At 37.5% G+C, this 230,686-nt stretch carries 198 protein-coding genes, 3 tRNA genes and 1 riboswitch (1 of these 202 running past the window's edge); of the genes, 90 read left to right on the forward strand and 111 right to left on the reverse strand.

Annotated elements, in window-relative coordinates; all coding sequences use genetic code 11:
* Nucleotides 1-46: 46 nt before the first annotated feature.
* Together ABJQ32_10960 and ABJQ32_10965 are read right to left on the reverse strand one after the other, a co-directional pair.
* The gene (locus ABJQ32_10960; protein ID MEP5290159.1) at nt 47-484 is read right to left on the reverse strand and encodes a transcriptional repressor; all 438 of its coding nucleotides are present in this window, start codon (nt 482-484) and stop codon (nt 47-49) included.
* A gap of 45 nt (nt 485-529) precedes the next feature.
* On the reverse strand, nt 530-2,734 hold the full coding sequence (locus tag ABJQ32_10965; GenBank protein MEP5290160.1) for a bifunctional (p)ppGpp synthetase/guanosine-3',5'-bis(diphosphate) 3'-pyrophosphohydrolase: 2,205 nt from the start codon (nt 2,732-2,734) through the stop codon (nt 530-532).
* A gap of 97 nt (nt 2,735-2,831) precedes the next feature.
* On the opposite strand from ABJQ32_10965, the gene ABJQ32_10970 reads away from it, so the two are divergent.
* The 4 genes from ABJQ32_10970 (at nt 2,832) to clpX (ending at nt 6,306) form a co-directional block, all read left to right on the forward strand.
* Nucleotides 2,832-2,913 (forward strand) — tRNA-Leu (locus ABJQ32_10970).
* A gap of 83 nt (nt 2,914-2,996) precedes the next feature.
* Nucleotides 2,997-4,313, forward strand: a complete 1,317-nt coding sequence (locus tag ABJQ32_10975) for a trigger factor (GenBank protein MEP5290161.1) — start codon at nt 2,997-2,999, stop codon at nt 4,311-4,313.
* Nucleotides 4,314-4,403: 90 nt separating this feature from the next.
* Nucleotides 4,404-5,072 (forward strand): ATP-dependent Clp protease proteolytic subunit, encoded by a 669-nt coding sequence (locus tag ABJQ32_10980; GenBank protein ID MEP5290162.1) that lies wholly within the window; start codon nt 4,404-4,406, stop codon nt 5,070-5,072.
* 4 nt (nt 5,073-5,076) lie between these two features.
* Complete coding sequence (clpX, locus tag ABJQ32_10985; GenBank protein MEP5290163.1) at nt 5,077-6,306, forward strand: ATP-dependent Clp protease ATP-binding subunit ClpX; 1,230 nt, start codon at nt 5,077-5,079, stop codon at nt 6,304-6,306.
* On the opposite strand, the gene ABJQ32_10990 is transcribed toward clpX, so the two are convergent.
* The 16 genes from ABJQ32_10990 to ABJQ32_11065 all read right to left on the reverse strand — a co-directional run bounded on the left by ABJQ32_10990 (nt 6,303) and on the right by ABJQ32_11065 (nt 25,652).
* Nucleotides 6,303-7,199: a hypothetical protein gene (locus ABJQ32_10990; GenBank protein MEP5290164.1), complete on the reverse strand. Its 897-nt coding sequence runs from the start codon at nt 7,197-7,199 to the stop codon at nt 6,303-6,305. The genes clpX and ABJQ32_10990 overlap by 4 nt on opposite strands.
* The gene (locus ABJQ32_10995) at nt 7,200-7,619 is read right to left on the reverse strand and encodes a 6-carboxytetrahydropterin synthase (protein ID MEP5290165.1); all 420 of its coding nucleotides are present in this window, start codon (nt 7,617-7,619) and stop codon (nt 7,200-7,202) included.
* Between the two features lie 29 nt (nt 7,620-7,648).
* Entirely contained in the window at nt 7,649-8,338 is a 690-nt protein-coding gene (locus ABJQ32_11000; GenBank protein ID MEP5290166.1) for a hypothetical protein, read from the reverse strand.
* A complete protein-coding gene (locus ABJQ32_11005; protein ID MEP5290167.1) occupies nt 8,338-10,572 on the reverse strand; it encodes a T9SS type A sorting domain-containing protein in 2,235 nt (744 codons plus the stop codon). The genes ABJQ32_11000 and ABJQ32_11005 overlap by 1 nt, the downstream gene beginning before the upstream one ends.
* A gap of 76 nt (nt 10,573-10,648) precedes the next feature.
* Complete coding sequence (locus ABJQ32_11010; protein ID MEP5290168.1) at nt 10,649-12,550, reverse strand: fasciclin domain-containing protein; 1,902 nt, start codon at nt 12,548-12,550, stop codon at nt 10,649-10,651.
* Between the two features lies 1 nt (nt 12,551).
* The gene (locus tag ABJQ32_11015; protein ID MEP5290169.1) at nt 12,552-13,490 is read right to left on the reverse strand and encodes a hypothetical protein; all 939 of its coding nucleotides are present in this window, start codon (nt 13,488-13,490) and stop codon (nt 12,552-12,554) included.
* Nucleotides 13,491-13,501: 11 nt separating this feature from the next.
* Entirely contained in the window at nt 13,502-14,950 is a 1,449-nt protein-coding gene (locus tag ABJQ32_11020; protein ID MEP5290170.1) for a RagB/SusD family nutrient uptake outer membrane protein, read from the reverse strand.
* Between the two features lie 27 nt (nt 14,951-14,977).
* Complete coding sequence (locus tag ABJQ32_11025; GenBank protein ID MEP5290171.1) at nt 14,978-18,073, reverse strand: SusC/RagA family TonB-linked outer membrane protein; 3,096 nt, start codon at nt 18,071-18,073, stop codon at nt 14,978-14,980.
* Nucleotides 18,074-18,322: 249 nt separating this feature from the next.
* Nucleotides 18,323-20,275, reverse strand: a complete 1,953-nt coding sequence (locus ABJQ32_11030; GenBank protein ID MEP5290172.1) for an OmpA family protein — start codon at nt 20,273-20,275, stop codon at nt 18,323-18,325.
* On the reverse strand, nt 20,230-20,847 hold the full coding sequence (locus tag ABJQ32_11035) for a 7-carboxy-7-deazaguanine synthase QueE (GenBank protein ID MEP5290173.1): 618 nt from the start codon (nt 20,845-20,847) through the stop codon (nt 20,230-20,232). The genes ABJQ32_11030 and ABJQ32_11035 overlap by 46 nt, the downstream gene beginning before the upstream one ends.
* A complete protein-coding gene (locus ABJQ32_11040) occupies nt 20,831-21,700 on the reverse strand; it encodes a bifunctional 5,10-methylenetetrahydrofolate dehydrogenase/5,10-methenyltetrahydrofolate cyclohydrolase (protein MEP5290174.1) in 870 nt (289 codons plus the stop codon). The genes ABJQ32_11035 and ABJQ32_11040 overlap by 17 nt, the downstream gene beginning before the upstream one ends.
* Nucleotides 21,701-21,711: 11 nt before the next feature.
* Nucleotides 21,712-23,499: a translation elongation factor 4 gene (gene lepA / locus ABJQ32_11045; protein ID MEP5290175.1), complete on the reverse strand. Its 1,788-nt coding sequence runs from the start codon at nt 23,497-23,499 to the stop codon at nt 21,712-21,714.
* A 96-nt stretch (nt 23,500-23,595) separates the two neighbouring features.
* Nucleotides 23,596-24,048 carry a D-aminoacyl-tRNA deacylase gene (dtd, locus tag ABJQ32_11050; protein ID MEP5290176.1) on the reverse strand — a complete coding sequence of 151 codons (453 nt, stop codon included), beginning with the start codon at nt 24,046-24,048 and terminating at the stop codon, nt 23,596-23,598.
* Complete coding sequence (locus tag ABJQ32_11055; GenBank protein MEP5290177.1) at nt 24,045-24,716, reverse strand: NAD-dependent epimerase/dehydratase family protein; 672 nt, start codon at nt 24,714-24,716, stop codon at nt 24,045-24,047. The genes dtd and ABJQ32_11055 overlap by 4 nt, the downstream gene beginning before the upstream one ends.
* A 13-nt stretch (nt 24,717-24,729) precedes the next feature.
* Nucleotides 24,730-25,125, reverse strand: a complete 396-nt coding sequence (locus ABJQ32_11060; GenBank protein ID MEP5290178.1) for a YkvA family protein — start codon at nt 25,123-25,125, stop codon at nt 24,730-24,732.
* A 5-nt stretch (nt 25,126-25,130) separates the two neighbouring features.
* A complete protein-coding gene (locus ABJQ32_11065; protein MEP5290179.1) occupies nt 25,131-25,652 on the reverse strand; it encodes a hypothetical protein in 522 nt (173 codons plus the stop codon).
* A 213-nt stretch (nt 25,653-25,865) separates the two neighbouring features.
* Between ABJQ32_11065 and ABJQ32_11070 the strand changes: the two genes are divergently transcribed.
* A complete protein-coding gene (locus tag ABJQ32_11070; protein MEP5290180.1) occupies nt 25,866-26,147 on the forward strand; it encodes an iron-sulfur cluster biosynthesis family protein in 282 nt (93 codons plus the stop codon).
* Here the strand turns inward: ABJQ32_11070 and folB are convergent.
* The 3 genes from folB to ABJQ32_11085 are packed head-to-tail and all read right to left on the reverse strand — an operon-like array spanning nt 26,144 to nt 28,362.
* The gene (gene folB, locus ABJQ32_11075; protein ID MEP5290181.1) at nt 26,144-26,494 is read right to left on the reverse strand and encodes a dihydroneopterin aldolase; all 351 of its coding nucleotides are present in this window, start codon (nt 26,492-26,494) and stop codon (nt 26,144-26,146) included. The genes ABJQ32_11070 and folB overlap by 4 nt on opposite strands.
* 3 nt (nt 26,495-26,497) lie before the next feature.
* Entirely contained in the window at nt 26,498-27,460 is a 963-nt protein-coding gene (locus ABJQ32_11080) for a DivIVA domain-containing protein (GenBank protein ID MEP5290182.1), read from the reverse strand.
* A complete protein-coding gene (locus ABJQ32_11085) occupies nt 27,457-28,362 on the reverse strand; it encodes a hypothetical protein (protein MEP5290183.1) in 906 nt (301 codons plus the stop codon). The genes ABJQ32_11080 and ABJQ32_11085 overlap by 4 nt, the downstream gene beginning before the upstream one ends.
* A 29-nt stretch (nt 28,363-28,391) precedes the next feature.
* On the opposite strand from ABJQ32_11085, the gene ABJQ32_11090 reads away from it, so the two are divergent.
* Nucleotides 28,392-28,997 carry a 4'-phosphopantetheinyl transferase superfamily protein gene (locus ABJQ32_11090; GenBank protein MEP5290184.1) on the forward strand — a complete coding sequence of 202 codons (606 nt, stop codon included), beginning with the start codon at nt 28,392-28,394 and terminating at the stop codon, nt 28,995-28,997.
* 1 nt (nt 28,998) lies between these two features.
* Here the strand turns inward: ABJQ32_11090 and ABJQ32_11095 are convergent, their stop codons facing one another.
* The 7 genes from ABJQ32_11095 to ABJQ32_11125 form a co-directional block, all read right to left on the reverse strand.
* Nucleotides 28,999-31,605 (reverse strand): ABC transporter permease, encoded by a 2,607-nt coding sequence (locus tag ABJQ32_11095; GenBank protein MEP5290185.1) that lies wholly within the window; start codon nt 31,603-31,605, stop codon nt 28,999-29,001.
* A complete protein-coding gene (locus ABJQ32_11100; protein ID MEP5290186.1) occupies nt 31,602-31,940 on the reverse strand; it encodes a helix-turn-helix transcriptional regulator in 339 nt (112 codons plus the stop codon). The genes ABJQ32_11095 and ABJQ32_11100 overlap by 4 nt, the downstream gene beginning before the upstream one ends.
* Nucleotides 31,941-32,047: 107 nt before the next feature.
* Nucleotides 32,048-32,695, reverse strand: a complete 648-nt coding sequence (locus ABJQ32_11105) for an SRPBCC family protein (GenBank protein ID MEP5290187.1) — start codon at nt 32,693-32,695, stop codon at nt 32,048-32,050.
* Nucleotides 32,692-33,543, reverse strand: coding sequence for a transglutaminase-like domain-containing protein (locus ABJQ32_11110; GenBank protein ID MEP5290188.1), 852 nt, complete (start codon nt 33,541-33,543; stop codon nt 32,692-32,694). Before ABJQ32_11110 ends, ABJQ32_11105 begins: the two co-directional genes overlap by 4 nt.
* A 12-nt stretch (nt 33,544-33,555) precedes the next feature.
* Nucleotides 33,556-35,184, reverse strand: coding sequence for an acyl-CoA carboxylase subunit beta (locus ABJQ32_11115; GenBank protein ID MEP5290189.1), 1,629 nt, complete (start codon nt 35,182-35,184; stop codon nt 33,556-33,558).
* A gap of 5 nt (nt 35,185-35,189) precedes the next feature.
* Nucleotides 35,190-36,107, reverse strand: coding sequence for an MlaD family protein (locus tag ABJQ32_11120; protein ID MEP5290190.1), 918 nt, complete (start codon nt 36,105-36,107; stop codon nt 35,190-35,192).
* Between the two features lie 11 nt (nt 36,108-36,118).
* The gene (locus ABJQ32_11125) at nt 36,119-36,919 is read right to left on the reverse strand and encodes an N-acetylmuramoyl-L-alanine amidase (protein MEP5290191.1); all 801 of its coding nucleotides are present in this window, start codon (nt 36,917-36,919) and stop codon (nt 36,119-36,121) included.
* 166 nt (nt 36,920-37,085) lie between these two features.
* Here ABJQ32_11125 and ABJQ32_11130 point away from each other — a divergent pair, with 166 nt between their 5' ends.
* From ABJQ32_11130 to ABJQ32_11155, 6 genes are all read left to right on the forward strand, one after another.
* Nucleotides 37,086-39,818 (forward strand): putative LPS assembly protein LptD, encoded by a 2,733-nt coding sequence (locus ABJQ32_11130; protein MEP5290192.1) that lies wholly within the window; start codon nt 37,086-37,088, stop codon nt 39,816-39,818.
* A 151-nt stretch (nt 39,819-39,969) separates the two neighbouring features.
* Nucleotides 39,970-43,002 (forward strand): TonB-dependent receptor, encoded by a 3,033-nt coding sequence (locus tag ABJQ32_11135; protein ID MEP5290193.1) that lies wholly within the window; start codon nt 39,970-39,972, stop codon nt 43,000-43,002.
* A 14-nt stretch (nt 43,003-43,016) separates the two neighbouring features.
* Nucleotides 43,017-44,381, forward strand: coding sequence for a RagB/SusD family nutrient uptake outer membrane protein (locus ABJQ32_11140; protein ID MEP5290194.1), 1,365 nt, complete (start codon nt 43,017-43,019; stop codon nt 44,379-44,381).
* A 63-nt stretch (nt 44,382-44,444) separates the two neighbouring features.
* Nucleotides 44,445-46,862, forward strand: a complete 2,418-nt coding sequence (locus ABJQ32_11145) for a T9SS type A sorting domain-containing protein (protein MEP5290195.1) — start codon at nt 44,445-44,447, stop codon at nt 46,860-46,862.
* A complete protein-coding gene (locus ABJQ32_11150; protein ID MEP5290196.1) occupies nt 46,859-47,539 on the forward strand; it encodes a hypothetical protein in 681 nt (226 codons plus the stop codon). Before ABJQ32_11145 ends, ABJQ32_11150 begins: the two co-directional genes overlap by 4 nt.
* Nucleotides 47,526-47,912: a hypothetical protein gene (locus ABJQ32_11155; protein ID MEP5290197.1), complete on the forward strand. Its 387-nt coding sequence runs from the start codon at nt 47,526-47,528 to the stop codon at nt 47,910-47,912. Before ABJQ32_11150 ends, ABJQ32_11155 begins: the two co-directional genes overlap by 14 nt.
* Here ABJQ32_11155 and ABJQ32_11160 read toward each other — a convergent pair.
* Both ABJQ32_11160 and ABJQ32_11165 read right to left on the reverse strand, forming a co-directional pair.
* Nucleotides 47,901-48,686, reverse strand: coding sequence for a helix-turn-helix domain-containing protein (locus ABJQ32_11160; GenBank protein ID MEP5290198.1), 786 nt, complete (start codon nt 48,684-48,686; stop codon nt 47,901-47,903). The genes ABJQ32_11155 and ABJQ32_11160 overlap by 12 nt on opposite strands.
* A gap of 142 nt (nt 48,687-48,828) precedes the next feature.
* Nucleotides 48,829-49,287, reverse strand: a complete 459-nt coding sequence (locus ABJQ32_11165) for an AraC family transcriptional regulator (protein ID MEP5290199.1) — start codon at nt 49,285-49,287, stop codon at nt 48,829-48,831.
* A gap of 328 nt (nt 49,288-49,615) precedes the next feature.
* On the opposite strand from ABJQ32_11165, the gene ABJQ32_11170 reads away from it, so the two are divergent.
* Genes ABJQ32_11170 through ABJQ32_11185 form a run of 4 tightly spaced genes read left to right on the forward strand, consistent with a single transcriptional unit; the run spans nt 49,616 to nt 52,309 of the window.
* On the forward strand, nt 49,616-49,759 hold the full coding sequence (locus ABJQ32_11170) for a hypothetical protein (GenBank protein ID MEP5290200.1): 144 nt from the start codon (nt 49,616-49,618) through the stop codon (nt 49,757-49,759).
* 21 nt (nt 49,760-49,780) lie between these two features.
* Nucleotides 49,781-50,467: a sigma-70 family RNA polymerase sigma factor gene (locus ABJQ32_11175; protein MEP5290201.1), complete on the forward strand. Its 687-nt coding sequence runs from the start codon at nt 49,781-49,783 to the stop codon at nt 50,465-50,467.
* Entirely contained in the window at nt 50,448-51,158 is a 711-nt protein-coding gene (locus ABJQ32_11180; GenBank protein ID MEP5290202.1) for a hypothetical protein, read from the forward strand. Before ABJQ32_11175 ends, ABJQ32_11180 begins: the two co-directional genes overlap by 20 nt.
* Nucleotides 51,159-51,169: 11 nt before the next feature.
* Entirely contained in the window at nt 51,170-52,309 is a 1,140-nt protein-coding gene (locus ABJQ32_11185; GenBank protein ID MEP5290203.1) for a hypothetical protein, read from the forward strand.
* A 51-nt stretch (nt 52,310-52,360) separates the two neighbouring features.
* Here the strand turns inward: ABJQ32_11185 and ABJQ32_11190 are convergent, their stop codons facing one another.
* The gene (locus ABJQ32_11190) at nt 52,361-52,843 is read right to left on the reverse strand and encodes a hypothetical protein (protein MEP5290204.1); all 483 of its coding nucleotides are present in this window, start codon (nt 52,841-52,843) and stop codon (nt 52,361-52,363) included.
* An 84-nt stretch (nt 52,844-52,927) separates the two neighbouring features.
* Here ABJQ32_11190 and ABJQ32_11195 point away from each other — a divergent pair, with 84 nt between their 5' ends.
* Genes ABJQ32_11195 through ABJQ32_11215 form a run of 5 tightly spaced genes read left to right on the forward strand, consistent with a single transcriptional unit; the run spans nt 52,928 to nt 55,563 of the window.
* Nucleotides 52,928-53,857 carry an alpha/beta fold hydrolase gene (locus tag ABJQ32_11195; protein ID MEP5290205.1) on the forward strand — a complete coding sequence of 310 codons (930 nt, stop codon included), beginning with the start codon at nt 52,928-52,930 and terminating at the stop codon, nt 53,855-53,857.
* Between the two features lie 29 nt (nt 53,858-53,886).
* On the forward strand, nt 53,887-54,744 hold the full coding sequence (locus ABJQ32_11200) for an SPFH domain-containing protein (GenBank protein ID MEP5290206.1): 858 nt from the start codon (nt 53,887-53,889) through the stop codon (nt 54,742-54,744).
* Between the two features lie 3 nt (nt 54,745-54,747).
* A complete protein-coding gene (locus ABJQ32_11205) occupies nt 54,748-54,900 on the forward strand; it encodes a hypothetical protein (GenBank protein MEP5290207.1) in 153 nt (50 codons plus the stop codon).
* An 11-nt stretch (nt 54,901-54,911) separates the two neighbouring features.
* Entirely contained in the window at nt 54,912-55,418 is a 507-nt protein-coding gene (locus ABJQ32_11210; protein ID MEP5290208.1) for a hypothetical protein, read from the forward strand.
* Nucleotides 55,411-55,563 carry a hypothetical protein gene (locus ABJQ32_11215; protein MEP5290209.1) on the forward strand — a complete coding sequence of 51 codons (153 nt, stop codon included), beginning with the start codon at nt 55,411-55,413 and terminating at the stop codon, nt 55,561-55,563. The genes ABJQ32_11210 and ABJQ32_11215 overlap by 8 nt, the downstream gene beginning before the upstream one ends.
* Before the next feature lie 176 nt (nt 55,564-55,739).
* Here ABJQ32_11215 and ABJQ32_11220 read toward each other — a convergent pair whose 3' ends face one another.
* Nucleotides 55,740-58,244: a M14 family metallopeptidase gene (locus tag ABJQ32_11220; protein ID MEP5290210.1), complete on the reverse strand. Its 2,505-nt coding sequence runs from the start codon at nt 58,242-58,244 to the stop codon at nt 55,740-55,742.
* Nucleotides 58,245-58,361: 117 nt separating this feature from the next.
* On the reverse strand, nt 58,362-59,435 hold the full coding sequence (locus ABJQ32_11225; GenBank protein ID MEP5290211.1) for a 2Fe-2S iron-sulfur cluster-binding protein: 1,074 nt from the start codon (nt 59,433-59,435) through the stop codon (nt 58,362-58,364).
* Nucleotides 59,436-59,618: 183 nt separating this feature from the next.
* Between ABJQ32_11225 and purB the strand changes: the two genes are divergently transcribed.
* Nucleotides 59,619-60,962: an adenylosuccinate lyase gene (purB, locus tag ABJQ32_11230; GenBank protein MEP5290212.1), complete on the forward strand. Its 1,344-nt coding sequence runs from the start codon at nt 59,619-59,621 to the stop codon at nt 60,960-60,962.
* Between the two features lie 5 nt (nt 60,963-60,967).
* On the opposite strand, the gene ABJQ32_11235 is transcribed toward purB, so the two are convergent.
* Genes ABJQ32_11235 through ABJQ32_11250 form a run of 4 tightly spaced genes read right to left on the reverse strand, consistent with a single transcriptional unit; the run spans nt 60,968 to nt 64,466 of the window.
* Entirely contained in the window at nt 60,968-61,891 is a 924-nt protein-coding gene (locus ABJQ32_11235) for an aspartate carbamoyltransferase catalytic subunit (protein ID MEP5290213.1), read from the reverse strand.
* Nucleotides 61,888-62,430 (reverse strand): bifunctional pyr operon transcriptional regulator/uracil phosphoribosyltransferase PyrR, encoded by a 543-nt coding sequence (pyrR, locus tag ABJQ32_11240; GenBank protein ID MEP5290214.1) that lies wholly within the window; start codon nt 62,428-62,430, stop codon nt 61,888-61,890. The genes ABJQ32_11235 and pyrR overlap by 4 nt, the downstream gene beginning before the upstream one ends.
* 35 nt (nt 62,431-62,465) lie before the next feature.
* Nucleotides 62,466-64,034 (reverse strand): hypothetical protein, encoded by a 1,569-nt coding sequence (locus ABJQ32_11245; protein MEP5290215.1) that lies wholly within the window; start codon nt 64,032-64,034, stop codon nt 62,466-62,468.
* Nucleotides 64,035-64,058: 24 nt separating this feature from the next.
* The gene (locus ABJQ32_11250; protein MEP5290216.1) at nt 64,059-64,466 is read right to left on the reverse strand and encodes an EVE domain-containing protein; all 408 of its coding nucleotides are present in this window, start codon (nt 64,464-64,466) and stop codon (nt 64,059-64,061) included.
* 113 nt (nt 64,467-64,579) lie between these two features.
* Here ABJQ32_11250 and ABJQ32_11255 point away from each other — a divergent pair, with 113 nt between their 5' ends.
* From ABJQ32_11255 to ABJQ32_11265, 3 genes are read left to right on the forward strand one after another with little or no spacing between them, the layout of a single operon-like run.
* Nucleotides 64,580-65,569: a glycosyltransferase family 9 protein gene (locus tag ABJQ32_11255; GenBank protein MEP5290217.1), complete on the forward strand. Its 990-nt coding sequence runs from the start codon at nt 64,580-64,582 to the stop codon at nt 65,567-65,569.
* 12 nt (nt 65,570-65,581) lie between these two features.
* Nucleotides 65,582-66,280 (forward strand): carbonic anhydrase family protein, encoded by a 699-nt coding sequence (locus tag ABJQ32_11260; protein MEP5290218.1) that lies wholly within the window; start codon nt 65,582-65,584, stop codon nt 66,278-66,280.
* Complete coding sequence (locus ABJQ32_11265; GenBank protein ID MEP5290219.1) at nt 66,281-66,766, forward strand: histidine phosphatase family protein; 486 nt, start codon at nt 66,281-66,283, stop codon at nt 66,764-66,766.
* On the opposite strand, the gene hslU is transcribed toward ABJQ32_11265, so the two are convergent.
* From hslU to lon, 3 genes are read right to left on the reverse strand one after another with little or no spacing between them, the layout of a single operon-like run.
* Nucleotides 66,763-68,148: an ATP-dependent protease ATPase subunit HslU gene (gene hslU, locus ABJQ32_11270; protein MEP5290220.1), complete on the reverse strand. Its 1,386-nt coding sequence runs from the start codon at nt 68,146-68,148 to the stop codon at nt 66,763-66,765. The genes ABJQ32_11265 and hslU overlap by 4 nt on opposite strands.
* On the reverse strand, nt 68,145-69,137 hold the full coding sequence (gene porQ, locus ABJQ32_11275; protein ID MEP5290221.1) for a type IX secretion system protein PorQ: 993 nt from the start codon (nt 69,135-69,137) through the stop codon (nt 68,145-68,147). Before porQ ends, hslU begins: the two co-directional genes overlap by 4 nt.
* The gene (gene lon, locus ABJQ32_11280; protein ID MEP5290222.1) at nt 69,134-71,587 is read right to left on the reverse strand and encodes an endopeptidase La; all 2,454 of its coding nucleotides are present in this window, start codon (nt 71,585-71,587) and stop codon (nt 69,134-69,136) included. Before lon ends, porQ begins: the two co-directional genes overlap by 4 nt.
* A 163-nt stretch (nt 71,588-71,750) precedes the next feature.
* On the opposite strand from lon, the gene ABJQ32_11285 reads away from it, so the two are divergent.
* A complete protein-coding gene (locus ABJQ32_11285) occupies nt 71,751-73,742 on the forward strand; it encodes an OmpA family protein (GenBank protein MEP5290223.1) in 1,992 nt (663 codons plus the stop codon).
* A gap of 37 nt (nt 73,743-73,779) precedes the next feature.
* A complete protein-coding gene (locus ABJQ32_11290) occupies nt 73,780-74,043 on the forward strand; it encodes a hypothetical protein (GenBank protein ID MEP5290224.1) in 264 nt (87 codons plus the stop codon).
* Between the two features lie 58 nt (nt 74,044-74,101).
* On the opposite strand, the gene rseP is transcribed toward ABJQ32_11290, so the two are convergent.
* Both rseP and ABJQ32_11300 read right to left on the reverse strand, forming a co-directional pair.
* Nucleotides 74,102-75,415 carry an RIP metalloprotease RseP gene (gene rseP, locus ABJQ32_11295; protein ID MEP5290225.1) on the reverse strand — a complete coding sequence of 438 codons (1,314 nt, stop codon included), beginning with the start codon at nt 75,413-75,415 and terminating at the stop codon, nt 74,102-74,104.
* A gap of 1 nt (nt 75,416) precedes the next feature.
* Nucleotides 75,417-76,568, reverse strand: a complete 1,152-nt coding sequence (locus tag ABJQ32_11300) for a 1-deoxy-D-xylulose-5-phosphate reductoisomerase (protein MEP5290226.1) — start codon at nt 76,566-76,568, stop codon at nt 75,417-75,419.
* A gap of 129 nt (nt 76,569-76,697) precedes the next feature.
* Here ABJQ32_11300 and ABJQ32_11305 point away from each other — a divergent pair, with 129 nt between their 5' ends.
* Nucleotides 76,698-78,131 carry a trypsin-like peptidase domain-containing protein gene (locus ABJQ32_11305; protein MEP5290227.1) on the forward strand — a complete coding sequence of 478 codons (1,434 nt, stop codon included), beginning with the start codon at nt 76,698-76,700 and terminating at the stop codon, nt 78,129-78,131.
* Here the strand turns inward: ABJQ32_11305 and dnaA are convergent.
* On the reverse strand, nt 78,128-79,516 hold the full coding sequence (gene dnaA, locus ABJQ32_11310; GenBank protein MEP5290228.1) for a chromosomal replication initiator protein DnaA: 1,389 nt from the start codon (nt 79,514-79,516) through the stop codon (nt 78,128-78,130). The two genes, ABJQ32_11305 and dnaA, sit on opposite strands and share 4 nt — an antisense overlap.
* Nucleotides 79,517-79,757: 241 nt before the next feature.
* On the opposite strand from dnaA, the gene ABJQ32_11315 reads away from it, so the two are divergent.
* From ABJQ32_11315 to ABJQ32_11325, 3 genes are read left to right on the forward strand one after another with little or no spacing between them, the layout of a single operon-like run.
* Nucleotides 79,758-80,630 (forward strand): methylmalonyl-CoA mutase family protein, encoded by an 873-nt coding sequence (locus ABJQ32_11315; protein ID MEP5290229.1) that lies wholly within the window; start codon nt 79,758-79,760, stop codon nt 80,628-80,630.
* Complete coding sequence (gene scpA / locus ABJQ32_11320; GenBank protein ID MEP5290230.1) at nt 80,630-82,630, forward strand: methylmalonyl-CoA mutase; 2,001 nt, start codon at nt 80,630-80,632, stop codon at nt 82,628-82,630. Before ABJQ32_11315 ends, scpA begins: the two co-directional genes overlap by 1 nt.
* A 49-nt stretch (nt 82,631-82,679) precedes the next feature.
* The gene (locus ABJQ32_11325; protein ID MEP5290231.1) at nt 82,680-86,882 is read left to right on the forward strand and encodes a CHAT domain-containing tetratricopeptide repeat protein; all 4,203 of its coding nucleotides are present in this window, start codon (nt 82,680-82,682) and stop codon (nt 86,880-86,882) included.
* Between the two features lie 445 nt (nt 86,883-87,327).
* On the opposite strand, the gene ABJQ32_11330 is transcribed toward ABJQ32_11325, so the two are convergent.
* Nucleotides 87,328-88,269, reverse strand: coding sequence for a hypothetical protein (locus tag ABJQ32_11330; GenBank protein ID MEP5290232.1), 942 nt, complete (start codon nt 88,267-88,269; stop codon nt 87,328-87,330).
* Nucleotides 88,270-88,305: 36 nt separating this feature from the next.
* Nucleotides 88,306-89,556 carry a CHASE2 domain-containing protein gene (locus ABJQ32_11335; GenBank protein MEP5290233.1) on the reverse strand — a complete coding sequence of 417 codons (1,251 nt, stop codon included), beginning with the start codon at nt 89,554-89,556 and terminating at the stop codon, nt 88,306-88,308.
* A gap of 137 nt (nt 89,557-89,693) precedes the next feature.
* Here ABJQ32_11335 and meaB point away from each other — a divergent pair, with 137 nt between their 5' ends.
* Complete coding sequence (gene meaB, locus ABJQ32_11340; GenBank protein ID MEP5290234.1) at nt 89,694-90,683, forward strand: methylmalonyl Co-A mutase-associated GTPase MeaB; 990 nt, start codon at nt 89,694-89,696, stop codon at nt 90,681-90,683.
* Here the strand turns inward: meaB and ABJQ32_11345 are convergent.
* Nucleotides 90,676-92,529 (reverse strand): TonB-dependent receptor, encoded by a 1,854-nt coding sequence (locus ABJQ32_11345; GenBank protein ID MEP5290235.1) that lies wholly within the window; start codon nt 92,527-92,529, stop codon nt 90,676-90,678. The two genes, meaB and ABJQ32_11345, sit on opposite strands and share 8 nt — an antisense overlap.
* Before the next feature lie 70 nt (nt 92,530-92,599).
* Nucleotides 92,600-92,821, reverse strand: a riboswitch (cobalamin riboswitch).
* A gap of 35 nt (nt 92,822-92,856) precedes the next feature.
* Here ABJQ32_11345 and ABJQ32_11350 point away from each other — a divergent pair.
* The 9 genes from ABJQ32_11350 to ABJQ32_11390 all read left to right on the forward strand — a co-directional run bounded on the left by ABJQ32_11350 (nt 92,857) and on the right by ABJQ32_11390 (nt 102,657).
* A complete protein-coding gene (locus ABJQ32_11350) occupies nt 92,857-93,927 on the forward strand; it encodes an ABC transporter substrate-binding protein (GenBank protein ID MEP5290236.1) in 1,071 nt (356 codons plus the stop codon).
* A complete protein-coding gene (locus ABJQ32_11355) occupies nt 93,924-94,979 on the forward strand; it encodes an iron ABC transporter permease (GenBank protein ID MEP5290237.1) in 1,056 nt (351 codons plus the stop codon). The genes ABJQ32_11350 and ABJQ32_11355 overlap by 4 nt, the downstream gene beginning before the upstream one ends.
* A complete protein-coding gene (locus ABJQ32_11360) occupies nt 94,980-95,717 on the forward strand; it encodes an ABC transporter ATP-binding protein (protein MEP5290238.1) in 738 nt (245 codons plus the stop codon).
* Between the two features lie 475 nt (nt 95,718-96,192).
* Nucleotides 96,193-97,524 (forward strand): FAD-dependent oxidoreductase, encoded by a 1,332-nt coding sequence (locus ABJQ32_11365; protein MEP5290239.1) that lies wholly within the window; start codon nt 96,193-96,195, stop codon nt 97,522-97,524.
* Between the two features lie 25 nt (nt 97,525-97,549).
* Nucleotides 97,550-97,999 carry a GxxExxY protein gene (locus ABJQ32_11370; GenBank protein MEP5290240.1) on the forward strand — a complete coding sequence of 150 codons (450 nt, stop codon included), beginning with the start codon at nt 97,550-97,552 and terminating at the stop codon, nt 97,997-97,999.
* Between the two features lie 6 nt (nt 98,000-98,005).
* Nucleotides 98,006-99,757 (forward strand): 4Fe-4S dicluster domain-containing protein, encoded by a 1,752-nt coding sequence (locus tag ABJQ32_11375; protein MEP5290241.1) that lies wholly within the window; start codon nt 98,006-98,008, stop codon nt 99,755-99,757.
* 3 nt (nt 99,758-99,760) lie between these two features.
* Nucleotides 99,761-100,918, forward strand: a complete 1,158-nt coding sequence (locus ABJQ32_11380) for an Ig-like domain-containing protein (GenBank protein ID MEP5290242.1) — start codon at nt 99,761-99,763, stop codon at nt 100,916-100,918.
* Nucleotides 100,919-100,923: 5 nt separating this feature from the next.
* Complete coding sequence (locus tag ABJQ32_11385) at nt 100,924-101,766, forward strand: transporter (protein MEP5290243.1); 843 nt, start codon at nt 100,924-100,926, stop codon at nt 101,764-101,766.
* A gap of 42 nt (nt 101,767-101,808) precedes the next feature.
* A complete protein-coding gene (locus ABJQ32_11390; protein MEP5290244.1) occupies nt 101,809-102,657 on the forward strand; it encodes a hypothetical protein in 849 nt (282 codons plus the stop codon).
* Nucleotides 102,658-102,667: 10 nt separating this feature from the next.
* On the opposite strand, the gene ABJQ32_11395 is transcribed toward ABJQ32_11390, so the two are convergent.
* The 3 genes from ABJQ32_11395 to ABJQ32_11405 are packed head-to-tail and all read right to left on the reverse strand — an operon-like array spanning nt 102,668 to nt 104,089.
* Nucleotides 102,668-103,147, reverse strand: a complete 480-nt coding sequence (locus ABJQ32_11395; GenBank protein MEP5290245.1) for a DOMON domain-containing protein — start codon at nt 103,145-103,147, stop codon at nt 102,668-102,670.
* Nucleotides 103,148-103,184: 37 nt separating this feature from the next.
* A complete protein-coding gene (locus ABJQ32_11400) occupies nt 103,185-103,625 on the reverse strand; it encodes a MarR family transcriptional regulator (protein MEP5290246.1) in 441 nt (146 codons plus the stop codon).
* Nucleotides 103,626-103,663: 38 nt separating this feature from the next.
* Entirely contained in the window at nt 103,664-104,089 is a 426-nt protein-coding gene (locus ABJQ32_11405; protein ID MEP5290247.1) for a nuclear transport factor 2 family protein, read from the reverse strand.
* Nucleotides 104,090-104,170: 81 nt separating this feature from the next.
* Here ABJQ32_11405 and ABJQ32_11410 point away from each other — a divergent pair, with 81 nt between their 5' ends.
* Nucleotides 104,171-104,962 (forward strand): helix-turn-helix transcriptional regulator, encoded by a 792-nt coding sequence (locus tag ABJQ32_11410; GenBank protein MEP5290248.1) that lies wholly within the window; start codon nt 104,171-104,173, stop codon nt 104,960-104,962.
* Between the two features lie 57 nt (nt 104,963-105,019).
* Nucleotides 105,020-105,463 carry a DUF6265 family protein gene (locus ABJQ32_11415; protein ID MEP5290249.1) on the forward strand — a complete coding sequence of 148 codons (444 nt, stop codon included), beginning with the start codon at nt 105,020-105,022 and terminating at the stop codon, nt 105,461-105,463.
* 6 nt (nt 105,464-105,469) lie between these two features.
* On the opposite strand, the gene ABJQ32_11420 is transcribed toward ABJQ32_11415, so the two are convergent.
* A complete protein-coding gene (locus tag ABJQ32_11420; GenBank protein MEP5290250.1) occupies nt 105,470-106,249 on the reverse strand; it encodes a DnaJ domain-containing protein in 780 nt (259 codons plus the stop codon).
* 100 nt (nt 106,250-106,349) lie between these two features.
* On the opposite strand from ABJQ32_11420, the gene ABJQ32_11425 reads away from it, so the two are divergent.
* Genes ABJQ32_11425 through ABJQ32_11445 form a run of 5 tightly spaced genes read left to right on the forward strand, consistent with a single transcriptional unit; the run spans nt 106,350 to nt 110,945 of the window.
* Nucleotides 106,350-107,042, forward strand: coding sequence for a glycosyltransferase family 2 protein (locus tag ABJQ32_11425; protein MEP5290251.1), 693 nt, complete (start codon nt 106,350-106,352; stop codon nt 107,040-107,042).
* A 2-nt stretch (nt 107,043-107,044) separates the two neighbouring features.
* On the forward strand, nt 107,045-108,505 hold the full coding sequence (locus tag ABJQ32_11430; protein MEP5290252.1) for a cellulose synthase family protein: 1,461 nt from the start codon (nt 107,045-107,047) through the stop codon (nt 108,503-108,505).
* 16 nt (nt 108,506-108,521) lie between these two features.
* The gene (locus ABJQ32_11435) at nt 108,522-109,820 is read left to right on the forward strand and encodes a glycosyltransferase family 87 protein (protein ID MEP5290253.1); all 1,299 of its coding nucleotides are present in this window, start codon (nt 108,522-108,524) and stop codon (nt 109,818-109,820) included.
* A complete protein-coding gene (locus ABJQ32_11440; protein ID MEP5290254.1) occupies nt 109,817-110,311 on the forward strand; it encodes a rhodanese-like domain-containing protein in 495 nt (164 codons plus the stop codon). The genes ABJQ32_11435 and ABJQ32_11440 overlap by 4 nt, the downstream gene beginning before the upstream one ends.
* Nucleotides 110,304-110,945, forward strand: coding sequence for a TIGR04282 family arsenosugar biosynthesis glycosyltransferase (locus ABJQ32_11445; GenBank protein MEP5290255.1), 642 nt, complete (start codon nt 110,304-110,306; stop codon nt 110,943-110,945). Before ABJQ32_11440 ends, ABJQ32_11445 begins: the two co-directional genes overlap by 8 nt.
* Nucleotides 110,946-110,954: 9 nt before the next feature.
* On the opposite strand, the gene ABJQ32_11450 is transcribed toward ABJQ32_11445, so the two are convergent.
* From ABJQ32_11450 to ABJQ32_11470, 5 genes are all read right to left on the reverse strand, one after another.
* Entirely contained in the window at nt 110,955-113,606 is a 2,652-nt protein-coding gene (locus tag ABJQ32_11450; protein ID MEP5290256.1) for an ABC transporter permease, read from the reverse strand.
* Complete coding sequence (locus tag ABJQ32_11455; GenBank protein ID MEP5290257.1) at nt 113,603-113,938, reverse strand: hypothetical protein; 336 nt, start codon at nt 113,936-113,938, stop codon at nt 113,603-113,605. The genes ABJQ32_11450 and ABJQ32_11455 overlap by 4 nt, the downstream gene beginning before the upstream one ends.
* A 71-nt stretch (nt 113,939-114,009) precedes the next feature.
* Nucleotides 114,010-115,257, reverse strand: a complete 1,248-nt coding sequence (locus ABJQ32_11460) for a POTRA domain-containing protein (protein ID MEP5290258.1) — start codon at nt 115,255-115,257, stop codon at nt 114,010-114,012.
* Nucleotides 115,257-116,108, reverse strand: a complete 852-nt coding sequence (locus ABJQ32_11465) for a hypothetical protein (protein ID MEP5290259.1) — start codon at nt 116,106-116,108, stop codon at nt 115,257-115,259. Before ABJQ32_11465 ends, ABJQ32_11460 begins: the two co-directional genes overlap by 1 nt.
* A gap of 102 nt (nt 116,109-116,210) precedes the next feature.
* The gene (locus ABJQ32_11470) at nt 116,211-116,891 is read right to left on the reverse strand and encodes a Crp/Fnr family transcriptional regulator (protein ID MEP5290260.1); all 681 of its coding nucleotides are present in this window, start codon (nt 116,889-116,891) and stop codon (nt 116,211-116,213) included.
* A gap of 77 nt (nt 116,892-116,968) precedes the next feature.
* Between ABJQ32_11470 and ABJQ32_11475 the strand changes: the two genes are divergently transcribed.
* The 4 genes from ABJQ32_11475 to ABJQ32_11490 all read left to right on the forward strand — a co-directional run bounded on the left by ABJQ32_11475 (nt 116,969) and on the right by ABJQ32_11490 (nt 118,981).
* Nucleotides 116,969-117,502: a CopD family protein gene (locus ABJQ32_11475; protein MEP5290261.1), complete on the forward strand. Its 534-nt coding sequence runs from the start codon at nt 116,969-116,971 to the stop codon at nt 117,500-117,502.
* A gap of 105 nt (nt 117,503-117,607) precedes the next feature.
* Nucleotides 117,608-118,216 carry an SCO family protein gene (locus ABJQ32_11480; protein MEP5290262.1) on the forward strand — a complete coding sequence of 203 codons (609 nt, stop codon included), beginning with the start codon at nt 117,608-117,610 and terminating at the stop codon, nt 118,214-118,216.
* Nucleotides 118,209-118,661 (forward strand): cytochrome c, encoded by a 453-nt coding sequence (locus tag ABJQ32_11485; GenBank protein MEP5290263.1) that lies wholly within the window; start codon nt 118,209-118,211, stop codon nt 118,659-118,661. The genes ABJQ32_11480 and ABJQ32_11485 overlap by 8 nt, the downstream gene beginning before the upstream one ends.
* A gap of 134 nt (nt 118,662-118,795) precedes the next feature.
* Nucleotides 118,796-118,981: a hypothetical protein gene (locus ABJQ32_11490; protein MEP5290264.1), complete on the forward strand. Its 186-nt coding sequence runs from the start codon at nt 118,796-118,798 to the stop codon at nt 118,979-118,981.
* Nucleotides 118,982-119,098: 117 nt separating this feature from the next.
* Here ABJQ32_11490 and ABJQ32_11495 read toward each other — a convergent pair whose 3' ends face one another.
* The 13 genes from ABJQ32_11495 to ABJQ32_11555 form a co-directional block, all read right to left on the reverse strand.
* Nucleotides 119,099-119,368 carry a DUF433 domain-containing protein gene (locus ABJQ32_11495; protein MEP5290265.1) on the reverse strand — a complete coding sequence of 90 codons (270 nt, stop codon included), beginning with the start codon at nt 119,366-119,368 and terminating at the stop codon, nt 119,099-119,101.
* 406 nt (nt 119,369-119,774) lie between these two features.
* Nucleotides 119,775-123,887, reverse strand: a complete 4,113-nt coding sequence (locus ABJQ32_11500) for a hypothetical protein (protein MEP5290266.1) — start codon at nt 123,885-123,887, stop codon at nt 119,775-119,777.
* Nucleotides 123,888-123,918: 31 nt separating this feature from the next.
* Nucleotides 123,919-124,422: a hypothetical protein gene (locus tag ABJQ32_11505; GenBank protein ID MEP5290267.1), complete on the reverse strand. Its 504-nt coding sequence runs from the start codon at nt 124,420-124,422 to the stop codon at nt 123,919-123,921.
* Entirely contained in the window at nt 124,422-128,945 is a 4,524-nt protein-coding gene (locus tag ABJQ32_11510; GenBank protein ID MEP5290268.1) for a DUF6443 domain-containing protein, read from the reverse strand. Before ABJQ32_11510 ends, ABJQ32_11505 begins: the two co-directional genes overlap by 1 nt.
* 256 nt (nt 128,946-129,201) lie before the next feature.
* A complete protein-coding gene (locus tag ABJQ32_11515; protein ID MEP5290269.1) occupies nt 129,202-129,963 on the reverse strand; it encodes a hypothetical protein in 762 nt (253 codons plus the stop codon).
* Nucleotides 129,960-131,183 (reverse strand): hypothetical protein, encoded by a 1,224-nt coding sequence (locus tag ABJQ32_11520; protein MEP5290270.1) that lies wholly within the window; start codon nt 131,181-131,183, stop codon nt 129,960-129,962. Before ABJQ32_11520 ends, ABJQ32_11515 begins: the two co-directional genes overlap by 4 nt.
* A gap of 11 nt (nt 131,184-131,194) precedes the next feature.
* Entirely contained in the window at nt 131,195-132,541 is a 1,347-nt protein-coding gene (locus ABJQ32_11525) for a hypothetical protein (protein MEP5290271.1), read from the reverse strand.
* Nucleotide 132,542: 1 nt separating this feature from the next.
* The gene (locus ABJQ32_11530; protein MEP5290272.1) at nt 132,543-133,646 is read right to left on the reverse strand and encodes a hypothetical protein; all 1,104 of its coding nucleotides are present in this window, start codon (nt 133,644-133,646) and stop codon (nt 132,543-132,545) included.
* A gap of 426 nt (nt 133,647-134,072) precedes the next feature.
* Nucleotides 134,073-134,468: a hypothetical protein gene (locus ABJQ32_11535; protein MEP5290273.1), complete on the reverse strand. Its 396-nt coding sequence runs from the start codon at nt 134,466-134,468 to the stop codon at nt 134,073-134,075.
* A gap of 1 nt (nt 134,469) precedes the next feature.
* A complete protein-coding gene (locus ABJQ32_11540) occupies nt 134,470-134,907 on the reverse strand; it encodes a hypothetical protein (GenBank protein MEP5290274.1) in 438 nt (145 codons plus the stop codon).
* Between the two features lie 20 nt (nt 134,908-134,927).
* On the reverse strand, nt 134,928-136,172 hold the full coding sequence (locus ABJQ32_11545; protein ID MEP5290275.1) for an FtsX-like permease family protein: 1,245 nt from the start codon (nt 136,170-136,172) through the stop codon (nt 134,928-134,930).
* On the reverse strand, nt 136,169-136,795 hold the full coding sequence (locus ABJQ32_11550; protein ID MEP5290276.1) for an ABC transporter ATP-binding protein: 627 nt from the start codon (nt 136,793-136,795) through the stop codon (nt 136,169-136,171). Before ABJQ32_11550 ends, ABJQ32_11545 begins: the two co-directional genes overlap by 4 nt.
* On the reverse strand, nt 136,795-137,319 hold the full coding sequence (locus tag ABJQ32_11555) for a DinB family protein (GenBank protein ID MEP5290277.1): 525 nt from the start codon (nt 137,317-137,319) through the stop codon (nt 136,795-136,797). The genes ABJQ32_11550 and ABJQ32_11555 overlap by 1 nt, the downstream gene beginning before the upstream one ends.
* 271 nt (nt 137,320-137,590) lie before the next feature.
* Here ABJQ32_11555 and ABJQ32_11560 point away from each other — a divergent pair, with 271 nt between their 5' ends.
* The 3 genes from ABJQ32_11560 to ABJQ32_11570 all read left to right on the forward strand — a co-directional run bounded on the left by ABJQ32_11560 (nt 137,591) and on the right by ABJQ32_11570 (nt 140,240).
* Nucleotides 137,591-138,841, forward strand: a complete 1,251-nt coding sequence (locus ABJQ32_11560) for a sodium:proton antiporter (GenBank protein ID MEP5290278.1) — start codon at nt 137,591-137,593, stop codon at nt 138,839-138,841.
* A gap of 68 nt (nt 138,842-138,909) precedes the next feature.
* Nucleotides 138,910-139,941, forward strand: coding sequence for a glutaminyl-peptide cyclotransferase (locus ABJQ32_11565; GenBank protein ID MEP5290279.1), 1,032 nt, complete (start codon nt 138,910-138,912; stop codon nt 139,939-139,941).
* A 2-nt stretch (nt 139,942-139,943) separates the two neighbouring features.
* Nucleotides 139,944-140,240 carry an SCP2 sterol-binding domain-containing protein gene (locus ABJQ32_11570; GenBank protein MEP5290280.1) on the forward strand — a complete coding sequence of 99 codons (297 nt, stop codon included), beginning with the start codon at nt 139,944-139,946 and terminating at the stop codon, nt 140,238-140,240.
* Nucleotides 140,241-140,243: 3 nt separating this feature from the next.
* On the opposite strand, the gene ABJQ32_11575 is transcribed toward ABJQ32_11570, so the two are convergent.
* Genes ABJQ32_11575 through ABJQ32_11585 form a run of 3 tightly spaced genes read right to left on the reverse strand, consistent with a single transcriptional unit; the run spans nt 140,244 to nt 146,997 of the window.
* Nucleotides 140,244-140,939 carry a phosphatase PAP2 family protein gene (locus ABJQ32_11575; GenBank protein MEP5290281.1) on the reverse strand — a complete coding sequence of 232 codons (696 nt, stop codon included), beginning with the start codon at nt 140,937-140,939 and terminating at the stop codon, nt 140,244-140,246.
* Between the two features lie 3 nt (nt 140,940-140,942).
* Nucleotides 140,943-145,916 (reverse strand): C25 family cysteine peptidase, encoded by a 4,974-nt coding sequence (locus ABJQ32_11580; protein MEP5290282.1) that lies wholly within the window; start codon nt 145,914-145,916, stop codon nt 140,943-140,945.
* Nucleotides 145,903-146,997: a PorV/PorQ family protein gene (locus ABJQ32_11585; protein MEP5290283.1), complete on the reverse strand. Its 1,095-nt coding sequence runs from the start codon at nt 146,995-146,997 to the stop codon at nt 145,903-145,905. Before ABJQ32_11585 ends, ABJQ32_11580 begins: the two co-directional genes overlap by 14 nt.
* 285 nt (nt 146,998-147,282) lie before the next feature.
* Here ABJQ32_11585 and ABJQ32_11590 point away from each other — a divergent pair, with 285 nt between their 5' ends.
* A complete protein-coding gene (locus tag ABJQ32_11590; protein ID MEP5290284.1) occupies nt 147,283-147,597 on the forward strand; it encodes a PadR family transcriptional regulator in 315 nt (104 codons plus the stop codon).
* Between the two features lie 48 nt (nt 147,598-147,645).
* Entirely contained in the window at nt 147,646-150,087 is a 2,442-nt protein-coding gene (locus ABJQ32_11595) for a PspC domain-containing protein (GenBank protein MEP5290285.1), read from the forward strand.
* Between the two features lie 126 nt (nt 150,088-150,213).
* Here ABJQ32_11595 and ABJQ32_11600 read toward each other — a convergent pair whose 3' ends face one another.
* On the reverse strand, nt 150,214-150,498 hold the full coding sequence (locus ABJQ32_11600; protein MEP5290286.1) for an antibiotic biosynthesis monooxygenase family protein: 285 nt from the start codon (nt 150,496-150,498) through the stop codon (nt 150,214-150,216).
* Between the two features lie 3 nt (nt 150,499-150,501).
* Nucleotides 150,502-151,278: an SAM-dependent chlorinase/fluorinase gene (locus ABJQ32_11605; protein MEP5290287.1), complete on the reverse strand. Its 777-nt coding sequence runs from the start codon at nt 151,276-151,278 to the stop codon at nt 150,502-150,504.
* 158 nt (nt 151,279-151,436) lie between these two features.
* On the opposite strand from ABJQ32_11605, the gene ABJQ32_11610 reads away from it, so the two are divergent.
* From ABJQ32_11610 to ABJQ32_11620, 3 genes are all read left to right on the forward strand, one after another.
* A complete protein-coding gene (locus ABJQ32_11610) occupies nt 151,437-152,399 on the forward strand; it encodes a PhoH family protein (GenBank protein ID MEP5290288.1) in 963 nt (320 codons plus the stop codon).
* A complete protein-coding gene (locus ABJQ32_11615) occupies nt 152,368-152,805 on the forward strand; it encodes a GNAT family N-acetyltransferase (protein MEP5290289.1) in 438 nt (145 codons plus the stop codon). The genes ABJQ32_11610 and ABJQ32_11615 overlap by 32 nt, the downstream gene beginning before the upstream one ends.
* 105 nt (nt 152,806-152,910) lie before the next feature.
* The gene (locus ABJQ32_11620) at nt 152,911-155,070 is read left to right on the forward strand and encodes a ComEC/Rec2 family competence protein (protein ID MEP5290290.1); all 2,160 of its coding nucleotides are present in this window, start codon (nt 152,911-152,913) and stop codon (nt 155,068-155,070) included.
* A gap of 32 nt (nt 155,071-155,102) precedes the next feature.
* On the opposite strand, the gene ABJQ32_11625 is transcribed toward ABJQ32_11620, so the two are convergent.
* The 8 genes from ABJQ32_11625 to ABJQ32_11660 all read right to left on the reverse strand — a co-directional run bounded on the left by ABJQ32_11625 (nt 155,103) and on the right by ABJQ32_11660 (nt 159,747).
* A complete protein-coding gene (locus ABJQ32_11625) occupies nt 155,103-155,309 on the reverse strand; it encodes a pinensin family lanthipeptide (GenBank protein MEP5290291.1) in 207 nt (68 codons plus the stop codon).
* Nucleotides 155,310-155,485: 176 nt separating this feature from the next.
* The gene (locus ABJQ32_11630; GenBank protein ID MEP5290292.1) at nt 155,486-155,701 is read right to left on the reverse strand and encodes a pinensin family lanthipeptide; all 216 of its coding nucleotides are present in this window, start codon (nt 155,699-155,701) and stop codon (nt 155,486-155,488) included.
* A gap of 251 nt (nt 155,702-155,952) precedes the next feature.
* Nucleotides 155,953-156,180 (reverse strand): pinensin family lanthipeptide, encoded by a 228-nt coding sequence (locus ABJQ32_11635; protein ID MEP5290293.1) that lies wholly within the window; start codon nt 156,178-156,180, stop codon nt 155,953-155,955.
* A 177-nt stretch (nt 156,181-156,357) separates the two neighbouring features.
* On the reverse strand, nt 156,358-156,648 hold the full coding sequence (locus ABJQ32_11640; GenBank protein ID MEP5290294.1) for a pinensin family lanthipeptide: 291 nt from the start codon (nt 156,646-156,648) through the stop codon (nt 156,358-156,360).
* Between the two features lie 180 nt (nt 156,649-156,828).
* Entirely contained in the window at nt 156,829-157,017 is a 189-nt protein-coding gene (locus tag ABJQ32_11645; protein ID MEP5290295.1) for a pinensin family lanthipeptide, read from the reverse strand.
* A gap of 148 nt (nt 157,018-157,165) precedes the next feature.
* On the reverse strand, nt 157,166-157,339 hold the full coding sequence (locus ABJQ32_11650; protein ID MEP5290296.1) for a pinensin family lanthipeptide: 174 nt from the start codon (nt 157,337-157,339) through the stop codon (nt 157,166-157,168).
* A 61-nt stretch (nt 157,340-157,400) separates the two neighbouring features.
* Nucleotides 157,401-158,042, reverse strand: a complete 642-nt coding sequence (locus ABJQ32_11655) for a response regulator transcription factor (protein ID MEP5290297.1) — start codon at nt 158,040-158,042, stop codon at nt 157,401-157,403.
* Nucleotides 158,005-159,747: a sensor histidine kinase gene (locus ABJQ32_11660; protein MEP5290298.1), complete on the reverse strand. Its 1,743-nt coding sequence runs from the start codon at nt 159,745-159,747 to the stop codon at nt 158,005-158,007. The genes ABJQ32_11655 and ABJQ32_11660 overlap by 38 nt, the downstream gene beginning before the upstream one ends.
* 177 nt (nt 159,748-159,924) lie before the next feature.
* On the opposite strand from ABJQ32_11660, the gene ABJQ32_11665 reads away from it, so the two are divergent.
* From ABJQ32_11665 to ABJQ32_11685, 5 genes are all read left to right on the forward strand, one after another.
* Entirely contained in the window at nt 159,925-162,111 is a 2,187-nt protein-coding gene (locus tag ABJQ32_11665) for a peptidase domain-containing ABC transporter (protein ID MEP5290299.1), read from the forward strand.
* 1 nt (nt 162,112) lies between these two features.
* A complete protein-coding gene (locus ABJQ32_11670; protein MEP5290300.1) occupies nt 162,113-163,408 on the forward strand; it encodes an HlyD family efflux transporter periplasmic adaptor subunit in 1,296 nt (431 codons plus the stop codon).
* 101 nt (nt 163,409-163,509) lie between these two features.
* On the forward strand, nt 163,510-166,347 hold the full coding sequence (locus ABJQ32_11675; GenBank protein MEP5290301.1) for a lantibiotic dehydratase: 2,838 nt from the start codon (nt 163,510-163,512) through the stop codon (nt 166,345-166,347).
* Nucleotides 166,348-166,365: 18 nt separating this feature from the next.
* Nucleotides 166,366-167,355 carry a thiopeptide-type bacteriocin biosynthesis protein gene (locus tag ABJQ32_11680; GenBank protein MEP5290302.1) on the forward strand — a complete coding sequence of 330 codons (990 nt, stop codon included), beginning with the start codon at nt 166,366-166,368 and terminating at the stop codon, nt 167,353-167,355.
* Nucleotides 167,348-169,261 carry a lanthionine synthetase LanC family protein gene (locus tag ABJQ32_11685; protein ID MEP5290303.1) on the forward strand — a complete coding sequence of 638 codons (1,914 nt, stop codon included), beginning with the start codon at nt 167,348-167,350 and terminating at the stop codon, nt 169,259-169,261. Before ABJQ32_11680 ends, ABJQ32_11685 begins: the two co-directional genes overlap by 8 nt.
* Nucleotides 169,262-169,427: 166 nt before the next feature.
* On the opposite strand, the gene ABJQ32_11690 is transcribed toward ABJQ32_11685, so the two are convergent.
* The 4 genes from ABJQ32_11690 to ABJQ32_11705 form a co-directional block, all read right to left on the reverse strand.
* Nucleotides 169,428-170,390: a ketoacyl-ACP synthase III gene (locus ABJQ32_11690; protein ID MEP5290304.1), complete on the reverse strand. Its 963-nt coding sequence runs from the start codon at nt 170,388-170,390 to the stop codon at nt 169,428-169,430.
* Nucleotides 170,391-170,489: 99 nt separating this feature from the next.
* The gene (gene uvrB / locus ABJQ32_11695) at nt 170,490-172,511 is read right to left on the reverse strand and encodes an excinuclease ABC subunit UvrB (GenBank protein MEP5290305.1); all 2,022 of its coding nucleotides are present in this window, start codon (nt 172,509-172,511) and stop codon (nt 170,490-170,492) included.
* A gap of 9 nt (nt 172,512-172,520) precedes the next feature.
* Nucleotides 172,521-173,258, reverse strand: coding sequence for a shikimate dehydrogenase (locus ABJQ32_11700; protein MEP5290306.1), 738 nt, complete (start codon nt 173,256-173,258; stop codon nt 172,521-172,523).
* 32 nt (nt 173,259-173,290) lie between these two features.
* Nucleotides 173,291-174,181 carry a DUF368 domain-containing protein gene (locus tag ABJQ32_11705; protein ID MEP5290307.1) on the reverse strand — a complete coding sequence of 297 codons (891 nt, stop codon included), beginning with the start codon at nt 174,179-174,181 and terminating at the stop codon, nt 173,291-173,293.
* A 77-nt stretch (nt 174,182-174,258) separates the two neighbouring features.
* Between ABJQ32_11705 and ABJQ32_11710 the strand changes: the two genes are divergently transcribed.
* Complete coding sequence (locus ABJQ32_11710; protein MEP5290308.1) at nt 174,259-174,867, forward strand: DUF3575 domain-containing protein; 609 nt, start codon at nt 174,259-174,261, stop codon at nt 174,865-174,867.
* Between the two features lie 2 nt (nt 174,868-174,869).
* On the opposite strand, the gene ABJQ32_11715 is transcribed toward ABJQ32_11710, so the two are convergent.
* The 6 genes from ABJQ32_11715 to ABJQ32_11740 all read right to left on the reverse strand — a co-directional run bounded on the left by ABJQ32_11715 (nt 174,870) and on the right by ABJQ32_11740 (nt 182,177).
* On the reverse strand, nt 174,870-175,625 hold the full coding sequence (locus tag ABJQ32_11715; GenBank protein MEP5290309.1) for a phosphosulfolactate synthase: 756 nt from the start codon (nt 175,623-175,625) through the stop codon (nt 174,870-174,872).
* Nucleotides 175,626-175,692: 67 nt separating this feature from the next.
* A complete protein-coding gene (locus ABJQ32_11720; protein ID MEP5290310.1) occupies nt 175,693-177,096 on the reverse strand; it encodes a tetratricopeptide repeat protein in 1,404 nt (467 codons plus the stop codon).
* 91 nt (nt 177,097-177,187) lie between these two features.
* Nucleotides 177,188-177,904: a CpsB/CapC family capsule biosynthesis tyrosine phosphatase gene (locus ABJQ32_11725; GenBank protein MEP5290311.1), complete on the reverse strand. Its 717-nt coding sequence runs from the start codon at nt 177,902-177,904 to the stop codon at nt 177,188-177,190.
* Nucleotides 177,904-180,273 (reverse strand): polysaccharide biosynthesis tyrosine autokinase, encoded by a 2,370-nt coding sequence (locus tag ABJQ32_11730; GenBank protein MEP5290312.1) that lies wholly within the window; start codon nt 180,271-180,273, stop codon nt 177,904-177,906. The genes ABJQ32_11725 and ABJQ32_11730 overlap by 1 nt, the downstream gene beginning before the upstream one ends.
* Complete coding sequence (locus tag ABJQ32_11735) at nt 180,273-181,028, reverse strand: polysaccharide biosynthesis/export family protein (GenBank protein ID MEP5290313.1); 756 nt, start codon at nt 181,026-181,028, stop codon at nt 180,273-180,275. The genes ABJQ32_11730 and ABJQ32_11735 overlap by 1 nt, the downstream gene beginning before the upstream one ends.
* A 30-nt stretch (nt 181,029-181,058) precedes the next feature.
* Entirely contained in the window at nt 181,059-182,177 is a 1,119-nt protein-coding gene (locus tag ABJQ32_11740) for a glycosyltransferase family 4 protein (GenBank protein MEP5290314.1), read from the reverse strand.
* Between the two features lie 65 nt (nt 182,178-182,242).
* On the opposite strand from ABJQ32_11740, the gene hflX reads away from it, so the two are divergent.
* The 8 genes from hflX to ABJQ32_11780 all read left to right on the forward strand — a co-directional run bounded on the left by hflX (nt 182,243) and on the right by ABJQ32_11780 (nt 192,301).
* Nucleotides 182,243-183,367 carry a GTPase HflX gene (gene hflX / locus ABJQ32_11745; GenBank protein MEP5290315.1) on the forward strand — a complete coding sequence of 375 codons (1,125 nt, stop codon included), beginning with the start codon at nt 182,243-182,245 and terminating at the stop codon, nt 183,365-183,367.
* Nucleotides 183,368-183,389: 22 nt separating this feature from the next.
* Nucleotides 183,390-183,461, forward strand: a tRNA-Arg gene (locus ABJQ32_11750).
* 382 nt (nt 183,462-183,843) lie between these two features.
* Complete coding sequence (locus ABJQ32_11755) at nt 183,844-186,240, forward strand: ATP-binding protein (protein MEP5290316.1); 2,397 nt, start codon at nt 183,844-183,846, stop codon at nt 186,238-186,240.
* Nucleotides 186,237-187,595, forward strand: a complete 1,359-nt coding sequence (locus ABJQ32_11760) for a sigma-54 dependent transcriptional regulator (protein ID MEP5290317.1) — start codon at nt 186,237-186,239, stop codon at nt 187,593-187,595. The genes ABJQ32_11755 and ABJQ32_11760 overlap by 4 nt, the downstream gene beginning before the upstream one ends.
* A 121-nt stretch (nt 187,596-187,716) precedes the next feature.
* Complete coding sequence (locus ABJQ32_11765) at nt 187,717-188,220, forward strand: hypothetical protein (GenBank protein MEP5290318.1); 504 nt, start codon at nt 187,717-187,719, stop codon at nt 188,218-188,220.
* Nucleotides 188,221-188,262: 42 nt separating this feature from the next.
* Nucleotides 188,263-189,168, forward strand: a complete 906-nt coding sequence (locus tag ABJQ32_11770) for a hypothetical protein (GenBank protein ID MEP5290319.1) — start codon at nt 188,263-188,265, stop codon at nt 189,166-189,168.
* A 162-nt stretch (nt 189,169-189,330) separates the two neighbouring features.
* Complete coding sequence (locus ABJQ32_11775; GenBank protein ID MEP5290320.1) at nt 189,331-189,663, forward strand: helix-turn-helix transcriptional regulator; 333 nt, start codon at nt 189,331-189,333, stop codon at nt 189,661-189,663.
* A complete protein-coding gene (locus ABJQ32_11780) occupies nt 189,650-192,301 on the forward strand; it encodes an ABC transporter permease (GenBank protein MEP5290321.1) in 2,652 nt (883 codons plus the stop codon). The genes ABJQ32_11775 and ABJQ32_11780 overlap by 14 nt, the downstream gene beginning before the upstream one ends.
* A gap of 4 nt (nt 192,302-192,305) precedes the next feature.
* Here ABJQ32_11780 and ABJQ32_11785 read toward each other — a convergent pair whose 3' ends face one another.
* The 3 genes from ABJQ32_11785 to asnS form a co-directional block, all read right to left on the reverse strand.
* Entirely contained in the window at nt 192,306-193,121 is an 816-nt protein-coding gene (locus tag ABJQ32_11785; protein ID MEP5290322.1) for a sterol desaturase family protein, read from the reverse strand.
* 176 nt (nt 193,122-193,297) lie between these two features.
* On the reverse strand, nt 193,298-194,149 hold the full coding sequence (locus tag ABJQ32_11790) for a carboxypeptidase-like regulatory domain-containing protein (protein ID MEP5290323.1): 852 nt from the start codon (nt 194,147-194,149) through the stop codon (nt 193,298-193,300).
* A 145-nt stretch (nt 194,150-194,294) separates the two neighbouring features.
* Nucleotides 194,295-195,749: an asparagine--tRNA ligase gene (asnS, locus tag ABJQ32_11795; protein ID MEP5290324.1), complete on the reverse strand. Its 1,455-nt coding sequence runs from the start codon at nt 195,747-195,749 to the stop codon at nt 194,295-194,297.
* A 62-nt stretch (nt 195,750-195,811) separates the two neighbouring features.
* Between asnS and rpoN the strand changes: the two genes are divergently transcribed.
* Nucleotides 195,812-197,248: an RNA polymerase factor sigma-54 gene (gene rpoN / locus ABJQ32_11800; GenBank protein ID MEP5290325.1), complete on the forward strand. Its 1,437-nt coding sequence runs from the start codon at nt 195,812-195,814 to the stop codon at nt 197,246-197,248.
* A gap of 8 nt (nt 197,249-197,256) precedes the next feature.
* Complete coding sequence (locus ABJQ32_11805; protein ID MEP5290326.1) at nt 197,257-197,859, forward strand: hypothetical protein; 603 nt, start codon at nt 197,257-197,259, stop codon at nt 197,857-197,859.
* Here ABJQ32_11805 and ABJQ32_11810 read toward each other — a convergent pair.
* A complete protein-coding gene (locus ABJQ32_11810) occupies nt 197,856-198,548 on the reverse strand; it encodes an outer membrane beta-barrel protein (GenBank protein MEP5290327.1) in 693 nt (230 codons plus the stop codon). The two genes, ABJQ32_11805 and ABJQ32_11810, sit on opposite strands and share 4 nt — an antisense overlap.
* 227 nt (nt 198,549-198,775) lie before the next feature.
* Between ABJQ32_11810 and ABJQ32_11815 the strand changes: the two genes are divergently transcribed.
* Nucleotides 198,776-198,849 (forward strand) — tRNA-Arg (locus tag ABJQ32_11815).
* A 156-nt stretch (nt 198,850-199,005) separates the two neighbouring features.
* Here ABJQ32_11815 and ABJQ32_11820 read toward each other — a convergent pair.
* From ABJQ32_11820 to ABJQ32_11830, 3 genes are all read right to left on the reverse strand, one after another.
* Nucleotides 199,006-199,332, reverse strand: coding sequence for a hypothetical protein (locus tag ABJQ32_11820; protein MEP5290328.1), 327 nt, complete (start codon nt 199,330-199,332; stop codon nt 199,006-199,008).
* A gap of 134 nt (nt 199,333-199,466) precedes the next feature.
* Nucleotides 199,467-200,120 (reverse strand): response regulator transcription factor, encoded by a 654-nt coding sequence (locus ABJQ32_11825; protein ID MEP5290329.1) that lies wholly within the window; start codon nt 200,118-200,120, stop codon nt 199,467-199,469.
* The gene (locus ABJQ32_11830) at nt 200,117-201,466 is read right to left on the reverse strand and encodes a response regulator (protein MEP5290330.1); all 1,350 of its coding nucleotides are present in this window, start codon (nt 201,464-201,466) and stop codon (nt 200,117-200,119) included. Before ABJQ32_11830 ends, ABJQ32_11825 begins: the two co-directional genes overlap by 4 nt.
* A gap of 78 nt (nt 201,467-201,544) precedes the next feature.
* Between ABJQ32_11830 and ABJQ32_11835 the strand changes: the two genes are divergently transcribed.
* The gene (locus ABJQ32_11835) at nt 201,545-202,141 is read left to right on the forward strand and encodes a LuxR C-terminal-related transcriptional regulator (protein MEP5290331.1); all 597 of its coding nucleotides are present in this window, start codon (nt 201,545-201,547) and stop codon (nt 202,139-202,141) included.
* On the opposite strand, the gene ABJQ32_11840 is transcribed toward ABJQ32_11835, so the two are convergent.
* Complete coding sequence (locus ABJQ32_11840; GenBank protein MEP5290332.1) at nt 202,125-205,382, reverse strand: PAS domain S-box protein; 3,258 nt, start codon at nt 205,380-205,382, stop codon at nt 202,125-202,127. The genes ABJQ32_11835 and ABJQ32_11840 overlap by 17 nt on opposite strands.
* A gap of 345 nt (nt 205,383-205,727) precedes the next feature.
* Between ABJQ32_11840 and ABJQ32_11845 the strand changes: the two genes are divergently transcribed.
* From ABJQ32_11845 to ABJQ32_11860, 4 genes are all read left to right on the forward strand, one after another.
* Complete coding sequence (locus ABJQ32_11845; protein MEP5290333.1) at nt 205,728-206,753, forward strand: Fe(3+) ABC transporter substrate-binding protein; 1,026 nt, start codon at nt 205,728-205,730, stop codon at nt 206,751-206,753.
* On the forward strand, nt 206,734-208,308 hold the full coding sequence (locus ABJQ32_11850; GenBank protein MEP5290334.1) for an iron ABC transporter permease: 1,575 nt from the start codon (nt 206,734-206,736) through the stop codon (nt 208,306-208,308). The genes ABJQ32_11845 and ABJQ32_11850 overlap by 20 nt, the downstream gene beginning before the upstream one ends.
* A complete protein-coding gene (locus tag ABJQ32_11855) occupies nt 208,305-209,315 on the forward strand; it encodes an ABC transporter ATP-binding protein (protein MEP5290335.1) in 1,011 nt (336 codons plus the stop codon). The genes ABJQ32_11850 and ABJQ32_11855 overlap by 4 nt, the downstream gene beginning before the upstream one ends.
* Before the next feature lie 363 nt (nt 209,316-209,678).
* Complete coding sequence (locus tag ABJQ32_11860; protein MEP5290336.1) at nt 209,679-209,867, forward strand: PspC domain-containing protein; 189 nt, start codon at nt 209,679-209,681, stop codon at nt 209,865-209,867.
* On the opposite strand, the gene ABJQ32_11865 is transcribed toward ABJQ32_11860, so the two are convergent.
* From ABJQ32_11865 to carB, 6 genes are all read right to left on the reverse strand, one after another.
* Complete coding sequence (locus ABJQ32_11865; protein ID MEP5290337.1) at nt 209,864-211,000, reverse strand: formimidoylglutamase; 1,137 nt, start codon at nt 210,998-211,000, stop codon at nt 209,864-209,866. The two genes, ABJQ32_11860 and ABJQ32_11865, sit on opposite strands and share 4 nt — an antisense overlap.
* 66 nt (nt 211,001-211,066) lie before the next feature.
* Complete coding sequence (locus ABJQ32_11870) at nt 211,067-211,408, reverse strand: hypothetical protein (GenBank protein MEP5290338.1); 342 nt, start codon at nt 211,406-211,408, stop codon at nt 211,067-211,069.
* 161 nt (nt 211,409-211,569) lie between these two features.
* Nucleotides 211,570-212,865: an NADH:ubiquinone reductase (Na(+)-transporting) subunit F gene (gene nqrF, locus ABJQ32_11875; GenBank protein ID MEP5290339.1), complete on the reverse strand. Its 1,296-nt coding sequence runs from the start codon at nt 212,863-212,865 to the stop codon at nt 211,570-211,572.
* A gap of 126 nt (nt 212,866-212,991) precedes the next feature.
* Nucleotides 212,992-213,831 carry an acetyl-CoA carboxylase, carboxyltransferase subunit beta gene (gene accD / locus ABJQ32_11880; protein ID MEP5290340.1) on the reverse strand — a complete coding sequence of 280 codons (840 nt, stop codon included), beginning with the start codon at nt 213,829-213,831 and terminating at the stop codon, nt 212,992-212,994.
* A 56-nt stretch (nt 213,832-213,887) separates the two neighbouring features.
* Nucleotides 213,888-214,118, reverse strand: coding sequence for a hypothetical protein (locus ABJQ32_11885; protein ID MEP5290341.1), 231 nt, complete (start codon nt 214,116-214,118; stop codon nt 213,888-213,890).
* Between the two features lie 11 nt (nt 214,119-214,129).
* On the reverse strand, nt 214,130-216,946 hold the full coding sequence (gene carB, locus ABJQ32_11890) for a carbamoyl-phosphate synthase large subunit (protein ID MEP5290342.1): 2,817 nt from the start codon (nt 216,944-216,946) through the stop codon (nt 214,130-214,132).
* A gap of 158 nt (nt 216,947-217,104) precedes the next feature.
* Between carB and pcaF the strand changes: the two genes are divergently transcribed.
* The gene (pcaF, locus tag ABJQ32_11895; protein ID MEP5290343.1) at nt 217,105-218,310 is read left to right on the forward strand and encodes a 3-oxoadipyl-CoA thiolase; all 1,206 of its coding nucleotides are present in this window, start codon (nt 217,105-217,107) and stop codon (nt 218,308-218,310) included.
* Between the two features lie 46 nt (nt 218,311-218,356).
* On the opposite strand, the gene ABJQ32_11900 is transcribed toward pcaF, so the two are convergent.
* The gene (locus ABJQ32_11900) at nt 218,357-218,875 is read right to left on the reverse strand and encodes an outer membrane beta-barrel protein (protein MEP5290344.1); all 519 of its coding nucleotides are present in this window, start codon (nt 218,873-218,875) and stop codon (nt 218,357-218,359) included.
* A gap of 117 nt (nt 218,876-218,992) precedes the next feature.
* Between ABJQ32_11900 and ABJQ32_11905 the strand changes: the two genes are divergently transcribed.
* From ABJQ32_11905 to paaZ, 3 genes are read left to right on the forward strand one after another with little or no spacing between them, the layout of a single operon-like run.
* On the forward strand, nt 218,993-219,586 hold the full coding sequence (locus ABJQ32_11905) for a transferase hexapeptide repeat family protein (protein ID MEP5290345.1): 594 nt from the start codon (nt 218,993-218,995) through the stop codon (nt 219,584-219,586).
* Nucleotides 219,587-219,601: 15 nt separating this feature from the next.
* Nucleotides 219,602-220,234, forward strand: a complete 633-nt coding sequence (locus ABJQ32_11910; protein ID MEP5290346.1) for a deoxynucleoside kinase — start codon at nt 219,602-219,604, stop codon at nt 220,232-220,234.
* A gap of 53 nt (nt 220,235-220,287) precedes the next feature.
* Nucleotides 220,288-222,339, forward strand: a complete 2,052-nt coding sequence (gene paaZ, locus ABJQ32_11915) for a phenylacetic acid degradation bifunctional protein PaaZ (protein ID MEP5290347.1) — start codon at nt 220,288-220,290, stop codon at nt 222,337-222,339.
* 8 nt (nt 222,340-222,347) lie between these two features.
* Here the strand turns inward: paaZ and ABJQ32_11920 are convergent, their stop codons facing one another.
* From ABJQ32_11920 to ABJQ32_11935, 4 genes are read right to left on the reverse strand one after another with little or no spacing between them, the layout of a single operon-like run.
* A complete protein-coding gene (locus ABJQ32_11920; GenBank protein MEP5290348.1) occupies nt 222,348-223,028 on the reverse strand; it encodes a response regulator transcription factor in 681 nt (226 codons plus the stop codon).
* A 7-nt stretch (nt 223,029-223,035) separates the two neighbouring features.
* The gene (locus ABJQ32_11925; protein ID MEP5290349.1) at nt 223,036-223,812 is read right to left on the reverse strand and encodes a histidine kinase; all 777 of its coding nucleotides are present in this window, start codon (nt 223,810-223,812) and stop codon (nt 223,036-223,038) included.
* Complete coding sequence (locus tag ABJQ32_11930) at nt 223,782-224,447, reverse strand: hypothetical protein (protein MEP5290350.1); 666 nt, start codon at nt 224,445-224,447, stop codon at nt 223,782-223,784. Before ABJQ32_11930 ends, ABJQ32_11925 begins: the two co-directional genes overlap by 31 nt.
* Nucleotides 224,448-224,450: 3 nt before the next feature.
* Nucleotides 224,451-224,963, reverse strand: a complete 513-nt coding sequence (locus ABJQ32_11935) for a hypothetical protein (GenBank protein MEP5290351.1) — start codon at nt 224,961-224,963, stop codon at nt 224,451-224,453.
* Between the two features lie 265 nt (nt 224,964-225,228).
* Between ABJQ32_11935 and ABJQ32_11940 the strand changes: the two genes are divergently transcribed.
* The 3 genes from ABJQ32_11940 (at nt 225,229) to ABJQ32_11950 (ending at nt 227,277) form a co-directional block, all read left to right on the forward strand.
* On the forward strand, nt 225,229-225,504 hold the full coding sequence (locus tag ABJQ32_11940) for a hypothetical protein (GenBank protein MEP5290352.1): 276 nt from the start codon (nt 225,229-225,231) through the stop codon (nt 225,502-225,504).
* Between the two features lie 153 nt (nt 225,505-225,657).
* Complete coding sequence (locus tag ABJQ32_11945) at nt 225,658-226,416, forward strand: enoyl-CoA hydratase/isomerase family protein (protein MEP5290353.1); 759 nt, start codon at nt 225,658-225,660, stop codon at nt 226,414-226,416.
* 69 nt (nt 226,417-226,485) lie between these two features.
* Entirely contained in the window at nt 226,486-227,277 is a 792-nt protein-coding gene (locus ABJQ32_11950) for a hypothetical protein (GenBank protein MEP5290354.1), read from the forward strand.
* A gap of 194 nt (nt 227,278-227,471) precedes the next feature.
* Here ABJQ32_11950 and ABJQ32_11955 read toward each other — a convergent pair whose 3' ends face one another.
* Complete coding sequence (locus tag ABJQ32_11955; GenBank protein MEP5290355.1) at nt 227,472-228,605, reverse strand: Fic family protein; 1,134 nt, start codon at nt 228,603-228,605, stop codon at nt 227,472-227,474.
* A 296-nt stretch (nt 228,606-228,901) separates the two neighbouring features.
* On the opposite strand from ABJQ32_11955, the gene ABJQ32_11960 reads away from it, so the two are divergent.
* Nucleotides 228,902-230,686, forward strand: partial view of a transketolase C-terminal domain-containing protein gene (locus ABJQ32_11960; protein MEP5290356.1) — the 5' portion only. The gene runs 285 nt beyond the window's last position; 1,785 of the gene's 2,070 nt are visible here — the first part of the coding sequence; the start codon lies at nt 228,902-228,904; its stop codon lies off the right edge, out of view.

Here is a 230,686-nt window from a genome sequence, read left to right on the forward strand (position 1 = left end):
TCTTCATTGGACGCCAATCGTTTTGGTATTCTAGGATGAGCTCGAATTATCTATTTTCACAATTTTTCTTCTCACAAGCAGCATACAATATTAATGAATGATGCATCACATTAAACTGTAAAAGTTGACCAACGGTGGTTTGTATATTTTGAATGCGTGGATCACAAAATTCATGTACTTTATTGCAATCTGTACATATAAGGTGATCATGTTGTCGAAAGCCATATGCTTTTTCAAATTGTGCTAAATTGGTTCCAAACTGATGCTTTGTTACTAAATCACAATCCACGAGCAAGTCTAAAGTGTTATACACAGTTGCTCTACTAACCCTGTAATTTTTGTCTTTCATACTTACATATAGGGACTCAACATCAAAGTGTCCCTCTCGAACGTATATCTCCTCCAAAATCGCAAATCGCTCTGGGGTTTTTCGAAGGTTCTTATTTTCAAGATGTGCTTGAAAAATTTTTTTGACTTCATCCATGATATTTTGTCCATGCATACGGCAAATATAATTTAAGGTAATCGATCAGTTTGTTCTACTGACTTTTACTACTCCGTTAACTTTTTCTAGTTTTTTGACTAAAATATCAATATGCGAAGTATCCTCTACATATAAGCGAATAATACCTTCAAAGATTCCCCCCTCTGTATTAATAGATAATGAGCGCATATTTACTTTTAATTCTTCAGAAATAATGTTGGAAACATCACTAACCAACCCAAGACGATCTGTTCCTATAATCGATAGTGTAGCTTCAAAAGAATGCTTCCTCGATGAAGCCCACTTAGCTTTTATAATCCTGTATCCATAATTAGATAATAGCTCAGCAGCATTGGGGCAGGTTGTACGATGAATTTTGATACCCTCGCTAACTGTGACAAAGCCAAAAACGTCATCTCCTGCTATGGGATTACAACATTTGGCGAACTTGTAATCTATAATATCTAAATCTTCTCCGAGTAAAAGAAGGTCACTATCTGTCTTCCTAACCTTACTAAGCTTTTCTTCGACATCCTTAACGTCCCCCTCACCTATTCTTGTCTTTGAGTTCGGCTTATCAGATTTAATAAACGATTTGATAAGTGAATGATCTATTTTTCCTATACCAACTAAATAAAGCAGATCGGAAGCCGATTTGACATTGAAGTAATTAGCAATTTCTTCTAGAACTGTTTGCTTGTAATCTATTTTAAGTTGTTTGAGCTTTCTTTTGACAATCTCTTTGCCTTCATCAATAAATATTTTTCGCTCTTCTTTGAGGGCATCCTTGATTTTAGATTTAGCCTTAGAGCTTACTACGTATTGAAGCCAACTTTCATTCGGTTTTTGTTTTGTTGAAGTAAGTATCTCTACCTGATCACCATTCTTTAATTCAAAGTTAAGTGGCACTAGTTTTTGATTGACTTTTGCTCCAAGGCAATGCTCCCCTATTTCGGTATGAATATCAAATGCAAAATCTAGAGCCGTAGCTCCTTGAGGTAATGTTCTCAAATCGCCTTTTGGCGTAAAGACAAAAACTTCATCACTATATAAGTTTGACCGAAAGTCATCAACAAACTCTATCGCATTGCCATCATTCTGCTCAAGTATTTCTCTGACCTTTGATATCCACATTTCTAAACCGGTTTCATCGGTCACTTTTCCATCTTTATACTTCCAATGAGCTGCATATCCTTTTTCTGCTATTTCGTCCATTCGTCGAGTCCGAACTTGTACTTCAACCCATTTACCTGTATCACTCATTACTGTTGTGTGAAGAGATTCATAACCATTTGCTTTGGGAATACTTATCCAATCTCTTAATCGGTCCGGATTTGGCTGATAGTAATCTGTCACCAATGAATATACCTGCCAGCAAAGTGCTTTTTCATCTTTGTATGGCACAGTTAATATTATCCTGACAGCAAAAAGATCAAAAACTTCTTCAAAGGGTACACTCTGCTTTTTCATCTTATTCCATATAGAGTGGATTGATTTCGGTCTGCCTTTTATTTCATAGTCTACCTTCAGGGAGTTTAACTTGTCCTTGATTGGCTTAATGAAATTTCTGATAAATTTATTTCTTGAGTCTTTTGTTTCGTTTATTTTCCCTGCTATATCATCATAAACTTCTGGTTCAGAATACTTAAGGTATAAATCTTCTAATTCGGACTTAAAAGCATAAAGTCCTAATCGATGAGCTAGTGGTGCATATAAGTAGATGGTTTCATTTGCAATCTTGAGTTGTTTGTTTCTAGGCATACTCTCAAGGGTGCGCATGTTGTGTAGGCGATCAGCAAGCTTAATTAAGATAACCCTGACATCATCTGATAATGTAAGTAACATCTTTCGGAAGTTTTCTGCTTGCTGTGAGCTTCCCTGATCAAAGACACCAGCTATCTTGGTAAGGCCATCGATAATTATCGCGACTTTTTTTCCAAAAAGTCTTTCTATATCATCCAGCTCATAATCTGTATCCTCTACGACATCATGCAGTAAGGCTGCTACAATAGAAGTAGTACCTAACCCAATTTCCGAAACACATATCTCTGCAACCTCTAATGGATGAAAAATATAAGGCTCACCAGATCTTCTGCGCATTCCACTATGTGCTTCCATGGAAGTGTAAAATGCTTTTTTAATAATTTTAGCATCACCATCTTTCAGGACCGGCTTGGCTTTTCTTAAGAGCCTTCTGTAACGCCTAATGATCTCTTTCTTTTCCGACTCTAAATCTTCCTCTACTACCATAATAATTTTACAAAATTAAACCCTTGTTGAATCAAAAATATTACCTACTTTTGCCATCCGATTTTCGGAGCAAGAAAAAGTTTGAGCGATGAAATCTGCGGATGTGGCGAAATTGGTAGACGCACTAGACTTAGGATCTAGCGCCGCGAGGCATGGGGGTTCGAGTCCCTTCATCCGCACTAAGAAACAACCCTCTTTCCGATACCCGATCAATGGGACGAGTAAGAGGGTTTTTATTTTATAAACATCAAACAATAGTACGTTGGATATAATTTTTGACAAAACAGAAAAAACACAAGGTGTAATTAAAATTAGCGTAAACAAAGTTGATTTTCAACCAGGTGTAGATCAAAAAATCAAAGAGTACAGCAAGACTGCTAACATTAAAGGTTTTCGTCAGGGAAAAGTACCCACTGGCATGATAAAAAAAATGTACGGGAATGCTCTTATCGTTGATGAAATCAACAAGCTTGTTTCTGAAAAACTTAACAGCTACTTAAGAGAAGGTGATACTCAGTTTCTTGGAGAGCCATTACCTGTCCAGCAAAACGAAGAGTTTGATTGGGAGAATCAAGAATCGTTCGAATTTGAGTACGAGATTGGTTTTGCTGAACAATTTGAAGTTAAAGCTGATAAAAAGGTGAAGTTGGATAAGTACTTCATCAATGTGGATGATAACGTAATTGATGAAACAATCGAAAACCTTCAACGCCAATTTGGAGAGATTGAAAATCCAGAAGTTTCTTCTGATAAAGATACTTTGTATGGTCAGATAAAATCTAAGGATGGAGAAATCGATCAAGAAATAAGCATCGATATTCGAGATACTGAAAAGAATACTTTGAAGAAATTGGTCGGTATAAAGAATGGTTCTGAAGTTGAGATTGATCCTAAGAAAAGCTTCAAGCATGAAAATGCTCTTAAAAATCAGCTGAAATTGAATGATGAGGAATTTAAGAAATTGAAAAAATTGACATTTACTCTTAAGGCTATCAATCATCACAAATTAGCTCCAGTCAACCAAGAGCTATTTGACAAAACATTTGGTAAGGACACTATTAAGAATGAAGAGGGTTTTAGGGATCGTGTTAAAGAAATTGTTTCCCAAAATTATACAGCAGAATCAGATAAGTTTTTTGATCATCAAGTAAGAGAAAAGCTTACAGAGTCTTCTAAAATAAACCTGCCGGATGAGTTTCTGAAGAAATGGTTGATTCGAACTAACGATAACATTACTCCTGAACTTATGGAGCTAGAATATGAGTCATACGCCAAAGAGTTGAAATGGTCTTTGATCAGAAATCAACTTGTGAAGAAGCAAGATATCAAGGTTGAACACGAAGATGTAACCAATGAGGCAAAAGAACTCATCAAAAATCAATTTGCCGGTTCTGGAATGGGAAATCAGATGGATGACCAGCTTGATTCTTTTGCTGAAAATTATTTACAAGGAGAAAATGGGGAGAACTATATGAAAGTTTTCAATCAAGTTCAGTCTCATAAAGTGCTTGAACACATCAAAAGCGAAGTGACTGTCAAGGAAAAAACTATTTCGTTGGATGAATTCAGAAAACTTTGATTTTGAACCAAATGACATCATTTTAAGTTTTGAACAAGTCCTCTAACCAGGACTTTTTTATTTTTACACCATATACTTTAACTTATTGAAATGATAAACACTGAGGAATTCAGAAAATATGCCGTAAAAGGCCAAAATATAAGCGGAACAGCCGTTGATGATTATGTTCATCATGTAGAAAACATGACTAGGGCCGTTATCGAAGAAAGACCCACTAATTTTCGCGAAATTGATGTGTTTTCACGCCTTATTATGGATAGAATTATATTCCTAGGCACTCAAGTGGAGGAAAACATCGCAAATATTATTACAGCTCAGCTTCTATTTCTTGAGTCTGTAGATGCAAAAAAGGATATTCTACTCTATGTAAACAGTCCAGGAGGATCTGTATACGCTGGATTAGGAATGTACGATACGATGCAACATGTAAATCCAGATGTTGCTACAATCTGTACCGGAATGGCTGCTTCTATGGGAGCTGTACTTTTGGCCGGAGGTGCTCATGGAAAAAGATCCGCTCTTCCGCACGCTAGAGTTATGATTCACCAACCAAGTGGCGGAATGCAGGGTCAATCAAGAGACATGGAAATTACACTCAAGCAAACACTTGAATTAAGAAAGGATCTTTATAATATCCTTGCCAAACACTCTGGTAAGACATATAACCAAATTGAAAAAGACTCTGATCGAGATTATTGGATGCGTGCATCTGAGGCTAAGGAATATGGCTTAATCGATGAGGTTTTAGAGAGAAAATAATATTATGGCTCAAGTAACTTGCAGTTTTTGTGGTAGAAATAAAAAAGATGTTGACCTAATGATTTCTGGGATACATGCTCACATTTGTGATAAATGTATTGCTCAGGCTCAACAAATTTTAAACGAGGAATTAAAAACTACATCTGAAAACGATAGCCCCAATTTTAAACTCATCAAGCCTGCTGATATGAAATCGCATCTTGATGAGTTTGTTATAGGTCAAGATGAGGCTAAAAAATACATTTCAGTTGCGGTGTACAATCATTACAAGAGATTAATGCAAGCATCTGATAGTGATGATATAGTGATTGAAAAGTCAAATATTATCATGATTGGCCAAACAGGGACTGGAAAAACTTATCTAGCTAAAACATTAGCTAAAATTCTTCAGGTACCATTTTGTATTGCTGATGCCACAGTCCTTACTGAAGCTGGCTATGTTGGGGAAGATGTTGAAAGCATACTAACCAGATTGCTCCAATCAGCCAATTATGATGTTGAAGCAGCCGAAAGAGGAATCGTCTATATAGATGAAATAGATAAGATTGCGCGAAAATCAGATAATCCATCTATAACAAGAGATGTGAGCGGTGAAGGTGTACAACAAGCACTCTTAAAATTACTTGAGGGTACAACTGTAAATGTACCGCCCCAAGGTGGTAGAAAACATCCTGATCAGAAGATGATTAATGTGAACACCGAAAATATTCTTTTCATCTGCGGTGGTGCATTTGATGGTATTGAGCGTCACATTGCAAATCGCTTAAATACACAACCCATAGGTTTTGCAAATGACAATGAATTCAATTCAGGAGCTATAGACAAGGATAATCTCCTGCAGTATATCACAGCGCAAGACATAAAAAGCTTTGGGCTTATTCCTGAGTTAATAGGTAGACTACCAGTATTAACCCATTTAGATCCTTTGAACAATGAGGCACTAAAGAGAATATTGACAGAGCCTAAAAATGCTCTGGTAAAACAGTATACCAAGCTTTTTGATATGGAAGAAGTCAAACTTGATCTTCAAGATGATGCTTTGGATTACATAGTGGAAAAAGCAATGGAATTTAAGTTAGGTGCGCGTGGTTTGAGGTCTATTTGTGAAGCGATCGTAACTGATGCTATGTTTGAGTTACCTTCTAACAAAGACATAAAAGATATCGTGATTGATAAGACTTATGCCGCTGAGAAATTTGAAAAATCTAAATTCAATAAGCTTAGAGCTGCTTAAGTTTCATTAGCTTCCTCTAACCAATCAACCATTTTTTGCGCAGTTTGTCTCGCCACAGGTTCCATACCTATTATCAATTTCAATTCTTGAAAGCTTGACATTATTTCTGCACAATATTGATGATCAAGCAATATTCTACTAATTTCTTCTGTGATATTTACTGATTTATCTTGTGTAAAGACAGAAATTGCTTCTCTACCTAATAACTCATTTACTATAGATTGATTTTTTAATCTCTCTTTAAAGAACAATTTCTTATTAATCAATACACTGGGGCAGTTGGTGAGTACTGAAAACATACTACTCAATTGATCCATTGCGACTATTGCATTGGATCGAACTGCCATCCGAATAGCGTCTGTAAAATTTTTAGAAACATCAACCACTATAAAATTATATTCTGGAAGTAGCCTTTGAAACTTAACCCTCATCTTTTCTGCCATTTTCATATCACGTGTACCGGACACAAAAATTGATATTAAAATTTCAGAGGTTTCTTGATCGCTATAGGATTCATTTTTTCTTATATACTCATAAAGCAAACTGCCTGAATACTCAAAACCCATTTGATCATCAGGAGCAGGAAGGTCTACATAAATCTTACAGGCATTAAGCAAATTACTGCCCAGCAACTGTCCATCTAAAAGTGACTGATAGAAAAAACAAGTCTTAATCTTGAGCTTATTTGCTCTCTTGACTATTGAATTACTTTTTTTTGAGCCAAATACGATGAATAAATCCGGATCGGATCTAAATAGTTCTTTACCTAAGCCTGTTTTACTCGAATTTGTAAAAATTATTTCACTTCGAACATCAAAGCGCTCTAACTCCTTCGTCAAAAGCGAAGCTTGGTGTTTACAAATAAGGTTCTCAGACCAAATTAGATACTTCATTTATTCCCCGTAATAATCCACGAAATTACGAGGGGTTTCGTAGAGTCTAAGTCTATATAGCGAAGCTGTAGAACTAATTCTTGGAATATGTGCTTGCAGTATTTTCCAAAATTCAATGATCAGGTTTTCACAACTACCCATCTTATTCTCCATAAATGGCACATCTAAATTGATGTTTTTATGATCTACCTTATCAATTATTTCTTGGCTTATTACATCACTTAATTTTTTAAGATCAATAACAAATCCAGTAGAATCATTGACTTTTCCTTTCACAGAAGTAATTAACTCGAAATTATGCCCATGCCAATTTTTGTTGGCGCAGGGTCCGAAAACTTCTAAGTTCTTTTCCTCACTCCAGCTTGGGTTGTATAGTTTGTGAGCAGCATTGAAATGTTCCTTTCTATGAACGATAATCATGCTCTAAAGTCATTTATAACAAAACGTAGTTAGTTTTTGATTGACGCAGTATAGTTCACTAAGCCGATAATCTTTTCGTCCTTTTTAAATCTAACTTTATTTTGCTTTATGTATTTCGATATTTTGCTTTCCAAATCGGGAAATAGGCTTACAAATTCTTTTTTGTTTGATACGCTTTGTACTATACCGTCTTTTGATGGTGAAATATAATAAGTTTCTCTTAAAATAAATTCAGCTTGACCTACTGAGGAATTATAACCATTTGGTTCTGGAGCTTCCTTTATTTCTTTAACTATTTTTTTAAATAATGAAACATCGCCACTAGCTAGGTTTAATAGAAAACCATGATACGGGATATGCTTAAATAAATAAGCATTCCCATCATTGTCATTAAATTGAAAATGCTGAACTTTTTCACGCGCTATTGTTCTCTCATCACCGTTTTCTGATAGAAAGAATAATTGATCAGAATATGCGGCATACTTAATCTTAATATTGGGATAAACTGCACCCGATTTAGTTTTAATTTCTCCCATCATCCATTCATCCAATAGGTAAGGGCTACCTATTATGTTCTCTCTACCACCATCACCCCAGAGATCTCGGTTATTCCTGTTAGGATCAACTATATCTCCAATGTTTAACCCCTGAGCATAGCTAAGAGTCAAGAAAAATAAAAATACGCAAGTGAAAATCTTAAATCTAGTTATACTGTTCATTATTTAAGTTTTAATATTTTTCTTTTAATTACCGTCCTATCAGTATGAATTCTAACAAAATATATGCCATTGTTCAAGGTTGATAAATCAATTAATGAATCTGTTTTGAGGCTGGGTTCATCTAAAACCACTTTCCCGTTTATATTAACAATATCAATACGATAAACCCTATTTTGAAGTTCTTCACTTAAAGAAATGTTAATCATATTTTTTGCAGGGTTAGGATAAATAATGAAATCGCTTAGTTCATCTACTCCAGTTACTGTAAGAACTACATCAGCAACAACTGAATAGCTAGATTCTTCCACGTCATTCTCATTCTTTACCCTATATCGTATTGTAGTTGAGTTTTCAAATGGAATCGAATCATCAATGTATTCAGTTATTGAAGGGTCAATTGAATCTATTCTAATAAATCCTTCATTATTAATATTCCGCTCAATAATTACTCTCCTCGAATTGATCGCAGGATTGAACCACCTTAAAATGGTTTGATTATTTGAAAAATTTCCACGGAAAAACTCAACAGAGTCAAGTGAAAAATCCGGAACTAGACTAACCTGATCAATATACAAATTATTGCCATTTCCTGTTTGATTCTGTATAACCGGGGTTATTGAAGAGAAATCTTCTACATGCGATATATCAGAGATTTCAAATCTATTCGAAATAAAAGACCAATCATCAGCAGAAGGCACGAAATAACTATTTATGCCGGATGTAGTGGTGCGTAACTCCTCTCCACCTTCTTTAAAAAGGATATTAATATCTTCATTACAATCCAATTTATAGCCCAAGACTAAAGTATCGTAGGCCTCTGAGCTAATTCCCGTTTCAAAAAAACGGTGTGTATATGCATACGCAAATTCTATTGTTAGAGACTTGAGATCTCTCAAATCAAACGAACTAAAATTAAGGTTATCATACTGGGGTAACAATTCTGGGTTATAATCAAAATTATTTACCATAAAAGAACCGCCATCCAAGTCTACTGAGTTCTCATCATACTCCCACGTCAATGATTGATCACTATTATCAATAGACCAACTTTCTGGCAAATCTCCTGGGCTAAAAGATCGAAAAGAAGGGCTCTGAATTAGGTTTTCATAAGGATCACGAACTAAAATATAATTTTCTCGTGTAACTGTGGATTCTTGTCCTGCATCATTGGTAACACTGAGAGTAACATCATAGAATCCTGGTTCATCATAGGTAACAAATACAGTTTTCAATGGTGAACTTTCTTTATCGCTTCCCGGAAAACTCCAATTTCGAGATACCGAATTATTAGTTAAATCTGTGAATTTTATTGTGACAGGAGAACATCCCAATCTAGTATCTGAGGTGAACTTTGAAGTAAAGTTTTCATAAACAAGATTTAAATAATCCCTACCTGATTCAAGGCCATTTCTTATTCTTTCAAACTGTCCTACTGTAAAAGTATTCCTACAATTATTAGGTGCATATGACATTATGTTAGTTGGATCAGGTGCAAAAAAAGCGCCATTAGCATCTCTAGCACTTCCGGAATATGAGCATCCACTTACATTCCCTGATAAATTAGGATCAGCAGCTGTATCGCACAAGTCATCACCCGCTATAGTACAATTGCTTCCATTAACTAATTCATCTGTTGTGCCAGTATTTGTTTTCCCATGGGTATGATACAAGGTGAAATAATGACCCAATTCATGAGCTGTAGTACCGAATTCATTATCTGCACAAGACATAGCCAAAAATATCCTATCTGCACTTGGAGGAAATCTTGTATAACCACAAAGGGATGAACCTCCACTTGTAAGTGCCCCAGACACATAGATATTAACCACACCTACTTTATCATTCGGACCTGCTAGTTCCTGCTCTTGAGAACTATCCAAATTATAATATTGATCGCTTGATATGATTGTGGGTTCTTCGACTTCAAAAAAAATCATACCAGCAGATGAGTAGATATCGTTTACTTCATCAATCAAAGCAGAAACTCTTGCTAAAGCAAGACCTCCAGAATTATCGGACTGTCTAATAATGAAAAATTTAAGTGGTACACTAACAGTATTTGAGGTATTTGATATTCTTGCAGAACCCAGAAAAGTATCACGATTGATGACTGAATTCATAAACTCAACCTGTTCTTCAGTAGCAACAGTGCCACAGGTAGGATCGATTGTTTGAGCATTAGAACTTAATACTAACACTAATACTAAGAAAAGTAAATACTTTAATCTCCTCATAATCAAGTTTTAATAATCTTTTAAAGCAAAAAAAGGGCCATAGTACTATGGCCCTTTTATAACATATATTTATAATTTATAGTTCTGGCAATGCGGACTCTAGAACATGGACAACTCCATTGCTACCAGTTGCATTAGCTTGCACTATTTCTACTACTGTGAACTCTGTGTCATCATTAATCACAAATCCAGTCTCAGTAGACATACCCACTGTTACTGTTCCATAATCTAGTGTCTCACCAGCACGATTACTAAATTCCAAATCAGCGACCAGATCAAGACTAAAAAACAGTTCTGTGATTATGTGTCGTTGTATAACTGCTAATAATGTTGCGGCATCCGCTGACTCAATATTAGTGATTAAGCCTGCATAGTTGCCAGCTGCGATTGTTGTTTGATCAAAAACACCCCCGGCATCAAAAGCATCTCTGTAAAGCTCCTCTAATTCAGAATTTTGAACAGCCAAATATGTGACATCAATTAAACTATCTAACTCAAGAAATATTAACGCTTCGAAGAATAAATCTAAAGTATCAGTAGCTGCTTGTACAACAGACGTGGTACTTATATTAGAAAGAGGAATAACCTCTCCCGCTAACAAAGTAACATTGCCATTGTATGCTTCAACGTCTTGCAAACATGCATCGTCATCAGCTCCACATTCCTTCGCTAAAATACTAGAACCATTTTGCCCATAAAGAGCTATACGATCTGTATCTAAACTTTCTGTCGAACTAACGAAATATTGATCACCACCTATTGACTCTATTCTAGAACCAACTGCATCTTCAATATCCAGAATTCCCTCGAAGATGTAAGCATCTAACTCAGCTTGAGTATTTCCTCCAGCGTATGCATCAGGCACAAGAACAGTATATTCAGTCTCCGTACTTAATAGAGCACTGTAATCAAAACTACTTGCCTCAAGTGCTGTATGAAAATTGCTCAACGAGCCCTGCTCTGTTTCTGGATCGTCTATAGGTACATCTCCACTTAAAGCTTCGTAAATAAATGCTTCAGTAAATAATACTTCGTCAACAATATGTATAACCCCATTTGTCGCTAGTGTATTTACACTTGTTGTGCTAGATGTTTGTCCAGCATCAATCTCTATATCAATTTCGCTTACCTCTACACTGATGTCTAGGCCCTTTGCAGTACCTGATCCACCAGCTAATGTATACGTTCTTCCTGATGCAAGATCCTGAGTTAAAAATCTACCCGCTAAAACATGTCCTTGCAGTAGTGCTGTCAACTCATCTGTTGTGAAATCAGTTGCTAATGTAGCCAGTGTAGTTCCTATGTTAGCAAATGCTGCATCCGTAGGTGCAAACACAGTAAAATCACTAGTGCCACTGCTGAGAGTTACGTCCAAACCTGTTGCCTCCAGGGCTGCATCTAAAATCGTGAATTCAGGTGTAGTTGCATCAGCAGATAAATCAGCCACTATAGTTCCTATACTAGAAGTTGGAAATGTCAACATAGGAAAATTAACAACATGAACTATTCCGTTTGATGCTATATTATTCCCATCAGTTATTACTGCTTGACTATTAAACACTACATCATCTTCAACAGAAACATATATCTGAGAACCACTTTCAGCAGTTAAAATCCCTTTTGCGAATTCATCCACAGTTATAATGCTACCGCTAATGGTATGATCATTAATTAACTGAGCAAGAAATGCTTCATCAGCAGCTGCAACTGTCAAAAACCCGCTGTTTTCAAGTGCCGCTTGCATTGCAGGATTGTTAAGTACCAGATATGTTCTTTCAGTTGATTCTGACAATCTTGCGTCAAGACCCGTTTTTATGAGTGCATCGTAATATAGGTTTACTCCCGATATACGAGCCTCAGTAAAAAGACCTTCTACATCACCAGTGTACTGAATTACACTTGGACTGCTTCTATCATCACCACATGCACTCAAAATAACTATGAATGTCACTGCGATTGTATATATAAAATTCTTCATATTATTCTGCTTGCTTAGTTAAAGTGAATTGATATGCTCCAAAAGTTGCTAATGGCCCTTCACATTTAATAGAAAAATTACCCTCACTGTAACTTGAAGTTTCAAATACAAAATTTCTAAAAAGGGCTACATTCGGTGCTGGCTCACTGAAAGAAACTTGACCTGGACAGGTCAAAAAGGTTACTACCAAACCGTCATTAAAGTACTGATCGAATCCAGTAGAATTAGTAATGATCCCTTTCGTTCCTGTGACATCAGATGGATCTAATGCTATTTCAACCTGATAAGATTCAGCAAAGAAATCTGACAATCCACTAGGAGCATTAGTACCCGCAGTGAAATTTTCATCTACAGTATATACTCCAACCCAGTCAGCTATAGTGATTGGACAATCGTCATCAATTATGGTTACCGTTAGGGAAGTCTGAGGATTAGAAGAAGTTAAACCTAATTCTCCCGTACTTGTTTCCGTCAATGTTATATTAATTGCTCTATCTCCAGTTGCTACAACATCATCAGCAATAGCTACAAAAAATGAACCTCTAGTCTGTCCAGCAGGTATCGTAATTGTACCCTCATTGCTAAAAGTAACAGTACCAGAAGCATCATCTCCTTCATCGAAGAAATCTGATGTAACTGCATACGTCGTTGTAGCAGTGAAATTAATCGTGGCATCAGAACTAAAATCAGTACCTGTTCTAATAACCGCTACTTCTAACGTGTTTTGCGTCGTGATTGATGTTGATCCATCAGGAGTGGATACAACATTAGAAGTCTCACTAACCTCTGATGGAGTTGTAGGATCGAAATATACTTTTATCGTTCCTGTCAAATCATCATTTATCAGTTCTCCCGAATCCTCCTCTTCACATGCCCCAATAACAAATGTTAGCATGAGCAGGAAGAAAAATCTATTAATTAAATTATTATGTACTTTCATGTCAAATTAATTTATTGTTCGTAACCAGGATTCTGTGTTGTAATCGCCGGGTTAGCATCCAATTCAAACAGTGGAATAGGTAAGGTGAATCTGAAGTCATCAGAAGCTATGGAACAGTTACCAAAGTTTGTACATTCGGCATCTGGTCTACTGACTGATACTCCCGCTCTCACTCCTAGTCTTTTAAGATCTCTATATCTATGACCCTCAAAAGCAAATTCGATTCGTCTTTGCTCTAACACTGCGGCAAAAGCTGCAGTTTGATTAGCCACAGCTGGTGTTGCTACATCTGTCCCAAATCTAGCATCTCTCAATTCATCAATAAATGTTGCAACAGCAGCAAAATCACTTGAAGAGGCCGCCGCTTCCGCTCTTATTAACAACATATCAGCTGATCTAAATATCTTTAGATCATTGAGAAGAGGCTGCCCTCCTGATCCAGGATATTTACCTACAGGAAGTACAGCATAATCAGGAGCTGCTGATTCATCAACATACACCTCTCTACGAATGTCTCCGTCAGGCATTAAATCAAATAACTGCGAACTCATTACGAAGTAAGGAGATCCATCCACAGTTGGATTCACAAAAGCATAGTTTGCTCCTGCCCAGCCTCCGGCGTTAGCACTACCCGTAGCACCCTGACCGTCATACGGATCACCAACAGATCTTTCCAATTTAAAGATAATCTCCGTATCATCTGAATCATCCCACATACCTTCAAATTGGGTTGTATTTGAAATTGGATAATTTGCAAGTAGGCTAGCTGCTAATGCATCTGCAGTAGTATAATCCTCCGTGTAAAGAGCTACCTTAGCTCTCAAAGCAGTTACAAAATCTTGACTTACTCGTGTTGGACTACTCTGTACTGTTAACAATCCTGCGGCAGTAGTTAAATCCTCACCAATCTGAGTTAAGAATTCTGTACTTGTCGCTCTTGGCAACTGAGTCGCAACTTCGGGAACAAAATTTACCAACAGAGCAGATAAAGCTGTACCATCTGTGTAGTTAATTGTGTAATACGACCAAAGTTCAAATAAGCCCCATGCCCTTAATGCGTAAGCCTCACCTAACACATTATTATATGCGTCAACCTCATCTTCTTCTGCTTCAATTAAATCAGCAGCTTCGATAATTCGATTAGCCGAGTTTAGCGCATCGTAATACGTCTGCCAAATAGAAGATGTAACTGCAGAACCTGTATTTACAATACCGGAATAAACTGCTTGCCCTTGTCCTCCATTATCAGGACCAATTGCTATTTCATCCGTAAAATTGGATGCCCATTGCATCGAAGGAGTGTAATCAAATTGATTATACGTTCCTAGGATACCAGATTCCAGATCAGCTAAAGACTGAAATGCCTGTTCAGCTCCAAGTCTTCCAACTTGATCTATATCTATCGACTCGTTACAACTTACAGTAAGTGCAACTAAGCCTAGAATAATATATTTATTCATTTTCTTCATGTTATATCAAATTATTGATTAAAAACCTAGCTCTATTCCCAACGAGAATGTTCTTGGCGTTGGATAAAGCCTTGAACCTGTGGTACCTTCAACATCAAATCCTCTCCAATCAGTAAATGTTAAGATATTCTCACCATTTACAAATACTCTTGCTCTTTGAAGGAATCCAGTCTTATCGAGCATAGATTTCGGGAAATCATAACCAATGGTTGCAAATCTAATTCTTAAGTAATCTGCATTTCTTAAAAATCTATCACTTGCAAGTGCTCTGTTGGTTGCATTCAATCTTGGGATATCCGTTACTCTATTAGTTGGAGTCCAAGCACGATTTATGTCTCTTGAGTGTCTGAATTGACCAATATTATTAGGATTGATAAACCCAGCATAATCATTATCAAATCGATATACACCTATTACGTAGTTTGTTTGAATCTGAACAAACACTCCTTTATAGTCAAAGTCAATATTAATACTACCCTGATAGTCTGGAATATTGTTCTTCCCTGTCCAAACTCTATCATTATCAGCATCAGGAGTTTCTGTAATCTCTCCATCGGCCGTTAAAAACAATAAGTTACCATTAGCTGGATTCACGCCTGCATATCTCACAGCGAATACTTCTCTAATAGGGCCTCCAATTCTACCAACACCAACTTGCTCTTCAAGACCTCCTGGAAACTCTAATAATTCGATTTTATTATAGTTACCAACAGTTCTAACAGTTAAGTTAGGACCATTAGGATTTCTCAAAACATCATAGGCAAGTTCTAAATCTACTCCTCTATTTCTCATTTCACCAAAGTTCGCGTTAATGCTTGTTACAGATGTAACTGCTGATACAGGAACTGACTGAAAAAGACCACTTGTCGTTTTCTGGTAAAAATCCACTTTGGTTCTTAGTCTACTTTGAAACAATTCAGCATCTAATCCAATATTAAACTGCTCTTGTTCTTCCCAACTCAAACTTGAATTACCTATTTGACTTAGGAACAATGAATTAGCTCCACCGTAACCTGCGCCAGTTGCAAAAAGGTCTCTGGTTCTATCAGGAGAAGAAAATACTTGGGATTCATTTAATGCTACGTCAAGCACATTGATAACCTGGTTTCCTGTCACACCATAAGATGCTCTTAACTTAAGGATATCAAATGGTAAATTTGAAGCGAAAGACTCATTGTGAATATTCCATCTCGCTGCAGCTGACCAAAATGTACCCCACCTGTTACTCTCAGCAAATCTGAACGAAGCATCTCTTCTTACAGTGAAATCGGCACCATATTTTGAATCATAGTCATATCCAGCTGTACCAAAGTACGAGAATAATCCTGCTTGTAAAATATTCGCTCCGACGGTATTTGCGAAGAAGTCGTTAGTAGCATTATCAGGGACAAATGCACTTCCGTCACCAGGGGAGAATGTTTTAGGATCTAATCCATTGGATCTAAAGTTAAATTGATCATGTCTAGCTCGAAAGTTTTCAGTATATAACCCACCAGTTATGGTGTGTAAATCAAACGACTTTGTATAATTAAGACTCGCTAATTGATTATATCTAAACTCTCTAGTAAATCGCTGATCCTGGAATCCAGGAGTAGTATTACCTGTCTGAGCAAATAGAATTGCATTAAAAGAATTAGGTCCTTCAGCTCGTGTTAATATCTCTTCCTGAAAATCTCCAGAAATTTGGTATCCTATTCTCAACCCATCAATTATTTCATATCCTAAATTAATGGTTCCAATAACTTTCAATTCATTCTCAGTCCTTGTGTAGGTATTCAATCTATCTATCAAGAATAGAGGAGTATTTGCGAAAGCAAGTGGTACCTGAATATCAGCGCCATTTGTATACTCATCTGGAGTTACATAAGTCACGGACTGATAAGCTCCTAAAATGTAGTTACGGTTAATACCTCCACCACCAATTGCATTAGGCTCTTCACTATCTGAATAATTTAATGAAGTATTAACTGAGTAAGTGAATTTACCGTTATCGTTTTTACCTGAAAGGTTTGCTCTAATATTACCTCTTTCAAGACTACTACTTTGAAGTATTCCTTCCTGATTTAAATAACCAAAATTGAGAACGACTCTTGTATTTTCACCTCCTTTAGTCAAAGATAAATTATGCTGCTGCGCAATTCCTTGATCAAAAAAGAAATCCACATAGTCTGCATTCTTATTTGTTGCTATTGAATCCAGTTGAACATTCGTAAGTGGCAAATAACTTCCATCAGATTGAATATTCAATCCAGGAATACCCTGACCTGTTCTATTTTGATGATAAATCGGTGCTGGACCAAGACCCAATCCGAACGCCGCTCTTTCAAGCTCTAATTGCTCACGTGTTCCCATCAGGTCATAACCATTATCCTGAAGCTTTGAAGAAGCTACTCTATATGTATATTCAATTTGTAATGGGCTACCGTAAGTTCCTTGTCTCGTTGTTACAACAATTACTCCATTTGCTCCTCTGTTTCCATAAATAGCAGTTGCTCCCGCATCCTTAAGAACAGAAACTGATTCAATATCATTTGGGTTAAGGCTTCTAAAGTTATCCTGATTTACAGGTGCTCCATCAATAATAAATAATGGCTCAGTATCTCCATTGATTGAACCAATACCTCTAATATTCACATTAGAGTTAGCTCCTGGCTGACCGCTTGTCGTTGTAATATTCAGACCTGCCACTTGTCCCGACAATGTCTGAACAAATGAGGGGTTCGGTCGATTTTGAATATTCTTGTTTGAAACAGTAGCTGCCGAAATACTTGATTTCTCTTTAGTTGTGCTACTGTAACCAGTAACAACAACCTCTTGAAGCTCAGTAGCTCCACCTAGGGTTACATCAATTGTAGTTCGTGCTCCTATTAGAATCTCCTGAGTTTCAAAACCCACATAGGAGAAGGTAAGTGTAGCACCATCTTCAACTGAAAGACGGTAATTTCCATCAAGATCAGTTGTAACACCTGTTGTTGTGCCTTTAATCACAACATTCACTCCTGGTAAGGTCTCACCTGTGTCGTCAGTGACCTTTCCAGAAACCGTCCTTTGCGCCATTGCACTGAATGCAACAACAGTTAAGAACGCAAAACTTAGTAGTAAAATCCTCTTCATACTTACTAGTTAATCGTTAAACATTAATTATTTGAACCCGAAAGATATCTCTTTTTAAGAATAATTAACAAACTCTTAATTCGATCAAATTGACCTTAAAGCATATGAGATAATGTTTTTAAGGTATTTATTAGCTGTTTTTGAAAAAAAAATGAGATTCGCCAAATAATAACCTATCACTCTCACTAAAACTTTAATTTAATTCTGAATAAAGAAAATTTCGAAAATTGTAATAAAAAGTAGAACCTTTTATTGGTTCACTCGTAGGACACGAAATTCTATTCTGCGGTTGGATTTTCTGTTGGAATCTGTTGTATTAGGCAATAAGGGCTGCAAATCGGCATATCCCTTGAAAGATATTCTACTCCTTGATATGCCTTTAGAAGTAAGCATATCATATACAGCACCTGCTCTTTTTTCTGATAATTGTTGATTATAATTTTTTGATCCAATGTCGTCAGTATGACCAGCAATCTCTACTATCATGTCTGGATTTTCAATTAAAAGTTGATAAGCATTATCTAATTCGGAGATTGATTTCTTTTTTATCTCATAGGAATCTATGTCGAAATAAATGTTTTTAAGTATCAGGGATTCTCCTTCCGATATAGGTTTGAGCTTGATGTTTATTGTATCTGGTTCTGAAACTTTATTGGTCTGCGTTGTGAAATGAAAGTCAGAATATAGATATCCTTTCTTCTTAACATAAGCTGCTAATTCCAGTCCTGCAGGTACAATCATCAGATAGCTACCTGTTAATGAGTCGGACTCATTTCTATAGATTACTTTGTTCGTATTCAGATCGATTATTTCCACCTCTGCTTTCAAAGGAATTAGAGTTTCCTTATCTGTTACTCTTCCTATGTTATACGAAACTGGATCGGGTCGAATTTCTTTAGGTAACGTGATACTTACAATTTTGCTATCCAGTATTTCAAAATTCTTTTGTTCTTCCTTAGCGAAATATGCCATTTGACCTTCGGCACCTATTATTATAGCTACTTCGTCTTTAAATGTATTAATAGGAAAGCCCAAGTTTCTCGGAATGGACCACAAAGAGTCAGTTTTAGAAGAGACGAAAAGATCATATCCTCCCATCCCAGGGTAGCTATTTGCTGAGAAATACAAATCTGAACCATTCGGATGGATAAATGGTGTGGTCTCATCTTTTGGAGTATTTACATCTCCACCCAGATTTATGGGAACAGACCATTTTCCGTCTGCACTTTTAGATACCCAAATATCCCTACCTCCAAGCCCTCCTGTCCGGTTAGAGGAAAAGTACAAGGTTTTGCCGTCTGCTGATAATGAGGGTTGTGATTCCCAGTATCTTGAGTTTATAGGCTTTCCAAGGTTTTTAGGCTTAGACCAATTATCACCCACTTTTCTTGTAATGTATAAATCACAGCTACCTAAAGAGTATTTTCCATCACAAGAAGTGAAAATCATCGTTCTTCCATCAGCGGATACTGCACAAGCTCCTTCATTTAGCGATGAGTTTATTCTAGGTGAGATTGATTCTGCAGGAGTCCATTTTCCATCTACAAAATGACTAACTACGATATCTTCATCTCCCTGAACATAATCTCTCTTCGTGAAAAACATGGAAGCATTGTCGACTGTAATTGATGGTAAATATTGAAGTTTGAATCTGTTTACCTCAGAAGGTAATATCTTTAATTCGATACTATCAACAGGCTTTTTTAACTCCTTTTTAGCAAATCTTATACTTCGAATTAAGAGGTCAATATCTCTACTGGATTCACGTTCAGGCACCTTCACTAGGAATTTATTAAGGAAGGATTCAGCTTTCCCATATTCACCTCGATCAAAAGCCATAAAGGCAAGTCTCTCTAATACTGAGGCAATAGGGTCTAGAGCTGTTTTTTCGTAAAGTTGGAACTTTGAATAAACTGAATCTTCTTGACCCATCGCATTATACAAACTCCCCATACGGATGTAAGCCTCAAAAAATTCAGAATCTTGTCTAACCGATTCTTCCAAATACGATATAGCAGTGAGGAAATCTCGTTCCTTATATTTCTTATCTGCCTTTTCATATAGCTTTTTTGCTTTTTTGCTATCAGTGGAAAGTCCCGACTGAGCAAATGAAACTGTAGAAATTGCAAGTAAGAGAAGAAGGGAGAAAACTCTCTTTATGGAATATCCATGTATTTGTGTGTCTGTAGTGATATTTTCCATTCAGGATTCTTTTTCACAAAATCAACGATCAAAGGTGTCATTTCTTTTTCTTTTGACCATTCAGGTTGAAGAAACAATTGTGCATCCTTGTTCATTTTTTGGCTATGTCCTAAAGCCCATTTGAAATCGCTTTTATTATAAGCTACGACTTTCAATTCATGTGATGAGTTATAAAATTCAACTAAGGGTTCTTTGAATTTCTTTGGGGAGAAGCAAATCCAGTCCCAATCACCGGTGATTGGATATGCACCTGAAGTTTCAATGTTGGTTTGAAGACCTGCTTCTTTTAACTTCTTTGTAAGCATCGAAAGATCGTACATTAAAGGCTCGCCACCAGTCACTACAACAACATGAGCACCAGATTTTTTCACTTCTTCAGTAATGTTTTCTATTGAAACCCAATCAAATTGAGATGCATCCCATGATTCTTTGACATCACACCAGACACAGCCAACATCACAACCTCCAAGCCTAACAAAATAAGCGGGAGTTCCCGAGAAAAAGCCTTCCCCTTGTATAGTATAGAAAGACTCCATCACCGGAAGATATTCCGGATCAGTGATTGAGCTCATATGCCTTTAAGGTGTTCAATAGTAGGGAAGCGATTGTCATTGGACCCACGCCCCCAGGTACTGGAGTGATATAGCTTGCAATGGGAGCCACATCTTCATAGACTACATCACCAGACAAGCGAAACCCTGATTTACGTGAAGGGTCCTCAACACGGGTGGTTCCAACATCAATGACTACAGCTCCTTCTTTAACCATATCCTTTGAAATAAGACCTGGTTTTCCAACTGCCACAACGAGAATGTCTGCCTCCTTGGTATGCGATTTTAAATCAATGGTTGCCTTGTGACAAACGGTAACTGTAGCCTGTCCTTCCTGAAGCATCATCAAACTAAGAGGTGCTCCCGCTATTCTACTAGCACCAACTACTACACAGTTTTTTCCTTCTGTAGGGATGTCATATCTTCTAACAAGCTCCATAATTCCGTATGGAGTAGCTGGCAGTAAAAGTTGATTATCTGAAATAATGCTTCCAAAATTTTGATTAGTAAAGCCATCTACATCTTTGAGCGGTGAAATTCTTTCCGTGATGTTTTCCACTGAGATATGATCAGGAAGAGGTATTTGAACAATGAATCCATCGATATCAACGTCCTCATTCATTTGCTCTATGTGTTTAATGAGCTTTTCTTCTGAGATAGTGCTTGCAAAATGCATCAGTGTGAAATCAAAACCAACTGCTTTGCATGCGTTGATTTTTCCATTTACATATGTATGGCTTGCTCCATCATCACCTACAATGATAATAGCCAGATGAGGCGCTCGCCCCCCTCCTGTTTTGATTTTCTCAACTTTCTCTGCAATCTCTCTTTTGATGTCTTTCGAGACTTTGCGTCCGTCAATGATTGTAGGCATTATTCAAGTATTTAATCAAGTTTTAAAACAGCCATGAATGCTTCCTGTGGGATTTCTACATTACCAACTTGGCGCATTCTCTTTTTTCCTTTCTTCTGTTTTTCCAGAAGCTTTCTTTTACGCGAGATATCACCTCCATAGCATTTTGCTAATACATTTTTACGCATAGCTTTTACGGATTCTCTCGCAATTATTTTTGTTCCGATTGCTGCTTGAACTGCAATCTCAAACATCTGTCTTGGGATTAACTCTTTCAGTTTTTCGCAAAGTCGCTTACCCCATTCATATGCTTTATCTCTATGGACAATAGCAGATAAGGCATCCACCTTATCTCCATTCAGCATGATATCCAATTTAACCATGTCTGATTTTCGATAGCCAATTAGCTCATAATCAAGTGACGCATAACCTCGAGAAATAGTCTTCAACTTATCAAAAAAGTCGAAAACGATCTCCGCAAGAGGGATTTCGAATGTCAATTCAACTCGACTTGATGTGAGGTAAACTTGGTTCTTGATCTCCCCTCGTTTATCCATACAAAGGGCGATTATTGGACCTATAAATTCATCTTTGGAAATAATTTGCGCTCTAATAAAAGGCTCTTCAATATGGCTAATAGTATTAGATTCTGGCAGCTCAGAAGGTGCACTTACTTTTAAGATTGATTCATCACTCTCTACCGCATGGAAACGCACTGAAGGGACAGTAGTGATCACTGTCATATTAAACTCTCTCTCCAATCTTTCCTGGACGATTTCCATGTGGAGCATTCCTAAGAATCCACATCTAAATCCGAATCCTAGTGCGGCAGAAGTTTCTGGTTCCCAGATCAATGAAGCATCATTCAATTGGAGCTTTTCCATGGAAGCACGAAGCTCTTCAAATTCACTCGTCTCTACAGGATAAATGCCTGCAAAAACCATCGGTTTTACATCCTCAAATCCTTTTACTTGTCTTTGAGTAGGATTATCTACATGAGTAATAGTATCTCCTACTTTCACCTCTTTAGCTACTTTAATTCCTGATATTAAGTAACCTACATTCCCTGCAGATATAGTCTTTCTTGGTTCATGCTCCAAACGCAATACTCCGATTTCATCCGCCTCATACGTTTTGCCTGTATTGACAAACTTCACCTTGTCTCCTTTACTCAGAGATCCATTAAATACTCTAAAGAATACTTCAATGCCTCGGTATGGATTAAACACAGAGTCAAAGATCATGGCTTGGAGTGGCTCCTCCGTATCCCCTTGTGGAGCAGGCACTCTGTCTACGATTGCTTCTAAAATATCAGTAATTCCAATACCTTCTTTTGCGCTAGCATGAATGATTGATTCTTTTTCACAACCAATTAGATCAATTATCTGATCAGAAACTTCATCAGGCATTGCACCAGGAAGGTCTATTTTATTAAGGACTGGGATAATTTCCAGATCGTGTTCAAGTGCGAGATAAAGATTTGATATTGTTTGTGCTTCTATTCCCTGAGCAGCATCTACTACCAGAAGTGCTCCTTCACATGCCGCTATTGATCGAGACACTTCGTATGAAAAATCTACATGTCCAGGAGTATCAATAAGGTTTAACGTATATTGTTCATCATTTAATTCATAATCCATCTGGATGGCATGACTCTTAATGGTGATTCCCCGCTCTCTCTCCAAATCCATATTATCAAGTAACTGAGCCTGCATATCACGTTCTGTTACTGTTTGAGTGAATTCCAAAAGCCTATCAGCCAAAGTGCTTTTACCATGGTCGATGTGGGCGATAATACAAAAATTTCGAGTGTTCTTCATAAGACTAGTCCACGGATTGTGACTTTCAATCTCCTCAATCCTTTGAAAATTAGGCGCAAAGGTAACAATCCTTTCACCTATTCATTCAAAAAAATATTACTGTTTGTTTTTGGTATCTATCAGAATGGTAACTGGTCCATCATTGACTAGTGAAACTTTCATGTCTGCTCCAAATTGTCCCGTTTCAACTGTCTTTTGAAGGTGAGCTGATAATGTCTTCACAAATGACTCGTATAAAGGAACTGCTACATCTGGCTTTGCTGCCTGGATGTATGAAGGACGATTACCCTTTTTAGTACTGGCGTGCAATGTGAATTGACTTACTACCAAAGCTTCTCCTTCTATATCTAAAAGGCTTTTATTCATAACCTCCTGTTCATCAGGAAAGATTCTCAAACCACTAATCTTACGGCAGAGCCAGTCAATATCTTCTTGACTATCTGTATCTTCAATACCGACAAGGAGCAGTAACCCTTTTCCAATTTGGGATTTTATGTCTCCTCCTATTTCAACAGAAGCTGAACTTACTCTTTGTATGACTACTCTCATGAATATGCAATATCTATCATTTGATTTGGCTTGAATCTTTTGAAGCCCTCAGCATTCTTCTCAGCTACTTTCAACATTGATTTTGCAACTTCAACATCCCGAATAGCTCCTATTCTCTTTTTTGAGTCAATAAGAAAAAAGGAAGCAATTGCGCTAATTGCTTTAGCTACTTCTTCAAATGCACGTGTCTCTTGTCTATCACCTAATAACAATGATGGTTGAAAAATTTTAAGCGCTCTCAATTCCAATGCTTGAAGAGACTCTTCCAATTGTCCTTTTGCCCTGTTGTAAAATAATGGAGAAGAGCTATTAGCTCCGACTGCTGATACAACCAAAAATTGATTAAATCCTGATTGTTCTTTCGCAATTTCCGCAAATGCAATAGGATAATCTACGTCTACTTTCAGAAACGCTTTTTTTGAGCCTGCTTTCTTTTTTGTAGTACCTAATGCGCAGTAAAAATCATTTGCATCTAATTGCCCAGAAGAATTTATTAGACAATCAAAGTCTTCAACAATAATCTCTTGAATTCTTGAATCTGATAGTTCTAAAGATCTACGAGTTACTATCTTAATTGAATCATAGAGATTTTCTTTCAGCATCAATCGAACCAATTGCCTCCCAACCAGTCCTGTTGCACCTATAATTGCAGCCGTCTTTTTTGACATGTATCAGGTTATATTATTCAGCTTCTTCAAACTGTTCTTTTTCCCATTCAATAAATTTTTTGATATCTCTGTTCAGCTTTTTTACAATTAAAAAAACAACTGAGGCGTCATCAGTGAACCCGAGGGCCGGAATGAAGTCTGGTATTAAATCTATTGGAGTAATGAAGTAGGCTAAGGCAAACAAAATAAGAACTATTGAGGATATCGGAAATGCTTTGTATTCCTTCGAAATATGGGATTGAACCATTCGAATCAGCACTTGAAGTTTTGCTTTCAATTCTTGTAGTTCATTAGAGTTTTGTGCCAATTTTTGCAATTTGTCTCCAGCTTTTGCAAGCGTAGACTTCATCTGTTCTTTGTTAGCAGCTGTTTCTTTAGCTTTTTTCCATATTTTTTTGGTTTTATCCATAGTCATTAAAAAACGCCCTGAATCTCTTCTTTGATATATCTTATTGCTTGTTTTGGTGTGTCCATTTCTTCACTTGAGCTATTTTCAAGTATTGCCCTAGCTAAATCAAATCCTTTTGATTTTTCATTTAATGAGTTGGCAGATGAATTGATTATTGAAATAGTTTGCTCAACAGCTGTTATAATATACGTCCAGGCACTATCTGACATATAAACTTGCTGAGATAGGTTATGATTAAATTCATTTCTTATTTCATGGATTAGAATTTGCTGAAATTCTTCTGCTGAATAGTCTGAACTGCTGAGCCTAGAAATGAGATTTGCTGGCGTGATTCGTTCTAACAATAAAACAACTCTCTCATACGCCTGCAACCTTATCGGCACTACAATTTCCTGATTTTTTTGACGCACTCCGAAAGCAATTTCATCTAATTGCTTTTGTAAGAATGATCGAACGAGCAAGTATGCGAGATACAGAACGAGTCCTGCTGGAATCGTAATTTTTAGAAGGTCGTAAACCATTTCCATGTATTGGATTGTTTAGTGTTTGTTAATCGTCAAAAATAACTCGAAAAATTCGAGATTTATTCATTGCAAATTGGTATTAATTATTGACTCGATTATAGAAAAAATAGATAATACTTCAATTTTAATGAATCATAAACATGACGAATCTGCTTTTAACATTCAACTTGTTTTAACCTGAAAGGAGATAGATTTAAACTCGAAAAAGAATAAAGCATGGATTTGCCTGTAGAAATAACGGACAGAGCGCTAGAAGAGGTAAAAAATATTCTGAAAAATAAAGGAATTCCTGAGGACTATGGCTTGCGGATAGCTACAAAAGGTATGGGTTGTGGTGTTGGGTTTAAGCTAGGGTTTGACAAAAAGAAAGAGACTGACGATGAATACTTTATTGATGGCGTACAAATACTGGTACAAAAACAAGAAATGATGTTTCTAGTTGGCAAAAAAATTGAATTTTATGATGAGGCAGATGCGCGAGGTTTTGTGTTCGTTTAGCCTTCTAGCTCCACAGTAGCTCTATGACAAAGACCCTTAATTGGTGGATTGTATTTACTTATTCGAACCTGAACATTGTTTACCTCTGAAAAATTTGCTTTTAAAGCTTTTATCATTTTTCCTGCAAGATGTTCTAATAGATTAGCATCTATACTCATCACGCTTTGTACTATTTCATAAACCTTCTCGTAGTTTACCGTTCCTTCTAACTTATCATCAGAGGCAGCTTCTGAAAAGTCTACATCTAGCGTAACATCAACACTGTATTTGTTACCTATGACACGCTCCTCTTCATAATAGCCATGACGTGCGTAAAATTCCATTCCTTCTAATGAAACTTTTCCCATGAGTTAGTCAGTATCTAGTTCGTCAAAAAAGGAAACTGTTTTAGATACACGAGGACCCTTTTTCTCTTCGCTCTCCTTCTCTTTAGAAACTAGTTCTTCCTTTTTTGAAACCTCTTCCTCTTGCTTTGGCTCTTCAACTACTGGCTCTACTTTCTCAGGTTGTCTCGGGCTTAATTTTTCTTTCTCTTCTACAGCTTTTGACTCTTCCTTCTTCTCCTGAACAGGATGTTTTTGAATTATTCGCTCTCGCAGCTCCTCCGTTTTCGGAGGTTTGCTTACTTCTTTTGTTTTTGATTCTGCTACTTCAACTTTTGGCGTGATTTCATTGGATATAGGTTCGATTTGCCTTGTCTCAATCTGTACTTCAGTTTTTTCCGCCTTTATTCTTTCTTCACTATCCCTGGCGAGCTTTTTCACTCGCTTTACATAATCGTCGAATTTAAACTCCTTACTCTCTCCTGTATTCCGCTCTACTTTCTCTATTAGCGTAACGGAAAGGTTTTTCAGTTCTTGCAGTGCATTTTGTCTGTGGTTTTCAATATCTCGATGATTTTGCTCAATACTTTTTACGGCATCCTGAAGTTCTTCAATAATCTGACGAGCCTCCATTTCAGCCTGTTCAATCATGGCTCTTGCCTTGTTCTTGGATTCACTAAGGAGTCCTTCAGCATTCATCTTAGTCTCCTTCATGTGAAGTTCAGCAGCTTTATTTGCCTGCTCAATCACATTGGCACCCGTGTCTTCAGCTGTCTTGAGAGTCTTGTAAAGTGAACTCTCTACTTCTCTGAGTTTCTCAACCTCTTTCTCTGCTTGTTTTAGCTTGAGTGTTAGCTCTTTGTTTTCTTCCAGCACACGTTCCCACTCATTGGAAAGTGACTGTAGAAAAGCGCTGACCTCATCTTTATCATATCCTCTAAGTTTCTTTTCAAAGTCTTTCTGGCGAATTTCCAGCGGCGTTATCTTCATTCTGCAAATTTAATTTCCCAAACGGAGATCGAACGATCATCGCTACAAGTTACTAACAAGTCGTGATAATTCATCCATAGAAGCTTATTAACGCTATTTCCATGTCCTGCGTGCCTATGCTTATCTAATACTTTTAATAATTTGAAATTGTGCGCATCCCATAGCTTCACCGCTTTATCCATACTTGCAGTTACAAAGTGTCTACCATCGTTACTAAAAATCACGTCATTGATTGTATATAAATGTGCTGCGATAGACTCTCTTAGCAAATATTCAGCTTCAGTATCCCAAACTTTAAGATGTGCATCTCTGCCTGCAGAGATCATATATTTTCCAGATGGATGAAACTTAGAAGTAAATACGGAATTTTTATGACCTTTCAACTCACGGGTTATCTTAAGAGTTTCTGAATCTATAATCCGCGTAATATGATCACTAAACGCTATTGCAATGGTTTCGCCGAAAACATCGAAACTACGTACACGTTGATCTGAAAATTTTAGTCGGTTTTCTATTGCTAAATTTTTATTCAAAAGAACAATTTCCCCATTTGATAAACCTGCCCAAATCAAGTCATCAATCAATTCAAAGTCGAAGATTTGAAATTCTCCAAGCTGAACTGACTTAACTTCTTTTTTTGATTTTAAACTAATCTTATGAATACCTTGACCATTTTGTCCAACGTATAAAAAATCTTCTTTTGAATCGTATAGGAGTGCATAAACTGATCCAGGAATTTTTACAATAACCTCTCCTTCATCTGGTGATTTTAGATCCCATAAGACCACCATGCCATCACCTCCTGCTGAAACAAACCGATGATCATCAAGCTTGCATAGCGTATAAATACTATCGTTATGCCCGAGAAATGTATGTAGCTTTTTTGCGCTTATATTACTCATTTGGAGCACAAAAGTATTACAATTGCTTTATGCCATTGCTATTAAACAAACAGATAGATACGGATTCCGCCTATGCTGTTTGGAACATTCAAGAGACTTTTTTAGAACTACCCTATCTTTCTCCAGAACCTTTCCCTGTTGATTTAAATCCAGTAAGGCAGGCTGAGTGGATCGTTGGTCGGATCTTAGTAAAAACTCTTTGCGAAAAGTTCGATATTAAATATGATGGAATAGGTAAACATGAAAACGGTAAACCATTCCTTAATAATAGCGATGTTCATATATCAATTTCACATTCATTTCCTATAGCTGCTGCCATGATTCATCTTCGAAAATCTTGCGGAATAGATATGGAGCGACCTAGAGATAAGCATAATTATGTGAAGATGAAATACCTGCATACTTCTGAAATGGAGCATCAGAACGACTTGGAAAAGCTCTGTACTATCTGGTGTGCAAAAGAGGTCATCTACAAAATTTTCGGGCGTAAGTTTTTAAGTCTGAAAGATGAGATAAAGGTTTCTTTTGAATCTGATCGTATGATCAAAGGCGAAATACTCAAGAAAGGACATGAAGACACTCATGAAATCCACTATGAATGGGTCAAAGAGTATCTCCTTGCCTATGGTATTTAGCCTATTCGTCCTTTAAAACATTTACAGGGTTTGTTTTTGCAGCTTGAAAAGATTTGAAACTCACTGTAAGTACTCCTATTACAAACGTGATAAGGCCTGAAGCAATGAACACCAAGGGATCAAGTGTTGTCTGAAATTCGAAATTTTCGAGCCATTGCGTTCCGTAGTAGTATCCAAACGGAATGGATAAAACAAATGCAATAAGCATCAATTTTGAATAATCTTTCGAAAGAAGAACAAGAATCTGAGCTATGGAAGCGCCATGCACCTTTCGAACTCCAATTTCCCTAGATCTGCGCTCTATCGTGTAGGCAGAAAGACCAAAGAGACCTAAGCATGAAATAAAGATGGCTATCACAGAAAAGATATTAGCCAACTTGCTTACAGTCAATTCACTCTCATAGCTTGCGTCATAGGCTTCACTTATAAATTCGTAATCAAAGTCAGCTGATGGGTTAAGTGTTCTCGTCACTTGTTCGATCTCAGACAAGGTTTCTCCCACATTTCCCTTGATTTTGATTAGAGACAGATGTGCTGAAGAGGGGTCAATACAACTGATGATCAATGGAGCTATCGGTTCGTGCATGTTTCTCATATGAAAGTTTTTGGCCACTCCTACAATTTTTCCATTGATGCCCCAAAAAGAAAGATCCTTATCTATTGGATCATCAAAACCCATCAGCTCTGCAGCTACTTCGTTAATAATAAAATTAGTAGAGTCGGTAAGCTGATTTGAAAAGGCACGACCTGCCACCATTTCTATCCCCATGGTTTCAATGAAATCTTCATCGGAAAGAATCACGTTAATTTCGTATCCTTCAGATGGGCTTTTACCTGTCCAGCTGGCAGAACTTGTTGATCTGCCATAGTCAATGGGATTCCCTGATGCTGCAGTCACATGCTTAACTTCTGGTATCTTTTTTAATTCATTTTTATAGGTATCTAACCGGTCGGATAAATCTCCACCCATATACACAGCTACCAAGTTTTCTCTATCGACTCCTAAATCCTTATTCAACACAAAATCTATTTGTTTATACACCACAGAGGTGCCGATAATCAAAAGAGTGGAGATAGCAAATTGAAAAACTACAAGTCCTTTTCTGAAATAAGAACTAGCTGAAGACTGCTTGATCAGTCCTTTCAGTGACTCGATGATGTTTAAACCTGGAAGCAATAGTGCTGGGTAGCTTCCTGAAAGCAAAGCAGTAACCAACGTAATTCCGAAGAGAAAATACCAGGTTTGTAGCTGTGTGAAATCAATCGCCAAGGATTTATTTACCAGATCATTGTAAAAAGGAAGTAGTAATAGGACTACAACTATAGAAAGCAAGACGGATATTGTTGTAAAAGTCAATGCTTCTACATAAAACTGTATTCCTATGGAAGTTCGCTGAGCACCCATCACCTTTCTTAGTCCTATTTCTTTGGATCTTCGACCAGATCTAGCCGTGGCGAGGTTCATGAAATTCACACATGCAACGATCAGTATAAATATTGCTACTATGGTCATGATTCTCACATAATCAATTCGGCCTCCATCTATCACTCCATTTTCGAAATTGGAATAGAGGTAATAGTCCTGGAATTTGTGAACAATTAATGTTTCATCACCAGCATTGTTATTTCCTTTTGAATGATCCTTTATCTCATTAAAAATTCGCTTTTTAAAATTTTCTAATTTTAAAGGATCGTTTAATGTGAAATACACACTAAATGAGCCATTCCCCCAATCATTTACCCAGTCATTTTCACTAATGAAAGCTTGCGCAGAGGCTAGCCATTCAAAGTCTAAGGAAGAGTCAGTTCCCATATCTTCAAACACACCTTTCACCGTAAGAGTATAATCATCTTCAAGCTTTATTGTTGATCCACTCACCTCGTTTTTCCAGTTTTCTCCGAACTTCTTAATAGCCAAAGATTTTGAAATAACAATCGAAGATTGATCTACGAAAGCCGTTTGCTTGTCGCCAACCAAAAAATTCAAGCTGAAAATATTAAGAAATTCCTGACTAGCCATTCTTCCCGCTTCTGTGGTCATGCCCTCTCCCTCACCTATATCATATCTCACTGCTCTACTAAGCAAGGCTACTTGATCTATTTCCGGATATTCATCCTTCATTAAGTCAGCGGCAGGTTTAGGTATGGTGTTAGTCGTTTGTACCATACCATTGGATTGTCTCATATTTCTGAACAATTGATAAATTTTATCGCCATTTGTATGGAATTTATCAATGGTTACTTCGTCATTGACCCATAGCAGAATAAGTATACTGGATGCTATTCCCACAACAAGTCCTAGTAAGTTTAGCAGTGTAAAACCTTTATATCGTAGTGCATTTCTGCGTGCAATTTTTAAGTAATTATTTAGCATGGCATAATTGATTAGTCGTTGAGTTATTTCGATATTTTTTATCATTCCTGGCCTGAAGAGCAATAGCACATCAAGCATAAATAGTAGTTGAGCTTTTATTTTTTTCTTTTCAAGTCTTCTTTCATAAAGCTCTGCCAGATCTCCCTCTACATCCTCCAACATACGAGGTTTGCAGAATAATCTTAAGAATTTCAGAGGAAGAGCAGGTAGTGATATTTTCTTGTGATCACTCATCCAAATTTGAAGTCAAACGCTACTGATGGAATTGCTTCCCAAAGTTGGTCGCGCGCATCTTTCACCTGATCAAGTGCACTTTTTCCTTCTGGAGTAACTAAATAATATCTCTTTCTTTTTCCTCCTCTTACTGCAGTGGTTTCACCAAATTGAGACTTTAGAAATCCCTTCTTCTCTAGTCTGTTCAGGGCAGTTCTCATGGCTCCAACACTTACTTTTCGTTTAAGGCGATTTTCAATTTCATCTTTGATGGAGATACCGTAAGCATTTTCATATAGTACAGCTACAGTGAGCATTACTACTTCCTCAAACTCTCCTATTGAATGTTTTCCCATAGAATTTTTATTTAAATCCTAAAAGTAATTAAAATATTTAAGTCCTAAACGTAGCTTTTATTGAAAGGTTATTCCAACAAAGATTATGAGCCGCTAAAAGCAGGGTTCTACTTATCTAGATCAGGGATAAATTGATATTCTGGTTTTCTAACCATTTCTCTGATATTATGGATGGCTGTAAGCGGGCTATCAAATAGGAATATATTAGCAATCCAAGCAGGAATTCCTGAAGCATCACCTACGGCACTATAGGTCATTCTTGTTTTGCCGTCTTCTTCTTTGAGTAGCCAATAACCTTCAGATTGTGATACTCTGATAGTCTTTTTTTTCTCCGGGATGAGGTCGGCTGCATTAGTTACTTCTATAAATATGCCATCATCTCTGCTTTCCGTAATAAATCCGTTAATGATATCTCTTCGATAGAATGGCCAAGGGAGCTTGAAAACAATTCGTCTCATTTGAATAGAATCATTTTGACTTAAAACCTCCCCCTCTTCGCAATCAGGATACCATTTATCATAATTTTCAATATCGATTATTACATTATAGACCGTGAAAAGACTAGCATCTATCAATCCAGAAGCCTTAAAAGCTTTTAACTCGTAACCTTCAATTGATTTACTAAAAACCTCAACACCGTATTTTGTTTTTTCAAGTTTCCAACCTTCTTCTGATATAAGACGGGGATGTTGGGCTGAAACGCAAAAAGAAAAAATTAAATATGCTACAATTTGCCGCAGAAAATATCCTCTCATAAGCTGAAATACTGATCGTCCATCTTCTGAAGGATCAGCTTAATTTCATCTGCCTTGTGATAATCACCAAGTTTTTCAAAGGATACAATAAGGTTTCTCAGGGCTCTAAGAATGATATCAAGGTTTGAGCATGGATCATAGAAAATATCTTGTTTTTCTAGCTGTAAGCTTTCTAGGTAATTGTCAATATCATCTCGAGTGAAAATGAGTCCTCTGTTGAATACGTTGATATAAAAAGAATCTTCACCTATTTGATAAGTGAGGATAAAAAGGTTTGGGAGATTTACGCCATAAATCGGCAATTCCATTTTTTGAGCAAGCAAGAGGTAAATAGCACACAATGAAATCGGATTCCCTTTTTTTGTCTCAAGTACCGAGTTTATCATCGAGTTTGCTGGAGAATGGAAGTTCTTGGTATTCGCTCTGAATTTGAATTTATTGAAGAAAATTTCGTTGAAGATTTTCACTCGATCATTGGGAGTCATTTCGTCTTCCATATGTCTCCAGAGTTCATGATAAAATTGCTCAATTTCTTCCTTTATATCAGCAATTTCTAAGTCAGGATACAAATACGTAGCTACTATCCAAAGACCTTCTAGCAAGTCTTTTGATCCGTTTTCCTTCCACTCCAAGAAACGCTCCTTGAGCAATTCAAACTGAAGTTCATGGACTAAATCTTCAATTTTATTTTGAATGATCGGGTTAAATGTGCTTTCCCATTCTTGTTCTAAAAGTGGGATAATACTCGTCCCAATTGACATAATCTTGTTTTCTACATGGGACACTACCTCTCCGTCCTCATCATCTAGTAGAACAACTAAAGCTTTTATTTCAGATTCTTTAAGCAAGGAATAAATTTATCAAGTTTGAATAACACCTACATTCATCCGTTCTTCAATAGGAGCATGGTTGGCCATTTCAATCCCTTTGGAAATCACATTGCGTGTTTCTTTGGGATCGATAATTCCATCCACCCAAAGTCGAGAAGCTGCGTAATATGGGCTAAGCTTTTCATTGTAGGAATCTTCGATTTTCTTAAGTTGAGCTTGTTTTTCCTCTTCGGTAAGTTCTTTTCCTTTCGCTTTAGCTGAGGCAATTTCAATTTGGAGTAATGTTTTTGCAGCAGAGCCTCCACTCATGACTGCAATTTCTGCAGTTGGCCATGCATAAATCAATCTTGGATCGTATGCTTTACCGCACATGGCATAATTCCCCGCTCCATAAGAACTGCCCATCACAATGCTGAATTTTGGAACTACTGAATTCGAAACAGCATTAACCATTTTGGCACCATCCTTAATAATGCCCCCATGTTCCGATCTAGAGCCAACCATAAAACCATTCACATCATGTAAAAAAACCAAGGGAATCTTACGCTGATTACAGTTCATGATAAACCTTGCTGCCTTATCTGCTGAATCTGAATAGATGACTCCTCCTAGCTGCATTTCTCCTTTTTTGGTTTTCACAACCTTGCGCTGATTCGCAACTATCCCGACACTCCACCCATCTACACGTCCGTATCCACATACAATTGATTTACCATAAAGCTCTTTGTATTGATCAAAGTCTGAATCATCTACCAAGCATTTGATCACTTCAACCATGTCATATTGAACTCCTCGATTGGCAGGGAACTCTCCATAAATATCCTCCAACTTCTTTGCTGGGAATTTACTTTCTGCTCTGTTAAATCCAGCTGTTTTGGGTGCTCCAGCCTTATCAAATATTTTCTTTATTGCATCAAGTGCTGCTTTATCATCCTCATATTTATTATCTGTCACACCAGATATTTCACAATGAGTTGTTGCCCCTCCAAGTGTTTCATTATCAATATCTTCACCAACAGCTGATTTCACTAAATAGCTTCCTGCTAAGAAAACAGAGCCTGTGCCATCCACAATCAGAGCCTCATCTGCCATAATAGGCAAGTAAGCTCCTCCAGCAACACAGCTTCCCATGATCGCAGCTATTTGAATGATGCCTTTTGAAGACATAATCGCATTATTCCTGAATTGTCTTCCAAAATGTTCTTTGTCAGGAAAAATTTCATCCTGCATAGGAAGAAACACACCTGCGCTATCCACTAAGTAGATAATTGGTATATCATTTTCTATCGAAATCTCTTGAGCGCGAAGATTTTTCTTAGCAGTCATTGGAAACCATGCTCCAGCCTTGACCGTTGCGTCATTAGCGACAATCATACATTGTCTTCCTGAAACTTTTCCTAAGCCCGTTACCACTCCTGCAGATGGGCACCCCCCCACTTCTTTATACATTCCATCAGCTGCAAATGCTCCAATTTCAAGAAAATCGTTGGGATCATCTATTAAATAATCAATCCTTTCTCTGGCAGTGAGTTTTCCTTTCTTGTGATGAGATTCGATCTTTTTTTCTCCTCCACCAAGTTGTACCTTCTTGAAACGCTCACCTAGCTGATACACTAATTGTTTATTAGCGTCTTCATTTTTGTTGAATTGGATATTCATGTATTCTACTTTCCGTCTTGAGAGACCCCTTTCAATTTCTTATTCTTGCGACCGAGTGGTCCCATGAAATCTTTAGGATAATTATTAAAATGAATGATTAACTCGTCCATGTCAACCAACAATTTGTTCAGGTTATTATATACCGAATCATTATTCAACATTTTCCCTATTGTACCTTCGTCAGATTGAATGTCAAGAAGTAGATTGTTCACATGATCGAGAGACTTGTTAACCTTAGACAAAGTCTCTCCTAGAGGCACAGCATTGAGCGAATCAATAAGCAATTTTGATCCAATTAAAACACTATCCAATTGATCAGATCTGTCTTTTATACTGATTAAAAGGTTATTAGTATTTCGAATAGTTCCTTCAATATTTAGTTTTTCCGCTTTATTTGTAAGAGTTCCTATTGAATACTTAAGTGTATCTACAGTTCCTTTGATATCTGTTTCGTTTAACTGATCAAGAAGTGTATTTAATTTCGTAATCGTAGTATTAAGGTTATCAGCTACCGGCTCAAATTGAGCCAGCATGCCCCCATCCATCTCAGATGCGAGTGTATCACCTGGTTGAATTGGAGTAACCGATTGCCCCACATCCAGTACTATTGCTTTCCCTCCAAATAGGCCATCATTAGAAAGTCGAGCTGATGCATCTTCACTAATCATAAGACCTTCATCTATATCTAAAGCAACTACGATATATCCTTTGGATTGCTTCAATTCAAATCCACTTACCCTGCCAACAGGCAAGCCATTGAAGTAGATAGGGTTGGAGACATTTAATCCAGATACATTGTTATACTTCGCATAGTATCTGTTTGAGGGTGAAAACAAATCTGAACCTCTCAAAAAGTTGAAGCCATAATACAATAGAGCTCCTGAAATAATGGTGATTAAACCAATTTTAAATTCCTTAGACACTGTTCTTAATTTTAATTCCTGGCATCAAATGCTTCTTTATATTCTTTTATAGCACGATAGATACCTGATGCAATATATGATTGGATATCTGGGTTATTCAGTTCCTTTTCTTCCACAGGATTGGAAAGGTAGCCAATTTCCACTAACACGCTAGGCATTGCTGTGCTCCACATTACATATAAACTCGATTGCTTTACTCCATAACTTCTTCTACCTGCTCTAGTTGTCAATTGGTCATCAATCAAACTTGCTAACATCAGGCTATTATCCTGATATGCTGATTGAGTTAAATTGAAAAGTATATATGATTCCTCTGACTGAGGATCAAAATCATAATTCTTCTCATAGTCTTCTTCTAGAAGGATTACTGAATTTTCACGTTGAGCAACGTCTAAAGCTCTATCTGTATTTTGGGCTCCCATGACATATACTTCGGAACCTTTTATTCTCTGCTTTCTGGTAAGTGGTGTGCTCTTTGGTAAGGAGTTTGCATGGATTGAAACAAATAAATCTGCATCATGATTATTTGCAATTTCAGATCGCTTTTTAAGATCAATGAACGTATCGTCTTTTCTTGTAAAAACAACCTCTACATCAGGCACGTTCTTCTTAACATATTCTCCAACCTTCAAGGCTACTTGAAGTGCAACATCTTTTTCTTTGGTGTAAGATCCAACTGTACCAGGGTCCTTACCACCATGTCCAGGATCAATCACAATTTTAGTAACAGCAAAACTCTTCTTTCCTACCGGTTGAAATGAAGCTAGAACCAAAAATAATGTCAGTCCGATGGGTAGTACTATATTTCTCACGTCCTTTATTGTCTAAAATGAAATACTTTTACGCAAAAGTCAGAAAAACGAGCAAAAGCAAATGTTTTTCTAAACAAATGAATACAAAAAATCTGCCAATTGTGTCAATAATTAAGCTTCTCAAAGATAGTTTGGTCGTTGTTCATTTTCAAAAAAGTGAGTTGGATTGAGGCGTCTTATAATACTTTTATGTTTTATTGGCTCTTTCTGTGCATCGGCGCAGGAAATAGATTCGTTGATCCGATCCGATACAACAACTATCGGTCTAGATAGTACAATTGTTTCAGACTCAACTTTAGTTGAACCTTCTGGTAGCGGAAGGAAAAGTGATATCGAGACTACAATCAACTATAACGCTCGAGATTCTTTATTCTTTGATATTAAGAAAAGGGAGCTATTTCTCTATGGTGAAACTCATATAGATTATGGAAGTATTGCATTAGATGCTGAGCGTACGAATGTCGATTGGGATGATCGAACTCTTAAAGCAAAATATTTAACAGATTCAACAGGCAAAAAAGTTGGCAAACCGGTATTTAGTGAAGGGTCAGATGTCTATGTCACTGATGACATTGTTTATAATTTCAAAACTGAAAGAGCACTTATTAAGGGAGTCATTACTGAGAAACAAGGAGGGTTCATGCATGGAGAAGATGTTAAGAAAAATGCAGAAGACGAACTTTTTATCCGTGGAGCAGAGTATACCACCTGCAATCTTGAGCACCCTCATTTTGCAATTCATTCTACTAAGCTGAAGGTGATTCCAAATAACAAGGTTGTATCCGGGCCTTTCAACATGCGATTTAGAGATGTTCCTACTCCTCTTTTCTTTCCTTTTGGGATGTTTCCGCAACCTCAAGAAAAATCATCAGGTATTATTGTTCCGTCTTACGGAGAAGAACAAAGGAGGGGTTTCTTCCTTAGGAATGGAGGATATTATTTTGCTATTAGTGATTATGTTGATTTGAGGCTAACTGGTGATCTCTATTCAAAAGGAGGAAATGCGGTAAATGCTGTTTCTAACTACTATAAACGTTATTCTTTTCGGGGAACATTTAACTTCTCTTATGTTAAGTCCGTGTCTGATGATGTAGAAAGTGCGTTAGAAACTAATGACTACAGTATAAGATGGAATCATACTCCAGAATCCAGAGGAAACTCTTCATTTTCGGCTTCTGTGAATGCCGCAACAAGAAGTTACACAGAGAATAACAACTTAGTCGTTCAAGATTTCAGTAGAAGTATCAACTCGCAGTTAGCTTCTAGTATAAGTTATAGAAAGACTTTTTCAGGAACTCCATTCAACATGTCTTCAAACCTAAGACATAGTCAAAATTTACAGACAGGTATTGTAAATCTCACTTTGCCTGACTTGACAGTTAATATGAATCGTATCTATCCCCTAAAAAATGTAGTCAAATCCAGTAAATCGCCACTTTCAAAATTAAATTTTAGTCATGCTCTAGCAGCGAAAAATGAGATCTCCAATTCTTCAGTAAGGAACCCTTTCGGATTTGAAGTAATCAACAGAAGCGCTAGACTGGACTCCATTCTTACGTTTAATCAAGAGAATTTTGATGAAATAAATGATAGATCTCAATTAGGAGCTCAACATACAATTCCGATTTCAACCTCTATGAGTGTTCTCAAGTATTTCACGCTAAATCCAACTTTCAATTATCGAGACTTGTGGTATACAAAAGAACTTCAGTATACATATCTAGAGGAAGAAAATGCGGTGAGAATAGATACTGTAAACGGATTCAGTAGAGCTGGAAGTTGGTCCTCTGGTGCTTCGCTAAATACACGAATCTATGGAACTGCTTTCTTTAAGAAGGGCAAAATACAAGCTATCCGACATGTGATGACCCCAAGTTTGTCATTTAGCTATAGTCCAGATTTTTCAGACACCAAGTACGGTGTATACAGTGATGTTCAAATAGATTCTCTTGGAAATACTGAAAGAGTTAGTAAATATGAAGGATTTGCTTATGGATCTCCTCCTGGCGGAGAAAGTAAGACAGTTGGCTTTTCCCTTTCCAATAACATAGAAATGAAGGTTGCGAGTAAAAAAGATACCGTCACTGGCTTCAAAAAAATAAAACTTTTTGACAACCTCGGGTTAAGTACTGGATATAATATTGCTGCAGACTCATTCAAGCTCAGTAATATCGGCATCAATGCCAGAACTAGTTTTCTTGGTGGCACCATCTCATTAAACTTTACGGGTACATTAGACCCTTACGAGTACTTACTAATTTCGGAGAGCACAAATTCAAGCGGTGAGCGTACAGTGAGCCAGAGAAGATTAGATAGGTATACCTGGAATAATGGAAATGGACTTGGCAGACTATCTAGTATGAATACGGCCATTGGTATCAATTTAGCTCCGAAAGGCTCAAGCAGAAGATCGAATAATTCGGCTAATTCAGCTGGGAGCGCATTGGAACCTGATCAAGGAATTCTTGCTCCTGAGGAAGGAGTTGGGGCAGACGGATATACGGATTTCGAAAGACAGCAAGTAAATCACATACAAAATAATCCTGAACTATATGTAGATTTCGCAGTTCCATGGACATTGCGAATGCAATATTCTATCAACAGAACAAAAACAGGATTTCAAGACCCTACTATTCGCCAAAGCTTTCAATTTAGTGGTACACTCGGTTTAACTGATAATACCCAAATCACCTTCAATTCAGGTTATGACTTTGAGGCAAAAGACTTTACAACCACGCGTGTCGGAATATCGAGAGATCTCCATTGCTGGACTATGAATCTTGACTGGGTTCCTTTTGGGAGATTCCAGTCCTATTTTTTATCGATCAGAGTTAAGTCCGCAGTACTGCAAGATTTGAAACTTGAGAAACGAAGAAGCTTCTTTGATTTCTTTAACTAGACCTCTATTATAAAATTGTAAAATAGCCCTATTAACTATCCAACCCCCTAAATCCCTTACGATTTAGGGGGTTCTTTTTTACAATTAATCAGACTTTTTCAGGACTAACCTTACCAGTTTAAATCATTTTTTAACTAAACAAATCATGCTTATGAAAAAGTTTTACTTTTCATTGATTGTGTGTCTTTTGGCAGTGACTCAGGTCTTTGCTCAAAGAACGGTATCTGGAAAGGTGACCGACGATGTTGGTGAAGGCCTACCCGGAGTGAACGTAGTGATAAAAGGCACTACTACAGGAACTACTACTGATATTGACGGAAACTATCGGTTAGAGGTTCAAGATAATACCACTCTAGTGTATTCTTTTGTCGGATTCGAAACTCAGGAAGTTACTGCAGGAGGAAGATCAGTGATAGATGTTACGATGGGTGGTGTAACGGAGTTACAAGAAGTTGTAGTTACTGGTTACGGTGTTCAACAAAAATCTGATTTGACAGGAGCTATTGGTCAAGTCAAAGGAGAAGATCTCCAAGACCTGCCTGTTCCAGGAGTGGATCAAGCTCTTCAGGGAAGGGTAGCAGGAGTGAACGTAATATCTGCCAATGGGCAACCAGGTGGTGGTATTTCAGTTAGGATCAGGGGAGCATCTTCGATTAACTCTAACAATCAGCCACTTTATGTGATAGATGGTGTTCCTGTTGAAAGTTTTGACACTCAATCAACCGCCCAAGGAACTTTTGGAGGTTTTGGAGGTCAAACAGGTAACTCTCTCAATCAAATAAACTTCAATGATGTTGCATCTATCGAAGTATTGAAAGATGCATCTGCAACTGCTATTTATGGAAGTAGAGCAGCTAATGGAGTTGTGTTGATCACTACCAAAAGAGGAAAAGCCGGACAAGCGAGAATCAGTGCTTCTTACACTGCTGGTGTTTCAGAAGTGTTTGAATTACCAAGCTTATTGAATGCCGAGCAGTATGAACTATTGCATAGAGAATCTGTAACAAATGCTGGAAATACTCCTGATGACACATTTTACGGAGATGCAGAAACCGATTGGGTAGATGCAATTTTCAGAACAGCAAAAATTAGTCAATTCAACATATCTGCCTCTGGGGGATCTAATGATTTAAACTACTTTGTATCTCTTCAAAATGATGACCAAGAAGGAACGATGCTCGGCACGGGATTCAGAAGAACAACTGCAAGAGTAAATCTCGATGCAAAACTTTCTGACAAGGTTGATTTTGGAACTTCACTATTGTTTGGAAATACAAAAGATATCATTCAATCGGGTGATAATTTCATTATAGGCCCATTCTTTAGCGCACTTAGGAGTAGGCCTGACCTTCCAATCTATAACGATGATGGAACGTTTGCAACTACCAATCAATTTGATAATGCTGTAGCTGCTACGACGTATGAAAATACGTTTGTTAGTAACCGTTTTCTTGGATCCTTCTTTGCTCAATATGAAGTAATTGACAATTTGATTCTGAAAGGGACTATCTCGCTTGATAGAGTAGGCGTTAATCGTGAACTATATTGGCCAAGTACCACATTAGGAGGAAGGTTGAATGGAAACGTTTTTATAGAAAGAGGTTTTGATGAACAACGTACTTTCAATAACACGTTCACAGCTAACTATAAATTCGACTTAAATGAATCTAATAGATTCAATGTATTAGTTGGAGCAGAATGGCAACTTGTAGATAGAGATCAATTTTCTGCATCTGCTGCAGGGCTACCAAATGATATCTTAAGAACATTGAATTCCGCAGCTAACCCTGTGAATACTGATGGACTTAAGACAGAATGGGGTCTTCAATCATATTTCACTAGAGTTAATTATGGTTATGGAGATAGATATTTAGCAACAGTAACAGTTCGAACCGATGGTAGCTCAAGGTTTGGTGAAGATAACCGCTTTGGCATCTTCCCTTCCGTAGCTGTAGGATGGAATGTGATGAATGAATCATTTTTCAATTTCGAAACCGTTAACAATCTAAAAGTTAGAGCTAGTTACGGAGTTACAGGTAACCACAGAGTAGGAAACTTTGCTTCTCGTGGGCTTTTCGGAGGAGGCTTTTCCTATGGAGGAAATCCAGGAACTGCACCAACTCAAATTTCAAATCCATCATTGAAGTGGGAAGAAACAGCACAATTTGACGTTGGGTTAGACTTTGGATTATGGGGATCAAGAATTACAGGTTCAATTGACTACTATGTTAAGACAACCACTGATGTATTGCTTCTTGCACCACTGCCAAGATCTACAGGTTTTAACAATGTAAATCAGAACATCGGTGAGATTGAAAACAAAGGAATCGAGATTGAACTATCGGGTGATGTTATCTACACAAACGATTTCCAATGGAATATATCTGGCAACATTGCTTTTAACAGAAACAAGATTCTTTCCTTAGTTGACGAAAATGATATTCTAGCTACAGGTTTTAATCAAAGTATTGTTAGAGTAGGTCAGCCTATTGGAGCCTTCTTTGGATGGCAAGTGGAAGGCATCTTCCAAGATCAAGCCGAGATTAACGAGCTAAATGGTGCTTCTCCAACTGGGTTATACCAAGCAGCTGGAACTTCTCCAGGCGATCTTAGATTTCAAGATACTAACGGAGATGGGCAAATTACAGCAGATGATCGTGTAATCACAGGATCTGCTCAGCCAGACTTTATAGGCGGTATCACAAGTACAACTACTTATAAAGGCCTAAGTCTTACTGCTTTCTTCCAATTCTCTCAGGGGAATGACATTATCAATTTGACTAATACCGAGTCATTGATTTTTGAAGATGCTGACAATGTTTCTACTCGCGTACTTGATAGGTGGACTCCTTCAAATACAGACGCAACATTGCCTCGAGTAGTACAAGGTGATCCAAACAATAACGCTAGAAATTCTAGTCTTTTTGTTGAAGATGGATCGTTCATCAGACTTAAGACACTACGTCTAGGGTACACACTTCCTCAAGAATTATTGTCGAACGTATTTCTTTCGAATGTGACTGTATTTGCTCAAGGCACTAATCTTTTGACTATCACTGATTACTCAGGTATTGATCCTGAAATAAACACTTTTGGTCAAAATAATAGTACTGCTCTTGGAGTAGATAACAGTACTTACCCTGGTGGTAAGACTTACACTTTTGGTGTTAAGCTAGGATTTTAAAATCAGACAATATCATGAAAAATATATTAATGAAATTCACATACATTATTGTGTTATTTGTCTTTGTTACTTCGTGTGACCTATATGACAATTTAGACACAGTTCCGGCTCAAAGCTTGTCGGATGCAACTGCTATTACAAATCCAAATGATGCTGAATCTGCTCTTACGGGTGCATATGCTGCATTGAATCAAGATGGTTACTATGGAAGAATGCAAATTATTTGGGGTGCTAATCAGTTTATCTATTTAGGCTCCAATGCTTCTACCACTCGAAATTCCACTTTTGATTCCGAGAATAACAATGTAAACCCTGTAGATAATACATTATTAGGTACATGGGATGACATTTATGAATTAGCAGATAGGTCTTCAAATGTAATTACGGCTGTTGAGTTATTGGACGATGCAGCCTTTACTGAAGGTAGAAAAGAAGGATTATTAGCAGAGGCACGTTTTCTGCGAGCTTTAGCTCATTTCGATGCGCTTAGATTCTTCGGAAGATTCTGGGAATCTGGTTCAGAGGATGGAATTCCTTTGCGTTTAGTTCCTGGAAATACCACAAATAAGGATCTGGCAAAAGCAACTGTGGCAGAATCATATGCTTCAATTACAGGAGACCTTGACTTTGCGATTGCTAATGCGCCAGACTTCACATTAAGCTATAGAGTATCAGCAGATGCTGCCAGAGCTTTAAGAGCTCGAGTTGCTCTGTATATGGAAGACTATGCAACTGCAATCGCACTTGTTGATGATGTGGTTCCAAACTTTACATTAGAAGCTAACTATGGAGACATTTTCGTTAACAGGTTATCGTCTTCTGAATTGATTTTCGGAATGTTTGCTAACGCTACTGTAGAACAATCTGGGCATTCATTCTTTTTCATCAGTCAAGCAAATGGCGGGAGACAAGATTATGCTCCAACAGCTCAGTTTCTTAATTTAATTGCAGGGGATCCTAGGGAAGCATCAATTGTGAATGCGGTTCCTGAAGTGCTTAAGTACCCCAACGTGAATACTCAGGATGATCCGACCTATATTGTCAGATTAGCTGAACTTCATTTTATCAAAGCTGAAGCTCTTGCTAGACAAGCTGCTCCGGATCTTGAAGCAGCCAAGGACGCGTTATTCTTTGTAAGTGATCGAGTAGGATTAGCAAGATCAGCTGCTACTACAATAGCTGAATTCTTGGATGAACTTCAGGAAGAAAAAGTAAAAGAGCTTGCTTTTGAAGGCAGTCATTCCTGGTTTGATGCAATTAGGTTAGGCAATGTTAGAACCCTAAAGTCAAGTATAACTACTGACGACAGGCTAATACTTCCGTTTCCACAAACAGAAGTAGACACTAACGCTGCTCTTGAGCAAAATGATTCTTATTAACTAATCTAGTTTTTTACAATTTAAAAGGGCCCATATGGGCCCTTTTTTTAACCTCTCATTTAAATGAAAATCTGGGCTTACTTATTACTTATCATACCTCATATTGTTCTTCCACAAAGCATACAATTCCATCCAGGAGAAAAAACAATTTGCTATGCTTCTGACAAAGTTGAAAACACACATATACCAGCAAGTTTTTTAGGTGGTAGGCTTGCAAATACTACGGAAACAAGCGCTGAGATATCAGTCTCTTATAATGGATTCACTAATGAAGCTAGAATAGCTTTTCAATACGCGGTAGATATCTGGGCTCAAACAATTACATCAGATGTTCCAATTAGAGTTACCGCCAACTGGTCACAATTAGGTCCAGGAGTACTAGGGTCAGCAAGTGCAACCAGTACTGTCAGCAACTTTGAAAATGCACCTGAAAAAGATACAAGATACCCACTAGCTTTAGCTGAAAAGCTCGCCAGAAAACAATTAAATTTCGAATCTCAATCCGAAGTTTCTGCCAACTTCAACAGTCAGATTGACTGGTACTTTGGAATTGACGCAAATCCTCCATCAGATCAATATGATTTAGTTTCTGTCGTACTACATGAGATCGGTCACGGCCTAGGATTCTCAGCCTCATTTGGAGCCAACGCTCAAATAGCTGCCTGGGGTTTAGGAAATACTGGACAACCAAATACTCCGATAATTTACGATCTCTATTTAGTCGATAGGCTAGGTAATCAACTTATCGATGAAGATGTTTACGCTAACAATTCTGCAGAATTATTGGCTGCTGTAACAAATAATAGTGTTTCTTATGGGAGTTCATTGGCGGAAGATGTCTATGGGACATTTCCACCAATCTTCGCACCTAATCCATGGAATGGTGGCTCTAGTATTTCACACTTAGATGAATCTGTATTCCCAGCAGGAAATGAAAACTCATTAATGAGTCCTCAGTTTGGACTCGGTGAGGCCATACATCTTCCCGGCGAAGTAACTAAAGCAATATTTTCTCAACTTGGTTGGGTACATACATTCATTGATCATGATGAAATTGTTTTTGCTGAAAGCCCTGGTGTTCCAGTTCGATTTCTTATAAAACTGGAAAGTGACTCCTTAATCAATGCAAGTAATACCGAGCTCATTATATCAGAAGATAATTTCAATACCTCTACTATCTATAATTTAAGCCAAAGCAGTAATGATGATTTATATGAAATTTCAATTCCATATGAAGACTTGCCAGACGAATCATCATACTATTTTAGATATACAAGTCCGGAAGGAAGGATTTACCAATTTCCAGAAGAAGGTTTTAACAATCCACTCTCTGTGATAAAGGAACAAGACAATGAGGGGCCCTCAATTTCCCATGTCCCAGTCAGTTTTATTCTTCAAGAAGAATTTGATATAGAATTTAGTGTTGAGGATAATTTCGCTATTGACACTTTATATATTGAATATAAGACCACTGAAAATGGAGATAGCAATTATAAAGGTCTTGATTTTGAAGTTTCAGAAACAGAAAAGTTCGAGTTAAATAAAAGTGACTTAGGTCTTTCAGAAGATGATACTTTATTCTACAAAATCCATGCGCTAGATGTATCAGTCAATCAAAACACATCCTCATTTCCACAAGCAGGATTCATTAGAGGTAGAGTCATTAACATTAGCGAGCAAGTCGATTTCTATTCCTTGAGTTTTGATACTCCTGAAGCTGGGGATTCATTGGTTTTAAATAATCTAAAAATGGAAACTGGGGAAGGTTTTTCATCCATGGCTATCGTTTCTGATCACCCGTATAAAAATGACGCACAAGGGCTTGCCTCCTTTATCCTAAAACATCCTATTAGGCTTAAAGAAGATTCCAAACTATCATTTGATGAGATATTATTGATCGAGCCTTCTACAGAAATAGTTATAAACGATTATTTAATCATTGAAGCATCTTCTGATAACGGTAACACATGGGTCCAAGTAGGTGAAATAGCAGATGCAAGCAATGACGATCAGTGGCTAATGAGATACAATTCAAACGTTGAAGCTTCCGGTTCTTTGGCTACAGGAGATGCTTCACTATACAAGCAAAGAGAAATTGATTTGGTAGGACAAGCTCTACCATTTTCTTCCAATGACAATCTCATTATCCGTTTTTCATTCGTTGTAAACAGTACAGTAAATGGATGGGGAATAAGGATTGACAATCTGAAAATTGGAGATGGAATAGTATCAGCAGTAAAAAGTGAATCGCCAATTCTCATCTATCCAAATCCTGTCTATGAAACACTTCGCATTAACAATGCTAAAAGTGAGAATTACAAAATGATTATTCGTGCTTTATCAGGTCAAGAAATAGATCATATTGATCTATCAGAAAATACAGACTACAAAACGCAGAAACTTCAACCAGGCATTTATCTACTCGAGATTAGAGACGAGCGTGGGAAAACAATTAAAACTGAAAAAATTATAAAAAAATGAAATCACTAATCGTTTTAGCTATATGTCTATTCTCTCTCAAAAAGGCAGTTTCACAAGAAGCAAAAGGTTTTGTGAATACTAGTCAAACCGCAGAAAATATCGAAAATGGTAATACGCTTAGAACATTTGATGAAAGGTATGAAGGCATTGAGGGGCACCCATACATGTTCAATGAAAATCAGGAAATATGGCTAGTCACAATAAAACCAGACACCATTTTAATCTTTGGGAACTTAAATCTAGAAGCTAAAGAATTAATTTCAGTAAGTCCCGATAGGGTTAAGGGGATTATTCCTTTAAGGAATATCTCATATTTCTTGGTGGATGGTGTTAGCTGGAATGAAATTCAAATCAATGATAAAAAACACGTCGTTTCAATAGTTTATGCATCCAAAGCTTTTAAAGTTCTCAGATCGCATGATAAAGTACTCGAAAGAGCCGATTATGCAGGTGCTTATTCAAGTGGAGAAACGAAAGATGAATTTAAATATAAAACATCGCTATGGCTTGAAATGGATAATAAATTAACTCCATTTAAAATGAGAGCTAGTAATTTATCTGAGATCTTCAATTTACCAGCTAAGCAAATAAGATCATTAATTAAGAAGAGTTATTTAGATCTTAATAGAGCAGAGAATTATTTTGAAATTTTAAAACTATTGGATGAAAATAGTTAAGATATTAATCATTGCATTCTCTATAATTTCTTGCTCAAGAAGTGGTACTCATTTTCGTATAGACATAAACCCAGGGCTTCAACCAATAAAAGTTTCATCTATTCTCTTGATTGAAAAACCTTACAAGACAAAGTTGAGTTTCATAAATGAGTTAAAGGAAAAACATAATCTAACAGTTGAGAATAAAAACCTTATTGCCTTAATCAAGAAGTACAACCCACCTGAAGAATTGGAAATTCAGGAAGTAGATAAGCCTTCATTCATCATCTATAAAAAGGGATTGAAACCAGTGTATGTACACCTTCAATCAACATTGCACGCAGAACTATCTTCCTTGCTTTTTTCTCTAGATACTATGGAACTATCTAAATAAAGATCCTTTTTGCATAAAGAATCTCTTAGGGCTTGTGTCAAGAAAGTACTTAAAGTCTTTAATCAAATGAGATTGATCATAATAGCCGCACAGATAGGTGATCTCAGTTAAGCTTTGATCACAACTATCTCTGTAAGTCCTAATGAAATGATTGATTTTTTCGATTTTACAATACTCTTTTGGGGTAAGTCCAATTTCACGATTAAAATGTTGCTCTAATTTAGATTTACTGACATTCAAAGAGGAATATATTTCCTTAACCGAGATTGTACCATATGAATTTCTAATCTTGCCTATCGATTCTAATATGGTAATGTTGTGATCAAAGAATGAATTTTTACTAGCAAAGCACTTTATCAATATTTCCTCCATTTGATGGATACTTTGCATTCTTGAAGCCCTGTTAATGGCTTGTAAGGTTGATTGATTTAATCCAAGCTCGAAAACTCCATTAAAAATTTCTTTTAACCCCCTAGATATCCCATATGCATACATAGGATTGATTTTAACTAACAAGTATTCACTGTCTTTTGCGATTGTAATCTCCGTTCCTCTTCTTCTTGGCATTAAAAAATATCCAATGCCTTCTCTCATTAATATTGACCTGGCGCTTCCTAGAGCTTTGAAAGATAGATTCCCACTCACTGGTATAAATATTTCAGCTGTATTATCCGGAACTAAAATTTGCTTTGAAGGAACATTGAGTGAGTCAATCAACAAGATCTCTTCAACAATAGATATGTCTTCTTCAATTACTATTTCTTCTATGTACATTTTGGTGATATTTGTTTCATCCAAAACGTATAGAAGGCACCCACTACTTATTGATTTTCAGGCACATATGTAAAGAATCGCGATTCTTTATGTAAAAGATCGTGCATTTTTACACTTTCAAAGAATTTGAATAGGGTAAACTTTAATTGAGTTGTTTTGATGCCCGATATTGAGTCGGAGACATCCCTGTCTCACTCTTGAAAGCATTATAAAAAGAAACTTTATTGGAAAAACCGCTTTCATCAGCGATAGCTTCAATTGTATAATGGTCGAATTTTCCTCCAGTCAATAGATCTTTTGAATATTCAATCCTAAAAGAATTAATAAACTTATTGAAGTTTCCATTACTAAATTTATTAATAGAGCGAGACAATATTCTTTCGTTGTACGAAAGTTCTGAGGCAAGATCGGAAAGTTTAAGACTCTTATTTAAGTAGAATTTTCGCTCATTGATCAGCTCAATGGTTCTATTATAAACCATTCCTAATTCCTCCTCATCTATATCTACCTTACCGGAGGATGCCTTTTTTGGTCGTTTAACATACCAAATAAGCACTATCCCTATCAAAGTAAGACTTATTGCAATCATTGTCCAATTCACGTCGAGCATTTGTTATATAAAAAACAAGTGTTAAAGCTAACTACCCCAATTCGCCAGAAAAATCTTCTTTTTTACAGTTACATGGTTTCAATCTTTTTTACAATCATCAGATATGGCACTACAATAACCTTGTAGTCCTCTTCATACTTAATAGAGGGGTACCGGGTTACTTCGGCCCCTCTTTTTTTTTACAAATGATCTTTCTGATATAACTATTCTAAGATTATCATTTGATAATTCACAGTAATTTCATTCTATAGAACCTGAAATATTTTTTTTTCGTTAAAAAATGTACATTTGAATAGGTTAACCAGCTAAAATGTCAACTATGCAGAAGAAAAGAGATAATTGGCTCAACTTCAAAAACATAATCCATTATGCGTTTGATGATATGTGGAGGAGTATGTGGGAGTTTTTGCTTAAAAGGCAAAACAGATTTCATCACCATCATGCACATCACGAAGAAGAATAAAATATACCAAGAAAATATAATTTGAATAAGTCGGCATTGCCGACTTTTTTTATTTTAAATAATTTACCGCTATGCAACCATCAGCTTAGAAGCTGCATCTACCCCATGAAGGTTAAAACCATGCTGCGAATCAATAAGTCACTAACCGAAGAAGAACTACTTGAAGGCTGCCGAAAAGGTAAGGCTTCAGCGCAGCGTAGTATGTATGACCGCCTTTCTCCTAAAATGTTAGGGGTATGCCTCAGGTACATAAAAGACAGAGAAGAAGCTGAACATGTAATGATTGGAGGTATCGTAAAGGTTTTTGAAAAAATGGATCAATTTAAAAGCGAGGGCAGCTTTGAAGGATGGGTAAGGAGAATCGTAGTAAATGATTGCCTGATGTATATCCGGAAAAATCGGAATATGTCTCTTCAAACAGATATAGAAACAGTAACTGATAGTCCTGATTTAAGTGTGATGGAAGATGCTTTAGATACTGCCGATCTTTTAAAATTGATTAATGATTTACCCGTAGGGTATAGAACGGTGTTTAATCTCTATGCTATTGAGGGTTACTCTCATGCTGAGATTGCAAAACAATTAGAAATAAATGAAAATACTTCTAAGTCTCAATTGAGCAGAGCTAGAAAGTGGTTACAAGCCCGCCTAGCAGAAGTTGAAAAAGAACTTGAAAATAAGATTACAAATGGATCAACAAAACATTGATCGGTTATTTAGAGAAAAACTAGACCAACTGGAGGTGGTTCCATCTTCAAATTCATGGTCGCTAGTAGAAAAACAGATTAGGCCTAAAAAGACCCCTATAATTTACTGGGTGGCTGCATCTGTGTCACTCTTATTCATATCATGGGTGGTATGGCCGGTAACGAATACGCAAGATCTAACTCCTATTGCCTCTGAGATAACTTATCCAGTCAACCATGGTTCACCTGAGTTTGTACTTCCAGTAATCGATAAAAAGGATAAGTCGGTGAAAAAAAATATTCAAGAAAAGCAACCCATTATACAGAAGAAGATTCAAAAAGCTCATAAAGTACATTTTGCGACGAACAATAGTCAAAAATCACAAGAAGAGATCATTGAAAAAGTTGAGCTCATTGAACCTGAATCGAAAAAGATGGTAGCTACAGCTGAGATAGAAAAGCCTGAAATCACTAATTCAGAAGCTATAGAAGTCGAAAAACCGGTTTTCAGAACCGTAAAAATTACATACATCGCTTCTTCTGACAATAAACCGGTAGAAGTACAAAAAAATGATTCTACAGGAGCTTTAAAGAAATTTATCGCCTTTGCAGGAAAAATAGATCCGGGGGATATGTTGGCCGACATGAAAACGGCTAAAGACAATCTACTTAATGGTGGATTGAAAAATAAAAAGGACAGGAATTCATTATAAACGATAAGGACATGAGAAATCAACTGACAATAAATTCAATGATGAAGTCAACGATAATATATATCCTACTTGCATTAATGCTGCCAACGATGGCACTAGCCAAAAGTGGCACTAATCTAAAGCAGGATACTGTAATCATAGAACTGAATAATAATAGCAAGATCGTTATCATAACAAAAAATCGAAATGATTTAGCATCTCTGGAAAACTATGATATCAATCAAATGGTGAGAGATCTAAATAATCAACTTTCAGATAGTGTGGAGTACATGGAAATAAGTGATGGAAAAGCTTATGTGAATGAGGACAATGAGGTGGAAATGAAAGATTGGAAGATAAATGATGATGAAATCAGAATTAAGCTTGGAGGCGTAGAAGTAGACGTAGATCCTGACGAAGTTGATGATTGGGATGAGGATGATTGGGGAGACAGAAGAAAGGTGACCTATGAAACTGAAAGAAGAGATCGAACCACACACCACTTCAATGTAGATATCGGTTTGAATAACTGGCTAGATGATGGAAGCTTTCCTGAAGGGAATTCTCCTTATACGGTAAAATCTTTTGGCTCTTGGTATGTTGGATTAAATAGCACCAACAGAACGTGGGTTGGTGGCCCTATTTTTCTTGAGTGGGGATTGGGAATTAACTGGTACAATTGGAAATTAGAGGATGCAGATTACATTATCCAGGAAGGTTCAGAAGCTGTCGAATTCAATTTAGCCCCTACTACTCAGAATGGTAGTAAGAGTAAGTTGACAGCTTCATTCATCAATGCGACCGTCGTTCCAATGTTTGATTTTTCCAGAGGAAGAAGAAAAATCACAAGTATAGAATCGGGCGGAGTACGAATAAAAAGATACTCTAGAAAAGGATTCCGATTTGGGGTAGGTGGATATGCTGGTTACCGAATTGGAAGTCATACAAAATACAAATACAAGGAAGATGGAGACAGAGAAAAGGATAAGGAAAGAGATAACTTCTTCCTTGAGAACTTCCGCTATGGACTTAGAGCTCAAGTTGGATGGAAGGGTGTTGAGCTTTTTGCCAACTATGATTTGAATGAAGTATTCTCACCAAATAGAGGTCCCCTGAATGCTAACGGGCAAAATGCAAAATTAAATGCGATCAGTTTCGGAATTACGTTATAACTATTCTCTTAGATAAGATTAAAAGGGCATCATTCAATATGATGCCCTTTTTTATTCTTCATGCAAAGTTTTTCGATCTTCTTTCGATAATCTCATGTCCCTAACAAACTTATCCTCTGAAGGCCTCAGGAAAGAATACTGAATCAATACCGCAAAATAGGCTATCACAAAAATGAATGATGGCGCAAGCCACATAGCAGCTACAGAGATAATTCCAGCACCGCCCAGAATTAGATACTTTCTAATGTTTCTTTTTTTAAACTCACCCATCTTATAGGCTACATCAGCTGAATCTGTGATTTGATATTTGATATTTTCACCGCGCCAAACATACCAGCTAGCATAACCAACAACCCATATTGATTGAGCAATAAGTATAAAAAACGGATTACTCATCGAAATTGGAGAGATGAACGATGAATCCCATTCCAAAAAAAAGAAAGCAAACGGCACGAGTGTCAGAGCTATAATACTGTGATAAACCTGATACAGTTGATGATGATAATCTTTCCAACTTTTAACCTTCTTCTTCATTGCTCACAAAAGAAAAGAATTAATCTCATGATAACCATTTTAAATTTCTGTCGTATATTGTAATGATATCATTTTAATATCATTATGAAACACGCATTAATATTTCTTTCTATTTGTACTTCATTTTTCTCGAATGCTCAATCATTTAAAGAAGAGCCTGTTGAGATTGGGGAACTAAAAGGCACTTTAATCACTCCTGAGCAAGAGACCAGCAAAGCAATTTTAATGATCTCTGGATCCGGACCCACGGATAGAAATGGAAACAGCGCACTTGGCCTCAATAACAACTCACTCAAAATGGTAGCACATGCACTTGGCAATGCAGGATATGCTGTACTCAGATTTGATAAACGCGGAATCGCTGAGAGCAAAAATGCCATAACCAATCCTACGGATATGAGATTTGATGATTTTGTATCAGATGCCAAAAACTGGTTATCACTATTAGAAGACAGTGGCTACTCAGACTTGGTAATTGCAGGGCATAGTCAAGGCTCACTTGTGGGCATTTTGGCTGCTCAGGACAACAAAAATGTTACCGGTTTTATCTCTATTTCAGGCCTATCAGAAGATGCAGGCGAAGCTATTATAAGACAATTAGGCATGCAGTCGCCAGCTTTAGCGGAAGATGCCAGAGTTAATATTGACTCAATGAAAAATGGGCATACCGTAAATTCGTATAGCCCGTATCTCGCCTCTCTGTTTGGTCCTCATATTCAAGATTTTTTGAAATCATACATCTTATATAACCCGTCAAATGAGGTTAAGAAATTGGACATTCCTGTTCTAATTGTAAATGGAACAACCGATATGCAAGTAGGAAAAGATCAGGCAGAAAACCTTAAAGTGGCTTATCCAGATGCTAAACTTCTTATCATTCCCGGAATGAATCATGTTTTGAAGGATACTCCAGAAAATGACTTAACCGCCAATATGGCTACTTATAATAATCCAGATCTCTCCTTGAGTGATGGATTAATGACTGGAATCATTGAATTCCTACAAACTCTGTAATCAGTTTTCAATTTTAAAGCTTATCAACTATGCAATCAAACGAAAAAACCCATACTCCCTTATCTGGTTATGTCGCATTGTTTTTCAATGTCAGCCTTTTAGGAGCATTCATCGCACTGGTTTCTATCACTCAGCAACCCATTTGGCTTTTACTGATAATTCCATGGTTGATCATGATGCCGGGTTTCTTCTTTGTCAATCCTAATGGATCTAGAGTACTTGTCTTATTTGGTAAATACATTGGCACAGTGCGCGAAAACGGGTTTTATTGGGTAAACCCTTTTTATACCAAAAAGAAGATTAGCCTTCGTGCTCGAAACTTTGATAGCGAACGAATCAAAGTAAACGACAGTATTGGAAATCCAATTATGATTTCAGTGATTTTAGTATGGAGAGTAAAAGACACATTCGCAGCAGCATTTGAGGTAGACGATTATGAAAATTTTGTGAGAGTACAAACTGATGCTGCTGTAAGAAAGCTCGCTGGAACATATCCGTATGACAATTTCGACGATGAACAAGCTGAAGTAACTTTAAGGTCTGGAATCAGGCAGGTAAATGAAGATCTAGAAAAAGAGCTTGATGAACGATTAGCTATTGCGGGAATCGAAATTCTTGAAGCGCGCATTGGATACTTGGCATATGCTCAAGAAATTGCTAGTGCAATGCTCAGAAGACAGCAAGCAACGGCAATCGTAGCAGCACGTCACAAAATAGTAGAAGGTGCTGTAAGTATGGTAGAAATGGCTCTCGAGCAGCTTAAAGAAAAGGAGGTGATCGATTTGGATGAAGAGAGAAGAGCTGCAATGGTTAGTAATCTCATGGTTGTCCTTTGTGCTGACAAAGACGTTGCTCCGGTAATAAACTCAGGGACTCTTAATCATTAGATTATGAACAATTATAAATTTCTAAAGCAAAAATCCTTTGAGAAAAGAGAGGGCTTTGAAAAAAGACTTCATGATATTTCTGGACAAGGCTGGAAGGTTCATAGTTTTTCAGTTGACCATGGAGCAATTACAGTCATGTTAGAAAGAGAACGTTAAGCACAGAGGCCATGAAAGGAAAACTATTGTTTAAAGAAGAGCAAACCTTTGTTGGTACCTGGATGTGGTACTTGGTTATTGGGATTTCCATTCTATCCGTTGGAGGGACAGCTGTAGGTCTTATTTATACTCAGAATAATGAAGGAGTCATAGGATTGATCATTGCCGCAATCGTGACGGGCGGAATTATCGCTCTCTTCTATACTTCCAAACTATACACATCCATTGATCAGGATACGCTGTATTATCGTTATCCGCCTTTTGTAGGTTCTGAGAGAAAAATTTTGAAGGAAGATGTTAAAGAAATTTATGTTCGAAAATATAAACCTATACGTGAGTATGGTGGCTATGGCTATCGATTTAGATTCAGGTCAGGAAGAGCCTTGAATGTGTCTGGAAATGAAGGATTACAACTAGTCCTACAAAATAATAAACGTATTCTCATAGGAACTCAAAGACCACAAGAGATGAAGCAAGCTGTGAGGCGATTGAAAGAAAACTGGGGATTAGATGGCTAAGAAAAAACCATTTGCGCTACGATTAAATGAAGATACCATGAAGGCTCTTGAAAAGTGGGCTGCAGATGAGTTCCGTTCAACTAACGGGCAGATAGAATGGATTATTCATAAGGCATTAAAAGAAGATGGGAGACTTAATAAATAGTTATTGGTAGAAATGAAACGAAAAATTACTTTAAGCTAATTATTGGCAATTACACTTTTCGCAATATCAATTGCACTTTTCGGCTTTGAAAGTCCAGAGTGGATCGGAAATGAGAAAAGCTATATTGGTCTTCTAGCAGCAATAATTATATTTTTAATGGGCCGTAGGAAATCGACTCACTGACCCACAAAAAACATCGCATTCACCATCAGTAGCTTCCCATTTTGCCAGAAAGATCGAAAAAGAGGGTTGTCTACTATATGGATAATCTGACCTCTACCCTTGTTTTCAACTCCAAAAACTAATGTTTCAGCCATATCTTCTCTAGCATATTGGCCGGCAAATCCGCTTAACAAATCTTCTTTATCAACTACTACTCCCACATTATTCCCATCTAAATAGGCTACCCTGCTTGACCCTGTCTTTAAAGTGTAGTAAATGCCCTCATAGCCAAAAGCAAGTGGATGCGTTCCGTCCATTTTTACTTTGTAAATAGCACCTGGAGCAAATCCTTTAATAAATTCTCTCTCTTGATCTTCATATGGAATAAGTTTCGCCGAGTCTTTCCGTTTCTCATCTATAGACTCAGACTTCTTCTTAGCTTCATCATCCACATAGGCGGAAAGAGATGAATAATCAGTATCCTTCAGCTTATTCAACGCACCTTCTATCGCTATAAGCTTACCTCCTGCTGAAACCCAGTCCATCATCTTGTTCATTTCCTTTTCTCCATATGAACTATACCACCCACTTTGCATGATTAGCACATTATATTCAGAAAGGTCTATCCGATTGAAATAATCCGTCCCAAGAATTGTTACTGGATATTTTAATTCTTGCTCCAAAAAATGCCATGTCGCTCCAAAAGCAAGAGAAGAAGTACCCTCACCGCTCAATAAAGCAATTTTAGGTTTCTTCAAATACCTCACGTCTGATGAACCTATATCAGGACCCATATCCATAAATCCCGTTTTGATAGCTGTGACATTCCGAGTGTGCTTATTTGCCAAATCAACAACTCTCTTTTCAAAATTTTGAATGGATTTATTATCACGTTTAGCAATGATTAGGCTACCTCTATCAAAGGACTTTCCTTTATAATTCATTGGCTTTTGAGTGAACCTGACTTTTACATTCTCTTTTAAAAGAGAAGCTAGAAATCGTGCATCATCCATACTATTCCATTTATTGATGAAAGCATATACTTTTTCAGGCACTTCAGAATCCTTGAAATTATCACTTGTTCTATTGCTTACATCAATCATCTGTGAAGTAGCGTATGCTCGAAGACCATGGGCATATGGAACTCCCCATGCAGTGATATCGTAAGTAACAGAATCCACTAATTTCGTTTTTGGCTCAAACAGGATATGAGCTAAAGTCGCTTTTGGTTGATTGGTATTAACTACCAAATCTCTCGACCCTATTGAAAAATTTGTCTGTTGACCTGTGTTATAATCGTATCCTTTAAGGCCCTTTACATTTGGCGCTGATCCATATTCAATACCTTGATCATCTAGCCAATTCATTAATATTCTAAACTTATCTTCATTCCCATCAAATTTGAGAACAAAGGATTTGTACTCAAGACCAGGTTTATCTCCAAAGAATTTAGTGAATTCAATGAGCAATCTATCGGCATGATTGACTGAAATTTCAATTGTAGAAAGGCCTGTTGTGTAATGATGAGCTATTCTATCCTTAAGTGTCAACGTATCCCCTTCTTGCTTAATGATCCCCAATCCTGCTCTTCCATGACCTGCCTGTTCGTATGTCATACCTATCGCACCATTATAGGTAGGGTATGTATCTCCATAGCTTGGATATAGCAAATCAAAAAACTGCTTGGTAAAATAGAACCAGTTATTATCATCAAAATATTTCGCATGATTACGACCGATCTCATTTTGAAAATCTCTTTGGAAGAGAGTGATTAACTCATGAAATGGCTGGGCTGCTGGAGCAAAATAATAAGGTGAGTTAATACCTTGTTCGTGGAAATCAACATGAATTTGAGGTAGCCACTGGTTATAAACCTTTAACCTACCTTGAGTTTCAATTTGTGTTTGCCATGCCCAATCTCTGTTTAAATCGAATAAATAATGATTAGGACGTCCCCCAGGCCATGGCTCATTATGTTCTATTGCATTAGGATCAGGGTTATAAGGCTGACTCGCATTTTGCCAATAGAAATTCACATACCGATCTCTGCCGTCAGGATTAATACATGGATCTATTACAATCACTGCATTTTCAAGCCATTCACTCTTATCTGACCCTGATCTTATCAATTCATATATGGTTGCCATAGATGCTTCCGTAGAGGAAGATTCATTGCCATGGACATTGTAGCTCAGCCAAACAATTGGAATAGTAGATGTCGGAGTTCCTTCTTCAATACCTGCTCGTCTAAGGTTATCGAGTCTGATGTTTTCAAGATTTTTAATGTTCTCTTCAGAAGACACGAAAGCAAGTAAAAGTGGGCGTCCTTCATAAGTTTCTCCATATTGTTGGACAGAAACCTTTCCTGATTCTTCAGATAGAAACTCGTAATAATCAACAACTTGATGATGGCGAGTAAACTTCTCACCAAGCTCATACCCTAAGAACTCTTTAGGGCTTTGAACTTGCGAAAAGAGTAGGAAGGGAAAAATGGTAATGAAAGAGATCAGGGTCTTCATAGCTTTTATTTAAGCCCCGAAATTAAACTCATAATTTAAGTCTACAAACACAAAAGTGTTGGGTGGCTTCTGAATACATAAAGAAGGTATAATGAAGAAATTAATCTCGTTAAATAGTTAACCCATCTCTATGCGAACACGATCAGAAAGTGGCTTACCAACACATGTAAGGACGTATCCTTCATCCAACTCATCTTGAGATAAGCCTTCTGCCTCATCAATGCTAACCTTCCCTTCTACGCACTTTCCACGACATGCTGTACATAAGCCACTTTGACATGAATAAGGCATATCTAAGTCATTATCTAGTGCAGTATCTAAAATAGAAGCATTCTTCTTAACCGTCACTGAATATTCCTCGCCATCTAGCAAAATAGCAACTTCGCTTTCTGTCGTTGCACCTTTATCAATTATATCGTTGGGAGAAGTTTTCCCCGCTTCAAAACTTTCCATCCTGATTTTAGCTTCAGCGTATCCTTTTTTGTTCAAGCCTTCTGAAACTATATTCATCATTGGTTGAGGGCCACATATATAAAATTCAGTTTGCTCATTGCAAGACAATTCCTCGCAAATAGCTCCAATCATATCAGAAGTAGGCCTTCCTTGATAATCTGCCTCGCCTTCTTCTAAAATATGAACTGCTCTAAATCGTTCTGGATATGTAGCCTGTAATTTGGCTATTAAGCTCTTGAATATGATGTATTCATCTTTTCTATTTCCATAAACAAGCGTTGTATGACTTTCTGGTTCTTTCAAAAGAATGGATCTGATGATGGAAATCAAAGGGGTGATACCACTACCTCCGCCAAAAAAGATTGCTTTTCTTTTATTAGAAGGATTATACTCAGTGGTAAACATGCCCATAGGCTCCATTATTTCCAGTTGATCACCAGCCTTGATATGATCGTTTAGATCGTTTGACATTGCTCCACCATCTACTCTCTTTACCGTTACTGCAGGGTTTTCATCCTCGAAGGGAGTCGTGCACAAAGAATATGCTCTTCTGATCTTTTTTCCATTAACCTCCTTAATGATGGTAATGAACTGCCCTGGCTCATATTCAAAACTTTCAGGTTTTTCAAATACAAGATTCACGGCGTCCTTTGCCACGTTCACCACTTCCTTAATTGTCACCGTTTGATAACGATTGTCTTTCTTGTCTTTCTTCTTTTTGAATAATGAAAATGCCATATTGTCGATTTAAGGGCGCAAAGATAATTCTCTAAATGAGGTCAAGCAAGTAAACATGATGAGGTATTTTTGTGTTCGCTTTTATACGACTTATTTCCATGAAATAATTTGAGGAAGAATAATAATTATCAACACAATTCCCTCAGACAAATTCCATGTGGACATTGAACATAAATTATACACATGAATCTTAACCCACTAGAGGGTATCTCTCCTATCGATGGCAGATACAGATCCAAGGTTTCTCATTTAGCCGACTACTTTTCTGAAAAAGCTCTGATCCAATACAGAGTTAAAGTAGAAGTGCTCTATTTTATTTCACTTTATGAAAGTGGCATCCCCCAATTAGCTGGTTACAAGCCTGCAAATAATGATAAACTGCATAAAATCTATGAGACTTTCTCTTTGTCAGATGCGGAAGAAATTAAAGAAATTGAAAAGACAACCAATCATGATGTAAAAGCCGTCGAGTATTTTCTCAAAGAGAAATTTGATCAATTGGGACTCTCTGATTATAAGGAATTCATTCATTTTGGGCTGACATCACAGGATATTAATAATACTTCAATCCCATTGTCTATGAAAGATGCACTTGAGCAGGTGTTTCTTCCTAAGCTGGAAGCGCTGATTGTAGTACTTGAATCAAAAGCTACCCAATGGAATGATGTTCCAATGCTAGCAAAAACACATGGACAACCAGCTTCTCCAACCAGACTTGGGAAAGAGATTATAGTCTTTGTTGTGCGGCTTAGAGAGCAGTTGAATTTATTGAAGCAAATTCCTTTTTCAGCAAAATTTGGTGGGGCTACTGGTAATTTTAATGCCCATACAGTTGCCTACCCAGATCATAACTGGCACTCGTTTGGGGATCAGTTTGTGAAAGATAAGCTGGGACTAAAGAGAAGTCACCCCACAACTCAAATTGAACATTATGACCACCTAGCAGCCCTTTTTGATGCATTGAAGCGAATCAACACAATATTTATTGACTTCAGCAGAGATGTATGGCAATACATTTCAATGAACTACTTCACGCAGACAATTTCAAAAAATGAAGTAGGCTCATCTGCCATGCCACATAAAGTAAATCCAATTGATTTTGAAAATGCAGAAGGAAACTTAGGTATTGCCAATGCACTGTATGAGCACTTGAGTGCCAAACTTCCTATATCCAGATTGCAGAGAGATTTAACTGACTCTACTGTGCTCAGAAACATTGGAGTGCCGATTGCTCACTCCTTTATTTCACTTCTTTCTTTGGAAAAAGGTTTATCTAAAATCAATGCGAATGCACAAGTCATTAAGGCAGATCTGGATGATAACTGGGCAGTTGTAGCTGAGGCTATACAAACTATTTTGAGGCGAGAAAGCTATCCTAAGCCTTATGAAGCCTTAAAGGAACTTACCAGAACCAATGAAGCCATAACAGAAGCTTCAATTGGCTCATTCATTGATGGGTTAAGTGTTTCGAAAGAAATAAAAGATGAACTCAAGAGAATCACACCTTTTAACTATGTAGGTAAGTAGCTTAATTAAGCTACCCCAGCTAAAAGATAGAGCACCGCCATTCTAATTGCTACCCCATTCTCCACCTGCTGTAGGATTATCGAATGATCAGAATCGGCCACATCGCTGGTAATCTCTACACCTCTATTGATGGGGCCTGGGTGCATAATCACTATTTCTTTGTTTAAAGAATCCAGTATTTGCTTATTCACACCAAAATACTTTGTGTATTCCCTTAAAGAAGGGAAGTATCGCATCTGCTGCCGTTCAAGTTGAATACGAAGGATATTAGCTACATCACACCAATCGAGAGCCTTTCTTATGTTTGTCTCTACTTTTACTCCAAGCTCTCCTATATGTTTTGGGAGCAAAGTCGCCGGACCACAGACCATCACCTCTGCTCCAAGTTCTTGCAAAGCAAAAATATTAGATAACGCAACCCTTGAGTGAAGAATATCACCAACAATTACAACCTTCTTTCCTTCTACAGTTCCACATTTTTCTTGAATTGAAAAAGTATCTAAGAGTGCTTGCGTAGGATGTTCGTGAGTTCCATCTCCAGCATTGATAATATTTGCATCTATATGCTTGGATAGAAAATGTGGAGCTCCAGGACTAGCGTGTCTCATGACTACCATATCTACTTTCATAGCCAGGATATTATTGACCGTATCGAGTAGTGTTTCTCCTTTTTTCACAGAGCTGCCTGAAGCAGAAAAGTTTACCACATCTGCCGAAAGTCTTTTTTCAGCAAGCTCAAATGAAAGTTTAGTTCGTGTAGAATTTTCAAAAAAGATATTCGCAACAGTTACATCACGTAATGATGGAACTTTCTTAATCGGCCTATTAATGACTTCTTTGAAATTAGCTGCTGTCTGAAAAATGAGATTGATATCCTCTCGATCGAGGTTTTTGATTCCTAAGAGATGCTTGGTTTTCAATTGACTCATTCTTCCTTCGTGATTAACCAGATATGATCTTCTTCTTGTTTCTCGTCTAAATCTACGAGTACCTTCTGTGATTGGATCGTATTAACCTTTCTGCCAACATAGTTAGCTTCCACAGGTATATCTCTACTGTATAGTCTATCGATGAGAACGAGTAATTCTACCTTGGCCGGCCTTCCAAATGTGTTCATAGCATCCAATGCTGCTCTAACACTTCTTCCAGTGAATAAAACATCATCTACTAGTATAACATTCTTGTTCTCAATCAGAAAAGGGATTTTCGTTTGACTAGGAGTAATGGGTTCATCTCTTCTTCTAAAATCATCCCGATGAAATGTAGTATCCAAATATCCAAGATGGATTTCCTTTGCTATCAGTTTCTCAAGCCTTGTTTTTATTCTTTCTGCAAGGTGAATACCTCTTGGTTGCATCCCAATTATCACCGTTTGAGAAAAATCATCATGCACTTCAATGAGTTGTTGACACAATCGGCTAATTGTGACTTTTAGTAAGGGGCTATCAAAAAGCAGGCGCTTTTGCATCAGTAATTATTCCTGCAAAAGTAATGAGATAGAATTTAATTCGGCTGCCTATCTAAGTCATATTGGATCTTATTAATGTAAAAAACCTTTCTGGTAGTTTTTCCAGCTACTCCATTGGGGTTCTTAATTGATTGATCGCCATAAGCAAATAGGGTTTTATCGTACCATCTTTCCAAGCCCTCAACATTTGGGTCTTTAGATTTAATTTCATCTGCTTGAAAAGAAAGCTTCACGGGATTGAAAGTTCTTCCTTCGATTACGGTATTGCCTTCAATAATCTTTGTTCTAATCTCATTTTCTTCCAAATACATTAGTATCACACGGTCATTAGAAGTACTTACAACTACATTTTCTTCTAAAGAATATGTTTGAGTGTCTTCAATTTTGAAAGTCTGATCCCAAAGAATATTACAATTCGGATCAAATCCTAAAACAACCGCATGAGTGTATTTATAGCCAAGAAAAAATGGGTTTCTCGAAAAATTGGAGTTGTCTCCTTGAAAAGTAGTATAGCTATTTCCAGAGTTAGAGTAGTTATACCTGGGATAATATGCTTCTGCAATCATAATATATTCTCCATCTCTTTCAATAATCTCATGAACCAGAAGACGATAATTAAATCTCTTTACTTTCCCTTTTTGTCGTTTCTTTTCAATTCTATTTCTTATCCTTTGCTCACGTTTTGGTTTTAAGTGACCAAAAAAGTTATTTAAGTCAGCAAAGGGGTGATACTTATTGAACTGTTGTTGACCATTGATGAATTTACTCAGATAAAAGCCTTGACTATATTGAAGAGACTTTTTTGAGTGCGTCCCTGCTAAATATTGAAGTCCGCCAGAAAAGGAAGTACTCGCCGCATCTAAGATGCTTCTTCTATCTCCAGGGTTTACAAGATTGTCTTGTATAATATCTCCTTTGTCTGTAAAAGTCCTTACTCGTACGGTATATTTTTTATTCCGCATTTTTTCAGACATAATGACTGTAAAGATTTTGGAATCCTCATCTACTACGAGATCTAGAATATCATTCCTGTTATCGTAGAAGCCAGGCACTACTCTTGGTATTCGATCATTAATATTATAAGTAATAACCACAGGCCTAAAATTCGCATAACCTGCAATTAACAAGGTCTCCCCTACGGATTCAAAATGAATGATTTCTACCGGGAACACTGTTGTAATTTCATAGGTAATGAAATCGATGGTCTCAGGATTCAATTGGTAAACAATTAAATCTTCACTACTATATTTCTTCGCGCTGAATAGTAAGTAAAATTTACCATCAAAGTATTCATAGCCAAGCATTGATCCTTCAGCTGGAATCACTAATGTTTGTGACCACTTCACGTGTAATGCAGTATCGATCATATTCAACTTCCATTGGTAGCCTCCATTCCTAGCAGGCTCGGTAGTTTCTTCAACAACTAGAATTCCATTTTTATCACCAGGAACAACAAAAAACTCTGAAACATCTCTATGTTTTTCGAATTCTATTCTATTAGGTTGAAGGATGACAGAGCTTGTGTCTCGATCCTTTTTCTTTTGACCAAAAACTAAAACAGGTATTAGTAGGAGTAGGATAGGTAATCTTAACATGGCATTCATAAAACAACTTTATTTATAAGTTCCCTAGTTTTCACTCATTTCTATTATAATATCGAATTCCTCATGCGTGACAGATTGAACTGATAAACGTGAATGCGTGACAAGCTGCATTGATTCAAGCCTTTCATCAGATTTTACTTCTGCAAGACTCACAGGCCTTCTTAGTTTTCTTAAGGGAACAACATCCATCACGTACCACCGATGATCCTCTGTAGTAGGATCTTTATAGTATTCCTTCACAACCTCAGCTATCCCCACAACAGACTTTTCCTTTACACTATGGTAGAACAGGCACAAGTCACCAACTTTCATTTGCTTAATGTTATTCCGTGCTTTGAAATTTCTAACACCATCCCAATGATCCCTTCCAAGATTCACAAGATCGTCCCATGAATACGTATTGGGCTCACTTTTAATCAACCAATAGTTCATTTCTAGCTTCTTTTCTATTTAAATCTAATAAAGGTTATCTCCTGCTTGAAGTAATTTGATATGTTTCTTTATCGAAACAAATTTCATGCTACTTAGCTTCATATACTTGTATCATGAAAATTCTAGTCATAAGATTTGGAGACTTTAGTCAGGTTCTTCTCACCACTCCGGTAATTAGGATATTAAAAACCAGCTTAAACGCTAAAGTATTTTACTTAACAAACAATGCGAATGCTGAACTATTAGCTGAAAACCCGTATTTAAATCAAATCTTTGATTTAACTCATTCTATTGCAATACTCAAGAAAGAAAATTTCGATGTTGTAATTGATCTTCAGGGCAACTTAAAATCTCGGAGGATCACCTTCATATTGAACAAGAAAAGATTCTCGATTAAAAAGGAAAGATTCAAGTATTGGCTATTTGCCAATTTCAAATTGAACCGATTGTCGAAAGAACATATCGTTCAAAGATTCTTAGACGTTATCAAACCGCTAAATGTAGAGGAAGATAACTTGGGTCTTGATTTCTTCATTCCGGAACGAGATGAGGTTGAGAAATCTTGGCTACCTGAAACACACCAGAATGGATATGCTGCTGTCTGCATTGGGGGTAAATACTCAACCAGAAGACTTCCAAAGAATCGACTCATAGAACTCTGCGACAGAATCAACAAACCCATTGTCTTAGTGGGAAATAAAAACGATAGTGAAACAGCCGTCGAAATAGAGGCATTCTTTAAGCAGGGAACCATTGATGAGGAAAAGGAAATCGAAGAGTTAAATAAGAAAGCAGTCATATTTAACGCATGCGGGAAGTTCAACTTCAATCAATTAGCTTCATTACTTAAGAATGCCAACTGGGTCTTCACTCATGATAATGAAATGATGCACGTTGCTGCTGCACTAAAAAAGCAGATTTATTCAATTTGGGGTAACACAGTTCCCGAGTTTGGCAAATATCCATACCGTACTCAATTTACTATTTTCGAGAATACTAAACTTTCTTGTAGGCCGTGTTCAAAAGAGGGTTTCTCAAAATGCCCGAAAGGTCATTTTAAATGTATGAATGATGTAACTTTTGACTTCTATTTACCTGACTAATTATTTAAGGTTATGAAGTTTCTACTCAATTTTTTGATTTTCTGCTGTCTATTATCGAGCTGCAATCAGGTTAGAGAGTTAACCACTATCAATTGTCACATGCAGTCTCCTGTTAATATTATTCCTGAAGATGGATTAAGCAGTAATCACAAAGTGATTGTACATTACAAATCCTCAAAAGAAAAAGTAGCCAACCTTGGGCACACGGTTGAAGTCCAATATGATTCAGGTAGTTTCATCTCTTATGATGGAAAAGATTATCAATTCAAACAATTTCACTTTCATACTCCCTCCGAACACCTTGTTAGAGGCTTTGAATACGCCATGGAAATGCATGTGGTTCACACGTACAAAGCACCTCAAGACGAAGAATCAGAATATCTTGTTGTAGCCGTATTCTTTGAGGAAGGCCGATCAAATAATTTTCTAAATTCTTTTTTCAGTACAATTCCTGATGAAGAGGGTGCTGTCTTTGAATCTAAAAACCTTACTATTGATGCCACTGAGATAATGCCAGAAAATCTTAGTGATTTTTATAATTATCGAGGATCACTCACAACACCGCCATTTTCCGAATCCGTCAATTGGATAGTGCTGAAAAATTCAAGAAAAGCATCTGCCGAACAAATCTCTAAAATCAAAAACATAGAAGGTGAGAACGCCAGGCGCGTACAATTCCTTTACGACAGGAAGATTGAATCAATAAACTAGATGAAAACACTCTATCTCATCCGCCATGCTAAGTCTTCTTGGGCGTTTGATCTCAGTGATCATGACAGACCTCTGGGTAGGAGAGGACGAAGAGATGTTGTGAAAATGGGCCAACATCTATCGAAAAATCAACTTAAGCCTGAAGTCATCATTTCCAGCACAGCTAGTCGAGCGTTTTATACGGCACTTCATATCTGTGATCAGATGGGTATTGACGAAGGCCATATACGTCTCCAGAAAACATTGTATCATGCTGGCCCGTCCGAGATTCTACAAGTAATAAAGGATTCGTCAAGCTGCGAGAGACTAGCAATTTTCGGACATAATCCAGGATTCACTAGTACTGCAAATGCACTAGCTAATCTTGAATTTGATAACGTCCCAACATGCGGAATAGTAGGAATAAACTTCAATGTTAAATACTGGAAGGATGTAAATTTTGGAGAAGGAATACTCTCCTTTTTTTACTTCCCTAAAGAAATCTAAAGAATATACCTGCTTAAGTCCTTGTCCTTAACCAGACCTGCTAATTTTTCTTGTACTGTGTTTTTATCAATTACTATTTGAGCGTTGGGTCCTATGGTATCTGGAATATCAAACAAGATTTCGTTTAGTAGCCTACTCATAACTGTATGCAATCTTCTAGCTCCAATATTTTCTACTTCCTCATTGATGTGAAAGGCCATTTCTGCAATTTCCTCTAGCGCTTCATCCTGAAAAGAAAGATTTACTTCTTCAGAAGCAACTAATGCCTCGTATTGCTTGGTCAACGCATTTTTAGGCTCTGTAAGGATTCGCAAAAAGTCAGCTTTCGTCAGATTCTCTAACTCTACTCTGATCGGAAAACGACCCTGTAACTCAGGAATCAGATCTGAAGGTTTACTTACATGAAATGCTCCTGCTGCCACAAATAGAATATGGTCAGTATTGATGATCCCGTATTTTGTATTTACAGCGCTCCCCTCAACGATAGGTAGCAAATCCCTTTGAACTCCTTCCCTGCTTACATCAGGTCCTTTTCCTCCATCTCCTCCTTTTGCAATTTTATCTACCTCGTCAATAAAAATTATCCCCGTATTTTCTGCCTTGTAAATTGCCTCCTCTTTCACTTCATCCATGTCAATCATCTTAGCCGCTTCATCTTCTAACAAGATTTTTCTAGCCTCAGCAATTGTCACTTTCCGCTTCTTTTTCTTTTTCGGCATCATGTTGCCAATCATTTCCTGAATATTAATCATAGAAGCTTCATCCATACCTCCTCCAATAACACCCATATTACCACCAGGTGTTTGCGTAACATCTATTTCAATTTTACGGTCGTCTAGCTCTCCACTTCTGATCTTTTCTCTAAATCGTGCGCGCGTTTGCTCGTTAAGTTCCACTTCACTCTCTGGCTCATCACTTCCTATCTTAGTTGCATAAGCGTTTGGACTTCCCTTCAATGGAGGGATCAATGCATCTAGAATAATACTCTCCACTACTTCGGCTGCCTTCTCCTTTACTTCTTCTTTTTTAGCTATTTTCACCATGTTCACAGCTTGCTCCACTAGGTCACGCACCATACTCTCAACATCTCTCCCCACATATCCCACTTCTGTAAACTTTGATGCTTCTACTTTAGTGAATGGAGCATCTGCGATCTTCGCTAACCTTCGAGCTATCTCCGTTTTACCCACACCTGTCGAGCCTATTAAAAGAATATTATTAGGTACAATCTCTCCTTGAATTTCCTCCTTCACATTCATTCTTCTCCATCTGTTTCGAAGTGCTATTGCAACATTTCTCTTCGCATCGTTCTGTCCAATAATATACTTATCTAGTTCCGCAACTATCTGTTTAGGTGTTAAGTCATTTTTTATATTACTCATAGAATTTTTTTAAAGTCGTTCAAATTTGTCTTTAAACTTATAAAGCTGCTTCCCCCTGCAGTATGAAAAGTGGCTCTCGAAAATCGAATTTCAACTTTTTTTACTTTGGCCATTAAACCAAACGAAAAACCTGCTCCCCCACCAATATCATCTAGCTTTAATTCTTGTTTTCGCTTATGATTATAACCAACTAAAAGTTGAAAATTGTCACTCAACAGGAATTCAGCTCCAAGATTTACTCTGTTAAATAATTGATTAAAAGTACTTACGGATCTTCCCGAAGAACTCTCGCTACCGGAAGAATTTTCATGAGTTAAATTAGTGCTAGTCAATGTAAATCTCAACGGCATATATTCCGGTTTAAATGACATACCTATTTTAACATCAAATGGCAGTTCGGGATTAGAAAATTGAGTGTACTCAGAAATCCTGAATCCCATGTTTTTCAGCACCATTGCAGCACTCCAATTCCTATTTATTCGAAAGACTCCTCCTATATCAACAAGAATTGCTGTTGAACCATAACTCTCAATTGATGAATGTGTCAGCTTCAGGTTTGTTCCTAAACTAAATACTCCTATCTGGTGAGCTTTGCCTATTGAAAAAGTATAATCTTGTGCTCTAAAAGATCCTAATTGTGCACCCGTTTCATCTACCAAATCAAATGCACCATAATTGATGTAATGAATACCCGCAGCAAATACTCCAGCATTCCCTATGCTAAAGCTATACGCTCCTGAATAGACGAATACATCAGCAAAATATGGATTGAAATGAAAAAAAACATTTCCTGCGCTTATAGAGTCTAACGTTGCAGGATTTTCGAAAAACTGAGATACATCACCATCTACTAAAGAAATAGTAGTTCCTCCAAGAGCCGCTGCTCGAGGGTTTGAGGTTAGATTCAAAGATTGATAACCTGATTGCCCACCAATTTGTGCCAACCCAAAAATGGGAATTAAAAATGCTATTAGGAATATATACTTCAATCTTTCTTTTCTTCTGGAAGGATGAATTTTATTGGATCTGCTACTTTTTGTTTTGTTAACGCAATATCCAGCACTTCAGGTACATATTCTACAAAATGGATTTTTAACCCTTTCAAATACTTTGGACTGATATCTTCAAGGTCTTTTTCATTCCTTTTACACATCAAAATCTCCTTAATTCCCGCTCTCCTTGCTGCAAGAATCTTTTCTTTGATTCCTCCAACAGGTAAAACTTTCCCTCTCAATGTGATTTCCCCTGTCATCGCCAGCTGTTTTTTCACTTTTCGTTGTGTAAATACTGATGCAAGTGACGTAAGCATAGTGATACCTGCGGATGGTCCATCTTTAGGAATAGCTCCGGCAGGTACGTGAACATGCAGATCATAGTGATCAAACACTCGGTAGTCTATTCCTAGCAACTCAGAGTGAGAACGCAAATAGGATAATGCTGCTACTGCTGATTCTTTCATCACATCACCAAGTTGCCCCGACAATGTTAATTTACCCTTTCCTCTACTTAAAGAGGATTCTATAAACAGTATATCACCCCCTGAAGGGGTCCAAGCAAGACCTGTAACTACGCCAGGAACAGAGTTATCCTCATAGTTATCTTTATCAAAAATTTCTGGCCCCAAAATTTCTCTAACTCTTTCCGCGGTAATCTTAGCATCATAATCTTCTTCCATAGCTACAGACTTAGCTATAGAACGAATCGTCGCTGCTGCTTTTCTTTCTAAACTACGCACGCCAGACTCACGTGTATAATCATTGATCAATTTCTCTATTGCTTCTTTGTCAAAGGAAATATCCGTGGTTTTAAGACCATGTTCTTTTCGTTGTTTTGGGACTAAATGTTTCTTAGCAATTTCCACTTTCTCCTCAAGAGTATATCCACTGATATCAATGATCTCCATTCGATCTCTTAGAGCAGGCTGTATTGTATCCAATGAATTGGCAGTTGCTATGAAAAGCACTTTCGATAGATCATAATCTACTTCTAAGTAGTTGTCCTTAAAAGATGAGTTTTGTTCTGGATCCAAAACTTCTAGCAACGCAGAAGAAGGGTCGCCACGGAAGTCCGAGCTCACCTTGTCAATCTCATCCAAAATAAACACCGGATTTGAGGTTTTAGCTCTGTTCAAACTTTGAATAATCTTACCAGGCATTGCCCCAATATATGTTTTCCTATGCCCTCGTACTTCGGCCTCATCATGAACTCCACCAAGAGACATTCTCACGTATTTTCTACTAAGCGCATCCGCTATAGATTTTCCTAGAGAAGTCTTACCGACACCTGGAGGACCATACAAACATAAGATAGGGCCTTTTAAATCTTTCTTAAGCTTTCTTACCGCCAAATATTCTATAATTCGATCTTTCACCTTATCCAGCCCAAAGTGATCTCTATCAAGTACTTTTCTAGCGTTCTTGAGGTCGAAATTATCTTCAGTTGTTTCATTCCAAGGAAGGTCTACAAGTAATTCTGTGTAACTCATCGCCACAGGAAATTCAGCTGCCGCGGGGTTCATCCTCAAAATCTTATCTAACTCTTTATTAAAATGTTCCTTTACTTCTTCTGGCCAGTCTTTCTTATCCCCTCTTTTCCTCAAGGTTTCTACTTCCTGATCTGGCCCATCCTGACCCAATTCATCCTGAAGAATGCGTATCTGCTGTCTTAGAAAATAATCTCGTTGTTGCTGATCTATATCGGTATGTACTTTATCTTGAATTTCCTGCTTAAGTTCCAGCATTTGAAGATCCTTGAGCATAAACTGAAGCAATTTTTCTGATCTTGCTTTCGGGTCGTCCATCTCCAAAAGCTTTTGTTTATCTTCTACTTCAGCATTCACATTTGATGAAAGGAAATGAGTAAGAAAATTAAAACTGTCAATATTATCTATCGCCACTCGTGCCTCCTTTGGAATCTCCGGACTAAGCCCCATGATCTTGGTGGCAGTATCTTTTAAAGATTGCGTGATTGCCTTTTGCTCTTTTTTAGGAAGTGTTTTCTTCAGATCTGGAACTGTATTGTAGGTTACAATATGGTGTGGTTCTTCTTGAACATGTTTACCGATTTTAAACCGACTTTGTCCTTGAATAATGATCGTCGTATTTCCATCAGGAAGTACAATCATTTTAAGAATCTTGGCAATAGTGCCCACCTCATACAAATCTTTGAACTTAGGCTCCTCTGTCTTAACATTTTTTTGAGCGACAACTCCTATGATCCTGTTTCCTTTATAAGCTTTCTTGACAAGCCGAATAGATTTAGTCCTCCCTACAGTAATGGGTAAAACTACCCCTGGAAAAAGAACTGTATTGCGAATAGGGAGAATGGGCAAATTCTTAGGCAAATCAGATTCCGATATCTGGCCTTCTTCTGGAGAAATGATCTGAATAAGTTCTTCAGAATCTTCATTTGCAAATTCAGGTATAAATATTGATTTCAAAGTAGCGTCGTTCATAAAAGTGTCAATGTGTCAGATTTACTTGGCACATTCCCTAGGTTTGAGTGAAAGGTACATAAATGTCAATCGCTATGCCAAAGGCAAAGCACGTGGCAAATAGTGCTAACTTTAAATTAACTTTAATTTTTACTGACGAATCGACAGCATGCGCCGAAATTTTCATCGCCATATAGGATTTTTCTTAGTTCTTCTAAGTTTAGCAACCTTCGCTCAAAAAGGCAGAAAAGAGGTGCAAATTGTTACTGATTCAATTCCGACAGATGTCGTCTTTAATGCGTATGAGTTTAAGGGCATCAACAAGTATCCTGAATACTTTAATAAGCAAAAATTAGAAAGAATCATTGCTTTAGATAAAAGTGAAAAGTGGGAAGAGCTGTATTCGGCTCTTAAAGATTACGTCGGCAGATTTGGGATTCGTAATTTTTACAAAGACACCAAATTAATTTGGCGACTCGCAAAAATGACTGAACTCTTCGGAGATCCAGAAGAAGCAAAAACCTTATATCGAATGGTGCTTAGGCATCACTACCAAGGAATCAGTATTAAAGAAATCGAACTTTACTATGATTCACTAAATCGCCAAGCAGCAGAACAATTTGTACCAATAGATTATTACTATGAACTAGTAGAGCACAGAAAGCTGATAGACACGCTTCAACCACCAAGAGGCGTTCTTTTAAATATGGGCATGTTGGTAAATAGCGCTAGTGCTGACTATGGTCCCTCCTTGAATATTCACAACGATATCCTGGTGTTTACTTCAAAGAGAAAACAGGTCGATGAGACCATTAGGTTTAGAGAAGATGAAGATCTTTTCTTTAGTCGAAAAGACCCTTATGGAACCTGGTCGAAAGCCAAACCGATAGATAAGCTAAACTCTCACTACAATGAAGGTTCTCCATGCCTTAGCGGAGATGGGAAAACACTTGTTTTTTCACGATGTGAATCTCCAGGTTCTTATGGAGATTGTGATCTATTTATTGCTACCCTTCAAGAAGATAGTACCTGGACCAGACCGGAGAACTTGGGTGTAAGTGTAAATAGTCTCGCGTGGGACTCCCACCCTGCACTTACGCATGTTGGAGATACCCTATTCTTTTCTTCAGACCGACTTGGTGGCTTTGGTCTTGCAGATATTTACTACACGACTCGGGATGAAAAAGGAAGATGGTCTGCAGCACTCAATATGGGTCCAGTTGTAAATACCAGACAAAATGATGTAAGTCCGTTCTATCATCCAGTATATGAAGTACTCTATTTCAGCTCAAATGGGCAGCTTTATAATTTTGGAGAATTTGATATTTATAAAGCCTATCATTCGAATGGATATTGGACCGAGCCACAAAATATTGGTCCACTGGTGAATGGCAGAGGGAGTGAATTTTATTTTACGATTGATTCTGAGTCGGAGTTATTGTTTTATGCCAGGTCCTCAACCAGGGATTTAAATAAACAGGACATCTATTCTTTTCCTCTCCCCATGGAGGCACAACCTGAAGCAACAACTACCGTGACAGGAAACCTTACAGATTCTTTAACAGGAGCCGCATTCCAAGGAATCGTTTCAATCATTGATTTAGATAAAGGTCATGAAGTTGCCCCAAAATTTCTAAAGCAAGATGGGTCTTTTGAATTTGAGCTGATTAATCAAAGAAATTACTTGCTTATACTTCAAGGAGACGATTTCTTTAGAATAGAGGAGGTGTTTTATCTAGATGGTCCTATGGAACTCAATAAAGTGACAGAGCCTATTGCCTCTAAGATGAAATTTGAATCGATTGAATTCGATGTAGGAAAAGCAGAACTTAAGGCGGAAATGTATGCAGATCTCAATAAAGTTGTCAATTTTTTATATGATAATATTGATTTCAAATTAAAGATATCGGGCCATACAGACTCTGTTGGAGATCCTGAAAAAAATCTACAGCTATCCCAAGAGCGTGCGGAAAATATTAGAGATTACATCGTTGTATTTGCTGGGATATTTGAAGGCCGTATTGAAGCGACTGGATATGGTGATCAGCAACCGATTGTAGAAGAAGAGGTAACAGAGGAAGACAAAAAATTAAATAGAAGAGTAGAATTTGAAATTTATAGAGAAGTCTCCCCTGTTGAGGAAAATGGAAATGATTTTTAATTTTCTGACCTATTTTTAATTCATTAACTGTAGCATTATGATTAAGAACAAAGATTTCGCACCTAAAATCATTAAGAAAGGTAGTTTCTTTAAGTCTACCGAAGTAGAAGATTTTAAAAATGTCTTAACCCAGATGAATGAGTGGATAGATGAAAACAAACCTGAAGTAATAAACGTCGAGACGGTAGTTCTTCCAAATATTCATGATCCTGAAGAAGAAGGAAGTGAAGACACTATGCTTGGATCCGATGGACAGAATTCCTCGATGTGGTTTCAGTTTATACGATTGTGGTATAAATAATGTCTAAGACATTTAATTTATTTTAATCCTAAAACCTAACTCAAGATAGGTTTTAGGATTAAAATAAACTGATGGTATCATTTATGATCACAAATGCCATTAATGAAAGTAAAATCACCATTCCTACTTTCTGAGAGTTTTCAAGGAATTTATCTGACGGCTTTCTACCTGTCACGATTTCCCAGGTAAGGAATACCACATGACCACCATCAAGTGCTGGTATGGGTAAGAAATTCATAAAAGCCAAAACCATAGATAATAATCCAACGATTCTCCAGAAATTATTCCAATCCCATGTACCACCAAAGAACGTAGCAATACGTATCGGTCCTGAAAGAGATTTTCTCACGTCTACATCCCCAGCAATCATTTTCTGGAATCCTTTGATGTTTAACCACACCACTGCAAATGCATTGTATGTTCCTTCCGAAATAGCTTCACCGAATGTAAATTCTCTCGTTACATAGGTTAATTCAAAGGCCGGGTAAAATCCAATAGTGCCCTCTTCCCCCACACTTACAGTCAAGTCTTTTCTTTCACTCCCCCTTTCAATCATAACCTGAACCTCTTGGCTTGGATATTTTTGAAGTATTGGCCTAATTTCGTCATGGTATCCAATAGGTTTGTCATTAACGGCAAGTATTCTATCACCAGTCTTTAAACCTGCATTTTCGGCATTACCTCCAGGCTCTAGCTGGCCTATGACAGAGGGTAATCTTGGCGAGATAATATTGACTCTATTTCGCTTATCTGCAAACTTATCAATAAAATCATTTGGCATATCTACCCTTATTTCCTGACCATCTCTTAAAGCTGTATAGTAATTATCTGATCCAAGTAATAAGTCTGGGCTTAGCAAATCAGAAAATCGTTCATAGTCTTTACCATTGATAGCAATTACTCTATCTCCAGTTTGAAAACCAAGCTGCTCACCAAGATCGTAAGCAACAATACCGTTCTTATTTAGCTCTTCCGAAGGAAGATATTCTTCGCCATTAACAAACGCCAATGAGATAAAAATGATGATTCCGACAATAACATTAACAATAATTCCTCCCATCATTACAATCAATCTCTGCCATGCGGGTTTAGCTCTAAATTCATATGGTTCAGGCTCGTCACTTAAACTTTTTGTATCCAGAGACTCATCGATCATCCCCGTTATTTTCACAAATCCACCCAAAGGAATTGCTCCGATTGAATATTCTGTCTCCCCAATCTGCCTTCCCCATATCTTTGGAGGAAATCCAATTGAAAATTTCTCAACACGCATGCCGAACGATTTAGCAGCCACCATGTGACCCCATTCGTGCACTCCCACTAAAATTGACAGCCCAAGAAGTAGCTGTCCTACCATTATCAAAGTTTCCATTCTATATTAGTTCGAGCGCTTTAGCTCTTGTTTCTTCATCAGTTTTTATAAAATCCTCTAATTCAGGATTGCGAATATAGCTCACCTTTGCGAGGCAATTTTCAATCACATCCGAAATCTCGAGGAAGCTTACTTTATCTTCTAGGAATGCTTGAACAGCTATTTCGTTCGCAGCGTTCAAAATGCACGGTTGATTACCTCCTTTCTTTGCAACTTCAAAAGCTAGTCCAAGGTTGCGGAAAGTTTCAATATCGGGTTTCTCAAAGGTTAATTGAGGATAATCCATAAAATCAAACCGTGGATAATCTGCTTTCAATCTCTCCGGATATGAAACTGCGAATTGAATAGGTACTCGCATGTCTGGCAATCCCATTTGTGCTTTCATCGAACCATCCTCGAATTGGACAAGCGAATGAATAATGGACTGAGGATGTACCACTACCTCTATTTGATCTAAAGAAACGCCAAACAACCATTTTGCCTCAATCACCTCAAGGCCCTTGTTCATCATTGTTGCAGAGTCTATGGTTATTTTTGCGCCCATATCCCAATTGGGATGCTTAAGTGCTTGTTCTTTAGTTACTCTTGCTAAATAATCTCTTCCTTGCCCTCGAAAAGGCCCTCCAGAAGCTGTTAATATAAGTTTCTCTATTGGGTTGTGGAATTCTCCAACAATACACTGAAAAATGGCGGAGTGCTCTGAGTCTACAGGCAATATATTAACACCTTTCTCTTGAGCTAGCTTTGTAATGAGCTCTCCAGCAACTACCAACGTTTCTTTATTTGCTAAAGCAATAGGCTTTCCGGCATTTATGGCATTTATAGTTGGCAGCAATCCAGAATATCCAACCAGCGCAGTAAGAACCATATCAACAGACTCCATCTCCACCACAGATGCAAGAGCTTTCTCTCCTGCATAAACTTTAATATCTCGTGGATCAAGCGCATCAAACACTTGTTGATACAATCCTTCATTCGCAATCACAACACAGTTTGGCTTGAATTCCAAAGCCTGAGCTATGAGCAATTCAGCGCTGTTCTGTGCTGTCAAAACTTCCACTTGAAAATGATCTGGATGTCGCTTGATTACGTCTAAAGTTTGGGTTCCTATTGAGCCTGTGGAACCTAGAATGGCAATATTTCTTTTCTTCATTTAATGCGCGCTCTCTGTATTTTTTCAAAAGAACAATCAACAAAGGTAAGAGTTTGCATTTTTTAACAATCAGATGGAATAAATTTTGATTCCATTCGGTTTACTTTTCAGAAATAAAACGAAATAAAGATGAACAAGCTAAAAATGATTGCATTGGCAACAGTGTCTGGAATGGTTGGAGCATTGATCATAAATCAATTGCAATCACCTAAAGGCAGATCAGTAGATATGAGTCAACCTGAAGCCGAATCCAAGATTCCTGTCTCGAAGATTAGCAAGGTTTCATATTCTTCTATGATTCCGAATGAAGATTTCGTTGAAGCCTCAAAAAAAAGCACAGGAAGTGTGGTTTTCATTCAAACGTTAAGTGAAGTAGAATACCGAAGTGGAGGTTGGATGGATTGGTTTTTTGAGCCCAGGTCATCTCAAAGAATTGGAAGCGGATCTGGAGTTGTTTTTTCGAATGACGGGTATATCGTAACTAATAATCATGTAATCATGGATGCTGATGAGATCACCGTGATTGCAGGTAAAAAAAGCTTTAAGGCAGAATTGATAGGAAGAGACCCAAGTTCTGATTTAGCAGTTATTAAGATCGAAAAAGGGGGATTACCCGCTATTGAAAAAGGTGATTCAGAGCTGGTAAGCGTCGGTGAGTGGGTACTGGCAGTTGGAAATCCATTCAATTTAACTTCTACGGTCACAGCTGGCATTGTAAGCGCCAAAGGAAGAAACATCAATATTCTTAAGGACAAGTTTCCCATTGAGAGCTTTATCCAAACAGATGCTGCAATTAATCCTGGAAACAGCGGTGGGGCTCTGGTTAACTCAAATGGCCAACTTATTGGGATTAACACAGCTATTTTATCCAGAACCGGATCTTATGCTGGTTACGGATTTGCCATCCCTGTAAACATTGTCAAAAAAGTATTCAATGATTTGGTCAAATACGGAGAGGTTCAGAAAGCATTTGCCGGGGCGGATTTTATAGATATTGATAGTGAATTAGCTAAACGTATCGGGATACAAGACCTTGATGGAATACTAATTACCGACGTTAAAGAAAATGGAGCGATTGAAAAAGCTGGATTAGAAAAGCGTGATGTCATACGAAAGATCAATGGCCATCAAATAAATAATAAAGCAACGCTTGAAGAGCTCATTGCAAAAAGTTATCCTGGAGAAAAACTTACAGTTATTGCGGAAAGAGATAATAAGATGATAACTCGTGAGGTCGTGTTGACCAATAGAGAAGGTACAACAAGCATCATTATGCGAAATATTTACTATGCAGAAGATCTTGATGCAAGCTTCGAAAGTGTCTCAAAAGTAGAGAAAGACTTATTAGGAATTGAAAGCGGAATTAAGGTGATAGACTTCAAAAGCAATGGCTTTTTCTACAATTTGGGTATTCCTAAAGGTTTTATCATCACCCGAATAAATAACAAGGAAATAAACAAGCCAGAAGAGTTTTCTAAGATCCTCAAGAATATTCGTGGGCGGTTTGATATAATTGGAATAGATGAAAGTGGAAGAAAGGTCTATTACCCCTTCAGGCGTTAAGCCGTACGCATTTTAAGTTTTTTCTTCAGTTCGTCTACTGAATATCTAAATTTAGCATCGGTATCCATCATGTCATTCACCGATTGGAGTGCATGGATAACGGTGCTATGATCTCTACCACCAAAGTGGTATCCTATAGACTTCAGCGAATGATTTGTGTAATCTTTTGAGAAATACATCGCAACCTGACGTGCAATAACAATTTCTTTTTTCCTTGTTTTCGCTTTTAAATCATCTTGACCTACATGGAAGTAATCAGAAACCGTTTTTTGGATATAATCAATACCTACTTCAGAATCGATTTCTTTCACAATATTTTTCAGAACCTTCTTAGCCAGTTCTAAATCCACATCTATGCGCATTAAAGACGCATGCGCAATCAATGAGACGATCACACCTTCCAGCTCTCTAATATTTGTATCTACTGTATAGGCAATGTATTCTATTACCTCCTCAGGAATATGAATTCCATCTTCCTGAATTTTGCGCTGAATAATAGCCATTCTCGTTTCAAAGGCTGGTTGCTGAAGGTCAGCTGTTAGTCCCCATTTGAATCTTGAAACAAGTCTTTCTTGCAGTCCTTTCAAATCTTTCGGTGCACAATCACTTGTCATAACTATTTGCTTTCCAGCTTGATGCAAATGATTGAATATATGAAAGAATATTTCCTGGGTTTTCTCCTTATCCCTTAAGAATTGTACATCGTCAAGTATCAGGATATCTACCCCTCGATAGTAAGAAATAAAGCTTTGTACATTATTATTCTTGAGAGAGTCGATGAATTGATTTGTAAACTTCTCAGAAGCCACGTATATAATTTTCTTAGAAGGATCTTCCTTCTTTATATAGTTTCCTATTCCTTGAACAAGATGAGTTTTCCCCAGTCCAACTCCTCCGTAAATCATTAATGGATTAAAAGAAGTGATACCCGGTTTCTTTGCCACCGCATAACCTGCAGAACGACCTAATCTGTTGCAATCACCTTCAATGAAATTCTCAAAAGTATTTGTTGGATTTAGATTATTTTCACTTTTCAAATCATCAATAAATGCAGTATTTATACCATTAGCATTACTTCCCTTTCTGTCAGTTAGGTTGTTGATTTTCAGGGGAGTGGCGGAAATTTTCTTAGAATCTTCATTTTCAACAACAACAGAATATTCCAATCTGGCATCTTCACCCATCTCTTTAGCAATGGCTTCCTTCAGAATGTGCACATAATGCTCTTCCAACCACTCATAAAAAAACTGACTAGGAACTTGAATTGTAAGAACGTTACCCTCTGCTTTTAAAGGGTTTATGGGGTCAAACCATGTACTAAAACTTTGGTTAGGAATACGTTCTTTGATGTATTCAAGGCAGTTTTTCCATACTAAGTCATGCATTCTTGATTAGCGTTATAAGTGGTTTATATTGGCTTAGGTGACCCTTTAATTTTCGAAAGGGCATCAAATATGTCTCATTTTTTTTTCTTAAAAAAATGAAGAATACACTTGATTTTTTCAAATAGATTCATACGTGGAAGTAGGCGGGTTTTCACGAAAAAAAACTTCGAAAAATACAATTTTTCTTAACATACTTTTTCTAGTCTATTTTCGTGAAAATAACTCATCAAATACAAAAAATTTGAAAGAATTAGATCTAAACGTTTTTCCCAAAATTGATAGGACAGGATGGGAAAATTTAGCACAGAAACAATTGAAGGGAGCTAATCCCCTTCATGAACTTTCATGGAAAAATGATGGTGGACTAGATTTGGAAAGATACTATGATGAGTCCGATCTGATAGAACTAACATATTTGAGTGATTTTTTTACAGATCTTAAACCACATCGATGGAAGCTTTATCAAAGAATTGCAAGTGAGGACATCAAAGAAGCAAACAGAGAGGCATTGGAGGCCTTAATGGGTGGATGCGATGGAATTATCTTCGATTTAACTAACTCAAACAAAACGGATGATCTTTTAAAAAACATTGATGAACAGATTTGTGACTTATCCTTTATAAACAATTCCTTAGATTCATTACCTACAAAGTCAGTTTTGTTTACTGACTCAAATTGCATTTTTGAAAAGAAACCACATACATCACCAATTACTCAATTGGTAGAGTTGATTTCTTCTCTGGAGTCTGAAACATTTGTTCACAGAAAAGCTTTTGTTGATTTCTTTCTTGAAATAGCTTCAGTTAGAGCATTGAGATATCTATTGAATCAAAAGTCAATGGAAGTTCATATTCATACTCAAATACCTAAGCATGAGTCAGAAGAGCATCAATGGTTCTTAAATACAACAGCCGGCCTAGCTAGTATATTGGGAGGCAGTCATTCGATAGATTTAACAACCCATATTGGAGATTCGAGAATCAGCAGAAATACAGGTAACTTAATTAGGGAAGAAAGTGGAATCAAAGAATATACAGATCAATGCGGTGGGTCATATTACATAGAAGTACTAACAGACAAGATAATTAAAGAAGTTGTTGAAAAGCTGAAGTAATGAGTGATAAGAAATACATACAAGAAGGGTTTTCTGCAGGAACTCCGCCATTTCTAAGAGGTCCATACGCTACTATGTACACTTCAAGACCTTGGACAATCAGACAATACGCAGGTTTTAGTACAGCTGAAGAATCAAATGCCTTCTATAGAAGAAATCTTGCTGCAGGTCAAAAAGGTCTTTCTGTTGCTTTTGATCTGGCAACTCATAGAGGATATGATAGTGATAATGCCAGAGTCACGGGCGATGTTGGTAAAGCCGGGGTAGCCATCGATTCTATTGAAGACATGAAGATCCTTTTCGATCAGATCCCCCTGAATCAAATGTCAGTTTCAATGACGATGAATGGGGCTGTTATTCCAATTATGGCATTCTACATTGTCGCAGCTGAAGAGCAAGGGGTTTCACCAGAAAAACTTACAGGCACTATTCAAAATGATATATTGAAAGAGTTCATGGTGCGAAATACTTATATATATCCGCCTGCTCAATCGATGAGGATAATCGCTGACATCTTCAAATACACCTCTCAAAAAATGCCAAAGTTCAATTCCATAAGTATCAGTGGCTATCATATGCATGAAGCTGGTGCTACAGCTGATTTGGAAATGGCTTTCACATTAGCTGATGGATTAGAGTATGTAAGAACCGGCATCAAAGCTGGAATAGACATTGACTCATTCGCTCCCCGCCTTTCCTTTTTCTGGGGTATTGGGATGAATTTTTTCACAGAAATTGCCAAAATGCGCGCCGCACGAGTTTTATGGGCTAGAATCATCAAAGATTTCAATCCTAAAAGTGAGAAATCTATGGCTCTAAGGACACATAGTCAAACGTCCGGTTATAGTCTCACTGCCCAAGATCCATATAATAATGTAGCAAGAACAACTATTGAAGCACTTGCTGCAGCTCTAGGTCATACACAGTCTCTCCACACAAACGCTTTAGATGAGGCGATTGCCCTACCTACTGACTTCTCCGCTAAGATTGCTCGAAACACTCAGATTTATCTTCAAAAAGAGATCGATATTACAAAGGTTGTTGATCCAATGGGCGGTTCCAAACATGTAGAGAAGCTAACGAATGATTTAATAGAAAAAAGTTGGCAAATCATTCAGGAGGTAGAGGAAATGGGTGGTATGTCTAAAGCCATAGAGGAAGGCTATCCTAAAATGAAAATTGAGGAAGCTGCAGCCCAAAAACAAGCACGAATAGATTCTGGAGCTGAATCAATCATTGGAGTGAATAAGTTTATTACGGATGAAAAAACAGATATTGATATTCTAGAAGTTGATAATGATCAGGTGAGACGAAAACAAATAGATCGAATCAATCAAATCAAAACTGAAAGAGATGAGTCTAAAGTCCAACGGTGCTTAAAGGATATTGAAGAGGCCTCTAGAGGAAATGGCAACTTACTTGAGTTGGCAATCAAAGCTGCCAGAGCACGAGCAACTCTTGGGGAAATATCTTTAGCAATGGAAAAAGTTTTTGGTAGATTTCAGGCCACAAATAGGACAATTTCGGGCGTGTATTCATCTACAATTAAAGGCAATGAAGATTTTAAGAAAGCTCTCCAGCTTTCAGATAAATTTGAAGAATTTGATGGAAGGCGTCCACGCATCATGATCGCAAAAATGGGGCAAGACGGCCATGACAGAGGAGCAAGAGTGATTGCAACTTCATTTGCTGATCTGGGATTTGATGTGGACATTGGACCTCTTTTTCAAACCCCTGAAGAAGTAGCTAAACAAGCCATCGAAAATGATGTTCATATTGTGGGTGCATCTTCATTAGCGGGAGGTCACAAAACACTTATTCCCGAGCTTATTCAACAGTTAAATGAACAAGGACGGGGTGATATTCTCGTTGTTGCCGGAGGAATTATTCCTGAAAATGATCATACAGAACTCTTCTCCAAGGGCGTAGCAGACATTTTTGGACCTGGAACAATCATCTCTAAAGCAGCAATAAAAATTCTTAATAGGTTGATGAGCTAATAGTTCTTCCATTTTCAATAACTTTATTCATTAGAAAATACAATTAAAAATGAAATACTTACAATCCGCCCTTGTTGTATTGATGCTATTTTGTGCCACCATCGCAAATGCTCAGTATCAAAAGTACATTGATAAAGCAGACGATGAATATGAATCTGGAGACTACTCATCTGCCAGAAAACTGATAGAGAAAAAAGTAAAAAACAAGTCGACTAAAAGTCTGGGCTACAAAAATCCTTTTAATGCCATAGCGCTTATAAAGGAAGCTAAGATAAATGTTGGTTTAGGAGAGCTCGTAAGCGTTATGAAGCCTCTAGAAGAAGGAATCGCTATGAGTGAGGAAGTTAATGGTGCTCAGAGCGCAGAACATGCTTTCATTCTTATGGAAGCCTCCGATGTACTTATATCGTATGGTAATTTCCTATTAGCCAGTGATTACATTGAAAAAGCAAATGGCTCATTTGAATCCGCAGGAGCACTTATTGAAGACATTACTGCCAAACTTGATGTACAAAGAGCCCAAGTTCTTTCAGGTAAAGGATTTTACAGTGATGCAATAAAACTGGTAGATAGTCAGACTGATTATTATCTGAAAAGAGCTCTATCAGGAGAGGGAGATAAAAAACAACAGCAAGAACGCAAGGAAGAATTCGCTAAGATGATGATCGTAAAGGCTAATTCCCTTCGACATATGGGAGATTATCAATCTGCAGATTCTGCTTTCATCACAAATCTTCAATGGGTAGATGACAATCTAAAGAAAAGCCATCTTTTATGGTCTGAGAATGCATTCTTGAATGCCAAACTCCTTGAAGAAAATGGCCTGGCTGTTGACGCGCAGGCTAAACTTTATGAAGACGCATATGTGTGGGCAATCAGAAAATATGATCTTTCTCATAACACGGTTATGAGAATGCAGTCAAATTTGATGAGAGCTTATTATAGAAATGGTCAGAATGCCAGGTTAAAAATCACTCAGGCAGATTTCAAGAAGTCTTTAAAAGAATTTAAAAAGACAAGTATTTTCAATCTTGCTGAAGATAAGATGGATCTCACTTTTGATCTGGATGATCAGGATATAAAGAAGCTTGAAAATAAAATCAACGATATGCTTACTAGTCCTACAATACCGGAGTTTCATCGTGAGCGAGTAGAGTTATTAGAGCTTGCTAAGAAAGTGGCACTGTATTCAGGAAATCACAAAAACACAGAATCCTACGATACTGAAATCTTAAGGATAAAAGAATTTTTACTAGGCACAGATGCTCCAGAATATCACTTAACAAAAGTCAAATTGGCTAATTACTATGTTGACTTCACCGATAAATTTGCTGAGGCAAAAAATATCTTTGATGAAAGTTTTCATGGAATAGTAGAACCTGAGATTACAAAAGGACATGTAGACTATCAGGACATCATGAACCATTTAGCCAAGTTCTATCAGGAAACGGATAACTACGCAAAAGCTTCTGAAATATTGGATGAAGCGCTCTTAGCTGCTAGAGTAAAATATGACAATCAGGATATTGAATATGGGAAAGAATTAGAGAATATTGCTGGACTGCAGATCAGTATAGGTGAGTATGATAAGGCCACTAAAAACCTAGAAGATGCCATTGAAATAATGGAAGGCTCAAAGACTGATGAAGCCAAAAGTTATTTGGCCTCTGCCTTTATCACAAAAGCTAAACTCTTATCTATTAAAGGGGAGTATGATCAAGCAGAGGATCACATATATGATTCAGAAGACTTACGCAAAGCAGGGGCTCTTACTACCGATGTGGCCGGATTAAGTTATCGAGATGATTTAGGAGGGCTGTACACGAATATTGGAAGATACTCTGATGCAACAAACCTTCTAACAAAATCTCTAAAAGAAAAGAACGATCAGTTTGGTGCCTCAAGTCGGCATTTAAATCAAACATTGGTACTAAATGCTCGACTTAACTTGATCAAGGGGGACTATACAGAAGCTGAGCAACAGGCGAGAAAAGCCAATACAATCGCGACAAGTACCTTCGGAGATACTTCATCCAAAATCGTACCTTCCATGTTGCAACTTGCGGATGTCTATACGACAATCGGTGATTATGAAAAAGCTGAGACCCTTCTAAAAAATGCAATTAAAATACAACAAGACAAGTTTGGCCCTGAGCATGTTGATGTAGGCAAGTCTACTTCAAAACTTGCATTAGTTTATTTCTATCAAGATAAACCATTGACTCAAATACAATCTCTTTTCCAAGAAGCCGAAAGAATAATCGGTAAGAAATTAGGTTCTACTAATCCAACCTATGCTGAAATTCTAAAAAACATGGCTGTAGCAAATATTTCAGCTAGTAACTACTCATTGGCGTTTAGCTATCTGAATCAAGCTGAAGTTATCTGGAAAGCTAAGATTGGTAAAAGAAATAATATCAACGCAGCTACTGCATTGGTACTGAAAGGTGACATCTACTACAAACAGAAGAAATATAGTGAGGCTGAAGATTATTATGAAGATGCTCAAAAGCAATATGAAAGGGTTTTCAATAACACCCACCCTGAATATGTGAAAGTGCAGTCAAAGCTGAGTAAGACGTACTTTATGCAAGCAAGATTCAAAGACTCTCAAGATGAAATGGAGGAAGTTCTTGCTAACTATAAAAACTTCATACAAGAATATTTTCCAGCTTTAAGTGAAAGAGAAAAAGCAAAGTTTTGGAATACGATAAAAGGTGACTATGAGTTTTACAACACTCTTATTATTAGTAGAAATAGAAATGCGAAGTATATAGGAGAGTTATATAACAACGCACTCCTCACCAAAGCACTTCTTCTAAATTCATCGATCAAGATTCGTCAAAGAATCATGGGCAGCAATGATGAAGAGCTAATCAGTATGTATACAAAGTGGGTCGAGGACAAAGAGCTTTTAACAGCTGCCCTATCCATGAGTGTACAAGATTTATCCGAAAATGGAATTGATCCGAATGTATTGGCTGGGAATGTAGAATTGCTTGAAAAGAATATCAGTTTAAAATCCGAGCTTTTCTCACAAAGTGCTGACAGCAGACAAATTACTTGGACAAATGTTCAGAGTGCTCTTGGCGAAAATGAAGTAGCTGTTGAGATGGTTCGTTTCAGAGTATTCGACCATGTATTCACAGATTCTGTGATGTATGCCTTGCTCTACATTAAAGGGGATAAAAGATCTGAACCCAAAATGATTCTCTTAGACAATGGAAAAGATTTAGAGAATAAGTATTTGAAAACTTACAGAAATAGTATCAAATATAAGATTGATGATAAATACTCTTATGAGCAATTCTGGGAACCAATAGAAAGGGAAGTTGGTGCCGTTTCAACCCTTTACCTATCTCCTGATGGAGTTTACAATCAGATAAACTTAGAAGCAATTCCTACTCCTGATGGAAAATATGTCCTGGACAATTCTAATATTCTTTTGATTAGTAACACCAAAGATCTTTTCATGAATAAGATCAAGACGAAAGTTGTAGCAGAAGAACAACATGCTATGATGTTTGGAAATCCTGAATTTTATGTTCAGACTCAACCAGGAAAGCCATTAGCGAGCTCGGGTTTGACAAGATCAACCGCAGAAGTTGTTTCTTCACTACCCGGAACTAAGAAAGAAATTGATGAATTGGATGACTTGTTGGATCGAAAAGGATGGAGCACTGATAAGTTCACAGAAAGTGATGCTAGCGAAGCATCTATTAAGCTAGTTACTAACCCTCGCGTATTCCATGTAGCGACTCACGGATTCTTTAAAGAAACACCAAAGGCTAGCGAATTGGATCAAGAATATAATGAGACAGCAGCCTATGACAATCCACTGCTCAAGACTGGTTTATTATTAGCTGGAGCCGGTGACATTCTCAATCAGACACAATTCAATTACAATGTTGACAATGGAATATTAACAGCATACGAAGCGATGAATTTACACCTTGATCAAACTGATTTGGTAGTACTTTCGGCCTGTGAAACAGGACTTGGAGAAGTACAGGCGGGTGAAGGTGTATATGGTTTACAAAGAGCATTCCTCGTAGCTGGGGCTCGTACTATCGTCATGTCTCTTTTTAAAGTAAGTGATGATGCCACACAGCAATTGATGATTAAATTTTATAGAAAGTGGATCGAGACCGGCAATAAACGACAAGCATTTATTGATGCCAAGAAAGAAATCAGAAATGAATATCGTGACCCTATATACTGGGGACCATTTGTAATGATAGGATTGGATTAAAATCAATAAGAACTAACAAAAAAGACATCCGAATTAGATGTCTTTTTTGTTTTAAGGCTGTCCGTTTAATGCTTTAAATAACACAGTCAATTTCTTTCTCTATTCCTCTCATAAACTAGCAACACTGTCAAGAAGCGTCATTTGTCTTGACTCATTAAAATATCATTTCATTAATCTCCACTCTCACTTCGCCAATAGAATTTACTCCTAACGTAGAACTTCAAAAACTATTCAAACTATCCTCTCATTCCTGAATTCTACTTAAGCAACAGACTTCTGTTCGTTACTATCACAATAGAATATGAAGGTTCACATTATCATTAGCTGCAAACTTCTCGAGAAGAAATCAATCGCCCCAATATGATCAAATACTTCTTGGTTATTGGCCATAAAAAAGCCCTGACCTATTCAGATCAGGGCTTGAGAATTCGTTTCTATGTAAAGACTATTCAGCAGTCTCTTTATACACCTTTATTCCGTTTCTTTCAATGATATCCTTTCTCAAGATTTTAAAATCTTCCACTTCAGGATTCATTTTGATAGCTTCTTCGATAGCTGTAAGAGCATCGACGATCAAACCATTCTCCTCATAAAATGAAGCGTAAATCACTTTATTTAGTGGGCTATCTTCATCAACTTCCGCTTTCAGGCTATTCAAGCCTTCATCATATTGCGACGGATTCTCTGGTCGCTTGATAGCAATGTCACCAGAGCTAACATCTTGATTCTCTTTTGCTTTTACGTTGATGATCCAAAGACCTTCCTCATTTTGCATTTGACCTTCAGTGAAGTTCAATTCAACTGTGTTACCTGTAACTTCAGCTTTCATGATCTCTTCATCAAAAATATTTTTAACTGTTACAATGAACGTATTCTCTTCCATTCCTTCTGGAGTATCCCAATTTAAGATGGCTTTATCTCCAAGGATGTTTGCGTCTTCAGCAGGAATTAAAACCTGAATTTGTTCATCACCAGCTAAAGCTCTTGAAACAGCTCCGGTTGCGTTAAGACGCGCTCTGTAGTTTGGCTGTTCTTTCTCGTTCATTTTATTCGCTAAGAACTTAGCATACCTACTTGAAACACTTGCTGACTTTGTATTTACCATTTTGGCTAAGTCCACAACTTTCTTTGTTCCAGGAGTTCTAACTTCTAGTGTTTTTCCAGACTTGTGCATCAGTCCAATGTAAGCTCCTTGCGAAGCAATTAACTCATCACCGTCACTAAGTGTAGCTCCCGTTTTAAGAGCAACAGCAGATGCGGTACCTTCTTTTTTTACTTGGTTTTGACCCTTATTGGCCAAAACTCTGAATGTATATCCTTGTCCATTGGCAACTCCAACAACAAAAACAAGCATAGTAGTGATAGTAATAGAAACAAACTTTCTCATAATAGTTCCAATAATAATTTGGCGTTTTCTAAATATTTATAATCTCGATACTTTAAATAATTCTTTTCTTCCTTCTTTGGATAGTGAATTCTTCACTACCCCATAAAATACTTCCAGGCCATCGCCTGAAATTGCTACTGCAAACAATAAAAATGTAAGATCCAATTTCATGCTAAAGATATCCATGAAGTAAACCATGATATAAATTAAGCCCACAAACTCAATAGCCTGAATGATTTTTGTGATTCCGTCATACCATTTAGGTAGTTTCTTGTAAACCCATGAGAAAACCATGATATTCAAAAACAATCCTATAAAGCCAACTAAATACTTCTGCCAGTCTTTGAGGTAAAAAATATAATTCTCATTCATAATCATAGAAACTATGTTTGCGTGAATCACACCTCCATACATGTCAGGGAAAGCTCTGCCGATATAAGTATCATTCAATGGTGTAAAGAATTTGTCTTCAAAGTTTTCTCTGTCTCCCAAGTACTCACCTAGAAAACAAAATATAACCACTTTCCCCTCAATGATTTCCGGAACATAATTACTACCGAAAACATCCCCTACATCTAGTGCATAATACTTATTACCAAACTTAGTAGCCCCATAATCAAGTACATTACCACGGTAATTAATTACCTCCAACTCATTTCCTCTATCTAAAAAGAATTGAGCTTTAGCTGAATCGAGATAACTCGACATCTTCACTCCAAATGCAATTTGATTTTCCCCATCTGCTGTTTCAATCTGTGGTACAAATTGACGACACATTTTCAAATCTTGCTGCACATTCGCATCTGTATCCAGATTGGCAAATGCGGGCTCAGAATTGAATGTAAACCATGGCCAAGACGTATGAACCGAATCAAATTCATCAGTTTCAACATTGTACAAAACCTTTGTTACCATCACTAGATTCTCTACCCTACTCAAAGCATCCATCAACATCATATCACCCAGTGTATCTTCTTTCGGGAAATCGAAAAAAGAGTCCACTCCAATAACTGCTGGATTATGCTGACTAATGGAATCAATCATCATCGCAATTCCTGCACGTGACTCCAATCCTATATTAACCATAACTACATTTTCATCAGCTATGGGGTCATCCAACAACTGCGAAAAATAGATATCAGTAAATTCCATGTCACCAAAGGCATCCCCTATTGGATCAAATATGTCAAAGATCTTTGCTTTTGAGACGACTGTGCCTACAAAAACCATTAAGCCAATAATAAAAATTGTTCCAAGGATTACATCCTTCCAAAATCTTCTAAACATTGTGTATTCGTTGGTGAGTTAGTCAGTTACGATTATATATGCAAGTAAAACATTTATCATCAACGATCACAATTTGTGTATTAGAAGAATTCAATTTTTTCTTCAAATTACGCAATAAAAACTTTAATACTCGTCCTATGGATTCAACTTTTCGGCGAACACATCCAAATCATCTACAAGTACTTAAGGAAAGACTATTGTTAGGTGAAAGAGTTTATTTAAGCAAGGCAATAACTTTAGTTGAAAGCAAAAAAGCAGAAGACAAAATAGCAAGTTCAGAACTGATAGATGGTATCATCAATAATACGGGCAAAAGCCTTAGAATAGGAATAACGGGAGTACCTGGAGTAGGGAAGAGTACATTTATAGAAGCTTTTGGTTCTATGCTGACAGGAAAAGGGAGAAAAGTAGCAGTTCTCTCCATTGACCCAAGTAGTAATAGAACACGAGGAAGCATTTTGGGTGACAAGACAAGAATGGATCAGCTATCTCGTGATCCTAACGCTTTCATTCGTCCCTCAGCGTCAGGTTCGAATCTTGGTGGAGTTGCGCAAAACACACGAGAAAGTATCTTGTTATGTGAAGCAGCAGGTTTTGATATCATCATCATTGAGACCGTTGGAGTTGGTCAAAGTGAGACAGTAGTAAAAGGGATGGTCGATTACTTTTTACTTCTCATGCTAGCTGGTGGAGGTGATGAGTTGCAGGGAATCAAGCGTGGAATCATGGAAATGGCCGATCACATTTTGATTAATAAGGCCGACAAAGAAAACATTAAGGCAGCAAAAAAAGCTAAAGAAGATTATAAAAATGCCGTTCATCTATTTCCTCCAAATGATGCCGATTGGATAGTTCCAGTAGGATTATGCTCAGCCATAGAAAAGTCAGGAATAAACGAAGCATGGGATCAAATAGAAAAGTATGAAGCTGTAAGTAAAGAGAATGGTTGGCTTGACATAAATAGAAAAAATCAATCAGTAGAGTGGTTTCACGAACGCATTCATGCCCGTTTAGAAGATAGTTTTTATTCCAGGCCAGGTATTGAAGATGAACTTAAAAAAAGGGAGGAGCTTATCTCCTCCCAAAAGATCTCCGTTAGAAAAGCGGTGGATGAGCTCTTTAGTTAAAAGTATATTTTAAGCCCATCGTATAATTTCTTCCTACGCTATTGAATCCTGCAATAGCTTGATAATCTTCGTTAAAGATGTTATTCAAACTACCGGATAGAGTTAAGTCATTCCATTTGTATGAAACTAAAAAATCAAATAGATCAAACGATTCCGCATCAACTTGAACAGTTTCAAAAGTAGCGTTATCGAAATATTGCAAATCTCTCTCTCCTGTATGCAGATAACTCAGTTTTGTAGTAAGATTATTTACAGGAAGATAGGTAGCAGAGATTCCATACTTATGTGCAGGAATCCTGTAAGCTATTTGATCATTCAATCTCCTCGTATAGGTATAGTGACCAGATAGTGTCACATTTTTCTCAAAATCTAAGGTACCGCTAATTTCTAATCCGTCTGTTTCAATTTCTTGATCTGCATTTACATAACTACTTGTCGAACCACCTGTGAAAAGAATAAGATTTTCATCCTTTCGGTAGAAATAAACCATACTTAAATCAAATGCTTCATTAAAAATGGAAAATCCTCCCTCTGCTGATCTGGATTCTTCAGGATCTAAATCAGGATTAGCTCCGAAAGGCCCAAAAAGTTGGAATAAAGAAGGGGTAATGAAAGAAGTAGAATAAGATGAGAAAATTTTCACATCAAATTCTTCTAAACTATATATATATGAAGGGTTAATGTTATACACCAAATTTGTTCCATAATCACTATGATTATTAAGTCTACCTCCTACTTGAATATTGAAGTCCTGAACATCATAAATGAGCGTTACATAGGGGTCTATCATATCAAAGCTCTCTTCCTCCAAGTCAGGTTGACTATAGGCTAGTCTTTGATAATTTAATCCTCCCACAAGCTTTAGCTTTTCACTAAGATTTTGGTCTAAAACAATATCTCCCTGAAAATTTTTTGCTTCATTGTCTGAAATAAAACCAGATGAATCAAAAAATCTTTCCAGCTTGCTTACGAAGAAGTTTCCTTTAGCATTACCTCCAAGCCACTTATACGTTGGTGAAGCACCAAACCTCAGCTGTTTATACTCAGAAAAATTTGCCTGAGCATCGGCGAAAGCTCCACCATCAAAATCTGATTCAAAGTAGTCATAAGCACCAGTCAATCCAAGATTGAATGACTCAGTAACCTGATAACCTACTTTTCCAAGGAAGTTATAACCTTCAAATCCATCATCATCAAAATTTCCAGATCCTGATTCATCTCTTGCCGCTGAGAAACCATCGGACGACTTGTATCCTCCATTGATTACATAAGATAACTTATCTGCACTTCCAGAAACTCCCGCATTTGCCTTGAATGTATTAAAGCTTCCATATTCTATTTTAGCATTTCCACTGATTGGCTTACTACTTGATTTCCTTAATGTAATATTAATAACCCCAGCTGCAGCCCCTGTTCCATAAAGTGTACTTAGCCCTCCTTTTAGAATTTCTATTGATTCTATTTGATCAACATCTAGCAACCTAAGGTCATATGTTTGATCTATGCCTGAGGGATCGTTAAACGGTACTCCGTCGATCAGTACCAATGTACGTTTACTTGAAGCGCCTCTTACGAAATAATCAATATTAGTTCCTAAAGGCCCAAAATTTCCATCCATTTGAACGCCTGGGACTTCATTTAACAGATCAGCTACAGATCTGGCCGAGCTATTTTCAATATCCTTTCTAGTGATCTTAAAAATAGACTTTCCAGATTTTTCAACAGGGATTTCTGATTTGGTTCCTGTGACTACCACTTCATCCAATTGGACGGTCTTGAGGGTGTCCTGTGCCTTGACAGTCCATCCCATGCACGCTAATGCAATGATTAATTTTAATTTTCTCATAGTTATTTAGATACTATGAGCCTCGTAGAAAGAATGGAGTTAACCCCTTCCTCTGCCTTCACCCGAAGCTTAGAATTTATATTGATATGGCAGGTCTCCTGGCTTGTCTGGTTTTGGCTTCCTTCCCATAGAGACGCTTATCGTCTTTACAGTGGATATGATATGACCAAAACATTCTTCAGACTTACAGTTGCGGGGACAGCCCTTGAATTTCCATTAAATGGATCACAAGATTCCCGTTTTAATTCTCCTCCACAGATGTGGAATCAAAACCAAGTCAAGAACAAAACTAAACAACTTACCGAGTTGATGAGCTACTTTTGAAGCATGAATAGATTGATTTTCGGAACAATAATTCTTATGTGTGCTTGTTCAGGCCCGGAAAAAGAAAAATCTACTGTTTACAGCGTAGAAGAATTGCGACATGCCAAGGGGTTTCATTTCGAGACCAAGGAGAATCAAAGGTATCTTGTCATTGATGAACCATGGCCGAAGGCTACTAAGCCAATTAGGTACCTATTGGATAAAGCTCCAAAAAAAATTGTTTGCACGTCCACTTCCCACCTTCCATTTTTTGAGATGTTAGGTGAAGAAAAATTGGTAATAGGCTTTCCTAATCTCAATTATATTTCATCTGAAGTTTTCTTAAAACAAGCAGAGCAAGGGCTACTGACAGACTTAGGTCCAGATGGAAGTATGAATATGGAATTACTTCTTGGAATTAATCCTGATGCAGTGATTGCCTTCGACATGGGTGGAGAGTCAAAAACATTAGATAAAATTCAAGAGGCAGGTATACCTGTTTATTATAACTCAGACTTCTTGGAACAATCTCCCTTAGGTCGCGCTGAGTGGATTAAATTCTTTGGGGCCCTGTTAAATAAGGAAAAAGAAGCGGATTCTATCTTTTCCGAGATTGAAAAAGAATATCTAAGAGTAAAAAAACTAGCATCAACCGCTGAAAATAAATCATCTATTTTGAGTGGTGTTGTCTACGGTGACACATGGTTTCTTCCTGGTGGGAATAATTGGGCTGCAACTTTTTTTAGCAATGCTGGTGCAGCATATCTTTGGGATTCGGACACTACTTCCGGCTGGTTAGAATTAAGCTTTGAAGCTGTTTATGAAAAAGGAAACGATGCGGAATACTGGATAGGAACCTCCACGCTTAACTCTAAAGATGAGATGCTTGGTCAAGATTCCAGATATTCTTCTTTCAAAGCATTTGAACAAGATAAGGTATTTAATTACAGCAAAAAGAGAGGGCCAAACGGAGGGTACGATTTTTTTGAGTCTGGGTATTCCAGGCCAGACCTAGTTTTATCAGACCTTGTGAAAATTGTACATCCAGAGTTACTTCCAGACTATCAAACGGTGTACTTCCAAAAACTTCAATGATCGAATCACACTTAGATGAATCAAAAAAGAAGTGGAACAAAGTCTTCTTCAGCCTATCTCTAGGGTTAATTCTATGCTTTTTGCTAAGTATTTCTCTTGGATCAGTGTCTATCCCGTTGAATTATTTTTTTAAGCATTTCTTGGGATCAGGCGACAATCATGTCTGGTCTAACATCATCATTAACTTTCGTTTACCTAAAGCTCTAACTTCAATTTTGGCGGGGAGTGCATTAGCAGTTTGCGGCCTTCAAATGCAAACGTTGTTTCGGAACCCTCTAGCTGGACCATTCATTTTAGGTATCAGTTCTGGAGCTGGACTTGGTGTGGCTCTAGTCATCTTTCTAGGTATTTGGTTGGGTGGATTCATTGGCATGTCTGGAATTGGAAGAAGCTGGTTACTGGTTGGGGCTTCTGGGATTGGCTCATTCCTTGTGTTATCAGTTGTACTAATTGCATCTTTTAGAATTAGATCAGGAGTTTCATTACTCATCATAGGGCTCATGTTTGGCTCTGCTGTAAGTGCTTTAGTAAGCATCCTACAATATTTCAGTCAGGCAGAAAACATACAAGCTTATGTAATCTGGACTTTTGGAAGCTTGGGAAGCCTTTCATGGATGGAGCTTGATGTAATGGGGCCTATAATCTTACTTTCACTCATCTTATCCTTTATTCTCTCTAAATCACTAAATGCCTTACTGTTGGGAGAAAATTATGCTGAGTCATTGGGATTAAATTTGAAGCAAGCTAGAATGTTGATAATCATCAATACCAGTATATTGGCGGGAACAGTTACTGCATTTTGTGGTCCAATTGCATTCATTGGTTTAGCTGTTCCTCATATGGCTAGAATGCTCTTCAATACTGGAAATCATCTTCTGCTTACCCCATTAGTAATTCTGCTGGGAGGTATATCTCTAACACTTTTTGATATTATTGCGCAATTGCCTGGTGTTCAAGAAACGCTTCCTATTAATGCAGTGACTTCTCTCTTTGGCGCTCCTTTTGTTATCTGGTTAATCTTAAAGAAATCAAATCTTAACTATCAATTCTAAATGGATTTACTGAAGGTTGATCGATTAAGCATAGGGTACGGTCCCAATAAAAGGCTAGCAAAAAATATTAATCTAGCGTTAAAATCAGGAGAATTGGTTGGTCTGGTAGGTCAAAATGGTGTTGGCAAATCCACCTTTATTCGAACAATCTCTGGCCTTCAACCCCTATTGGAAGGAGAAATATATCTTTCAAGCGAATCTATACACTCCATCTCCCAAAAATCAATCGCTCAAAAAATTAGTGTAGTTCTCACCGGCAAACCAGATTCGTTAAATCTTTCTGTTTTAGAACTAATTACCCTTGGTCGTCATCCTTACTCTGGATGGCTAGGAAATCTTAAAAAAGAAGATAAGGAGATTATCGAGCAATCCATTTCGCAAATGGAAATCAACTATCTGGTCAAAAAACGATTATTTGAATTAAGTGATGGACAACTTCAGAAAGTGATGATTGCCAGAGCGCTAGCTCAAGATACAGATTTGATTATTCTGGACGAACCTACATCTCATTTGGACTTAAAGAACAAAATCGAAGTACTTCAACTCTTAAAAAAAATTGCTATTTCGGGAAAATCAGTTCTCATCTCAACACATGAAATTCAGCTTTCATCTCAAGTGTGTGATCAATTTTGGTGCATGGACTTTGGGAAAGAAATGTTGATTGGAAAACCCAGAGCTCTAATTAAAGATGGCACTTTGCAGGATTATTTACATATCCCTAAAAACACTTTGATATAAAAAAAGAAAGGGACCCGGGTGGGTCCCTTTTACGGGTGAGATAATCGTAACCTAACCTAACCGAATAGAAACGTGCCTTTGCACGCCAACTCACCCATTTCACCTAATCACCAATATGTGGTACGTAAATAACCGAATTTAGATTGAGAAGGTTTCGATATTTTTTTGTCAACCACTAGACAAACAAGATTTATTACAAAGAAAAGATTCTCTATTTATCACCACAGCACCATTAAAGATTATCAACTATCCTCCTGCCCAAGGTTTAGCTCATTATTTCACTTACTACTTTTATTAACTTTTTTTAACAGTGCACATCTCAAAATTTAAATAACAAGCCTAAATATTTCTGCTCACTACCAAGGGTATTTATAATCAAAGTATGTCAATGGCTTGACAATAGATATTGGTTCTTAGTAACTTCAAAGCTGTCGACGCTTCATCAGCGTATTATTGATTTTTATAATCTCACTCAATGCAAAAAATTGTCATTATTGGGAATGGAGTAGCTGGTATTACAACAGCACGCCATGTCCGCAAGCTCTCCGATGACCAGATCACGGTTATATCAGGAGAGACAGATCATTTCTTTTCTCGAACAGCGCTTATGTATATCTACATGGGACATATGAAGTATGAAAATACTAAGCCTTATGAAGATTGGTTTTGGGAAAAAAATAGAATAGACCTCAAAAAAGCCTGGGTCAAATCAATTGATTTTGACAAAAAAGAGATCCAATTTGAAGGATCTGAATCTATGGCTTATGATAAACTAATTCTTGCTACAGGAAGTCAATCAAACAAGTTTGGGTGGCCTGGACAGGATCTCAATGGTGTACAGGGGCTTTATTCCTACCAAGATTTGGAGCTGATGGAGAAGAATACCACGGGTGTAAAACAGGCGATAATTCTTGGCGGAGGTTTGATAGGTGTGGAGATGGCCGAAATGCTTCATTCCAGACATATCCCGGTAACGTATCTCATACGTGAAGAGCATTTTTGGGGGAATATGTTACCTGAAGAAGAAGCAACTCTTATTGACGGTCATTTAGCCAAAAATGGCATTGATTTAAGGCAGCAAACTGAACTAGAAGAAATCATAGATAATGGCAATGGGCGCGTAAAGGGGATTAAAACAAAATCCGGCGAAATCATTGATTGTCAATTCGTAGGATTGACAGTTGGCGTTCACCCCAATTTAGATTTAGTAAAAGAAACTAAAGTTGAAACAGACAGAGGAATATTAGTAGACGAAAATCTACAGACAAGTGTTCCGGATGTTTATGCTATAGGTGATTGTGCACAATTGAAAAATCCACCATCTCATCGCAGACCAATCGAAGCGGTTTGGTATGTAGGAAGAATGATGGGTGAAACGGTTGCTCGAACCGTAACTGGTAATAAGACTAAGTATCAACCAGGCGTTTGGTTTAACTCGGCCAAATTTTTTGATATTGAATATCAGAATTATGGCACTGTACTGCCTGGTTGCCCGGAGGGTTCTGGATCTTTTTATTGGGAATGTGTGGACAAAGAGAAGTGCATAAAAATCATTTATAAAAAAGATAGTCTCGAAGTTCAAGGAGTAAATCTTTTCGGCATTAGAAATAGACATGAAATATGGAACAAATGGTTAACTGAAAAGAGGCCTCTTGATTATATTATTTCAAATCTCCCAGAAGCTAATTTCGATCCCGAATTTTTTAAACATTGGGAAGGAGAAATTCAACAGAAATTCAACGCTGAATTTCCAGATAAGCAAGTAAACGTCAGAAAAAAAGGATTCCTAGAAAAACTATTCGTATAGAACTAACCGCTAAGATAACTGAGTCGTGAACAGAGAACACAGAGAATTAAATATTAATGAAATTACTGAAAAAGTGATTGGATGCGCTATTTGTGTTCATACAGAATTAGGTCCTGGTCTTCTTGAATCTGCATATCAAGAATGCTTGTTCTATGAATTACAATCAGAAGGGCTATTTGTAGAAAAAGAGAAACCATTGCCTCTTTTATACAAAAGTGTAAAAATGGAGTGCGGTTATAGGGTTGATCTTTTGGTTGAGAAGAAAGTAATCGTAGAATTGAAATCAGTCGAGGCTCTAACTGATGTTCATGTTGCTCAGGTTCTCACTTATCTCAAATTATCAAACAATAAAATAGGGTTGTTAATAAACTTTAATTCATTCAGAGTTAAGGATGGTTTAAAACGGCTAATAAATAAATATTACGAGCCTCAGTTCTCTCAGAGTATTACCTCTGATTCATCTGTGGTTAAATAAAGAATTATGAAAGCAATCAGATATACAGGACTTGTTCTATTTCTATTTTCACTCGGATTATTTCTGAGTAGTTTTTTTATGTCAACCTTCACGCTTACTGAGAATACTTTCAGTTCCATTGTGAAGAGTGAGCATCAAGACATTTTAAAGCCTGCCCTGACGGACGTTTTTGGTAAAGAGTACTCACTTAGCATTCCATTTGTTAATTCAATTAATGCTGCAGTAAAGCAAGTGAATGAAAAAGCAAGAGCAGAACAAAAGTGGGATGAAGTAATCTACGATGATTATGCAGGATCATTGGCTAGGGCATCTGCAGGAGGTTTTGTGCCTGAGAATAAATTATTAGTCTTCTTCTTGATTTATATAGTAGGTGCTATTGGTGCAATGATGTTCATTTTACCCCAAATAAAACTGCAAGGTCCAGCTGGCATCAAGAACAATCATATTTTCCATAATGCACTCAACAATCGCGGTTGGATGGGAATGCTAACAGGAGCTCTTTTGGTTGGGTTTTACATATTCCTTTATTTCTTTCCCGCCTATATAACCAATTGGATCATCATAGTTGACCCGCTTCAAAAATTGATTAATCCATCAGCTTCTTCAAGTCAATGGTTTCTATATGGATTCTTATACACCTTCGCTGTTTTGGTGATGGGTGTACGCATGATTATCAAATATCGTCATAGTAAATATCAGATTTTCAGAACGTGCTCTGTGATGTTCTTCCAGCTAGCAGTTGCTTTTCTAATCCCTGAAATATTGGTAAAGCTTAATCAACCATATTTCGATTTTAAAAACATGTGGCCGTTGGATTACGATTTTTTTGATGCATGGCATATCAATACGCTAACACAATCTGGTGGGCTCGGAATATTTATGTTCGTGTGGGGCATCACCCTTTTTGTAGTAGGTGTTCCAGTCTTTGTTTATTTCTTCGGGAAGAGATGGTATTGTTCTTGGGTTTGCGGATGTGGTGGTTTAGCCGAAACTGCTGGTGATCCCTTCAGACAGCTATCAGATAAATCAACAGAAGCATGGCAAATTGAGCGTTTCATTATTCATGGTGTCCTCGTTTTTGGCATTATTATGACAGGGTTAGTTCTATACAATTTCTTTGGTGGAGATTTTTATATCTCCTTCAGTAAATGGACGGTAATGGGAACTGTAATTCTATTAGGTGCCGGACTTTATTTATATCATAGAAAGAAGTTTCCGTCCATGTCTGGTAAGAAAGTGAGAAATACCGCAATCAGCATTTCTGGTTTCTTCGCACTTGGAGTCATATTTAGTGAATTTTCTGTTTTCGCAAAGTATATGCCCGTTGATGGAAGTAACTTCAGCTTCTCTAGCGGAAACATTCGCACAGTATATGGCTTTATGATCGGATCCATTTTCTCTGGAGTTGTGGGGACGGGATTTTATCCACTAATGGGTAATCGCGTCTGGTGCAGGTTTGGATGTCCGCTTGCTGCATATCTTGGGTTGGTACAACGATTTAAGTCAAAATTCAGAATCACAACAAACGGAGGTCAGTGTATTTCATGTGGTAACTGTTCAACTTACTGTGAAATGGGGATTGATGTCCGGGCATATGCACAGAAAGGACAAAACATTGTCCGTTCTTCATGTGTCGGTTGTGGAATATGTTCAGCAGTTTGTCCGCGAGGCGTCCTTAACCTCGAAAACAGAGAAGAAGATGGGCGAATTAACCAACCAATTTTGCTAGGAAACGATAGTATATCTGTTACTAAATAAATCATGAAAGCTTTTAAATTTTTAATCCTCATTTGGTTAGTGGGGTGTATTCAAACGGATTTAGAAGATCCCTTTCCCCCGACTATTAGAATTGATAACTCAATCAACGAAATAGATTTTAGAGTCTCAGGTTCTTATATCTTAAGTGCCATATATACGGATGATACTGGAGAACCTATCGAAACCGATGCAATTTGGGAGAGTTCAGACGAAAATATTTTGTCCTTTAATGGGAATATCGCAACAGTACATGCAGAAGGGACTGTGATAATAGACGTTGCTACGAATGGAATCAATGATTCTCATACTGTGGAAACGTTAGCTTCTAGAGGATCTCTTCTAATAACAGGGTCAGTACCTGTTGTTCAGATAGGAAATAGTTCTCCATTTAAGTTTAATTTTATAGATATAGATGGTAAGACAAACAACCTAGAGTCCGCTATATGGTCTTCATCTAATGAAAGCGTAGCTACTATTGATAGCAATGGAACTGTTGAGGCTGTAAGCGCAGGTACTACTACTATTTCTCTAATAGTGGATGGTATAGGTCAAACGACCAATCTGGAAGTCATCACAGATGACGTAACCGTAGATCCAGCTGTCAGACTACTTTCTTTTGCACAATTTTTATCAGTCAATAATTCGTTTCAGTTTGAGGCGGACTACCTCCAATCAGACGGAACAGTAGATGAATCTGCTATGATCTCTTGGGCCTCTACCGATGGTCTTTCCGTTGATCAAAATGGATTAGTCACGGCGGTTAAAAGCGGAACAAGTATTATCGATGCTTCTTTCGGAAAATTCAATACCTCCATAGAGGTAACAGTAGAAGGTGATGAAATATCTACAAGAAGCGGTTCACTAAGAGGCACAGGATATGATATAGAAGGAGATTTCTTATTAGGTGAGAATGAAGACGGAGACTTAATTCTTACGATTGAGAACTACAAACCGGATGGACCTGGGCCTTACTTCTATTTAACGAATCAAGATAGAAACGTAAGTAATGGCCTTAATCTCGGAGACGCTGGTACTGCTGGAACAGTAACCATAAACATCTCACAGATTGATGATACTGTAGAAGCAAGTACCTTCGATTTTTTAATGATTTGGTGCGAGCCGTTTAATGTAAGGTTGGGCATTGGTGCTTTTGAAAACTAGATATTATGAGAAGAATATTTATAGTTTGCCTTTTTCTAACATTATCAATTTGTGCCTTGGCTGGTGGCGGATGGACTAAAAAGAAAGGCAAAACATATTTAAAACTGAGCCAGTACACCATTATCGCTGATCAATATTTTAACCCTGAAGGAAATTTGATCAGCATCAACCCTCGTATTTCATTTTACAACACAGCACTTTACGGCGAATATGGATTATCAGACAAGATAACTGCCGAGGTATATTTTCCATTTTTTTCAAGATCGGTACTCAACTCTTTGCAAAGAAGAAATGGTGATTTTGTTCAAGGGGATGAGGTTTCCTCCATTGGGGACATTAACATTGGATTTAAGTTTGCCATAAGCCAAAAAGGACCAACCGTATTTAGTGGGAAAGTTACGTTTGGACTACCAACAGGAGATGCTTCTGGTGGAAAAACAGGCACCTTACAGACTGGAGATGGTGAATTCAACCAAATGCTGACTCTGGATATTGGTCATTCATTTTACCCAGTTCCTGTTTATGCCAATGCCTCTGTATCCATTAATAATCGAACTAAGGGATTTTCCGATGAGTTTAGATTCTCTTTCGAGGCTGGACTTACGTTAAATAAATTCATTCTTATCGGAAGACTAATCGGAGTTGAATCGCTCATGAATGGAGATTCAGCAGATAATGCGAATCAAGGAGTATTCGGAAATAACATTGAATACTTATCGCTGATGCCAGAACTTGTATATAAAATCAAAGAAAATTTTGGTGTGACGGCCGCAATTGGAACTGCCTTTTCAGGGCGTCAAGTATTAGCAAACCCGTCATACGAAGTTGGATTTTTTTTAGACATTTAATCCAGAAAATAGTTTACTAACAATAGAGATAACAGAATACGAATGAAAAAAATCAGCCAATCTCAGATCAAACTATTAGCCATATTCTGCATGGCCCTTGCACCCTTCATAAGTATCGCGGGTGGCGGATGGACCAAACAAAAAGGAAAAGCATACTATAAAGTATCCCACTGGTGGATAGATGCAGCTAAACAGTTCACGTTCGATGGAAGCAGTGTTGCTTCTGTTGAGGAAGGAATTTTCAATACCTCCATTTTTGCTGAGTATGGATTTACTGATCGTTTCACTGGAATTGTAAATCTCCCATATAGCAAATCTGCAAATGATACTGAATCCATCAGTGGAATTGGAGACACAGACGTTGCTTTCAAATATCGAATAACTAAGTCCAACAGCAAATTTGTACTGGCAGGAACTCTACAGCTAGGATTACCTTTCGGAGAAGATGCTGGAGGAAGTGATGGAAGCCTGCAAACTGGTGATGGAGAATTCAATCAAATCTATCGCCTAGATCTAAGTAAATCTTTCCAAATCAGTTCCATAAATGCTTACGCAAATGTCTACTCAGCATTTAATAACCGAACTCAAAATTTTTCTGATGAGATGAGAGTAGGGGCTGAAGTAGGTGCAGGATTTCTGAATAATAAAATCTGGGCCATTGTTAGACTAGATGTTGTCGAATCATTCCAAAACGGTGCAGAATCAACTGCTGCAAGTGATGGAGCTACCATATTCGCTAATAATACTGAATACATGGCTTACAGCTACGAAATAGCTGGATACATTACGGAAAAGATTGGCATCTCTGCTTCAACAGCAAGTGTATTCAGCGCTTCAAATATTTTTGCAGCTCCTGCATATTCAGTTGGCGTATTTCTAGATTTGAAATAAAAAAGTAAGGCTAAAGCCTTACTTTTTGTAGAATACGTTTTCTAGAATGGTGGTTCAAATCATCCGAAATACTGTAGGCAAGCCAAATGTTGATTTCTCTTCCTTCCGAAAGGTCATAGTGAAGCTTATCAACCTTGTCTTTATAGATACAAAAAGATAAGGTAGTGTTCCCCTCTTTCTCGCTTCCTTTCAAATCGAAAATTCTGCTAGGTACAGCTAAAGCCTCCGCAGGAGGGTGTTCACCGAAACCAGTAACGTACTGATCTTGTATCAGAACCTCCCCATTTTTCACATATCCTTGGATAAGATTCGTATTTACAATGTCCGTTCCTTCTGTGAAACCGACAGCAACCCATCCTAAGGATGGGGCTGTAATGTTTACTTGAACATGATCGTCAATATGCCTCCATTCCAACTTGAAGCCCTCTGCTTCCAGTGTTTTATATGGACTACTTGTTGCCACAAATAGAAAAATAAATAAATATTTCATTATCAATTATTGATATATCATTTTTAATTCAAAAAAATTATTCCCTACTGAAATTGATATAAATAGTATCTAGTACTTTTTTGAAGGTTTTCATATCCTTTTCTGAGAGACCACTAATTCCCTTTTGACGATAAATGACCGCCTCAGGAATCACTTTATCAACCAGACCTTGTCCTTGTTTAGTTAAAAGAACCATGAATGACCTCCTGTCTGCACTTCTTCTTTCTATCATTCCATTCTTTTCCAAAATATCAAGTGAACGCGTAATAGAAGCTGGATCCTTAGATACTGCATCCGCCAGTTCTTTCTGAGTTTGATTTTCTACCTCACTCAATCGCTTCAGGATAATCCATTGATCAGAAGTAAGATCTACTCCAAGCTTTTTGAAGAATCGATTTTTAGCTTTTCGTTGAGCTTTCATTGCCCGATCCATCCAAAAGAAATACACCTCATTCAAAGACTTATCCTTTTCCCTCATACTTCAAATTTTTCAGAAAGTTAATCATTAAGGATTGGCTACTTGAATGTAGCAGTAACTAATTCTCCAATGATTTTCCAATCACTACCTACCTTAATAAGCGAAAGAAAAGATCGCATTTGCGCTTGATTCCCATTAAGGACAACCTTGACAACAGCGTTTGAATCATCAAATACTTCAATGGATTTAATCGTCACTTTTCGGCTATCTCCACCCCACTCTTTCTTTTCAAATTGAGAAATAAAGGCTGACTTATCTGCAACAAAAGGGTCGTCCTTGCCTCCGTACCAAACCAATCTGTATTGATCGTGTAAAATATCACTTAAGTTTTTCACATTTTGCTGATCACCAGATGAAGCATAAGACTCAATTGCTTTCTTAATAAAATCTTTGTCTGATCCTGCCTGTCCTACAGCTACTGCATACAAGCTCATTCCAAGAAGGAATAATGAAGTTTTAATCATTTTATTGATTTGTTAATTATTGATATATCAATGATACGTATATATCATGAAATAGTTAAACATTTTTTCTAATTTTCTTGAATGCTATTTGAAAACAGGCCGCCCGCAAGACTATTAAAAGATTTGGTGAAAGAATACTGGATTTTTGAGGATCTTGATCATGCCTCATCAACTCAAAAAATCATCCCAGATGGCTATAGTGAAATAATCATCCATTATGGAGATCCTTATGAGATAAACTTAAGAGGATCATGGGAGTCTCAGTCATCCTTTCTATTCTCGAGTCAGATTAGTAAATACTTCCATCTTCGCAATACTGGAATTTCAAAGATGATAGGAATTAAGCTACACCCTACAGCCTTTTTCGAACTCTTCCACAAAGAAGTATCAAATTATACCGATCAGGTAATTTCACTTGATCATTTAACCTCTGTTGGAGAGCTTGAAAAGTTAAAAGCTGCTTACTCTATTAATGATAAAGTTGAGTTAGCAGAAAATTGGCTACTAGATCATTTAAAAGACATCTCCGAACAAACTAAAATCAGGAAATGCATTTCCATGATATTTGATTCCCATGGCATGATAGAAATCGAAGAAATTTCTCAAAAAATAAATCTTAGTACAAGGCAAGTGGAGCGTCTATTCAAAAAAGTTGTAGGCCTGACTCCAAAATTCTACTCTCGCATTATTCGGTTCAATTACATATTTGAAGTGATGAAAGAGCAAAAAGATTCCTGGGTGAAAACAGCATTACAATCAGGGTACTTTGATCAATCTCATTTCATCAAAAATTTCAAAGAATTTACTGGCGAAGAGCCTTCAGCCTATGGTTTTGATAAAGCAAACCTAGCAAACTTCTTTCTTAAGAAGTAGTGTCGGTTTTTTACAATACATGTTTGCTACGTCAATATATCATTGTCTGAAAAAACGATGGGAAAAATATTTGCATTCATAATCGCGTTGGCATATACTCAATTATCATTCGGGCAATCCATGAAAGATTTTAAATGGCTTGAAGGAAAATGGGAAAGACAAAATGTAAAACCAGGAACGAGCGCATTTGAAGTGTGGGGGAAAGCAAAAAATGGATACAAAGGCCAGGGTATATCTCTGAAAGGTCGCGACACCACATTTGTAGAAAATTTAAGCCTAGTAAAAAAAGATACTGATTTTTATTACGTGGCAGATGTAAGTAGCAATACAGAACCAACTTACTTTAAGATTACATCCATATCCAAAATGGGGTTTGTGAGTGAAAATCCTCAACATGATTTTCCAAAGAAAATAGAATACACTCTTGATGGTGATAAACTCACTGTAGTTATTTCGGCTGGAGAAAAAGCAATCGGCTTTGTTTTTATAAAAGAGAAGTGACAACTACTAGCTAGTAGTTAGCATTAAAAACATATACAGAAAACATATAAATGAAAGCAAGCCACAACTAAGACGGAAGTCAGTGTATCGTTTGTTTCCAATCACGACTAGTGAAAAAATGAAAATGATTACTGAAAATGTATTCCTGAAAGAATAAATGGTTCCATGAATAAAATATTCTCTTTTCCCATTAATTGATCGTACTTTTTGTGGCCTGTACAAAATTGAAGAATGTCTGATTACAACACCATTCATTTCACTTCCCTTATAGTCTTTATAAAACGATCGGTCTGTTGCAATCTTTCCTCCTTTAGCAACTTGAATGTAAGTTTCATACCTTCCTAATATCACATCATCCGTTTCATATGTATATTCAGTGAACGAATAGTAATAGTCGAAAGTAAGCAATAGGGCAAAGCCAAAAAATATGATATTTAGGATTCTGAAATACCGATAGAATCGTTGCTTAAACAGAAATTGTTGCTCCATCCTGTTCCTCTGTTCCCTTATCCTATTCCGGATATATTCTGTCCTATATTTCTGTTCTGGAGTGGTCTCTTTCAGTACGGTTTTCACTGGAACGCCTTGAAGGAAAAGATCATACAAGTTTCTGGTTGTAGTATCTGATAGAATCTCATAGGCCTCATTGATGTGGATCATTCTTTGGGCAGCTAAAGGATCTGGGTTAATGTCTGGGTGATACCTTTTCACAAGCCTCCTGTATGCCGATTTAATCTCACTTTGATTTGCATTAGCACTTATCTCTAAGACCTCATAATGATTCATTTCCCTAAAGTATAAATAGAAATTATAGTGTGTGTCTCTATTAAGTCATTTTTAGTTCATTGATAAAATTACCTTTGCGCCTCACAAAAAGAGGCACACTTTGAATAGACCAGACATTCGAGTAATCATTCCCGCATTCAATGAACAGAATGCGGTAGGTTTGGTCATTGATGAAATTCCTAAGGAGTGGGTCACAGAGGTTATTGTAGTAGACAATGGCTCTACAGATGACACATACGAACAAGCTAAATCCAGAGGAGCTACAACGCTTAAAGAACCTGCACGGGGATACGGAAACGCCTGTCTAAAAGGTATGTCACACATTGCTGAATCTTCTACCAAGCCAGATATCGTCGTTTTTCTGGATGGTGATCATTCTGACTACCCAAAACAATTGATCGATCTGGTAAAACCAATTATAGAAGATGAAGTTAATTTGGTTATTGGCTCCAGGGCCTTAGGCCAAAAAGAAAAAGGAAGCATGACTCCTCAACAAATCTTTGGAAATTGGTTGGCTACTTTTTTAATAAAACTTTTTTACCAAGTAAAATATACCGATCTAGGTCCATTTAGAGCCATAGATTATGAAAGTCTGCTTAAAATCAGCATGGAGGATCGAACATATGGATGGACAGTAGAGATGCAATTAAAAGCTGCTAAGCTAAATTTGCATACGAAAGATATTCCTGTGGACTACAGACAAAGAATCGGCGTTTCAAAAGTGAGTGGTACGGTAAAGGGAACGATAGGTGCCGGGTATAAAATCATTTATACAATTTTTAAATATCTATAAGGGTGGAATGGTTAGTCATAGTACTTTATGGGGTTACGTTGTTGATCATTTGCCTTTTCAGTTTGGGTCAATTCAATCTTACATGGCATTATTTGAAAGCCAGAAAACAGAAAGAAGAAGCTACTGAAGAACTTTCAGAATATCCGGTAGTTACGGTTCAGTTGCCCGTTTTCAATGAACGCTATGTAGTTGAAAGATTAATTGATGCTGTGGTTAAGATTGATTACCCAAAAGAGAAATTGGAAATTCAGGTGCTTGATGATTCCGATGATGAGACAATACAAATCATTGAAAATAAGGTGACTGAATATGTCGCCAAAGGCTGGGACATCCATCATGTAAGAAGGCCAGAACGTATCGGATATAAAGCCGGAGCTCTAGCCTATGGCATGGAAAAAGCGAAAGGTGAGTTCATTGCAATTTTTGATGCTGACTTTGTTCCAAATCCTGAATTCCTTGTTCGAACGCTCACAAAATTTAGTAATGAGAAGGTAGGCATGGTTCAGACCAAATGGAGTCACCTCAATACAGACTATGGCTCACTTACTAAGATTCAAGCATTTTGGTTGGATGCTCATTTTACTGTAGAACAAAAAGGTAGAGAGCATGCTGGAAGCTTCATAAACTTCAATGGTACCGCCGGAGTATGGCGCAAAGAATGTATAAAAGATGCCGGAGGTTGGCAGTATGATACCATCACAGAGGATCTCGACTTAAGCTACAGGGCTCAATTGAAAGGGTGGAAATTTGTCTATAAAGAAGAAATAGAATCTCCTGCAGAGCTACCAGTTCTTATTCCTGCCGTAAAATCACAGCAATATCGATGGAACAAAGGGGCAGCTGAAACTGCACGAAAAACATTAGGGAAAGTATTGACCTCTAACATAGGCTGGAATCATAAAATAAGAGCCGTATTTCATTTGCTCAATAGCTCCGTCTTTTTGCTACTTCTAATTGCTGCAGTATTGAGTATACCTATGCTTTATATCAAAGAGTATAATCCAGATTTAGCGCTAGTATTTGACTTGGGAAGTATTTTCATTATTGGTTTTTTAGCCATGGGGTTCTTCTATTGGGTTGCAGCAAAAGCCACACATCCAGAGTATACTTTTCGTTATTTTATTCGCAATTTCCCTATGTTTCTGGCCTTTTCAATGGGCATGGCTCTTCACAACTCCATTGCAGTTGTGGAAGGATATCTAGGAATTAAAACACCGTTTGTAAGAACTCCTAAATTCAATGTCCAGTCAAAAGGTGACTCTTGGAAAGGAAATCAATATTTGAATAAAGTGCTAACCCCCGTCACATTTATGGAAGGGCTGTTATCCATCTATTTCATCTATGGAATTTTTTCAGGATTCAAATTAGAAGATTATGGTCTTTTACTTTTCCATGGAATGCTAGCGATTGGTTTTGCTTATGTATTTATTTTGTCGGTAAAACCGATGAAGTACCAAGGCTAAAAAATTCACACCCAAAATGCCTATTCAGAACAAGACTGGCTATTATACTTTTTTTTTAGTCTTTTTTCTTGCTCTTTTATCCATCAGTAATTGGATAGAAAGGCATGAAACAATGCCCCTCCTATTTGCTTATTCCAGTGCATTTATTAGCTACGTATTTATTCTGTTAAGGCCGAAAAACTCAAACCTACTCTTAGCTTCTGGGGTAATTATTCGCTTCCTTTTCTTCCTGAGTCTCCCTATCCTTTCTGATGACTTATATCGTTTTATCTGGGATGGGACATTATTAAAAAATGGCATTCATCCATTCGCAGAACTGCCCGGTTATTATTTAAGCCAAGGAATTCCCGAGGTTAGCAAAGAGCTATTCAATCGGCTCAATTCACCAAACTACTTCACGATCTACCCACCACTTAACCAATTCATTTTTTGGTTGAGTGCCGTTATTGGGAATGGAGATTGGTTGGTATCAGCAAACATAATTCGGCTCATTTTGTATGGTGCTGATATTGGATCGTTTATTCTCTTGAAGCAACTACTCAAGCACTACGGGAAATCAGAAAACCTTGCTTTCTGGTACTTCCTCAACCCATTAGTCATTCTTGAATTTGTTGGAAATTTACACTTTGAAGGGTTAGTCATCTTTTTTCTTTTACTAGGCGTTTATGCTTATGAGAAAAATAAAAAAACACTTTCTGGCATTGGATTGGGCTTAGCAATAGGAACCAAACTACTCCCTCTTATCTTTCTTCCCTTTTTCTTCCTAAAGGGGATAAAAGAAAAAAAATGGAGTGCTGCTATTCTTGGAGGATTAATAGGGATATTGACACTTCTCCCAATGCTAAACCAATCTTTTATCGATGGGATGCAGGAAAGCCTAGACCTCTACTTTCGGTCGTTTGAGTTTAATGCAAGCCTTTACTTTATTGCTCGTGAAATAGGCCACTGGATCTACGGGTATAATAATATTGCCTTAATCGGGCCCTTGCTTTCTATTTTTTCAATATTGAGCATACTAAGTATTTCTGTCTTTGGATTAATAAAAAAATGGTCAGTGCCCAAGACTCTTTTATTCATTCTAACGACATACCTTTTACTTGCCACCACAGTCCATCCATGGTATATTCTCCCTTTGGTTGTCTTTGGGGTATTGTCCGGTTACTGGTACCCAATTATCTGGTCAGCCATGATATTTTTGACTTATGTTGGATATACTAAAGAAGGTTTTGAACTTCCTATGTTCATAGTTGTTATCGAATATTCAATAACAGGTTTAGTTTTGCTAACTGAAATACGAATAAAAAATAGGTTATGAAAAAATACCTACCTCCATTCATCATTTTACTTGTTTCTTCCTTCGCTTCGTGTGGGCAAAAAACATTTGATCAAAAAATGGAAAGTCTTTATAAAAAGACGGTCCCTCTAATTAAATCGGATTCGTTGAAATCAAAACTTAATAATGTTGTAATCTTAGATACTCGGGCAGAACAAGAGTATAATATAAGTCATATCTCAGGAGCACGATTTGTTGATTATGACGACTTTGAAATAGATCAGGTCAAGGATATTCCTAAAGACCAAGAGGTTATCGTTTACTGTTCTGTGGGGTATAGAAGTGAAAGAGTTGGAGAAAAACTTCAAAAAGCCGGATTCAAGAATGTGAAAAATCTCTACGGAGGTATTTTTGATTGGAAAAATCAAGGATATGATGTGATTGGATCAAACAATCTGGCAACTGATAGTGTACATACATATAACAAGTCATGGGGACAATGGCTTTACAAAGGAATAAAAGTATATGACTGATAGATTATTAATGATTTTCGTGAAAAACCTGATTCCAGGCATGGTAAAAACCCGTCTGGCTAAGGATATTGGAATAGATAAGGCCTTAGATGTCTACATGGAACTGGTGAATCACACGAACAAAATCACACAGAAGATTGAAGTAAACAAGGCTGTTTACTATTCTGAATATGTAGAGATAGAAGACATCTGGGATACCGGAAATTACGAATTGAACGTACAAAAGGGGATGACTCTGGGAGAGAAAATGTCTACCGCTTTTGATGAGGCTTTCGATTCACATAACAAAGTGGTCATCATAGGTAGTGACTGCTATGATCTCAATTCTAAAATAATCAAAAAGGCTTTTGAAATGCTAGATGAAAACGACCTGGTCGTTGGACCAGCCAAAGACGGAGGTTACTATCTGCTAGGTATGAGTGAATACCTTCCTCAATTATTCCAAAATAAAGAATACAGCACTGACTCTGTTTTAAAAGAATTGCTAAACGAAGCAGAAGAGCTAGAACTCTCCGTACATCAACTTCCAACACTTAGTGATATCGATACGTTAGCGGATCTAAAAGAAACAGATATGGATTGGGAAAACCTTGGCGCTGATGCTCAAATAGACGGTGAAGAAGAGGCTTACTAGACCTCTTCTTTATTCATATCTCAAAGAATCAATTGGGTTCGCTCCAGAAGCTCTCCAGACTTTCACTCCTATAGAGGCGAGAGCGATAACTACTGAAACCAAACCTCCAAGAACATAAATCCACCAAGATATCTCTGTTTGATAGGCAAAATCCTCCATCCATATATTAATGATATAATAAGAAATTGGCGTGGAAACCACGAATGCCACAATAATCAATAAAATGAATTCTTTACTAAGGATGGTACCAATTTGAAGGATAGATGCTCCCAGCACTTTTCTGATTCCCAACTCTTTTGACTTTTGTACGATGGTAAAGGAAATCAATCCAAATAACCCCAAACAAGAAATCAAGATAGCAGTTGCAGTTGCGGTGGAAGCCAGCTTTGATGTTCTCCTCTCAGTTTGATAAAATTGCTCGATGGTTTCATCCATGAAATAGACAGTCAATGGATAGTTCGGATAGATATCTCCCCACGTATCTGTTAGTTCATTTATTGTTTGTTCGATTTGACCTACTTTCACTTTAAGTGCAAAACATCTCGATTTTTCTCGATAGCGATAAAGCATAGGCTCAATTGGATTATGTAGAGATCTGAAATGGAAATCCTCTAGAATTCCGACAACAGTATGATCCGCATTGTTATACTCAAACTGGGTTCCTAAGGCTTCTCGAGGATGGTCAAATCCTAACTCATGCATAAAAGTTTCATTGATCAATAGCTCAGGCAGAGTGTCATTGGGTAGCAAATTTCTACCTACCAGCAATTCTATGTCATAGAACCTTAAGTATGTTGTATCTCCCGACTTGATATGAGGATTGATCACAATCTCTCCTTCGGAGCTTTGATATTTAACAGTGGATGTAGAATAGCCACTCTGTACAGGTGGTGTACTCTGAAGAGCATATTCTCTGATCTCAGGCATCTCATCTATTTGATTCAAGATCAATTTTGACTTGCTGTATTGCTCATAATATGGCGTGTAGAAGTATATCACCCCATCTTCCTTGAAGCCCAAATCTTTGTCAAGCATGAAAGATATTTGCCAGGTGATTGCTATCGTACCTACTATCAGCAGTTGAGAAAAAAGGAATTGAAACAAGATCAGCGCTTTTCTAATAAGTGATCCTCCAGGGTTCTTTGAACTTGATCCAGAGCGTAAGGCTTTTATCGGTTGAAAAGATGAAATGATCCACGAAGGATATATCCCTGCAATTATTCCCACAGTTAGTGTTAAGATGACAAGAGCTAGCCAAAATACAGGGCTATCGTATTCCAGTGTTGTACCTTCTGGAATGAATTCTTCAAAGAAAATAAAGCCATAATGAGCAATAGGGATAGCAAGTAATACAGCAAAAAATGAGACTAAAGTACTTTCGGTTAAGAATCTACCAACAAGCTTGTGTTTCGGACTTCCCAGAACTTTTCTCACCCCAACTTCTTTCGATTTAGCTGTTGATTGCGCAGTTTCTAAATTCACAAAGTTAAAAATCGCAATTAGCAGAATAGCAAAAGCTATGACACTCAATATCGTCAAGGTAGGCATGTGAGCTGCACTCCTGCTATTATTAAAAATGCCAATTTCAGGATCAAAATGAATCTCAGCAAGTTCCTGTAACTTAAAGTTCTGATAATAGTCTTTATTTTCTTGCTGGTCTGAAACATGTTTGCTTAGCTCATCAAGTTGAAGCATTAGATCAACTTTTCCTACATTATTAGATGTCTTGACCCATAATTGGGAAGAACTATTTGTACTCCCCCAGTCCCCAGTAAAATCATCTTTCAGCCATGACTTGTCTATAGTAGCATAGGAAATAAAATCAGTAAAATCAAAGTCAGTATTATAGTCGGGAAGTTCGACAATACCCGATACAAAGAGGTTTAGTGAGTCGCGATAGATTACTTCTTTACCCACCATATCCAGCCAATCAATGTTTCCAAAGTATTTGAGTGCTTGATCTGTCGTTAATACTACTTGAAAAGGTTCCCCTACAGATTTTTCAGGTGAACCTGCGAGCCATTCATATTGATCAATAGCTTTAAAAAATGAGGGGCTGGCAATCACAAAACTACCTTGCGATTCAAATTCTTTTGTCTTACCTGATGCCTCCGGGATATCTACTGCTGCACGATAAGTATGGAAATAAGCAACTGCATCCAATCCTGAAAAAGTTTCTTCAACGTATGGTCCTACGGGTATTGAAGCTCCCTTATTAATGGCTGTGAATGATCCTGAGTATGATGTGTAAATGCGATAAATCCTATCCTCATCGGGAATCTGTGTATTGAAGCTTATTTCAAACCTGACAATACTCAAAATAGCCAGAAAAGCTCCTACACCTATGGCAAGACCTAGAATATTGATTGCTGTTGTTCCTTTATTCTTAAGCAAATTCCGCCAGGCGATAATCAGGTTATGTTCCAAGAAAGTAAGTGATGTGTTAACTCTAGTATTATTCATTTTAGTCCTTTTTAATGCATATGATCTGAAACTTCTGATAACGATCCACCAATAAAATATCTTCGAGAAACGAATTCCACTTTCAGTGATAAATTCATTATAAACTTCAAAAAGGTCTCCTTCAAGTTCTTCAAGCTTCTCATCAGAGCAGAACCATCTAAAGATTTTTAATGGAAGTTTTGGCGGGGTGTAACTCATCTTAAGTTTTCCAGTGCGATTTTGGGTATTTGATTTCTCATTCTGTTTCGAAGCTCATTTGCTGTCTCCAAAGCCACTTTCCCAGCTTGTGAGATCGTAAAAAGGCGTTTGCGCTTTCCTCCTCTTTCACTCGACATCTCACCCATCCTGGAATTCAATAGTCCTTTTTCTTCCAGACGATAAACTGCCGCGTGCACCGAACTGATGCTGACCTTTCTATCGGTCTGCTTGTTCAACTCTCGCTGGATGGCAACACTGTAGGCATTGTCATACAATATGCCTACGGTTAGTAGTACGAGCTCCTCAAATTCGCCAAGATTTGTTCCTTTCATTTTTTGAAATATTAATTTCGTAAATGTAAGTAATATACTAAAACGAAAAAATAAGGTTACAAAATCTTTGATTAAAAGTATTGACCTATGCCAAGCACAAATCCATTAATGCTTGGCTCTTGTAGGTTGAACCCATAATCTACACGCAGAATAGCATTGTAGATTTTTTTATGAATCAGACGAAAACCACCTCCTGCAAAAAGCACAAAATTCTGTGATTCAGCAAAATCAGAAAAATTTCCACCTGGATTTCTCCATGATCCCAAGTCAGAAAAAAGTACACCCTGAACAGCTATCTTCTCTCGATCTCTTAGGGTTCTCCTATATTCAGTATTCCATATAATTGCTCCGGTACCTCTATCCACTCGGTTGCCAACCCCTCGTATATTTAGGTAGCTATCAAGGACAAATGGCGCAAAGGGGCTCTCCTCATTGGTACTTAGACCTAACCTAAGTCGGGTAGCAAGGTTTCCCCTTTTCCCACTTCTTTTAAAATATTTCACATCATTAAACGCGATGTAAAAAGCAGGGTCATTATCAAGTGATTGAACGGTCTGAATGTTGAGCTGATTATGTAGTCCATCGAGATAAAAAAAATGGTAATTAACCCTGTTCCAAATAAATGTCGCTTTGCCTAAAAGTTTATTCTTAGTGACTTTTTCCGGGGCTCCTTCAAAATCTCCTTCCGTAAATTTTCGGTAGTCTTCCGTAAAGAAAGCACCACCAAACTCAATCCTGTCAGTGAAATTTAGATATCTGATAACATTAGCACCTAGCGTGTAATTATCATATTCATATTCCACCGTTTGCCCTGAAAAGAAAAGTGGTTCCAATGTTGACCACTTTATCAGATTAACATTGGCTCCCCACTGTGACTGTCTGATCCTATCAAACGTAAGGTGAGTGGCGAAGGAATTACGATCATAATATTGGTAGTAGGCAGTCAGCTTGTTTCCCTTTCCGCCAAGATTAGCTTCTGAAGCTCCTACCTGAACCCAGAAATTCTCTTCTATTCCTCCAAAACTGAAGATGGGAAGTAACGTGTATAATTCTTGAAAAACATAAACTAATTCAACTCCCTGATTCAGCTCTTGAACTTCAAACTGAACATCCGAAAACATCTCAAGATTTGCAAGACGTTGTTTTACCTCTATAATTTCTGTAGAGTCTAATGGATCTCCTTTCTGGATAGAAATGAATTGACTGATATATGATGGCTTGGTTTTCTTTAGCCCTTCAAAACGAATTGCTTCTATTTCCTGGGAATAGGAAATAGAAGCAATTGATAAGATATATGTTACAATTAATAATCTCTTCACTATTGGCGTATCACTCGGATACCCAAATTTATAGTTTCTCCTGCTCCCTGACCTTCACTACCTAACCAAAAATTGGTATAAAGGAATTCAAGTTCGATGAGATTCGGAATCAATTGATATTTTGTACCCACTCCTGACTGAACAAAGTACGAGAAAAACGCTTCAGCTTTTTCAACATCATCAGCAGAATTATAATGAGTAGGGAAGTATTCTGTCATACCATAGATTGTCCATCTGGATGTTGGGAAATAACTATAGAAAACACTTGTCTGTGTTTGAAGAAAATTATTACCCGCGAATGACCCATCATTCACAAATCGATACCAAAAAGCTTGCTGAAAGAATAGCTGAGATTTTTCATTCAATGGAACATCAAAGAAAATTTGATTTAGCCATAGAGTAGCGTCTGTTTCCAGAAAATATTTATTCGCACTTCCTTCAGGTTCATCTACCAAATTGAACAATAGTGTGCTTTGAAGGGACAGACGTGGAACGGACTTTAAAGGCGCTATTTTAATTTTAGGTCCAAATCCTGTTATCCCAGTTTGAGAACTTAATCCTGCTTGCTGAGTATTCGAGTGCTTTACCCAAACATCAAATCCAACATTTATTTGGTCATTAACTCCATATAAAAACTGATTGATAGAAGTAAAGAAATTATCCCTTACACCATTGTCCACCTTGCCTCCATCTGCATCGAAAGACTTTGCCTGTGTATAAAGGTTTTGGAAACTTTTAAATTCCCAATCTCCCTTACCGAAGAGTATGGAAGGTGTGTAGTTCTGAAGGTTGTTCTGAGCTGAGCTGAGAAGGAACCCTGTTACGAGAAATGTAAATAAAATGGTACGCATGTTTTTCAATTTTCATCAAAGAACGTAGAACCAGTCCAAAAGGACGGTCAACTAAAAGACAATTCACGTTTTGTGATAAATTGTTGATCTCTTCGAGATATTTTAGACGAGTTTTTCTAGGTCTCGGATCAAAATCCTTCTTCTATCAAAGTTGATTAGGTTTTTTTCGCGCAATTCATTCATCACAGTAGTCACGGTTTGCCGTGATGTTCCAGTCAAACTCGCTATGTCTTTATGGATAAGGTGGTTCTTAATCATGGTTTCAAAACCGACCTTCTGCCCCTTCTCCATAGCCATCTCTTTTAAGAAATCCACGATTCGGGTACGAGCATCTTTAAATACCAATGATTCAATCTTGCGTTCCATCTTTCTCAATCGGAAGCCAACAATCTTCAATATTTTCAAATTAAGCTCTGCATTATCTACCATAAGGTTTTGCAGGTCTTCAATCGTCATCGAACACACATGTGTGTCATTATCCATCGACTGAGCAAAATCTTGGCGCTTATCTTCTCCAGCCAATGCCAATTCACCAAAGACCTCTCCTCGAGTCAAAATGGCCTTTACAATTTCTTTACCATCTGGCCCATATGTTCCTATCTTCACACGTCCATTGGAAACCATGTAAATATTTTCAGAGGATTGATCTTGAAAGTAGATGAAGTCATCTTTTTTATACACTCCCGGAATGTGCTTTTCTTCTAAGTAAGGCGTCTTCTTAGGGCACAAAACTTCGAATAAGTCTGTGTCTTCAAAATACCAAAGATTTCTTTCGTCGCTCATAATCTGTGATGTCAGGATTTGATGCAAATTTGCAAACAACCACGGTTAACAACAATTATAACTAAAAAGCTCCACCGATGGATTATTTATATCTCAAAGCTCTGCACATCATATTCGTAATAACCTGGTTTGCTGGATTGTTTTATATCGTAAGATTATTCATCTATCATACGGAAGCATTAGGAAAAAAGGAACCAGAAAAATCTATTCTTTCTGAGCAGCTGGCAGTCATGAGTAGAAAGCTTTGGCACATCATCACCTGGCCTTCAGCTATCATAACAATCATTCTCGGTACATCCCTTTTAATTTCTCAGCCAGCATGGCTAAAGATGCCTTTTATGCATATTAAGCTAGGTTTTGTACTACTTTTAGTTCTCTACCATCTTGGATGTCATGCTATATTTAAGCAACTTCAAAGAGGCGAAGCGAGGTATTCTTCCATGCAATTAAGGATTTTCAATGAGGGTGCAACGTTGATTCTTTTTGCTGTAGTTTTCCTCATTGTATTAAAGAATGAGCTCAGTTGGATATGGGGTACGGTTGGCCTTATTAGCTTTGCAGTAGTTCTCATGCTTGCAATAAAACTTTATAAAATTGTTAGAAATAAATGATGAAATAAGTATAATTAGACAACCACCTTCTCAGTGGGTTAATAGTAATTATACGAATTTCCCGGCGGGGAACCGCATGTTGCCATTGAACAACAGATAATACACATGAAAAAGTTACTCATTCCTTTCATTCTCCTGATCGCTTGTGATCAAAAGTCTTCTTCCGACTCACTCCCTTATTTGGGTAATACGATATACGAAGAAAATGATACTATTTATCATACCATTCAAGATTTCGAATTGGTTGATCAGGATAGCAGTACAGTGACAAATGAAACCTTTAATAACAAGTTATATGTGGCTGATTTTTTCTTCACATCATGCCCCACCATCTGCCCGAAAATGAAAGCCCAAATGCTAAGAGTCTATAGCAAGTTTGAAGATAATGATAAGGTGATGATCTTATCCCATACCATTGACCCTACCTATGATACTGTGGGACTCTTAAAAGATTATGCTGACAGACTGGGAGTAAGCTCGGATAAATGGAAGTTTGTAACAGGAGATCAGGATTACATTTATGATCTTGCAGAAAAAAGCTACATCTCTTTAGCTGATGAAGATTCAAATGCTCCAGGAGGTTTTGTGCATTCCGGCGCTTTCCTTCTTGTAGATAAGGACAGAAGAATCAGAGGATTTTATGATGGAACAGTTCCCGAGCAAGTAGATGTACTGATGAACGATATTGATAAATTATTGAAAGAGTATGAATAAGCTTAAAAGGGCACTATTTGTTGTGATTGCAGTTGTCACACTTGCATGTGGTGGTGCATCTGAAACAAAAGAGGAGTCGACTCTTTCATCAAGAGATCAAATCAGATTGAAGCAGTACCAAATTCAAGGAGCTAAGATCTACGCTACCTATTGTACGAACTGCCATCAACAAGATGGTAAAGGGCTTGCATCGCTTTACCCTCCACTGGCCGGATCAGATTATCTTCTGGAAAATCTCCCTAGGGCAGCCTGCATTATTAAAAATGGTCAAAGCAAGGAAATAGTGGTTAATGGTGTAACCTACAATCAGATGATGCCTGGCAATCCCATCACAAATCTTGAGATAGCGGAAGTGCTCACATTCATTAGCAATGCGTGGGGCAATGAAGGAGGTCTGATCGGAGTAAGAGATGTAGAGAAGTGGGTTACTGAGTGTGAGGAGTAAGGTCTGACCCCTTACGTCATCCGCGAGCCTGCCTGCCGGCAAAGGCAGGGAATCAAAGCACTCTCAAACTAACTAAGTCTGGAATCTTGCCATAGTTGGTCTTGTGACCAACTATTCTTAGTGTTTACTTGTTGGTGACAACACCAACAAGGGCGAAAGTAGTGAATGGTGTGACCTACAATCAGATGATGCCTGGAAACCCCATTACCAACCTGGAAGTAGCAGAAGTACTTACCTTCATCAGCAACGCGTGGGGCAATGAAGGAGGTCTGATCGGAGTAAGAGATGTAGAGAAATGGGTTACGGAATGTGAGGAGTAAGGTCTGACCCCTTACGTCATCCGCGAGCCCGCCTGCCGGCAAAGGCAGGGAATCAAAGCACTCTCAAACTAACTAAGTCTGGAATCTTGCCATAGTTGGTCTTGTGACCAACTATTCTTAGTGTTTACTTGTTGGTGACAACACCAACAAGGGCGAAGAAGCATGTGGAATAATGATTTCCTCATTTGCAATTAAATCAGAAGCATACGCTAAGACGGCATAGACATCATCCTTGGATAGATGACTATAGGAAGATATTAATTGGTCAATTGTCATTCCTTCAGACAGTTTTCTCAACACAATTTCAACAGTTATTCTAGTGCCTTTAATAACTGGCTTCCCAAGCATCACATCTGGGTTTGTTACAATTCTATTTGTGTATTCCATGACTAAACTGTTTTATACAAAATACGACATATTTTCCTATTTGATTCAAAACTCTGCAAAATCATTCCAATCTTCATTTATGGTTTCAAAGGCCGCTTGAGTGGCTTCTACTTGATTTTTACCCCCTTATTAGTCTTCTGACCAAAGACTCTGCTTCTTTTTATGAAGGAGGAGATATTCATCATTCTTTCTTGAGTGACTACAGTGTGTTTATTTAGTGTAGTTTCTTGTTGGTGACAACATCAAACAAGGGCGAGAAAACTGAACTTCATATATCCAAGCTTTTTAATGATCTTCTGCTTTTTGAGCTTGTAATACTCTGTTAACGTCTACAAACCCTATAAAATCATGTAATAGGAGATTGCTTCAGTCGTTCCTTATTTGTAATGAAGAGGTGAATAGGAAACTATTCAATACCACTGCTGCAATCCAAAGGAACCACAATAGTCGAGGTAGATGTCTTGGTAGCACTCCCTGAAGAACAATTGTCTGTTACTTGCACTCTAAGGGTGTAATTACCATATATAGAAGAGTTTAAATTTTGAAGCATAGAGCGAGTAACAGTTTTTTGTGATCCACCACCCAACAAAGGAGAGTAACTTCCGCTACCGTACTTAAGAGACCATGAATAAGTGTAGTTTAATCCAGAGCAAGAGAATGTACCATTTACATTTGCTTGGAAAGACGCACTAGATGGACTGCCATTATAACATATTTCATCGTATGTAGGGTTCATTGATACACTCCATGATCCTGATCCAGTGCCACCACCACCATTGTCTCCATCATCCCCATCTGGGCAATATTCAACATCAATTGTCTTTACCCCAGATGTTTTTAAACCACAATTGCTGCTTACTCTAACTCTTATTCCAAACGATCCGATTGTTCTTAGAGTAGTGGGGAGTTCTACAATAGAAGAGTTTCCCCCAAAGTTAACCCATCCCCCATACTTGTTATGTTGCCATTGGTAGCTATAACTTCCTGATAAAACACCGCACGTAGTTCCTCCTGAGTTAACAGAAATAGAATAGAATTCATCACTGAGTGTTTGATTACCTCCGTCTATTGGCTGTATTACATCTCCATCACTACAGATAGTTCCATCACCTAAGACAGAGTTGAGACTCCACTCATTATAGAATGTTTTAGAACCATAGATTGTTTTAGGTTCATATTCTGGGTTTAAGAGTACTAATCTTACCGATTTACTACCTGTACCTGAGAAACTGTAATTAAAGGACGAATTGGTACTTAGTAGGTTACCATTGGAGTCAAACCATTTGATTTCTGTTGGGCCATAAGCATTCAATCCTACCACTCGTATATTTTGTGTACTCCCAAGAAGGTTGGAGCCGTTTATTTGTATCGTACCTGTAAGTTCATTGTTTTCATTGGCATAGTTGTACCTATACCGTCCCACAATGTTACTATCCTCATCTCTAGTGAGACTCAGACGATTGCGTGAGTCGTATTCGTAGGATACCGATTTGTTGTTCATATCTGTCTCTGACTCTATACCGACAAGTGGTTTAGTGGTATAGGTGGTTTTTCTATTTGGGTCATTCAATGGATCATATTCGACTTTATTCAGATAGCCCCTAGCATCATATTCATAGTCCGTGTATTGTCCAGAAATAAGATCATAGGAACGAGATATTGCACCATCATTGTCATACATTAGTTCAGATAAGGGTTCGTATCTACTGTCTTTTGTGATATTATTACCAGAAGAAGAAGCCTCATTAAAATTACTTTCTAGTATTGGAGACGTTGCTGTAAAACCATATGTTTTGAATGGTCGAGCTGAGCTTGGAGTCGTGTACTTGTCATATTCAGTATATTGTCCAGAAAGGATATTCCATGTGCTTGTCTCCTTGAAAAGATTTATGGTTTCTACTGGATAACCCAGTAAATTATCTTGTCGCATCTTCCAAAGCGCATCGACTTCACTGGAAGGGCTTGAAGGTTGATTCATAGGTGCGACATCAAATACATATTTCCTTTCAGTTTTCGATTGAGTACCATCCGAATTGGTTTGGACTACCGAAGAAGGATACAACGAATTGGTACTATTATAGTTGAATACTTCGACGCTTTGAGCATAATTGATCTCATTTGAGTGATAATATTTAGCAGTAATTCTTTTTTGCTTTATTGGCACTAAATAGTTTAAATATTTACCTACTATGAAGACCTCATCAATTATTGGTACAGGTTGTCCGCTTCCAAAAAGAAAGGACTCTAACGTACCCCAAAATCCTCCAGGTTTCGTATATCCACTTATGGTAGAAGTAAAAAACACTTTATGACTAGGAAAATTGTATATGGGAAAAACATCTTCTGATGTATAAAAATCGTATGAAATTTCACTTTGTTTTTGATAGCTGCTGTTGGGTAAAAGTTTATAGTTGGCATAAGATTTAATCATTCCTCTTTCAAAAAACCTGGTAGTGACTGGTGTGTATGGAGGGCCTTGGTAACCTCCACTAATTACAAAATCATTGCTGCCGACAATCTCTGTTTCCGGTGCTACATCTGGATTATCTGATGGATTATAGAAAACATATTCTTCTTTACCATATCCATTTCTTGTTACCTCTACTTTCGAATATCCTAAATGACCACCTGATAAATCAAAAACATATCCAAGATTAGTAGAATTTACAAAAGAACTCCCAAATTCATATTCACCAATTCCTTGAGTAAGCCTAATAATGTCAGCATCAGAATATGTAACAGAGCAATCACCATTGTTAAAAATGCCGCCACCTGAACCATTGCAATCAATACTGGTTATTTGCTTCGATGCATACATGGTCATACCATAAACTTTCTTAGCAGTTAACTTAGGATCAAAATAATTATAGGTCGTTGTAGTTTCCTTACCTCCATAATCACTTACAATACTTGATACTCTGATACCACCAATACTATTCCCTGAATTGTCTTTATTGGATTCGTAATTATAGATAGTCTTTCCACCATTTGGGTAGTTAATGGCATTGAGTGTATTGGCCATGCTTGTTGTCTCTGAGGGATCTCTCTCTACACCCGTCACTATCGCAGCATTATGATATACTGCTCCATTATAAGCTGTTGCTCTACCTCTAATAAAGGGGAACCGTTCATCTCTTAGAGCTCTTGCAGCTCCGGGAGCTGTAATGAGTGGATCTGAAAGCCTTCTGCGAGGAGCATTGGCAAATCCTAGATAGTCAAAATTGTAGCCATCCCTTGGAGGAAGACTGTAATAATTCACTTCTTCTCCGTTTGCATTTGTTGGTTCGTCAATATCACTGGAATACTCAAAACTTCTATATAAGTAACCATTCTTATTTATTTTCCTTAGCGCCAGTCTATATCTATTTCTGCCATCACTCAATCCAGTCCAGTTGGTAAGAGTATAAGCTTTTCCGCCATCCGGAACATCATTGGGTATATCGCTACTGGCAAACATGATTGAATTTCTTGAGTCGAAATATTCATGTTCAAAGTCAAGGGACATTACTATGGAATTTCCTGGTTCTTTTACTGCTATACCTGTTAAATATCTATTGCCAATGTCTAATCGACTTGAGCTCCAGGAAAATTGAATAGTCCCTTTTAAGGTTGATATAGAACTTATATAAGAAGGTTGACTAATGGTAATTTTTGTATTGCGTTGCTCAGCTTCCCATTGATCACTAGGATCATTCCAATTTATCTGAGCCGCTGCATTAAAGTATTCATATGAATAACTTGAACCGCTCACATAACTGAAATCTACATCATGAGATGAATTGTAATAATCAATTTTTGCAAGGTTCCAAGTAGATACATAGGCTTTTTCGTTCTCCGGCTTATATTCTCCATCTTCCATACCGTTTGAAATCGTTATTTCATTGGCATTTTTGACTGTACCTACATTACCAAAATGATATTCATTGCCTCCTTCGTCAGTGATTATCCAAACGTCTTCGACGTTGTATGAGCCATCAGGCTGTGGGTAGCCAATGGTTTCAAACTTAATTTCCAAGTTGGAAGAGGGGATAGTATAACCTTGGTTATACGTAGGTGAGTAAATGAATTGACCTCCACCTCCAGGAAAAGAGAAATAGTATATGTCGTATTCACTATCCTTGATACCGTTAGCAACATCTTTATACTCTTGCGTAGTATTTGGATATAAAATGGTGTTCCCATTATCAGGTAATCCTCTCACTACCCTTGTGATCTTTCCGCCGGCTGATAAATTCCAACCTAATCCTATAGGCCCAGCAACATCTTGCACTTTATGCCCCCCAGCATGATAGCTGAGTCCAACCTGAATGCTATGGTCATTGTGATGGGGGAGTGAGTAAAGAGGAACGCCAATTTGGGGTACTCCTGCATATAGATTAACAGGGGTACTAGACTGCCTTACCAATCCCATAGAATTTGGAGAGGGAGGAGTTTGTGCAAACAAACTAACATTGATTAAGATTAAAGCAACCCTTAATACTTGGTTTAAAATGAGGTTGTTAATTTCAAAGTCTATCATTTCAATCTATGTTTTAAAATATTAGGTTGCTTCAATTAAAAGATCTTACTCTTATTGTTTCTAATAAAAAGTACAAAATCACTTCACTTTTTTCATATTTTGCTAAGGAACAGATTGATTGATCTAAGAATGATTCCAATTCAATTTCAGATAATATGATTTTAACTTCTCTTGTACCATCACTTTTAGTTATTTCTATTGGTATACCAATCTTGGATTGGTCAAAATCAGCTAATTGAAATGCTTTATCATACATTTCAATTAATATTGAAGTATCTACCCTAAACCAGTAAGTGTTGTTAAATACCTTTCCAATAGTATCATTATTGTACAGAACTGGTCTGAATATCTCCAGATCTCTATCTAATTGAAGGTATGGTGTATTTACTTCTTTGCTTGATGAAATAATAAACATAAGGTCATTATCTAAGTGAGATGAGGAAATAGTCAAAGATTCTACTACCACATTATTCTCTTTCGGTTTTGAGCATCCAATAAGACCCATTATTAATATATAAATGAAATATTTTTCCATTATCTACTACTTATTGCATTTAAGTGGAATTGACTTGGTGAATTGCGAATTATAGGAGGGATAGGAAGTGCTCTATTTGCAGTGCTCGGAATCCTATACCCCCAAGAGACAGTTGATATTCGTTCCCATTTTCCATTTCTAAGTCCAACTATGGACGTCTCGGCTGTCCACTCTACAAAAAAATCAGAATCTACGCCTGTTGGGGCATCTGACATTGCAATGTCAAATCCCTCCCTATTTGAGTTTACAGGTCCATCAAATGGCCCATTCCCGTTGCGATAAACAAAACCATCATGACCGGGTTTGGAATCTATAAACTGCTGGTCTACTTGATTAAAAGGATACCCCCTATTTTGGTTAGTAACTACAGTTTGAATAAAATTAAGTTTAGTGTATTTATTTCTCCCTTTGAGAATTCCAGCATTTACAGAATGAAACTTAACACCATACCGATCATCATATAGATGATCTTGATATGCATAAAATCTACCACTCCATTGAGCATTTCCATCGTTAAGGAAGAAACAATCATCACAATCAGCCAGATTAGTGGCGCTTGACACAAGTCCATCACCTAATTCCCCAAGGTCTATTCTATCTTTTCTGGTAATCCCAATGTTAACCCCAAGACGATTATTATTCCATGCTCTATCTTGAGGAGACCCACTATTGGCTTCTGGACGCTTAAAAACTTTTACGCTCACATCGTACATAGAAGCGATAGCTCCAACAGCTGTAGCTCCAAAATTAGATGCAATATTGGCATTTCTTGACCATGAATTGGGATCGTACCATGTGCTATTCCCTTCAAAAGCAGAATAAATACCTCCAGCAATGTATTCAGTAGCTTTTTGTCCCAACCAATTCTTGATCGCGTTTCCAAACGGATCCCATCCACCATCAGGGTCTACATGAAAGTGCGGATTATTACTCATAGCTAAATATGGAGAAGCGAACTGACCATATGGATCATTTTGCATCCAACGTCCAATGGCCGGATCATAGTTTCGTAAAAAGAAGTCGTTGTATTCCGTAAGACTATCGTAAGTCGCATAGTATGACTGGTACAGCATTCCTGGGTCTTCGAAATTCGGATTTCGCCAGCTGTTCGTGGTAAGCAAACCAAACGGATAGTATTCATTGATCTGACTTACTTTAAACTCGGCGGTAGGGCTTTCATGGATGATTTTTAGATCATCGAAATAAACATTTGAATTTTGGTTAGTCTCATTGGCTACATAAATAAACAAGTAACCTGAATCGTTTGATCCAAAGGTAATCTTAGGAGCTACTACTCTTTCCCAAGCACCATCAGCTAACGAAGAAACAGAGACAAAACCAGATTTTGCAGGAATATACGTATACGTATCATCAAAAAATAGATATTGTAAATAGGCTTCTGGTTGATCATTAGGGTTGGCATCTCCGGTAAACAGTGTAGTACCCGGGTTACCTAAGGCACTATTCAGACTGCTGGAAGCACTCTCAGCACCAGTTCCGGCACTGGCTCCTCCAAAGGAAGTTCCTACTAGACTTACAATATTATTAATGGACTGGTTATTCCAGGTGACTGAGGAACTGTACTTAGCCCACACTTCAAGCTCTACTTCATCGTTTGGTGAAATACTCAGTACTTTGGCAGGGCCTAGCGGATTTGTGGCACCATTTAATATGGCACTGTGACTACCTCCAGAGGTTTTATTCTCTCCAGACATTCTTGGGTCTGGTGAAGGGAAAGCAAATTCACCATCACTGACACCACTTTCCATATTTGCTTTGTACACATTTCGTTTTGGCAGAATTCCAAATGCTACACGGTTATTCCCTTGATGATCGGTGATGAAGTATTCGTAAAAGTATTGGTCATTTTGTTTAAAAACTCTCCCTTCATCTGTGAAAATCTGATAAATGTCATTGTTTAAGTATTCAATCAGACCTACATAATCCATGCGCTCCGTTTTTCCATCAGAGAAGGTGACGGTCTTATACAGTCGGTTACCGGTAGCATCATATGTATAATCTATTCTTCTACCATCATCGAATATTACGGCAGATGGCATTTGCAAGTAATTATATTCAATGGACATTGCCTTATGCTGATCACGCGTAAGATTCCCATTATCATCGTATTCATACTCGTTGGGCATACTTGCAGGAATGCGATCATTGAAACCTTCTGGATCACCGGCATTATCGGCTACTTTTTGGAGCTTATTGGAGGTGTTATTATCCTGGTATGTGTAGGTCAAATTATCAACCGTAGTACCCTCCGATTTACGTTCCATTGATTTGATATTTCCCTGATCATCGTAACCAACATTAATTTCATTGTGATCTTCATTTGGAGCACCGCTAACCCATACTCCATCTGCGCCATAGTCAGTCTCATCTAATCGACCTAAGTCATCATATATGTATTCTGTAGCGGGTCTGTTAAATGCTGTTCCCTGTAGATTGTCTGCATCCCAACTGAATACGGCCATTCTTCCATCGTATCTATTTTCTCGGGATCCATTAACTGAAGGAGGTCTTGTATAGTACAAGTTTGCCCCAAAGATATCGGGTTGAGCTTTCGATTCAGATTCTGAAAGTCGGTCATTATTGATACTATTCAGCCAACCCCTAATGTTGTATCGATAATCTACTGACTGTAAGAACGAACTTCCATTGTTTGTTGAATGTAGGTTTTTCTCAATCAATTGTCCCAGTGCATTATACTGATAGTCCGCTACCAGCACTTTGGGATCATTGTTGATCTGCTGCCAAGATCGTAGCAACCTAAACTCATGATCATATTCGTATTCACTAAGGACTGAAAGTGTACTGCCAAATCGCTCATGATCGAGTTTCATTTTTTCTAAAACTCCCGTGTAGTCATTTAATTGATTGGTGATACGATCTATTGATCCGAGGTGATTTTCAGAAACAACTTGCACTGCACGATATTCATCATCATAATAGATAACTGTATTCAGCCATTGATTAAGTCCAATAACTTTGACTTTGCTTCCAGTGGTCAGGCCTTTGACAGCATCATGATTGACATTGTTAACATTGATACCTGATGTACCACTGAACAAAAATGGATTTATTCCACCATATTGAAAAATATCTATATCGGTATCCCAGTTTGTGTTATTTCGGTAATTGTAATTGTCGAAATACGTGATATTTTGGATTTCAAGGGAGTTTTTAGGAAAACTTTGGGTGCTTGTGTATCCTTCTGGACTATCGTCTTCAATTTCATACAGTTCTGTTCCTGTGGCACTCCATACCTGTGTTTCAAGTATACTTTGTGCTGCACTGGAATTATATATCCCTGTCATGATTAATCGATTGTATCGATCGTACTTTCTGAAAATCCATTGATTATCGTTTCTCTGTTCAGCGTCTTGCGAATACACCAATCTATTTCTATTGTCATAGACATAGAGTATTTCTAAAATTCCTGGATTTTTTTCATAGATCGTCCTACCTCTGTAATCATATCGATACTCAAAGGCGTAGTTTTCAAGTTGCGCGCTTGTAATCGTCGTATTATTGGCGATTGCTGGAGGAAAGATGAATCGCAATCTATTGAAAGCGTCATAGATGTAATAAGTGGTAATCCATCGGGCTGTCCCACTGTCATCATACCATGTTCTTGATGCGATGTTTCTGCCTCTACTATCCGTAATGGATTGTGTTTTAATGCCTTCTTCATTTTCAGACTCGACGATCTGAAGTGTATAATTCGGATGATTCACATTCCTTACTGGATTTCCACTACTGTTTAATTCCCATCTAGGAACCACATTGGAACCATCGTTTAGAAAATAATCTAAATCACTGTCTCGGTTGTTTTCAGGAAACTCTATGTTTCGCCAATCACTACCGGTACCCATTTGAGATTCTGTCCTACTGAGTGGAGAGTCTTCCAATTTGACTTCAGCATAAGGAGTAAAATCTTGAACTATGCCATTGGGGGGATTTTGATAATAACTATTTGTCAAGCCATGAGCATTATTGATAAATTCTCCAGAATTGCTTGAATTAGAAGTAAACGGGAGATACGATTGGTCAGCGACCCCAGTAGCACTGTTGTAATAATTGGGTTGCACTAAATCTTCGTAATTTGGTCCTGCTTCAGCCACTGTAGTCATCAACGGTCGACCTAATCCGTCAGAATAGGTATAAGTAACTGTTTTATCATCTGCCCCCAGTAGTGTTAGTGCTTCTTCTGAGCTAACAGGCACTTTTGGAACTTCTACTCTCACATAATTTTCGTTTGGAGAAGGTGGTGGGTTTGTTGGAAGGTGTGAGATAAATTTAGCTCCTCCAACCGGACTAATCGTGACAGAGCTGCCCGCAGTAGCTGTGATAGTTATACTCTTTGTGAAATAGTAGCTGTCTGTAATCGTCCTGTTTCCACTGAGGGAAGTGATATTTTGCTCTGTTACGTATTGCACTTTTTGTGCATATCCGTTAGCTATTCCTACTGAAAGCGCTAAAAGCGCTAAAAATATTTTTTTGTTTATGATCATTTCGTTAGCAGGTCATATTTTCAAATATAAAGATTGCAATTGCCTTATTTTATCATTCGTTCATCAAAATTAATTTCTTTAGTCAACTCACCATTCCCATAGTTACAAACATTTTATTCATTATTCTCGATGAGTTTTTCCAATCGTTTCAACCGCTGATCTAACGAGAAGATTTGCTCATTTTTTTCTTTAATCACTTTGTTCTGTTCTATTTGATACAATGTCAACTCCTCAATCTTTTTCAACAACAGCATATTCATCTCCCCGAGCTGTACACCATTGGCTTCCATTCTTTGGCAGAAGGTACTTCTGGAAGGTGCTTGTTTGCTTTGATGTATGCTTCTGTTTCTTCAAGTGACTTGAGGTTGTAATCGGGTTCGAATACATAGTCTGGAACATCAATTACATCTACTTTCACCTCTTCTGAATAGACAGTTCCATCTATGATGGCATCTCCTTCAGGAACAACTATATTACCATCTGTTTGAATTCGGAAAAGTTGTCTTCTATCTGTACCACCACTTCCATCATTTGCACCTCTATTGAAAGAATATGATCCAGCCCAGTTTTTCACGAACCAGTCTACGGTAGGAGCTCCTGAATTTGTACTGATTTTTAGTTCGACATCTGCACCATTGTTCTGTGTTTCATTATCAAAAACCACAAGAAGGCCAGCTTGGTTAGCTTGGTTATTTAAGTACAAATTTCCTTTGTTGTCAAGGTTTCCATTTATTCGAGCATCACCTCCCACAGATAGGTATTCCGTACCAGAAATGTTGGTTGTCCCTAGACTTAATCCTCCCCACTGAGTAAGTCGAGCTCTTACGTTTTCAGTAGTAGAGCTTCCGGTACTAGCAAACAGCAAGCTTTGATTCAAAGATCCGTTTCCAGCTCTGTAAATCCTCCAATGCCAATTGCTTGTTCCTCCTATTGTAATTCCAGTGCCAGAAAATTGTTGACCAGAAGGTGATAGAATACTAGCAGATATTAGAATAGATGTGAAGATAATTTTTTTCATTTCTTTTCAAGTTTTTCGATTCTATGAATAAGTTCTTTATTTATGGCTTGTTGTTTAATCAAATGCAAGGTCAACTCTTCAATCTTTTTCAGCAACAACATATTCATCTCTCCAAGCTGTACACCATTGGCTTCCATCTCTTTGGCAGAAGGCACTTCTGGAAGATGCTTGTTTGCTTGGATGTAAGCCGCTGTTTCTTCGAGAGACCTTAGGTCGTACTCAGGTTCGAATACATAATCAGGTCCAGGAACGGAGAGGTCTACTTTTACTTCTTCAGCGTGGATGTTTCCTTTGACCGTGAGTTTGGAGTCGGGGTTGCTGGTGCCTATTCCTATATTGCCATTCCTTTTTATTCTCATCTTTGGTGATCCCCAATTGATATTATCACCTTGCCCCGTAGATGTTTGAGATACTAGAAAATCCATATTTCCTCCATTCCCAAAAAACATAATGGCTCCTGCCCCAGAAATATGTCCACCTACATTGTTGGCAAATTTGGTGTTGCCTACTGTACTTAAGCCACCCGGAACCATTTGTTTACTTGCAAACGAATTGAATAGGATGGCATGACTTCCACTCCAAGCACGAGTAACTAGTTGAAGGTTTGTATAAGTACTTAAATCATAGCCACTTCCATTCGTATTTGTAGGCGCATTAATATTTAATCCGTAAGGTGAACTTTCACTATGTCTATTATATCCAATATCAATAGCATTTTGAGCATTAAACTCATTCTGTTTTCTGGCAATACCCAAAGTGGAAATCTGAGTTCCTGCGGTTGCAAAATCTACTTGATCTATCTTGATGAAGAAAGGTCTATTACCTCTTGGAGGTGATATTTCATGTATGGTAATTCTGTGCCAGTCATTTTGTGGACCATGGAATCTGATCTCCATATTGAACTCTGTGAAACTGTTGGTGACCAATATGTTGTCATTGCTCAGAATGTTACCTGAAAGCCTTTCTAAATGAAAGCTGTAAGTGGAATTATACTCTGAGTTTAGTCTGAAATGATATAGTTCGCTACCACCTCTAGAGCTTAGGTTTATGAGATACTCACCATGATGAGTATGCCCTGCTGCCGAAGAACTATGTGAAATTTTCAATCCAAAGCTTGTACTTGCTTCATTAAAGTCTCCTTGGTAGTCATAAACTATATTTTGTCCACGCAACTGTGCAATGGAAAAAAGTAGACAGAGTATGTAGAGTGTCTTTTTCATCGTATTAAATTTTATTTCTCCAGTTTCTCGAGTCTTAGAATAAGTTCTTTATTAATAGCTTGTTGTTTAATCAAATGCAAGGTCAACTCCTCAATCATTTTTTGCTGGCTTTGGCTATTTGCCTTTAGCTGTTGGTTCAGTTCTTCCTTTTCTTTATTGTTCTGGATGAGATATAAGGTGAGTTCTTCTACTTTCTTTAATAACAACATATTCATTTCCCCAAGTTGTACTCCATTGGCTTCCATTTCTGAGGCAGAAGGTACTTCTGGTAAGTGCTTGTTTGCTTGGATGTATGCTTCTGTTTCTTCGAGTGAACGAAGGTCGTAATCGGGTTCGAATACATAATCTGGCCCTGTTCCAGCGTCGATAGTCACTTTTACTTCTTGCGCGTGAATATTGCCGGCTACAGTGAGTTTGGAGTCCGGGTCGGAGGTGCCTATGCCAACGTTTCCTTGAACAAATAATGGAGCTGGATTCGTTGATGTGCCGATTCTTACGGGGTGTGTCGTATGATATTGGAGATAAAGATCTCCATAATCTGAACTTGTGTGACTTTTGCCTGTCAAGTGTCGTGCCTTTATTGTGCCATTGGTTGTCCCGCCAACATTCAAATTACCCTGTACGGTCAATTTATCGTCTGGGGATGTTGTGCCTATGCCCAATTTACCTCTTACAGACACGGTATTGCCAGCCTCACCTACATACATTATTTGAGAGTTTGTGTGTCCATAAAAATGAGAGGACTCTAAGACATAACTACTTAATGAATTGTCGAATCTGGGAGATGGCTGTGAACCTATAATTACTTTTCCATCATTCTTAATGACCAATCCTGGTGTTGCAGTGTATGAATCAAATACAAGTGTCCCTGCAGGATTGGCCCCAATATTTATTGGATTTTCGTAGATGGACGGTCTACTGGCAACAATACCAGAACCTTCATATATTCTGACACTTCCTCCTTTCCAACCATTAGATAAAAGCGATAAAAACACATCAATACTCCCATCAGCTTGCTGGTAAGCTCTAACTCTCACCGATGCATAGGGCTCACCATAAGAACTTCTAAGGTAACCATTGAATCCGCCTCTGTTACCCATATGTATGACTTGCTGAAACGTGCTAGAAGATCCATGACTTCCTCCAAATAGTTCAATCATGATTTTGTCGCCAGTTGCATTGGTACTAGGAGGTAAGGTTGCAATTTTCCAGTTTCTCTCAGTCACCCCATTAGACGTTCGATCAAAAAAGAATAGTTGAGCGGCAGCAGCCTGCGGAGAGGAGCGTTCTAGGTAAGTTGACTGCCCATGAGACAAAAATGAAACAGCAATGAGTGATAATAGATAGAAACTTCTCATATTATTTGTTCTTGATTTTATTGATAGATTCTTCTTGACTTTTTATGATCTCATTTTGCTCTTCATTCTCCTTCTTCAATTCTATCACATAAAGCGTCAGCTCTTCAATTTTCTTCAGTAACAACATATTCATTTCCCCAAGTTGTACTCCATTGGCTTCCATTTCTGAGGCAGAAGGTACTTCTGGTAAGTGCTTGTTTGCTTTGATGTAAGCTGCTGTTTCTTCGAGTGAGCGAAGGTCATAATCTGGTTCGAATACATAATCTGGCCCTGTTCCAGCGTCGATAGTCACTTTTACTTCTTGCGCGTGAATATTGCCTGCTACAGTGAGTTTCGAATCGGGATTGGTGGTGCCTATTCCAAGTTTACCACTTGGATGAATAGTCATGGCATTGTATGAACCTTGTCGGAAATTAAATCCTTTAGATGAAGGATTATGTATAACCATATAATCACCATTGGGCTGAGCTGCTGTAGTAACTCCTGTTTGTATGAAAGAGCCGCCGTTCCATGAAGTAGAGTTTAATTGCAGATATGGATAATCTTTTACAATACCAATCTCACCATCAACGGTGAATTTGAACTGCGGGCTGGTGTTGCCAACTCCAATATTACCCGAGGGAAGAATAGTCAAAGCATGATAAGAGCCCTGTCGAAAATTAAATCCTTTAGATGAAGGATTATGTATAACCATATAATCACCATTGGGCTGAGCTGCTGTAGTAACTCCTGTTTGTATGAAAGAGCCGGCGTTCCATGAAGTAGAATTTAGTTGTAAGTATGGATAATCTTTTACAATACCAACCTCACCATCAACGGTTAACTTAAATGATGGACTGGTAGTACCTATACCAACATTTCCATTAAGAAGAATCTTATGATTGCCATCTTCTCTTCCTATCTGTAAACCTCTATTGGAATTTTGACCAGCTAAATAAATCAAGGCCGGACTATTTGGATCTGAAGGGTTTCTAATCCATAATGAACCCCCAGCGTTGTTGCTCATATAAGAACCTTCAGCAGATGAATCAAGAATCCAATCTTGACCGAATGAATAAATGGATAGAAATACTGCTCCTAAAAAGAAGAGTTGTTTGATAGGCATAATATGAAAATTATAAACTGAATAATGATGTATTCTTATAAAGTGATAGTCAACGATCAAAGATAATGATCGAAAGTCAAGGCATTATTAAAAATGCCATCCAATGAATAAACAGTCGATTTTAGAGGATGAAGTGTATGATCTAATGAATGAGTGACACATAAAGAACCTCAATGGGAGCTTGGCGAGGCAATCTTAACTAATGAATCTATGTCGTTTAGTTAAGCGTTTTTTCTTATATCCTCCCTCTACCTCCCTCCATGAGGGAGAGATCATTAGGTGCTTAACTAAACGTTCTTAAATGATGAATTTGAAACCAAAGCTATCACTCCGTACAATGTTACGATGAGATTGCTTTAGTCGTGCCTCCTTCGCAAGAAGGATAGATAAAAGAGTGTCTCTTTCTTATTTTAATGTCAGAAATTATTAGTCCTCCAGCATTTCCTCTCCTTTTGCCAGAGAGCTTAACATATCTTCTTTTACCTTTTGAACGGATTTTTTCTGATCTTCAAAGTACTGCATTACCTCTTCATCAGTGCCTTCAAAATCAGGTTTGAAGTTTCTCATCCATTGCATCATGCTTTCGTTAGCCTCTCCAATATCGTTTGCTAGAGACTTCAGCATTTCTGCTTTTATTGAATCTGATTCCACCAATGAATCTGCTTGAGCTATCAGGCTCTTTCTTGCATATCTTAATTCACTCATTTTTGGCATCACTTCATCGTGAACGCCAATCACCTCATCTTTCAATGCTTGGATTTCATCTTCTTTGGTCGGGCCACAAGCCACAATTAAAAGGAATAGGAGTGTCAGGTATTTCATCTTAATCAAATTTTATTTCAGCGTCTTTAAGGACATACATTAGTTGGTCAATATCTGTATCATTAAGTACCAATTTTCCAATTACTGTTACTGGTTTTGCTGTGTACTTCACTTCTTCTTTCAAATAAGCTTCCGCCACTGTTTCCGGACCACTTCCTCCACAAAAGAAACAAGCAGCGATCGGTAAGGAAGATATAATGATGTGTTTAGGTTCAAACATTCCTTCAAATGGAATGATAAATCCTTTAAGAGAAACCATCTTTCCGTTCATTTTTTGTACATCATCTCCAAATTTCGGAACATAGATTTCTCCATATTCATCTTGAGATTTCTCATACTTCACATCTGCCAGTGTTTCCCAGTTTTTACCTGAATTGGTGTACTGTGCGAGAGCTCCAAAGGAGATAAAGAATGCTAGAAGAATTAAGCTTTGTTTCATCTGTATACTACTTTTCCTTGTTATGCTTTAGATAACGTTTCTGATATATCTGACTTATACGCAAGAAATGCCGGAATGATCGAGGCAAAAATACCTACCGTTAAGCTACCCAGCATCACATAGTATTCATCAAACACAAAAAACATTCCACTGGTTTGTATTTGCTCCATTGATCCGGTCAATATTCCAAAACCCAGGTGTGCCATTCCAAAACCAAAAAAACTCCCTATGATGGTCAAAACAATACCTTCAGTAAGGATAAGCATGAAAATCTTGGCTTGGCTAGCTCCCATTGATCGCATAATTGCTAGTTCATACTTCCGCTCTTTCAATGAATTTATCAGCGCGATAAAAACACTCGTGGCACTGAGTATGATGATTACCAAGCCGAGAATATTCACCACATCAACTCCCACACCTATAATATTGAAGAGACGAGCAGTTTCATAGGGCGGTGATGCTGCCTGCAAATTGCTCGTTCCATTTACGATACGTGGTAACTGGACTGCAGCCATAGGCGACCGATACTTTAGGAGCAAAGAAGTAATGTCTTCGTTAGCCAGTTGCTCCTTTGTGACTTCAATACCTAAACGGTCTAGCAAAATCGGTTCATGGGCATTACTTCCATCCTCATGATTGTGCTCCTCGTGCTCTCCATGCACTTCCCATACACTTTGGATCGATACCAATATCAACTGATCCATGACTGAACCCGTAGGATTCATGATCCCCACTACCTTAAATGGGTGTTCTTCATGCCCTCCGGCTCCTTCAGAAAGTCCATGCGCACTTTCAAGTTCATCGCCAATTGAAATTCCTAAATTTTGCGCAACAGCTGAGCCGACCGTGGCAGTCATTTCGGAAGAAAACCAATTGCCTTCGGCTAATGAAGATCCATAAAGATCTGCATATGCTTTTGCTGTTCCTACTATACGGTAGCCTTGATAACTATCGCCCAATGAAAGGGGAATAGCAGATTTAACCAGCCGATTTCTTGTAAGATTGTTCGCATCCTCTAGCGAAATATTCCCAGTAGGAAAATCTATATGGAAAATACTAGCTAATATGATCTGCAGCGGGCTTCCCTTTGCACCAACCACTAAATCAATTCCTTGTGCATTTTTGCTGATCTCATTCTTAAGAAAAGTACTTGTTAATAGTATGGAGACAATAATGGCTACTCCAAAACCGAACAGAAGAACACTTAAGAGTGAACTTAAAGGCTTAGCTAATACATTTTTGATACTCAGTGAAAATAGGTTCATAACGGCAGCTGATTTTGAAATTCACTTTTCACGCGATGGTCATGAGTCGCCACAATCAATGTTGCTCCTGTTTCCTCTGCTTGCGACTTCAAGAGATCAATCACCTTCTGGCAATTCTCATCATCAAGACTTGCAGTAGGTTCATCCGCTAGTAAAAGCTTCGGAGAATTGATCACGGCTCTTGCGATCGAAACTCGCTGAGCTTGACCCTGACTGATCTCATGTATTTTTCGGTTTGATAATTCCTGAATGCCTAGATGATTTAACACCTGTTCAACTCTTTTAGCATCCGTCTTCTTTTTCCCCAGATATTGTGATAGCATGAGATTTTCTTTCACTGAAAGAGAGCGCACTAAATGAGGTTTCTGAAATACAATTCCAATGTTCTCCCCTCTAAATCGATCAAGTTTAGCATTTGAAAATGAAGCTAAGTCTTGTCCCGCAACCTGCAAAAGTCCCGACTTGGGAGGCATTAAACCTCCAATCAAATGAAGAAGTGTTGTTTTTCCGCAACCAGAATTCCCAAGAATGATCGAATGATTTCCTTGATTTACTTCCCAATCAGGATACGATATATCTCGTTTTGCATCGTATGAATGTTTTAATCCCTTGATTTGAAGCATCAACTATTCATTTTTTTCCTAATACGTTTAATTTGATGGATATGGTGAATCTGATGGTAAACGAATGAGTCTACGGCACCATTAAGGTTTTGTCTTCCAGCCATGGGATGCTTGTACACTAGTTTCTCGAGCCATTTATCCGGGTATTCTTCTACAAAAGAATGAATGGCCTTTCTTGTATCAGCCCATTGCTCCTTTATTTCGTTCAGGTCATACTCAGGTGGATTGGAAATATACGATGGAGCTCCCCACTTCAATGAACTTTTAAGTCCTAAATTGGTCAACCACATTCTAACTTTATTACCCATTCTTGAGTTTTGCATCTTATCCCCTGCCTGAACTTTCTTTTGCATGTACTTTAAGGAAGCTTTTTCTGCTTCATTCAAATGAGACATCACCTGAACGAGACTCCAGCCATATGTCTGATTCTTCAGTTGATCTTCCGATAAATCTTCAATAGATTCAAAAATTTTCTCTGTATCATCATCCAACCTTTTTAATTTCCTATTTATATCTTCTTTCACTAATATTCATTTTTTGCTAAAAAATATAAAAAAAGTTATCTTCGTTACTGTAAATCAGCCTTTTAGAAAGGTATAACCCACCCAAAAACCCATTGAAATGGGGCTGGTACTAAAAGAAGTACCAAATTAGAAAGTATTTATTCATTTGATATGATGTGATCGTATAAATGATTTTATACTAAAAGTTACTCTCAAACGCTTGTATTAATGTTCGTACTGTTAATTTTTTAGAATTAATATTGCGTAAGATCACCTTTTAAATTACACGGAAGTGAGTATTCTCGACATTATCGCCTTGTTTATCTTCCTTTCAGGAGCGTTTATTTTTATAAACACTTTTTACCTGAAGCTACCTTCATCAATCGGATTGATGATCATGGCTCTTGTGCTTTCATTTTTGGTACTTATTATCGGAAATGTATTTCCTGAGCTACATCTTGCAGAACATGTGAAGGAGTATGAATTTGAAGAAGTCCTGTATCAGGTCGTCCTAAGCTTTATGCTCTTCTCAGGAGCACTCAATATTGATTTTAGGAAATTAAGTAGTCAAAGGAGTTCGGTGCTTATCTTGGCAATTGTAGGCGTGCTTATCTCCACGATTGTGATTGGAACTGGTGTCTATTTCATGCTCGATGCTATGAGCATTCATCTTGAATATCTGTATTGCCTCGTTTTTGGCGCTTTGATTTCACCTACCGACCCAATTGCTGTAACTAAAACCATTGCGAGGTTTAACCTATCGAAAGAATTAGAAATAAAAATAGCCGGTGAATCTCTCTTTAATGACGGGATAGCTGTGGTTCTTGCTCTTACGCTTCTAGACATTGCTCATGCTGGCGATGATCATACACTTTCATTTTTTGAGACGACCTATATTGTCGTTGCAGATATTGGAGGAGGTATTTTCATTGGACTCCTCCTGGGATATATTGGCTATCGACTTCTTAAATATGTTGACAATGATGCAGTTGAGGTAGAAGTACTTATTACACTCGCTTTAGTAATGGCTGGATCTCAACTTGCAGACTTTATTCATGTTTCATCTAAGCAAGCAGCCGTGGTTATGGGGCTTGTAGTTGGAAACGAAGGAAAGAGCACTCATGTAGCTGGAGCTGCAGGAGATTATGTATTTAAGTTCTGGAAATTATTAGAAGAGACCTTTAGTGCTATGCTTTTTGTGCTTATCGGATTGGAGATGTTAGTGTTAGATCTTAGATTGGATGTCTTAGCTGCAGGATTTTTTGCCGTTTGTATTGTCCTTTTTGGAAGATGGACAAGTGTTTTTGTGCCCATTAAATTGATGTCTGTAAAAAAGGATTTTGCTCCAAATACCATATCTGTACTGACCTGGGGTGCACTCCGAGGTGGGCTACCCATAGCCTTGTCTCTATCTTTGACAGATTTTCAAGGAAAAGACGTCATTGTTACGATGACGTATATTGTAGTGGTTTGTTCAGTTCTCTATCAAGGATTGACAGTTCCCATATTGATGCGGACAAGTCATCCAGATTCTTCATCATAATATCACCGTATTTTAAAGGTATCTTATAACTTTATGCTATGATCAGATTATGCTATGTGATTTGCGTTATGCTATTGTTAATTTCTTGTGGTGATAGCAAGGATGAGGCAAAAAGCCCCACTTCTCCTCGAATAAGGAAAGCAACAAATATTGAGAGCCCTACTCAGAATCAAAATTTCACAAGAGGGAATCAAATATCTATATCCGTCAAAACAGCCGATGATTTTGTGGTTGATTCCGTTCAAGTTTCAGTGGATGAACAAGTGAATTCATTTACTGGAGTAAACTTCCAATTCAGTTTAGAGTCAAGAAAAGTAGGCACACATAGATTGCTAATAAAGGTCTTTGGATCAGGTAAGTCTGAGACACACTACAGAAAGGTGATCATTTTATCCGAAACAGCTCCAGAAGAATTAACCTATGAAATACAAAATACGTATCCTCATGATACTGAAGACTATACTCAGGGATTGCTAATTAAAGACGATTTCTTGTATGAAAGTACAGGTCAGAAAGGAAGATCAACATTTAAAAAGAAAGATTTAAAAACCGGAGAAACATTGAAGGTGGTAAACCTTTCATCTGATTTCTTTGGTGAAGGACTTTCGCTAATCAACGATGAGTTTTATCAGCTCACTTGGACAGCAGGACAGGGTTTTGTGTATGATATGAATATGGAACAGGTCCGTACATTTAATTATCAAGTAGAGGGGTGGGGATTGGCTACACTCAACTCGGAGCTTGTTTTGACGGATGAAACCGAAAAAATCTATTTTGTAGATCCTGCAAGTTTTACCATTCAGCGTGAACTTCAGGTGTACGATAACACAGGCAAAATTGACGCACTAAATGAACTTGAAGTAATCGATGGACTGATCTATGCCAATGTATATCAGGAGGATTATATCGTAGTGATTGATCCTGATACAGGAGAAGTACTACAAAAGATTGATTTATCCGGAATGCTTTCAGAAAGTGATTCTGATGGTGTAGATGTTTTAAATGGCATTGCTCAAGATCCCGAAACCGGACGTATTTATGTTACAGGTAAGCTCTGGCCAAAGCTTTTTGAAGTTACTTTTCAACCAAAAACTATTTAACAATGACGCTAGAAGAAATAACTGGAAAAATTAAAAAGCTTGCTGATAAACACAGCGGAAGGTTCCAAGGAAAAGCAAACTTTAAATTTGAAGAAGGTATCGTGCATTTAGATGACACAGTATCCCCTACTGTCGTAGTAAATGAAGAACGAGAAGCTCCTTTCGCAATCAAAATGTCAGCTGAGAATTTCAGCAAGATTCTATCCGGTGATCTTAATGTAATGATGGCATTTATGAGCGGCAAACTAAAAATTGAGGGTGATAAAGGGGCTGCAATGAAGCTCACTGCTTTATTCTAAGTTTTAAAGAGCTTCTTCTGAAGGCTCAATGTCATCAAGATTCATCTCTTCAAGGTCTTTGTCGGGAGTGCTCGCAGGACCTAAACGCTCATTATTAAGGTATTTTTCAAAGCTCATATAGTAGATTGTAGCTATGATAGTACCTATGAGGGAGCCTGCTACAACGTCTAAAAGAAAATGTTGTCCTAGATAAACTCTTGATAGAGCTGTCAACGTGGCAAGTATCAATATCACGATGGAGTACTTATTATTTTGAAGCATAAGGACTAGGAAAGTAGCTAATGCAAAAGCCGTCATTGAATGGCCTGATGGAAAGGAGTGATATTCCAATAGATCTACTCCATCTATTGGAAATATAGTAGCCTGTCCTTCAAAATACTTGGATGGTCGCATGACATCTGCGAACAAGATCTGCTTGAAAAAAACTGAAATAAGACCTACTGAAATCCCCACTAAAGAAAGTATGTGAGCAAAACGTTTCTTCCTGATCAATAAATATATTGTGATAACAATGAAGAAAGGTGCTCCTCCTGAGTGCGTCCAATACTTAAAAAAGAAGTCCCAAATTGGATTATGAAGTTCGTTTAACCAAAGCACAAAGTTTCCGTGACTCTGATAAAAGTAGTAAGCAAATGAAACTGCAACAAGACATAGATACGAGACAAAGAATGAATTTGTGCTTTTAAATCTATTGATCATATCTTAACGTAAGATATACAGTTTCCCAAAGCCATTCTTAAAGGCTTTATCAGCACTAGTAGCTCTCCGCTCAATCCGATTACCATTTGAATTTATAAAGACTTTGTAGAAGTAAACTCCATTCGCAAGTTGATCTCCAAATTCATCTCTGCCATCCCAGGCATAACTTGTTATGTTATTTCCAATTCTAATAGGGCCTATTTCATCCTGTGTGATTTCTCTCACAACTCTTCCCGAGACCGTCAATATTTGAATTTTAATTTCATCAGGAATTTCACTTCCCGTCAACGTGAACACAAACCTGCATCTGGTAGAAAATGGATTGGGGTAAGGATAAAAATGAGTGACTGTCGACTCATTGATAACTTCAAAATTAATTTCGTACGGCTCTTCCCCTGCCTCATTACCTGCTTCATCCTCTGCTCGGACTCTAATAGTATGCAAACCATCATCTAATGGTCCAGGCTGGTAGGTGATTTCAAAATCTTGATCTGCCGTAGACGGGACATAGTTAAGCCTGGGATCAGAAAAATTTATCCGTTGGAATTCGCTTTCATCACCGGGAAGTCTTAACGAGATGTTAATTCCTGCCGTATCTGTTTTAGAAACAAAAGGATTGTCATCCCTCATCTTAATCACAATAGCTGGATTAGGTGATACCACGTCTCCATCCAAAATATGATATCCATCAAATGTGACATCTAAGATAGGATTGGTTTCATCTGCTATGACATCCACCAAGTTCGTTAGCGTTAATCTATTATTTGAAGCGTATGCTTCATTCTCATTTGCCAGGACCTCTATTACAATGCTATTTGATCCTTCAAAATTGAAGGAAGGGAACGTAGCGCTAAATAAAGTAGTATCTCCGGAAGGTGGTGGTGCTATTTTGAAACTAGACTCTGAAGTAGTTCCTGCGTTTTGATTGACAAGAGTAGCCATGACCGTCAGAGAATCAGTAAAATCAATATCAGAAACATTATAAAAATAAAATGGACGATCTATCTCCTCCCCTTCCTGCGCAGAAGTAATAGATTTATCAGCCGGAAGCAGAATACCCTCAGGTGGATAAGAATAATTAATCTCCCAAAAATTTAATTCTGGAGGTGTTTGGTCTACTTCGTCATTAAACGAGAACGTGATTTCTAATTGAGGATAAAGCTGCGGATCTATTGCTGTAACATCTATAGTTTCAGCCCTAGCACGTGATTCCAAAGAAGTTAATTCGCCATCTTTATCAACTCCAAACAAATCAATTCCAATATTATCATTCGCTTCATCCGATAGGTTAAAAGAAAAGTTATTCCATGATCTAGCTGGCCCAATTCTTCGTGTCTTTATTTCGCCACTCACAAATCTACCTATAACATTTCCCTGAAAATCAATACTTTGTTCTGTAACTGGAGAGGGAGATCCATTATTAATGATTGTAGTTGCACTTCCCGATATATCTCCCTTTCTACCAAAGAAAATTACCGGCTGCCCGTCTACAAGGGAGTTGATTGTTGTCGTACTTACTCCCAGTGAATTCAACGTAGATGCTACCTGAGCATCCCAGTTAGAGTAATCTACATCACCAATATTAAAGAGAACAATCATGTCTCCATCTCTCATATTGTCAACTAAAACTTGCAAGCGACGCTCTGCTCCAATCATATCAACTTCTCTGAATTGATAAATCCGCTGAGGTAGACGACCACAAACTTCTCGATTAAACACATCTTGAACATTAGAGTCAATTGGTCTATAAGGATCGCCACTTTCCTTGTCAAAAGCTATAGCGTTGAATGTATTTTGTTCACAGGTAGGATCAACTGTATTCGAGGTAGTGAAGAAATCCAGCCCTCCTATAATAGCCTTCAAGTCTGCATAGCTAAACGTAGTATTATCTACTCCGAAGGTGAAAATATCTATTGGTGTAATGGACTGTTCAAACTCCCATTCATTTGTCAATTGATTATACTCAACTCCGGTAATAAAAGCATCTTCTATCTGCTCAGGAGTATACTGACCCCATCCTTCAGAAATATTATTAATAAGTGTAAATGAAGTTTCTACCCACTCATTGGTTTCATCTGATTCCGGATTAGCAAACCTCGTTCTCCAATAGATCGTGGAAGAATCAGGTAATGAGAATGTAGAAAAATCAAATTCATGTGACGCAAGTACTTCTCCCGAAATCGTTGTTCTCCGATTGTTAGGTCCTAAAAAATCTGATTGTGTATCAATCTCTATCTCATAGCTTCTAAGCTCCTCTAAAAGATTACTAGACTGCCACAAAAAAGTCACTTCTGAATCAGCTAATGTTCCATTATCGATTGGATAAAGGTGACTGGTATTTCCATTAAAAATAGATACTTGAAGAGAAGCGGAATTATTAGCTTCATTCAGTTCTTCCTGCGTATTTTCAGGATCGAGTAATATGGTGAAAAGATTCAAACCATCATTGGTTTGAGTAGGATCATTGGGAATATAAAAACTAATTGTGTCTTGACGGAGTGGGCGAAGAAACTCTTCCACATAAACTTGTTGGCCTCCATCTGCAAAAGTTCTGTTAACCTGCACAATCAATGAATCTTGAACAGTCCTGCCAAAATTCTTGACAACAACATCAATTTTAAAAGAATCTTGAGAGGCAAGAATTTGTCCTCCTTCAATTGCTTCTGCACTAACAGTATTATCATCTATTTGATAATCAGGGCTATCGGCTCCAAATATTCTGTAAGATGGATCCCCTTGAAGAGTCATTTGTTGAACTTGAGTAAGGCTTATATCTCCTGAACCAAATTGGTCTAAATACAGTCTTGAAACTTCGTTTATTACATTCCCAACTGATTCTTGTATAAATGCATCATCAGCAAAAGACAGACCATAAAAAAAGTTACTCCATCGACGTAGAGTAGCCGATAAGGCAACATCTGCATGTGCTATGAAACCTACTGCTCCCAGATCAGGAGTTGCCATCCAATCTTCACCAAAAGTGAAATTAGAGCCGAATATTTCACCTGCCCTACAGCCATTAACCAAAAAGACAGGATATTTGGCTTTGTTAGAAAACCCAAACTCAGGATCACTCACTCTACCTATCTCTATATCTGTTACAGTACCACTTGAGTGTCCAAAAAAAGTAATGTATCCAACACCTTGATTTACCCGATCTGTCACATCTACAAATTCCACTGCATCACTTGTCTCCTTACCCGTATTAAATGCTCTTCCTCCAATGAAATCTTCTTCTACCAAGTCTTTAAGGTCTATGATGATATTTGCAAAACTTGAAATTTCAGACTGATTCACTCCTCCGCTTAGTTGAAGAAAGTCTTTCCTAAACAAGTCATCATAAGGCAATGCTTCCATCTCAATTATTTTATTCAAGTAGGATGTCACACTAGAAGTACTATGAGCATTTAATCGACCAATAGCTATGCCTGGGAGGTTCGGATCTACTCCATTCTGTCCTAAGACATACATTAAATCACTACCTGGGAATCCATAGGTTGGAACATTCACAACTTCTTGCGAACCTCTGAAATAGTTTGTGTTTAATGTGAATCCTTTTCCAATGATAAAGACATTTTCTATTGGATTTTGAGTATTTGCATCTGAAATAAAATTGGTTATCGCTAATGGAGAAGGGTCTCCATAATTATACAGATTGAATAAATCACCGACGTTTACCGTCTGAACGTTATGACCACCTCCTGCTGCGGATTCTCTGTAGTTTTCATAATCGCTTATAGGATCTCCATCTTGCCTTAGGTTTGGATGGGTGATGATCAGGTAGTCCTTGTTGCTCAGGTCATAATTCGGAAGAGCAACTAGTTCAATAGAGCTCACAGATTGGGGAGCAGTGGTTGCGATTATTTGATCACTTGCATTTGCATCAGGAACTACAACTTCTACACGATCAGAAAAGTTTGTAGTGGCTAATCGTATTGCATTAAAAGAGTCGGTAACATTAAAAACTCGAGTATCACTCGCATTCGTGGTAGCAATTTGCATCCAAGCTTTTGATGCGCTCAGGTTTGCAAGTGTAAAAATCTTGTTCTCATCAGATGCCATCGAAATTGTTTGAGGATATTGAAGTCTCATATAAGCAATGGATATCCTTTCTGATGCATCAGGAAATCCTTCGGCCGTTGCTCTAACCACAAACTCTCCTCCAGCACCAATACTAGAAGCAGCAACTGATCCTGAGTAAAATTCTTTTCCCCATCCATCGAATTGAACGTTAGAAAGGAGACCTAGAGAACTTGTATTTTGGCCAATAGTAATGGAGACATTATGGGTTAAACTATTCCCTCCTATAATAACTGTTTCGATGGTAGGACTGATCCCCGCCGATTCAAAATTTCTAAGAGTGAAGCTGAAGTCCTTAAAAGCGTTTTTAGACTGAAATTCACCAGTCCACCCTTCACCATCGTCATACTTACTCAGACTAAATGCTGCACCTGATCCGAATTTTCTTCCGGGAGCATAGTCAGTCGTAAAAAGCTGGATAGTATCTTCTATGTGGTAAGCCTCTGGAGTAAGTCCTGTTGTATTTTTATCTGATGAGAATGCCATTCGCTTACCATTCTCACTTCCAAGCTTGTACGTCAAAAAGTACGTAGCAGTATCAGAAAATAGGTTATAGAATTGGTGTGGTTGCGAATTAGTTTCATACAGCTGAGAATCACTTGTTCCTGTATTCCTTTGACCAAAAAATTCAAGATAATTAACCGTACCATCTCCGTTGGTATTTACATTCAAAGCAACTTCTTGACCTCTGCGAAAAACCTGTATTCTACTAGCCGGAACACTTGTCAAAGGAAATCCTGCAGCCAGCAATTCATCACTACTAATTCTGTAAAATCCGTCTTTTCCAATGTTGATCTTATAGTACGATTGTGTGAAATCAATCCACTCATTACCTACCTGAGCAGATGTAGAAAATCCACATAAGACCAATAATATGATGAGCTTATTTTTCCACATTGAAATCTACTTTAATTGAAAAAACATGTGAAAAAAGTCCTGGAGCTAAGTCTCCAATATCTGTCAAAGCATAATCTATAGTCAATTCTTTAATATTCACTCCCAATCCAAGGTTAGGTTGAAAGGTCCATGATTTGCTCCCATCAAAATCTTTGATTTGTTGAAATTGATTAACTCCAAATCGGAGAAATGCCATTTTTTTATAATCAAATTCTGCTCCTGCCTTGGGGTCAATAGAAATAAGTCCCGTTCGTATGATTGTATTTCGTTTCCCATCAAAAGTCATATCCAGGTCTACAGAAGCCATCACGGCGAATTTATCTGTGATATCAAATTCTCTCGAGCCTCCCAGAATCACTCTGGGTAGCGTAATCTCTACTGAATTGATAGGAACATCATTCCCAGTAAGTGCATAAACCTCCTCCACTTCAGCTGTGTTGTGCGACCAAGCATTGAAAGTTCCTACAATATCTCTGGCTACCACGCCCAGCTTCCACTTATTAATCTCTTTTTGAGCTCCAAAGTCAAACCCAAACCCCCAGGCTTTCGAAAAATTGCCGACTGTTCTATGAATTACTTTCAGGTTTCCTCCGGCATCTATTCCCCCGAAAAGAGGAAGTTTTCTTGCGTAGGAAACTATAAATCCATAATCTGCTGAAGAGAAAAATTGAATATTATCATAATTAATTGATCCATTAACATCTATAAGAAATCGTGTATCTGGAATGTCATCCACAGAAAACCGGATAACTGAGAGGGCTATTTTGCTTTGCTCATCTACCGAAGTAGCAAACGCAGCATAGTCGTAATTAGCCAGGCCACCAAAGTAGGATGAATGCATCAACGCCAGCTGATGATCTGATTTTATCTTGTTTAATCCCGCAGGGTTCCAGTAACCTGCAGAAACATCATCCACAAAAGAAACCGCAGTAAAGCCCATTCCAAAAGATCGGGTACTTACCCCAATGTTCATAAATTCATTACTGTATTTAGGTGTATTATCTCTTTCACTTGACTCATCCTGTCCTCTAACATTCTGAATCAGAAACAAACCAAAAAATAATACTATCGCGTACTTCATACAGTCTAAAATCAAAAGCAATTTAGCCATAGCCTTTGGATTGTCATACCCTCCATTCGTTGAACAATAGCTTATATACGACAAAGTGTAAATAATCTTATTTAATAACTAAATAAAGAATTTATATAATTATATAAAGAAAATTAAGCTTTATCTACAATTTTTCGGCAAGTACTTGGCCATACCAAGTACCTTTACGTATACAGCACCAGAAACCAAACCATGTAACGTGAATAGTTTGACAAGAAATGAAAGTATATGAATATTGAAAATACACAAGTTCAGATGAGGAAGGGAATCCTGGAATTTTGCATTTTGCATATAATTTCCAGGGGTGAGGTTTATGCTTCCGACATGCTTGAGGAGTTAACCTCAGCAAAGATCATGGTGGTAGAGGGAACTCTGTATCCACTTCTGACTAGATTACGAAAAGCAGGTCTGGTAGATTACAAGTGGGTGGAGTCAAAATCCGGGCCACCCAGAAAGTATTATACACTTACCAAGGAAGGCGATGAATTCCTAAGCGGTCTGGATCAAACATGGACAGAACTGGTTTCTTCCACCAAAAAAATTATCGCGAAAAAAAACACGAAGAAGTGAAATAACCGATCTGGTAATTCCATTTCGCACTAATAAAAGATTATACACATGAAAAAGAATATAAGTATCAACATTGGCGGTATCATATTCCACATCGAGGAAGAAGGCTTTGATAAACTCAAAAACTACCTCGATTCAGTCAATAAATACTTTTCCTCTTTCGAAGACAGCAAAGAGATCATTGAAGATATCGAAGGTAGGATAGCTGAAATATTCCTTTCAAAACTTGATGAGGGGAAACAAATTATTACGCCCGAAGATGTAAACGACCTCATCGCGACGATGGGTACTACCAAAGATTTCGAAGCGACCATCGAAAACGAGCCGGAGGTAAAAACCGAACAAAAGGAAGAGGCACAGGAGGAAGAAAAAACTGAAAAAGAAGAAATTCCAAAAAGTGGATATGAAAAAGCAAAACGGTTGTTTAGAGATAACAAACGAAAGGTTATTGGTGGTGTAGCTTCAGGTATTGCAAACTACTTTGGCATTGATCCTATTTGGGTTCGATTGCTCATGCTTGCCTTTTTATTCAACATCTTTTTCTGGGGGTTAAGCGGATTCATCTTCCTTGCCTATATCATCCTTTGGATTGCTATTCCAGGTAGTGATTCTCTAGATGAGGATAAAGCTATCAAAAAGCTATTTAGAAGTACTGATGATCGTGTGTTAGGTGGAGTTTCAGGAGGCATAGCCTCATACTTTGGCGCAGATCCTGTTGTCATCAGAGTGCTCTTTGTAATCTCTATTTTCCTAGGAGGTGCGGGCATTATCGCTTATTTAATCCTTTGGATTATCACCCCTGAAGCACGATCCATCACAGAGAAAATGCAGATGCAAGGTGAGCCTGTTACCATCTCCAACATTGAAGAGAGTGTAAAGAAGAGTTTGAATGTGAAAGAAGGAGAAGAAAACATTTTTGCTAAAATCCTTTTGTTTCCATTTCGTCTTATCGCCATGATCTTCAAAGCACTTGGAGAGATTCTCGGGCCACTATTGAAAGTTGCAATAGAAGTGTTAAGAATAGGATTTGGTGTCTTCCTAGTCTTCTTAGGATTTGTATTGATGATCACTTTTACCATCTCGCTTGCAGTACTTCTGGGTGTCGGTGGAGTGATGGAGAGCTGGGTTCATTTTGGTGACTTTCCAGCCTCAGAGATTTTCAATTCTGTAAGTAGTGTGATGGTTGCTTCGTCCTATATAGTATCAATGGTTCCTGCCTTAACTATCGCTCTTCTAGGCTTGGCAGTAATCATGAAAAGAAAAGTAACGAATGCCGCAGTGGCTTGGGGACTATTTGGACTTTGGCTAATTGGAATGATCGGATTGGCATTCTCTATTCCTGCAGTCATTAGAAACTACAGTGTAGAAAGTACTTATAAAGAAGAGCAAACATTTGCTTTGACCGAAGGTATTGTTGATTTGAAACTTAACGACCTTGACTGGGATGGCTACAACACGGTCGATCTGAAAATTCGGGGACATGAAGATTCTGTATATCTATTAGCACTTGAATTTGACGCCAGAGGTTCTTCCAGAAGCAATGCTAAAGAAAACGGAGAGGCAGTAGACTATATAGTTTCTCAGGAAGGAAACACATTCTACTTTGATTCACAGATTACATTTGATGAGGCTCCATTTAGGTTTCAAGATGTCTCGGCCATATTTTATGTTCCATACGGCAAGGTATTTACCATGGACTATGATCTTCGCGAAATACTGAGAAACACGCTGTGGATTCATAGTTATAGTGCTAGCGATTTAGGTGATAACGAATGGGTTTTTGATGAAAAAGGATTGAAATGTCTTACCTGTACTGACTCGGGAACTAGATCATTAAGAAATCGTCCAAAATATGGATCAGATGCTCAAGAATATCAATTTACTGATTTTGATGAGGTTAAATTAATCTCGCTATTCGATTTCGAAATCATTCAAGGGGACAACTATTCTGTACGACTTGAGGGGGATCAGAATGACTTAGATGATGTCTATTTAAGTCAAAGTGGAGATGAGTTAGAAATCCGATATGGAAAAAATGTCAGCTGGTGGAAAAACAGAAGAGGAAGAGACAAAATACGCATCTATATAGAAATGCCAGAACTCGAATATTTGCATGTCACAGGAGCATCGGAGGGAGAAGTCAGAGGCTTTTCCGGCTCGAATATAGCTTTCGACATCACAGGGGCATCAGATGTATGGGCAGACATTGAAGTGGAATCCATAGAAATTGATCTAACCGGCGCATCAGAACTGACGCTCATTGGTAGAGGAGACGATTTAGAAGCTGACTTAGTAGGAGCTTCCGAGCTAGATGCCTTCAATTTTACTGTAGAAGATGCCAACGTTAGGGCAGTAGGAGCATCTACCGCAAAAGTGTATGTGACAAATGAATTAGACGCTAATGCTTCTGGTGCTAGTAAAGTACGGTACCGTGGAGATGCACGTGTCTCATCAGACAGTAATGGACTAAGCTCAGTAAAAAGAGATTAAAATATCTAATTGGTCTAAGAGTTCTATTGACTCAATCAGTTAGGTTTTGGTTTCCCCTGCTTTTGGTCGGGCAGGGGATTTTTTAAAAAATATTCCATCCAACTTTAACAGGATTCTTGACCTGTTCTAATCTGGAAGAAGAGAATATGCCAAAGGCTTGCCACCAAACAAAACCTTTGTTTTCTCCCATGTATCTTCAAAGAGCTCAGAGTGACGGTATTTTTCAAGATCATCCTCACTTTGCCATTTGCTAAATGTATAGTAGATATGACCCTCCTTTGCGTCTCTACATAGCTCCAGATGTTCGCAACCAGGGAATGTTGCAATCTTTTCTTTCACTAACTCGAATAACTCCAGAAAGTCATTTACACTATCTGGTTTAAAGTCCATTCTGACAATACGTATTAGCATAGTTTAATTTGTTGCAAATTCTATCAATACGGGTGAGTCAACAGAAAGGCCAAGCAGTCCCGAAGCATTCCCTTTATTTATTCCTATTTGAAGTCGGCCCGAAGAATTGAATAAAACATAGCAATCACCAGATTCTACATCACTAAAAAAAGTATGCAGCGACTGGAACTGCTCGCGACCAAAACGAATTAAGTATTTAACTCCTACTCCATTAATCTCGATTATCTTATCAAATTCCGTTTTTGAAATATTGGTAATCAAATTGCCATATCGATCTACAGAAATAACATTTCCAGCTATTTCGCGCTTCGTTACTTTTAGTTGCCGATCGTACAATTCTGTCATCTCTGTCACAATTGTGCCAACATCTTTAAGCGATTGTCCACTTGCCAGCTGCATGGCTGTCTTAGCCAGGACATCCTTTGCAGGAAAGGTAGATTGTCCATTTTCTAGAACAGCAATTTGCTCCGGTTTCTTCTGAGAAATAAGACTAAAAAGACCAGAATCAAAGCCCACAAATAAATGCCCCTCAATCTCTAAAGCTATAGTTTTCGACTTTTCTTTCATTGAATCCACAGCTACTATGTGAACCGTTTTATCAGGAAAATCCTTGTATACACTGCGAAGAACATTCGCTGCATGAGAAATATCGAATGGACGAATATTATGAGTAATGTCTGTAATCTGCTGTGCAGGAGACGCGGAAACAATGGCTGCCTTTACTGCAGCCACATAGTGATCCACAGTTCCAAAATCAGACATGAAGGTGATTAGCGCCATTGAGGGGATTACAGCTTAAATTTGTTCTTACAAAGCTATAAATTTTACTCACACAGTGAGATTTTACGCTCTTAGGTTTGCCTAAAAACATCATTCAAAAGAAACAATAATAGGCTGACAGTAGGTAAATTACACTCGAAGGATTAATAGAATATCGATTGCTAGAAAAAATAATTACACTTGAAAATATTTCCCTGGTAGACTTCCTGGGAATCGAAGATCAAAACATCAAAACTATTGCTACAGCCTTCCCTGATAGCAAGATTGTGAGTAGAGGCAATGAGATCAGAATCAAAGGTTCCGCTCCTCAAATCTTAAAAATCAATGAAATATTAAATTCTCTCCTAGCCCACTACCATGAATATGGAAAAGTGACCACTGATAATGTGAAGGACTATGTAGACAATGAAGAAAATACTATTGATGCTAGTGGTAACTCTGCCGTGCTTATTCATGGAACACGTGGGACGCGGATAGCTCCTAAAACAGCTAATCAAAAGAAATTAGTTGCAGCAGTAGAGAAGAATGACCTTGTATTCGCAATAGGACCAGCAGGAACTGGAAAAACATACATTTCTGTAGCACTGGCAGTACGAGCTCTTAAGAATAAGGAAGTCAAAAAAATCATCATCACACGTCCGGCAGTTGAAGCAGGCGAGCATTTGGGATTTCTTCCTGGTGATTTAAAAGAAAAAATTGATCCTTACCTCAGGCCCATCTATGATGCACTGAGTGATATGATTCCTTCAGAAAAACTCAAGTACTATAAAGAAAATGGCGTTATAGAAATAGCTCCTTTGGCCTACATGCGCGGAAGAACACTCAATGATGCATATGTTTTGTTGGATGAAGCTCAGAATACTACCCCCATGCAAATTAAGATGTTCCTGACACGGATGGGACCTCAATCCAAGGTGATCATCACTGGTGATCAATCTCAAATTGACTTACCTAAGAAACAGGCTTCTGGATTGATTGAGACCATGAGAGTACTCAAAGATGTGAAAGGAATTGGATTTGTGAATCTAGACGATCGGGATGTAGTACGACACAAACTGGTAAAAGCAATCATAAAAGCATATAACAAGTATGACTTACAGGGTGATTCCAGCAACAAATGAGGAACTAAAGCAAAAAGTCTTCGCCATTAGAGAAGAGGTTTTTGTAGTGGAGCAAAAAGTGACTGCTGAAGAAGAGTTTGATGAATTTGAGGAAGAATCACATCACTTTGTAGCGCTAGACCAAAACGATGATCCTATCGGGTCTGCTAGATGGAGATATACAGATAAGGGAATAAAGCTTGAGCGATTTACTGCCAAAGAATCTCTTAGAGGTAAAGGAATAGGAACAGCTATCGTGAAGGCTGTCATAGAAAATATCTCACAAAAGGCTAAAGCAGGTACCTATCTCTACATGCATGCTCAATTATCTGCCGTTCCACTTTATCTAAAATTTGGATTTGAAACCAAAGGTGATCAATTCGACGAGTGTGGCATCATGCATTATCTGATGTGGCGAGAGTTGTGACAAAGCAATTATCATCATAGTATTTGCTTCAAATTACCCAAAAATGGGTATAGCTTTTTACATTTTTATCTATTCAATTGCATGCAAGCTAATCGCCTGCATTGAATGTACTTCTGGAATTCATACCCATTTGTACGACTCACCATCGTACTTATACTTGGTATCGTCTGTTTCGATCAATTTCCATTTATTTGGAATACTCCTATTCAAATACTGAGTACGGGCATTCTATTGCTTTCAATTTCAACATTGATATCTCACCGATATGGTTTCTATAAACTCAGATATCTGAATGGCATTTTAGCCGTTGCAATCGTATTCTATTTTGGGGGAACTCTCACTCAATTTAACTATCGCGCATATTCACAAAATCATTATACGAACATACAATCCAAAATTTCGGGATTTTCAGGAACGATAAGCAGTCCAGTTAATGAACGAACCAACCATTTCAGGTATGATTTTGAGCTCGATCAAGTAATTGCCTCCGATTCAATGATCAATTCTTCTGGTAAAATTCATCTCTACGTGAGAAAAGATTCGGCTACTACCCTACTTAAGTATGGGGATCATCTCATTATTGCGGGTAGCTACTATGAAATACCAGGTCCAGATAACCCTAGTGAATTTAACTATAAGTCGTATCTAGAAAGACAGGGTATCTATGGTCATTCTTTTGTTCGTAGTGATCAACTTAGAATCACCCTAAATGATCCTCCAAATTTATTTCTGAATTTAGCTTTCAATTTAAGGAATAGCGCTACCCAAACAATAGATCAGCATATACCTTCCAAAAGAGAGAATGGAATTGCAAAAGCTTTACTCCTAGGAATCAAGGATCATCTTGATAATGATGTGAAAAAAGCCTACTCTTCTGCCGGAGCTATGCACGTTTTAGCAGTTTCTGGGCTTCATGTGGGCATCATTTATCTTTTAATACAGCTACTTTTTGGTAAACTTCGGAAATCCGGTAAATGGGGCAAAAGGCTTTTTGGATTAATCAGTGTTCTCATTATTTGGTTTTATGCTACTTTGACAGGCCTTAGTCCATCTGTTTTAAGAGCAGCAACCATGTTTTCTTTAGTAGCAGTCAGTCAAGCCACCGCAAGAGAAGGTAATATTTACAATACGTTAGGTTTTGCTGCTTTCATTCTACTCCTCTTTGATCCTTATCTCATTTATTCTGTTGGATTCCAACTCTCTTTTGCTGCGGTCATTGGAATCGTTTATTTACAACCCAAAATTTATAGATTAATTGACTTTAGAAACTTTTTTCTAGACAAGGCATGGGCGATTACTTGTGTGTCTATTGCTGCTCAGTTAGCTACTTTTCCTCTCTCTGCTTACTATTTTCATCAGTTTCCTTCATACTTTCTGGTTTCAAACCTTATTGTAATTCCTTCTTCATTTTTAATGCTAGTAGGTGGCGTCTTCATGCTCATTATTGATCCAATTGTTCCAATCATCGGTCACATAGTTGGCGTAGTGCTACACAAGTTCATTTGGGTGCTAAATGAAATAATCAGCTACGTTCATATCCTTCCAAATAGCTTGATCGAATGGATATTCATGGATAAAATATCGCTTATTTTCATATACCTATGTGTCATTAGCATGATATCAGGTCTTCACTTCAAATCATTCAAAACCATTATTACCTCAGGCATTTTTGGATTATTAATCATCAGTTGGAATCTTCTTTCAAATGAAAAGCAATCCACGGAAAATGAACTGGTGCTTTATGAGATATCGGGAAAGACTGTAATTGATCACATACAAGGACATGATGCTACACTTTACGTTGACGACTACAAAGAGGAAGAATTGGAGTTATTAGACTTTCAAATCAATCCCCATAGACTTTCAAGGCATCTCAGACCAATAAAAGAAACAATATCAACGCTACGAAATCAATATTTTGAAAGAAAAGAAGCCATTACTTCAGGTCAAATTGCGGGTAAGCGAATTATTATTTTTGATTCTACAACTTTCCATTTAGCGTTTAAGAATCCAATTGAAAGTGATCTAATTATTATAAATAATGGGTCAGTGAAAAGTTTAAAATGGTTAAATGAAAATTTTCCTTCCAAGCAAGTCGTAATAGGAAATAAGAATTCTGTCTATTACTCAAACAAGATGAAGGTGCAGGCTGCAGAATTAGGGCTATCGATTCACTCTTTAAAAGACGATGGAGCACTTAGAATTAACTTAGCTGAAAACATGAAAGAAGAGCGGACATACATGCCCGCTCAACTAATTAAGTAGCCAGAAGCTACCTTGACCATCTTAAAATTATGTCAAAAAGCATGACATCCATTGACCCCCGGACAACTGTTATTCGAACAACCATTTGATGGACAGGCTGCCATTGAGCCAATAGTTGACCCTGGTGCACAAGCAGCCATTCCAGTATTACCACCTTTGATAGTGGAGCTCTCCTGATCACCAAAGCCCGTCACAAAGCTCTTCACTTTTAAATCATCTAGTTTTAATCTGTTCTTCATCTTAATATATGTGAAAATTTTCCTACTCTATTGATGGCTTTTCGGAACCGCCTTCACAAAAGTGGAATTGATGCATTTCCAACACAATCGCAGAAACTCATGATTTTTTCCTCCTTGAATCCCATGATAAGGAATAAAAAAGGAGCTGATGTATATGTCCGCTCCTTTTTTAAAATTCATTCAGTATAACATTCAAAACAGCTATTGTTGGAGCAGCCTCTTGAAGCGCCACCACCACCTGTACCACCACCTGGACAGCCAAAATTGGTAATGCACATATTGGTTAGATGAGGTACATCTACACCACCATTGATGGTCATCTCCTTCTCAAAATTCATTGAGGTCACAAAGCTGCTTACTTTGAGTTCATTTAGATTTAACTTCTTTTTCATCAGTAATAAGTAAAGGTTTTCCTACTCTATTGAAGGCTTTTCGGAACCGCCCTCACAAAGGTGGAATTGATGATTTTTTGATACAATCGCAGAAATTCATGATTTTTCCCTCCTAGAATCCCATGATATGGGACAAAAAAAGAGCAGACGTATACGCCCGCTCAACTAAATTAAGTAGCAAGAAGCTACCTCGATCATATGAAATTAAAAGACATTACATCCATCGCCGGTTGCTCCCCCGCCTCTGATAATTATTCTGTGTAACAATCAGCACAACTATTATTCGAACAACCCCTTGAAGCGCCACCACCACCACCACCACCACCACCAGGGCATTCTTCTGGTAATGTAACGCAGTTTGTTGCATGAGAACCAGGTATTCGACCCCCTCCTCCAATAATGGTTTCAGCATTAGATACTAAATTCTCAGTAACAAAACTTTTCACTTTGAGCTCTGAGAGATTCATTTTTTTCTTCATGTTATTAAAAGTTAGATCATCCTACTCTATTAAAGGCTTTTCGGAACCGCCTTCACAAAGGTGGAATTGATGCATTTGTACCACAATCGCAGAAATTCATGATTTTTTTCTCCTAGAACTCTGTTAAAGAGCATAAAAAAACCCACTCAAAGTGGGTTTTTCGCTAAAATAGAATCGTTATGGAATACAAATATCAGTCGGACATACAGCGGCAGACTCACAGGCTGGTCCACCACATGTAATTCCGCTACAAGCGTTGGTACCTCCTCCTGGAGGACAACCATTCGTTGGATTAGGACATGCTTCTGTTTGTTGACAAATAGTACGGCTAGGGTCGTCAGTTGGAAATACTCCACACCCAGGTCCATTGGTTGCACCTCCGCCCTTTACTGTATAACTATCGCTACTATTAAAATAAGTTACGAAACTTTTCACTTTTAGCTGGTCAAGGCTTAGCTTCTTTTTCATCTTAAATAATTTTGAAAAAATTTTTCTACTCTGTTAAAGGCTTTTCGAAATACGCCTTCAACAAAAGTGTAGCTCAGCTTAAAACAATGAAATAGCAGAAATCAACGATTTTAATACTCCCAGAATTCAGCTACTCGAATACGGACAGTTTATAGATTAATCACGTAATCTTTCTCTATTTTATGGTACACAAGTGCCATTGGTTTCGATATAGTCATGTAGACATTCATTGTTTGAGTCACAATAACAGCTAGCCTCCTCTGTTTGAAATGAGGTCCCTCCTTTCAGGGTTCGTTTAATATCACTGTCAACCACAGTTACAAAACTCTCTACTTTAAGATCTTCAAGTTTGATTTTTTTTGCTTTCATATTGTTAGGGTTTAGAGTAAGGAAATTAACTGTAAACCATTAATATGTAAATCACTGAATTCAGTGATTTTTTCATTTTAGCTGATATCAATATGATAAATAAAAACCTCGCCGAAGAGAGTTATTTAAAGAGGCTAGTTCCAATGTTTTATGGCATATCATTCTCATCCAAGTGGAATGGTCTAGGATATATACCATAGCAAAGCTCATTCTCATCTGTCTGATGCGAACTTCCACCTTTTATTGTCTCTAGCGTGTTCTGTTCAATATGAGTGACAAAACTTTCTACTTTTAGGTCTTCTAAAGTTAATTTGGTCTTCATGGTCATCTTTATTTAGTTAAACATTTCTCTTATTCAGAGAGATACAAGAAGTTTTAAAATTTTAATCAAGTAATCCTAGTGAAATAGCTCGTTTTACAATACCCACTGAATTCCTTACATCCAACTTTCTCAAAATATTCTTACGATGTGATTCTACCGTATTCAGGCTGATGAAAAGCCGCTCAGCCATTTCATTCGTTGTGTATTCTTCCGCAATCAGCTGAAGGACCTCTTTTTCTCTTTTCGTCAATGATAGTTGGTAATGTGGATTACCTACCACTTGGCTTTGAATAAAGCTTGACTTTACTTCATTGCTGAAAAAAGTTTTCCCACTGGCGATTGATCTAAGTGCTTCCAATAACTCCTCTTTACCTGTGTTTTTGAGAATATATCCTGTAACTCCAGCTTTAAGCAATTGATTAATGATATGCGGATCATTGTGCATACTGACGATAAGGATCTTCATGTGAGGGTATTCTTCCCGAATAGCTTTTGTTAGTTCATATCCGCCCATTTCTGACATTCGTACATCAGAAATTACAATATCCGACTGCTGTTCTTTGAGAATATCCAAAGCTTGAACAGCACTCTGAGCTCTGCCCACCACCTCAAATTCTTCAAATTTCCCAATAATCTCTACTAATCCATCCAGGAACATAGCATGATCATCCACTACTAGTACTTTTCTCTTTAATGGTTCCATATAAGTTGCGGTCTTTATGTATGTCAATATCTATGTTAATTACAGTGCCTCTATTGAGCTGGGAGTCTATCTCTAGCTTTCCATTAAGTATATCTACTCTTGATTGAATATTTGCCAGACCAATTCCTTCTTTGAGCTTGGACGAGTCAAAACCAACTCCATTATCTTCAATGATTAAATTGAGGTAATTCCCGTGATGGGTGAGTTGAACTTCTAAATATGTAGCCTTAGCATGTCTAGTTACATTGGCCAGTCCCTCTTGGATAATACGATAGAGTTCTATTTGCATGTTTTTAGGAAGAAGGTCTAGGTCTTTCTCAGGGAAAAGTTGATAAATTATATCAATCTGAGCTTGGCTCTTAAATTGTCCAATATATTCATTCAGTGCATTGGTAAATGTGGTTTTTTCTAAACTTGGGGGAGCAAGGTTATGGGCGATGGTCCTAACCTCCCTGCAAACCGTATCAATTCGATCACTTATTGGTGACAGTTTTGCATTTTTAACATCCTCTTCCAATGAAACAAGAGCCAACTTGATTCCTGACAGGGAACCACCTATCCCGTCATGTAATTCTTCTGCTATACGTTTGCGTTCTTTTTCCTGACCACTTATCTGCCCTTTAATCGCATTTAGTTCTTTTTCCTGTTCGAGTTTTTGGATTCGTTGCTCACTTATTTCTTCATTCTTACGAGCAATCAGTTCGGTCGCCTTTTTATTTTTTTTATGGTTGTAGATAATAAAGACAATAAAACATATTAGAAAAATGAGACCTACTATCGTCACAAAAATGACTCGATTCTTATCTTGTATTGCTTTTGCGTTTTTTTCCTCAACCTTACCTAGCAAGTATTTCATTTCTATCCTGGCTACCGTTTTGCTATTCTTCTCCTTGTTTAGGCTGTCTGTGTAAGCATTATGCATTTGACTATAATATAATGCCTCCTCAATGCTTCCTTCAAGTGAATAGATTTGGGCTAAATGGTGTGAATTGGATACATTGTAAGTTTTAGTTCCATCGCCTAGGCCAATCTTAAGGCTTTCTTTCAAATACTTCTTTGCTATATCGTACTTTTCTAAGATGAAATAGGTCCTTCCTAAATCATTTAGGATTTCTAATGAATCCCGTGTACTAACCTCAGATTTTTGAAGAGCATCGATTGCCTTTTTAAAGTAAATCAACGCTGAATCGTAATCCCCTTTGGCAAGGTGAATTCTCCCAAAATTGGCATAGGCGTAGGTTTTCTCAGACATCCCAAGCTCTTTTTTCAATGCTACAGACTTGTTTAGGTAGTAAGAAGCTTCTTCGTAGTTCCCTTGATAGAAACTTTCAAGACCAATGTTATTAAGAGTAAAAGCAATCTGTCTTTGGTCCCCCAGTTCTTCATACATTGTCATTGTCCTCTTGAAAAATTCCAGTGCTTTCTCCGGGTCATCCAATTCGCTATTAAGAATGCCTATACTATTCATAACTTTCGCAGAAAGTCTGACACTATCCATTTCTTCATAGATCTGAAGTGCCTCGTAGTAGTTCTGAAGTGCTGTATGATATAAACCTTTCTTCCTGAGGTGCTTCCCACTTTTCCAAAGAGTGTCTGCATGTTTAAGTAAAACGGAATCCGTGTATTCAACAGCAAAGTCTTGAGATATGGCTGAAAACGGTAATGCAGTAATCAACAAAAACCAGTATGGTAAATACCTTTTCATTTCTTTAGAGTTGCCAATCAAGTTATGGAAAGTTTTCTCGAACATTATATCAGAATGACAAAAAAATCATGATTTTATCCCATTTCTCACTGAATTCTGGGATATATCAACGTGTATCAACTGCATATATTTACAGCTTTGATCACAAAACAAATCTTCTACTTCTTTTCCACACCTATGAGAAAATTCCCACATTATAAGCAGCTTGATGCTATGGACTGTGGCCCTACGTGCCTAAGGATCATTGCCAAGCATTATGGGAAAAGTTTCTCGCTACAAACACTTCGAAAGAAAAGTTATATCAGTAGAGAAGGAGTATCATTACTTGGAATAAGTGATGCTGCCGAGTCCGTGGGGTTTCGAACTCTTTCAGCTAAAATGTCTTTCGAAAAACTACGGGATGAAGCACCTACTCCTTTTATAGCTCATTGGAGACAAAAGCACTTCATTGTGGTATATGGTTTCAAGAGAGGTCAAGTACTTGTATCTGACCCTGCTTATGGTTTAGTCAAAATGGATAGGGCAGAATTTGAAAGTGGCTGGCTGAGTGATAAAACTAACGGGGAAGACACAGGGGTAGTTCTCCTGCTAGAACCATCTCCTTCATTTTATGAAGAAGAAGATGAAAAAGCAGATCGAGCTGGCTTCAAATTCTTATTCAAGTACCTAAAGCCCTATAAAAAATTCATTTACCAGCTCCTTCTGGGAATGTTTATAGGAAGTCTATTGCAACTAATATTTCCTTTTCTTACTCAATCCATAGTCGATGTAGGAATACAAAATCAAAACCTGAGTTTTGTTACACTCATTCTTGCCGCCCAACTCATGCTCTTCTTTAGCAGGACTGCAGTTGAATTTATAAGAGGTTGGATTTTACTCCATCTTGGTACTCGAATCAACATTTCTATCCTCTCGGATTTCTTGATCAAACTGATGAAACTACCCATATCATTTTTTGATCAAAAAATGATCGGAGATCTACTCCAGCGGATTGGAGATCATCATCGTATAGAATCTTTTTTAACATCCTCCACACTTACCATCCTTTTTTCATTCATTAACCTGATCATCTTTGGAATTGTACTGGCCATATATGACCTGACTATTTTCTCCGTGTTCATGCTAGGCAGTGTTACCTATATAGCCTGGATATTGGTTTTTATGAAGAAAAGAAGAGATCTGGATTATAAGCGATTTGACCAGCTTTCCAACAATCAAAGTAATCTCATTCAATTAATCACTGGAATGCAGGAAATAAAACTGCATAATAGTGAGAAGCAAAAGAGATGGGAGTGGGAGAGAATCCAAGCCCGACTCTTCAAAGTAAACATCGCTGGACTGGCATTGAATCAGTATCAACAGGCAGGTTCTTTTTTTATCAATGAATTGAAAAATATATTCATCACCTTTCTTGCAGCTAAAGCGGTAATCGATGGGGAAATAACCTTAGGAATGATGCTAGCTGTTCAATATATCATAGGACAGTTAAATGCTCCAATCAATCAGTTGGTCGCATTTATTCACACGGCTCAGGATGCCAAAATAAGTCTTGAGCGACTTGGAGAAATACATAATAAAGAGGAGGAGGAAAATGATGGAGAGAAGGTTTCTATTTTCCCGAGGGATCGATCTATCTCCATTGAAAAAATGAATTTTCAATATGAAGGACCTCATTCCGAGCTTGTGCTTAGGGATCTTTCTCTTCGGATAGAAGAAGGCAAAGTAACTGCCATTGTCGGAGCTAGTGGAAGCGGTAAAACCACCCTCATCAAGCTGCTGCTTAAATTTTATGAACCAACATCAGGAGAGATTAGACTTGGAGACATTAATCTGGCTAACTATAGCAATCTCCTATGGAGGAATAAGTGTGGAGCTGTATTACAGGATGGTTTTATTTTTTCCGACACCATCGTCAACAACATCATAATAAATGAAGAAGATTACGACCAAGAGAAGCTGTTTAATGCTGTGAATTCTGCTAATATTAGGGAGTTCATTGAGTCCTTGCCGCTAGGCTACAATACTAAAATAGGAAGCGATGGTCATGGTCTTAGCCAAGGTCAACGTCAGCGACTTTTAATAGCGAGAGCGATCTATAAAGATCCAGAGTATCTCTTTTTTGATGAAGCGACCAATGCTTTGGATGCGAACAATGAGAAAGTGATCATGGAAAACCTTAACCGATTCTTTGTTGGTCGAACAGTAATAGTTGTTGCTCACAGGCTCAGCACAGTGAAAAATGCGGATAGAATAATTGTTTTAGAAAAGGGAAAAATTATTGAAATAGGAACTCATAAAGAATTGACCATAAAAAAAGGAGCATACTATACTTTGGTTAAAAATCAACTTGAATTAGGGAACTGATATGCCTAGAGAAAATAACATAGAGGTAAAGAGTGAAGAAGTTCAAGAAATTTTGAGCCATGTTCCTAACTGGGTTGTTCGTTGGGGGACGGCAGTCATTTTTTTTGTTATTTTGACGATCATCATATCTAGCTGGTTCATTAAGTATCCAGATATCATTACCGCTCGTCTGGAACTTACTACTACATCCCCTCCGGTTCATTTAGTCGCGCGAGCCACTGGTAGATTGGAATTGATAAAAGTCGATAAAGACCTTGTCATAAAAGGAGAAATACTTGGGATAATTGAAAACCCTGCCAAAATCAATGATATCCTAGTACTTTCTGAATTTCTTGAAAATAGAAAGCTCTTTATATATCAATCGACCCTAGAACTCGCACAGTTACAACTAAATACGCAACTCGACCTTGGAGCAATACAAAGCTCCTTTCTTTCCTTCACTTCTATAATAGAAGAGGCTAAAAGGCACAAAAATTTGGCAATACATTCAAATCAACGGAGTGATATAGAAGAAAAAATCAATTACTACAAACGCCTAAATAGTAAAATAGACAACCAGGTTATTTTGCTTAAATCTGAGATAAAAATCTCCAAAGAGGCCTATGAAAATGATTCCACGTTTTTCACCACGTATCGTTCCATATCTAAAGCGGAGATGAACAGAACCAAGGTGACTTACTTAAGCAACAAGAGAAGCTTAGAGGCTTTAGAAGCATCTTTCATTCAGAATACTATTCAGGTTTCTGAATTAGAAAACCAACTGAATGAATCTTTAAGAGACCAGTTAAGAATAGAAGATCAGCTAAAATCACGCATCATTGAACATTTCGAACAGCTAGAAACAGACGTACAAGATTGGAAGCAAAATTTTCTAATCACCAGTCCTATAGAAGGTCAAATTTCATTTTCAAAATTTTGGAGCGATAATCAATATGTCGAACAAGGAGAAGAAGTTTTTAGTGTTGTACCTAGTTCTGACAATATCATCGGATATCTTTCTCTTCCCCACAAAGACATGGGGAAAGCTGAAATAGGTCAGCGTGTAAACATAAAACTAGACAACTATCCATATCATGAATATGGAATACTTGTAGGTGAAATCGCCAATATAGCATCCACACCGAGGGATGATTTTTATCAGTCAAAAATCACGCTACCTGGAGGTCTTGTAACTACTTATAAAAAAACACTCTCATTTAAGCAGGAAATGCAGGGAACAGCAGAAGTTATAACTGATGACAAACGTCTAATTGAACGTATTTTCAATCAATTCAGGAGTATTCTAGACATGAATTGATTGAAAATATCCCAGAATACCGGGATAAATTCCAAGCTCAGATTTCTGTATCATTGAATTTCATTTCTAAGAGTTTCATGTCTTAGCTGATTAACCTAAATATGGATCTATTCCCTTACACACTTGCAAGACTGGGCGGTGATACTTTTGACCAATGGCAAAAAATTCAGTTTACAAAAACGAATGCCTCATTTGACAATCTAATCAAACTTAAGAGTCAAATTGAAAAGAGGAAAGGCCCACTTTGTGAACACCTGTTGTCTCACATGAAGAATCTAGAAGATAGTTCCGCTCAAAACAACATACAGAATGTGAGGAGAAAGATCTTCAATGATCGCACAGTTAAGGCTAAGGAATTGGACAAAATATATCAAAACTTGCCTATCAACCTTAGAAAAGAATTGGATGAGTATCTTGAAAGTAGCAAAAAGTTAGAATTAAATAATTTGCGCGCAGAAGAGGTTTATGAAGAAGAGATCCTTCTTCAAAGAGAAGAATTAAAAGAGATAGTCAAATCAGATGTTCTACGGAAAGGACTCTTGCTGTCAAGTAAATCACTTCTTAATCAATTAGAAAGTTATATATCAAAACCTGCAGTTGAGTTTAGAAAAAAAGAATTTCAAACCGAAAAGAGCTTGCTTCAGTATTTATCCAGGATCTACACCAAAACTTCTCCATTCAGCACTTTCACAAACCTCGCAATTTCCGAATTCAAAGATTCCAGCGGGTTTCAAGGTTCGCATTCAAATGAACCGAATAAAGTTAGTGGGCATATTCGTCTCAATAATCTTCTACTAAAATATCTTTTCGATCTTTTTAAGAATTACAGAGATCTCTATATCCTACTACCACTTAGACCCAATCCTACCATAACCCTCGAAGTAGATTCATTTGTCTACCTCACAAATCATAACAATATCGAATCTTTTCAGAGGATTCCTCAAAACCCTGTGATTGACTACATTCTGAACGAAGTATCAAGGTCATCTCAGGGATTTCTCTTTGGAGAACTTATAAATAAAATGGTGGTCGATGTGGATGCTGATCCTTCAGAAATAGAAGACTATGTAAAGCAATTACTCGATTTCGGCTTCCTTGAATACAACTTTCAAGTGTCTGGGGTAGACCCTGATTGGGACAAAAAACTTGCAAGTGTCCTTCATCCAGAGATCACGTCTAAAGTGCCAATAATCAATGAGCTAATTGAACAACTAAAAAAAATCAGAAATCTTGGAGTCACTTACGCACAATCGGAACTAAACCAGCGAAAAGCAATCCTTGAAGAAGCTTTTCAATCTTTTCGATCCATCTGTATGAAGATTCATAAAAAAGCAGGGCTTCCTGAGGAAGAACGAGAAACTGAAAAGGAGCGCCTCGAAAAATGGAATAAAAGGAAAAGTGACGGAAAGGAAAAGACTGAGGCCTCAGGTCCAGTAGAAAAATCAGATGAAGAAGAAGCATTTAGACATGAAACATATACTCTTTTCTCGTTTAAGCCCGAACAAATATTTTATGAAGACACCATTAGGAATTCGTCTATTTCCTTGAATAAAGAAAGTAGTGAACAAATCATTGGAAAACTCGCCGAACTACTAAATCATCTTCGCCTTTTCAAAGGACACACTGAGGAAAAAGAGAAAATGAAAACGTACTTTCTCGAGAAGTTTCCGCAAGTTCAACCTAACGTACTTACTTTTTACGAGTCCTATTATAGAGACATTAAAAAACCAGAAAAAGAAGTGGAAGAAAAAAAGAAGGAAGAGCTTAATGCCAAAAAGACACCTCAGTCAGATGAATTAAGTAATTCGAGTGAGAAAAATACATCAAAATCGCAGCATAAAAATATTTCCCAAAGTTGGCAATCAGCAATAAAGGAAGTCCTCAATCCATCACCTTCAAAAACCTGTGTAGAAATTGATGATATTAAAAAATTGAATAGTAAAGTAGGCTTTAGCGGCACTCAGGAGGTAAAGAATTCTTACGGTGCATTTTTACAGTTTTTTGAAGAAAATGGGGAAATGAAAGCTGTTGTGAATTCTACATTCTCTGGTTATGGAAAAATGTTAAGTCGTTTTCTTCACATTTTTGATGACGAGGTTACGGATACGGTTAGGAAGTGGAATGAAAGCCAATGCAATAATGCATTATTTGCTGAAGATTGTGATTCTTCCTATTTCAATGCAAATCTCCACCCCCCTCTAATGCCTTTTGAAATAAGAATGCCTGGAAGTCATAATTCGTTGGACTCAGAAAATCAGATACCAGTGACAGACCTTAAGATCAAATATGATGATCTAGAAGACAGGCTAAAATTGGTATCAAAAAAGAAGAAGAAAGAAGTGAATGTATTTGATTTAGGGTTTCAAGGACACCTAGGCAGATCACAGCTTTTCCTATTACTCGAAAAATTCACCAAGGCAGAACATCTTTCGCCAGCGGTACTTGTTCAAGCAATTAATAATGAGGTGGCCTTGCAGTACCGCAAGAAGGAGGGTGAACAAAATAAAACTCTTATTTTTCCAAGGATCGTATACGGTGACCAGCTCATTCTTCAACGCAAAACATGGACTGTTGCTAAAGAGGTGCTCCCCTTCAAAGAAAGCACTGAAAGCGGATGGCAGTCCTTCCGAAAAGTAAACGAATGGCGGCTAAATCTCAATCTTCCTGAAGAAGTATTTGTTTTTATTAATCCTGCAAGATGGAGTAACCCAAGTACTGAAGAAAAAGAGGCTATGAAAAAATTAACTAAAGATGATTATAAACCGCAGTATATCGACTTTACTAATCCTTTTCTAGTTAGTCTTTTTCAAAAGCTAATCAACAGAGTCCCTAAGAGTTTGAAAATCACTGAGATGTTGCCTTCATCACGACAATTGCTAAAAATAGATAATGAAAAATTTGTGTCGGAATTCATGATGCAGTGGTACAATCACAGTTAACCTATAGAAGATAAGTATATGAGTTCATGGATATCAGCGCATCTTTTTTACAATGAGCCTTGGGAAGAATTCTTGGTCAATGGATTATCTCCATTTATTGCAAAGGTTCAAAATGAGCAATTGATCAGTCAGTTTTTTTTCATCAGATATTGGGAAAAAGGTCCTCACATAAGGCTTAGAATGAAGGGCTCCTCCGAAGAATTGAAGCCTTTGATTCAATCGGAATTCAGTCAATGTTTTAAAAAAAATCCCTCGCATCGAATTAATCCTGAATGGCTAAATAAATTACCTGAAAATCAAAAATGGTTTCAGAATAACACTATACAGTTTATCGCATATGAGCCTGAAATTGATAGGTATGGAGGATTAAAAGCAATAGGTATAGCTGAGAGGCAATTTCAATATTCATCTGAGGCCATACTCGATATTCTTCGCAATAGTTATCAGGATTGGGATTACAATAAAGCACTCGGAACAGCTATACAGCTTCATTTAGGATTTGCACATGGGGTCGGAATGAGCTTAAAGGAAGCTATTGCATTTTACACAAAATTTCTAAATAATTGGCTCCCTCGAGCCTATGCGAATTATGGAGAAAAATTAGATCAAAACGAACACAAGCATCGTCGAAAAAGAACACTAGATCTATTTAAAGAAAACTTTGTAAGCCATGAAAAAGATCTCACTCCATTTTTTGAACAAGTATGGTTTGCATTAGATGAAGGTGATGAGTTTGAGCAAAATTGGCTTAATAGCTGGGTGAGAAATATGATGATTACAAAAAGAGAGCTTTTAAACATTCACACCCAAAAGCTTCTAATTAAACCAGAATGGTATATCATCGATTCGAATCTAGAAGAATGGGTGGATCATCAGCTTTTTTGGTCTGTTTATGAAAGCTATATCCATATGACTAATAATCGCCTGGGGATTCTCAACCGAGATGAAGGATATTTGGCATATCTGATCAAAGAGAGTTTCTCCTTGCTACAAAAGTCTCATGCTTAATCAAGATAAATACCTTACCGAAGCTATCCGCATTGGGGATTCTCTTCTTGAAGATGCTATCATAAAAGGAGATAAATGCTGGTGGCAAACAATGGAGGCTCCATCAGGAGGTAATGGTGAAATACTTTGGAAAGAAACAGAAAATCTCTATTCGGGGGTATCTGGTATTGCCTATTTTTTAATTGAGCTCCATCGAGTAACCAGAGATAAAAGATATTATGATTCATTAATAAAAACAGCCAACTGGCTGGAGTGGTATTGTGATCAAAATGAAACTGATTATTATGCTTTCTATACAGGTCGACTTGGAGTTGCTTTTCTATTTCTATCTCTTGCCGAGCATTTAGAGAATGATGATTATGTACACAAGGCTTTGAAAATCGCTGAGAAAGCAGACAAGTTTCTTCAAAGAGAAGATTTAGTTTGCGACCTTATTAATGGAGTTTCAGGGTCATTACTAGCCCTGATTCACATCCACCAAAAAACCAAAAGTGACCGAATTCTCCATTCAATAAGAAAATTCACAGATTACTTAATCGCTCATTGCCAATTTGCTGAGTATGGAATCTACTGGGATAGATCTCCCAAAAATATCAGAGGACTTTGCGGTTTTTCTCATGGAGCAGCTGGAATTGGCTATGTATTTTTAGAATTAAGTCAATATTTTCAAAATCCTACATTTCAATGGATAGCACAACAGGCATTCTCTTATGAGAATCATCATTATAATATAGAAAACAACAATTGGCCTGACTTTCGGAGAGGTTTCTATACTGAAGTTACCTATAAACAACACGTAGATGCCTACCTTAATGGAAACAAGGATTTCTTTTTGGAAAATCGATACATGAGTGCGTGGTGTCATGGTGCTCCGGGAATCGGGCTTTCAAGAATCAGAGCCTCAGAAATTCTGGAAAAAGGATTCTTAAAGGACCTCAATCAAGCACTGGATCAAACCAAAAAATCCGATGTAGATAAACAACAAGAATATGTTAGTTATACACTTTGTCACGGTTTATGCGGAAACGCATTTCTTTTTCTAGAAGCACATCGTATTCTTCCTGAAGAAAAATACTTAAAATGGTCAAAGAAGATTGGTGATTACGCGATTGATTTTTTCAAAAAACACACTACATACATTTCAGGGTACAGCCAAGGAGGGCTGCAAGAGGATAAAAGCTTATTCATGGGAAGTGCTGGTATAGGTCTTTTCATGAGTCATTTATCTCAAAATGGATTGAAGATGTCATCTATTTTAAAGCCGGATATCTCCTCCAAGGAAACTTTTCACGATTCTGAACTTTCCCGAATAGATCAAAATAAAATCATTGAGAGCTTTGCGATGCGTTATTTCCCACGAACAACTCAATCCCTAGATATCTCAAAGCTCGATTTACCAAAGAAAAATGAAGCCATCTCAAAAAAAATAATTGAGTACCTGGAAAAACAACTCAGCGGAACTTCAGAGTACATAGCCTCTTTTCAACTTGAAAAAATCAAATACTTGCTACATAACAAGATTGAAAGCGATTCATTTTTGCACATCTCTCAACAATTAGAAATAGAAAAAAATCATAAATTTCTCTCAACTAATTCCAACATCAGTTCATTAAGCTTGAAGCTCCCCGAATCATTTAGAATTGTCAATGGCCCTCAAAAAAATGATCAGGATGAGAATTATCTATTATTGAGGCCTTCTCATGCTGGCGTGAGTGAGTTGCCGCTTACAAACTTTCTTCATGTTCTTCTTACAAAGTTTGAACACAGTATAAATGTTACTGAAGTATTAAATAAGATAGTAGAAGATTTTGAAGAGAATTCTGAAACAGAAAAGGTAAAAGCATTTACTATCGAGCAAATCAAACATGCCATGAAGGCTGGTTTGCTAATTCAGTCTCTCGACTAAGACTAGACAAAAAAAGAGCGGACGAAAATGCCCGCTCCGTTCACCACCAATCCCGACTAGCATCGGGAAAAAACTTACTACCGCCTAGTAGTATCACAAATGTAACACTTCTAGGTAACGGGTAAAACTTAATTTTTAAAAAACTGACTTACAAGAAGTTAAAATATCACCATTTAAGGATTGTACCCGCAAAAGTTAATCCTCCACCGAATCCTATGAGCAATAAAGTGTCCCCTTTCTTTATTTTTCCATTACGCTCAGCTTTTGCTATAGCTAACGGTATTGATGCCGAAGAAGTATTACCATACTCAGAAACACTCTCTGGAATTTGCTCCATGGGATATCCCAAATCTCTTGCAATAGCCTCTATGATTCTAAGATTGGCACTATGTGGAACAATAAAATCAATATCATCTAATGTAAGTCCTGCTTTCGCTACCAGCTCGCGAATCTTGTTCGGGATATTCCCTACTGCCCATTTAAAAACTGAACGACCGTTTTGAATAATTCGACTGTTGGGATTAATACCTACACCATTTATGCTATTTTTTTTATGACTCAAATAAAGGTCATGTCCAAAATCTCCATTAGTTCCCGAGTTGAAGGCTTGAAAGTGCTCCTCATCACTTGGTTCAATCAATGCAGCTCCTGCCCCATCTCCAAACAAAATACATGATGTTCGGTCTTCAAAATCCATGATCTTTGATAGCGTTTCTGCACCTATGACAAGTACTTTTCTATAAATTCCTGAGTTTACAAAACCGTGGGCCACTTGTAGTCCATATACAAAACCAGCGCAAGCTGCATAGATATCGTTACAACCTGTGTTCTCAATACCCAGCTTGTACTGAACACGCGATGCAGCATTCGGCATAGGCTGATCAGGAGAAGTGGTGCAGACAATAATGAAATCCACATCACTTAGATCTTTACCGCTATTGGCAACAAGATTTTCTGCTGCCTTAACAGAAAGGTCGCTAGTATACTCACCATCTTTGGCAAATCTGCGAGTCTTAATACCGGTTCTGGACATAATCCATTCATCATTCGTGTCAATGATATCTTCGAAATAATGATTATCAATGATTTTTTCGGGAACATATGTTCCGAATGCTGTGATCTTGGACATCTTGAAAATAAGGAGGTTTAATTAGGAAAGATTAATCTATTGGATTGACTGCCTGTTTCAAAAGTAAGTTGAGGTAGTAAGTTCTCAAATCCAAAGAAGCTACTTACTTTCTTTTAGCAATTTTTCAACTTCCTGAAGTTCATCTCTAAGCCTAGCCGCCTCCATAAAGTCAAGATCTTTTGCGGCTTTTTCCATTTTCCTACGAGTTTCGTTTAGCAATTTGGACAATTCATCCTTGGACATATAAGCGACCACAGGATCTGCAGCTATTGAATGCTCTTCTTCCATGTAGTATTTTTTAGCTCCTTTTTTCTTGTCCGCAACACCTGTTTGCTTCAGAATTTCTTCCTTATTCTTTTTCAAAGACATTGGCGTAATTCCATGCTTCTTATTGTATTCCATTTGAACGCCCCTCCTTCGATTGGTTTCATCTATCGCAACTTTCATTGAACCAGTGACTTTGTCTGCATACATGATAACTTTACCTCTGTCATTTCGTGCCGCACGACCAATCGTCTGAACCAAAGATCTTTCGTTTCTAAGAAATCCTTCCTTATCAGCATCTAGTATTGCTACAAGAGATACTTCAGGAAGATCCAGTCCTTCACGCAGGAGATTTACTCCTACCAAGACATCAAAGATTCCCAATCTCAGTTCTCGTAGAATCTCTACTCTATCAAGAGTATCTACTTCAGAATGAATATACCTGGTTTTAACTCCTGCATTTAGTAGATATTTAGTGAGCTCTTCTGCCATTCTCTTCGTGAGAGTAGTCACAAGAATACGGTCTTCCATTTCTATTCGTTCTTGAACCTGTTCCATCAAATCATCAATCTGGTTCAAGCTTGGACGCACATCAATAACCGGATCCAGAAGTCCGGTTGGTCTTATAAGCTGTTCGATTATTACTCCTTCTGATTTTCGCAATTCATAATCAGCTGGAGTAGCGCTTACAAAAACCACTTGATTAAGCATATCTTCAAACTCATTGAAGGTAAGGGGGCGATTATCTAGAGCTGATGGGAGCCTGAAACCATAATCCACAAGATTAGTCTTCCTGCTTCGATCTCCTCCCCACATAGCTCGAACTTGAGATACTGTTACATGACTTTCGTCTATTACCATCAAAAAGTCATCGGGGAAGTAGTCTAATAAACAAAAAGGTCTGGCTCCTGGCGTTCTCCTATCGAAGTATCTAGAATAGTTTTCTACACCGGAACAATAGCCAATCTCTCTAATCATCTCCAAATCAAATTCGGTCCGTTCTTTTAATCGTTTTGCCTCCAAAAATCTTCTTTCATCCTCAAAGAATTGAACTTGCTCAACCATGTCATCCTGGATCTCTTTGATCGCCACTTGAAGTTGGTCTTTCCCGGTGACAAATAAATTCGCTGGAAATATGGTAATTATACGCTCATCTGAAAGTTTCTCACCCGTTACTGGATCGATTCGCTGGATCGATTCAATCTCATCTCCCCAAAAGATAAAGCGATATGCAAAGTCAGCGTAAGCAACAAAAACATCTACAGTGTCTCCCTTTACTCGAAAGGTTCCCCTCTTAAACTCGGCTTCAGTTCTGCTGTAAAGAATATCAACTAAATCGAATAAAAACTTATTTCTGGGAATCACGTCCCCTTCCTGGAGCTTAATGACATTTTTTCCAAATTCTTCAGGATTGCCAATACCATAAATGCATGAAACTGATGCCACTACAATCACATCTCTTCTCCCAGAAAGCAGAGATGAAGTTGCACTCAATCTTAGTTTTTCAATCTCATCATTAATTGACAGGTCTTTTTCGATATAAACATTACTTGAAGGAATAAAAGCTTCTGGCTGATAATAATCATAATAAGAGATAAAATACTCAACCGCGCTTTCAGGAAAGAATCGCTTGAATTCTCCATACAACTGTGCTGCCAGTGTCTTATTATGGCTCAATACCAATGTAGGCCGTTGAACTTGCTCAATAACATTAGCCATAGTGAATGTCTTACCAGACCCTGTTACTCCCAGAAGTGTTTGGGATGGCTCATCATTCTTAATTCCTTCAACAATCTGCCTAATTGCTTCTGGTTGATCTCCAGTGGGACTGTATTCTGAAACGAGTTTAAAATCCATTTTATTTAATTAACTACTCCAAATATCCCATGACTTTTCAGCCTGAAGTTCCAACATCTCCAATCCATTTTTGGTTTTTGCTCCATACTTTTTCCCTTGTCTCAAGAAGCTGGTTTCGCTAGGGTTGTAAACAAGATCGTACAGGTAACAGTCTTTAGTAAGTCTTTGATACGGCAATTCTGGTAACGATTCATTGTCTGGATACATTCCAAGTGGAGTTGTATTTATAATGAGTTTAAAACGTTCAATTATTTCAGGGCTCAAGGAGATTTGATCATACGTATAGTCACCTCCTTTGACAGTCCTACTTACTTGATTATATGGAATATTCAAGTCTGTTAATCCAGCTTGAATTGCTTTAGAGGCACCTCCAGAACCAAGAATCAATGCTTCTCCTTTAAAATTTTTAATCCAATTTTCAAGAGATTTAAGAAAAGCCATATAATCAGTATTATAGCCTGTAAGCTTTCCGTTTTTCTTGTATATCACATTTGCAGCTCCCACCTTGATAGCACTAACATCTGTTTCATCAAGGAATTGAAGAACTTTTTCTTTGTGAGGCACAGTAACATTGACGCCTTTCAAGTCTTCATACTTAAGCCACAATGCCGGGAACTCATTCAAAAACTCCATTTCAAACAAATCATAAACATGATCTTTTAGATTGAGGCTTTTGAATTTTTCTTCGAAAAATTTTTTAGAGTAGCTGTGCTCTACTGGATAACCGATCAGTCCAAAGCGTTTCATATAGATTAAAGTTATATCAAGAACATGCCTAACTACTTATCTGTTGATGATTTTTGTTCCATCCAAAAAACCAACAAAAATCCGAAGATGATAAACATGCATGAATATAAGAACTGCATATTCGGCTCAGGAAAGTTCCAGACGTATCCTATCGCTTTTTCCTCTCCGGCAAATATCTCAGTCAATGTAGTTTTCCAAGGCCAAATGATTAATAGCGATCCTGCTACAAACCCACTTAGAACTGCTACTGTTGCATCTTTGAATTTGCTAAACAAAAAGGACAAAAGATGAGACAAAACAACCAGCCCAACAACGCAACCAATTGCAAGAGGAGCAAGTATTCCTAAGTCCAAACTGCTGATCGCTTTTAACACCAATAAGTAGTTTCCCATTAGCAACAAGATATAGGATCCTGAAAGACCTGGTAAAATCATACTACAAACGGCAACAACTCCACATACCACCAGGTAGATGAATGATTCGTTAGGCTGAGCTGGAGGAAGAAAGGCAATCCCAATCGCAATGGCCGATCCTAAAATAAAAAATAGTATTACCGGTAGGGAAACGCGGCTAATCTGACGAGAAACTGCTAACACGGAGGCGATTATTAAACCAAAGAAAAAAGATAGTGTCAGATTCTCATACCGAGAGAAAGCAATCTCTAAAAGCTTAGCTAAACTTAAAATACTAACAAACACTCCCAGAAATAAGACAACCAAAAAGTGGAAATCCACTTTTGAGGCAAATTCGCGGAAGCGACAAGTAAAGAAAAGCCTTAATGCTTCAAAATCAATATTTTTCAACGCATGGATCAAACGCTCGTATATTCCAGTGATGAATGCTACGGTACCACCTGATACTCCAGGAATTACATTGGCGGCTCCCATTGCAGCTCCTTTTAAGAAAAGCTTAAAATTAATCATTGAGCGAACTTAAATACTTCTTTTCTTTTAGGGGGATTTCTTTTGTGAGTTTACTAATTAGATAAATAAACAATTCAATGCGCATTATCACCACAATCTCAATCTTCGTAGTAGCATTTGCAGCAAATGCTCAAACTATCGATGCTAATTCAACCAATAAGAAGAAAGCCATTAAAATGGAATTCTTTTCTCCACTCACAGGAAATACAACTATAGGATATGAAAGCTATATCAAGGATTGGTTGTCGTGGGAAGGAAAAGTTGGCATTATCGGGTTAGGAACAGACAATAGCGATACAAACCCATCAGGTGTCCTGCTTAAGGCTGGACCTAAATTTAAGCTTAATCCTGATTTCGTCACAAACGATCTGAGGGGATCTCATTTGCTTGGTGGAAAATACATACGACCTGAAATTGCTTTTGCCTACTACAATGAAGATGTCGTTTCTTTTGATGGTAACAGTGAAACTAAGTCAAGACAAGACTACACATCCGTTGCTTTTCTAATTACTTACGGAAGACAATATATTCTGGCAAATATCATGACATTAGACTATCATATTGGGTTAGGATACGGATACGATTCTTCAGAAGAGGGTAAGTACAACTTCGGATATAGCAATGGGAACAATAGTTTTCCTGTGGCAATATCAGTCGGATTTACCATAGGAGTACTGTTAAAATAATGCTAAAGAAAATAATCAAATGTATCTCCTCGAAGACCTAATCTTATGGTCTCAAGAGGGATTACTTCATTAGGAGCTATATTTCCTAGATTAACATTCGTTCCGCATAGTTTAATAAACCACACCTGTTGAGCTTTCTGAGGAGCCTCCCACAAAATTTTGTCTGTGGGGATTTGAGTAAGGATTTCTTCAACCAGGCCTTGACGTACTTCTCCTGAATCTCTAAACAAGCCAACATTACCACTTTCTCGTGCTTCGCCTATAACCTTCCATGCTCCTGCTTCTAGTTCTGTCCGCATTTGCTCGATCCACTTATACGGTGGGATAATTTTAGCTGCATCTTTTGATCCTACTTCACTAAGTACAATTACTTGTTTAGCAAGGGTCTTTATATATTCACACTTCTCATCATGATCCATTTCAATGGAACCGTCAGACACTTCTGCATACTCCAGATTAAATTCATCAAGTATTTTTTGATAATCTGAAAATTGATCTCTTACAACAAATGCCTCAAACAGCGTTCCTCCCAAATAACAAGGAATACCTGCTGATTTATACAAAGCTAGCTTCTCTTTCAGTTTCGGGTATACATAGGAAGTAGCCCATCCAAGCTTAACAATGTCAATATAATTACCACTTGTTTCAATTAGATCTTCGACCTCACGTAAACTAAGGCCTTTATCCATGACCATGGTGTATCCTTCAGATCTTGGCTTAGCTGTTCTCTCTGGAATAGTATTTAAGTGGTAATTCATGTATTTGTAGGTGCTTCTTTAAAAAACAAGCCTCAAAAATCACAAATTATCCTTAGACCATCAAAGATTATTTGTTGTCTTCTCGAAATTGATCAATAATTCTGTATAAAGCCTTCTGTGTCGGAAGGTTAGGAAAGAAATCAAAAAGCACTTCATGACCATCAAAATCTAGCATTAAGGCAGTCTCCAACCTATTAATTGCATTCTTGTAACTTCCTGAACCAATTAAATAAACAACCCCTCTATAATACATTTCTGCATTGTCTGGACATTCGTCTAGCCCAGTTTCTAAAACAGAGATTGCCTCCTGATAGTCACCTTGTTCATAGTATACCATTGACCAGTCTAACCAAATATGAGGATCCTGCGAGTTCATCTCACTTGCTTCTCTATAGGCATCCAATGACGATACTAGATTTCCCGTTTTATACTCAGCGTCCGCTACTGCTTTCCAATAATGAACATTCTCAGAATCTAGTTTTAAAGCTTTATTTAAAAAATGGATTGCCTCATACCATTTATCTTGAAGTGCTAGACAGACGCCCACTCCATACCAAGCTTCATGATACATCTGATCCAGCTTGGTAGATTTCTGATAATATTTTATTGCCAAGTCGTACTGTTGTAGCTTCTCATATGCTGCACCTATGTGGCAGTAGGTTTCTGGGGAAGCACCTTCTTGATCATAGGTCTTTAAGTAGGCTGCTAGTGCTCGGTCATATTTCCCAAGATTCATTAATGCATTGCCCATGTTAAACCAAGCACTACTAAAATCCTCATCAATTGCAGTAGCATATTCATATGCATCTACCGCTTCATCAAATTTTGACAGTTTATTATATACTATACCAAGATTATACCATGCATATTCAGAGTATGGATCTTGATCGATAAATTTTTGATAGTAAGAAAGGCTGCTTTCAAGTTCTCCTGAAACATCTAGGCAATACGCCAGTTCATACAGCGCATTCTCATTTAACATGTTTATCTCGATAGCAAGTTTGTATTGTTCTGCCGCCTCCGTATACTTACCCAAACCCTGATAAGCCATACCTATACTAAAATATACTTCGTCTTTTTCCTCCACATTAAGTAGAGTATGTTCATATGCTTCTATTGCTTCTTCAAATTCTGAAAGTAAGCAATGGATTGCTCCCTTCTGCAAGAGTAGTTCAGGATCATTCGGTTGAATGTTTAAAGTCTCATCAAGAAGATCAATTGCATCATCAGACTTTTCCATTTTCACCAATACATCCGTCTTCTCAATTGTCAAGTCTACGGAAAAAGGAAATTGCTCCAAAGCAATATTTGCTGCCTTAAGCGCTTGATTCAATTTATTGTTAGCACTGTAGAAAGAAATAATTTGAATGAGGGAATCTTCATCAAAGAAATGATTCTCTCTCTCTTTAATGAAAGCTTCAAATTTTCTAATCAATTCCCTCTCTTCCTTACGTTTATGTTCTTCAGCCATAGTAAATGATAAAAGTCGGTGGTAATGATGAAAGGAAATTAATTTAATTTAGGATTAAAAGTGGCAGAATATCGACTAAAGTTTTCCACAACTAGAGAAGCTCTTCGTTTTTTATTTGGCCATTCTTAATAGCAGATTTCACTTCTTTAGATTCAAGTCCTTTAATCAAATACTCAAAATGTTTAATATGATGAAGATCCGATCCCAGAAAATCCACTATCCCTTTTTTTAGTAATAGCTTGGCAATTCGCTGTGGCTCTTTCCCATAATAACCACCCACAGATCCTAGAGTAACTTGTAACAAAATTCCAGATGATTTCAGTTCCTCAAGCCAATCAATTCTTCCTTCTAAAAACTTATATCGTTCTGGATGAGCCAGAACCGGGCGATAGCCTTTAGAAATTAGATCGAACATTGTGGATTCAAAGAATATAGGTTTATTGATAAACGAAGATTCTACTAAAACGTATCTGTCTCCAAACGATAAAATTGTCTCATCATTTGATACTCGTTCTACAAACGTTTCGTCTACATAGTACTCCGCGGCGGCTTCAACTTCAATCTCCAGTTTTTGCTTAAAAAGTTCTTTTTGAAGTTTCTCCAAACCATCGATTATAATGTGTGGTACATTAGGATATCTTGGATGTATATGAGGTGTGGTGATAATTTTCTTAAAGCCGGAGTTGATGAATCTTTTCACCATCTCGGTGCTCTGATCTAAAGATTGAGCCCCATCATCAATATTAGGAATTAGATGAGAATGCAAATCAACGCTAAGCAACTCAACTCTTTTTCTTGAAAAGAACATTAGAATAGATTCTTGATGCTAGAAGCGACTTTCTTCCCTTTTGATTCATCTTCTGAGTAATATCCATACCCATACCCATATCCGTACCCATACCCAGGTGTTGAATCAATTGAATTAAGTATAGTAGTTAGATTCGAAAATTGACCAGTAGCTTTTAAGTCATTCAGAACCTTAATAAAACCTCTCTTTGAGTAGTCTGCTCGAACGATGTAAAGTTGAATATCACAATATTTCATCACAAGCCTTCCATCTGTCACTAGGCCAACAGGAGGTGTATCCAGTATAACTACATCATATGTTTCGTAAAGGTTTTTCAACATATCTTGAAACTCATCCTGTAGCAGAAGCTCAGAAGGGTTTGGAGGAGTTGGTCCAGCAGAGATAAATGATAATCCTTCGATTTCGGTTTTTTGAACGCTTTCTTCAATTGAGCTTTTTCCAGATAAGATTGTGCTAACACCCATTTGACTGTTGCCTCCAAAAGCCAAATGAACCTTAGGCTTCCTCATGTCAATATCAACCACAACAACAGTCTGACCTGTCATCGCCATGATTGCTCCAAGATTTGAAGCTACGAAAGTTTTTCCCTCTCCTGATATTGTCGAAGTAACGCTAATTGATTTTGACTTTTCCTTTGGATTAATGAAATCCATATTCGTTCGAATCGTTCTCAATGCCTCGCTTAAAGAGCTTTTAGAGTCTTGTTTTACAACTAAAGAGGTTTGATTTAATGTTTCTTTAGTATATAAAGGGATAGCACCAAGAACAGGAACATTTACTAGTCTCTCAAGTTCACGCACACCTGCCACTTTATTATGAGCTAAATATCTAATTAATAAATAGACAATACTTAAAACAAAACCAATCATAAAACCAGCTCCTATAATTAACACCTTTTGAGGCTTCACAGGAGACACAGGTAAAGAAGCCGGAGATAGAATTACGTTTTTTGTAACGGTACCTGCTCTGGTAATTTCTAATTCCATTTTTGATGTCTGGAGAGATAGCATAAATTCTTCTTGTAAACCATAAAAACGCCTGTTCTTCCCATATTCTGTTCCCATTGACGGCATTTTTGATAAGTTTCCTTCTAAAGCATTTCTTCTTCTTTCTACCAAAGCAAGCCTATCATCAAGTGACGCATTAAAGGACTTAAGCAGATCAATAAGAGTCTCTTTCGACTTATCTAATTGAATATCAATTTTCTCTATTACAAATGAGGTTTCGTTATAAGAACTAAGCTTTAACTCACGCTCTTGCTGAAGTACGGAATATTCAAGAATCGCATCTGACAATGATTGAGGAATACGTTCAAAGAAGAAAGGATCTACTATTATCGCTCCTTTTTCATCGACCTGATTCTGGACTAACGCAAGATCTTTGATACTTTTTTTAAATGCATATCTCTGAGAATCAAGTACAGATAATTGTTCTATTGTCCTATTCAGGTCCTTATCAAGGTCCGTAGTACGATTGTCGATCGTAAACTGCTCAAAATAGTCCTCATATTCTGATAATTTTTTTTCAGTACTTTCTATCTGAATATCTAAGAAATCAATTTTCTGCTCAATGGCAAGATTTTTAACCTCTTTAGTATAATCTAGATACAAGGAATCAACTAAGTTGACTAAATCACGTGCTTTATATTTGTTGTTATCCGAATATGATATTTTTATAGTTTTTGCATTAAAATTCTCCGGAAAAACTTCAAGGTCCTCTTGAATAGCGCTTACCAACGCATCTTGACTATTTACTACAAAAAAATACTTACTGTCGTCTGCTGGTGAGAAAAATGCTGTTTTTTCAATAAAAAAATTGAAATCATCAGTTTTAATTTCTTGTCCAAAAGAATAAGTTTTTGATACTTCTCCTTTCGGATCTGAATAGGATAAAATAAAAGAGTTATCATTTTCAAACTCAATGTCAAAGGGTCGATTATAGAAAGTTGAGTTATGTATTTTGAATGAAACCAAGAAAGGAGAATTCCTATATCGTTCATTTGTTAAATACCTTCCATAAACATGGTAGGATACTTCGAACTTAGCAGCTTCTACAACTCTTGACAAAAATAATCTAGATTTGATAAGCTCTATCTCACCCGAGATCTCACTTCTTTCTTGAGTGTTTACGACCTCTACAAGTCCCAAAACATTCGCTTCACTCTCAAATTCTAGTTTTATTATAGATTCTGAAGTAAATATGGCTTTTGTATATCTAACATAAACATAGGATAGAGATGTAGTGATTAGAACAAAAGCAATTAACCAGTATTTACTTCGCTTTAGGACATACCAAAAACGTTCTAAATCAAAAGATTCAAAAATATCATTCTCGGTATCCGAACTATTTTGACTGTTAATGCTCTCCATTATAAATTCTGTACAACAACTATCAGCGTGAGAACACTAGACACGAGGCTTAGAGCAGGTGAAATATCCCTTAGAGTCTCCAACCAAGGCCTTCTCCAAGGCTCCACATATATGACATCTCCAGGTTCTACTAACATATTTGTAGCTCTCATACCGCTAATTGTACCTAGGTTTATTCTAAACACTTCCTTCCCTCTAATCAATTTAATATTTTGAGCTTTTGCCCCAAGGTCCAATCCTTCAGCTGAGGCAAGTACTTCTATTAAATTAGTGCTTTCATTGGGAAGTGGAATCACTCTACCCCCAGGAGCTCCCAATACAAAAACTCGCCTATTGGTAATTCTAATTTTTACAAAAGAATCTTTGTATACTGAATCAAATTTTTCTGAAATCAATCTTTCCGCCTCAAAAAGCGTCATTCCGCTTAGATTTATATCTCCTATCATTGGAAAAGTTACCACACCGTCTATTTGGATAGTGTAGGAAAAAATGTCTTTGAATTGTTGTGTCTGAATACCGCCCACTCCTTCCGTCAATTCTTGTTGAGGGTCGATCAGCCTTTCACCTTGATTGGTAAAAACATCTAACAACAAAGCATCTCCTGGTTTCAATTGATAATTACTTTCCAGATTGTCAGTAACCTTAGACAAATCCTCCTCAGAAAAGTCATCATCAAGTTTGAACATAATGTCTTGCTTGTAGGCTTTGCAGCTACTTAAAATTCCGATTAAAACAAATAGTAGTAAACGATTCACAGATAAGTGTTTATATGTCGTAAAAATAGATCAAATATTCGATCCTTCACGCGTGATTCGACGTATGACATCACTATACATATCAATTACGATATTCTCATCATATTTGTCTTCAACCAATTTTCTTGAGTTAGTGGATAATACATTTTTTTCATCTTTAGATAAAGAAAGGTAAAGCCTAATCTTATCAACAAGACTTTTCACATCCCTGACTCCAAATAGAAACCCATTATAACCATCCTTAATAACCTCCTTGCACCCTGGCACATTTGATGCAAGTAATGGACGACCTAAGGCAGCCCCTTCCAATAGAGTCCGTGGCGTTCCTTCTCGATAAGAAGGCAACACCACAACATCATGTTCTTTAATAATTTGAGCTATGTCGTTTGAATGGGTCATGTAATCAATCCACTCATTATTTACCCATTCTTCTAACTCTGTTTTTTGAATCGTTCTGGAGTGAAGTTCATCCAACTTGCCTATTAAAGTAAATTTCACCCTGTCATCATCGAGGAAGTATGAGGCTGCTTCTGCATATTCGTAGACGCCCTTTTCTATAATGAGTCGTGAGATCATCAAAAACTTTATAGGTTGGTTATTATTCAATGGCTCTACTTGATAACTTTTTAAGTCAATTCCGGAACCAGGTAAGACACCTACTTTATCTGTATTTATTTTAATAATGGATGAAAATAAATTCTTGTCATCAACATTTTGAAAAAATATATATGAACTATATCTAAAGGCAATTTTATATAGCTGAATAGCAAGTTTTCCAGCTAGTCCTTTGACTAAAAAAGTTGTTCCAAGTCCACTAACATTACAAATGACTGAAGTCGAGCAAAATATACTAGCAATAGAAGCGTAAATATTGGACTTAATTGTGAATCCAAGTGCAATTTGAGGTCGCTCTGTCTTAAACGCTTTTAAAATTCCATAGAAATAGGAGAAATCCTTAAAAGGATTAGTTCCAGTACCGTCCAAAGGCGTTTCTATCCACTTTACACCCCAATCTTCAATGTTTTTAGTGTATTCATCCTCAGGAGCCAATGCAATAATTTCATGACCATCAGAAAGAAATTTTTGAACCAGACCTTTTCTAAAATTGTAGATATTCCAGCACGTATTGGCAACAAAAGCAATTCTCACGTGTAAACTCTTTGAATGACAAACTTTTGTAAGCTATTCTTAATTCGCAAACTTTGCGAGACAATATGATTGAAACTGCAAAAAAGAACGAAAGAGGATTATTAGTAGCTGTCGGGACAAAGTCTGAATCTGATGCGCGAATTGAGGAAATGATGGATGAGCTTGAATTCCTCTCACAGACACTTCAAATAGACATTTTAGGAAAGTTTACCCAGAAATTGGAACATCCTGACTCAAAAACCTTTGTAGGGAAAGGTAAATTGGAGGAGATAAAAACTATGTGTATAGCAGATAAGATAGATGTTGTTGTATTTGATGATGATCTATCTCCCTCTCAACTTAGAAACCTAGAAAAGGAGCTAAAAGTCAAAATATATGACAGAAGCTTGCTTATTCTTGACATTTTTCTCAAAAGAGCAAAGACTGCTCAAGCAAAGACTCAAGTAGAACTTGCTCGATTTCAATATTTACTCCCGCGTCTGACACGAATGTGGACTCACCTCGAGCGTCAAAGAGGAGGAACTGGAACTAGAGGTGGAGCAGGAGAAAAAGAAATTGAAACAGATAGAAGGATTATTCGCGATCAAATAAATGTTCTAAAAAAGAAGCTGGAAAAGATTGAAAAACAATCGAACACCCAAAGAAAATCAAGAAGTGGAATAGTACGTGTTGCTCTTGTCGGATACACTAATGCCGGAAAATCTTCTTTAATGCGAATTCTAAGTAAAGAAAAAGTGTATGCAAAAGATGAACTTTTTGCGACCGTAGACTCTACAGTCAGAAAAGTTGTATTGAATAATCTCCCCTTTCTTCTATCTGATACCGTTGGCTTTATACGTAAACTCCCACATTCTTTGATAGAATCTTTTAAATCTACTTTGGCTGAAGTACAAGAGGCGGATATATTACTACATATCATAGATACATCCAATCCATCACATGAAGATCATATCGCAATAGTTGATGAGACATTAACGGAAATCGGAGCAGGTGACATATCAACAATAAGAGTCTACAATAAGATGGACAAATCCGATGATGAAGGCATTAAGGCAGGTAAAGGTCAATCAATTAAGATTAGTGCTAAAACAGGTGAAGGAATCAGTGAATTAAGAGAGTTGATAGCGGAAGAGGTGAAGAAAGTTCACATGAAAATTTACCCAAACTACATGCACCCAGAGGTTTATTGAGGTTCATTACTTTTGCACTCACGGCCCTGTAGTTCAATGGATAGAATAGAAGTTTCCTAAACTTTAGATACAGGTTCGATTCCTGTCAGGGCCACAATTTTTCTATTTTACCTAAACTCTAGATCTAGGGCGGTTCGCCGCTGCGATCGATTCCTAGAGAGGCCACTTTTCCTAAACTTTAAATACAGCTGGGTCACCGGTGCAATTCGATTTTTGTCAGGCCCACATTTCTTGATCTATTGTTAAATTCAGAGTCTCTATTCGATTTAGGACTGGTATTCTAAAACCATTCAGGTCAATATTATCAATTCTTTCTCAAATTGAGAATTTCTGATCAATTTCAGTTAAAAGTTAACTTACTGACTAACAGCGAATTAAACTTACATACCAGTATTGGCACAATATTGTTGTGAAGGGTATAGAATTTTAATCTATTAGTTACCACAAACTCCCCAATTTTGTCCAAAAGGAAAAAATTGAAAAGAAATCGATTTCCCTATATTTTGGGATCAATTCTGTTAACATTAACAATCGGCATATCGCTTATTGGTTTTTTAGCCTATAAAAACCTTAATCAAATCGTCGGAACTCTAGAGAAGGAGTCAAAATCTAATGTTAACCTTCTGCTTCTTAATAATGTGTCAATACATCTTCAAGAAATAGAATATGCAATGGAGCGTTTTGTATACACAGGTCAAGAAATTCACATGAACACTTTTAGTGAAAACATCGGATCCTCAATCGCTATTTTAGACACTCTCAGAAGCCAAAACAATATTCCAACAACCTTACAATCAATCGACTCTCTTCAAAACCTTATACTCAATAAAGGCACTATTTTGAGTCAAGCAGCCAGTCTGGACTATGAATCAATGGAGGAGACTTTTGCAAACCTCAAGAGTCAGCTCAATGATATCCAGACCAAGAAAATTCTAGAAGATACTATTTTGCGAAAAAAGCGAGGTTTCATTCAAAGGCTTTTCAATAAAAAGGAAACAATAGTAGCAACAGATACCATCGACATTTATGCTACGGATGAATATCAAAATATTATAAATGATCAACTAGACTCTATAGCCAGTGAATCTCAAAAGAGGGTTTACTCTCAAAAACTGAAAGAATTTACGCTCCAAAGAGATCATCAAGATATTCAAACTAAAATTTCTGAAATACTAATTAGGATGGAGAGGGTTGAGCTGGATCGTTTACGCTCTCAAGCCAATGATGCTTCAACTATAGCTAGTGACACCAATAAATATGTCACCATGTTTGGAATTGCTGTTCCAATGATTTTACTAATGAGTATAAGTATTCTCATTATTTACATCACTAGAACCAAGGAATTTCAAACAGCGCTCAATGCTTCTCGAAGAAATGCAATAAAGCTTGCCAAAGAAAAAGAGCAATTTTTGGCAAATATGAGTCATGAAATTAGAACTCCAATGAATGCTATTGGTGGTTTTGCGAGACTCTTATTAAAAAGTAATTTGGACAAAGAGCAATCTGAATATATTCAGATAATTGATAAATCAACAGAGCATCTCACGTATATCCTTAATGACGTGCTTGATTTTTCTAAGCTTCAAAGCGGGAAAATAGTATTGGAAGACAAAGTCTTTAATCCCGAATTAATAATACGGGATGTCATAAAGCTATTAGAAGACAAAGCACAAGAAAAAAGTCTAAAGCTTTCATATAAGACAGAAAACCTTCCTGAATTTGTGTTGGGAGATGCGTTTCGGTTAAGGCAAATTCTCTTGAACCTTTTACATAATGGAATAAAATTTACAAATAATGGCGGAGTAACTATAGTTGCTAAAAAAACGAAAGTTGTCAAAAACAATTTACTGCTTACATTCCAAGTTATAGACACAGGAATAGGCATTCCTCAAAACAGGCTTAAGCAAGTGTTTGATGAATTCGAACAAGTAAATAAAGATGATAAAAGAAAAGGGACCGGACTGGGGCTCGCTATCACTAAAAAGCTAGTAAAAATCCACAAAGGAACTATTAGGATAGAAAGTAAAGAGAAAATAGGGACCACTTTCACTTTTACCCTACCATATAAAATTGTAGATGAAAGTATTATAGTTTCTGAATCAAATATCTCAGAGCCTCCAAAGGTCTCCAACATGCATGTTCTTATCGCAGATGATGAAGAGTTTAACAGAAAGCTCCTAATGGCAATCTGCAAGGAGTATAATATGACATATGACTTAGCTGTTGATGGTGAGCAGACATATCTCCAAATGATGAACAACACGTACGATGTTGTTTTATTGGATTTCAGAATGCCCAAAATGAATGGCCCAGAAGTAGCTCAAAAAATACGAAACGAAAACGGACCAAATAATAAAACCACTATTATAGGTCTCACAGCAACAGTATCTGATCAAGATATGAAAATGGCAAAAAAATCAGGGATAAATCAAGTACTCAGAAAACCCTTCGATACTAACGAACTATTGAAAATAATAGAAAAAGGTGGGGATACAGCGAATCGTAAAACAAATAGTCTTTCAGGAGTGACTTCAATCAATTTTAATCTCGAATCATTGAATAAAATGGGTGATAGTGATTTTGTTAGAGACATGATAGAGACCTTTATCAATAGTACAGAGCAAAACCTAAATGATTTAGATACCTATTACGAAAATGCTGAGTGGGAAATGTATGCTGAAATTTTGCACAAAATAATAGCTCCCGCCCGACATTTTAGAGCAGATGAAATAGTCTCTCTTTTAAAAGAACATGAACTATCCGCGAGAGGTGGCACTATTATTTCATCAGAAGCGTATCAAGAGATTAAAGGCAAGACCGCCAACCTTGTTAATTCGCTTAAACTACATTTAAGTCAAAACATAAATTCATGAGTAATCAGTCTTTTAAAGTTTTTGTCGTTGAGGATGATGAGTGGTACAGAAAATTGCTTACGCATACTCTGAGTCTTAATCCAGATTATGTTGTAAAAGCATTCCCAGATGGCCAATCAATGCTCTCCGAACTCAAACAGAAACCTCAACTGGTAACACTTGATTTTAGATTGCCTGATTATAGTGGAGCAGAATTGTTTGAAAAAATAAAAGCCGAGGATCCTTCAATTGAAGTCATTATAATCTCTGAACAGCAAGACATTGAAACGGCGATCGATCTATTGAAAAAAGGAGCCTATGACTACCTCACTAAAACGGAAGACATAAGAGATAGACTGATCCATGTTCTCAATAAACTAGGAAAGAACAAAAAACTTGAAGAACGGGTAGAGACTTTACAAGAGGAAGTCGAGAAAAAATATGATTTTCAAGCCAATATGATTGGGCAAAGTACGGGTATCAAAAAGATTTTTAGGCTTGTTGAAAAAGCTATTACCAATAATATCACCGTAATGATCACAGGTGAAACTGGCACTGGAAAAGAAGTTGTCGCAAAATCCATCCACTACAATAGCAAACAGAAAGCAAAACCTTTTGTGCCTGTAAATATGAGCGCCATACCTAAAGACCTGGTTGAAAGCGAGCTCTTCGGCCATGAAAAGGGATCATTCACTGGAGCTACTGGAAAACATATCGGGAAGTTCGAGCAAGCAAATGGAGGCACATTATTCTTGGATGAAATAGGTGAAATGGATATCTCACTTCAAGCAAAACTCTTACGCGCTCTTCAGGAAAGAGAAATCACCCGTGTAGGAGGTTCTGCTGCAATTAAAATAGGCTGCAGAGTGATAGTTGCTACCCACAGAAATCTTCAGCAAGAAGTAAAAGATGGCAACTTCAGAGAGGATCTTTACTACAGATTGTTTGGTCTTCCTATTGAGTTGCCTCCTCTAAGGGAACGAGATAAAGATGTAATCCTACTTGCAAAGTATTTTGCTGAAGCTTTTGCAAAAGAAAATAGCCAAGAGGTAAAATCATTTAGCAAAGAAGCTTTAAGGAAATTAATGAATTACTCTTTCCCTGGGAATATTCGTGAATTAAAATCTATCGTAGAGCTTGCCATGGTCATGGCAGATGAAAGTGAAATCACACCCGATGACATCACTTTTGCACAAAAGGATATGCTTGCTGATGTGTTGACTGAAGAGATGAGTATGAGAGAGTATCAGATGCGAATCATTCACCTCTACATTAAGAGGTATGATGATGACATTAAACTAATAGCAGATAAGTTAGATATAGGGCAGTCTACTATTTATAGACTCTTAAAAGAAGAAAAAGAATCCTCTCAATAAGATGCTTTTTCTCAAAATGAGAAAAATCTTTTTGCATAAAAAAAATAAATGCCTGATTATCAATAATTTAATATAAAGGCACATCGATTGAATAACTATAGTCGTGAAAGTAAAATCGACTATGAAATATTCTAAAACACTTATTCTTTTTGGACTTAGCATACTTCTGACGACTTCAATCATGGCTCAGAAGTTGAAAACCGGCACATCATATAAGACCGCAATCGGTGTAAGAGGAATAGGTACTTCTGGATTAACAATAAAACACTTCACCTCTTCCAATCATGCTTTAGAAGGTATAATCGGATTTTACCCTAACGCTTTTTCCGCAACTCTTTTAGTCGAACGATACGCTCCCGCCTTTGAAGAACCTGGATTGAGATGGTATTATGGAATTGGAGGACACATCGCAACACAATCTGATGTCATTAGAAACGAAGGTATTTATCGTAGAGAAACTTCTGAAGTTGGTTTTGGAGTAGATGGAATCTTTGGTATCGAATATAAAATTCAAGAAGTCCCAATAGCAATGAGTCTAGACCTCAAGCCCTTCATCGAAGTAGCGACAGATGGTGATGCATTTATTGCGCTTGACCCTGGATTAGGTATTAAAGTAACATTCTAAGGATAGTATATAAAAGACAATCAAAATTTCAAATAAATTATTATGAAAAGTAACACCAAAGTTATCCTGTCGATCGTGATCGGATTGATCATCACTACAGGGCTTGCAGTTGTATTTGTTTCGATGCAAGAAGAAAAAAAAGAGTTGATCGTGCAGTCAACACAATTGGAAGTAGAACTTCAAGAACGGGATTCCGCTTACAACGAAATCATTGACATCATGTATGGCGTAGAAAGTAAAATCGAAAAAATAAAACAGAGAGAAAACCTGATAGCTGAAGTCTCCGGTAGTACAGATTTTACAGAAGCTGACAAAAAGCAAATGGTGAACGATATGGGAATGATAGACAGTCTCATTATCCAAACCAATGAAACTGTTGCTCGTCTTGTAGCCAAACTTGACAATGCAAATATCAATTTAAACTCCTTCAAGAACCGAGTGAATCAGCTATCCCGTGAGTTGGAAGATCGTCAAAATTCAATTGCCGGACTTAGGGAAGAGCTGTCTGAAAAGGATGTAGTAATTGCAGATATGTCTGCTGACTTAAAATCATTGGAATATAGAGTAGATACACAAGAGCAGACTATTGATACTCAAATCACTAAAATCAGCATGCAAGAAGATGAGTTGAATACTGCATTTTTCGCCATTGGTACAGAGAAAGCTTTGGTAAAGGATGGTCTGGTGTCTAAAGAAGGAGGATTTCTATGGTTCGGCAAAACAAATGAACTAGATCCAAATGCTGAGAAAGAGAAATTCAGCGAGATCGATATCAGAACAACCAATAGAGTGATTGTAGATGCTGAGAAAGTTAATTTGATTACTGAACACCCTTCAGATTCATATGAAATGATTAAGGAAGCAGGTGTAGTAAAATACATAGATATCAAAAACCCAGACAAGTTTTGGGAAATATCGAAATACCTGGTAGTAGCTGTAAAAAGCTAAAATCAGTTATGGGTTGTGGTGACTCAAGGGTCTGCGTCCTGTAGACCCTTTTTTAAAATCTTATCAATCAGCTTTAGGCTTGTTCAAATGAACAGGCCTTTTTTTAATTATTTGTTATACGATTAGGAAACTAATATAAGACTCTTTTCGTATCACCACCTTATGAAGCACACTCAGCTTGGTGAATTTGAGGAGTTAGTTCTACTAGTAGTAGGTTCTCTTCATGAAAATGCTTACAGTATCTCCATAAAAGCAGAGCTTAAGGAAAAAACAAAGCGAAATCCTAGCATAGGGGCTTTGCATTCAGCTCTAAATAGGTTAGAAAAAAAGGGATTTATCACATCATATGAAGGAGGAGCTACCACAGAAAGAGGTGGTAGAAGAAAACGATTCTATCAAATCACTGCTTTTGGAAGAAAAGCGCTGGATCAATCCTATGAATTAAGATCTTCATTGTATCACACCTTACCAAACATAGGATATGCTGGGAAATGAAGAAGGAAAGCGTAAAACACCACCAAAATGGCCGGATAAATTTTTAGGCTGGTTTTGTCATGAAGACCATTTAGAAATACTCAGAGGAGATGTGTATGAACTCTATGAGGAGCACATTGAAACTATGCCTAAGTGGAAAGCTGACTTGCTATTCATTCTCAATATTCTAGGTTTATGCCGACCATTTGTATTTAAACGAAAAAGTCAAAATTCAATTCATATTGCCATGTTTAGAAACTACTTCAAAGTCACCTACAGAAATTTCATTAAGCAAAAAGTCTACTCCATGCTTAATATTAGCGGGCTAGCTATAGGTCTGGCGTGTGCTATCCTTATTTTCATTTACATAAGTGATGAGCTTAGTTACGATAAATTCCATTCCAAATCGGATAGAATCTACAGAGTACTAGAGAAGTTTGAAAGTGAGGGTGTCGGTGAACATTCAGCTAGCCTACCCTTCCCGACAGGCCCTGCACTCAAAAATGATTTTGGAAGACAAGTGGAGCATGCAGTTAGGTTCTTCAATTTCCAATCTCCTTCTCTGGCATTAGCCAATAAAGCTGCTGACAAAGGGTTTAATGAATCAAGTATATTTTTTGCGGATTCTACTTTCTTCGACGTTTTCGACTTTGAACTAATTGAAGGAGATAAAGAAACTGCTCTGGACGATCCTAATAGTATATTGATCACGCGATCCATGGCTAAAAAGTATTTCGTTGATGACGATCCTATGGGTAAGACACTTGAGTTCCAAGGTGATCAAAATCTAATGATCACAGGTATTCTTGAGGATTCGCCTAAAAATGCTCATTTTCAATTTGACTTTATTGTTTCCTTTTCAAGCCTTAAGGCTAGTTTCGGAGGGTCATACCCTACTTCTTGGTATTGGAATCCTTGCTGGACTTATATCGTCCTTGAAGAGAATACCAAGCCCTCCGACTTACTTGGACAATTTCCTGACTTTGTTCAGAAATACTTTCCTGACTTTGTAAAAGACGATATAGAACTACAACTACAGCCGGTTGAGGACATTCACCTTACAAGTAAGCTAGACTATGAAATTGCTGCGAATAGTGACATGAAAAATGTCTACATATTTGGAATGGTAGCTGTCTTTGTACTAATTATTGCCGCTATTAATTTTATATACCTGAGCACAGCAAGAGCCAATAAAAGAGCAAAAGAAGTAGGAGTCAGAAAAGCATTGGGTAGCGCCAAATCACAATTGATTAATCAATTCATTTTTGAGTCGATTCTTTTAACATTCACTTCATTGTTAATTGGCGTTTTTATTGTGATACTAATACTTCCAGGGTTCAATGCACTTACTGAAAAAACAGTTCCTATATCTATATTGCTCGAACCTCTTTTTCTATTTAATCTAATAGGAGCAGGCCTGATCATTGGATTACTATCTGGTTTCTATCCGGCCTTTGTATTATCTTCTTTCAAGACTGTATCCGTTCTAAAAGGAGGTCATCTAAAGATCAACGGGATGAATTTTCGAAGAATCCTGGTAACGGCCCAATTCTCTATCTCAATCATGCTAATCATTGGCACATTCATCGTATTGAAGCAACTCGATTTCCTTCAAAGCAAAGACGCAGGGTTTGATGATGAAAACATCGTAATGGTTCCCGTTATTCAATCACCAATGGGACAACATTATGAAAATTTCAAAATTGCAGCTTTGCAAAGTCCACATATCAGTTCTATGACAGCCGTGGAAGAGATAGTAGGAGCTAAGTATCAGGTGGGCAATTATCTCTTTGAAGGTATGGAGGAATCCAAACCCTTTCCAAGATTCAATGTAAGGCATGATTTTGTCAGCACCATGAATATTCCCTTAGCAGCTGGAAGGGCATATGATCAGACCATACAAACTGATGATTCGTTAGCCCTAATCGTAAACGAGACACTTGTTCATAGCATGGGATGGGATACTCCACAAGAGGCCGTTGGGAAACGCTTCAATTTCAGAGGGGAATTAAAAGGTAGAATTGTGGGTGTGGTTGAAGATTACAATTTTGCTTCTAAGCATTACCCTATCGCACCTCTAGTCATCACATTAAATACTCGTCCAAGAGCATTTAATCTATTCATCAAGTATGTCGCAATAAAAATTGATGGAACTCAAACAAAAACAGCAATAGCTGATCTGGAGCGAGCCTGGGTATCAGTTCTTCCTGACAGACCTTTTGACTTCTTTTTTCTGGATGATAGAATCAATGATTCTTATAAATCTGAAATGAAACTAAGCGATATTACTGTCATTTTTTCTACTCTTGCCATACTGGTAGCATGCCTTGGACTTTTCGGACTTGCTACTTTTAGTGTTGAACAACGCACCAAAGAAATTGGAGTGAGAAAAGTGCTCGGAATCAATACTTCTCAGATTATGCTCCTTCTTTCGCGTGAGTTCATGGTATTGATTGGTATTGCATTCTTGATTGCTATTCCACTTGCATATTATTCATTGAATGAATGGCTTAATGATTTTGCTTTTAGAATTGATATTCAAATTTGGCCATTTATTCTAGCGGGAGCAATGACCTTCTTTATCTCAGCAATTACGGTTGCGTTTCACGCACTAAAAGCATCCTATATAAATCCTACTGAAACACTCAAAAGTGAGTAAATCACTAATCCGTCTTAATGGATCTATTAAATGGAAGCCCCAGTTGATATTTGATGTCTTCATCTCGGTTCCCATCAGTCACATCAAGTCCATATTTGATCTTTGAGGTATCATCGTAGGTAAAAGTCCCGAATAAACGATCCCATATTGATAATACATTACCAAAGTTAGTATCTGTCCAAGGTCGCTCGAAATGATGGTGAAACTTATGCGTATTTGGAGTAATTATGATGAAACTCAATGCTTTATCTAGCCATTTAGGTAAACTGATATTAGCATGTGTCCAATATGTGAAAAATATGGTGATAATTCTGTAGAAAAGATAATATGCTACCGGCATACCGAACAGCACAAAAGTGATAAGTGCAAGAGCTTCTCGAAGAATAAATTCGATTGGATGCTGACGCACACCAGTTGTCAAATCCACCTTAGTATCGCTATGATGAACCATATGTAGTTTCCACATCCATTTCACTCGGTGCAGAAGGAAATGAGCAAAATATTGAGATACTAAGTCCAGTGCAATGAATGAAATAATCAAGCCTACCCAAACTGGCATCTCAAACCAATTCAAAATACCAAAATCAGCTTGAGAAGTCCATTTAGTGACTCCAACCAATGCGATACCATAGATTACATTGATGATCATCAACATAGACAGGAAGAATAAATTCACTCCGTCATGTCGTAATCGCTTATAGTCATGCTTGACTAAAGGCATCAAATTTTCAAGAATAAAAAAGAAAGCCAAGCATATCCCTACCCAGCTAATTTTTTGAACAGTTGTTAACGCTGCAAAATAATCTAGAAACTCTTCCATCACGTACTGCTTAATCCAATAACTAATATACTAAGCAAACAGCAAATTGTTCTAAAGTTCACAGTTGCTAGGAAATGGGATAACGTCCCTGATGTTCCCATACCAGTCAAAAACTGGATCACTAGCTCGTATGTCTAGAACTGAATTTGAAATAACCAAGTTTTTTGGATTAAATATCATCTCAATCTATATACCTCTGCTCCGATGGCATAAATATGATTTTGCCCTGGCAAAGAGTATTCCCATTTTCCAAAGCTAGAATTGCGAACAAGTTGGTCTTTAGAAAAAGTATCCGTCTCAGAGCACACAATAGAGAAATAACCATCTCTAGATTCCCACAGTAGGTTTAAAAACTCGAAACAAACAAAAAAGTCTTCTGTAAAGACCAAATTCGCATAGCTCAGATCAACCTCAACCCACCCTTTCAAGTTAGCAATACTTACAAAGGCTCCTTCGAATACATCCGATCCTGGCAATCCATCTGTAGTTTTTTCAAGAACTCGTACTCTCATTTTCATTTTTGCTAGGGTATTATCTCCTATTTTAATCCTCGCCTTGGATAGAAAAACCGGATAAGTACTGGATTTCATCAGATGAGCTATTTGTGACCCCTCCTTGAAGTTGGCGTAACATGACCCCCAATAAAACATCGGCTTTACGCCCAGTTTTTCATAACTTCTTTTCTTTTTACCAGGATTTATCACCACAGTGGGGAGTTTTATGATAGCTTCTTCTAGTTCTACGACGATTTCAGAGTTATGTAACAAGGAAGTAATTAGTAGCTTTTTACGAGTGTGAGTTACCTCAGAAAAAGTCAAAGAGTCACCGGAAAACCGAGGAGGAATCGCCAACCGAAAGAGTCCAGTTTCATTAGATACCGTTCCAATATTTCTTCCCAAAATACCAATAGATGCATAAGGAATCGGCTGCTTAGTCTTCGCATCCACTACTACTCCCATAATGGTTTTATCCTGTGAAAAACCCAAGACACTATTGCTAAGCAGCAAACAAAAAAAAAGCTTATTCATCTACGGTCAATCTTTTACTATTGAAACGACTGAATACAGAAGGAATAAGTTACAATTTGAATGGAATTTTTTCCTTATTGTGAAAATAATAGTAACAAAATATAAGGCCCTTAAGCATTATCGACCCATAAGCGATAGAAGATTCTTAAAATTCACAGTTGCCAGGAGTTCTAGGAAATGGGATAACATCCCTGATATTTCCCATACCTGTTACAAATTGAATCATTCGCTCAAAGCCAAGTCCATATCCACTGTGAGGAACTGTGCCATATCTTCTAGTATCTAGATACCATGAAAGTTCTTCTTTAGGAATATCCATTTCCTTCATCCTGCTCTCCAGGTTTGCTTGTCGCTCTTCTCTTTGAGAACCTCCGACAATCTCTCCTATCCCTGGAAATAACACATCCATAGCCGCTACCGTCTTGCCGTCATCATTTTGACGCATGTAAAAGGCCTTTATGTCTTTCGGGTAATTGAATAAAATAACTGGCTTCTTGAAATGTTTTTCAACTAGATATCGTTCGTGTTCGGATTGCAGGTCAGCGCCCCACTCCTCTATTAGGTACTGAAACTTCTTCTTCTGATTTGGCTTGGACCTTTTCAGTATTTCAATAGCATCAGTATAGGAAAGTCTTTCAAAATCATTTTCAGCCACAAATTGAAGTCGCTCGACTAGCGACAATTCACTACGCTCATTTTGAGGCTTACTCTTTTCTTCATCTAACAATCTTTTGTTGAAGAACTCTAAATCATCCTTACAATGATCAAGCGCATGCTTAACCATATACTTTAGCATCTCTTCAGCAAGATCCATGTTATCTTCTAAGTCACAAAAAGCCATTTCTGGCTCCACCATCCAAAATTCTGCCAAGTGGCGTGTTGTGTTACTATTTTCTGCTCTAAAAGTCGGTCCGAATGTATATATCTCAGAAACAGCAAGTGCTGCGAGTTCACCTTCTAATTGCCCAGAAACTGTCAAATTCGTCTCCTTTTCAAAAAAATCTTGTTTGTAATCTATTGAACCTTCCTCTGTTTTAGGAACATTATGAAGGTCAAGAGTGGTCACCTTAAAAGTCTCCCCTGCTCCCTCAGCATCCGATGCTGTAAGAATCGGTGTATGTAGGTAGACAAATCCTTTGTTGTGAAAAAAGGTGTGTAGTGCATAAGCCATTTCATGGCGTACCCTAAACACTGCTCCAAAAGTGTTCGTTCTAGGTCTTAAATGAGCTATCTCCCTTAAGAATTCCATCGAATGTTTTTTGGGTTGCAATGGATACTCTTCAGGGTCGGCTTCCCCCAAAACTTCAATATTTTTCACTAAAAGCTCTACAGACTGACCACTACCTTGTGACTCTGCAAGTGTGCCTACAGCTGAAATACTTGCGCCAGTCGTAATTTTCTTTAATAAATTTTCATCGATCGATTCGACATCCAGAACTAACTGCAGGTTATTAATGGTGGACCCATCATTTAAAGCAATAAACGCCACATTCTTGCTCCCACGCTTGGTTCTGACCCATCCTTTAGCACATAATTCTTCACCAGATCTTCCTTGGTTTAAAATTTGCTTGACTTTTGTTCTTCTAATTTTATCCACCATCATTAAATATTTGCGCCGCAAAACTAACTAATGTGATATTTTTGACCTACAGGACTTAAGAAATGCAAAAACTCTCACTTCAACAATCGCTTCAACAAAAACTGTCTCCGCAACAGATTCAGTTCATCAAACTACTGCAAGTGCCTACTGCAGAACTGGAAACTCGTGTGGAGGAGGAACTGGAAGTTAACCCAGCTTTGGAAGAAGGTAAGGAAGAGAAAGAACAAGAAGAGCAATCAGAAGAATACGAAGAGGAGTTCGAGAGTCCGACAGAAGGAATAGAAGATTATCTTCAAGATGACTATGCAGGGTATAAGATGCAAGGTGATGGTCGCAACCCCGATGAAGAGGATAAGGAAGCTCCTATCTCGATGGGTAGAACTTTGCATGAACATTTAATCTCTCAACTGGGCTATCTAAAATTAGATGATCGTCAAAAAATTCTTGGGCGACAACTAATCGGAAGTATTGATTCTGATGGTTACATAAGAAGAGAACTGGAAGCAATCGTAAATGATCTAGCTTTTTCGCAAGGCGTGGAGACTGATGATGAAGAACTTGAAGATTTACTTTATAGAATTCAGGCATTTGATCCTGCCGGTATAGGTGCTAGAAATTTACAAGAATGCTTAGCTCTACAGCTTGATCGTAAGGATGAGGATAGTGAGGTAGTACAGATTGCTACAAGAATCATTGACAACTGCTTTAATGAATTTTCTAAAAAGCATTACGATAAAATTGCTAGGAAACTTGGCTTAGATGATGAAGACTTACTTCGAGAAGCAATCTATCTGATTACGAAGCTTAATCCTAAACCGGGAGGTACTGGAGATGATGTTGCTAAAACTCAATATGTAATTCCCGACTTTATTCTCACCAATGTTGATGACAAACTTGAGCTTTCTCTCAACTCCAGAAATGCTCCGCAACTGAAAGTAAGTCGGTCTTATTCTGATATGCTTCATGCTTATGATAAGAGTGATAAAAAAGATAAGAAGCTAAAAGAGACCGTTTCATTTATCAAACAAAAGCTTGATTCTGCCAAATGGTTTATTGATGCTATTCGTCAACGCCAGCAGACACTTTTAAATACTATGCAGGCAATCATTGATTTCCAGTACGATTATTTCCTTGAGGGTGATGAAAGTAAGTTGAAGCCAATGATATTGAAGGATATTGCCGATAGGATTAATATGGACATCTCCACGGTTTCAAGGGTTGCTAGCAGCAAGGCTATCCAAACAGAATTTGGAGTGTTCCCGTTAAAATATTTCTTCTCAGAAGGCATTTCTACTGATTCCGGGGAGGATGTGAGTAGTAGAGAAGTTAAGAGTAAATTGAAATCTTTTATTGAAGCAGAAGATAAGTCAAAGCCCTTATCCGATGAAAAACTTGAGAAGGCTCTGAAAGAGTGTGGCTACAACATTGCACGCCGAACAGTTGCGAAATATAGAGAGCAGTTAAATATCCCTGTAGCACGTCTAAGAAAAGAGCTTTGAGATTTATAATGAAGATAGTCTCGGTGGTCTTTCATCCATTATTGATGGCTACCTATTTGAGCTCAATATTATTTTTAAAAGCTCCAGAGTTTTTCCCTAGAGTACTTCCTGAACTGGTACCAAAATTTGTGTTAATTGTATTTATTACCACTTGTTTAATGCCCGCATTAAGTATTTTTTTACTCCGAACATTTTCTTATATCTCAAACTTAGAATTAACACAAAGAAACGAAAGGATTCGTCCATTCATTTTTATTGCATTCTACTATGCTGCAGCATCTTATCTTTTTGCTGATAAACTCAGAATGGGCCCTTTGTTTATGACTGTAATGATATCCGTTTCTATACTTATTGTACTCCTTTTAGTTATTACAAGATGGTTCAAGATTAGTATCCACTCCGCAGCTATTTGGGGAGGCGTAGGCTTTATCGCTGCATTGATTGTGACTACTGGATTAGATACAGGGTGTTTCTTTTACCTACTTATCCTAGCGGCAGGTCTTACAAGCTCAAGCAGGCTATTTCTTGGTTATCATCAACCAAAGGAAGTATGGTTTGGTGCTATGTTTGGGTTTGTATTTAGCTTCTTGACAATCGTTCTATTCTTCTAGAACCCGGTTACATTTATACCAATAGTTGTCATAATGGGATTAGATCCATCTTCAAAGGAATCTTTGAATACATCTGAAACATATCTCTTGTAAAAAACATGCACTCCTCTAAAACCCGCTCTTACTTGATATCCATATCTAAATGAATTCAAATTGAATTTTCCTGATATTTTTTGACGAGTAGTTTCTCCATTATTTTCATATTTCCATTTTGTATGAGCATTCAATCGAACTCCAACTACTCCTCCAACTCCTAGAAATAATCCCTCTCCATCCTCAGTGCCAAATGGATGAAATCTAAACTCAACTGGGATATCTAAATAAGTTATTGCAAGTCTATTTTTTTCAAAATTTTGTGTGTTAGGTCCAATAAATACAGATCTTAAAGTATCATTAACAAGTGCGTTGCTAAAAAGAGTAGATGAATCTCCCAAGCTCATTTTTTCTAAGCCGAGTCCTGCTCCATAATTCAAAGACAATTTGCTACTGAACGCTTTTCTTTTTGTATAGTAAACCCCAACAGATTTTGACGCCCAAGTTCTTCTCTCCAGAGGTCCTGGCATTGATGACCAAACATTAAATCCAACATCTACCATTAATTCTCCAGGAATGTCTGGACGTTTTAATCCATCTTGTGCGCTAGCAGAGATCATAAAAAAGATAAGAAGCGCTCCGTATACGTATTTCATGTGTGTAATATTGTTTTTATTGGACTCATGTAATGTCTGAATTAAGCTGTTTATCGACATTTCATTTGTTTAGCCTTGCTTCTACAAAGAAGAAGCTTTTATTCTGATAATATTCTTAATGAATGTTAAATGATAAAAGCTATCGATAGAAAAAATTTTCGCAAAGATATAATCATGTGCGACTAACGAAAATTTTAATGCATAATTGTTAGTTTTGCGCTCTCAAAGGACTCGTAGCACAACTGGATAATGCACCTGGTTACGGCCCAGGAGATTGGGGGTTCGAATCCCTCCGAGTTCACTAAAGCAAGCTATTTAGGCTTGCTTTTTTTGTTAGACTTCACCATATAAACTCAATAAACACATACCAACGTAACGGCCCAGGAGATTGGGGGCTGGTTCGCCAGTCCGATCGAATCCCTCCAAGTTCACTAAATCCACTTCGAGGAGTGATTTTCTATTTTTTTAGAAATTCTTCAACTTTTGCAATTACATCCTTGGCAAAATTGGAGATTGGCGTACATACACCTATAAAGACATTCTCACTTAATCGCTTGAATTTGACAACTGATTGGTTATCATCATGCGAATAATAACTAGAAGATTTTGTCAGTGTGTCTATTCCATATTCTCTATCAAGAGAAACAACTCTCTGCTCACAATCAGGGCTGATCATTGATTTATAAACAAATGATCTATCCGTGGTGTCAAGCACGAAAATGAAAGCGCCTGGCGTCAATGACTTTAGTGCATTGATCTTTTGGTGAGTTTCCGAAATAGTCATAGCATATAAGTTTTGCGCCCGTTTATTAAACTACGCGCACAGTGGTATGCAGCTTTTTATCAAAAATATACTTAGAATATGAATAATTTTACATGGGAAAATACTACTCTTCGCTTAGGTATTATCACTAAAAATCATGAATTTATGAGCCCTAAATTCATAGCTTTCTTGATTAACTCGGCCATGTTTTTTGCTCTTAATTTTTTCATAATATTACCTCGATGAGCTTCTACAGTGCGTTCGCTTATGAATAATTTTTCCGCAATTTCCTGGCTTTTCAAGCCATCAGATATATCATTCAGAACCTCTATCTCTCTTTTAGTTAATTGGACGCTTTCCGTTTTTTTCTTTTCTTTCTTTATCTCTTTGTACGAATTCAAGGCAGTATCTATTACTTCCCTGCTGAAGAATTTCCCTCCATTTAGAACCTTCTCAATAGCAACTAGAATTTCATCTGCTACACTATCTTTGACTACATAGCCAGCAATATTGAAGTTTAGACCTTCCATTACATATTCCTCATCTTTGTACATACTGAGGATGATAATTTTTATGTCGGGATACTTATCGCCTATTAGCTTTGATGCTTCAAGTCCGGTCATTTCCGGCATTGATATATCCATCAAAATTATATCGGGTAACAATCCTCCATCCAAAGCTTCAATTGCTTTAGAGGCTCGATCATACTCACCAGTAATCTCGATCGTAGAATCCATATCGATTATACTCCTTACTCCTTTGCGAACTAACTCATGATCCTCTATAAGAAATAGTTTAGTTTTTTTCATTTAAATGGAATTTTTAAGCTTATAAATGTGCCAGAACCTTTTGAAGTATCAATATTACATTCTGCATTCAAAACCTCAGCTCTGAATAGCATATTTTGAATACCATGATGAGAGGTTTCATCTGTATAGTCTCCTAAATCGAATCCCACTCCATCATCTTCAATAGTCATTTGAATATGATCATCAAATCCGTAAAGTTGAATAGATGCCGTTGATGCTTCTGAGTGCTTAATGATGTTAGATATATTTTCCTGTGAAATTCGATAAATATTAACCTTATGCTTCATGTCAAGCTCTGGAAGATCTTCTGTGCGAAGTTCAAATTGAATATCTGAACTTTTTGTGGCTTGATCTACTATTTTTTTCAAGCAAACCTCAATAGGAAAATCACTCAAAAGTGTTGGCAATAGGCCATCTGTTACCTTACGCATCTCATCCAGAAACTGATCTACCATATCAGACAGCCCTTCTCCTGTGTCGCCTTTTTTGATAGATAACTTTATCATGTTGGCAATTTGACCAACGCCATCATGAAGATCTCTGGCAATACGCTCTCGTTCTTTTTCCTGCCCCTCGATAAACGACAATAGACGTCTATTTTTCATGTCTTCATCTGCCTCCCTCATTTTCACACGTTCTGTTATATCCTTGAAAAAGAACAATGTATAATCTTCATCTAACGAAACATTGTGCGTATAAAAATCTCCGTATACATGATCGGAACTTGCATTTTCTAGTTTTACCTCCATTGTATCTTCTATCCCTAGAATATCTGCTTGGTTGATTCCTTCAGAATCTACAAAATTGAGAACATCATTAATATTTCTATTCATCAATTGATCAAATGATTTTGCAGTGATTTGTTCAACAATTGTATTTGTATACTTTATCGTATCCTTAGCATCTAACAAGAAGATAGCTTTATCTATGGAGTTTATTATTGTTTGAAATAACTCACTGTTATCCTTAATTTTCTTCTCTGCTTGAGCCTTATAGAGAGCTACATCAATATTCGAAAGAAGTTCAGCTTCATTAAAAGGCTTTACTACATAACCATAAGGTAAACTAAATTTTGCCTTTTGAATCGTCGGCTCATCTGTAAGCGCCGTTAAAAATATGATAGGGATATCAAGGCTCTGTTTAATCTCAAAAGCTGCATCAATACCATCTGAGTTAGTCTCCATCATGATATCCATAAGGATCAGGTCAGGTGTTTCTTGTGTTGCAGTCTCCACTGCCTCCTTTCCTGAATAAACAGACAAAACGTGATGATTCCCGGATTCAAGGGCATGCTTAATATGCTGATTTACAATCAGAGAGTCTTCCGCTACTAAAATTTTTCCCATAGGTATTGATGATTACTATCAATTTATTAAGTTTTTGTGAGATATTACAATTTGTAAGTGCTCGGAAAAGACTGATTTATGAAAGAGGTTTTCATCGTTTCAAAAAATACTTCGCTAAGTAATTATTTATTTCTTCTTTTGGATGAGATATGCCCAAAAACATTTTCGCTGGCCCTTGAATTTTCAAATGAAATTGATTTGCTGATTCTAGACACTGAAACAATCTCTCCAGATGAAACAAAAAAATACATATTAGAGATTCCGACACTTTTATTTGCATACACTAAGCTTCCTCTTCTTATGCAGTATACTTCCAGATATGATATAAATGGAATTATCGCTTTATCTATGGAAGCTGAAGATATTTTAAAAACTTTGCAGGCAGCTATTGAAAATGATATCTATTATAATGAAACTATGATAGGGATGTTGTTTTCAAGTAAGGCAAATGAAATGACGGAAAAAATTTCTTCTCTAACCGATAGAGAGATTGAAATTCTCCGCTTGATGATGGGAGATTTCACCAATGAAGATATTGCTAAAAAGCTTGACCTGAGTGTTCGTACAGTAAATGCACATAAGGGGAATATTATACGAAAAATAGGATCGAAAACCACGAGTGGACTCATTCAAACTCTTATGAGTTATTCTGCAGATTTTAAAAATATACTCTGAAGCCGTTCTCATTATCCGGCTCTACTTTTCCATTCAGTTGCTTAACAAAGGTCCTAATTAGTGAAATCCCCAAACCCGTATTGCTATTCAACACATCCTTTTCAATGCGAGAACCATCATTTAATACTTTAAGAATATTCTCCTCCCCTAACTTGACTAGATGAATTCTTATTCTTCCGTTCTGCTCTTTTTTAAAACTATGCTTGACGGCATTAGACACCATTTCACTAACCATCAATCCTATCAATAATGCTTTCTCTACGTCCATAATAACCTGTGCGGACTTAACCTCTATTGAAACACCACTTGCTCCATGAAGTATCTGCAATTCACTGGCGATGTTATTTAAGTATTCTCCAATATTGATTTCTGAAACATTATAGAATGTATATAGCTTATCATGAATAACAGACATAGCTTTGATTCGATCATTCACCTCTTCAAAGATTCCTTTGGATTTATCATCATCCAAATCATAAGACTTCAAAGCTAAAATTGACGAAATCAATTGCATATTATTTTTGACTCTATGATGAACCTCTTTGATGAGTACATTTTTCTCTTCAAGAGATGATTCTAAGTCCACCTGAAGTTTTTTGTCTGGTGTTATATCATAGATAACACCAACCATCCCTCTAAGTTTATCATTATGATTTCTTAAGACCCTTGTAAAAGCTCGCAGATATTTGATTTCATCTCCAACCTTGATTTTCATTTCAGATTCAAGAAAGTTTATTCCCTTTCTTATCACACGAAGTGAATCATTGAGAACCTTTTCATCCTCGTTGATAAAATACTTTTTTAATTCCGTAAGAGGTATGGGTTCTTTACAATCTGAAAAGATGGAATACATCTGATCTTCCCAAAAAATCTCATCACTCTCTCTATCATACTCCCAAACCCCCAGATTAGCTATCTCGGTCGCTAAGAGTATCCGATCCGTTAAACGCTTAATTTTTTGCTCCGCAGTTTTTTGCTCTGTTATGTCCTGAACAGTCCCAATCATTTTTACGACAGAGCCTCTTTCTTTAATTATCGTACCTCTTCCGGAAATCCACTTATTTTTCTTCGTTTTCAGATGTTTAATCCGATAGATATGGAAAAAATCCTTCGACTCCTTGATTGACTTCTCAAGCTTTGTCGTAAACTCTTGAATATCCTCTGGGTGTATAAGCTTATGTACAATAGATATGTTTAGTTGGCCTTTGGAAAAGCCCATCATGGAAACCATTTCCTCCGAAGGAATAAAATCCCCAGAGGCAATGTTGTACTCATAATTAGCCATTTTCGAAATTCTTTGAGATTCCAAAAGTTTGAATTGGCTCTCTTGCAATTTTCTTTCAGCAATCTTAAGATCACTTACGTCAAGCATTCCAGTGATAGATCTTTCGAAATTTCCATCTTCATCATATTCTGCTACTGCGGAAAGTAACACATCCATTACCTGTCCAGACTTCTTTTTATATCCGTATTCAGCATTTCGTACAAATCCCTCTTTGAAGAGTTGCCTCATATTTTTTGCGATCTTACCCTTTGAATCTTTCACCAAAAAATCTACTGGCGACTTACCAATTACTTCGTTTCTTTCATACCCCATCTTCTCCAACCAAAAATCACTTACACTTATTATTTCTTGTTTATCATTGATCGAATGCATCATAACAGGGGCCTTGTTATAGATATTTCGATACTTTTTCAATGACTTTTCTAGCGCTATTTCAATTTCTTTTCGAGTATTAATATTTTGCCATGCTATTACGGCCCCAAATGGCTCATTCAACGGTGTTACCTTTAAATTGTACCACTTGTCATCAGCCAATTTCATTTCATGATCCAGAGCTCTCATTTCTTGATTGAGAACCGCTTTCAGACCTTCTTTTAAATAATCAACTTCCCCAAAGTATTCCATGAAATCGAATACGGACTCACCAATTTTCAGTTCATTGTAAGGTTGAGTATTGATATACGCCGAAAGACTTTTATTGATATTGATGATTATTCCATTTTCATCCACCACCAACAGGGCCTCATTTAGCGCATCCAGAATTCCTTGCTTCAAAAACTCCTCTCGCTCAGTTTTTTCTTTTGATTCAATGTATTCTGTAATATCTTCTGAAATGAAAACCACGTTATCCAGATCGCCTTTTGAATCATGTAATGGATAGTATTTGATACGAAACCATTTTAACAATCCATCACCTTCTGGTAGTGGGATTTTTGCTGTTGTCTCTCCTACAATTCCATTAAAAGCCTCGGCAATTCGTCTAGAGTAAGGAGGGACATTCAAAATATTATCTTCCAACAAATTGAATGTGCCGATGTAGTCATCTAAATCAATGTTCCAAAATTCTGCTGATTTTTGATTGGTTGCTATTAAAGTTCCTTTTCTATCATAAATAGAAATACCATATGGAGCTTCAGAAATCATCTGCCTATATCTCTTTTCGCTCTCTCTCAATTGTATTCTGGATTGCTTTTGTTCTGTTACATCCAGCATCAATCCTCTCAACCTTTCAGGTTTCCCATTAACTTTAACCACCTCCACCATATCTCGAACCCAAATGACTTTACCATTATTATGTATTAGCCGATATTCAAGTTGATAGTCATCAACATCTCTGGTTTTTAGCTTTTCATAACTCAAAACTCTTTCCTTATCCTCTTCATGGAGGATAGACTGCCAAAATCCATCTTGGAGCCAAGCCGTACGATCATAGCCAAATAACTCAGTCACTTTAGGACTGATGTAAGTAAATGACACAGAACCCATAGTGCTTTCCCATACTACTGCGTTGATATTCTCAACAAGAATTTTGTAGCGATCTTCTTCTTGCCTGCGAGCTCTATCTTCTTCAACTTCTTTAGTGATATCAGCAAAATTTGAAACACCTCCAATCAATTTATTTTCATCGTCATAGATCGGAGCTGCATTAATGGAAAACCATTTATTGGTACCATCAATTTTTGCCCCATGTACTTTGGAGGTGACCACCTTCTCGTAATTGAGCACCTGATAGAGTGCATGATTTTCGCTATCGATAGGATTATATTCTTTATCAAACTGTGTTAAATGAAAACTTTGATAATGAATTCCCTGCAATTGGCTTTTATCTGAAATTCCCAGCATAGAAAATGCTGACTTGTTCGCATAGATAACTATACCAGAGAGATCAACCTGAATAATACCAAATGGCATACTTTCAAGTACATTCTTATGAGATATATCAACTGGTGAGTTCACTAAGCCGGTAAGAAGTAGAATTTAAAATTATTAGAAATATGATGAAGATTAGGAGCTTTCTTCAAATCAATTTTTGACTAGGCATTTTAACTAAACTAAATTCCTAATATCCACCAAGCTAATCACGACTTAGATAAATGTCTCTTTGTAGAAGATAAAACATATCAAACAGGTGTATGATGATATGTGGAGAGGTTACGAAAGTAACTTCTCATTTTTTAAAGATACAATGCGTTCAGCAGTGTGATTAGGTGATTTGGTGCCTCGGGAGGGGTACCTTTTTTTATGTCTAAAAACTCTATTTAGATTGATTCTAAATAATTACATTTGCCTAAAAGAAATCATATGAAATACATAAAGCTTTTATTACTTGTATTGACGGTTGCTTGTTCTGGAGCTAAAAAGAATGAAGATAGTTCCTCTCAAGAACAGGTTCTAAATGTCTATTCACACAGACATTATGATGCAGATAAGCTAGCTTTTGAAAGGTTTACAAAAGAAACTGGTATTAAAATAAATTTGGTAAAAGCGGGTGCAGATGAATTGATCTCCAGGTTGGAAATTGAAGGAGAAAGCTCTCCTGCCGATGTTCTTATTACTGTAGATGCTGCTAAATTAAATAGAGCAAAATCGAAGGGCCTGCTTCAATCTGTTGAAGCAACAACAAGCAATAAAGACGGTTTTATAGACCCTGAAAATTATTGGTATGCTATGACCTATCGTGCAAGGGTTATTGCATATGATAAAGCTGATGTAGATATCTCTGAACTTTCAACTTATGAAGATTTAGCAAATGAAAAATGGAATGATCGTATTCTTATCAGGTCTTCAGGCAGTTCATATAATCAGTCTCTGCTTTCTTCAATCATTCATGAAAATGGATCAGATATAGCAAAAGAGTGGGCAAAAGGTATCGTTAGTAATATGGCTCGTGAACCAAAAGGTGGTGATAGAGATCAGATTAAAGCCATAGCTTCTGGTTTAGGCGATCTGGCAGTTGTAAATACCTACTATTTAGGACTCTTACTAAACTCTGAAAACCCAGAAGAGGTAAAAGCTGGAGAAAGTGTGGGTATATACTTTCCCAATCAAGATGGTCGCGGAGGTCATATTAACATTAGTGGTATAGGAGTTACTAAATATGCTCCAAATAAGGCAAATGCAATTCAATTTATTGAGTTCTTGACCAGTGAAGAAATTCAAAAATTTTATGCCGAAACATCCTTCGAATACCCAGTTCATAAGAATGTATTACCTGCATCAACCGTTGCTGCCTGGGGCGATTTTAAAATTGATGATCTGGAATATGCTACCAAGCCTGAACTATTAGAAGAGGCGATAAAAATCTTTGATGAAGCCGGCTGGAATTAGGCGCCCAAAACATTTCTATTGGCGACTCGCTTCAAACATCATTCTTGGAGCACTATTGCTACCATTGTTAATTGTAGCGAGTCGTTCTTTTACGTTGGATTCTTCCAACCTATTGCATATTGTTCGTAACCTTCTGCCTCTTTACTTATGGAATACGTCCATACTAGTTTTAGGTATCTCTGCATTGACACTTACGCTAGGTGTAACCACAGCATGGTTTGTCACTGTGTATGAATTTCCATTTCGAAAACAATTGGAGTGGATATTAATTCTGCCTCTTGCAATTCCCACATTTATCAATGCAATTGCGTATGTTGGATTAACTGATTACGCTGGACCTATTCGAATCTTCTTGAGATGGACAGGGAATGATTTATATATAGATATTATGAATCACTTTGGAGCCATATTCGTCATGAGCTTTGTTCTTTATCCATATGTGTATGTTACCTCTAGGTCTGCATTTTTGCTCCAATCAACTTCTCTGATAGAGGTTTCAAGATCATTGGGTCAGTCTATGGGGATAACATTCAGAAAAGTAGTATTTCCTTTAGCATGGCCGGCAATTTTCGCCGGACTTATTCTGGTAATCATGGAAGTATTAAATGACTATGGTGTTGTGTCTTATTTCGGTATTCCTACATTCACTTCCGGCATTTTTCGCTCTTGGCTTGCGCTAGGTGATCTATCCACTTCCATATTTCTTTCACTAATTGTTCTCATATTTGTTTTGATTCTATTGGTAATAGAATTCCTGGCAAACAGGAACAAAAGAGTAACTCATGATAAATCAGAACAAGTATTCAGCAAGCTAATTCCCAGAAAAAAATGGGTTATGCTTGGTATTTGTTTAATCCCCATATTTCTTGGTTTCATCATACCTGTTGCCCAGCTAATTTGGTGGTTCACCATCGCCTATTCTCCTGATATATGGAAGCAGCTGATAAATCTTGTTGCAAACACTTCTCTTTTAGGAAGTATATCAAGCATTCTAATCGTCTGTTCAGGATTAGTGTTAAGTTATTCGTTTCGGCTAGTCAATAAAAAAGGTTTTCGTCGAACAGTTTCAAAATTACCATTCCTAGGCTATGCAATGCCAGGAGCAGTCATTGCAGTGGGGATCGTCGCTCTGATCATCCTTATAAATCCAGAACTAATCTATGCTGGAGTTTATGCACTAATTTTTGGTTATTTAGTGCGCTTTTTTGCTGTAGGATATGGATCCATAGAATCTGGACTTGACAAAATACCTAAGCAGTTTGATGATGCGGCTACTTCGCTAGGTAGCAATTCACTAAGAAATTTTTTGAAAATCCATATTCCTATCCTTAAACCTGTAATTCTAGGTTCTTTAATTATGGTTTTTGTGGATGTCACCAAGGAGCTTCCTCTAACTCTGATCCTTCGACCGTTTAACTTTGAAACGTTAGCTACAGATGCCTTCCAATATGCGAAAGATGAAATGGCCCCCAGAGCTGCTTCATCCAGCTTGCTTATTATTTTTGTTAGCGCAGTACCTGTATATTATTTAAATAAAATTCTACATCGCAATTGAATCTTAAAGTCAATCATATCAGTAAAGCCTTTCAGACAAATCAAGTTCTAAATGATGTATCTATTGAAGTTGATAAAGGAGAAATTCTCTCACTAACAGGGGAAAGCGGCTGTGGTAAAAGCACATTGCTACGTATCATTTCCGGACTTGAAACACCAGACCAAGGCTCTATTGTATTAAATGGTAAGGACATTACAGATTTGAGTCCAGAAAAACGCAAATTTGGATTTGTCTTTCAAAACCTTTCGTTATTTCCGCACCTTTCAGTCAAGGAGAATATTTTTTATGCAATTACTCAAAAAGAGAGAACTCCTAAAAGATTGGAAGAGCTCTTGAGTATGACAGGACTTACAGGTCTGGATGCCAGATTTCCTCATGAACTTTCTGGTGGACAACAACAACGAGTAGCTCTTGCCAGAGCTCTTGCTATAAAGCCCCAACTTCTCATTCTGGACGAACCATTTAGCAGTCTGGATGAGCTGCTAAAAACTAAGATAAGAGAAGAAATATTTGACCTATTAAGGTCGCTTCATATTACCACCATTCTTGTCAGCCATCAAGCATCGGATGCCTTTTTAATTGCTGATAAATTGGTTGTCATGCGTCATGGTGAAATTCAACAAACAGGCACACCATCGGATGTATATAAAAACCCTATTTCTCCTTACGTGTCAGATTTTTTTGGAGCAAGCGTTATCCTAAATGGTGAAAAATCATCTGAAGATCTTGTCAAGACATCCTTTGGGAATCTTAAAATTGATAATGATAGAATAGATACTTTTCAATTATTCGTAAGGCCCGAAAATATTCAGATAGGCTCTAAAAATGACTATAACTTGTCAGGAAAGGTATTGAAGAAAGAGTTTAAGGGACCACATGATGTTTTGAAAATTGGTAACACAAACAATGACGAATCAATCAGTTTGGAAACTGAAAGGTGTTCGATTCAAGTCAATGATTTTATCTATTTAAAAGTGCCTGAAGAAAAAATTCAGATTTTTAAGTAGTGTTCATTCTGTTTTGCTAGCCGTTCATATTTGTACAATAGTATTTTTCCACTAAATTATAATTAACTAAATATCAGATAGTTATACTATTTGGCATAGTCATTGTAATATATTTAGCAAATGGCAACCAACCGACCAAATATTAAATTCAATCGTACTTTGCTAATTCTGTTAGGAATTCTGCTAGCGTGTTTACTTACGTTAAATGCTCAGTCAATGTATTCTACTGATTTATTAAGTGCGCCAACAACGCCAACAAGTGTTGAACAATCCGCTCCCAAAACCATTATTGAACAAATAGGTAAGATCAGTTTTGATAGTTTCATTAAAAAAATCTCATCTTTAAAGTAAAGAATAATGGAAATGGCAAAGAGACTGTTTAGATCTAATGAACGAATGTTGGGAGGGGTATGTGCAGGAATTGCGAAATATCTTGATTGGGATCCTACTTTGGTGAGGATTGCCTATCTCGTTCTATCTATTGTAAGTGTCGCTTTCCCAGGAATACTTATTTATATCATCCTTTGGATTGTCATCCCGCCAAGGTATTAAACCTTATTGAAGAAATTCATCCATCTATCGGGCAATTCACCTTTTAAGGCTAAATCATAGTCACTATAATTACAAGCAACCATTCTATTACGATTAAATAGACCTTCAGATTCAGGATTGGGTACTTCCATCCACCATCTTTCGGATAATTTACTTTTATAGAATCTTATAGTTTCGGGATCACCTCCAAGATGGACTTCATACATTAAGTAATCATTAGATTTGAAATTTTTATCTCCTTTTCGGTGATAAAATCCCTCAATGAAATACCAAATCATGGTACTCAAAACAAAGGCAGTTTTGCGATCTGATGAATCTCTGAAAGCATCATAATTATACAAGCCAATGGAGCTCATTTTTTCATTCTGACCTGCATACCAACATAGCTGACATGCCTCTTCACCCGTAAGTCCGTAAACTTTTGAGTTGCTTGCTCCAGGAGCATAAAAAGCCTGAAGTGCTGAAAGATCAAATGACATCATATCGGCATCTCGAACTATTGGCTCAATATCTTTGATATTTTCTTTTACCACACCTAATCGAACCGCTTCAAAGGACAATTTCTCAATTAGCTCAATTGACTTTTGCTCGGTTAGATAGCTTTGATAAGCTAAGTGATAATAGCTAAAAAGATAATTAGGGCTATGTTTTAAAATTTCACTAACGTGTCCAAGTGAAGGATTTTCATCATCAAAATCCATTTGGTTATCAATTCCCAAAATGGAAATCAGTTTATCGCTTGATTCGTAGGCATAGTATTGGCCTAAATCCAAGTCATGAGAACCTCCAAAAAGAACAGGAATGATACTCTTTTCCATCAAATAACCGCAGACTTCTTTCAACCTTAGATATGTATCCTCCAATGTTGGACCATTTCTGAAATTACCTAAATCAATAACACCATAATCCCCAAAACCTTTCTTTAAAACATATAATTGTTTTCGTACTTCATCTGCTGACTTTAGATCAGCCTCTTCGCTTGCTCCTCTGTACTCACATAACCCAATCAAAGCAATATCTAAACCCTCATGATCCGGCATTTTATGTCGGTTAACATAAATAGATGACTGAAAAGAAGCTGGAGCTTTATCCACATCGATATCGATGGGGTCAAAGAAAAGTTTTAGATCCATTCAGCTAATTTAGCTAGAAACAAAAAAGCCTCACATCTCTGTGGGCTTTTTAATGCTCAGGTTCGTTTATCTTATTGTAAAACCAAATGTTTCCGTTTCATTGCCCGTCTCTACAACGATTGTGTAAGTTCCTTCAGTGAACTTTACAAGTTCATAGAGTTCAATAATCTCTGATTCTAGGGTTATATCTAGAGAATCATTAATCATAACTCGAACTCCGTCTTGATTAGATTTTCGCATAAGGGTTGCTCTTACATCCTTTGAGAAAACAGGTTGTCCACTTTCATACTCAAGTACTTTTTCAGAGTAGACTATACTAGCTAGATTTTGAGGAACACTAGATTCTGATTTAAGCATTTCTGCATCTGCCAGAAAAGCAATGATGAGGATTAGAATAAATTTTGGCATGACTATTTAATGTTTTAATTGCTACTAATTACAACTCAAACTTAGATTTCAGTCAAGCTAAATACAGGAGTAAATCACTGAATTCGGATTTTTACGAAAATCACGTATCAACAAAAAAGCCTTGCTAGTAGCAAGGCTTCAAATTATATTTTTGGTTGAATCTACCCTCCAAAATCATCAAATCTGATATTCTCATCCGGGATACCAAAATCTTCTCCCATTTTTTGAACAGCTTGATTCATCAATGGAGGTCCACAGAAATAAAGTTCTATTTCTTCAGGATTGTCATGCTTACTTAGATAATGATCAATTACAGCCTGATGCACAAAGCCAGTAAAACCATCACCTTTATCTTCCATACTGTTTTTAGCTGTCCAATTATCTTCTTCTAACGGCTCTGAAAGAACAACATGAAATTGGAAATTAGGGAAGTTTCTCTCAAGGTCGTAGAAATGCTCTAGATAAAAAAGTTCTCGTTTTGATCTTCCGCCATACCAGTAACTTACTTTTCTACCCGACTTAAGTGTTTTGAATAAGTGATAAAGATGAGACCTCATTGGAGCCATTCCAGCCCCTCCTCCAACGTAAAGCATTTCTGCATCTGATGGGTTAATAAAAAATTCACCGTAAGGTCCAGAGATAGTTACTTTATCACCTGGTTTTAACCCGAATATATAAGAAGAAGCAATTCCAGGATTTACGTTCATCCAGCCATTCTTTGCTCTATCCCACGGTGGAGTTGCTATACGTACGTTAAGCATTATTTCGCGTCCCTCAGCAGGATAAGAAGCCATGGAGTAAGCCCTCTCGATGGTTTCGTCGTTCTTCATTTTTAAATCCCATAGACCGAATTTATCCCACTCCATTTGGAATTTGTCCGGATCATCATGCTCTTCAGGGTGAGCCTTGATTTCCATGTCTTTGAAATCTACCTCACATTTGGGTACTTCAATTTGAATATAACCTCCAGCCTCATAATCCATCTCTTCTGGCAGCTCCACTACAAATTCTTTAATAAATGAAGCCACATTCCAATTTCTCACAACTGTCGCTTCCCATTTCTTAATTCCAAATATTTCTTCCGGAATTTCGATTTTCATGTCATTCTTTACCTTGACTTGACATGCTAATCTGACGTTTTCTTTCTGCTCTGATCTACTTAAGTGACCAACTTCTGTTGGCAGAACATCACCCCCTCCTTCAACTACTGTGCATTTACACATCGCACAAGTTCCACCTCCTCCGCAAGCGGATGGCAGGAATACGCTTTTTTGGGATAGCGTAGAAAGCAGAGTGGATCCCGCCTGAGTAACCATGGCATTTTCAGCATCTCCGTTTACGATAATTTTCACAGGTCCCGATTGAACCAGTTTTGACTGTGCCAGTAACAGAATCAATACCAGTAAAAGGATTAAAACTGTGAAGGCTATGATTGAAGTAACAACAATTGAAGACATATGTCTAAAAGCTTTTATTTAAAAAACACGGCAAATATAGCTGATCTGATATTCGATATTGCCTGAGATTACTAACCTTTTTTTCTATCTGATTTCACTAACAAGCTGATTATCCAAAATGTTAGATCAATCCAGCATTTTTAACAACATAGTGAGTCGAGATTTAAGCTGTCGTCTGTCGACGATAAAATCCAAAAATCCATGATCCAAGACAAACTCAGCACTTTGAAAGCCCTTGGGTAGATCTTTACCGATTGTTTCTCTAATGACTCTTGGTCCCGCAAAACCAATCAAAGCTCCTGGTTCTGCAATATTAAAGTCACCCAACATCGCATAAGATGCTGTCACGCCACCAGTTGTAGGATCAGTAAGTAAAGAAATGTACGGAATTTTAGCCTCAGAAAGTAGAGCCAACTTTGCAGAAGTTTTGGCCATTTGCATCAATGAAAAGCCTGCTTCCATCATCCGGGCACCTCCTGATTTTGAAATCATCAAGAATGGTATCTTCTTTTTCAAAGAATAATCTATCGCCCTAGCAATCTTCTCTCCAACTACAGATCCCATTGATCCTCCAATAAATGAGAAATCCATGCATGCAACCACAATATTTGCTCCATTCATCTTACCTGTAGCACTTCTAACAGCGTCTTTAAGATCTGTTTTCTTTTGAGTTGCCTTGATTCGATCTGGATATTTTTTAGTGTCTATAAACTTTAATGGATCTCCCGAGGAGAGATCTTCATCAAGTTCAATAAACTTATTATTATCAAACAATATTTCGAAATACTCTTTTGAACCGATTCGAACATGATAGTCATCATCTGGACACACGTAAGAGTTATTTTTCAACTCCCTCATGTGAATGATACTTCCACTAGGTGTTTTGTACCACAGTCCGTCAGGAACTTCCTTTTTGTCTTCGGTTTTTGTGAGTATTCCTTTGTCTTGTCGCTTAAACCACGCCATAGATTGAGATTAAAAGAGGGGCAAAACTACGAATGAATCCTTATAGTCTGACATGATTACTTCACTTCTTCGTAATCAATGTACTCACCTCCTGAAAAACCTTCGGTTTTTTTAGATTGCCTGGTGGAAGTTGGATCAACATTCACATTCCTGTTTCTCGTTTTATAAGATCGTTGAGAAAACTCTTGATTCCTTGTAAAACCACGAAACATCCCTGAAAAGATGAAAGAAGTAATCTTGTAAAATACGTACCCAATGAGGACTAATATGATTAATATCTTAAGCATGCCTATTAAACTTATCGACTTAAATACAAGTTTCGTTCATTGTAAATTTCCATAAAATAATCGTCCATCAAGTCATCTATAAAGTAGATAGCTTCTCCCGTAGATTTCATTTCTGGACCTAGTTCTTTATTTACATTCGGGAATTTATGGAATGAGAAGACTGGCTCCTTAATTGCGTATCCCTTTTTATAGGGCTTGAAGTCAAAATCAGTTACCTTATTCTCTCCCAACATCACCTTGGTAGCATAATTAACATAAGGTTCCCTATAGGCTTTGCAAATGAATGGCACTGTACGCGACGCTCTTGGGTTCGCTTCAATGATGTAAACTTTATCATCCTTTATAGCAAATTGGATATTGATAAGCCCAACCGTTCTCAATGCAACTGCTATTTTCTTGGTGTAATCTTCGATCTGTCTGATTACAAAATCTCCAAGGTTGAAAGGTGGGAGAACTGCATATGAATCTCCTGAATGAATTCCAGCAGGCTCGATGTGCTGCATTATTCCAATGATATACACATTTTCCCCATCACATATTGCATCTGCCTCCGCTTCAATTGCTCCTTCCAGAAAGTGATCAAGAAGTATTTCCCCATCAGGTTTATCATTCAAAATATCAACAACATGGTGTTCTAATTCCGTTTCGTTAATTACGATCTTCATGCTCTGACCTCCGAGCACATAACTTGGTCTTACCAGCAATGGAAAGCCCAACTTTTTTGAAAGCTCTACTGCCTCTTCTGCATTTTCAATCGTTCCATAAAGAGGGTATGGGATGTTTTGTTCTTTTAGCAAATCTGAAAATCGACCTCTGGCTTCTGCTAAGTCAAGTGCTTCATAACTAGTCCCTAAAATTTTAATTCCGTATCGTTCGAGTTTTTCAGCAAGCTTTAGGGCTGTCTGACCACCAAGCTGAACAATTACACCCTCTGGTTTTTCATGAAGTATGATATCATAAATATGCTCCCAGAATACTGGTTCGAAATATAGCTTGTCGGCTACATCAAAATCTGTTGAAACGGTTTCAGGATTACAGTTAATCATGATGGTTTCATAACCGCATTCTTTAGCCGCTAACACACCATGTACACAGGAGTAATCAAATTCAATTCCTTGCCCTATTCTATTGGGGCCAGAACCTAGAACGATAATTTTTTTCTTATCTGAAACCTGAGACTCATTTTCTTCTTCAAAAGTGGAGTAGTAGTATGGTGTTTGCGCTTCAAACTCTGCAGCACATGTATCTACCAGCTTATAAACTCTCTTAACGCCTAAATCATTTCTCTTTGTGTAAACTTCGCTCTCCAGGCATCCCAGAAGATGTGCAATCTGCCGATCTGCATATCCTTTCTGTTTAGCTTCCATCAGAAGCTCTTTAGTTATGTTTTCAATCGTAAACTTCCCAATTTCTTTCTCGAGCGTTATTAATTCTTCAATTTGGTTTAGGAACCATGGATCAATCTTGGAAAGCTTGTGTATCGTTTTAAATGGAATCCCTAGCTTGAAAGCATCATAGATATGGAATAATCTATTCCAACTTGGGTGCTCAAGGCTGTGAAGAATAGCCGCCTGATCTTTTAATTCACGACCATCAGCTCCAAGACCATTTCTTTTTATTTCTAGAGATTGACATGCTTTTTGAAGGGCTTCTTGAAAATTTCTCCCAATGCCCATCGCCTCTCCAACAGACTTCATCTGTAGACCTAGCTTTCTGTCAGATCCTTTGAACTTATCAAAGTTCCATCTAGGAACTTTGACGATAGTATAATCGATCGCTGGCTCGAAGAAAGCAGAAGTTGTTTGCGTAATTTGATTTTTTAATTCATCTAAGTTGTAGCCAATAGCAAGCTTAGCAGCAATTTTTGCTATTGGGTAGCCTGTGGCTTTTGATGCTAAGGCAGACGACCTTGATACTCTAGGGTTAATTTCTATTCCGATAATATCCTCTGTATCTGGATTAACTGAGAATTGAACGTTACATCCACCCGCAAAATGACCGATTCCATTCATCATTTTCTTAGCCAGATCTCTCATGTGCTGATACACCGTATCTGAAAGGGTCATTGCTGGAGCAACAGTAATCGAATCACCTGTATGCACTCCCATTGGATCAAAATTCTCGATAGAACAGATGATGATGATATTGCCGAGATTATCTCTGAGAAGCTCAAGTTCGTATTCTTTCCAACCCAAAATGCTTTGTTCAACAAGCACTTCATGAATTGGTGAAGCTTGAAGGCCTGCATTTAATGCATTATCAAATTCCTCCGGAGTATTTACGAAACCTCCACCATATCCTCCAAGTGTGTAGGATGGTCGAATCACCAACGGAAATCCTATTCTCTGAGCAATTTCTTTTCCTTTTAAGAATGAAGTTGCTGTCTCTCCTTCACAGACACCTACGCCCAGCTCAATCATTTTGTGACGAAATTTCTCCCGATCTTCTGTAGTTTCAATGGCGTCAATATTCACCCCAATCATTGCTACATTATATTTCTCCCATATTCCAGCTTTATCACAATCTATTGCCAAGTTAAGAGCTGTCTGCCCGCCCATTGTTGGCAAGACTGCATCAATTTGTGGATGCGCTTCAAGAATCTCACGAATTGATTGTTTATTCAGAGGTTTTAGATAAACATTGTCTGCAGTAACCGGATCCGTCATGATGGTAGCCGGATTCGAATTGATCAATGTAACTTCTATTCCTTCTTCTCGCAATGAACGGGAAGCTTGAGATCCAGAATAATCAAATTCGCATGCTTGGCCTATAATAATAGGTCCGCTTCCGATGATTAAGATTGATTTGATGTTTGGGTTTTTAGGCATAGGATGAATGTATTCCTGTTAGTTAATCAGGTTAAAACAAATTCCGACAAAATTAAAGTATGAACGATGGGCCACAAAGGAATTTCTTAAATAGTATTTGGGTTAATTGGTAGGTAAGCTTTAAGATTCAATATTTGTGAAACATTAATCCTAAATCCATGAAAGAAGCATACATTATTGATGGCATTAGAACTCCGATAGGAAATTTCGGAGGCACACTATCAGCCGTGAGGACTGATGACCTTGGCGCTTTAGTCATAAAAGAACTCATGGCAAGGAATGCTTCATTAGAGCCCTCATCAATCGATGAGGTAATTATGGGATGTGCAAATCAAGCTGGCGAAGACAATCGGAATGTGGCTAGAATGTCACTTCTTTTGGGCGGACTACCGTTTTCTATTCCGGGAGAGACTGTGAATAGATTGTGTGCTTCGGGTATGTCTGCAATTATTCATGCGAATAGAGCTATAAAAGCAGGAGATGGTGACCTATTCATTTCTGGAGGTGTAGAAAACATGACCAGAGGTCCGTGGGTTATCTCGAAATCCTCTCGCCCTTTTGGTACAGATGCCAAAATGTATGACTCAAGCTTTGGGTGGAGATTTATCAACCCAAAGATGGAAGAACTCTATGGTACCGATGGCATGGGTAATACTGCTGAAAACCTGGTTGAAATTCATAAGATAAGCCGAAAGGATCAAGACGCATTCGCCTATTGGTCGCAAGTGAAAGCCACAGAAGCTCAAAAAAATGGTCGGCTAGCCGAGGAGATTATGAGAGTCGAGATACCTCAACGCAAAGCGGACCCAATCATCTTTGATAAAGACGAATTTGTAAAGCCTTCTACTTCATTGGAAATTTTAGGTAAGCTAAGGGCTGCCTTCAAAAAAGACGGGTCAGTGACTGCCGGTAATTCGTCTGGGCTAAATGATGGGGCCGCTGCTGTCCTTGTTAGCTCTGAGTATGCTGTCAAAAATCATGATTTAAAACCTCTTGCCAGAATAGTGTCATCAGCTGTTGTGGGTGTAGAGCCGAGAATTATGGGTATCGGTCCGGTTGAGGCCTCTAAAAAAGCCCTTAAGAAAGCTGGTCTTTCTCTTGATCAAATGGACATTATCGAGTTAAACGAAGCGTTTGCCGCTCAATCTTTAGCTTGCACTCGATCCTTAGGTCTAGCTGATAATGATGAAAGAATTAACCCCAATGGAGGCGCTATCGCTATCGGTCATCCACTTGGAATGACAGGGGCAAGAATTACTCATTCAGCTTCTTTACAATTACAAAAGACCGGAAAACAATATGCGCTCTGTACGATGTGTATAGGGGTTGGTCAAGGGTATGCGGTAATTCTAGAAAGATCATAAAAAAAGCCGTGAAACACGGCTTTAATTCATTTCTATGGTAAGTCTTTTAATCTCTACTCAAGATTCTGAAACCAAGATTAATCTGAACATAGTTAGCATCCTTAACAATGTTATAAGCAGCACCAAGGTTTAGTCTGCCTACATAAACACCCGCTCGTGGAGCAAACCCAAACTCAGATTCAGCTTCACCTACTTCAGTGCCATCTATTTCAGCTGCTGCTATAAAGTACATGCCAAGTCCTAGCCCTGCATATGGTGTTACATTGTTTGTGGAAAACCTGTATGTACCTGTAGCTAAAACAGGAACAATTGCAGTGGCTTCAACAGAACCACCACCAGATATATCTTCCCCCGCAAAACCATTACTTCCAATATAAAGTCCTAGGTCAATATTTTCATTGAAGGCATATTTTGGCTCAACATAGACTCCAACGCCTAGTTTATAAGCATCTGCAAAATCACCTTGTGGAAGATTTGCGTTCAGTCCAAGTTCAACATGAAATTGTGCATTGGCCGTAAATCCTATTACAGCAACTAAACAAATACTTAGTAATAATTTTTTCATCTTTTTATTTATTTGGTTAAATATCTAGTCACAATGATACAGTTATCAGTTGATTAATTGCAACTGGACATTGTTATTTAGACCTACAACCATTTCTTTGTGTAAGAATCCATTAATATGATCTACGAATTCAATAACCTAAAACCTGTCATAGATGAAACTGCCTTTATACATCCCTTGGCTGCAGTCACTGGAGATGTAATCATCGGTAAGGATGTATATGTTGGCCCTGGGGCCGCTATACGAGGAGATTGGGGTTGCATCGTAATTAAAGATGGATGCAATATCCAAGAAAATTGCACAGTCCATATGTTTCCCGGGATCACTGTGACCTTACAAAAGGGAGCCCATATTGGGCATGGTGCTATTATCCATGGTGCTCAGATTGGAAAAAATGTTCTCGTAGGAATGAATGCAGTAATCATGGATAATGCTGAAATAGGGGATGAAAGTATTATTGGTGCTCTTACCTTTGTTAAGGCAAACGCGATTTTTGAAAAAAGAAGTTTGATTGTTGGAAATCCAGCTAAGAAGGTAAAAGAAGTAAGTGATGAAATGATAGCCTGGAAGACAGAGGGCACCAAATTATATCAACAATTACCTAATGAGTGTTTTGATACGCTCAAGGAATGTGAGCCTTTGAGGGTCGTGGAGACCAATAGATCAACAGCTACAGCAGCCTATAAAACATGGGATGAAACAAAAAAATAGCTATCCCTCATGAGCATGAAGGACAAGAATATGCACATTGCTGTTTCAGGGAATATCGGAGCAGGGAAAACCACTCTTACAGAAATGCTGGCAAAGCACTATGGCTGGCAAGCAGAATTTGAATCTGTGGATGACAATCCTTATTTGGAAGACTTCTATGGAGATATGCACAAGTGGGCTTTCCACTTACAAATATATTTTCTCAACAGCCGCTTCGAACAGATTAGCAAACTACGCTCTGGTGATCGAACTATTATTCAAGATCGAACTATTTATGAGGATGCATACATTTTTGCACAAAGTCTTTACAAACAAGGTTTTTTCAAGGAACGTGATTATAAAAATTATCGAGCGCTATTTGATTCAATGATTGAATTTATTAAACCTCCTGACTTACTTATCTATCTCAAATCAGATATCAGCAAACTTGTTAAAAACATCGAAACAAGAGGGAGGGATTATGAAAACCTTATTCGTATTGAGTACCTCAAGGGACTCAATCAGCATTATGAAGATTGGATAGCAAACTATGAAGTCGGAAAGTTGCTAATCATTGATGTTAGTGAAATTGACTTTGTTAAAAACACTGAGGATTTTTCAAATATTGTTTTTAAAATCGACACTGAACTTCATGGGTTGTTTAGTTAAATGCACTTTTTATATCCGTTAACTTTACAATAGAATCTTAAGAATCAATCAATATGGCAATACCCAAAATAAAACATTACATAGCTGGACAATGGATGGAAGGTTCTGGAGACGGAGAGGTTCTTCATCATGCAATTACAGGCGATCCTTATGCTACTCATACTATCAAAGACATTGATTTCAAAGACGCATATGATCATGCTAGAAATATTGGAAATCCTATTTTAAGAAAAATGACTTTTCAAGAGAGAGGCTTAATGCTTAAAGCTCTTGCATTCCACTTAATGGAGGTTAAAGAAAAATTTTACGAAGTAAGTAAAGCCACCGGTGCAACCAGAATTGACAGTTGGATCGATATTGAAGGAGGTATTGGAAATGTATTTTCAAACGCCAGCCTTAGAAGGCAATTCCCTGACTTACCTTATCACGTTGATGGGGATATGGTAGGGCTGTCAAAAGAAGGAACATTCGTGGGCCATCACATCATGGTACCAAAGGAAGGAGTAGCAGTACATATTAATGCATTTAATTTTCCTATTTGGGGGATGCTAGAAAAGGCCGCTGTGAACTGGCTTGCAGGTATGCCATGTATTATTAAACCCGCAGAGCAAACATGCTATCTGACGGAAGTAATGGTAAAAGAAATAATTGACTCGGGCATATTACCAGAAGGTGCTTTGCAGCTAGTTGCTGGGTTTGGAAATGGCATTCTCGATCATGTAGATATGAATGATGTTGTGACTTTCACAGGTTCTTTCGAAACAGGTAAAAAGCTCAAAACGCTTCCTCAGATAGTTGAAAACTCTGTTCCATTTAATCTCGAAGCTGACTCTCTGAATTGTGCAGTATTGGGAGAAGACGCGGTTCCTGGAACACCAGAATTTGATTTATTTATCAAAGAAGTACGAAAAGAGATCACTGTTAAATGTGGACAAAAATGCACGGCAGTAAGAAGAATTATTGTTCCTGAAAAGTTGGTAGAAGATGTGCAGATAGCTTTAGGGAAAGCCTTTGAAAAAACGACCATAGGTGATCCAAATGAGGAAGGTGTGCGAATGGGTGCACTTGCAGGAAAGGAGCAATTGGAAGAAGTGACGAAGCGTGTCGCAGAACTGGCCAAAACTTCAGAATTGGTGTATGGCTCATTAGAAAATAAAGGGGAGGCTATGGGAGCAGACTGGAAGAAAGGAGCATTTATGTCACCGCTTTTGTTTATCAATCAAAATCCACTTGAAACTGAGGAAGTGCACAACGTTGAGGCTTTTGGTCCTGTGAGTACAATCCTGCCATACAAAACAATGGATGAAGCGATCGCCATTTCAAAGAAAGGCAGGGGATCGCTTTGCTCTTCCATCACTACTGGTGACAATAAAATAGCAACAGAATATGTAGTAGGGGCCGCAACTCATCATGGGCGAATATTGGTATTAAATGAAGCTTGTGCTAAGGAATCAACTGGTCATGGCTCTCCCATGCCAATGCTGGTACATGGTGGCCCTGGACGTGCTGGAGGCGGGGAAGAAATGGGTGGAAAACGTGGCGTGATGCATTATCTACAGCGTACCGCTATTCAAGGGTCTCCTACTACACTCACTGAGATTACTCAGCAATATCAGTATGGTGGAGAATACAAAGACACTGAAAAACATCCATTCTCCAAGTACTTTGAAGAAATTGAAATTGGAGATACCGTTGTAACAGCTAAGCGTACAATAACAGAAGGTGATATTGTCACTTTTGCTAACGTAAGTTGGGATCATTTCTACGCACATACCGATGAAACATCTTTGGAAGGCACCACTTTCGAAGGGCGTGTGGCCCATGGTTATTTTATTTTATCGGCCGCAGCAGGTTTATTTGTCCAGGCTAAGAAGGGCCCAGTTCTTCTCAATTATGGTTTAGAAGAATGCCGATTTACCAAACCTGTTTACCCAGGTATGACTATAGGTGTCAGGTGCTCTGTTAAAGAAAAAGTAGACCAAGAGAAGAAAGATGATATCGCAAAAGGAATTGTAAAGTTCTTAGTGGATGTCTATGACGAAACTGGCGAAACCGTAGCTATTGCTACTATTTTGACGATGATTAAGAAGAAAGATCAATCCTAAAAGCTAAACTAAGAAGACTCAATCAGATTTTTCTTAATCGCATACAAAACCAGACCTGCTACATTTCTCGAATGAGTTTTTTGTAGCAGGTTATTTCGGTGGCCATCTACCGTTTTAGAACTTATGAACAGTTCTTCAGCTATTTCTCCAGTCGTTTTTTGTTGACAGACCAAACGCAGAACATCAATCTCTCTTTTTGTTAGCGGCACATCCTCGTCCTTTCTAAACTTGGGCTTATGTTTCTGATTCATTTTTTTCTGAATCGCCAACAAAGTTTTCTGATTAATGTATGAACCTTTGGTGTAGACTGCTTTTATGGCCTCAGTTACTTCGCTTGGATCTGAATCTTTAACTAGATAACCGTGTGCTCCCCGCTCTATTAATTCAGCTACAAATGCATCATCATCATGAACAGATAAAATCAAAATTTTAATCTCAGGAAAGTTTTCTACTACAGCGTCAGTTACAGCAATACCATCAAAGCTCTCATCCCCCTTCTGCGGAAGAGAAAGATCTACTAGCAGTACATCAGGCACTACCTCGCTATTGGACAATTTATCCAATACAGAAAAACCATCCTCAGATTCGAAAATGACTTCAAATTCATCATAGGATGAAAGAATTGCTTTCATGCCTTCCCTAAAAAGGAATTGATCCTCAACAAGTCCGATATTTATTTTATCCTGCATGATTCGCTTAAATTGGTACAATTAAATGAGCAGTAAATCCTTTTCCTCTGATAAGTTCTAAACCTCCTCCTATTGCCTTTATCCTAGCCTCCATGCTTTTTAAGCCAAGTCCATTTACTGTCTCTTTTGGCAAACCAATACCATCATCATTGTATTCAATAAAAACATCTTTCTTTTCTTCTCTATAGCTTATCTCAATTCTTTTGGCCTGAGAATGTTTTAATGTATTCTGAATTAGCTCCATGAAAATTCTGTAGAGACCCAACTCCTTCTCCCAGGAAAGCTTGGTTGAGCTAGAAGGTATGTTTAGATCAATCTCCACTTGCTTAGAGTCATTAATCTGATCTACCATGCTTTCGAGCGCTCTGATTAAGCCAAAAGTTTCGAGTTGAGTGGGCATCAAATGATGGCTAATCTGCCGAACAGACGAAATAGAAGACTCAATAATATTCCTAACGTTACTTAGCGAGAGTCCTTTTGATTCTAAAGAAGGGTGCATCTGTTCAAGCCGCATTAGGTGCATCCTGGCTATGGATAAGGTAGCTCCCAGTTCATCGTGCAGATCTTTTGCGATTCGTTTACGCTCAGATTCTTGAATCTCAATGTTTGATTGCAAAATATCTTTTTGATGCTTGTTCCGCAATTCCTCACGCTCAAGTCTCTGACGGTACAAGTTTCTTTGAAAATGTTGATTTAATAGAAGCACACCCAAAGCAATGATAAAAACCACTACTATGAGTGGTAATAAAACACTTAAGAAGTTAAGTTCCTGGGTCGTTTCCATAGTCCAATAAAGAAGCAGATGTACATAATTATTGAAAATAATGCGTAGATGAACCAAGTATATCTAATTAATGGAGTCCACGAGAGGCTATTGATCATATTTCCAAAGTAGAACACGAGCAGGCTTGAGGAATAATAAATAAAAAGGCCCGCATTAATCCAGCTTAAACTTTTAATGATATACACTCTCTTTTCTCTTACTATTTCGTTCATTAAAAAACCAAAAGTCGTCAACGAGAAAATGATTATAAAAACTGCCTGTACACTTAATGCATACGAATTGAATGTATAAATGTCTTGAATGAAAATAGAATTAATCACTGAATAAATCACAAAGATTATTCCCAAAGCCCACAAAAGAGTCGGCTTGATTAATCCATCAAAAAGTTTATTGTAGAAGTTTATTAAACACAAGAAGCCTACCACTGTATAAATGTGAAGTATTGGTAAGTTGTTTCCCTCTTTATAATAAATTATTGAGGCGATCAACTGAACAGCCACTGACACAAAAATGAACCAAGAGAAATATTTCATTTCTCTTGGTAATTTTTTGTATATGATTACCGTATATAAACCCACGATATACGCCGGAATATCTGAATAATCTATAACATTTTTAGTGATCTCTTCAAACATTAATTAATCATTTAGCGGACTGCCGCCATCACATGCACTTGGGCAAGGTTTAGAGAAGTCTAGTACATATGGCCCATCACCATCAGCTATTCCATCACCACCCCCTTTATAAGGTCCAGTTAGTATCACATCTTTTCCTGGCTTGTCTGCACTAAGTTTTGCCCCTTTTACAGGAGTCAAGTAAACTTTAAACTGCATGGTAGCACTATCCAGCCCCATATAGATTCTTAGGTGCCTATATTCCGCCTTTTTCAGATATTTGGTTGGTAGACCAACCGCTTCTGCAAAGTCCACCGACCTAATTGTAAAGGCACGAATTGGATCAATTCCTAAAGCCTCTTTTGAAAGCTTATCATAATACGCAATGTTTTCTTCAGCAGACTCTAGGGAAACAGCATACATAGAGGTTGCCGTATCAATGACCTCAAAGGCCTCTTCTTCGGAAGCATCATTTGATGCAGGAGGTTGACATGAGATTAATACCATTAAAAAAAATGCTCTTAATAGGTTTTTCATAGTTATAGTTTTTGGTTTAACAATTCTAATCATTCTTTGACCTTTTATAGGAGTCACCTGTTGAAATTCAAGTACTTCTAACCGGGTCAAAAGAAAAAAACAGGTATAAATACCCGTTTCAGGAAAGGGTCAATTCTCCTCTGGTAGTCAATCTGGTCATCTCCCATCTTTACATCACAAAATTTTACTAAAACAGGGAAAATAATTGTCGTAAATGTTTTTGAAACCCTGTTAAGAGTAAAAGCTTAATCAAACTTTAAAAACTATGTCTGGAATTACTGTTGATTTTGCCGTGTATGGTGCCTTGAAAAATGGGAATGAAAATAATGGATTGGCAATAAATGTAAAATCTATATTGCAGAGTTTGATAAATCAAAATGATGGTGTGGTAACCATTACTAATTCCTACATGGGAGGTGATCCATGCCTAGGAAATACAAAACAGTTTGGTGCACAGATACGAAGAAAAGGAGGAACATATCATTTTGCTTGTCTGGAAGGACAGACAATTGATTTTGAGCATGGGGGAATACCTACATAAACGACAATAGATATAAAATAACACCGTCATTCATAATCTCTATACTCTTTGGAGTGACGTCCAAAGAAAGCTGGTTGGCAAAGCTCTCCATTTTTTGGAGGGCTTTCTTTTTTTATGAGTCATTCCAATCAGAAGCTTCCTATTTTTGCTTTTATGAACTACGTAAATCTTGACATTAAAAACGGCATTGGTACCGTCGAATTTTTTACTGAGCAAAGTAACTCTCTTCCTGGGGAGATTCTGAAAAAACTCGCTGACACCATTACACAAGCTGGAAACGATCCGAACATAAAGGTCATCATCCTTAAAAGTGGTGGAAGCCGTACGTTCTGCGCAGGAGCAAGTTTCGATGAGCTTATTGCTATTGACAGTCCGGAAAATGGAAAAGAGTTTTTTATGGGTTTTGCCAACGTAATCAATGCGATGCGTAAGGCACCTAAGTTTATTATTGGGAGATTACAAGGCAAAGCTGTAGGAGGTGGAATTGGACTGGCTGCATCTGTAGATTATTGTTTTGCATCCAAGCATTCAGCAATTAAACTAAGTGAGCTAGCTCTGGGAATTGGACCTTTCGTCGTTGGACCCGCTATTGAACGAAAAATGGGACTTTCCGCTATGTCACAAATGGGAATCAACCCTGATGAGTTTTATGATCCAAAATGGGCTCATCAGAAAGGATTGTTTGGAAAATTATATGACGATGTACAAGCATTAGATAAAGCGGTGAATCAGTTAGCTGAAAAACTAGCTGCTTACAATCCTGAAGCCATGGCAGAACTCAAAAGAGTATTCTGGAATGGAACTGAGCATTGGGATGAGCTATTAGCTGAAAGAGCCGAAACAAGTGGCAAGCTTGTTGTATCTGATTTCACCAAAAATTTTATTCAGAAGTTTAAGAATAAAGCCTCATAGAGGCCCTTTATCAATATCATGTAATAGTATTTGTTAGCTTTATATGTTAGACAAATAAGAATTTAAATCATGTTTCTTCGTAAGCTTTTCAACGCAGAAAATAAACTTATCTGGGTATTAATAGACCTGATTATTGTAGTAATGGGGGTTTACATAGCCTTTCTTATCCAAAGTTCAGCCAATGATCAAAAAGATAAGCGCGAACAAATGAAAGTATTGTCCGGGCTGAAATATGAATTGGAAGAATTTAGAATTCTATTTCCAGGTCGCTCTTCATACGCGAATAATCTCGTACAGAGATGGAAGAGTAGTGAGCGGAACGAACAATATATTGATTTCTCCGACTGGATTTTCATTGAACCACAATACTCCTATCAGATTGTGAAGTATGCTGTGGAGTTAGAAAATGCGGACATAATTGATTTTCAGCTTTTTAATGTAATTCAGAACTTATATAACTCAATTAAGAGTCTGGAACATACAGATCGCCTTGTCATGGAAACTTCCAGGAAATATCGAAGATTACACGATGACATGTCGGGAGCTGAGAAACTTAACAGAAATGCAGACAACTTTGAGAACTTTCAATTCTTCATTCGATTTTTTGCAATTAGAGGTGATAATCTAGCCAGAGTGGCACAAATCTCAGAAGAAGCCTTAAAAACCATCAATGAACGATTGTCCTTAGAGGAAAGGAAGACGATTGAGGCCTCTTTTATGAATTCTAATATTGAAATTGTGGATAGTGAAGAAAAAGCCGTGCAAATGGCCAAGCTATATTTCAAAGACTTCACTGAAGATGAAATAAGAGAACTATATAGGAAAGCTACTCAGGTAGAGTCCGATACAATTCCAAATTAGCATAAAATATAGCATAGCTATTACCTTCCTATAGCAGTTTGATGTATTTCCAAATGGAATCTTCAAAATTAAAGCGAGCTTTCTAGGGCATTAATTTCAGAAATAATAGCCGCTATTTTTCCTATCAAAACTTTCTTAGAACCTACGCAAAGGTGCTCGAAAAATAGTAAGCAGACTATACTTTTCATATTGCATTATTCGGATAAAATGCGATAGAGTTCCATGTTCAAATAGTAATGATGACCTGATATTGTTCTTTTTTCTAAAATGCCTAAATCCACCAGCTCATTCAGATAATTCCTAGCCGTATTTTCCGCATAAATCTTTGCGTCAGTTAAGTGACTCACTTTGGTCAATGGCTGAGTGAAAATCATCTGTACCAGCTGTTCAGGTTTTCTGATTTTTGTATCTTCTTCGATCGACTGCATGATCCCTTCTCTGGCAGCAAGTATATCATTGATTTTATCAAACGTAAGATTAGCTGTCACTTCTACAGCTTTCAACATAAATAAAATCCAACGCTCCCAAAGTGCTCTTTGCGTAACACCAGCAAGCAATGAGTAATAGTCATTTTTGTTATCAATGATATACCTACTTAAAAAGAGAATGGGTAGATCAAGCAAGCCTTTCTGAGTTAAGATATTGATATTGAAAATCCGCCCTGCCCTACCATTTCCATCGCGAAATGGGTGTATCACCTCAAATTGATAATGAGCTATCGCCATTTTGATAAGTGGATCAATAGAGTATTTCTCATCGTCATTCACAAAGTCCAACAAGTTTTGTAGCTTTTGTTCAAGAATGTCTTTCCCTCTTGGAGGTGTATAAATGGCTGTTCCCGCATTTGGACCGGTACCTCCTTGCTTGATATAAATATGCGCACTTGGAGGCCTAATTCCGTCATTCGTTTGTTTCACCATACGATAGATCTCGATAAAATAGTTCAAATCAAAAGATTCATGTTGCATGAGATGCTCATGTCCCGTCCATAGTGCTTCTCTGTAGTGAAGCACTTCTTTAGGTGCTCCTTTGATTCCAGCTTCCTCCCCTTCTTCACTATATGCCTGATACAATTCGTCATCTGTTGTGAATATATTCTCTATCTCACTTGATGCCTTTGCTTCTTGTAAGCTAATGGTATTGATGAGGACTCCCTGATTTGGAATAGCTACAGAACGACCATGTAACCTTCCCAAAGCAGATTTTGCGTTAGCAAGTTGCTCCATAATGTCCACTGTCCGATAGAGCTCAGGATGGATTGGTAAATCTGGTAAATCATTCCAAGGCTTGTTACGATCTGGATTTATTTGAAAAAGCGGTTCTTGCATGGTCTTATAACGCCATCACGAGCATAGCAAAGTGATCTTAATTTGAGATTGCTTCACTTCGTTCGCAATGACGACTGTTTTTAATGTCTACAATCAAACAAACATCAAATTAAAAATTAATTAATGTTTACCCGAAAGTAGACCTTTATTTTAATGCTAACAAATTATTAAACATCAAATATTTAATTTTTTAATGTTTAAAAAAAATAAGACATCAATTCTTTGTGCGGCGATCTGATGAATGGTTTCGTCGCAAACCTTTGCATGAGTATCTTAGCGCTCCCAAAAATTTATCTATGTCCAAAACAGCAACAGCACCCAAAAAGAAGAAAGAATCTGCGATAGATTGGAAAGAAATCGCGCTGAAAATGCTCATCTCAAGAGCAATGGATGATCTTGAAGAAAATAAGCTCGTTCCTGAGAAAAAAGTACTTTATCAATTTTCTGCAAGAGGGCACGAACTGGGTCAGCTGATCCTAGCTCATTTACTTGATAAACCTAAAGATGCCGCAAGCGCATATTATCGATCCCGGCCTCTGATGATAGGTTTAGGTCTATCTGTAGAGGATGCACTCGCAGCTCCGCTTACGCGATCAGGGGGATATAGTGATGGAAGAGACATTGGTGTCGTGTGTAACATGCCTGAATCAGATCGTGGCTGTGTAGTGCTGCCCATGGCAGGTGATGTAGGGGCTCAATATACTCCGGCTATCGGCTGGGCACAGAGTATTGAATACTATGCGAAAACATTGAAAGATAAGAAATACATAGATTCTATAGCAGCCATTCTTGGTGGCGATGGATCTGTAGCTACGAATGGGTTCTGGTCAGCGTTAACTATTGCAACTACTCAGAAGCTGCCTGTTCTTTTTTACATAGAGGATAATGGATACGGAATCTCTGTAGGTAGCGAATTTCAAACACCCGGAAAAAACATTGCGGAAAATCTAAAATCATTCAAAAATTTAGACATCTGGGATGGCAGTGGTACGGATCCTGAGGAAGTATACAAACTGCTTAAAGAGGGTACGGATCATGTCCGTTCCAGGAAAGGGCCAGCATTGGTCAGATTGACAGTTCCACGTCTGAACGGACACTCCTACCAGGACAACCAGGCTTACAAAGATGAAAAGCTGTTGAAAAAAGAGCAGGCTAATGATCCATTGAAAGCCATCCAGAAAATGTTTTCCTCGAAAGAATGGAAATCACTGGAACAAGAAGCTCAAAAAGTAGTCAATGAATCAATCGAAGCTGCACTCAATCGTCCAGCTCCTGATGCTGCTAAAATCAAAAAATTTGTTTTCTCTGAAGAAGACGAAGTGCAAAATATTGGAGGGATAAGATCATCAGGGTTTGAGTTTCCTACAAGCAGCGAAGAGGCAAATCCAGATAAGCGCAGAATCAATATTGGAGAAGCGATCAATCTTGCCCTGGATTACGAACTAAAAACCAATCCTAAGGTATTAGTCTTTGGGGAAGATGTGGGGATGAAGGGTGGAGTACATGCAGTAACCATGGGACTTCAGACAAAGTATGGAAAAGAAAGAGTATTTGACACCTCGCTCTCAGAAGAGGGAATCATCGGTCGTGCAGTAGGAATGGCTTATGCCGGGCTCATGCCAGTTGCAGAAATACAATTCAGGAAATATGCGGATCCGGCGATGGAGCAACTTAACAACTGTGGTACTACACGATGGAGAACAGCGAATAGATTTGCTGCTCCTATAGTCGTGAGAATGCCTGGAGGTTTTGCTAAAGTGGGAGATCCATGGCACTCGGTAACCAATGAAGTAATGTTTGCACATGCCATTGGATGGCAAGTAGCATTCCCAAGCAATGCACAAGATGCAGCTGGATTGATTCGTTCTTCTATGCGCTCAGACAATCCAACCATGTTCTTCGAACATAGAAACTTGAATGATAACCGATATGCGCGCCGACCATATCCAGGAGACGAATTCATTGTACCATTCGGAAAAGCAAACCTCCTAAGGGAGGGTAGTGATATAACTATTGTTACCTGGGGAGCCATGTGTGAGCAATCCGAAGGAGCAGTGGACGAAACAGGAATCTCAGCAGAT

It is taken from the genome of Marinobacter alexandrii (genome assembly GCA_039984955.1).
Classification (GTDB): domain Bacteria; phylum Bacteroidota; class Bacteroidia; order Cytophagales; family Cyclobacteriaceae; genus Ekhidna.

Bases quoted from the DNA above. Each gene is read 5' to 3' on its own strand.
- ABJQ32_11650 (MEP5290296.1), bottom strand. From the start codon at position 157,339: ATGAAGACCAAATTAACTTTAGAAGACCTAAAAGTAGAAAGTTTTGTC.
- ABJQ32_11810 (MEP5290327.1), bottom strand. From the start codon at position 198,548: ATGAAATACGTATACGGAGCGCTTCTTATCTTTTTTATGATCTCTGCT.
- ABJQ32_10990 (MEP5290164.1), bottom strand. From the start codon at position 7,199: ATGAAGTATCTAATTTGGTCTGAGAACCTTATTTGTAAACACCAAGCT.
- ABJQ32_11680 (MEP5290302.1), top strand. From the start codon at position 166,366: ATGAGTTCATGGATATCAGCGCATCTTTTTTACAATGAGCCTTGGGAA.
- meaB (MEP5290234.1), top strand. From the start codon at position 89,694: ATGGATTCAACTTTTCGGCGAACACATCCAAATCATCTACAAGTACTT.
- ABJQ32_11255 (MEP5290217.1), top strand. From the start codon at position 64,580: ATGAAAATTCTAGTCATAAGATTTGGAGACTTTAGTCAGGTTCTTCTC.
- ABJQ32_11215 (MEP5290209.1), top strand. From the start codon at position 55,411: ATGGCTAAGAAAAAACCATTTGCGCTACGATTAAATGAAGATACCATG.
- ABJQ32_11360 (MEP5290238.1), top strand. From the start codon at position 94,980: ATGGATTTACTGAAGGTTGATCGATTAAGCATAGGGTACGGTCCCAAT.
- ABJQ32_11475 (MEP5290261.1), top strand. From the start codon at position 116,969: ATGGATTATTTATATCTCAAAGCTCTGCACATCATATTCGTAATAACC.
- ABJQ32_11775 (MEP5290320.1), top strand. From the start codon at position 189,331: ATGAAGCACACTCAGCTTGGTGAATTTGAGGAGTTAGTTCTACTAGTA.
- ABJQ32_11940 (MEP5290352.1), top strand. From the start codon at position 225,229: ATGTCTGGAATTACTGTTGATTTTGCCGTGTATGGTGCCTTGAAAAAT.
- ABJQ32_11765 (MEP5290318.1), top strand. From the start codon at position 187,717: ATGAAATATTCTAAAACACTTATTCTTTTTGGACTTAGCATACTTCTG.
- ABJQ32_11955 (MEP5290355.1), bottom strand. From the start codon at position 228,605: ATGCAAGAACCGCTTTTTCAAATAAATCCAGATCGTAACAAGCCTTGG.
- ABJQ32_11545 (MEP5290275.1), bottom strand. From the start codon at position 136,172: ATGAACCTATTTTCACTGAGTATCAAAAATGTATTAGCTAAGCCTTTA.
- ABJQ32_11720 (MEP5290310.1), bottom strand. From the start codon at position 177,096: ATGGCTGAAGAACATAAACGTAAGGAAGAGAGGGAATTGATTAGAAAA.
- ABJQ32_11685 (MEP5290303.1), top strand. From the start codon at position 167,348: ATGCTTAATCAAGATAAATACCTTACCGAAGCTATCCGCATTGGGGAT.
- pyrR (MEP5290214.1), bottom strand. From the start codon at position 62,430: ATGCAAAAGCGCCTGCTTTTTGATAGCCCCTTACTAAAAGTCACAATT.
- ABJQ32_11085 (MEP5290183.1), bottom strand. From the start codon at position 28,362: ATGAGTAATATAAGCGCAAAAAAGCTACATACATTTCTCGGGCATAAC.
- ABJQ32_11625 (MEP5290291.1), bottom strand. From the start codon at position 155,309: ATGAAGAACAGATTAAAACTAGATGATTTAAAAGTGAAGAGCTTTGTG.
- ABJQ32_11435 (MEP5290253.1), top strand. From the start codon at position 108,522: ATGCCTATTCAGAACAAGACTGGCTATTATACTTTTTTTTTAGTCTTT.
- ABJQ32_11065 (MEP5290179.1), bottom strand. From the start codon at position 25,652: ATGGAAATGGTTTACGACCTTCTAAAAATTACGATTCCAGCAGGACTC.
- hslU (MEP5290220.1), bottom strand. From the start codon at position 68,148: ATGAGTAATATAAAAAATGACTTAACACCTAAACAGATAGTTGCGGAA.
- ABJQ32_11220 (MEP5290210.1), bottom strand. From the start codon at position 58,244: ATGAAGACCCTGATCTCTTTCATTACCATTTTTCCCTTCCTACTCTTT.
- ABJQ32_11410 (MEP5290248.1), top strand. From the start codon at position 104,171: ATGCTATTTGAAAACAGGCCGCCCGCAAGACTATTAAAAGATTTGGTG.
- ABJQ32_11440 (MEP5290254.1), top strand. From the start codon at position 109,817: ATGAAAAAATACCTACCTCCATTCATCATTTTACTTGTTTCTTCCTTC.
- ABJQ32_11070 (MEP5290180.1), top strand. From the start codon at position 25,866: ATGGATTTGCCTGTAGAAATAACGGACAGAGCGCTAGAAGAGGTAAAA.
- ABJQ32_11600 (MEP5290286.1), bottom strand. From the start codon at position 150,498: ATGCTAATACGTATTGTCAGAATGGACTTTAAACCAGATAGTGTAAAT.
- ABJQ32_11535 (MEP5290273.1), bottom strand. From the start codon at position 134,468: ATGAAATACCTGACACTCCTATTCCTTTTAATTGTGGCTTGTGGCCCG.
- ABJQ32_11040 (MEP5290174.1), bottom strand. From the start codon at position 21,700: ATGCCTACAATCATTGACGGACGCAAAGTCTCGAAAGACATCAAAAGA.
- ABJQ32_11265 (MEP5290219.1), top strand. From the start codon at position 66,281: ATGAAAACACTCTATCTCATCCGCCATGCTAAGTCTTCTTGGGCGTTT.
- ABJQ32_11200 (MEP5290206.1), top strand. From the start codon at position 53,887: ATGCAATCAAACGAAAAAACCCATACTCCCTTATCTGGTTATGTCGCA.
- ABJQ32_11375 (MEP5290241.1), top strand. From the start codon at position 98,006: ATGAAAGCAATCAGATATACAGGACTTGTTCTATTTCTATTTTCACTC.
- ABJQ32_11140 (MEP5290194.1), top strand. From the start codon at position 43,017: ATGAAAAATATATTAATGAAATTCACATACATTATTGTGTTATTTGTC.
- ABJQ32_11860 (MEP5290336.1), top strand. From the start codon at position 209,679: ATGGCAAAGAGACTGTTTAGATCTAATGAACGAATGTTGGGAGGGGTA.
- ABJQ32_11445 (MEP5290255.1), top strand. From the start codon at position 110,304: ATGACTGATAGATTATTAATGATTTTCGTGAAAAACCTGATTCCAGGC.
- ABJQ32_11190 (MEP5290204.1), bottom strand. From the start codon at position 52,843: ATGAAGAAGAAGGTTAAAAGTTGGAAAGATTATCATCATCAACTGTAT.
- ABJQ32_11035 (MEP5290173.1), bottom strand. From the start codon at position 20,847: ATGAGCTCAATCACTGATCCGGAATATCTTCCGGTGATGGAGTCTTTC.
- ABJQ32_10995 (MEP5290165.1), bottom strand. From the start codon at position 7,619: ATGATTATCGTTCATAGAAAGGAACATTTCAATGCTGCTCACAAACTA.
- ABJQ32_11495 (MEP5290265.1), bottom strand. From the start codon at position 119,368: ATGGAATACACAAATAGAATTGTAACAAACCCAGATGTGATGCTTGGG.
- purB (MEP5290212.1), top strand. From the start codon at position 59,619: ATGAATCTTAACCCACTAGAGGGTATCTCTCCTATCGATGGCAGATAC.
- rpoN (MEP5290325.1), top strand. From the start codon at position 195,812: ATGCAAAAACTCTCACTTCAACAATCGCTTCAACAAAAACTGTCTCCG.
- ABJQ32_11675 (MEP5290301.1), top strand. From the start codon at position 163,510: ATGGATCTATTCCCTTACACACTTGCAAGACTGGGCGGTGATACTTTT.
- ABJQ32_11390 (MEP5290244.1), top strand. From the start codon at position 101,809: ATGAAAAAAATCAGCCAATCTCAGATCAAACTATTAGCCATATTCTGC.
- ABJQ32_11105 (MEP5290187.1), bottom strand. From the start codon at position 32,695: ATGAGAGGATATTTTCTGCGGCAAATTGTAGCATATTTAATTTTTTCT.
- ABJQ32_11700 (MEP5290306.1), bottom strand. From the start codon at position 173,258: ATGAAACGCTTTGGACTGATCGGTTATCCAGTAGAGCACAGCTACTCT.
- ABJQ32_11605 (MEP5290287.1), bottom strand. From the start codon at position 151,278: ATGGCGCTAATCACCTTCATGTCTGATTTTGGAACTGTGGATCACTAT.
- ABJQ32_11655 (MEP5290297.1), bottom strand. From the start codon at position 158,042: ATGGAACCATTAAAGAGAAAAGTACTAGTAGTGGATGATCATGCTATG.
- ABJQ32_11465 (MEP5290259.1), bottom strand. From the start codon at position 116,108: ATGCGTACCATTTTATTTACATTTCTCGTAACAGGGTTCCTTCTCAGC.
- ABJQ32_11660 (MEP5290298.1), bottom strand. From the start codon at position 159,747: ATGAAAAGGTATTTACCATACTGGTTTTTGTTGATTACTGCATTACCG.
- ABJQ32_11135 (MEP5290193.1), top strand. From the start codon at position 39,970: ATGAAAAAGTTTTACTTTTCATTGATTGTGTGTCTTTTGGCAGTGACT.
- ABJQ32_11525 (MEP5290271.1), bottom strand. From the start codon at position 132,541: ATGAGAAGTTTCTATCTATTATCACTCATTGCTGTTTCATTTTTGTCT.
- ABJQ32_11060 (MEP5290178.1), bottom strand. From the start codon at position 25,125: ATGGATAAAACCAAAAAAATATGGAAAAAAGCTAAAGAAACAGCTGCT.
- ABJQ32_11645 (MEP5290295.1), bottom strand. From the start codon at position 157,017: ATGAAAGCAAAAAAAATCAAACTTGAAGATCTTAAAGTAGAGAGTTTT.
- ABJQ32_11930 (MEP5290350.1), bottom strand. From the start codon at position 224,447: ATGTTTGAAGAGATCACTAAAAATGTTATAGATTATTCAGATATTCCG.
- ABJQ32_11450 (MEP5290256.1), bottom strand. From the start codon at position 113,606: ATGAGTTACACCCCGCCAAAACTTCCATTAAAAATCTTTAGATGGTTC.
- ABJQ32_11195 (MEP5290205.1), top strand. From the start codon at position 52,928: ATGAAACACGCATTAATATTTCTTTCTATTTGTACTTCATTTTTCTCG.
- ABJQ32_11690 (MEP5290304.1), bottom strand. From the start codon at position 170,390: ATGTCCAAGATCACAGCATTCGGAACATATGTTCCCGAAAAAATCATT.
- ABJQ32_11150 (MEP5290196.1), top strand. From the start codon at position 46,859: ATGAAATCACTAATCGTTTTAGCTATATGTCTATTCTCTCTCAAAAAG.
- ABJQ32_11665 (MEP5290299.1), top strand. From the start codon at position 159,925: ATGAGAAAATTCCCACATTATAAGCAGCTTGATGCTATGGACTGTGGC.
- ABJQ32_11325 (MEP5290231.1), top strand. From the start codon at position 82,680: ATGAAATACTTACAATCCGCCCTTGTTGTATTGATGCTATTTTGTGCC.
- ABJQ32_11095 (MEP5290185.1), bottom strand. From the start codon at position 31,605: ATGAGTGATCACAAGAAAATATCACTACCTGCTCTTCCTCTGAAATTC.
- ABJQ32_11635 (MEP5290293.1), bottom strand. From the start codon at position 156,180: ATGAAGAAAAAAATGAATCTCTCAGAGCTCAAAGTGAAAAGTTTTGTT.
- ABJQ32_11870 (MEP5290338.1), bottom strand. From the start codon at position 211,408: ATGCCAAAATTTATTCTAATCCTCATCATTGCTTTTCTGGCAGATGCA.
- ABJQ32_11185 (MEP5290203.1), top strand. From the start codon at position 51,170: ATGAGAAATCAACTGACAATAAATTCAATGATGAAGTCAACGATAATA.
- ABJQ32_11400 (MEP5290246.1), bottom strand. From the start codon at position 103,625: ATGAGGGAAAAGGATAAGTCTTTGAATGAGGTGTATTTCTTTTGGATG.
- ABJQ32_11015 (MEP5290169.1), bottom strand. From the start codon at position 13,490: ATGAAAGTACATAATAATTTAATTAATAGATTTTTCTTCCTGCTCATG.
- ABJQ32_11405 (MEP5290247.1), bottom strand. From the start codon at position 104,089: ATGATTAAAACTTCATTATTCCTTCTTGGAATGAGCTTGTATGCAGTA.
- carB (MEP5290342.1), bottom strand. From the start codon at position 216,946: ATGCCTAAAAACCCAAACATCAAATCAATCTTAATCATCGGAAGCGGA.
- ABJQ32_11640 (MEP5290294.1), bottom strand. From the start codon at position 156,648: ATGAAAAAGAAGCTAAGCCTTGACCAGCTAAAAGTGAAAAGTTTCGTA.
- ABJQ32_11180 (MEP5290202.1), top strand. From the start codon at position 50,448: ATGGATCAACAAAACATTGATCGGTTATTTAGAGAAAAACTAGACCAA.
- ABJQ32_11010 (MEP5290168.1), bottom strand. From the start codon at position 12,550: ATGAAGAATTTTATATATACAATCGCAGTGACATTCATAGTTATTTTG.
- ABJQ32_11330 (MEP5290232.1), bottom strand. From the start codon at position 88,269: ATGAGAAAGTTTGTTTCTATTACTATCACTACTATGCTTGTTTTTGTT.
- ABJQ32_11730 (MEP5290312.1), bottom strand. From the start codon at position 180,273: ATGGAGAGCATTAACAGTCAAAATAGTTCGGATACCGAGAATGATATT.
- ABJQ32_11470 (MEP5290260.1), bottom strand. From the start codon at position 116,891: ATGAGCGACGAAAGAAATCTTTGGTATTTTGAAGACACAGACTTATTC.
- ABJQ32_11305 (MEP5290227.1), top strand. From the start codon at position 76,698: ATGAACAAGCTAAAAATGATTGCATTGGCAACAGTGTCTGGAATGGTT.
- ABJQ32_11900 (MEP5290344.1), bottom strand. From the start codon at position 218,875: ATGAAAAAATTATTACTAAGTATTTGTTTAGTTGCTGTAATAGGATTT.
- ABJQ32_11945 (MEP5290353.1), top strand. From the start codon at position 225,658: ATGAACTACGTAAATCTTGACATTAAAAACGGCATTGGTACCGTCGAA.
- ABJQ32_11910 (MEP5290346.1), top strand. From the start codon at position 219,602: ATGAAGGACAAGAATATGCACATTGCTGTTTCAGGGAATATCGGAGCA.
- ABJQ32_11550 (MEP5290276.1), bottom strand. From the start codon at position 136,795: ATGCTTCAAATCAAGGGATTAAAACATTCATACGATGCAAAACGAGAT.
- ABJQ32_11865 (MEP5290337.1), bottom strand. From the start codon at position 211,000: ATGGATCTAAAACTTTTCTTTGACCCCATCGATATCGATGTGGATAAA.
- ABJQ32_11615 (MEP5290289.1), top strand. From the start codon at position 152,368: ATGACTTACAGGGTGATTCCAGCAACAAATGAGGAACTAAAGCAAAAA.
- ABJQ32_11170 (MEP5290200.1), top strand. From the start codon at position 49,616: ATGCAGAAGAAAAGAGATAATTGGCTCAACTTCAAAAACATAATCCAT.
- ABJQ32_11380 (MEP5290242.1), top strand. From the start codon at position 99,761: ATGAAAGCTTTTAAATTTTTAATCCTCATTTGGTTAGTGGGGTGTATT.
- ABJQ32_11025 (MEP5290171.1), bottom strand. From the start codon at position 18,073: ATGAAGAGGATTTTACTACTAAGTTTTGCGTTCTTAACTGTTGTTGCA.
- ABJQ32_11850 (MEP5290334.1), top strand. From the start codon at position 206,734: ATGAAGCCGGCTGGAATTAGGCGCCCAAAACATTTCTATTGGCGACTC.
- ABJQ32_11285 (MEP5290223.1), top strand. From the start codon at position 71,751: ATGCGCCGAAATTTTCATCGCCATATAGGATTTTTCTTAGTTCTTCTA.
- ABJQ32_11705 (MEP5290307.1), bottom strand. From the start codon at position 174,181: ATGATTAATTTTAAGCTTTTCTTAAAAGGAGCTGCAATGGGAGCCGCC.
- ABJQ32_11335 (MEP5290233.1), bottom strand. From the start codon at position 89,556: ATGTTTAGAAGATTTTGGAAGGATGTAATCCTTGGAACAATTTTTATT.
- ABJQ32_11570 (MEP5290280.1), top strand. From the start codon at position 139,944: ATGACGCTAGAAGAAATAACTGGAAAAATTAAAAAGCTTGCTGATAAA.
- clpX (MEP5290163.1), top strand. From the start codon at position 5,077: ATGGCTCAAGTAACTTGCAGTTTTTGTGGTAGAAATAAAAAAGATGTT.
- accD (MEP5290340.1), bottom strand. From the start codon at position 213,831: ATGGCGTGGTTTAAGCGACAAGACAAAGGAATACTCACAAAAACCGAA.
- ABJQ32_11350 (MEP5290236.1), top strand. From the start codon at position 92,857: ATGAATAGATTGATTTTCGGAACAATAATTCTTATGTGTGCTTGTTCA.
- ABJQ32_11355 (MEP5290237.1), top strand. From the start codon at position 93,924: ATGATCGAATCACACTTAGATGAATCAAAAAAGAAGTGGAACAAAGTC.
- ABJQ32_11145 (MEP5290195.1), top strand. From the start codon at position 44,445: ATGAAAATCTGGGCTTACTTATTACTTATCATACCTCATATTGTTCTT.
- ABJQ32_11620 (MEP5290290.1), top strand. From the start codon at position 152,911: ATGTACTTCTGGAATTCATACCCATTTGTACGACTCACCATCGTACTT.
- ABJQ32_11300 (MEP5290226.1), bottom strand. From the start codon at position 76,568: ATGAAGAAAAGAAATATTGCCATTCTAGGTTCCACAGGCTCAATAGGA.
- ABJQ32_11565 (MEP5290279.1), top strand. From the start codon at position 138,910: ATGCTATTGTTAATTTCTTGTGGTGATAGCAAGGATGAGGCAAAAAGC.
- ABJQ32_10960 (MEP5290159.1), bottom strand. From the start codon at position 484: ATGGATGAAGTCAAAAAAATTTTTCAAGCACATCTTGAAAATAAGAAC.
- ABJQ32_11760 (MEP5290317.1), top strand. From the start codon at position 186,237: ATGAGTAATCAGTCTTTTAAAGTTTTTGTCGTTGAGGATGATGAGTGG.
- ABJQ32_11920 (MEP5290348.1), bottom strand. From the start codon at position 223,028: ATGCAGGATAAAATAAATATCGGACTTGTTGAGGATCAATTCCTTTTT.
- ABJQ32_11825 (MEP5290329.1), bottom strand. From the start codon at position 200,120: ATGAAAAAAACTAAACTATTTCTTATAGAGGATCATGAGTTAGTTCGC.
- ABJQ32_11005 (MEP5290167.1), bottom strand. From the start codon at position 10,572: ATGAGGAGATTAAAGTATTTACTTTTCTTAGTATTAGTGTTAGTATTA.
- ABJQ32_11585 (MEP5290283.1), bottom strand. From the start codon at position 146,997: ATGAAGTACGCGATAGTATTATTTTTTGGTTTGTTTCTGATTCAGAAT.
- ABJQ32_11030 (MEP5290172.1), bottom strand. From the start codon at position 20,275: ATGGAAAATATCACTACAGACACACAAATACATGGATATTCCATAAAG.
- ABJQ32_11100 (MEP5290186.1), bottom strand. From the start codon at position 31,940: ATGGGAAAACATTCAATAGGAGAGTTTGAGGAAGTAGTAATGCTCACT.
- paaZ (MEP5290347.1), top strand. From the start codon at position 220,288: ATGGCAATACCCAAAATAAAACATTACATAGCTGGACAATGGATGGAA.
- lepA (MEP5290175.1), bottom strand. From the start codon at position 23,499: ATGAAGAACACTCGAAATTTTTGTATTATCGCCCACATCGACCATGGT.
- ABJQ32_11250 (MEP5290216.1), bottom strand. From the start codon at position 64,466: ATGAACTATTGGTTGATTAAAAGTGAGCCCAATACGTATTCATGGGAC.
- ABJQ32_11455 (MEP5290257.1), bottom strand. From the start codon at position 113,938: ATGAAAGGAACAAATCTTGGCGAATTTGAGGAGCTCGTACTACTAACC.
- ABJQ32_11080 (MEP5290182.1), bottom strand. From the start codon at position 27,460: ATGAAGATAACGCCGCTGGAAATTCGCCAGAAAGACTTTGAAAAGAAA.
- ABJQ32_11950 (MEP5290354.1), top strand. From the start codon at position 226,486: ATGTTTCTTCGTAAGCTTTTCAACGCAGAAAATAAACTTATCTGGGTA.
- hflX (MEP5290315.1), top strand. From the start codon at position 182,243: ATGATTGAAACTGCAAAAAAGAACGAAAGAGGATTATTAGTAGCTGTC.
- ABJQ32_11115 (MEP5290189.1), bottom strand. From the start codon at position 35,184: ATGAATATCCAATTCAACAAAAATGAAGACGCTAATAAACAATTAGTG.
- ABJQ32_11155 (MEP5290197.1), top strand. From the start codon at position 47,526: ATGAAAATAGTTAAGATATTAATCATTGCATTCTCTATAATTTCTTGC.
- ABJQ32_11835 (MEP5290331.1), top strand. From the start codon at position 201,545: ATGAAAGAGGTTTTCATCGTTTCAAAAAATACTTCGCTAAGTAATTAT.
- ABJQ32_11725 (MEP5290311.1), bottom strand. From the start codon at position 177,904: ATGTTCTTTTCAAGAAAAAGAGTTGAGTTGCTTAGCGTTGATTTGCAT.
- rseP (MEP5290225.1), bottom strand. From the start codon at position 75,415: ATGGAAACTTTGATAATGGTAGGACAGCTACTTCTTGGGCTGTCAATT.
- ABJQ32_11770 (MEP5290319.1), top strand. From the start codon at position 188,263: ATGAAAAGTAACACCAAAGTTATCCTGTCGATCGTGATCGGATTGATC.
- ABJQ32_11500 (MEP5290266.1), bottom strand. From the start codon at position 123,887: ATGATAGACTTTGAAATTAACAACCTCATTTTAAACCAAGTATTAAGG.
- ABJQ32_11415 (MEP5290249.1), top strand. From the start codon at position 105,020: ATGGGAAAAATATTTGCATTCATAATCGCGTTGGCATATACTCAATTA.
- dnaA (MEP5290228.1), bottom strand. From the start codon at position 79,516: ATGCATGACTTAGTATGGAAAAACTGCCTTGAATACATCAAAGAACGT.
- ABJQ32_11885 (MEP5290341.1), bottom strand. From the start codon at position 214,118: ATGCTTAAGATATTAATCATATTAGTCCTCATTGGGTACGTATTTTAC.
- ABJQ32_11420 (MEP5290250.1), bottom strand. From the start codon at position 106,249: ATGAATCATTATGAGGTCTTAGAGATAAGTGCTAATGCAAATCAAAGT.
- ABJQ32_11710 (MEP5290308.1), top strand. From the start codon at position 174,259: ATGCGCATTATCACCACAATCTCAATCTTCGTAGTAGCATTTGCAGCA.
- ABJQ32_11485 (MEP5290263.1), top strand. From the start codon at position 118,209: ATGAATAAGCTTAAAAGGGCACTATTTGTTGTGATTGCAGTTGTCACA.
- ABJQ32_11830 (MEP5290330.1), bottom strand. From the start codon at position 201,466: ATGGGAAAAATTTTAGTAGCGGAAGACTCTCTGATTGTAAATCAGCAT.
- ABJQ32_11530 (MEP5290272.1), bottom strand. From the start codon at position 133,646: ATGCCTATCAAACAACTCTTCTTTTTAGGAGCAGTATTTCTATCCATT.
- ABJQ32_11805 (MEP5290326.1), top strand. From the start codon at position 197,257: ATGAAGATAGTCTCGGTGGTCTTTCATCCATTATTGATGGCTACCTAT.
- ABJQ32_11345 (MEP5290235.1), bottom strand. From the start codon at position 92,529: ATGAGAAAATTAAAATTAATCATTGCATTAGCGTGCATGGGATGGACT.
- ABJQ32_11245 (MEP5290215.1), bottom strand. From the start codon at position 64,034: ATGAATGCCATGTTAAGATTACCTATCCTACTCCTACTAATACCTGTT.
- uvrB (MEP5290305.1), bottom strand. From the start codon at position 172,511: ATGGATTTTAAACTCGTTTCAGAATACAGTCCCACTGGAGATCAACCA.
- ABJQ32_11365 (MEP5290239.1), top strand. From the start codon at position 96,193: ATGCAAAAAATTGTCATTATTGGGAATGGAGTAGCTGGTATTACAACA.
- ABJQ32_11020 (MEP5290170.1), bottom strand. From the start codon at position 14,950: ATGAATAAATATATTATTCTAGGCTTAGTTGCACTTACTGTAAGTTGT.
- ABJQ32_11820 (MEP5290328.1), bottom strand. From the start codon at position 199,332: ATGACTATTTCGGAAACTCACCAAAAGATCAATGCACTAAAGTCATTG.
- ABJQ32_11905 (MEP5290345.1), top strand. From the start codon at position 218,993: ATGATCTACGAATTCAATAACCTAAAACCTGTCATAGATGAAACTGCC.
- ABJQ32_11000 (MEP5290166.1), bottom strand. From the start codon at position 8,338: ATGAACAGTATAACTAGATTTAAGATTTTCACTTGCGTATTTTTATTT.
- ABJQ32_11505 (MEP5290267.1), bottom strand. From the start codon at position 124,422: ATGGAAAAATATTTCATTTATATATTAATAATGGGTCTTATTGGATGC.
- ABJQ32_11630 (MEP5290292.1), bottom strand. From the start codon at position 155,701: ATGAAAAAGAAGTTAAATCTAAATGAACTCAAAGTAAGCAGCTTTGTG.
- ABJQ32_11595 (MEP5290285.1), top strand. From the start codon at position 147,646: ATGAAAAAGAATATAAGTATCAACATTGGCGGTATCATATTCCACATC.
- ABJQ32_11090 (MEP5290184.1), top strand. From the start codon at position 28,392: ATGCCATTGCTATTAAACAAACAGATAGATACGGATTCCGCCTATGCT.
- scpA (MEP5290230.1), top strand. From the start codon at position 80,630: ATGAGTGATAAGAAATACATACAAGAAGGGTTTTCTGCAGGAACTCCG.
- folB (MEP5290181.1), bottom strand. From the start codon at position 26,494: ATGGGAAAAGTTTCATTAGAAGGAATGGAATTTTACGCACGTCATGGC.
- ABJQ32_11160 (MEP5290198.1), bottom strand. From the start codon at position 48,686: ATGTACATAGAAGAAATAGTAATTGAAGAAGACATATCTATTGTTGAA.
- ABJQ32_10965 (MEP5290160.1), bottom strand. From the start codon at position 2,734: ATGGTAGTAGAGGAAGATTTAGAGTCGGAAAAGAAAGAGATCATTAGG.
- ABJQ32_11790 (MEP5290323.1), bottom strand. From the start codon at position 194,149: ATGAATAAGCTTTTTTTTTGTTTGCTGCTTAGCAATAGTGTCTTGGGT.
- ABJQ32_11520 (MEP5290270.1), bottom strand. From the start codon at position 131,183: ATGAAAAAGACACTCTACATACTCTGTCTACTTTTTTCCATTGCACAG.
- ABJQ32_11225 (MEP5290211.1), bottom strand. From the start codon at position 59,435: ATGGCATTTTCATTATTCAAAAAGAAGAAAGACAAGAAAGACAATCGT.
- ABJQ32_11290 (MEP5290224.1), top strand. From the start codon at position 73,780: ATGATTAAGAACAAAGATTTCGCACCTAAAATCATTAAGAAAGGTAGT.
- ABJQ32_11845 (MEP5290333.1), top strand. From the start codon at position 205,728: ATGAAATACATAAAGCTTTTATTACTTGTATTGACGGTTGCTTGTTCT.
- ABJQ32_11785 (MEP5290322.1), bottom strand. From the start codon at position 193,121: ATGGAAGAGTTTCTAGATTATTTTGCAGCGTTAACAACTGTTCAAAAA.
- ABJQ32_11510 (MEP5290268.1), bottom strand. From the start codon at position 128,945: ATGATCATAAACAAAAAAATATTTTTAGCGCTTTTAGCGCTTTCAGTA.
- ABJQ32_11575 (MEP5290281.1), bottom strand. From the start codon at position 140,939: ATGATCAATAGATTTAAAAGCACAAATTCATTCTTTGTCTCGTATCTA.
- ABJQ32_11515 (MEP5290269.1), bottom strand. From the start codon at position 129,963: ATGAAAAAAATTATCTTCACATCTATTCTAATATCTGCTAGTATTCTA.
- ABJQ32_11385 (MEP5290243.1), top strand. From the start codon at position 100,924: ATGAGAAGAATATTTATAGTTTGCCTTTTTCTAACATTATCAATTTGT.
- ABJQ32_11260 (MEP5290218.1), top strand. From the start codon at position 65,582: ATGAAGTTTCTACTCAATTTTTTGATTTTCTGCTGTCTATTATCGAGC.
- ABJQ32_11935 (MEP5290351.1), bottom strand. From the start codon at position 224,963: ATGAAAAACCTATTAAGAGCATTTTTTTTAATGGTATTAATCTCATGT.
- ABJQ32_11395 (MEP5290245.1), bottom strand. From the start codon at position 103,147: ATGAAATATTTATTTATTTTTCTATTTGTGGCAACAAGTAGTCCATAT.
- ABJQ32_11580 (MEP5290282.1), bottom strand. From the start codon at position 145,916: ATGTGGAAAAATAAGCTCATCATATTATTGGTCTTATGTGGATTTTCT.
- ABJQ32_11205 (MEP5290207.1), top strand. From the start codon at position 54,748: ATGAACAATTATAAATTTCTAAAGCAAAAATCCTTTGAGAAAAGAGAG.
- ABJQ32_11540 (MEP5290274.1), bottom strand. From the start codon at position 134,907: ATGAAACAAAGCTTAATTCTTCTAGCATTCTTTATCTCCTTTGGAGCT.
- ABJQ32_10980 (MEP5290162.1), top strand. From the start codon at position 4,404: ATGATAAACACTGAGGAATTCAGAAAATATGCCGTAAAAGGCCAAAAT.
- nqrF (MEP5290339.1), bottom strand. From the start codon at position 212,865: ATGTCTTCAATTGTTGTTACTTCAATCATAGCCTTCACAGTTTTAATC.
- ABJQ32_11925 (MEP5290349.1), bottom strand. From the start codon at position 223,812: ATGGAAACGACCCAGGAACTTAACTTCTTAAGTGTTTTATTACCACTC.
- ABJQ32_11480 (MEP5290262.1), top strand. From the start codon at position 117,608: ATGAAAAAGTTACTCATTCCTTTCATTCTCCTGATCGCTTGTGATCAA.
- ABJQ32_11235 (MEP5290213.1), bottom strand. From the start codon at position 61,891: ATGAGTCAATTGAAAACCAAGCATCTCTTAGGAATCAAAAACCTCGAT.
- ABJQ32_11715 (MEP5290309.1), bottom strand. From the start codon at position 175,625: ATGAATTACCACTTAAATACTATTCCAGAGAGAACAGCTAAGCCAAGA.
- ABJQ32_11780 (MEP5290321.1), top strand. From the start codon at position 189,650: ATGCTGGGAAATGAAGAAGGAAAGCGTAAAACACCACCAAAATGGCCG.
- ABJQ32_11210 (MEP5290208.1), top strand. From the start codon at position 54,912: ATGAAAGGAAAACTATTGTTTAAAGAAGAGCAAACCTTTGTTGGTACC.
- ABJQ32_11670 (MEP5290300.1), top strand. From the start codon at position 162,113: ATGCCTAGAGAAAATAACATAGAGGTAAAGAGTGAAGAAGTTCAAGAA.
- ABJQ32_11590 (MEP5290284.1), top strand. From the start codon at position 147,283: ATGAGGAAGGGAATCCTGGAATTTTGCATTTTGCATATAATTTCCAGG.
- pcaF (MEP5290343.1), top strand. From the start codon at position 217,105: ATGAAAGAAGCATACATTATTGATGGCATTAGAACTCCGATAGGAAAT.
- ABJQ32_11055 (MEP5290177.1), bottom strand. From the start codon at position 24,716: ATGTCAAAAAAGACGGCTGCAATTATAGGTGCAACAGGACTGGTTGGG.
- dtd (MEP5290176.1), bottom strand. From the start codon at position 24,048: ATGAGAGTAGTCATACAAAGAGTAAGTTCAGCTTCTGTTGAAATAGGA.
- asnS (MEP5290324.1), bottom strand. From the start codon at position 195,749: ATGGTGGATAAAATTAGAAGAACAAAAGTCAAGCAAATTTTAAACCAA.